180 protein-coding genes, 3 tRNA genes, 1 other RNA gene, 3 pseudogenes and 1 riboswitch (1 of these 188 cut by a window edge) are annotated in these 207,047 nt (G+C 42.3%); of the genes and pseudogenes, 39 read left to right on the forward strand and 148 right to left on the reverse strand.

Features of this window, described 5'->3' with window-relative positions; translation table 11 throughout:
• From greA to WKT00_RS07825, 31 genes are all read right to left on the reverse strand, one after another.
• Window positions 1-3: the beginning of a transcription elongation factor GreA gene (gene greA / locus WKT00_RS07675; protein WP_101695155.1), read on the reverse strand. The gene continues 480 nt to the left of window position 1, outside the view; the window shows 3 of its 483 coding nt (coding positions 1-3); its start codon is at window positions 1-3; its stop codon lies off the left edge, out of view.
• Between the two features lie 237 nt (window positions 4-240).
• Window positions 241-1,197, reverse strand: coding sequence for a tRNA dihydrouridine synthase DusB (dusB, locus tag WKT00_RS07680; RefSeq protein WP_101695156.1), 957 nt, complete (start codon window positions 1,195-1,197; stop codon window positions 241-243).
• Between the two features lie 63 nt (window positions 1,198-1,260).
• On the reverse strand, window positions 1,261-2,031 hold the full coding sequence (locus WKT00_RS07685; protein WP_101695157.1) for a type III pantothenate kinase: 771 nt from the start codon (window positions 2,029-2,031) through the stop codon (window positions 1,261-1,263).
• The gene (locus tag WKT00_RS07690; protein WP_101695158.1) at window positions 2,032-2,364 is read right to left on the reverse strand and encodes a DUF6145 family protein; all 333 of its coding nucleotides are present in this window, start codon (window positions 2,362-2,364) and stop codon (window positions 2,032-2,034) included.
• Window positions 2,357-3,337, reverse strand: a complete 981-nt coding sequence (locus tag WKT00_RS07695) for a biotin--[acetyl-CoA-carboxylase] ligase (RefSeq protein WP_101695159.1) — start codon at window positions 3,335-3,337, stop codon at window positions 2,357-2,359. The genes WKT00_RS07690 and WKT00_RS07695 overlap by 8 nt, the downstream gene beginning before the upstream one ends.
• A gap of 16 nt (window positions 3,338-3,353) precedes the next feature.
• A complete protein-coding gene (gene argF, locus WKT00_RS07700) occupies window positions 3,354-5,447 on the reverse strand; it encodes an ornithine carbamoyltransferase (protein WP_340262685.1) in 2,094 nt (697 codons plus the stop codon).
• A 1-nt stretch (window position 5,448) separates the two neighbouring features.
• A complete protein-coding gene (locus WKT00_RS07705; protein ID WP_101695161.1) occupies window positions 5,449-6,393 on the reverse strand; it encodes an SPFH domain-containing protein in 945 nt (314 codons plus the stop codon).
• Complete coding sequence (locus WKT00_RS07710; protein WP_101695162.1) at window positions 6,386-6,829, reverse strand: NfeD family protein; 444 nt, start codon at window positions 6,827-6,829, stop codon at window positions 6,386-6,388. Before WKT00_RS07710 ends, WKT00_RS07705 begins: the two co-directional genes overlap by 8 nt.
• A gap of 128 nt (window positions 6,830-6,957) precedes the next feature.
• Complete coding sequence (locus WKT00_RS07715) at window positions 6,958-7,752, reverse strand: TrmH family RNA methyltransferase (protein ID WP_340262689.1); 795 nt, start codon at window positions 7,750-7,752, stop codon at window positions 6,958-6,960.
• A 74-nt stretch (window positions 7,753-7,826) separates the two neighbouring features.
• Entirely contained in the window at window positions 7,827-8,468 is a 642-nt protein-coding gene (locus WKT00_RS07720) for a potassium channel family protein (protein ID WP_101695164.1), read from the reverse strand.
• A gap of 29 nt (window positions 8,469-8,497) precedes the next feature.
• Window positions 8,498-9,877 (reverse strand): TrkH family potassium uptake protein, encoded by a 1,380-nt coding sequence (locus WKT00_RS07725; RefSeq protein WP_101695165.1) that lies wholly within the window; start codon window positions 9,875-9,877, stop codon window positions 8,498-8,500.
• A 172-nt stretch (window positions 9,878-10,049) separates the two neighbouring features.
• Window positions 10,050-10,739 carry a response regulator transcription factor gene (locus WKT00_RS07730; RefSeq protein ID WP_101695166.1) on the reverse strand — a complete coding sequence of 230 codons (690 nt, stop codon included), beginning with the start codon at window positions 10,737-10,739 and terminating at the stop codon, window positions 10,050-10,052.
• The gene (locus WKT00_RS07735; protein ID WP_101695167.1) at window positions 10,732-12,228 is read right to left on the reverse strand and encodes a sensor histidine kinase; all 1,497 of its coding nucleotides are present in this window, start codon (window positions 12,226-12,228) and stop codon (window positions 10,732-10,734) included. Before WKT00_RS07735 ends, WKT00_RS07730 begins: the two co-directional genes overlap by 8 nt.
• 168 nt (window positions 12,229-12,396) lie before the next feature.
• The gene (gene metK / locus WKT00_RS07740) at window positions 12,397-13,584 is read right to left on the reverse strand and encodes a methionine adenosyltransferase (RefSeq protein ID WP_101695168.1); all 1,188 of its coding nucleotides are present in this window, start codon (window positions 13,582-13,584) and stop codon (window positions 12,397-12,399) included.
• 120 nt (window positions 13,585-13,704) lie between these two features.
• A riboswitch (SAM riboswitch) is annotated at window positions 13,705-13,803 on the reverse strand.
• Between the two features lie 143 nt (window positions 13,804-13,946).
• Window positions 13,947-15,239, reverse strand: a complete 1,293-nt coding sequence (locus WKT00_RS07745; RefSeq protein ID WP_101695169.1) for a UDP-N-acetylglucosamine 1-carboxyvinyltransferase — start codon at window positions 15,237-15,239, stop codon at window positions 13,947-13,949.
• 139 nt (window positions 15,240-15,378) lie between these two features.
• On the reverse strand, window positions 15,379-15,876 hold the full coding sequence (locus WKT00_RS07750) for a shikimate kinase (protein WP_101695170.1): 498 nt from the start codon (window positions 15,874-15,876) through the stop codon (window positions 15,379-15,381).
• 202 nt (window positions 15,877-16,078) lie between these two features.
• A complete protein-coding gene (locus WKT00_RS07755) occupies window positions 16,079-16,447 on the reverse strand; it encodes a hypothetical protein (RefSeq protein WP_101695171.1) in 369 nt (122 codons plus the stop codon).
• 48 nt (window positions 16,448-16,495) lie between these two features.
• Window positions 16,496-17,020, reverse strand: a complete 525-nt coding sequence (locus tag WKT00_RS07760; protein ID WP_340262701.1) for a methylated-DNA--[protein]-cysteine S-methyltransferase — start codon at window positions 17,018-17,020, stop codon at window positions 16,496-16,498.
• A 98-nt stretch (window positions 17,021-17,118) separates the two neighbouring features.
• Entirely contained in the window at window positions 17,119-17,778 is a 660-nt protein-coding gene (locus WKT00_RS07765) for a V-type ATP synthase subunit D (protein WP_101695173.1), read from the reverse strand.
• A 174-nt stretch (window positions 17,779-17,952) separates the two neighbouring features.
• Window positions 17,953-19,326, reverse strand: coding sequence for a V-type ATP synthase subunit B (locus WKT00_RS07770; protein WP_101695174.1), 1,374 nt, complete (start codon window positions 19,324-19,326; stop codon window positions 17,953-17,955).
• Between the two features lie 2 nt (window positions 19,327-19,328).
• Window positions 19,329-21,098, reverse strand: a complete 1,770-nt coding sequence (locus tag WKT00_RS07775) for a V-type ATP synthase subunit A (RefSeq protein WP_340262704.1) — start codon at window positions 21,096-21,098, stop codon at window positions 19,329-19,331.
• A gap of 56 nt (window positions 21,099-21,154) precedes the next feature.
• The gene (locus tag WKT00_RS07780) at window positions 21,155-21,475 is read right to left on the reverse strand and encodes a V-type ATP synthase subunit F (RefSeq protein WP_340262706.1); all 321 of its coding nucleotides are present in this window, start codon (window positions 21,473-21,475) and stop codon (window positions 21,155-21,157) included.
• On the reverse strand, window positions 21,468-22,436 hold the full coding sequence (locus tag WKT00_RS07785) for a V0D/AC39 family V-type ATPase subunit (protein ID WP_101695177.1): 969 nt from the start codon (window positions 22,434-22,436) through the stop codon (window positions 21,468-21,470). The genes WKT00_RS07780 and WKT00_RS07785 overlap by 8 nt, the downstream gene beginning before the upstream one ends.
• A 9-nt stretch (window positions 22,437-22,445) precedes the next feature.
• Window positions 22,446-23,039, reverse strand: coding sequence for a V-type ATP synthase subunit E (locus WKT00_RS07790; RefSeq protein WP_173814785.1), 594 nt, complete (start codon window positions 23,037-23,039; stop codon window positions 22,446-22,448).
• A 31-nt stretch (window positions 23,040-23,070) separates the two neighbouring features.
• A complete protein-coding gene (locus WKT00_RS07795) occupies window positions 23,071-23,556 on the reverse strand; it encodes a V-type ATP synthase subunit K (RefSeq protein ID WP_101695179.1) in 486 nt (161 codons plus the stop codon).
• Window positions 23,557-23,594: 38 nt separating this feature from the next.
• Window positions 23,595-25,619: a V-type ATP synthase subunit I gene (locus WKT00_RS07800; protein WP_340262713.1), complete on the reverse strand. Its 2,025-nt coding sequence runs from the start codon at window positions 25,617-25,619 to the stop codon at window positions 23,595-23,597.
• A gap of 33 nt (window positions 25,620-25,652) precedes the next feature.
• Window positions 25,653-25,961, reverse strand: a complete 309-nt coding sequence (locus WKT00_RS07805; protein ID WP_340262716.1) for a hypothetical protein — start codon at window positions 25,959-25,961, stop codon at window positions 25,653-25,655.
• A 164-nt stretch (window positions 25,962-26,125) separates the two neighbouring features.
• A complete protein-coding gene (locus tag WKT00_RS07810; RefSeq protein WP_340262719.1) occupies window positions 26,126-26,620 on the reverse strand; it encodes a tRNA (cytidine(34)-2'-O)-methyltransferase in 495 nt (164 codons plus the stop codon).
• Between the two features lie 86 nt (window positions 26,621-26,706).
• A complete protein-coding gene (locus WKT00_RS07815; RefSeq protein ID WP_101695183.1) occupies window positions 26,707-27,603 on the reverse strand; it encodes an AIR synthase-related protein in 897 nt (298 codons plus the stop codon).
• Between the two features lie 13 nt (window positions 27,604-27,616).
• Window positions 27,617-29,155: a VanW family protein gene (locus WKT00_RS07820; protein ID WP_340262723.1), complete on the reverse strand. Its 1,539-nt coding sequence runs from the start codon at window positions 29,153-29,155 to the stop codon at window positions 27,617-27,619.
• Window positions 29,156-29,427: 272 nt separating this feature from the next.
• Entirely contained in the window at window positions 29,428-31,209 is a 1,782-nt protein-coding gene (locus WKT00_RS07825; protein ID WP_340262726.1) for a B12-binding domain-containing radical SAM protein, read from the reverse strand.
• Window positions 31,210-31,322: 113 nt separating this feature from the next.
• On the opposite strand from WKT00_RS07825, the gene ffs reads away from it, so the two are divergent.
• Window positions 31,323-31,585: signal recognition particle sRNA large type (ffs, locus tag WKT00_RS07830), an RNA gene on the forward strand.
• Window positions 31,586-31,601: 16 nt separating this feature from the next.
• Here ffs and tadA read toward each other — a convergent pair.
• From tadA to WKT00_RS07860, 6 genes are all read right to left on the reverse strand, one after another.
• Window positions 31,602-32,084, reverse strand: a complete 483-nt coding sequence (gene tadA / locus WKT00_RS07835) for a tRNA adenosine(34) deaminase TadA (RefSeq protein WP_173814790.1) — start codon at window positions 32,082-32,084, stop codon at window positions 31,602-31,604.
• Window positions 32,085-32,089: 5 nt separating this feature from the next.
• On the reverse strand, window positions 32,090-33,022 hold the full coding sequence (locus WKT00_RS07840; protein ID WP_340262731.1) for a hypothetical protein: 933 nt from the start codon (window positions 33,020-33,022) through the stop codon (window positions 32,090-32,092).
• A 64-nt stretch (window positions 33,023-33,086) separates the two neighbouring features.
• Window positions 33,087-34,514 (reverse strand): deoxyguanosinetriphosphate triphosphohydrolase, encoded by a 1,428-nt coding sequence (locus WKT00_RS07845; RefSeq protein ID WP_101695187.1) that lies wholly within the window; start codon window positions 34,512-34,514, stop codon window positions 33,087-33,089.
• Between the two features lie 24 nt (window positions 34,515-34,538).
• Window positions 34,539-35,834 (reverse strand): hypothetical protein, encoded by a 1,296-nt coding sequence (locus tag WKT00_RS07850; RefSeq protein WP_340262734.1) that lies wholly within the window; start codon window positions 35,832-35,834, stop codon window positions 34,539-34,541.
• A gap of 160 nt (window positions 35,835-35,994) precedes the next feature.
• Window positions 35,995-36,666 (reverse strand): 4'-phosphopantetheinyl transferase family protein, encoded by a 672-nt coding sequence (locus WKT00_RS07855; RefSeq protein ID WP_340262737.1) that lies wholly within the window; start codon window positions 36,664-36,666, stop codon window positions 35,995-35,997.
• A gap of 174 nt (window positions 36,667-36,840) precedes the next feature.
• Window positions 36,841-37,872, reverse strand: a complete 1,032-nt coding sequence (locus tag WKT00_RS07860; protein WP_340262740.1) for a YeiH family protein — start codon at window positions 37,870-37,872, stop codon at window positions 36,841-36,843.
• A gap of 200 nt (window positions 37,873-38,072) precedes the next feature.
• Here WKT00_RS07860 and WKT00_RS07865 point away from each other — a divergent pair, with 200 nt between their 5' ends.
• Window positions 38,073-38,999, forward strand: coding sequence for a LysR family transcriptional regulator (locus tag WKT00_RS07865; protein ID WP_340262743.1), 927 nt, complete (start codon window positions 38,073-38,075; stop codon window positions 38,997-38,999).
• 305 nt (window positions 39,000-39,304) lie between these two features.
• Here WKT00_RS07865 and WKT00_RS07870 read toward each other — a convergent pair whose 3' ends face one another.
• The 3 genes from WKT00_RS07870 to nrdD form a co-directional block, all read right to left on the reverse strand.
• Window positions 39,305-40,048, reverse strand: a complete 744-nt coding sequence (locus WKT00_RS07870) for a NifB/NifX family molybdenum-iron cluster-binding protein (protein ID WP_340262746.1) — start codon at window positions 40,046-40,048, stop codon at window positions 39,305-39,307.
• Window positions 40,049-40,158: 110 nt separating this feature from the next.
• Window positions 40,159-40,686 (reverse strand): anaerobic ribonucleoside-triphosphate reductase activating protein, encoded by a 528-nt coding sequence (gene nrdG / locus WKT00_RS07875; protein WP_101695193.1) that lies wholly within the window; start codon window positions 40,684-40,686, stop codon window positions 40,159-40,161.
• A gap of 123 nt (window positions 40,687-40,809) precedes the next feature.
• Window positions 40,810-42,993: an anaerobic ribonucleoside-triphosphate reductase gene (gene nrdD / locus WKT00_RS07880; protein ID WP_101695194.1), complete on the reverse strand. Its 2,184-nt coding sequence runs from the start codon at window positions 42,991-42,993 to the stop codon at window positions 40,810-40,812.
• Between the two features lie 323 nt (window positions 42,994-43,316).
• Here nrdD and WKT00_RS07885 point away from each other — a divergent pair, with 323 nt between their 5' ends.
• Window positions 43,317-48,122, forward strand: a complete 4,806-nt coding sequence (locus tag WKT00_RS07885) for a right-handed parallel beta-helix repeat-containing protein (protein WP_340262752.1) — start codon at window positions 43,317-43,319, stop codon at window positions 48,120-48,122.
• Between the two features lie 125 nt (window positions 48,123-48,247).
• On the opposite strand, the gene WKT00_RS07890 is transcribed toward WKT00_RS07885, so the two are convergent.
• Window positions 48,248-48,472, reverse strand: coding sequence for a hypothetical protein (locus tag WKT00_RS07890; protein ID WP_340262755.1), 225 nt, complete (start codon window positions 48,470-48,472; stop codon window positions 48,248-48,250).
• Window positions 48,473-48,555: 83 nt separating this feature from the next.
• Here WKT00_RS07890 and WKT00_RS07895 point away from each other — a divergent pair, with 83 nt between their 5' ends.
• On the forward strand, window positions 48,556-48,666 hold the full coding sequence (locus WKT00_RS07895) for an SDR family oxidoreductase (protein WP_242962658.1): 111 nt from the start codon (window positions 48,556-48,558) through the stop codon (window positions 48,664-48,666).
• A gap of 46 nt (window positions 48,667-48,712) precedes the next feature.
• Window positions 48,713-49,468, forward strand: coding sequence for a DUF169 domain-containing protein (locus tag WKT00_RS07900; RefSeq protein ID WP_101695197.1), 756 nt, complete (start codon window positions 48,713-48,715; stop codon window positions 49,466-49,468).
• A gap of 96 nt (window positions 49,469-49,564) precedes the next feature.
• Here the strand turns inward: WKT00_RS07900 and WKT00_RS07905 are convergent, their stop codons facing one another.
• The 14 genes and pseudogenes from WKT00_RS07905 to WKT00_RS07970 form a co-directional block, all read right to left on the reverse strand.
• Complete coding sequence (locus tag WKT00_RS07905; RefSeq protein ID WP_306346032.1) at window positions 49,565-51,247, reverse strand: PD-(D/E)XK nuclease family transposase; 1,683 nt, start codon at window positions 51,245-51,247, stop codon at window positions 49,565-49,567.
• A gap of 402 nt (window positions 51,248-51,649) precedes the next feature.
• On the reverse strand, window positions 51,650-57,094 hold the full coding sequence (locus WKT00_RS07910; protein WP_340262767.1) for a sugar-binding domain-containing protein: 5,445 nt from the start codon (window positions 57,092-57,094) through the stop codon (window positions 51,650-51,652).
• A gap of 206 nt (window positions 57,095-57,300) precedes the next feature.
• Window positions 57,301-57,999: a nicotinamide riboside transporter PnuC gene (gene pnuC, locus WKT00_RS07915; RefSeq protein ID WP_173814799.1), complete on the reverse strand. Its 699-nt coding sequence runs from the start codon at window positions 57,997-57,999 to the stop codon at window positions 57,301-57,303.
• An 11-nt stretch (window positions 58,000-58,010) separates the two neighbouring features.
• Complete coding sequence (locus WKT00_RS07920; protein WP_340262774.1) at window positions 58,011-60,632, reverse strand: alpha-L-rhamnosidase; 2,622 nt, start codon at window positions 60,630-60,632, stop codon at window positions 58,011-58,013.
• A gap of 20 nt (window positions 60,633-60,652) precedes the next feature.
• Window positions 60,653-61,273: a DUF4867 family protein gene (locus WKT00_RS07925; protein ID WP_173814801.1), complete on the reverse strand. Its 621-nt coding sequence runs from the start codon at window positions 61,271-61,273 to the stop codon at window positions 60,653-60,655.
• Between the two features lie 31 nt (window positions 61,274-61,304).
• The gene (gene rbsK, locus WKT00_RS07930; protein ID WP_173814802.1) at window positions 61,305-62,210 is read right to left on the reverse strand and encodes a ribokinase; all 906 of its coding nucleotides are present in this window, start codon (window positions 62,208-62,210) and stop codon (window positions 61,305-61,307) included.
• A gap of 3 nt (window positions 62,211-62,213) precedes the next feature.
• Window positions 62,214-64,130, reverse strand: a complete 1,917-nt coding sequence (locus WKT00_RS07935) for a PfkB family carbohydrate kinase (RefSeq protein ID WP_340262780.1) — start codon at window positions 64,128-64,130, stop codon at window positions 62,214-62,216.
• A gap of 305 nt (window positions 64,131-64,435) precedes the next feature.
• Entirely contained in the window at window positions 64,436-66,604 is a 2,169-nt protein-coding gene (locus WKT00_RS07940) for an IdeS/Mac family cysteine endopeptidase (RefSeq protein ID WP_340262783.1), read from the reverse strand.
• Window positions 66,605-66,779: 175 nt separating this feature from the next.
• Window positions 66,780-67,487 carry a hypothetical protein gene (locus WKT00_RS07945; RefSeq protein ID WP_101695204.1) on the reverse strand — a complete coding sequence of 236 codons (708 nt, stop codon included), beginning with the start codon at window positions 67,485-67,487 and terminating at the stop codon, window positions 66,780-66,782.
• Window positions 67,488-67,500: 13 nt separating this feature from the next.
• Entirely contained in the window at window positions 67,501-68,046 is a 546-nt protein-coding gene (locus tag WKT00_RS07950; RefSeq protein ID WP_101695335.1) for a hypothetical protein, read from the reverse strand.
• Between the two features lie 71 nt (window positions 68,047-68,117).
• The gene (locus WKT00_RS07955; protein ID WP_202031251.1) at window positions 68,118-68,693 is read right to left on the reverse strand and encodes a hypothetical protein; all 576 of its coding nucleotides are present in this window, start codon (window positions 68,691-68,693) and stop codon (window positions 68,118-68,120) included.
• Entirely contained in the window at window positions 68,693-74,257 is a 5,565-nt protein-coding gene (locus WKT00_RS07960; RefSeq protein WP_340262792.1) for a metallophosphoesterase, read from the reverse strand. The genes WKT00_RS07955 and WKT00_RS07960 overlap by 1 nt, the downstream gene beginning before the upstream one ends.
• Window positions 74,258-74,430: 173 nt before the next feature.
• Window positions 74,431-74,931: pseudogene (locus WKT00_RS07965) on the reverse strand (SPASM domain-containing protein); the annotation flags it as partial.
• A gap of 517 nt (window positions 74,932-75,448) precedes the next feature.
• Window positions 75,449-75,521: transfer RNA gene (locus WKT00_RS07970), tRNA-Lys, on the reverse strand.
• A gap of 137 nt (window positions 75,522-75,658) precedes the next feature.
• On the opposite strand from WKT00_RS07970, the gene WKT00_RS07975 reads away from it, so the two are divergent.
• A complete protein-coding gene (locus WKT00_RS07975) occupies window positions 75,659-76,177 on the forward strand; it encodes a DUF6512 family protein (protein WP_340262794.1) in 519 nt (172 codons plus the stop codon).
• Window positions 76,178-76,225: 48 nt separating this feature from the next.
• Here WKT00_RS07975 and WKT00_RS07980 read toward each other — a convergent pair whose 3' ends face one another.
• Genes WKT00_RS07980 through WKT00_RS08020 form a run of 9 tightly spaced genes read right to left on the reverse strand, consistent with a single transcriptional unit; the run spans window position 76,226 to window position 84,744 of the window.
• Window positions 76,226-76,840, reverse strand: a complete 615-nt coding sequence (locus WKT00_RS07980; RefSeq protein ID WP_101695207.1) for a V-type ATP synthase subunit D — start codon at window positions 76,838-76,840, stop codon at window positions 76,226-76,228.
• Window positions 76,841-76,861: 21 nt separating this feature from the next.
• Window positions 76,862-78,253: a V-type ATP synthase subunit B gene (locus tag WKT00_RS07985; RefSeq protein ID WP_101695208.1), complete on the reverse strand. Its 1,392-nt coding sequence runs from the start codon at window positions 78,251-78,253 to the stop codon at window positions 76,862-76,864.
• Window positions 78,254-78,268: 15 nt separating this feature from the next.
• On the reverse strand, window positions 78,269-80,041 hold the full coding sequence (locus tag WKT00_RS07990; RefSeq protein WP_173814807.1) for a V-type ATP synthase subunit A: 1,773 nt from the start codon (window positions 80,039-80,041) through the stop codon (window positions 78,269-78,271).
• The gene (locus WKT00_RS07995; RefSeq protein WP_244094138.1) at window positions 80,034-80,621 is read right to left on the reverse strand and encodes a V-type ATP synthase subunit E; all 588 of its coding nucleotides are present in this window, start codon (window positions 80,619-80,621) and stop codon (window positions 80,034-80,036) included. The genes WKT00_RS07990 and WKT00_RS07995 overlap by 8 nt, the downstream gene beginning before the upstream one ends.
• Before the next feature lie 36 nt (window positions 80,622-80,657).
• A complete protein-coding gene (locus WKT00_RS08000) occupies window positions 80,658-80,966 on the reverse strand; it encodes a V-type ATP synthase subunit F (RefSeq protein WP_101695211.1) in 309 nt (102 codons plus the stop codon).
• Window position 80,967: 1 nt separating this feature from the next.
• Window positions 80,968-81,399: an ATP synthase subunit C gene (locus tag WKT00_RS08005; RefSeq protein WP_101695212.1), complete on the reverse strand. Its 432-nt coding sequence runs from the start codon at window positions 81,397-81,399 to the stop codon at window positions 80,968-80,970.
• A 46-nt stretch (window positions 81,400-81,445) separates the two neighbouring features.
• Window positions 81,446-83,386: a V-type ATP synthase subunit I gene (locus tag WKT00_RS08010; protein WP_173814808.1), complete on the reverse strand. Its 1,941-nt coding sequence runs from the start codon at window positions 83,384-83,386 to the stop codon at window positions 81,446-81,448.
• Complete coding sequence (locus WKT00_RS08015; protein WP_173814809.1) at window positions 83,383-84,429, reverse strand: V0D/AC39 family V-type ATPase subunit; 1,047 nt, start codon at window positions 84,427-84,429, stop codon at window positions 83,383-83,385. Before WKT00_RS08015 ends, WKT00_RS08010 begins: the two co-directional genes overlap by 4 nt.
• A gap of 3 nt (window positions 84,430-84,432) precedes the next feature.
• Window positions 84,433-84,744 carry a hypothetical protein gene (locus WKT00_RS08020; RefSeq protein WP_101695215.1) on the reverse strand — a complete coding sequence of 104 codons (312 nt, stop codon included), beginning with the start codon at window positions 84,742-84,744 and terminating at the stop codon, window positions 84,433-84,435.
• Between the two features lie 192 nt (window positions 84,745-84,936).
• On the opposite strand from WKT00_RS08020, the gene trmB reads away from it, so the two are divergent.
• Together trmB and WKT00_RS08030 are read left to right on the forward strand one after the other, a co-directional pair.
• The gene (trmB, locus tag WKT00_RS08025; protein WP_101695216.1) at window positions 84,937-85,590 is read left to right on the forward strand and encodes a tRNA (guanosine(46)-N7)-methyltransferase TrmB; all 654 of its coding nucleotides are present in this window, start codon (window positions 84,937-84,939) and stop codon (window positions 85,588-85,590) included.
• A 234-nt stretch (window positions 85,591-85,824) separates the two neighbouring features.
• Window positions 85,825-86,148, forward strand: a complete 324-nt coding sequence (locus WKT00_RS08030) for a thioredoxin family protein (RefSeq protein ID WP_101695217.1) — start codon at window positions 85,825-85,827, stop codon at window positions 86,146-86,148.
• Window positions 86,149-86,222: 74 nt separating this feature from the next.
• On the opposite strand, the gene WKT00_RS08035 is transcribed toward WKT00_RS08030, so the two are convergent.
• Window positions 86,223-86,360 carry a hypothetical protein gene (locus WKT00_RS08035; RefSeq protein ID WP_340262814.1) on the reverse strand — a complete coding sequence of 46 codons (138 nt, stop codon included), beginning with the start codon at window positions 86,358-86,360 and terminating at the stop codon, window positions 86,223-86,225.
• A gap of 19 nt (window positions 86,361-86,379) precedes the next feature.
• Between WKT00_RS08035 and WKT00_RS08040 the strand changes: the two genes are divergently transcribed.
• A complete protein-coding gene (locus tag WKT00_RS08040) occupies window positions 86,380-87,636 on the forward strand; it encodes a DUF1002 domain-containing protein (protein ID WP_101695218.1) in 1,257 nt (418 codons plus the stop codon).
• Between the two features lie 89 nt (window positions 87,637-87,725).
• Here the strand turns inward: WKT00_RS08040 and glgB are convergent, their stop codons facing one another.
• Both glgB and WKT00_RS08050 read right to left on the reverse strand, forming a co-directional pair.
• A complete protein-coding gene (gene glgB / locus WKT00_RS08045) occupies window positions 87,726-89,636 on the reverse strand; it encodes a 1,4-alpha-glucan branching protein GlgB (protein WP_101695219.1) in 1,911 nt (636 codons plus the stop codon).
• Between the two features lie 231 nt (window positions 89,637-89,867).
• Window positions 89,868-92,810 (reverse strand): hypothetical protein, encoded by a 2,943-nt coding sequence (locus WKT00_RS08050; protein WP_340263055.1) that lies wholly within the window; start codon window positions 92,808-92,810, stop codon window positions 89,868-89,870.
• Window positions 92,811-93,955: 1,145 nt separating this feature from the next.
• Between WKT00_RS08050 and WKT00_RS08055 the strand changes: the two genes are divergently transcribed.
• Window positions 93,956-94,537 carry a biotin transporter BioY gene (locus WKT00_RS08055; protein ID WP_101695222.1) on the forward strand — a complete coding sequence of 194 codons (582 nt, stop codon included), beginning with the start codon at window positions 93,956-93,958 and terminating at the stop codon, window positions 94,535-94,537.
• 75 nt (window positions 94,538-94,612) lie between these two features.
• Here WKT00_RS08055 and WKT00_RS08060 read toward each other — a convergent pair whose 3' ends face one another.
• From WKT00_RS08060 to WKT00_RS08090, 7 genes are all read right to left on the reverse strand, one after another.
• Complete coding sequence (locus WKT00_RS08060; protein ID WP_340262820.1) at window positions 94,613-98,731, reverse strand: immunoglobulin-like domain-containing protein; 4,119 nt, start codon at window positions 98,729-98,731, stop codon at window positions 94,613-94,615.
• A gap of 200 nt (window positions 98,732-98,931) precedes the next feature.
• Complete coding sequence (locus WKT00_RS08065; RefSeq protein WP_101695224.1) at window positions 98,932-101,211, reverse strand: hydratase; 2,280 nt, start codon at window positions 101,209-101,211, stop codon at window positions 98,932-98,934.
• A 12-nt stretch (window positions 101,212-101,223) separates the two neighbouring features.
• A complete protein-coding gene (locus WKT00_RS08070; protein ID WP_101695225.1) occupies window positions 101,224-102,306 on the reverse strand; it encodes a PucR family transcriptional regulator in 1,083 nt (360 codons plus the stop codon).
• 88 nt (window positions 102,307-102,394) lie between these two features.
• Window positions 102,395-102,727, reverse strand: coding sequence for a hypothetical protein (locus tag WKT00_RS08075; RefSeq protein WP_101695226.1), 333 nt, complete (start codon window positions 102,725-102,727; stop codon window positions 102,395-102,397).
• Between the two features lie 383 nt (window positions 102,728-103,110).
• Complete coding sequence (gene pnuC / locus WKT00_RS08080) at window positions 103,111-103,803, reverse strand: nicotinamide riboside transporter PnuC (RefSeq protein WP_101695227.1); 693 nt, start codon at window positions 103,801-103,803, stop codon at window positions 103,111-103,113.
• Complete coding sequence (locus WKT00_RS08085; RefSeq protein WP_101695228.1) at window positions 103,796-104,704, reverse strand: PfkB family carbohydrate kinase; 909 nt, start codon at window positions 104,702-104,704, stop codon at window positions 103,796-103,798. The genes pnuC (WKT00_RS08080) and WKT00_RS08085 overlap by 8 nt, the downstream gene beginning before the upstream one ends.
• Entirely contained in the window at window positions 104,686-105,696 is a 1,011-nt protein-coding gene (locus tag WKT00_RS08090; RefSeq protein ID WP_101695229.1) for an ADP-ribosylglycohydrolase family protein, read from the reverse strand. Before WKT00_RS08090 ends, WKT00_RS08085 begins: the two co-directional genes overlap by 19 nt.
• A 201-nt stretch (window positions 105,697-105,897) precedes the next feature.
• On the opposite strand from WKT00_RS08090, the gene WKT00_RS08095 reads away from it, so the two are divergent.
• On the forward strand, window positions 105,898-106,620 hold the full coding sequence (locus WKT00_RS08095; RefSeq protein WP_101695230.1) for a GntR family transcriptional regulator: 723 nt from the start codon (window positions 105,898-105,900) through the stop codon (window positions 106,618-106,620).
• A 53-nt stretch (window positions 106,621-106,673) separates the two neighbouring features.
• On the opposite strand, the gene WKT00_RS08100 is transcribed toward WKT00_RS08095, so the two are convergent.
• The 10 genes from WKT00_RS08100 to WKT00_RS08145 all read right to left on the reverse strand — a co-directional run bounded on the left by WKT00_RS08100 (window position 106,674) and on the right by WKT00_RS08145 (window position 116,686).
• Window positions 106,674-107,786 carry an ABC transporter ATP-binding protein gene (locus tag WKT00_RS08100; protein WP_173814812.1) on the reverse strand — a complete coding sequence of 371 codons (1,113 nt, stop codon included), beginning with the start codon at window positions 107,784-107,786 and terminating at the stop codon, window positions 106,674-106,676.
• Between the two features lie 129 nt (window positions 107,787-107,915).
• Entirely contained in the window at window positions 107,916-108,752 is an 837-nt protein-coding gene (rsmI, locus tag WKT00_RS08105) for a 16S rRNA (cytidine(1402)-2'-O)-methyltransferase (protein ID WP_101695231.1), read from the reverse strand.
• Between the two features lie 13 nt (window positions 108,753-108,765).
• Complete coding sequence (locus WKT00_RS08110; protein WP_340262835.1) at window positions 108,766-109,530, reverse strand: tRNA1(Val) (adenine(37)-N6)-methyltransferase; 765 nt, start codon at window positions 109,528-109,530, stop codon at window positions 108,766-108,768.
• Window positions 109,531-109,559: 29 nt separating this feature from the next.
• Complete coding sequence (locus tag WKT00_RS08115; RefSeq protein ID WP_101695232.1) at window positions 109,560-110,471, reverse strand: PSP1 domain-containing protein; 912 nt, start codon at window positions 110,469-110,471, stop codon at window positions 109,560-109,562.
• Between the two features lie 4 nt (window positions 110,472-110,475).
• The gene (holB, locus tag WKT00_RS08120; RefSeq protein ID WP_340262839.1) at window positions 110,476-111,465 is read right to left on the reverse strand and encodes a DNA polymerase III subunit delta'; all 990 of its coding nucleotides are present in this window, start codon (window positions 111,463-111,465) and stop codon (window positions 110,476-110,478) included.
• Complete coding sequence (locus WKT00_RS08125) at window positions 111,452-112,039, reverse strand: guanylate kinase (RefSeq protein WP_173814813.1); 588 nt, start codon at window positions 112,037-112,039, stop codon at window positions 111,452-111,454. The genes holB and WKT00_RS08125 overlap by 14 nt, the downstream gene beginning before the upstream one ends.
• Complete coding sequence (locus WKT00_RS08130) at window positions 112,032-113,456, reverse strand: aminotransferase class I/II-fold pyridoxal phosphate-dependent enzyme (protein WP_340262843.1); 1,425 nt, start codon at window positions 113,454-113,456, stop codon at window positions 112,032-112,034. The genes WKT00_RS08125 and WKT00_RS08130 overlap by 8 nt, the downstream gene beginning before the upstream one ends.
• On the reverse strand, window positions 113,456-114,802 hold the full coding sequence (locus WKT00_RS08135; RefSeq protein WP_101695236.1) for a glucose-6-phosphate isomerase: 1,347 nt from the start codon (window positions 114,800-114,802) through the stop codon (window positions 113,456-113,458). Before WKT00_RS08135 ends, WKT00_RS08130 begins: the two co-directional genes overlap by 1 nt.
• 94 nt (window positions 114,803-114,896) lie before the next feature.
• Complete coding sequence (locus WKT00_RS08140) at window positions 114,897-115,853, reverse strand: hypothetical protein (RefSeq protein WP_101695237.1); 957 nt, start codon at window positions 115,851-115,853, stop codon at window positions 114,897-114,899.
• A gap of 140 nt (window positions 115,854-115,993) precedes the next feature.
• Window positions 115,994-116,686 carry a 5'-methylthioadenosine/adenosylhomocysteine nucleosidase gene (locus WKT00_RS08145; RefSeq protein WP_101695238.1) on the reverse strand — a complete coding sequence of 231 codons (693 nt, stop codon included), beginning with the start codon at window positions 116,684-116,686 and terminating at the stop codon, window positions 115,994-115,996.
• A 458-nt stretch (window positions 116,687-117,144) separates the two neighbouring features.
• Between WKT00_RS08145 and WKT00_RS08150 the strand changes: the two genes are divergently transcribed.
• Window positions 117,145-117,387, forward strand: a complete 243-nt coding sequence (locus WKT00_RS08150) for a TIGR03905 family TSCPD domain-containing protein (protein WP_340262850.1) — start codon at window positions 117,145-117,147, stop codon at window positions 117,385-117,387.
• Window positions 117,388-117,648: 261 nt separating this feature from the next.
• Here the strand turns inward: WKT00_RS08150 and WKT00_RS08155 are convergent, their stop codons facing one another.
• Entirely contained in the window at window positions 117,649-118,110 is a 462-nt protein-coding gene (locus WKT00_RS08155; RefSeq protein WP_340262853.1) for a hypothetical protein, read from the reverse strand.
• A 73-nt stretch (window positions 118,111-118,183) separates the two neighbouring features.
• Window positions 118,184-119,095 carry a DUF4367 domain-containing protein gene (locus WKT00_RS08160; protein ID WP_340262855.1) on the reverse strand — a complete coding sequence of 304 codons (912 nt, stop codon included), beginning with the start codon at window positions 119,093-119,095 and terminating at the stop codon, window positions 118,184-118,186.
• Between the two features lie 132 nt (window positions 119,096-119,227).
• Between WKT00_RS08160 and WKT00_RS08165 the strand changes: the two genes are divergently transcribed.
• Window positions 119,228-120,292 carry an undecaprenyldiphospho-muramoylpentapeptide beta-N-acetylglucosaminyltransferase gene (locus WKT00_RS08165; RefSeq protein WP_340262858.1) on the forward strand — a complete coding sequence of 355 codons (1,065 nt, stop codon included), beginning with the start codon at window positions 119,228-119,230 and terminating at the stop codon, window positions 120,290-120,292.
• A 58-nt stretch (window positions 120,293-120,350) separates the two neighbouring features.
• Here WKT00_RS08165 and WKT00_RS08170 read toward each other — a convergent pair whose 3' ends face one another.
• Together WKT00_RS08170 and WKT00_RS08175 are read right to left on the reverse strand one after the other, a co-directional pair.
• Window positions 120,351-120,911 carry an RNA polymerase sigma factor gene (locus WKT00_RS08170; RefSeq protein WP_340262860.1) on the reverse strand — a complete coding sequence of 187 codons (561 nt, stop codon included), beginning with the start codon at window positions 120,909-120,911 and terminating at the stop codon, window positions 120,351-120,353.
• Window positions 120,912-120,962: 51 nt separating this feature from the next.
• Complete coding sequence (locus tag WKT00_RS08175; RefSeq protein WP_173814822.1) at window positions 120,963-121,373, reverse strand: HIT family protein; 411 nt, start codon at window positions 121,371-121,373, stop codon at window positions 120,963-120,965.
• A 98-nt stretch (window positions 121,374-121,471) separates the two neighbouring features.
• On the opposite strand from WKT00_RS08175, the gene WKT00_RS08180 reads away from it, so the two are divergent.
• Window positions 121,472-122,239, forward strand: a complete 768-nt coding sequence (locus tag WKT00_RS08180) for a sensor histidine kinase (protein WP_340262867.1) — start codon at window positions 121,472-121,474, stop codon at window positions 122,237-122,239.
• On the opposite strand, the gene WKT00_RS08185 is transcribed toward WKT00_RS08180, so the two are convergent.
• The 16 genes and pseudogenes from WKT00_RS08185 to WKT00_RS08260 all read right to left on the reverse strand — a co-directional run bounded on the left by WKT00_RS08185 (window position 122,183) and on the right by WKT00_RS08260 (window position 135,141).
• Window positions 122,183-122,794: a rhomboid family intramembrane serine protease gene (locus tag WKT00_RS08185; protein WP_340262870.1), complete on the reverse strand. Its 612-nt coding sequence runs from the start codon at window positions 122,792-122,794 to the stop codon at window positions 122,183-122,185. The two genes, WKT00_RS08180 and WKT00_RS08185, sit on opposite strands and share 57 nt — an antisense overlap.
• A 199-nt stretch (window positions 122,795-122,993) precedes the next feature.
• Window positions 122,994-123,743 carry a DUF6382 domain-containing protein gene (locus tag WKT00_RS08190; protein ID WP_173814825.1) on the reverse strand — a complete coding sequence of 250 codons (750 nt, stop codon included), beginning with the start codon at window positions 123,741-123,743 and terminating at the stop codon, window positions 122,994-122,996.
• A gap of 2 nt (window positions 123,744-123,745) precedes the next feature.
• Window positions 123,746-124,165: a TadE family protein gene (locus WKT00_RS08195; protein ID WP_340262875.1), complete on the reverse strand. Its 420-nt coding sequence runs from the start codon at window positions 124,163-124,165 to the stop codon at window positions 123,746-123,748.
• Between the two features lie 47 nt (window positions 124,166-124,212).
• Window positions 124,213-124,644 carry a prepilin peptidase gene (locus WKT00_RS08200; RefSeq protein WP_340262878.1) on the reverse strand — a complete coding sequence of 144 codons (432 nt, stop codon included), beginning with the start codon at window positions 124,642-124,644 and terminating at the stop codon, window positions 124,213-124,215.
• The gene (locus WKT00_RS08205; RefSeq protein WP_173814828.1) at window positions 124,632-125,444 is read right to left on the reverse strand and encodes a pilus assembly protein; all 813 of its coding nucleotides are present in this window, start codon (window positions 125,442-125,444) and stop codon (window positions 124,632-124,634) included. The genes WKT00_RS08200 and WKT00_RS08205 overlap by 13 nt, the downstream gene beginning before the upstream one ends.
• 83 nt (window positions 125,445-125,527) lie before the next feature.
• Window positions 125,528-126,772, reverse strand: coding sequence for a DUF5702 domain-containing protein (locus WKT00_RS08210; RefSeq protein WP_340262883.1), 1,245 nt, complete (start codon window positions 126,770-126,772; stop codon window positions 125,528-125,530).
• 133 nt (window positions 126,773-126,905) lie between these two features.
• A complete protein-coding gene (locus tag WKT00_RS08215) occupies window positions 126,906-127,100 on the reverse strand; it encodes a Flp1 family type IVb pilin (RefSeq protein WP_101695252.1) in 195 nt (64 codons plus the stop codon).
• 54 nt (window positions 127,101-127,154) lie between these two features.
• Window positions 127,155-128,357 carry a hypothetical protein gene (locus tag WKT00_RS08220; protein WP_340262886.1) on the reverse strand — a complete coding sequence of 401 codons (1,203 nt, stop codon included), beginning with the start codon at window positions 128,355-128,357 and terminating at the stop codon, window positions 127,155-127,157.
• 5 nt (window positions 128,358-128,362) lie between these two features.
• Entirely contained in the window at window positions 128,363-129,118 is a 756-nt protein-coding gene (locus tag WKT00_RS08225) for a type II secretion system F family protein (RefSeq protein WP_340262889.1), read from the reverse strand.
• Window positions 129,045-129,434, reverse strand: a pseudogene (locus WKT00_RS08230) (ATPase, T2SS/T4P/T4SS family); the annotation flags it as partial. The pseudogene WKT00_RS08230 and the gene WKT00_RS08225, both read right to left, overlap by 74 nt.
• 139 nt (window positions 129,435-129,573) lie before the next feature.
• Entirely contained in the window at window positions 129,574-129,870 is a 297-nt protein-coding gene (locus WKT00_RS08235; protein ID WP_117698104.1) for a hypothetical protein, read from the reverse strand.
• A gap of 131 nt (window positions 129,871-130,001) precedes the next feature.
• On the reverse strand, window positions 130,002-130,382 hold the full coding sequence (locus WKT00_RS08240; protein ID WP_117592879.1) for a TnpV protein: 381 nt from the start codon (window positions 130,380-130,382) through the stop codon (window positions 130,002-130,004).
• A gap of 20 nt (window positions 130,383-130,402) precedes the next feature.
• Window positions 130,403-130,810 carry a DUF6262 family protein gene (locus WKT00_RS08245; RefSeq protein ID WP_117592877.1) on the reverse strand — a complete coding sequence of 136 codons (408 nt, stop codon included), beginning with the start codon at window positions 130,808-130,810 and terminating at the stop codon, window positions 130,403-130,405.
• Window positions 130,794-132,302 carry a tyrosine-type recombinase/integrase gene (locus WKT00_RS08250; RefSeq protein ID WP_225877012.1) on the reverse strand — a complete coding sequence of 503 codons (1,509 nt, stop codon included), beginning with the start codon at window positions 132,300-132,302 and terminating at the stop codon, window positions 130,794-130,796. The genes WKT00_RS08245 and WKT00_RS08250 overlap by 17 nt, the downstream gene beginning before the upstream one ends.
• Window positions 132,289-134,019, reverse strand: coding sequence for a tyrosine-type recombinase/integrase (locus WKT00_RS08255; protein ID WP_129700346.1), 1,731 nt, complete (start codon window positions 134,017-134,019; stop codon window positions 132,289-132,291). Before WKT00_RS08255 ends, WKT00_RS08250 begins: the two co-directional genes overlap by 14 nt.
• A gap of 18 nt (window positions 134,020-134,037) precedes the next feature.
• Window positions 134,038-135,141 carry a tyrosine-type recombinase/integrase gene (locus tag WKT00_RS08260; protein ID WP_129700344.1) on the reverse strand — a complete coding sequence of 368 codons (1,104 nt, stop codon included), beginning with the start codon at window positions 135,139-135,141 and terminating at the stop codon, window positions 134,038-134,040.
• 241 nt (window positions 135,142-135,382) lie between these two features.
• Between WKT00_RS08260 and WKT00_RS08265 the strand changes: the two genes are divergently transcribed.
• Complete coding sequence (locus WKT00_RS08265) at window positions 135,383-136,180, forward strand: helix-turn-helix domain-containing protein (protein WP_129700342.1); 798 nt, start codon at window positions 135,383-135,385, stop codon at window positions 136,178-136,180.
• 424 nt (window positions 136,181-136,604) lie between these two features.
• Here WKT00_RS08265 and WKT00_RS08270 read toward each other — a convergent pair whose 3' ends face one another.
• The 7 genes from WKT00_RS08270 to WKT00_RS08300 form a co-directional block, all read right to left on the reverse strand.
• Window positions 136,605-137,123 carry a ClbS/DfsB family four-helix bundle protein gene (locus tag WKT00_RS08270; RefSeq protein WP_033126079.1) on the reverse strand — a complete coding sequence of 173 codons (519 nt, stop codon included), beginning with the start codon at window positions 137,121-137,123 and terminating at the stop codon, window positions 136,605-136,607.
• Window positions 137,124-137,177: 54 nt separating this feature from the next.
• Complete coding sequence (locus WKT00_RS08275; protein ID WP_129700340.1) at window positions 137,178-137,780, reverse strand: Type 1 glutamine amidotransferase-like domain-containing protein; 603 nt, start codon at window positions 137,778-137,780, stop codon at window positions 137,178-137,180.
• 76 nt (window positions 137,781-137,856) lie between these two features.
• Entirely contained in the window at window positions 137,857-138,024 is a 168-nt protein-coding gene (locus WKT00_RS08280) for a transposon-encoded TnpW family protein (RefSeq protein WP_015513594.1), read from the reverse strand.
• 1,245 nt (window positions 138,025-139,269) lie between these two features.
• Complete coding sequence (locus WKT00_RS08285) at window positions 139,270-142,068, reverse strand: DNA methyltransferase (protein WP_117592868.1); 2,799 nt, start codon at window positions 142,066-142,068, stop codon at window positions 139,270-139,272.
• 110 nt (window positions 142,069-142,178) lie between these two features.
• Entirely contained in the window at window positions 142,179-142,667 is a 489-nt protein-coding gene (locus WKT00_RS08290) for a chemotaxis protein CheY (RefSeq protein WP_117649579.1), read from the reverse strand.
• Window positions 142,668-142,724: 57 nt separating this feature from the next.
• Complete coding sequence (locus WKT00_RS08295; RefSeq protein WP_013976760.1) at window positions 142,725-143,045, reverse strand: helix-turn-helix domain-containing protein; 321 nt, start codon at window positions 143,043-143,045, stop codon at window positions 142,725-142,727.
• A gap of 124 nt (window positions 143,046-143,169) precedes the next feature.
• The gene (locus WKT00_RS08300) at window positions 143,170-143,385 is read right to left on the reverse strand and encodes a hypothetical protein (protein WP_013976761.1); all 216 of its coding nucleotides are present in this window, start codon (window positions 143,383-143,385) and stop codon (window positions 143,170-143,172) included.
• A 225-nt stretch (window positions 143,386-143,610) separates the two neighbouring features.
• On the opposite strand from WKT00_RS08300, the gene WKT00_RS08305 reads away from it, so the two are divergent.
• The 6 genes from WKT00_RS08305 to WKT00_RS08330 all read left to right on the forward strand — a co-directional run bounded on the left by WKT00_RS08305 (window position 143,611) and on the right by WKT00_RS08330 (window position 148,968).
• Complete coding sequence (locus WKT00_RS08305) at window positions 143,611-144,000, forward strand: helix-turn-helix domain-containing protein (protein WP_008374249.1); 390 nt, start codon at window positions 143,611-143,613, stop codon at window positions 143,998-144,000.
• 129 nt (window positions 144,001-144,129) lie between these two features.
• A complete protein-coding gene (locus WKT00_RS08310; protein ID WP_118213163.1) occupies window positions 144,130-145,983 on the forward strand; it encodes a recombinase family protein in 1,854 nt (617 codons plus the stop codon).
• Window positions 145,980-146,768, forward strand: a complete 789-nt coding sequence (locus tag WKT00_RS08315; RefSeq protein WP_055145192.1) for a hypothetical protein — start codon at window positions 145,980-145,982, stop codon at window positions 146,766-146,768. The genes WKT00_RS08310 and WKT00_RS08315 overlap by 4 nt, the downstream gene beginning before the upstream one ends.
• A complete protein-coding gene (locus tag WKT00_RS08320; RefSeq protein WP_044999283.1) occupies window positions 146,728-147,144 on the forward strand; it encodes a hypothetical protein in 417 nt (138 codons plus the stop codon). Before WKT00_RS08315 ends, WKT00_RS08320 begins: the two co-directional genes overlap by 41 nt.
• Window positions 147,131-148,051 (forward strand): hypothetical protein, encoded by a 921-nt coding sequence (locus tag WKT00_RS08325; RefSeq protein WP_117592863.1) that lies wholly within the window; start codon window positions 147,131-147,133, stop codon window positions 148,049-148,051. The genes WKT00_RS08320 and WKT00_RS08325 overlap by 14 nt, the downstream gene beginning before the upstream one ends.
• 2 nt (window positions 148,052-148,053) lie before the next feature.
• Complete coding sequence (locus WKT00_RS08330; RefSeq protein ID WP_117592861.1) at window positions 148,054-148,968, forward strand: DUF6551 family protein; 915 nt, start codon at window positions 148,054-148,056, stop codon at window positions 148,966-148,968.
• A gap of 477 nt (window positions 148,969-149,445) precedes the next feature.
• Here the strand turns inward: WKT00_RS08330 and WKT00_RS08335 are convergent.
• From WKT00_RS08335 to WKT00_RS08345, 3 genes and pseudogenes are all read right to left on the reverse strand, one after another.
• A pseudogene (locus tag WKT00_RS08335) lies at window positions 149,446-150,297 on the reverse strand (CpaF family protein); the annotation flags it as partial.
• Window positions 150,294-151,226 (reverse strand): hypothetical protein, encoded by a 933-nt coding sequence (locus WKT00_RS08340; RefSeq protein ID WP_101695255.1) that lies wholly within the window; start codon window positions 151,224-151,226, stop codon window positions 150,294-150,296. The gene WKT00_RS08340 and the pseudogene WKT00_RS08335, both read right to left, overlap by 4 nt.
• 221 nt (window positions 151,227-151,447) lie before the next feature.
• Window positions 151,448-151,666 (reverse strand): pro-sigmaK processing inhibitor BofA family protein, encoded by a 219-nt coding sequence (locus tag WKT00_RS08345; protein WP_101695256.1) that lies wholly within the window; start codon window positions 151,664-151,666, stop codon window positions 151,448-151,450.
• Between the two features lie 144 nt (window positions 151,667-151,810).
• Between WKT00_RS08345 and WKT00_RS08350 the strand changes: the two genes are divergently transcribed.
• Window positions 151,811-152,047, forward strand: a complete 237-nt coding sequence (locus WKT00_RS08350) for a DUF2508 family protein (protein WP_101695257.1) — start codon at window positions 151,811-151,813, stop codon at window positions 152,045-152,047.
• Window positions 152,048-152,124: 77 nt separating this feature from the next.
• On the opposite strand, the gene WKT00_RS08355 is transcribed toward WKT00_RS08350, so the two are convergent.
• From WKT00_RS08355 to WKT00_RS08380, 6 genes are all read right to left on the reverse strand, one after another.
• Window positions 152,125-152,613 (reverse strand): deaminase, encoded by a 489-nt coding sequence (locus tag WKT00_RS08355; protein WP_101695258.1) that lies wholly within the window; start codon window positions 152,611-152,613, stop codon window positions 152,125-152,127.
• A gap of 31 nt (window positions 152,614-152,644) precedes the next feature.
• Window positions 152,645-153,274: a uracil phosphoribosyltransferase gene (gene upp / locus WKT00_RS08360; protein WP_101695259.1), complete on the reverse strand. Its 630-nt coding sequence runs from the start codon at window positions 153,272-153,274 to the stop codon at window positions 152,645-152,647.
• A gap of 44 nt (window positions 153,275-153,318) precedes the next feature.
• Complete coding sequence (locus WKT00_RS08365) at window positions 153,319-154,368, reverse strand: L-threonylcarbamoyladenylate synthase (protein ID WP_101695260.1); 1,050 nt, start codon at window positions 154,366-154,368, stop codon at window positions 153,319-153,321.
• 20 nt (window positions 154,369-154,388) lie between these two features.
• Window positions 154,389-155,114: an N-acetylmuramoyl-L-alanine amidase family protein gene (locus WKT00_RS08370; protein ID WP_101695261.1), complete on the reverse strand. Its 726-nt coding sequence runs from the start codon at window positions 155,112-155,114 to the stop codon at window positions 154,389-154,391.
• A 151-nt stretch (window positions 155,115-155,265) separates the two neighbouring features.
• Window positions 155,266-157,185, reverse strand: a complete 1,920-nt coding sequence (locus tag WKT00_RS08375; protein ID WP_408608327.1) for a glycosyl hydrolase family 18 protein — start codon at window positions 157,183-157,185, stop codon at window positions 155,266-155,268.
• Between the two features lie 273 nt (window positions 157,186-157,458).
• Window positions 157,459-157,680: a hypothetical protein gene (locus WKT00_RS08380; protein ID WP_101695263.1), complete on the reverse strand. Its 222-nt coding sequence runs from the start codon at window positions 157,678-157,680 to the stop codon at window positions 157,459-157,461.
• A gap of 503 nt (window positions 157,681-158,183) precedes the next feature.
• Between WKT00_RS08380 and WKT00_RS08385 the strand changes: the two genes are divergently transcribed.
• A complete protein-coding gene (locus tag WKT00_RS08385; protein ID WP_173814836.1) occupies window positions 158,184-158,921 on the forward strand; it encodes an adaptor protein MecA in 738 nt (245 codons plus the stop codon).
• Between the two features lie 125 nt (window positions 158,922-159,046).
• Here WKT00_RS08385 and WKT00_RS08390 read toward each other — a convergent pair whose 3' ends face one another.
• Together WKT00_RS08390 and WKT00_RS08395 are read right to left on the reverse strand one after the other, a co-directional pair.
• Window positions 159,047-159,247: a DUF1858 domain-containing protein gene (locus WKT00_RS08390; protein WP_101695265.1), complete on the reverse strand. Its 201-nt coding sequence runs from the start codon at window positions 159,245-159,247 to the stop codon at window positions 159,047-159,049.
• Between the two features lie 497 nt (window positions 159,248-159,744).
• Window positions 159,745-160,647: a C40 family peptidase gene (locus WKT00_RS08395; RefSeq protein WP_173814837.1), complete on the reverse strand. Its 903-nt coding sequence runs from the start codon at window positions 160,645-160,647 to the stop codon at window positions 159,745-159,747.
• Between the two features lie 272 nt (window positions 160,648-160,919).
• Here WKT00_RS08395 and WKT00_RS08400 point away from each other — a divergent pair, with 272 nt between their 5' ends.
• The 4 genes from WKT00_RS08400 (at window position 160,920) to trhA (ending at window position 163,632) form a co-directional block, all read left to right on the forward strand.
• Window positions 160,920-161,333 carry a Fur family transcriptional regulator gene (locus WKT00_RS08400; RefSeq protein ID WP_340262951.1) on the forward strand — a complete coding sequence of 138 codons (414 nt, stop codon included), beginning with the start codon at window positions 160,920-160,922 and terminating at the stop codon, window positions 161,331-161,333.
• A gap of 98 nt (window positions 161,334-161,431) precedes the next feature.
• Window positions 161,432-161,974, forward strand: a complete 543-nt coding sequence (locus WKT00_RS08405; RefSeq protein WP_101695268.1) for an NADH peroxidase — start codon at window positions 161,432-161,434, stop codon at window positions 161,972-161,974.
• A gap of 138 nt (window positions 161,975-162,112) precedes the next feature.
• The gene (gene rbr / locus WKT00_RS08410) at window positions 162,113-162,649 is read left to right on the forward strand and encodes a rubrerythrin (RefSeq protein ID WP_101695269.1); all 537 of its coding nucleotides are present in this window, start codon (window positions 162,113-162,115) and stop codon (window positions 162,647-162,649) included.
• Between the two features lie 293 nt (window positions 162,650-162,942).
• Window positions 162,943-163,632, forward strand: a complete 690-nt coding sequence (trhA, locus tag WKT00_RS08415; protein ID WP_173814864.1) for a PAQR family membrane homeostasis protein TrhA — start codon at window positions 162,943-162,945, stop codon at window positions 163,630-163,632.
• A gap of 22 nt (window positions 163,633-163,654) precedes the next feature.
• Here the strand turns inward: trhA and WKT00_RS08420 are convergent, their stop codons facing one another.
• From WKT00_RS08420 to WKT00_RS08445, 6 genes are all read right to left on the reverse strand, one after another.
• Complete coding sequence (locus WKT00_RS08420) at window positions 163,655-163,966, reverse strand: GIY-YIG nuclease family protein (protein WP_101695270.1); 312 nt, start codon at window positions 163,964-163,966, stop codon at window positions 163,655-163,657.
• A gap of 92 nt (window positions 163,967-164,058) precedes the next feature.
• Window positions 164,059-164,826 carry a murein hydrolase activator EnvC family protein gene (locus WKT00_RS08425; protein WP_173814838.1) on the reverse strand — a complete coding sequence of 256 codons (768 nt, stop codon included), beginning with the start codon at window positions 164,824-164,826 and terminating at the stop codon, window positions 164,059-164,061.
• A 44-nt stretch (window positions 164,827-164,870) separates the two neighbouring features.
• Window positions 164,871-165,767 carry a SpoIID/LytB domain-containing protein gene (locus WKT00_RS08430; RefSeq protein ID WP_101695272.1) on the reverse strand — a complete coding sequence of 299 codons (897 nt, stop codon included), beginning with the start codon at window positions 165,765-165,767 and terminating at the stop codon, window positions 164,871-164,873.
• Window positions 165,768-165,863: 96 nt separating this feature from the next.
• Entirely contained in the window at window positions 165,864-168,308 is a 2,445-nt protein-coding gene (locus WKT00_RS08435) for a glycogen/starch/alpha-glucan phosphorylase (RefSeq protein ID WP_101695273.1), read from the reverse strand.
• 31 nt (window positions 168,309-168,339) lie between these two features.
• Window positions 168,340-171,504 (reverse strand): isoleucine--tRNA ligase, encoded by a 3,165-nt coding sequence (ileS, locus tag WKT00_RS08440; protein ID WP_340262964.1) that lies wholly within the window; start codon window positions 171,502-171,504, stop codon window positions 168,340-168,342.
• Between the two features lie 426 nt (window positions 171,505-171,930).
• Window positions 171,931-173,394, reverse strand: a complete 1,464-nt coding sequence (locus WKT00_RS08445; protein WP_101695275.1) for a D-alanyl-D-alanine carboxypeptidase family protein — start codon at window positions 173,392-173,394, stop codon at window positions 171,931-171,933.
• A 199-nt stretch (window positions 173,395-173,593) separates the two neighbouring features.
• Between WKT00_RS08445 and WKT00_RS08450 the strand changes: the two genes are divergently transcribed.
• Window positions 173,594-173,794 (forward strand): CsbD family protein, encoded by a 201-nt coding sequence (locus WKT00_RS08450; RefSeq protein ID WP_101695276.1) that lies wholly within the window; start codon window positions 173,594-173,596, stop codon window positions 173,792-173,794.
• A gap of 98 nt (window positions 173,795-173,892) precedes the next feature.
• On the opposite strand, the gene WKT00_RS08455 is transcribed toward WKT00_RS08450, so the two are convergent.
• Window positions 173,893-176,508, reverse strand: a complete 2,616-nt coding sequence (locus WKT00_RS08455) for a LamG-like jellyroll fold domain-containing protein (protein ID WP_101695277.1) — start codon at window positions 176,506-176,508, stop codon at window positions 173,893-173,895.
• A 306-nt stretch (window positions 176,509-176,814) separates the two neighbouring features.
• On the opposite strand from WKT00_RS08455, the gene WKT00_RS08460 reads away from it, so the two are divergent.
• Complete coding sequence (locus WKT00_RS08460) at window positions 176,815-179,211, forward strand: InlB B-repeat-containing protein (RefSeq protein ID WP_200816245.1); 2,397 nt, start codon at window positions 176,815-176,817, stop codon at window positions 179,209-179,211.
• A gap of 92 nt (window positions 179,212-179,303) precedes the next feature.
• Here WKT00_RS08460 and WKT00_RS08465 read toward each other — a convergent pair whose 3' ends face one another.
• From WKT00_RS08465 to rpmH, 17 genes are all read right to left on the reverse strand, one after another.
• A complete protein-coding gene (locus WKT00_RS08465) occupies window positions 179,304-180,287 on the reverse strand; it encodes a helix-turn-helix transcriptional regulator (RefSeq protein WP_340262974.1) in 984 nt (327 codons plus the stop codon).
• A 165-nt stretch (window positions 180,288-180,452) separates the two neighbouring features.
• Window positions 180,453-181,109 (reverse strand): exonuclease domain-containing protein, encoded by a 657-nt coding sequence (locus WKT00_RS08470; protein ID WP_340262977.1) that lies wholly within the window; start codon window positions 181,107-181,109, stop codon window positions 180,453-180,455.
• 195 nt (window positions 181,110-181,304) lie between these two features.
• The gene (locus WKT00_RS11820) at window positions 181,305-181,469 is read right to left on the reverse strand and encodes a hypothetical protein (protein WP_445292930.1); all 165 of its coding nucleotides are present in this window, start codon (window positions 181,467-181,469) and stop codon (window positions 181,305-181,307) included.
• Between the two features lie 273 nt (window positions 181,470-181,742).
• Window positions 181,743-181,814, reverse strand: a tRNA-Arg gene (locus WKT00_RS08480).
• A 133-nt stretch (window positions 181,815-181,947) separates the two neighbouring features.
• Window positions 181,948-182,820 carry a DUF3881 family protein gene (locus WKT00_RS08485; protein WP_101695280.1) on the reverse strand — a complete coding sequence of 291 codons (873 nt, stop codon included), beginning with the start codon at window positions 182,818-182,820 and terminating at the stop codon, window positions 181,948-181,950.
• A 35-nt stretch (window positions 182,821-182,855) separates the two neighbouring features.
• Window positions 182,856-184,142, reverse strand: a complete 1,287-nt coding sequence (serS, locus tag WKT00_RS08490; protein ID WP_101695281.1) for a serine--tRNA ligase — start codon at window positions 184,140-184,142, stop codon at window positions 182,856-182,858.
• 63 nt (window positions 184,143-184,205) lie between these two features.
• Entirely contained in the window at window positions 184,206-184,757 is a 552-nt protein-coding gene (locus tag WKT00_RS08495) for a DUF4446 family protein (RefSeq protein WP_101695282.1), read from the reverse strand.
• 6 nt (window positions 184,758-184,763) lie between these two features.
• The gene (locus tag WKT00_RS08500; RefSeq protein WP_340262984.1) at window positions 184,764-185,678 is read right to left on the reverse strand and encodes a ParB/RepB/Spo0J family partition protein; all 915 of its coding nucleotides are present in this window, start codon (window positions 185,676-185,678) and stop codon (window positions 184,764-184,766) included.
• A 32-nt stretch (window positions 185,679-185,710) separates the two neighbouring features.
• Window positions 185,711-186,481: a ParA family protein gene (locus WKT00_RS08505; protein ID WP_340262987.1), complete on the reverse strand. Its 771-nt coding sequence runs from the start codon at window positions 186,479-186,481 to the stop codon at window positions 185,711-185,713.
• A 195-nt stretch (window positions 186,482-186,676) separates the two neighbouring features.
• Window positions 186,677-187,390 carry a 16S rRNA (guanine(527)-N(7))-methyltransferase RsmG gene (gene rsmG / locus WKT00_RS08510; RefSeq protein ID WP_101695285.1) on the reverse strand — a complete coding sequence of 238 codons (714 nt, stop codon included), beginning with the start codon at window positions 187,388-187,390 and terminating at the stop codon, window positions 186,677-186,679.
• A 67-nt stretch (window positions 187,391-187,457) separates the two neighbouring features.
• Window positions 187,458-189,374: a tRNA uridine-5-carboxymethylaminomethyl(34) synthesis enzyme MnmG gene (gene mnmG, locus WKT00_RS08515; RefSeq protein WP_101695286.1), complete on the reverse strand. Its 1,917-nt coding sequence runs from the start codon at window positions 189,372-189,374 to the stop codon at window positions 187,458-187,460.
• A complete protein-coding gene (gene mnmE, locus WKT00_RS08520; RefSeq protein ID WP_101695287.1) occupies window positions 189,340-190,749 on the reverse strand; it encodes a tRNA uridine-5-carboxymethylaminomethyl(34) synthesis GTPase MnmE in 1,410 nt (469 codons plus the stop codon). Before mnmE ends, mnmG begins: the two co-directional genes overlap by 35 nt.
• Before the next feature lie 108 nt (window positions 190,750-190,857).
• Entirely contained in the window at window positions 190,858-191,685 is an 828-nt protein-coding gene (gene jag / locus WKT00_RS08525; RefSeq protein ID WP_101695288.1) for an RNA-binding cell elongation regulator Jag/EloR, read from the reverse strand.
• A gap of 11 nt (window positions 191,686-191,696) precedes the next feature.
• On the reverse strand, window positions 191,697-192,764 hold the full coding sequence (gene yidC / locus WKT00_RS08530; protein WP_101695289.1) for a membrane protein insertase YidC: 1,068 nt from the start codon (window positions 192,762-192,764) through the stop codon (window positions 191,697-191,699).
• 32 nt (window positions 192,765-192,796) lie between these two features.
• Window positions 192,797-193,009, reverse strand: coding sequence for a membrane protein insertion efficiency factor YidD (gene yidD, locus WKT00_RS08535; RefSeq protein ID WP_101695290.1), 213 nt, complete (start codon window positions 193,007-193,009; stop codon window positions 192,797-192,799).
• A 12-nt stretch (window positions 193,010-193,021) separates the two neighbouring features.
• Entirely contained in the window at window positions 193,022-193,357 is a 336-nt protein-coding gene (gene rnpA, locus WKT00_RS08540) for a ribonuclease P protein component (protein ID WP_101695291.1), read from the reverse strand.
• A gap of 50 nt (window positions 193,358-193,407) precedes the next feature.
• Complete coding sequence (rpmH, locus tag WKT00_RS08545) at window positions 193,408-193,542, reverse strand: 50S ribosomal protein L34 (protein WP_101695292.1); 135 nt, start codon at window positions 193,540-193,542, stop codon at window positions 193,408-193,410.
• Between the two features lie 336 nt (window positions 193,543-193,878).
• Here rpmH and dnaA point away from each other — a divergent pair, with 336 nt between their 5' ends.
• The 6 genes from dnaA to gyrA all read left to right on the forward strand — a co-directional run bounded on the left by dnaA (window position 193,879) and on the right by gyrA (window position 202,428).
• Window positions 193,879-195,264, forward strand: coding sequence for a chromosomal replication initiator protein DnaA (dnaA, locus tag WKT00_RS08550; RefSeq protein ID WP_101695293.1), 1,386 nt, complete (start codon window positions 193,879-193,881; stop codon window positions 195,262-195,264).
• Between the two features lie 291 nt (window positions 195,265-195,555).
• On the forward strand, window positions 195,556-196,665 hold the full coding sequence (gene dnaN, locus WKT00_RS08555) for a DNA polymerase III subunit beta (RefSeq protein ID WP_101695294.1): 1,110 nt from the start codon (window positions 195,556-195,558) through the stop codon (window positions 196,663-196,665).
• 22 nt (window positions 196,666-196,687) lie between these two features.
• Window positions 196,688-196,894, forward strand: coding sequence for an RNA-binding S4 domain-containing protein (locus WKT00_RS08560; RefSeq protein ID WP_101695342.1), 207 nt, complete (start codon window positions 196,688-196,690; stop codon window positions 196,892-196,894).
• Window positions 196,884-197,975 carry a DNA replication/repair protein RecF gene (gene recF / locus WKT00_RS08565; RefSeq protein ID WP_101695295.1) on the forward strand — a complete coding sequence of 364 codons (1,092 nt, stop codon included), beginning with the start codon at window positions 196,884-196,886 and terminating at the stop codon, window positions 197,973-197,975. Before WKT00_RS08560 ends, recF begins: the two co-directional genes overlap by 11 nt.
• 10 nt (window positions 197,976-197,985) lie before the next feature.
• Window positions 197,986-199,920, forward strand: a complete 1,935-nt coding sequence (gyrB, locus tag WKT00_RS08570) for a DNA topoisomerase (ATP-hydrolyzing) subunit B (protein ID WP_101695296.1) — start codon at window positions 197,986-197,988, stop codon at window positions 199,918-199,920.
• A 12-nt stretch (window positions 199,921-199,932) separates the two neighbouring features.
• Window positions 199,933-202,428, forward strand: a complete 2,496-nt coding sequence (gene gyrA, locus WKT00_RS08575) for a DNA gyrase subunit A (RefSeq protein ID WP_340263005.1) — start codon at window positions 199,933-199,935, stop codon at window positions 202,426-202,428.
• Between the two features lie 162 nt (window positions 202,429-202,590).
• Here gyrA and WKT00_RS08580 read toward each other — a convergent pair whose 3' ends face one another.
• Entirely contained in the window at window positions 202,591-203,865 is a 1,275-nt protein-coding gene (locus tag WKT00_RS08580) for a glycoside hydrolase family 3 protein (RefSeq protein WP_340263009.1), read from the reverse strand.
• Window positions 203,866-203,889: 24 nt separating this feature from the next.
• Entirely contained in the window at window positions 203,890-204,351 is a 462-nt protein-coding gene (locus WKT00_RS08585; protein WP_101695298.1) for a C-GCAxxG-C-C family (seleno)protein, read from the reverse strand.
• A 235-nt stretch (window positions 204,352-204,586) separates the two neighbouring features.
• On the opposite strand from WKT00_RS08585, the gene WKT00_RS08590 reads away from it, so the two are divergent.
• The 4 genes from WKT00_RS08590 to WKT00_RS08605 all read left to right on the forward strand — a co-directional run bounded on the left by WKT00_RS08590 (window position 204,587) and on the right by WKT00_RS08605 (window position 206,850).
• A complete protein-coding gene (locus tag WKT00_RS08590; protein ID WP_101695299.1) occupies window positions 204,587-205,429 on the forward strand; it encodes a fumarate hydratase in 843 nt (280 codons plus the stop codon).
• A 2-nt stretch (window positions 205,430-205,431) separates the two neighbouring features.
• Window positions 205,432-205,983: a Fe-S-containing hydro-lyase gene (locus tag WKT00_RS08595; RefSeq protein ID WP_101695300.1), complete on the forward strand. Its 552-nt coding sequence runs from the start codon at window positions 205,432-205,434 to the stop codon at window positions 205,981-205,983.
• Complete coding sequence (locus tag WKT00_RS08600) at window positions 205,980-206,693, forward strand: lysophospholipid acyltransferase family protein (RefSeq protein WP_101695301.1); 714 nt, start codon at window positions 205,980-205,982, stop codon at window positions 206,691-206,693. Before WKT00_RS08595 ends, WKT00_RS08600 begins: the two co-directional genes overlap by 4 nt.
• Window positions 206,694-206,762: 69 nt before the next feature.
• Window positions 206,763-206,850 (forward strand) — tRNA-Ser (locus WKT00_RS08605).
• The last annotated feature ends 197 nt before the right edge of the window (window positions 206,851-207,047 follow it).

The raw sequence follows: 207,047 nt of genomic DNA on the forward strand, positions 1-207,047 counted from the left end.
CATGTGTCCTAACCTTTCCTTCCTGTTCTTCTATCTATCCGTCAATTTTAACGTTCTCTTCGTCTAAAATGCTCTTCTAAAATACTGCCAAAAAGAGACTTTCACAATTTCATTATTATACATAAACAGGTCTGGCATGTCAATGTTTTTCCGCCATTATTCACTGTTTTGCACCATTACACAAGGATTCATCGGATACACAATAGAGTATATGCAGAACTTCGCTTTCCCATGAACATTTTAACGAATTCTTTCGTTTAGAAGTTCCTGAAGTTCTTCGTAGGATTCCACCTGATTGATCGCATCCCGAAGCTTTGCAGATCCTTCCATTCCTTTGGTATACCACGCCACATGTTTTCGCATTTCCCGGATCCCCAAATAATCACCTTTGAATTCAATCTGCAGTCGGGCATGGCGAAGCATCGTTTCTTTAATTTCCTCTTTGGACGGCCGCCCCGGAAGGATGCCAGTCCTATCGTACTCCACCAGCTCTTGGAAGATCCAGGGATTCCCCTGCGCGCCCCGGCCAATCATCACACCGTCACAGCCAGTTTCCTGTCGCATCGCCACCGCTTTTTCTCCTGAAGTCACATCTCCATTTCCAATAACCGGAATCGAAACCGCTTCCTTCACCTGCCGGATAATATCCCAGTCCGCCTTTCCGGAATAATATTGCTCTCTTGTCCTTCCATGCACTGCCACAGCAGCCCCGCCGGCCTCTTCAATCACCTTTGCGATTTCTACTGCATTGACTTGATCATCATCAAATCCTTTCCGAATTTTCACCGTTACAGGCTTCTGAATCGCTCGCGCCGTCTGATAGACAATATCATACACCAGCTTTGGATTCTTCATCAGCGCAGAACCCTCTCCGTTTTTTACAATCTTCGGCACCGGACACCCCATATTAATGTCCAAAATTTGAAACGGCAGCTCCTCAATCCGTTTCGCCTGCTCACTGATAATCACCGGATCTGAGCCAAACAGCTGCAAAGATACCGGATATTCCTTCGGATGAATCGCCAGCAGTGATTTGGTATTCTTGTTCTTATACTGCAGCGCCTTCGCGCTGATCATCTCCATACATAACAGGCCTGCCCCCTGCTCCTTACATAATAGGCGGAACGGCAGATCTGTCACCCCTGCCATCGGCGCCAGAATGTATGGATTTTCCAATTTTACATTGCCAATATTCAATTGGGGACACCCCTTTCTTCATTTGGGACGGAGTTTTTTGCAAAAAACTCCGTCCCAAATGAACTATTTCTTATTCTTTTCATAAATAATCTGCAGTCCTTTCAACGTCAACTGCGAATCATACACATCAATAATGTTCGTCTCTGTCGCCACCATTTTGCCAAGGCCTCCACTGGCAATCACCTTCGCATTGAGATAACCGGACTCTTTACGAATCTTGTTAACAATGTATTCTGTCTGTCCGATCTGACCGTACACCAACCCAGCCTGCATCCCGGACACCGTCTCTTTTGCCAAAATGGAATCCGGCTTCTTAATCTCAATAGCCGGAAGCATCGCTGCCTGTCCCCACATCGCCTGTGCAGATGTACGGATTCCTGGTGCAATAATTGCCGCTTCAAACGTTCCGTCCGGTCCCACCAGATCATACGTCGTAGCAGTACCATAGTCGATTACAATGACCGGACCGCCGTGAATGGTGTAAGCCGCAACCGCATCCACAATCCGGTCGGAACCAATCTGACGTGGATTTTCCATATTAATACGGATTCCGGTTTTAATTCCCGCTGATACCACAATCGGCTTCACGTGAAAATATTTGATAATTGCACTTCCCAAAGAATGCATAATATCCGGCACAACAGACGCTATAATAACTGCATCCACTCCAGAGCTGTCAATTCCCTGACACTCTATTAATTCCTTCAATGTGATTCCATATTCATCAGAGGTTCTCGGAAGTTTCGTCGTCATCCGAAATGTACGAAGCAATTCCTTTCCGCGGAATACTCCCAGTGTAATATTGGTATTTCCTACATCAATCACTAATAACATCTATTCTATCTCCTCTCCCAGGAAGAACACTCTGTAATATAACTGTAATGCTTCCATCAACTCTTCTTTCTCTCTTTGTAACTGCTTAATCTTAAGCTGACTTCCAATATCGTCAAACATCGGATCGCCCTCTTTTGAAGTTACCTCAAAACACAATTCGCCATCTTCTTCATACACCAGCGTGAGGATTCCACCAACATCATGTACGTACAATACACACATAATTTTCAATTCATCCTTCACATGGTCCGGAAGTTGTTCAAAATCTGGATTCAGATAATATTTTTCTTCATAAGAATTCGCACCGCATAGTACGACTTTTCCATCATACATAACCATATACTCCTCTCACCGATACTTCTCCCGCGAAGATCTCCCGCTTCTGTCCATCTGCGGTTTTCACAATCAGCTCTCCACTGCTGTTAATCCCCAGTGCATATGCTTCATACTCCTGCCCCGGCTCCAACACCAGAACTTCCCGCTCCCGGTTCACCAGCAATTCGTTATATTCATCCAAAAAACCTGACAAGTCCTCGGTCTTTTCAAAAATCTGATAGTATTTCTCAAAGCTCTCCATGACTGCGGCAATCACTGTCGCACGCTGTATCTCTTGACCGGATTCCAACTTCAAAGACGTCGCCTTTTCCCGAAGTTCTTCCGGAAACGTCTCCTGATTGCAGTTGATTCCTACACCGACTACTACATAATTAATATAGTCAATCTCCGCGCTCATCTCCGTCAGAATACCACAGATTTTCTTTCCATTCAATATAATATCGTTCGGCCACTTGATCTGGGTGGAAAGTCCTGTCACCTCCCGAATCCCATCTGCCACCGCCAGCGCCATCAAAAGCGTCATCTGAGGAGCCTTCCCAGGAAGGATCTTCGGCCGCAGAAGAAGTGTCATGTAAATACTGGTTCCAGACGGCGACTCCCAGCTTCTTCCTCTCCTGCCTTTTCCTGAAATCTGGCAGTCTGCCACATACAGACTCCCGTGAGCTTCTCCCTTTTCCCCTGCCTCCTTGGCTCGGAGATTGGTCGAATCCGTCTCTTCAAAATATACCACGCGCCGCCCGGCCCATTCGCTCTTTATGGAGCTTTCAATCTCGGTCCCGGACAAAGATGCGCAGCTTCCAATAAGGCGGTATCCCTTATTGCGTACCGCCTCAATCTCATATCCTTCTTTTTTCAGTTGTTCCATAACCTTCCACACTGCTGTACGGGACACCTGAAACCGATCGCATAACTGCTGCCCGGAAAGATAGCCGTCACTGTCCTTTAACAGTTTCAATATCTCTGCTTTCATCGCGTTTTGCCCTGCCTTACCACTCGCCCAGTGTCGCTACCATAATCGCTTTAATCGTATGCATTCGATTTTCCGCTTCATCAAATACTTTTGACTGCGCAGATTCAAACACTTCATCCGTCACTTCCATATCATTCAGACCGTATTTTTCTTTGATCTCTTTCCCAATCTTTGTCTCCAGATCATGGAACGCCGGCAGACAATGTAAGAAGATCGCTTCTTCTCCTGCATTTTTCATCACTTCGCTTGTCACCTTGTAAGGAGACAATTCGCGGATCCGCTCTTCCCAAACTTCATCCGGCTCTCCCATGGACACCCATACATCTGTATATACTACGTCCGCATCCTTCGTGCCTTCCTTCACGTCTTCGGTCAACGTAATGGTCGCACCGCTTTCCTTGGCATATTCCCGGCACAGGTCTACCAATTCCTGATTTGGAAAATAATTCTTACTGGTGCATGCCACAAAATGCATTCCCATCTTCGCACAGGCAATCATCAGCGAATTTCCCATATTATAGCGGGCATCTCCCATATAAACGAGACGAATTCCCGCCAGTTTTCCGAAATGCTCCCGAATTGTCAGAAGATCCGCCAACATTTGTGTCGGATGAAATTCATTGGTTAATCCATTCCAAACCGGAACGCCGGCATAGTGGGCAAGCTCTTCTACGATTTCCTGTCCATAGCCACGGTACTCGATTCCGTCAAACATTCTTCCCAACACTCTTGCGGTATCTGCAATACTTTCCTTCTTCCCGATCTGAGATGCACTCGGCGCAAGATAAGTGGTTCCCATTCCCATATCATGGGCAGCAATCTCAAAGGAACATCTGGTTCTGGTACTGGTCTTTTCAAAAATCAGTGCCACATTCTTCCCTCTGTAATAATCAATCGGAACTCCGTTTTTCTTTTTCTCCTTCAAATCTGCCGCCAGATCAAGCAGGTATGTGATCTCTTCTGCTGTATAATCTTTCAGTGTCAAAAAATTTCGTCCTTTTAAATTCATCTTTCGTCCCTCTTTCAATCTCATCAATACGTGTACGAACCTTGGAAGGTCCCATTGGTTGCATAAAAATTCATGTTTCTTACATATTATACCATATAATTCATCCACTGTGTATATCTGATACTTTGAAATCCGAAGTAATTTCGCCGCCGCTTCCAGCATTCCCAGATATAATTCCTTTTCACTGCTTGCAAATGACAGCTTCAGCTGGAAGGCAATTTCTGCTTTTTCCATGTCCCGAAGCCCCGACAATAACTCTTCATAATAAGCATCTTCATGTGTCTGCTCCAAATAATAAATGGTTCCTTCCAGCCCATACAGCATTCTCTTCGCATCAAAATATCCTATCTTTAGATTCTGCCTGCTTCTCTTTTTCGAAAACTCAATAATACTGCCCAGCTTTACGCGCGGCGCAATCACATATTTCTCCCCGCTCTGCGGCATCCGAACCTTCGGCTCCCGCCCCGGCCCATAGATTCTGACTTCAATCACATTCTCATATCCGCGTTTCACTAAAGAACCCAGCGGAACATTATTCACCACGCCGCCGTCCAAATAAGTTTTACCATGGAGCGGTTCATTCTTAAATCCCAAAAGGTAAGCACTTGCCAGTAAGAAATCTTCTAACAATCCCTCGGGAATATCCTCAAGCGCAAGATCCAGCTCCTTCATCTCTGTTACAGAAAATGTAAGCAGGAAGAACTCCACTTCCGATGTCCGAATCGCCTCTTCATCGATCATCTCATGGATGAGTTTTTTAAGCGGTGTGATATCCACACCGCCTTCTTTGAGCTTTCCCCATAATTCATTTAGTATTTCCCGTACCGGCGTCTCCCGGCGAAACAGACGTTCCATCCACTCATCTTCCACGTCCATCACTTTGGAAAATGTTATTTCACTCCAGATCTCCTCTGCTTTTTCCACGTCTCCCATGCAAACGAGGGCGCCATTTAATGCGCCCACGGATGTACCCGCCACTGCACTGATTTTGACGCCGGCTTCCCGAAGTGCCTTCCACGCTCCGATCTGGTATGCCCCTCTTGCACCGCCTCCATCAAATACAAGGCCATATTCTTTTGTCATATCAAGGACTGGTTTCATATTACTCCTCTTTTTCCCCAATCTCTACCAACGATTTTACGAGTCCTGCAATTCCCTGAATTTCTGACGGAATGATAATCTTTGTTGCCTTTCCGTCTGCCGCTTTCTCAAATGCTTCCAAGCTCTTCATAGTAAGTACTGCCTCATCTGCTCCGGCTTCCTTCAGATAACGGATACCGTCTGCATTTGCCTGCTGCACCTTAAGAATGGCCTCTGCTTCACCTTCTGCCTCACGAATCATCGCTTCCTTCTGAGCCTCCGCATGAAGAATTGCCGCCTGCTTATCCGCCTCCGCATTTAAAATAGCAGATTCTTTGTGACCTTCTGCCACCAGGATGGTAGACTTCTTCTCACCTTCCGCGCGAAGAATTGCTTCTCGTCTTTCACGCTCTGCCTTCATCTGCTTCTCCATCGCATCCTGAATCGCTGCCGGAGGAATAATGTTCTTAAGCTCTACACGATTCACCTTAATTCCCCAAGGATCCGTTGCCACATCAAGAGATGCCCGCATCTTGGTATTAATCGTCTCTCTGGACGTTAATGTCTGGTCAAGCTCCAGATCTCCGATAATATTTCTAAGAGTCGTTGCCGTCAGATTTTCAATCGCCATAATCGGGCTGGCAACACCATAACAGAACATCTTTGGATCTGTAATCTGATAGAACACAACAGTGTCAATCCGCATCGTTACATTATCCTTTGTAATCACTGGCTGCGGCGCAAAGTCTACAACCTGTTCCTTCAAATCTACCTTTCTTGCCACGCGATCAATAATCGGGATTTTAAAATGAAGCCCGGTTCCCCATGTCGCCTGATAAGCTCCCAGTCGTTCAATTACCAGCGCCTGTGCCTGTTTTACAACTCTGACACAAGAAATCAGAACCAACACAACTACAATCAACAAAACGAACAACAACATAATTCCTACTACGCCAAAACTACTCATGTCTTTCCTCCTTCTCCCTCACAATCAGTTTTACACCCTGGATTCCTTCGATCACAACTACCTTATTTTTTGCGATCTTTCCATTTGGTTCATCCGTTTTTGCGGACCATTCCTGCCCCCGGACTTCTACCAGCCCCGCAGCCTGCAAGGTATCAATATCTTCCAATACCAGCGCCTGCTGCCCGATCAGGCTCTCCGCATTCGTCTTCTGCCTCTCCTGATTAAAGTATTTCACTGCAATCGGCCTTGTCAACACCAGAAGCAGAACCGAAACCACAAGGAACACCAGAATCTGAATTCCCGTTCCGAAGCCAATCAGCCCGGCAGCCATAGCCGCCAGCGCTCCGCCTGCAAACCAGATTGTCGTCAAACCCATCGTTACAATCTCAATAATCAGCAAAATCACAAAAATCGCAAGCCAATATATTGTCTGCATAAACGCCTCCCCTTCCCATACTGCTTAGTATATCTTTTTTCCATATTACTATACTTCGGAATGAATTACTATACTTTTTTTCATCTTGCCTTTCGGATTCTGACGTCTTCTTTTTATATTTTCAAAATTCAGACGTTTTTTCTTCTCTGTCTTGCTGCTTCAAACATCAGCACCGAAGCTGCAATCGCTGCATTCAGAGATTCTACCTGCCCTTCCATTGGGATCTTTACATAGGTATCCGCAAGACCTGCAATCTCATCGGATAGTCCATTTCCTTCATTTCCAATCAAAAACGCACACGGCTCTATATAATCTTCCTCGTCATAATCGCGAACTCCACCAAGATGTGCTGCATAGCTTTTAATGCCCATCTCCTTTAAGTTTTCCAGTGCATCTGCCAGATCCGGGACATAGACAAAAGGCATCCGATAGACGGAACCCATGGTAGAACGAATCGTCTTGGGATTATAAAGATCGACACAATCCTCACTCAGAATAATTCCGGTCACCCCTGCGCCCTCTGCCGTCCGAAGAATGGTTCCAAGATTCCCCGGATCCTGAAGACGCTCTAGCACCATCAAAAGCGGGGAGTCTCCCTGCGCCACTTCTGACAACGTATAATGCTTTTGCTTCACTACGCACAGAATCCCCTGCGGCGTTTTCGTATCTGACGCATACTGAAATACGGAATCCGACAATTCTTCCAGCTTAGCCTGGCTCTTCTTCATCACCTGCCGGATGACCTCGCCTTCCTTCTTATAAAAAGATTCCGATACATACACTTCCTTAAGAAGCTCCGGCGGCACTTCCCGGAACATTCGGATCCCCTCGGTCAGAAATACGTCCTCCTCTTCTCTTACTTTCCTCTTCTTTTTCAGGTTTACCAACCTCTTCACTCTGGCGTTTGACGTACTTGTTATCATATGTTTCAACCTTTCTCTTTTCGCTTCCTTCTATTAATCTTACGATGTTCCACAGCCCTCACACTTTACAGCGTCTATATTTTTTCCAGTGCATAGTTGGAACCTATAATGATGAGTGTCATATCTTCCTGCAGAGCCCTTTCCGGATCTGGGTTCACTTCTACCTCTTCTCCTATTTTGATACCGACTACATTGACGTCATGGGATCGCCGCACATCTAGCTGCTGCAACGACTTACCTACCCATTCCTTCGGAATGGCAATTTCAATAATACTGTAATCCGGCGACAATGCAATCCAATCTGCGAAATTAGAAGACATCAATGTTTTCGCAACTCTAACCCCCATCTCCATCTCTGGGAAAATCACCGCATCTGCCCCGATCTTCTTAAGAATGGTTGCATGAAGCTCATTTTTTGCCTTGGCAATTACATAGGGTACTCCAATTTCTTTTGAAACCAACGTCGCCATAACACTGGCCTCCATATCATCTGCAACGGCAACCACTACGCCGTCCAGGTTCCGGGTTCCAAGAGATTTGATAACCTCCGGATCTCCTGCATTTGCCTTGATTGCATAGGAGACCTGTTCCGATATCTCCTGCACATGTTCCATATGATTATCCACCGCAACCACTTCACAGCCAAGCTGCTGCAGTGTTACCGCTACACTCGCTCCAAAACTTCCCAGTCCAAATACCGCAAACTGCTTTTTCATCTTGATACCTCCATATGTTTCCCTGTTCTCTATCCAACCATAATCCGTTCCTGTGGCAATTCTCGCAGCTTATCTTGCGGATTTTGTTTTCCCGCAAAAGAAAGCGCCAGTGTCATCGGTCCAATTCTTCCTACATACATTAAAAACATAATAATCACCTGACTGACCCGTTTCAGCTGCGGTGTCAGATCCGCTGTCAAGCCCACCGTTCCAATTGCAGAACTCGTTTCAAACAAAACATCCGTCATCGCAACACTGTCCTTTTCAATCATAAGTATCGCCAAGGTTCCTCCAATCAAAATCAAAAAAGCAAGTGTTACTACTGCAAAACCTGTACGAAAATTTGAAACCGTAATTTTTCTTCCAAAACACTCTGCGTCTTTTCCTCCCCGGATCAAAGTAATACACCACAGCACCAGCATTGCAATCGTTGTCGTCTTCACACCGCCGGCAGTTCCTCCTGGCGAACCACCGATGAACATCAGGATACTGCTGACCAGTTTGGTCTCCTCGTGCAATGCCCCCTGCGAAATCGTGTAAAATCCTGCTGTCCTTGTCGTCACCGACTGGAACATGGATGCCATTACCTTATCGCCCAATGGCATACCGCCCAAGGTATCCGGATTACTGTATTCCATCAGAAAGACGGCAAGAGCTCCAACAAGAAGCAGTACCAGCGTCGTCACAATCGCAAGCTTAGAATGAAGTTTCAGCCTGGTAAACCACCATTTTTTCGGCACTTCTTTTTTATAAATGCGGCGTACATTTCCAATCACGTCATACCATACAACGAAGCCGATACCGCTGAGAACAACTAGCATCATCGTCGTAAAATTAACGAGTGGATTGCCCGCATAGCCTGCTAGGCTGTCTGCGCCCAAGATATCGATTCCCGCATTACAAAATGCAGACACTGCGTGAAATACCGCATAGGCAGCTCCGCGAAGCAGTCCGTATTCCGGCACAAACTGAAATGCATACAAAAGGGCTCCCACACCTTCCACCACGAAAGTACCGAGAATGACTTTGCGCACCATGCCAACCACGCCTCCGAGTCCATCCATACTGTAACTTTCCTGCATAACCACACGTTCTCTTAGCGTAATTCGCTTTTTTAAAAGCAGGAAAAAGGCCGTCGCACAGCCTATGACGCCTAGACCGCCAATTTGTATCAAAATCAACAGAACCACCTTTCCCACAACGGTAAACTGCGCTGCCGGCACGATGGTCACAAGTCCTGTCACACACACTGCTGATGTAGACGTAAACAACGCGTCCATAAACGCAATCGGCTCCTGATTACAGATGGGAAGCCACAACAAAAAGGCTCCTGCCAAAATCACACCGAAAAATCCCACCGTCAGGATACGCATCGTATTCCAACGGATATTTTTCTTTTTTTGTCGCATGTTACTCTCCTTTATCTATCTCTATGAATCCTGTTTTAAGATTTTGAATCTATCATAGCACATCTGACAGACAGAAAAAAGAGGCAAGGACAATCCTATCAAATTCCATTGCCCTTGCCTTTTATAACATTCACTCTCCAATATTTTCCTGCGACACTGCTTTAGGAGCTTCTTACACTTTAAAGCGGTAACCCACGCCCCAGATGGTCTCAATATACTGTGGATTTGAAGTATCCATTTCTACCTTTTCACGAATCTTTTTAATATGAACGGTTACCGTTGCAATATCCCCGATGGATTCCATATCCCAGATTTCCCGGAAGAGTTCCTCCTTCGTATATACATGGTTCGGATGACTTGCCAAAAATGAAAGCAGATCAAATTCTTTCGTTGTAAACGTCCTCTCTTCTCCATTGACCCACACACGCCTTGCGGTTGTATCGATCTTCAATCCGCGAATCTCAATTACCTTATTGGCCTCCATCATGCTTCCTGTTAAGCGGTCATATCTTGCAAGATGCGCCTTAACCCGCGCCACTAATTCGCTTGGGCTGAATGGCTTGGTCATATAATCGTCTGCTCCAAGTCCCAGTCCCCGAATCTTATCAATATCATCCTTCTTCGCCGATACCATAATAATCGGTGTATTCTTTACGTCCCGGATCTGACGGCAGATATCAAATCCATCAATTCCCGGAAGCATCAAATCCAGAATATAGAGATCATAATCTTCGTTCAGTGCCTTTTCCAGCCCTTTTTCTCCATCATTGGCAACCTGAACCTCAAATCCGCTAAGCTCCAGATAATCTTTCTCCAGTTCTGCAATCGCTTCTTCATCTTCTACGATCAATATTTTACTCATGAATTGGTACCTCCTGATATTTTCTTATAACAAAGTACATTGTCGTTCCCGTCTCTTCCCGACTCGTTGCCCAAATCTTTCCACCGTGATCCTCAATGATCTTCTTCACAATGGAAAGTCCAATTCCGCTTCCGCCCTTGGACGAATTTCTAGACGCATCCGTCCTGTAAAAACGGTCAAATATATTAGGCAGATCTTTTGCTGCAATTCCTTTTCCGTTATCTTCCAGTTCGACCTGTACAAAATCGCCTACATCTTTGACTCTCAGATTAATCTTCCCTTTTGGTTTATCCATATATTTCAGCGAATTATTCACAATATTATGAACGACTCGCTTAATCTGTTCTGCGTCCGCAATGATTTTTACATTGTCTGCAACATAGTTGAAATATCCAAATTCTACATTCCGCGATTCCATTTCCACCGCCAGATCTTCCGCGCAGTCATCAAAGTACGCATTTACTGACAACGTATTGAAATTATACGGGATACGATTTGTATCAATCTTCGTATAGAGCGTCAGCTCATTGATCAGCGTATTCATTTCTGTCGCCTTATTATAAATCGTCCGAATATAACGCTCCATCTTCTCCGGTGTATCCGCCACTCCGTCCATAATGCCTTCTGCATATCCCTTAATTGTCGTCACCGGAGTTTTCAGATCGTGGGAAATATTACTGATCAGCTCTTTATTTTCTTTATCATATTTGATTTTTTCTTCCACGTTATCTTTCAGGCGCTTCCGCATATCTTCCAGATCTCGGCAAAGCTGACCTAATTCATCATCCGACGTTGGATTCAATTCAAAATCCAAATTTCCTTCTTTAATATTCTTTGCGGCCAGCTGCATCTTTCCAAGCGGCTGCATCACACCGCGATAAATCCAGAAAATCAAGAGAGCCGCGGTAAATACCAGTACCAAAATCACACAAAATACCATACTTACCAGAAATTCTTCTACTTCCGGAATCATATTACCGACATCTGATACGATATAGGCGCTACCTTCATCGCCATCTCTATAAAGAAAGTCCACCTGCTTTACCAACGCCTGAACTTCACCGCCAAGATAGACGCCATTCTTAGATGTCGATTCAGACTCTCCATACTCCGGAAGCTGCAAAATCACATGATCCGCCTCTTCCATTTCCGTTCCCACATAGATAATCGTATCTTCTTTCCGCACCAAAAGATACGATTTCTTACCTCTTAACTTCTTGTTGAACTCTTCCAGAGATGTCGCATCCTCCATTTTTTGCGGACTCTTTCTAGCCATCTCACTTAATTCCTTGTAGGGTTTCTCCGTCACCTGTGAAATCACCGTCATAGAATTAGAAAAACTTTCCACAGTGGTCCCAGATATCTCGTAGGCCTTATCAATGGCGCTCATCTGATACCGTCCCATCACACACAGGATCGTAACGCTTAATAACACCGGAATGGTAATTACCGTAATAAAAGCTATAATCAATCGGGTTTTCAATTTCATAATCTTCGCCCTCGTCATTCATCATAATACATGTGTAATTATACCACGCATGTCGAAAAGGCACACGAAAACCCATATAAATATTTCTTAAATTTCTGTAAAAGTAAATTCGGGACGGAGTTTTTTGCAAAAAACTCCGTCCCGAATGAAAATTACCCTGTCCCTTTTTTAAAGATATTTTCTTAAATTATCCACTTTATCCACTTTTTCCCATGGAAGATCCAGGTCATTTCTTCCGAAATGTCCATACGCTGCTGTCTGTTTATAAATCGGTCTTCTCAAATCCAACATCTTAATGATACCTGCCGGTCTCAAGTCAAAGTTCTCTCTTACGATGTCTACCAGCTTCTCTTCGGAAATCTTACCTGTGCCAAAGGTGTCAATCATAATAGAGGTCGGATGTGCCACGCCGATTGCATAAGACAACTGGATCTCGCATTTCTTTGCAATTCCTGCCGCAACAATATTCTTTGCAACATAACGCGCTGCATACGCCGCAGATCGATCCACCTTCGTGCAATCCTTTCCAGAAAATGCTCCTCCGCCATGACGCGCCATTCCACCGTAGGTATCTACGATAATCTTACGTCCTGTCAATCCGCTGTCGCCGTGAGGACCACCGATCACAAATCTTCCTGTCGGATTAATGAAAAACTTGGTCTGATCATCCACCATTCCTGCCGGAATAGTCACATCAAATACATGTTTCTTAATATCTTCGTGAATCTGCTCCTGCGTAACCTCTGGATCATGCTGGGTAGAGAGTACGACAGCATCTAATCTTGTCGGAACCCCTTCCTCATCATACTCTACCGTTACCTGTGTCTTGCCATCCGGACGAAGATATGGCAAGGTTCCATCTTTTCTGACTTCTGTCAATCTTCTTGCCAGCTTCTGTGCAAGTGCACTTGGATAAGGCATCAGCTCTGGCGTCTCATCAGTCGCATAACCGAACATCATTCCCTGATCGCCAGCTCCGATCGCTTCCAGTTCCTCATCGGACATCGTGCGCTCTTTTGCTTCCAATGCTTTATCTACTCCCATAGCAATATCGGAAGACTGTTCATCGATTGCTGTAATCACACCACAGGTATGTGCATCGAATCCATATTTTCCACGGTTATATCCAATCTCATCTACCGTATCTCTTACAATTTTCTGAATATCCACATATGCATTCGTGGTAATCTCTCCCATAACCAACACGAGTCCTGTTGTAATTGCAGTCTCACATGCCACACGGCTCATTGGGTCTTGCTCCATAAGCGCATCCAGAACTGCGTCCGAAATCTGATCACAGATCTTATCCGGATGACCTTCGGTTACTGATTCGGATGTAAATAATCTTTTTTCCATCTTTCGTTCTCCTTTCACACCAGTTTGGGTGTCTTTTTGTGCTTTCTCTTTGGACAGATCCTTGCAGCGAAAAAAACAGTCCGCTTAAGCGGACTGCTTTATATTCTCTATAAATCAATCCTCTTATTGTTCGATTACTCGCTCAGGTTGGCACCTTCCACAACATGGGGTTGCCGCAGCTTCTCAGATCCTTTGTATCTCCACTGCTCTGAATAAGAGAAAGTCTTATTTATGATTCGTCTCCCGTACATCTTGTATATGTACGCCTAAGACTCTACACGCTTTTATTCGTATTGTCAATACCTATTTCCCTAATCAATCGGAAAATCTAACTAACCTTCCGCAATCAACCGGAAAGTCTACTAACTAACCTTCAGTTTGAACTTCTGAATATCCCGTTCTGTCTCAACCTTTTCGATCACGCCGCCAAGACCGCGAAGCTTCTCTTCAAACCGCTCGTATCCTCTCTGAATATACACGATGTCATCTACGATTGTAATTCCATCCGTTGCAAGTCCGGCAATGCAAAGCGCTGCTCCCGCACGCAGATCCGGCGCGCTCACTCTTGCTCCTGAGAACTTCTCCACGCCTTCAATGGTAGCAGAATTGCTCTCAACCTTCACATTTGCTCCCATCCGAGCAAGCTCATCCAGATATTTGAAACGATTTTCAAAAATACTCTCGGTAATCGTGCTGGTTCCCTTACAAAGTGCCAGCGTCACACCAATCTGAGGCTGCATATCCGTTGGGAAGCCAGGATATGGCAATGTCTTTACATGGGTACTGGTCAGATCCCCTTTAGAAACCACGCGTACTGCGTCGTCAAATTCTTCTACTTCACAGCCAATCTCTACCAATTTGGCAATCGTTGCTTCCAAATGCTTTGGAATCACATTTAATACGGTTACGTCACCCTTCGTTGCCGCAGCCGCAAACATAAATGTTCCCGCCTCGATCTGGTCCGGAATCACAGAATACTCCGTTCCATGAAGGCGCTGTACTCCACGGATCTTAATTACGTCCGTTCCTGCTCCTCTGATGTTGGCTCCCATACTGTTCAGGAAGTTTGCCACGTCAACAACATGAGGCTCTTTCGCAACGTTCTCCAGAATTGTAATCCCTTCTGCCATCGTTGCAGCCATCATCACATTGATCGTTGCTCCAACACTTACCACGTCAAAGTAGATATGCTTTCCAGTCAGGCGCTCTGCCTCTGCCATAATCTTTCCATGCTCAATATCCACTTCCGCGCCGAGCGCCCGAAATCCCTTCAAATGCTGGTCAATCGGTCTGCTTCCAATATTGCATCCTCCCGGAAGCGCTACCTCTGCACGTTTATATTTTCCAAGAAGCGCTCCCAAAAGATAATAGGACGCCCGAATTTTCTTTATATAATCATACTCGATGTCAACATCAGTAATGCTTTTTCCATTAATTTTGACAGTATGTCTGTCAACCCGATAGACGTTTGCTCCGATTCCGGCAATGGCATCCAAAAGCACATTGATATCATTTACATCCGGAAGATTGTCAATGGTTACTGTCTCATCTGTCATAATTGCTGCTGCAAGAATTGCAAGTGCCGCATTCTTTGCACCGCCGATCTCCACTTCTCCTACCAGCGGATGACCGCCTTTTATAATATATTGTTCCATATTGCACCTCAATATTTGCTCTAATTTCCAATCATATTCTAGATTATTATATCATAGAATCCATATTTGTAAAATATTTTTTACATTTATGTAACTAATCCGTAATATTTTACCAGTTCCAATACCAATCCAATATTCTTTATGTATGCAATACGTCCAGCACTTTCTGAATCGTATCTTCCAATCGCAAGCCATCTTCACAGATCGTAATATCTGCATATTTTTCAAACAACTGCACTCTCTCATCGTACAGATCTTTCAAGGTCTGTCCGTCTCTAAGCACAACTCCCCGGTTCTTCGCGTTTTGTATTCTTCTATTTATTGTATCATAAGATGCCTGAAGATATACAATCGTTCCGATTTCTTTGTAATGTCTCATTGCATTCTCACAATATACCACACTGCCTCCGGGCGAAATTACTGCATGATGCACGTCAAGTTCTGCATTCACCCGATCCTCTACTTCGAGAAATCCTTCAATTCCCCGCTCGGCGATAATATCTTTCAACAGCATTTTTTCTTCTTCCTGAATCAGAATATCGGTATCGACAAAATGATACCCCAGCCGTTTTGCAACGATTACTCCCACTGTACTTTTACCAACTGCCGGCATTCCGATAAATACAATATTATCCATATAGATGCCTCCCCTTTTGTAAAATTACAGCCCAGCCAGCCTGATATTCCCCGCTGAACCGTCTATATATTCTATCATATGCCGCAAGACACCGCAAGGAAACATTTACAATTAAATAGCGGTAATCGTTGTTCATAATCACGAAAAAGGCAACGAAAAAAATAATCGCTCACAAAACAGCGATTATTTTTCCCTTCTTTTGTCAGAAATATTTCTTTCTTCGTGCGCGTTCTTCCTGCCTTCTCCTGCACAATTCCTGATAGGTCATTACCTGAATCAGATCTTCAAGCTGTTCCTCCTCCCAGATTTCATCCAGTTCTTCCTCTTCCTGCACCCGCTTCCCAATCCGCCTGCACAAAAGACGAAGCTGCAGAAGATCCGGGCATTCATCATACATCATACTCGCCGTATATTCCAGGCGGTCACACTCCTCTTCCACGTATGGAAGCAGACGCTTTGCAGTCTTAGGATACAAGCTCTTCATATACTCATAATCCCTGCGGTTCTTTTTCTCATCGTCATACATAAGCGGCATAGGATACACCATATAATAAGGCAACCGTTCTTCCATTTATAGCCACACTCCCACCAATACTGCTCAATGTTAGTATATGCATCTCTATCCTCTTCGGTCACTTTGCACTGCTTCGCTTAATACGCCTTCTAACTCCAACAGCTTCCGTTTTCTTTCAACGCCTCCGGCATAACCGGTCAAGCTTCCCCCAGCTCCCAAGACTCTGTGACACGGAACAATCACAGGGATCGGATTATGCCCAACTGCACCGCCTACCGCCTGCGCCGACATGCTGACACCCCCTCGTCTTTTCGCGAGCTTTGCCGCTATTTCTCCATATGTCCTCGTTTCTCCATAAGGAATTTCGCAAAGGAGCTCCCACACTTCCTGCTGAAAACTTGTTCCAATCAGATGAATTGGAATTTGAAGCTTCGGCTCCTGACCGGAAAAATAAAGATCCAGCCAGCATTTCACATCTTTAAAAAGAGGAAGCTTACGCTCCTCATATTCGCTGCCTAAACCACGGGCAAAATACTTCTGCCCCTCAAACCATGCGCCAGTCAGCCCTTTATCATCTGCTGCCAGCAGCATCTTGCCAAGGGGTGATATATAACTGCTAACGTACTCCATAGTCTTCGCCCTTTCATCCATTCATTTTAACAAGAGCCTTGCACCATTTAGGCGCAAAGCTCTCCCTTTATCTTTTCTCTTCTTTTTCTATTCGCTTATCAGGCTCTTTCGCTATAATGATGTGCTTCTTCCAACATCATATCTTTTACCTTCATCAGTCGAATCTGAGAACTTCTTTCGTTCTCATCCAGCTTCATGGTAATATATTTGATCGTTTCCTGAGCCTCCGGAATCGTCACATGTTCCAACGCATTCACACGGCGTCTGGTCTTTTCAATTTCCGCCGCCATCAGCTGACATGCTTTTTCCGTCTCTGCAAGCTTCAACATATCCGGCAAAATATCTGCCAAAGACTTCACTGCACCATCCAAATCACTTGATGTAAATGCAAATCCATAGGAATAGATATCATTTGCGTCTGCAGTTCTTGTCTTTGTCTCAAAGACTGGAATATCAACACTCATAACATTTTTTTGTCCCACAGAAAGACTGACCTCCTGCTTCGGCGCCATCAATGCCGTATTCAATGTCGCTTCATCCATACCAGCTTTTGCAATGACAAAATTCTTGTTTGCAGAAAGGATTCCGGCCTCTACTTTTTTACGAAGTGCCATATTCTCCTTCACCAGATCCAAAAACTGACGCATCAACTCATCTCGCTTATCCTTCAGGAGTTTATGTCCCCTTCTGGCGGTGACGAGTTTTTTCTTGGTTCTAGTCAATTCCATTCTGGTAGGAGTAATCTGCTTTTTAGCCATCTTTACCCTCCTTCTTCGAGCTTGGAGCTTACGCCCCTATGCAATTCTTACGCCATGCTCAGCTCGAAGCCGCTTCGCGTCTTCTCGCTGTGGGCAGTCGCCCTATGCAACTGTACAGAAACATCCATTTACATGCAAGCATGCAACGGCTGTTTCTGTACATCTGCGCATGGCTTATTGCTTTCCATAATATTGATCTAAGAATTTATCGTCGATACGTTTCAGCTCTGCTCTAGGAAGCATTGACAGGAGTCTCCAGCCAATTTCTAGTGTCTCTTCAATAGAACGGTCTGTGTTGTATCCCTGGGATACATATTCCTTCTCGAATGCTTCTGCAAACTCAGCGTATTTCAAATCAATTTCGGTTAACGCCGCCTCGCCGAGGATGGTCATTAATTCTTTGGCATCCTTACCACGAGAATAAGCTGCAAACAGCTGGTTCATGGTATTGGAATGGTCAGCTCTGGTCTTTCCTTCGCCGATTCCCTTATCTTTCAGACGTGACAAGGATGGCAGTACATCGATCGGCGGCTGTAAACCTTTCCGGTATAACTCACGGCTTAAGATTACCTGTCCCTCTGTAATGTATCCTGTAAGGTCCGGGATTGGATGAGTCTTATCATCTTCCGGCATGGTCAGAATTGGAATCATGGTAATACTTCCGTTCTTTCCTTTCTGGCGTCCGGCTCTCTCATACATGGTTGCAAGGTCTGTATACATATATCCTGGATATCCACGACGTCCAGGCACTTCTTTTTTCGCTGCTGAAATCTCACGGAGCGCATCTGCATAGTTGGTAATATCCGTCAGAATAACCAATACGTGCATATCTTTTTCAAACGCCAGATATTCTGCTGCGGTCAGCGCCATACGAGGTGTGGAAATACGCTCTACAGCCGGATCATTTGCCAGGTTGATAAAGAGAACGGTTCGATCAATTGCTCCGGTCTCTTTAAAGGATTCAATAAAGTAGTTAGACTCTTCAAACGTAATACCCATGGCCGCAAATACAACCGCGAATTTCTCATCTGTTCCACGCACCTTTGCCTGCCTTGCGATCTGCGCAGCAAGCTGTGAATGCGGCAGACCAGAACAAGAGAAAATCGGCAATTTTTGTCCACGTACCAGTGTATTCAGTCCATCAATCGCAGATACACCTGTCTGGATAAACTCCTCTGGATATACACGTGCCGCCGGATTCATAGGAAGTCCGTTGATATCTCTTCTTTCCTCTGGTAAGATCTCCGGACCATCGTCAATCGGACGTCCCAATCCATCAAAGACACGCCCCAGCATATCGCCGGATACGCCAAGCTCCATGGTTCTTCCAAGAAAACGCACCTTACTGTTACTTAAGTTGATACCAGCCGCATTTTCATAAAGCTGTACTACGACACTGTCGCCATCCACTTCCAGCACCTTACAGCGGCGTTTTTCGCCGCTTGCAAGTTCAATCTCTCCCAGTTCGTCAAAGGTAACGCCTTCGACACCTTTTACCATCATCAGCGGTCCGGCAACTTCCTGTATAGTTCTATATTCTTTTGGCATGGTTAGAAGTCCTCCTTCCCGATCGTTCCTGCGATTTCTTCTTTTAACTCACTCATAATCTTCTCGTATTCGGTCTCGATATTCTCAACTGCCGTATACTTGTAACGGCCGATTCTCTCTCTAACGTCCATCACCAGAAGCTTTTTCATGGATGCGCCTTTCGCAAGCGCTTCATTTGCCTGATCGTAGAATGCAAGCACCAGTTTCATCATCAGATACTGTTTCCGAAGCGGGGTGTAAGTATCCACTTCATGGAAGGAGTTCTGATGCAGAAAGTCCTCACGAATCGATCTTGCAGCTTCCATTTTCAGACGGTCAGACGGTGATAATGCATCCATACCTACCATCTGAACGATTTCTTCCAAAGCCGCCTCTTCGGTCAAAAGGCTCATCATTCTCTGTCGGTCGCTCATCCAGTCTTCTGCAACCACACTATTAAACCAGCCCTGCATATTGTCAAGATACAAAGAGTAACTGGTCAGCCAGTTAATTGCCGGGAAATGTCTCTTATAAGCCAACGCAGAATCCAGTCCCCAGAATACTTTTACGATTCGAAGCGTTGCCTGAGATACCGGTTCTGAAGTATCACCACCCGGAGGAGATACCGCTCCGATAACGGATAAGGAACCTTCTCTTGCATCTTTTCCAAGAGACTGTACACGTCCGGCTCTCTCGTAAAATTCTGCCAGACGAGAGCCTAAGTATGCCGGATAACCTTCCTCACCAGGCATTTCTTCCAAACGACCGGACATCTCTCTAAGCGCCTCCGCCCATCGAGAGGTGGAATCTGCCATAAGCGCTACGGAATATCCCATATCACGGAAATATTCTGCAATCGTAATACCTGTATAAATAGACGCCTCACGTGCTGCGAACGGCATATCTGAAGTATTGGCAATCAAAACCGTTCTTTCCATCAAGGAACGGCCTGTTTTTGGATCCTTCAATTCCGGAAATTCATTTAGAACGTCCGTCATCTCATTTCCACGTTCTCCGCATCCAATATAAACCACAATGTCCGCTTCTGCCCATTTCGCAAGCTGGTGCTGAATCACTGTCTTACCACTTCCGAACGGTCCCGGAACGGCTGCCACTCCGCCCTTTGCAATCGGGAAGAAGGTATCAACGACACGCTGTCCTGTTACAAGCGGTGCGTCAAGCGGCAGCTTCTTCACATATGGACGGCCTTTACGAACCGGCCATTTCTGCATCATCGTCAATTCTTTGTCCCCATCTTTTGTGGAAACGACTGCCACCACTTCTTCTACCGTAAATTCACCGGCTTTGATTTCCTTCACCGTACCAGCCACACCGTACGGTACCATAATTTTCTGTTCCACAACAGCGGTTTCCTGAACGGTACCAAGCACATCTCCTGCTTCTACTTCATCTCCAACCTTTGCCACCGGAACAAATTCCCATTTTTTATCTCGCTTCAGAGATGCAACCTCAACTCCACGCTGCAGGTTATTTCCTGAAATCTTCATAATATCGTCAAGCGGACGCTGAATTCCATCATAAATGCTTGTGATAAGGCCTGGTCCCAGCTCTACGGACATTGGCGCCCCAGTGGATTCCACCGGTTCTCCCGGTCCCAGTCCTGATGTCTCTTCATATACCTGAATAGACGCCTCGTCACCGTGCATCTCAATGATCTCTCCGATCAGACGTTTGTCGCTGACACGTACAACGTCGGACATGTTCGCGTCGCGCATTCCGGACGCAATTACCAGCGGTCCTGCTACTTTTTTAATTGTACCTGTACTACTCATAACGGACAAATCACACTCCTTACTTTTTATTTTCTTTTCTTATGCCATCTTTCGGCTTAGTCATCACCAAACAGAATATCAGAGCCGACGGCTACTTCTACAGACTTCTTAACGCCTGCAACTCCTGCGCCGGTATTTCCTGCGATTCCCGGTATCTGAATAATTGCCGGTATCACCTGATCCTGATACTTTGCTGCTTCTTGTTTCAATTCCGCCATCCAGGCTTCTGTAATATAAATAATTCCATATCCTTCCGCCGCAAGCCTATGAAGCAATTCTACGGCTTCTTCATGGGCAGTTACCGGAAACGTATCAAGCCCCAGAGCAGCGAAGCCGTAGATGCTGTCATAATCCCCAATGACTGCTATCCTATACATACATCTCCCTTACCCTTTCCCGGATGGATTCTTCCGGTAAATCGTTTTGTTTACCAGAAAGGATGATCCGTACCGTTTTAATCTCGTTCTGTCTTGCAATTACATAGGCAATGACCGGCCCTATCGTAAATGCATTGTATTTCTGCGGACTAATCGTCTCAATAATACGGTTGTCACACCAGCGCTCAAATGCGGATGCTGATTCCGCCAACGCTTCCGCTCCTTCTACATAGGCTGTTCCGCGCAGGTAGTCACAGATTGCATCCATCCCGCTAAGAGCGGCTTTTGAAAGCTGATCTACGCTGATGCTGTCACATTCCGCCATCGCCCGCTGCATAAATTCTATTGATTTTGCGGTCTTCTGTGATCGCACGGCAATCTTGATATCCGCCACCGCTACCGTAGACTCTGCATAGTCTCGGATAATCGGCTCCCCGGATACTTTCCCGGCTTCATACACCGCTTCAAGCGCCGCTTTGTCGATAATCACATCGCACAACTGACCGTCTCCGGTCTGAAGCAGTTTCTCATAAGCTTCTTCCGCTGCATGCTGCATCTGCGCCGGAAGCTTGCCGAAGTTCTTCTCCTGTATAATTTCCAGCATCTCTTTTCCGGGGATCTTGACATCCTCATAGAAAATATGCCGGTTCTTCTCCTGCGTACACACCGCCTTAATTGCCGCCTTCAGATTGTGAAACAGTTTCGGATAGGACAATACATCAAAGTTTTCCATTCCAATGGACAACTCCTGTACCACTTCCCAGATTTTCTCTTCTTCTCTGGTCAGTATAGCTTCCGCATTTCCGGCTGTCTCACTGTCTCCCCAGCCCTTTTCTTCCAGAAACTGGAGACACTGCCTGTAATCCTGGCAGGCAATCAGCTGATCGATGGTACTGTTGGAGAACAGGGAAACTTCCAGAGCCCTGATTCGTGCGACCGCATAGGTATATTCTTCACTCATGGGCGCCTCCTACAAAAATAATAATCGATGTACCATATCGGACAGTTCGTCTTTCTTCGCGTCGAGCATTGCTCTTAGCGTACAGTTCTCTTCAATTCCGCCATAGGCAAGAACGAAGCCATTTTCAATCGGCCTTCCCTCTTTGGACAGGGTCAGCGCGCCGCCGTTTTCGCGTGCCACCTTCTGTATCTGTTCTTCATACCCGGAAGGCATTCTCTGCAGATCCTTTGCAGAAAAGAAAATTTCCCCTTCCTCCGGCAGCATGTACCTTACAAGAATTTTCAGCAGCATGGCAAAATATTCTTCCTCTTCCATGCCGGAAAGCTTCTCATATGCCTTGTCAAGAACTTCTGCAATCACTTCCTGCTTTGCCGCAAGAAGTTTCGTCCGTCTCTGTAAATCAATGGACGATGCCGTCCGTTCCTGATAACGCTGCACATCTGCTTCCGATTTTCTGGAAATGCTTTCGCGCTTCTTTTCGGCCTCTTCCTTGGCGAGGTTTATCATTTCTTCCGCCTGCCTTTTAGCTTCCGCAACCTTTCCATCCGCCGCGGCCTTCGCTTCATTCAGGATCTGACTTTTCATCTTATCTAATCCAGTCATAGCCCTCGCACTCCTTTTCTTTTCCTGATTTTTAAACCTGAATTGCTGTTACAGACAGAATAGAAATCAGGAGCGCCAGGATTGCATATGTCTCAACCATTGCAGGGAACAGCATTGCTTTACCGAACTGATCCGGTTTTTTAGCAACGATGCCGATTGCCGCTGCGGAAGTCTTTCCCTGATGCTTTCCGGAAATAAGACCCACAATACCAATCGGAAGACATGCCGCTAAAATCAGAAGTCCTGTCTGCGGATCAATCTGTGCTGCGCCGCCGCCAAGAAGACCAATTTTAGAAAGTGTCAAGAATCCAACCAGCAGACCGTAGATCCCCTGTGTACCAGGCAGAAGCTGCATAATCAAAACCTTTGCGAACTTACTTGGATCCTCTGTTACAACACCTGCTGCCGCCTGACCTGCGATTCCTACACCGATTGCAGATCCTGCTCCTGCAAGAAATACTGCTATTGCTGCACCTAATAATGCATATACAAGACCTAAATTATCCCAAATACTCATAATATGTTTTCCTCCTTAAACATGTTGTTTCTAAAGCTTTATTCTGCATTTTCGCTTTCCTGAATGGTTACGTATTTTGTATCAGATTCAAATGGCTCGAATGGTTTTCCACCGCCTTCGTAGAATTTCCCAAAGAATTCCACAAACTGAAGACGGTTGGTGTGGACATATGCGCCCAGCAGGTTAATTGCCAGATTCATTGCATGACCGATAATAAATACCACGATAAACAAAATCACGCCTGCCACACTCTTTCCAAGCATACTTCCCATCTGATTAACAACGGATGCAATAACTCCGGTTGCCAGCCCCAGCGCCAGCAAACGAGAATAAGACAGCACATCACTTAACCATCCCGTAATGTTATAAATATCATACGCTCCTAACGCAAGTCTTAGAGCCGGATTCTTGTTCGCCCTTCCTGACATCAACAAAAGTCCAACCGCTCCGCCGATTGCCAGTACCTTTGCCGCCACATTGACCGCTGGTGGGAATGTAATCTGCGCCTGCGCGATGGATGCAAAAATCTCTGACGGAATCAGCATTAACAAAAGTCCGATCAGAAATGCATACCAAAGAACTACATCGCAGAAGAAATCCAGAATCTTTCCTGCCTTAATTTCCATATAGCCTTTGATTCCCAGACCTACAAACAAGTGAATCACACCGAATGCCATTGAATAAATCAAAAGCTTCATTGGATCATTAAGCGGTGCAAACCACAACGGCTTGATTGTTACCGGATGTCCGAAAAATGTCTTAGACACAACATCCACCACATCGCCGAAATATCCACCGAACAGAATGCCCCACACCATGGTGGAGACTCCGCAGAACATAAACATTTTCAAAGATTCATGCATCCCCTTGCTCATCCGCGGGAATTTCTTTAATGCAATCAGACAGCCGATTGCAATAATTGCGCCATAAGCCGCGTCAGACAACATCATTCCAAAGAAAAACACATAGAAGAATGACATAATCGTCGTCGGGTCAAATTCACCTTTGTGCGGCAGACCATAGGAAGCAACCACACTTTCCACACTTGATGAAAAACTATTGTTCTTTAATAACGTCGGCGGTTCTTCATCTTCCTTTAAATCTTCTACATCTACTGCGCAGTCATACCGATCTCCAATCGCTTTCTGAATCGCCGGTACGACCTTTGCCGGCACATAACCACTGATCACAAACGTTCGCTGCGACTGTGGAAGCGTACCAAGCACCTCATACTTTTCTGCCCGGATGCGATAGTAATCGCTGATCACTTTCAGCTTCTCCCGGTCCTCTTTATAGCCCCGAATCGCATCTTCCGTATCTGCAATCTCCGACTTTAGCTTTTGAATCTCTTCCTCAAGACTTTCTTTCGCCTCTTCCGGAATCATTCCGACACTCTGAGCTGGTCTGGAAAATCCACCGCTTCGTAAGACTTCCTCAACCTGTGCTTCTTCCTGCCTTAAACAAAAAACAGCCAGATAGGCCGCATCTCTGTCACTGCTGATGATCTGCACATCCACAGCTTCTATCTCCGGAGCTTTCGCTGCAATCTGCTCATATACAGATTCCAGGGTTGTTCCGCCCGGCATAGTTCCCAAAAGCATTGCCACTTTCTTCGTACCTTTCGCATCCATCGGTACATCAAGTGCAAGCCACGGACTAAGCGACTCGATCTGGTTCTCCAGTTTCAAAATACCAGCTTTTTTCTCTGCTATCTCTTTACTATATGTCACCAGCAAATCTGCCGTTTCAATCACAGTGTCCCGTTCGGAAACCACCTGATTAAACGCATCTTTTTCGACAAGTTTTTTGCCTTCCAGCGAGGACAACATCGACTTCTTTTCCGGTTCATACGTTTCCAAAACCGTCAATGCCGATTCTGCCAACTGCGCTTTTCTTTCAAAGCTTACTTTGGCTTCCATAGTGTCCATCTTCTCAAAGCCGTCGTCCACATCGGCGATCTGGTTCATCTCCATGATTCCCAGAGCCTGTATCTTTTCCAAGATAGCCTTACGGTCTTTTTTCAGCGCGCAGATACTTATTCGTTGCATCTGCAATACTGCCATAGCCACATCCCTCCTTTACCTGTTCAGCCTTCTTCAGACGAGAGCCTGCATTACCGCCTGGACTGCTTCTTTTTCTTTCCCAAGCGCTACGTCCCGCATTGCTGCAGTCTCTTGCTCCACTTCCACCGCTTTTTGCTTCGCCAGGTGGTCTGCAGCTTCTTTTGCCGCCGCAAGCGCCGCTTCCGCCTTTGCTTTTGCATCCATTTCCGCCTGTTCTTTCAATTCCCTGGCTTCCACAGATGCCTGTTCAAGGATATCGGTACACTGTGCATCCGCTTTTTTTATCATTTCTTCAGCTTCATTTTCCGTCTCCTTGATGGTTTTAATGGTTTCTTCTACCATTTGTTCACCACCTCTCTTGTTGTTGAAAGTATCTGTAGTTAGAATTATAATATGCTTTTTCCAAAAAGTCTAGGAATTTATTGTTTCTTTATAGTTTTAACCGCGTGTTGCACATATAATTAACCAAATAATCAAACAATTTCTTCTTATTATAAATAGGGGTTCTATTCCCAATTCAGTTCATGGAGATGCCCCTCTAAATTCATCCCTGCAAATTCATTCTGCCGAAGAGCTTCATAGAGAACAACCGCAACGGAATTTCCAAGATTCAAAGAACGGATCTCCCCCATCATCGGAATCCGCACACACGTATCCTTGTGATGAACCAGAATCTCTTCCGGAATACCGGCACTCTCTTTTCCAAACATAATATAGCAGTCCGGCTCATACTCCACTTCCGTATACACCTTCTGCGCCTTTGTCGTCGCCATATAAATCTTCGCACCCGGATTTCGTTCCAGAAAATCGTTATAGTCAATATACGTCTGTACATCCAGATCTTTCCAGTAATCCATGCCTGCCCGTTTCAGGCTTTTTTCATCCAGCCGAAATCCCAGAGGCTCGATCAGATGAAGACGGGTATTGGTCGCCACGCAGGTGCGCCCGATATTTCCAGTATTTGCCGGAATCTCCGGCTCGTATAACACAATGTTCAGCATATTAATTCCTCCTCTTTTTATCTTTTGTGAATCCCTAACAGTTATACACTCTTTTTATATTCTTATACTCTTTTTCCTATACTCTTTTACACCAGATCTGTCTGATAAATCTTCCAAAGCTCATCAGGGGCCGGACGATCCAGATATCGAATCTCTTCTCCATTATGAATCAGCTTATCATGGCTGTCCGTAAGCGATCCAATGACGTTTGCTTTTCCTCCCGCCGCAAGAATCTGCTCCGCCAGTCCTTCTGCGTCTTCAGAAACTATCAAAAAACTTCCCACAGACGATAACTGATACGGATTCAGGCGAAAATACTCACACACTTCCACCGTCTCCTGCAAAATAGAAAACGCTTTCATATTCATATCAAGTCCTAATTTTGTTTCTTTAGAAAGATTCCAAAGTGCTGCAAGGATCCCGCCTGATCCAATCTGTCTAACGAAAGATACCTTTTCCCCTTCTTTCGTCTTCAATAATCCCGCCGCTTCCAACACACTCTTTGCAAAGAGTTCCTTCTGATAGGACAAAATTTGTTTCATAAAAGACGGTGAAAACCAGCCGCTAAGCTCCTGCTTCCGTTCTTCTGCTGCCTGAAGCATCCCACTCATCCCAAGCCATCCAGTCTGCACAATTCCCCATCCTGGCAAAATCTCCGGTCTGCTTCCTTCATCTGTAATTCCGGTTCCCGTCACAATCACTTCCGGTACGGTTACCACCGCTGCCGTTATGCCTTCTTCCTCTTCTAAGCAAATCCCATACTCCTGACACGTCTCCTGCAAAAGCTTCATCATCCCATTTCGCCGGGACTTGTACACATAGGGCGGCACACATACTGACGCTTTCACGCTGATGTCCGTCACCCCTTCTGCCCATAATGTATTGACGGCGGCAGCCAGGGCATACAGTCCAGTATTCTTGGACTGCCCATATGCTACCGCCGTGTCAGTTACAATTTTTCTTCCTTGTATCTCTTTTTTCATCCTCTTCCTCCTGTCACTGCGCAGATCCTGTCGCTGCTGCGCCACTTGCGTCTTCCTGGTTCTGGTTCGATGCTCCGCCCGCACTTTGGCTTCCCATAGCCTGTGCCTGAGTGATCGCCGCTGCAATCTTCGCCTGATCCTGTGTTACAAGAGCTTCCCTTACCAGTGCAGATGCCGCTGCATTTTCGGACGCTGTTCCCACTTCGACCACCTGATCACTTCTTGCGTATGTACTCTGATTGATCACCTCACGGCTGACTTCCTGTCCATCCTTATAGATCACCTTCCACAGCTGTGCCGTTTTACCTGTATGAGGACTTCCACTGTATTTCATGCTTCCAAGCGGCGCCTGCGGATTTTCCTGATAGACACTTCCCGCCTCCGCCGTTGTCAGCGTCTCGCTTTCAAACTTGATTGTTCTTCCTTTTTCCCTGGTATCTTTTCCGTAAATAACAAATTTCATCTGATTTGCCGCGTCAATCTCTGCCAGAATGCAAACTGGCGCATCGTAATTATTCTTAAACCGAAAGTCCAAAAGCCCGGTCGCAATCGCCGCATCTCTGGACGGTTCTACATAATTAACCAGCATAGAATGCGGGTGGCGTTCTACCACTTCCAGCTCTGCAAGAAGCACTGCATTATAAAGGGTAGTCGATACCTGACAGATTCCTCCGCCAAAAGAATCTACCACCTGTCCGTTCTCATAGGAACCCGCCTCTACATAGCCATGCTCCGCATCATAAGGTCCGGTCTCCTGATATACGGAAATCTCTTCTCCCGGCATCAAAACCGTTCCATTTAAACGGTCTACACCATTTTTAAGATTCTGCCAGCGCTGCCCGCCTCCGGCATCGGTAGAAAAGCTGCCCAGTTCATCTTTGACGTCTTTCAAATCTTTTGCCATTACCTTCGGAAGTTCTTCTTTCAGCACCAATTCAACCGAGGTTTTTTTATGTATCCACTCGTTGTTTAAATAAGACTCCATCTGAGAGATGGACTTCTTAATGTCTATCGTCCTGCCTGTTTTCTCCGGCTGAATTTCCAGCGTCTCTCCCTTTTTCGTAAGCGCTGCATCCACCGCATGCGTACTAAGAGGGATTGCCTGTTCCTTGATCACTGCTTTAGCCATCTTATCATCCAACTCCAAGACTTCTTCTAATACCTTCTTTTCTTTCTCCAGCCTTCGAATCTTCCAGAACCTGCTCCACAAGCTTCCTTTGCTGCCATACTCCACCGCATGCTGGACCTGCTTGTCGAGATCTTTATACTTAAGACCCAATTCTCCCCAGGAAGTTTCCACGGATTGATCTTCGACTTTCAGCGTCACCTTCTCCTGCTGATCCTCCGCCAAATGCTTCTTCAGCGCCTCTTTCACTTCCTTTTGATTCATTCCGGAAACATTCACACTGCCGATATAAATATTCGGTCCCACTTCCTTTTCCGAATACCTTGACACATAGCGATACATGGCAGCCATTATAACAATCGCCGCCACTGCAGCCCCTAACGCTGTCAGCTTCAGAACAAGCAGCCGCCGTTTACGCCGTTTCATCTCTAGCTTCCGGCTCGTACTCTTGTGCTTTATCTTTCTTTTCCTGGCTTCCTTTCCTCTCTCTTTTCCCATCGGCTTTCCCTTTAAATAATTTCTTTTTGCTGCATCGGCTTCATCCGTCAACCTTATACCAGATACGGAATCACCATCGTCGCGATCATTGCTGCAATAACTAAAAGAATGATAATCGCCACGATCCTCTTCGTCTTCTTATTGTTAAAATTCATTTGTTTTCCTTCCTTGCATCCTGCCTTTTTGTATTTTCCTACATTTTATACTCTTTGCGTTTTTTTTGCAAGAAACAATCCCGATACTTCACAGGTCCTTGCCCGGTGATCAAGAGGGCTTCTTTCCAGATAATCAAACAGAATGTATCTGTCCTCTTCCGCAAAATATTCTATATGTGTCATCTTGCGCATTTGATTGCGGTCATAAGACGTGTAAGCCGGCAGATACCGGTGCTCCTTTTCTTCGCTTTCATAAAAGGCTCGAAGCACCTCTTTCTCCACCGGGTACTCTCCTGCAAAGGAAGGTCTCGTCTTTGCATTTTCACGCAGGTAATAATCATACGTAAGCCGCTCCCGGTAAATCTCCACCTTCTCTAGAAGAACTTTCCGAATAAAGGACAGCAAAATCTCATATCGGCTGCTCCGCTTGTGCTGTACGCCCAAAAGGCCGTTCATTTCATAGAAATGCCACAGATCTTCATACATCGCAAATGCCGATGGGAATTCTTCTGCCAACGCTTCTAACGTGTCTGTAAACTGTCCACTGTTATAGTATACTTCCACCATCTCTTCCACGCCTTTCAAAAGAATCACATCCTCATAGGACAGCCACTTTGTATAAAGTACCTCATAGGGTGGATCTGATTTGTGTACCAATCCATAATCCGACTGCTTTTCCTCCATATAGGAACCTTTGAGCACCTTCAAAAATCCAAGCTGCAGCTGCTCTGGGCGAAGTCTGTACACCTCGTCAAAAGAACGGGAAAAACTTTCTATATCTTCATAAGGAAGTCCCGCAATCAGATCCAAATGCTGGTGGATATTTCCGCCGGATTTGATCCTCTCAACCACTCCCTTAACCTTCTCAAAATCCATCGTCCGTCGGATAGCGCAAATGGTATCAGGATTGGTGGACTGAATTCCGATCTCCAGCTGTACCAGCCCCGGCCGCATATTTCCAAGCAATTCCAATTCTTCTTCATTTAATAAATCCGCTGCTATCTCAAAATGGAAATTCGTAATCCCCCGGTCATGTTCCTTTATATACTGCCAAATTGCCAATGCATGTTCATGGCGGCAGTTGAACGTACGATCCACAAATTTCACCTGTGGAACCTCCTGATCAATAAAAAACTGAAGTTCCCTCTTTACCAGTTCCAAATCCCGGAACCGAAGCCGCTTGTCCACCGATGAAAGACAGTAACTGCAGGAAAACGGACACCCCCTGCTGCTCTCATAATAAATAATCTTATTCCGAAATTTTTCCATGTCTTTATAAACAAAAGGAATGCAACTCAAATCCATCACTGGCCGCCATGGATTTTCTATAATCTTCTCCGTTGCCTCTTCTGCGCCGTCAAGATCTCCCTGTGTAGGCTCCCGTCGGAACGTAATTCCATCTATCTTCAAAAGCTTACAATCTGCTTCTTCCCAATCATTCCAATCCTTTTGATAAATCCGGCAAAGCTGTGCGAACGTTTCTTCTCCTTCTCCCTTCATCACACCTTTTACCGCCGGAAGTCTCTCAAGAACTGCCGCCGCATCATAGGACACTTCCGGCCCTCCCAGCCAGATAGGAAGATGGGGACAAAGTTTTGCTATTTCCCGAACTAAAGTCTCAACATATTCCATATTCCATATATAGCAGGAAAAGCACAATACATCCGGCTTCCTAAGATAAAGATCCCGAAGGATCTCATCTTTTTGCTGATTAATCGTATACTCTGCCAATTCCACTTCTTCCACATCCGCATATGCCTTTAAACTGTAGATGGCAAGGTTGGAATGGATATATTTTGCATTCACTGCCGCCAGTAATATCTTCATAATTCTTAATCCTCTTTTTTCCGTTGTATTTACTTCTTATTTTCCGACCGTGTTTCCGCCAAACTTTCCCGCTGCCGGTTGACATTTCTGCGAAAATACAGTAAAATAAAGTCTCGTGCAGCCGGGGTGTTAGCGGTACCTTGAACCTGCAATCCGCTATAGCAGGGGTGATATTGCGCAGAGGGCATGGCTTTGCAGAGCTGCCCTTGAAAAGTGGCGTTGAGGCCTGGGTCTTACGCGACGGAAATCTGTGAACCGTGTCAGGTCGGGAACGAAGCAGCACTAAGCAGAATCTTCCGGGTGCCGTAAGGGTGCCTGGACTGAGTTAACTGTCAAGGTAACGTCTGGGTGGTCATGTTCGAAGCGCAATGCACGTTTTAAATTGCTTTCATTTAAGAAACCGTCTTCGGTTTCTTTTTCTTTTCCCGCAATTCTTTGAAAAACTGCTTCATCATATGACTGCATTCCTCTTCTAAAACACCCGTCTCTAATTCCACTTGATGATTGAACTCCGACATCTGAAGAAGATTCAATATCGAACCTGCACATCCTGCCTTAGGGTTCATACAGCCTACGACCACGCGGGTCATACGAGACTGTACAATCGCACCGGAACACATCTGACAAGGTTCTAACGTCACATACATGGTGCACTCTTCCAGCCGCCAATCATCCATCTTTTTACTCGCCTTCTTAATCGCAATCAGCTCCGCATGGGCAAGTGTATTCTTGTCGATCGTCCGACGATTGTACCCGCGCCCGATAATTTTATCCTGATATACAATCACGCACCCAATCGGGACCTCGCCCAGGGCATATGCCTTCTTCGCCTGCCGAATGGCTTCTTTCATGTATTTTTCATCTTTTTTATCCATCCGTCTTATTCTCCATCCCTCTTATTTCCCATACTCTGTTCCATCAGCGTATCTGGTCTTCTCTTTACTCTGCGGCACCAATAGCCAAATTCTTCCTCTTCTTCGGATGAGGCGTCCGTATCCTTCCTATAAATAAATTCCGGAAATCCCATTGCTTCTGCCGCCCTTGCTTCCTGTGGATGATAAACTCCGGGAACACCAAGCCACAGCTGATCCTTGTATTCCAAGAATGCTAAATGGCGGTAATTATAACAGCCATGAAGAAGGAAACTATTGTTGGCCAGTTTCCATTCACATCTGGAAAGCCTTGCCAAATCTCTGCGCTGAATTTTGACACAATGAATCCTGCTCAGATTCTCTTCCTGCTCTGGTTCTATCTCTCGTTCGACAACATCCTCCTGCTCAGGCTCTATCTCCCGTTCGCCAATTTCTTCCTGCTCTGGTTCCATCTCCTGCCTAGCAGATTCTTCCGGCTCTGGTTCTGTCTCCTGCCTGGCAGGTTCCGCCTGCTCTGGCTCTTCCTCCTGTACGACGGCTTCCGTCTGCTGCGGCTCTTCCTGACAAATTCTCATCGTTTCCACATGCGCCGGCTGATCGTCCCATACCGCAGCATATCTGCGCCCCGCTTCACTTAACAGAACAATGCCTCGGATTTTTTCAAAATTTTCCGTTTTCCCGGTATCTTCTTTCGTATAGTAAAGGCGGTAATTAATGGCAGGGTCTACATTTTCTGCTGTCCCCTGCCATATTCCTATGCATTCTTCATTTTCTTCATAGAAAAGGTAAAGGTTCAGGCGATTTTCTCCCTGCATGTGCAGTCCTTTTCCATGAATATGCACCGAACACTCGCCTTCTCCTTGTTCCACCTTTACAAATCCTACATTTCTAAGCTTTTTCCCTTGATCATATTCGTATAAATAGCGGATCCATCGTTTCAATTTTCCACACTCGATTCTGGATTATTTACCATCATCTTATTCTTCCAATGCAGAAAATATACCACTATACAATTGCTTTCAGTTCCTGGTAGAGGCGTTTTGCAAAACCGTCCGTCATACCGCAGATATAATCTGTCACCAGCAAAATTCGCAGATACAGCCTTTCTGCCTCAGACTTTCCTTCTGCATGGTAATGATATGCCTTCTTATAATTGCTGGAAATAAACAGAATCATCCGTTCGTCAATAGAATTAAGATGCGCTTCCCGATCATCGTATTTGATTGCCGCTGTTACGAAACGCTCCAACAAATGATCCAGCATCACTGCCTCCTGCACTTCCATTCGGTAAATGGTCTCGGATGTAAACACCTCGCGATACGCCAAATCCCCCAGTAAATCCATTAATTGCTCTGCGAATGTCTGGTGAAACAAATCATGCCTGTATGTTCCTTCCATAATCGCACTATAATTGGAAGTAAACCCATATGTTGCGCAGTTGATCAGGAATCCCTGCACTCGGACAATCCAGTTCTTCACTGCATACTCTTCCGGATGCCCAAGATGACGCTCTTTCGCCACCTGATACAACTCTTTCAGCTTATCTGCCGGCAGAAATGTATTCTTCTCTCCGGTGAGATACCGTTCTTGCAATTCCTGCAATTCTTCCAAAAGTTGGTGAAAGCTAAGAAAGCCTTTTATAAATGCATCTTCAATATCCGCAGTCTTATAAGCGATATCATCCGCTGCCTCTAGGATATATGTCAAAGGATGTCTGGATCCGCAAGTCCCAGTCTCCTTACTGATCTCTTCATAAAGCTCTGCATCCGCCAGATAATATCCCAGCTTCTTATCCTTAATATTTCCAGATTTTGTATTGATTTCTAAAGATGAAACCGGATATTTCACGATCGTACTGAGTAATGCATACGTCAGATTCATACCATTTTCATCGACCAGATAATGAAGCTTGCTTACCAACCGAAGCGCCTGAGCGTTGCCTTCAAAATGGTACAGATCTTCCCGCATTTGCGGCGTCAAAATCTGATCCACCGGCTGTCCGTGATAAGTCAGACGAGACAGATTCCGCTCAAACCATTCTCGAATTGCACATTCTCCAAAATGTCCAAACGGCGGATTTCCAATATCATGGATCAATCCCGCACATTGAAGAATGCTACAAATATCTTCCTTCATCTGAGGCGTGAAACTCAAATCTTTCTTATAAACCAATATATTTTCACCAATATTCTGCCCCAAAGACTTTGCAAACGAAGACACTTCCAACGAATGGGTCAGCCTGGTTCTAATAAAATCGCTCTTATCTAAAGGAAATACCTGTGTCTTATCCTGAAGACGCCGAAACGATGCGCTTCCTATAATACGATGGTAGTCCTTCTCAAACTCACTTCTTAAATCGGAATTCTTTCCATACCGACCTTTTCCGGAACTGCTCCTTTGTCTCTTCGTCGATAACAATTGTTCCCAATACACTTGCTTCTCACCCGTTCTTCCACTCTAATCCAGATAAATCGGCGGCTCATAATCCTTGCCAAGAAGAGCCTTCTTGCGCTCTTGGTAACCCAGGAATGCCCACTCTGTCATATCGGTCCACGCATGTTCTGCACGGTCATATACCTGTACATATCCTATTCTTGTCGGATGCATCCGCACGCTGTTCGATTCATATTCTCTTCCGGTATACGGATTCACATCGCCGCGCTCTAAGTCTTCTTCTCCATCTGACACCAGGAATTCTTCAGCTTCTGCCTCACCACCAAAGGTTTCCTCATACTCTTCTCCATAAACACCGTACTCACCTTCTGGATAGAGTTCTTCTTCCCGCATCTCATCAAGATCCGCCTTATACCCTTCATCCAGCTCTGACTGTGGTCTTACCCGAAGTTCTTCCGGTTCTTCCTCCTGCGCATCTGCTGTTGTCGCAGAATCTACTTCTTCCTGTACCGGCTCTTTTACTTCCTCTGCTTCCTTCGCCGACTTAGATACTTTTTTCTTTCTTCTGCGCAAATAGGACATCAGACCATGCAGTTTTTCCTCCGCCTTTTCTTCCTTCACCGGCTGCTCCGTCTCTTCTTCTGGCTTTTCTTCTGACTTCTCTTCCTGACCTGTCTCTTCTGCTTCTACTGGTTCCGCTTCCAGCTTTTCTTCCACTTCTACTGCCATTTCTGCTTCCGATTCTAGGTCTTCTGCCGATTCTTCTATCAGCTCCTCCTCGTAAACTGGCTCTTCCTCGTAAACTACCTCTTCTTCGTAAACCGGCTCTTCCTCGTAAACTACCTCTTCCTCATAAACTGGTTCTTCTTCGTAAACCGGCTCTTCCTCGTAAACCGGCTCTTCCTCGCAAACTACCTCTTCTTCGCAAACCGGCTCTTCCTCGCAAACTACCTCTTCTTCGTAAAAGACTTTCTCGCCCTCTTTTTCCAGTTCATCCAATTCCTCATGGATATCCACCAACTCTCCAATTGTAATCTCTCTCTCCGGAACGTAGACTTCCTCTTTTTTAGCTGCCTTTGCAGGTGCCGCCTGCTTTGCTTCCGCCTTTTCTTCTATATGATTATTCTCTGCCTGGGTTCCATCTTCCAGAATGGTTAAATGAAATGGACAACCAAGGATTTCCGCGATCATTCGCATATCCTGCTCTTGGAAGTTATCTCTTCCAAGTCTCTGCGTCAGGTTCTGCCGGGACATCTTCTTTCCCGTACTCGCCTCTATCTTCTCCGCCAACTCCTTAATTGTCATGCCTCTTCGGCTTAAGATAATTTTGACTTGCTCTCCAAATGTTAAATCCAGCATTGTATTTCCTCCTTATTCAATTAAATATACTCACCATTTAGGATTTATCTTGCTTTTTGTAAATCTTTTTGTTTCTTGATAAACCTAAGTTTTTCCCTTTCATTATTCTAACAAATACTTAAAAACACGTCAACCAGGTGCCTGAATTCTTAATATTTTTCTAAAATGTTCGGATATGCAGCTTTTCATCTATCTCCAAATCCGTTGTACACACAGCAATTTTCACTTCCTTTGGCCGAAATTCATACTCCTTGTAAACATAATTCTCCCCATATTCTTCTGGTTTTCGCAAGAGTACCGGCTGCATTTTTTCATTCCACCCAATCTCAAATGAGCGTGTATCTAATCCCATACCTCTTCTGGTCGCCTTCATAAAACTTTCTTTTAATACCCAATAACGGAAAAACCATTCTGCCTGCTCCGTCTTATGCCCGGCAATCCATTCATACTCCGCGGGACAAAAAAATCTTTTTGCCATGGGAAGCCGGATTTTACGAACCATTTCCAAATCACAGCCAATCTTGCAACCTCCATTCACCTGAACGATCTTATTACTCTCCCCCACCTGGTCACTTGAAACTTCCCGCTCACTGCATGCACACAACACATATTTCCCCGAATGGGACAGATTAAAAGCCGACGTTTCCTCCACCCCGCGCTCTTTTTGCACCTTCTGCCAAAGCGCCCATGCGCCAACACTTCTTGCACGTCCTTTTGCATCTCGTATTCTCAGAGCCTTCTCCTGGCGCCACAAAGGCAGTTCCCGAAAATATTTCTGATACGTTTCTTCTATTAATAAGGGGGCAATTTCCGCCAAATACACACGAACCATTCTCTTCCTCCTTCTTTCTTTTACCTCTTTTAATGCCCGTTACCACTGCATCTATCCCCTGTAAGTCTCACTTATTATAATGCTTATTATTATAGAAGGAACTCCCTCCTTTTACAAGTTTCCCATAAAAAAAGCGCCCGCCTCTTCACAAAAGAGACGAGCATGTTAAACCCTTTACCAGATTCCCAGCATATGCTGCATACTGAGACTGACCAGGGTAATTCCAACCCAGCAGGCCAATCCCATCAGAATTGGCTTTCCTCCGGTTTTTACTAATTTCACAATATTTGTATTCAGACCGATCGCCGCCATCGCCATCACAATGAAGAATTTTGACAGTTCTTTCAACGGCGCAAAAAATCCAATCGGAACTCCCGCTGTAACTGCAACTGTTGTAATCACAGACGCCCCCACGAAAAACAGAATAAAGAATGGAAACACCTGTTTCAAAGAAACTTTTCCCTGCTCATTTCCTTCCTCTTTCTTCGCTCTCATAAATGCAAGCACCAGTGTAATCGGAATAATCGCCAGTGTTCGGGTCAGTTTCACCGTAACCGCTTTATCAAGGGTAGCGCTTCCCAATCCGTACATACTATCCCAGGTAGATGCTGCCGCCGTAACAGAAGAAGTATCATTTACTGCTGTTCCTGCAAAAATACCAAACGCCTCTCCGGAAGTCTGAGAAAATCCAATCGCCGTTCCCAGCATCGGGAACACAATTGCCGCCAGTACATTAAAGAAAAAGATCACAGAAATCGCCTGCGCCACTTCTTCATCATCCGCATCAATAACCGGCGCTGTCGCAGCAATCGCAGATCCTCCACAGATAGAAGAACCAACGCCCACCAATGTGGATATCTTTCCCGGAATGTGCATAACTCTGTGTAAAACATATGCAATAATCAATGACGTAGCAATTGTAGATACAATAATAGGCAACGATTGTTTACCCGTCTGTAGAATCACCTGAAGATTCAATCCAAATCCAAGAAGCACCACCGCATATTGCAGAATTTTCTTAGATGTAAACTTAATTCCACTTTCAAGATTCGTCTTGTCTTTTATCAGCAATGTGATAACCATACCAACAATAATTGCAATTACCGGCTCGCCAATAATCGGAAATTTCTTTCCCAGCAAACTAGATGGCACCGCAATACACAAACACACTAAAATTCCCTTCCAATTCTTTTTCAAAAAATCCATATCTTCCTCCGTAAATACACTCCATTTGTCTCCTTATGCATCATAACACATCTCAATCATTAAGTAAAATTATTATAATTTATTTTTTGATAAGTTTATGTTATAATTCGTTTTATCGGGGATGGAGTTTTTTTCATTTGTACACGTCCCCAATTAAGAATCACCCTGTCCCTATTTGCTTATTTTTCCAAGGAGGTCTTATGTTAGATAATCGAACAATTACCTTTTTAACAGTTTGCGAGGAAATGAACTTTACTCGCGCCGCCGAGAAACTTCATATTTCACAGCCCGCGGTAACACAGCATATCCAATATATCGAAAGCTATTATCACGTAAAGCTTTTTCGTTTTATTGGGAAAAAGCTTTTACTAACCGATGCCGGCAAACTACTTCGAGATACTTTGACATCCATTCACAATAACGAAATCTATCTGAAAGAACAGCTTACTTATCTAACCGACCAAAGAAAGCCGCTGCACTTCGGAGCCACTTTAACCGTCGGTGAGTTTATGATTGCACAACCGCTTTCTCAATTCTTGCACAATTACGAAGCCGCCTCCATTACTGTAACTGTCGCTAACACAAACGAATTACTTCAAAAGCTGGATAATGGATCCATCGACTTTGCAATTTTAGAGGGGGATTATCCACATCATCTTTATCGCCATCTCCCCTATACTGTGGAAAACTTTTTCCCTGTCTGCAGCCCCAATTACCAATTTACAACGTGCCCCCAGCGCTATCCCCTTACTCTGCATGACTTAATCGAAGAACGTCTTCTTCTTCGCGAAGAAGGTTCTGGCACAAGGATGATTCTTGAACAATCTCTGGCCTGCCACGAATTAAACCTTATTGATTTCCATAATATCATCACAATTGGAAACATGAACACTATCAAAGAGCTGGTACTTTCCGCCTGCGGCATCACCTTTTTATATGAAACTGCCGTAGAAAAGGAACTGCTCACAGGCCAGATCCAAAAAATAGAATTACAAGATTTTGATGTTCAGCACGAAATTTCTATTGTATGGAAAAAAGATAATCTTTTTGAAAAATCATTGTTTGAATTGTTTGCTCAACTCTTCGGAGACAGGGTCATTTCCAATTCGGGACAGGGTAAATTGTAGTTGGGGACGGAGTTTTTTTCATTTGTACACGTCCCCGACTACAATTGTTAACAATTAGTTCTCATTTTACTCACATTTTTATCACAGTTTTTGCATATACTATAATTGTTCAAACGAACAACACTTATAAATCTTTTTCATAACTTTTTCCTCAGGACTGCACTCCTCCCAAAACGCAGTCCTTTTTATGTCTATAATTATTAAAATTGTTAATTCGTTTAATTTTCAGCCAAAACAAATGCAGGATTACTGATGAAACTTGTAATCCTGCATTCTTCTTACAATTTGTTCTATACCCTTACAGTCTAACCGCAGTGATGTCCGCCACATTCATGATTTCCATGTCCGCCACAGTCGTGATCTCCGTGTCCATGTCCCTCTCCATGATGGCTGCACATCGTATCCGGATCATAATTCAACGTACCTGCCAGATAAGACTCTACCTGAGCATCCGCATCACCCTGAGCTCCTGGGAACAGCTTAATCCCAGCTTCTGCCAATGCATTTCTTGCGCCTCCGCCGATACCACCGCAGATCAGCACATCAACATTTCCCTCTGACAAAAATCCCGCCAACGCACCGTGTCCCTGTCCATTGGTGTCTACAACTTCACTTCCTACGATTTTTCCATCCTCTACCTCATACACTTTAAACTGTTCCGTATGTCCGAAATGCTGAAAAATCTGTCCATCTTCATAGGTTACTGCAATTTTCATATTCATTCTCTCCTTCTTTTTGCCGCCTTCTGCTGACGAATCTATTGCCACATACTCGCCGCCTTCAATCCGAAGTTCCAGCCCTTCCACCAGGAAACGCGCCAGTTTCTTCCTCGCCTCAGCATACAGCATCTGAACCGTACCGCGGCTGACCTCCATGGCTTTTGCGCATTCTTCCTGCGTATACGCCATATAGTCAATCAGGCGAATACATTCATATTCTTCCACCTTCATCACAATACTATGTCCCACCATCTTCCTTTGGTTTTCTGCTGCAAACCGGCAATATCCCGGCATTTTTAAGACTTTTTTCTTCTTTCCTGTTCTTGGCATCGTCAGCCTCCATTTATTGGCATATGTCAATTTATTTATATCTTACTCTTTTTATTTGCATATGTCAATATCGATTCCGCTTTTCTAAATATTCTACTTTTTCTGCCCTTTTAATTATTCAGTGGCGACAGCACAACCTCATTTGCCTCACGGCTCTTCTTCACGTCGATGATCCGTTGGTTCCTGCTTCCGCGGAAATGAAGGGTCACATCCTTCTGCGCCTCTACAAACCTTCCGTCCACTAAAACATCCAGATAGGACAGCATTTCCTCTGTTACATCCGTATACACCCTTCCTCCCGAAACCATATCTACATCATAAAGATAACCGGAATAGCACCAAATATCCTTCTCCGGATAGGTCTCCCTCACCCGGCGCAAGAGTTTTACCAACTCATGCTGATTCTCTGGCTCGAACGGTTCTCCTCCAAGCAGTGACAATCCCTGGATATATCCCGCTTTCAAAAGATTGATTATTGTTTCTTCTGTTTCTTCTGTATAGGGATTCCCATATTGAAAATCCCACGTCTCCTCATTAAAGCATCCTTTGCAATGATGTCTGCACCCGGATACGAATAGGCTCACTCTCACGCCTGGTCCGTTTGCAATATCACACTCTTTTATATTTCCGTAATTCATGGCATGTGCCTCCTTCCCCTAACAGGCCTCACGATATGGATTCAGGGTCTGCCTTCACCGGCAGACCCTGTTCCTCTTAGCTCTTACATTCTATCTCTTACAGTTTTCTTTATTTTGCTCTCTCTACAGATGCAGTACGCGATCCTTGATCTCCTGCGTACGTCCCTGATTCCAGAACTGTGTTCCGATGTAACCGCAAGTTCTGCGGGCTACAAACATCTTGTTCTGATCACGGTTTCCACAATTTGGGCACTCCCATACTAGCTTTCCAGACTCTTCTTCCTGAATCAGAATCTCTCCATCGTAACCACAGCATTCACAGTAGTCACTCTTCGTATTCAGCTCTGCATACATAATATTATCGTAAATGAACTTCATCACAGACAATACCGCCGGAATATTCTCCTGCATATTCGGAACCTCGATATAACTGATCGCTCCTCCCGGTGACAACTTCTGGAAATCTGCCTCAAACTTCAATTTCTTAAATGCATCGATTTCCTCTGCCACATGTACATGATAGCTGTTCGTAATATAATTTTTATCGGTAACCCCTTCAATCACGCCAAAACGCTTTTGGAGACATTTTGCAAACTTGTAAGTCGTAGACTCCATCGGTGTTCCATATACAGAATAGCTGATATTTTCTGCCGCCTTCCACTCTGCACACTTATCATTCAGACGCTGCATTACCTTCATCGCAAACGGACTTGCTTCTGGATCCGTATGGGATTTTCCAAGCATCCGCATACACATCTCATATAGGCCTGCATATCCAAGGGAAATCGTAGAATATCCTCCAAACAACAGCGGATCAATCTTCTCCCCTTTCTTCAGTCTTGCCAACGCTCCATACTGCCACAAAATCGGCGCCACATCAGAAATCGTTCCCAGAAGACGTTCATGGCGGCAGCGCAGTGCACGGTGGCAAAGCTCCAAACGCTCATCCAGAATCTCCCAGAACTTATCCATATCGCCTTCAGAAGAACAAGCAACATCCACCAAGTTAATCGTCACTACGCCCTGATTAAATCTTCCGTAGAACTTATGGCTTCCATCGGCATTTCTCTGAGAATCTTCTACCGTCAGGAAGGAACGGCATCCCATACACGGATATACTTCACCCTTCTTCAGTTCTTTCATAATCTTCGCAGAAATATAGTCCGGTACCAGTCTCTTTGCTGTACACTTTGCAGCTAATTCTGTCAGATACCAATACTTAGAACCTTCTGTAATATTATCTTCATCCAATACATAGATCAGCTTCGGGAACGCCGGAGTAATCCATACTCCCTTCTCATTCTTCACACCCTGCATTCTCTGTACCAGAACTTCCTCAATGATCAGTGCAAGGTCGTCTCTCGTCTGTCCTTCTTCCACTTCGTCCAGATACATGAACACCGTAACGAACGGTGCCTGACCGTTACAGGTCATCAACGTAATCAGCTGATATTGAATCGTCTGAATTCCACTTCTTACCTCTTCCCGAAGTCTGCGCTCTGTCACCTTATCGATGATAACCTCATCCATACTTTCACCGCATTCCTGTCTCTCTGCGATAACATTTCTTCTGATCTTCTTTCTGCTGATATCCACAAACGGCGCCAAATGTGCCAGTGTAAAGGACTGTCCTCCATACTGATTGCTTGCCACCTGTGCCACGATCTGAGTTGTGACATTACATGCAGTAAAGAAACTATGTGGTTTCTCGATCAAAGTCTCGCTGATAACGGTTCCATTCTGAAGCATATCTTCCAGGTTAATCAGATCACAGTTATGCTCTTTCTGTGCAAAATAATCAGAATCGTGGAAATGAATAATTCCTTCCTCATGCGCTTTCACAATCTCATCCGGAAGCAAAATACGTCTAGAAAGATCCTTGCTGACTTCTCCCGCCATATAATCTCGCTGCGTAGAGTTAATCACCGGGTTCTTATTGGAGTTTTCCTGATTCACTTCCTCATTAATGTGTTCAATCAAAGACAAAATTCCGTTGTCCGTTGTATTGGATTTTCGATTCAATTCTCTTTTATAGCGATAGCGAACATACTTCTGCGCCACCTCATAGCCGCGCATCTCCATAATTCCGGTCTCTACCATGTCCTGAATGTCTTCTACATTCACTGCATGCATGATCTCGTTCACCTGATTCGCAATATTATCCGCAATTGCCATAATCTGATAATCGTTCATTCGGTGAAGCTTGTCTACTTCCTCATTTGCCTTTCTGATCGCGTTTATAATCTTACTCAGGTCAAACTCTACTTCTTCCCCGTTCCGCTTGATTACGCTTGTTTTCACTTCCATATCTGCACCATTCCCTCTCTTATTAGTTCTCTATACACACCATCTATACTAAATATAGGAGAAACTCATCCGTTTCCACACTACATCTTGGGCCAGTTACTATCATACAACAAAACATTCGATTTGGGAAGAGGGAATTTTCTCTTTTCCTGTTTTGATATTTATTTGACATTTATTCACAAAAACATAAAAAACAATCATCGAATCATCATAGAAAAACATAAAAAGTTCTTTCTTTTATCTATGTCTTTTCCCCATAATAAATAAGATAATTGACGTATACATATGCCCATATGTAAATAAATACTAAAAAGGAGAAAGACATGAAAAGAAACCCAAAGAAATTGCTGACCTGGCTTCTTCTTTGCAGTTTGCTCTTGGGCAACCTCTCTTTTCTGCCTGCTCAGGCAAAAGAAAAAGAGGACAAAGCTGTTCATCTTGACGCTTCCGAATACGGCGTCGATCCAACTGGGGAAAAAGATAGTACAGAAGCCGTCCAAAAGGCACTGGCAGCTGCCAAAAAGGAAGAAGAAAAGGGCCAGAAGGTAGTACTGGAATTCCCGCGGGGCGAATACCAGATTTACAAGGACAAAGCAGAAGTCCGCAACTACCACACCTCCAACACCAACAGCTTGGAGCACCCGCAAAAGACGATCGGAATTCTGATTGAAGAGCATAAGAACCTGACCATTGACGGAAATGGTTCCCTCTTCATGATGCACGGCAACATGATGGCACTTGCCGTTGTCAAATCCGAGAATATTAAGTTGAAAAATTTTTCCTGGGACTTTGAAGTACCAACCGTTTCCGAGATGACCATTACCAATATGGGATCCGAAAATGGTTCGGACTACACCGATTTCTACATCCCAGACTGTTTCCCGTATATCATTGAGGGAAATTCTATTAAATGGACCAGTGAAAAGAGTCCTTACACCGACCAGTATTACTGGACAGAGACTAACATTCACCGTTCCTATGCCGTTGTTGCACATTCTCCAGGGGAAGAGATGACACGAAACTACTGGACCGACGGCAGGGGAAATCCATTTAGCAATGTTCGTTCTATTACCCAGCTTCCAGACGGCGTTGTCCGCATCAGTTACGCTGGAGCAAGACCGGACATGCAGACACTTGGTATGGTCTTTGAACTTGCCAGCAGTGCAGTACGTGAAACGGCAGGCGCATTTACCTGGGAGAGTAAAAATGTCGATGCCGAAGGGCTGAACGTACACTTTATGCACGGTTTCGGATGGCTGATTCAGATGAGTACCGATGTCTCTTATCGAAACTGTAACTTTATGCCAAGGAAAAACTCCGGCCACATCACCGTAAGCTACGCTGATATCATCCATGCTTCCGGAGCTGCCGGAAAGATCACTATCGAGGGATGTAATTTCTCTAATTCCCACGATGACCCGATCAACCTGCACGGAACGTTCACCAGAGTCGAACGACGCAAAGATGACCATACACTGGTACTGAAATACATCCACCAGCAGCAAGGCGGATTCCCGCAATATCACGAAGGTGACAAGGTAGCATTCTTCACCCGTGATTTCCTGCAGCCGCCAACCGGACAGTCCGACGAGGAAAACCTCTATACCGTAGAAAAAGTTCTCTCCGAACCTACGGATACAGACGGACGAACCATGGAAATCAAATTCAAAGAGGCTCTGCCGGAAGACTTGGCAGACCAGATTGGATGGGAACCAAAATACGTTGCTGAAAACGTTACCTATGCCCCATCTGTATACATCAAAAATAATACATTCAAAAATGTTCCAACTCGTGGAATCTTATGTACTACAAGAAATAAAGTTGTAATCGAAGGAAACAAATTCCTTAACATGTCCATGGCAACCATTTTCTTATCCAACGACTCCAATGAGTGGTATGAATCCGGTCCAATCCGCGACATGACGATTCGGAACAACGAGTTCTATATTAAGAGTATTGGAAGAACAGCCTGGGACTATGCGCCGGCAGTCTATGTACACCCGGTTACCAAAGGCGGACGACTTCCAGGTGAAGACACTCCAATCCACAAGAATATTACCATTGACGGAAATACCTTCCATATGGATGTGGATACGGTTGTTTACGCAGAAAGCGTAGAAAATCTCACCTTTACCAACAACAAAATCCTGCGTACCAACCCGGATATTTCCATCGAACTTTCATCCGGTTCCGACTCCGGGCAGATGAAAGTCGGCGAAACACTTGCACTTACGACCACGAAAGACGGTGATAAGCACGAACGTGAGCAGGACAATGCCTTTGAATTTACAAGCTGCAAGAATGTTACCTTAAAAGGCAACACCTACGATGATGGATTGAAAAAATATGCCGTACTTCACAACATGAGTACCGATAACATTCATAATGAAGATACCGATATCCAAGTGATTGAAAATGACCGCAGACAACCGGTAAGCGATCCTGTATCCACAGTATATTATGCAAGCAGCGCACCGGAGATTATTTCTGTTGATCACTCCGGAGTCCTGACCGCTAACAAGAGCGGAACGGCAGACATTTATGCATACTACATCTGGGATGGCACCATCGTCAAATCCAATGTTCTGACACTGACTGCCGACGGAGAAGGTTCCGTACCAGACAGTATCAAGATTCAGGAGCCACAGACTAACGTATTGAACAGACTGACGGAAACTTTGGATCTGAACACAGATGCCGATTCTTCCGGAAGTGTTCGCTGGTCTGTCCTTGATTTCCAAAGTGGAAACCCAAGTGATATTGCAACAATCGACGAAAACGGTGTCATGACACCAAAACAAAACGGAATCGTATGGGTTCGTGCATCTGCCGGAACCAAATATGATCAGATTCCGATCATTGTATCTCTGCCTGAGGTTGCAGGTATTGCTCCTGGATTTACCATGTACAATCCAGACCCATCACACTACACACTTGGCAAGGATTCTCTGAATATCACCATGCAGAAAGGTGACTTATACCAAAGCGACAACAGCGTAAAGAACCTACTGTTGTACAGAGGCTCTTTCGACCGCAACAATGTCTGCACAACCGTGAAGGTTGACAACCTTCCAATCAATGAAGGCGGCCAGTGGGATACCGCAAGCTTCTTATTATTTAACAACGCGGACAACTACATTTCCGTAGGTAAAAAATCCCACAAAGCAGGGATTGCTTCCGTAGAAGAACGAAACGGAACTGCTTCCGAATACGATGGAGACGCCGCACAAAACGCAGTTTCCAGCGCATACCTCGGATTTATGAAACAAGACGATACCTTAACACTCGCTTACAAAACCGACGGTGAGTGGCAGACAGTAAAAACCTTCGATGACGCTTCCTTCCTCGGATCATGGTTCAGCATTGGATTTGCCGCATGGCACACCAACGACCGTGGCAAAGATGTGACCTTCTCCGACTTTAAGGTTGGAACCGCTGACCAGGGATTCGACGCTGTCTCTGCCGGAACCGCGCTTTCCATCGGCGAATTTACCAATACGGCTCCGACTGTTTCTGACTTGAAATTTGATGGAAACGATCATAAAGTGGGCGAAGAGGTATCCGTAGACTATACATTTGCGGATGCTGACTATAACAGAGAGGGAGCAACACTCTATCAGTGGTCTTACGAAGAAGACAAAGCTACCAAAGAGATCGTCACTACCCAAAAGAAATTCCGTCCTACCACGGCAGGAACACTCACCTGTACCGTTTATCCGGTTGATGAACATGGTACTCCAGGAAAAGAGCCAAAAAGTGTCTCAACCGAGATCGGAAAAGGTACTTTGGACTTAAGTCTCGATCTCCTTCAGGCGAACGGGGTCAACCTTCTCAAAGACGGCAAACAGGATTATGAACTTCTGATCCCTGCCGATCTTGCCAAAGTAACCCTTGACTATCGCGCACTGATGTCTGGCGAAGGAAAGACAAAAGTTTCTCTGAACAAAGATGAGGTATCCAAAGCTAACGCAGATTCCCTCATTCTGGATGTTGCAGATAAGGATGTCATTACCCTCACAAGAAGCGCCGATTCCGCAGAGGATATCACCTATACCATCACGGTAAAAACTGTAGAAAGCAACTTTACGCAGATCCAGAAAATCGAAATGCCGGAAGCCGGTCTTTCTGTTGACACCTTCGATCAGAACGGTTACACGACAGCAACCAAAGCTGCAGGTTCCTCCTTACTGATCACAGCGGACAAGAACCTGATCGGTCACGTCGAAGTAAAATGCGGCGCTTATAGAAAAGATGTCCCGCTAACCGAAACGGAAACCGGATATCAGGCTTCTGTCTCCTTTGAAGACGGACTGAACAATTACTATGTACAGGTATATGGAAAAGACGGCATTACTATGACACAGCACATTTTAAATGTCATCTACTTGTCAGACTTTGTGCCGGACAAACCAGAAGTCTTCTTTACCCAGACAATCAAGGAAACCGAACACGGAACGATTATCTCCAGCATTGACGGTGAAGAAATTCCATATGGCGCTTCTGTTACTTACACATTTGCAGCGGACGAGGGCTATCACCTGGAAAAAGCTATGGTAAACGGCAAAGAGGTGACCGTAAAAGAGGATGGCACTTATACTATCGACTCCGTATTAAAGGATCTTACCATCGAGGCTGTATTCGCTAAAGATAAGACGCCTGAACCTGAATCTTTCACTCAGACGATCAAGAAGAGCGAACACGGAACGATTACTTCCAGCATTGACGGTGACAAAATCCCAGCTGGTTCTTCTGTCACCTATACATTCACACCGGATAAAGGCTATCATGTAGAAAAAGCTATGGTAAACGGCAAAGATGCGACCTTAAAAGAAGATGGTACTTATACCATTGAATCCGTATCAAAAGATCTTACTATCGAAGCCGTATTCGCCAAAGATAAGACGCCTGAGCCTGAGAAACCAGGAAAGCCAAAACCGGAGCAGCCAGGAACTCCGAACAAGCCTGGCAAACCTAATAAACCAGCCGGCCAGAGCAAACCAGGTTCTTCCAGCTCTGAGAATACTGCAGCAAAAACCGGAGATCCTTCTCCTGTTGTACCGTTCATATGTCTTTTGGGACTGAGCGCAGCTGCAGCTGGCATGGCTTACTACCGGAAAAAGCAAAAATAGATTTTTTCAAAAACAAACGTATAATGAAAAAAACCGGCGGGGCGCTCTTTATAAGAAGCGCCCCGCCGAAGTTCTTCATACGGATACAAATATATTCATCTTCTATGCTTTTTTATTTGTTCTGTCTAGATACGATTTCCCGCGTCGTATCCTTCGCGCATATTGCGATAGCCATTCTTCGTTCTGTTGGCATCTCCAACCACAACCACTTCACAATCGCAATCTGCAAGTTCGGCTTCCAAAGGATTATAACTTCTTACACCCATAGCATTTGCTACCATGTCTACGTGTTTAAATTCCACTGCTTCTCCGTCTTTCTCCGCATAAACAGCTCCCTCTTCCACCTTCATCAGCTTGGTTCCGCTAACGATGCCCGTGCCATCGCAACATAATCTGCTTTTCCATCACGCAGCAACGCTTCTGACATATGGATATGGCCAAACCAGAAGAGCAGGCAGCTGTTGCATGTTTCCTCGCCTCCGATGACGCATCCTACATGAGCGGTGAAACCATTTTCAATGTTGGTGGATGGGGAATCTTCTAAAAATTAATATACTGCAAACAATTGTAAACAAAGGAAGGTATTAGCTATGAAGCGCACAAAACAAGAATGGAAAGAAATTAATGACCGCATCATGTATGGGCTTCGCCCAACACAGTTCCCTGTAGCGATAAAATTTATTAAAACTCAGGAAGAATTTGATGCGATCCCAGACATCTGCTACTGTGAGAACAAAGCTTCTGTATGTAAGTTAATCAGTATGGCTGCCTATTTCCAGGAAACTTTCGGTCTTACAAGAGATCATTTTTCAGGCCCATACTGTGCTATCAACAACGGGTGTATGGCAATTGATCAGGATTACCTTGACGGAAGTATCCTCTACCGCAAACCACCCCCATGGCACCATGAGCAGGAAGACGCAAAGAAACACATTGCCGAAAATGTAAAACTCCTTCCAGAGACCCCTTACGAAGGTATTGTATGTTCTTCTCTGTCCAACTGTGATATCGAAGAGGCCGATGTAATCTCTCTGCAGCTTCCTACTCAGGCAGCATTCCATCTGCTCGCTGGATACGTAGAAAATGATTACGAAAAACTCTATTTCCCATTCAGTGGTGAATCCAACTGTGCAGACACCTGGATGTACACCATGAAAACAGGAAAACCGGGTGTCTCTTTAGGCTGTCGCGGCGATCGTGCAACCGGAGCCCTTCAGTTCGGAGAAGTTCGCGTAACGATGACAATCGATGCATTATTGAAAGCATTAGACGGTATGGAAACTGTGGAGAAAAACGGCATCGGATATCCGTATAATCCAGTTTGTTTATACAAAAACCAGTTCTAATGCACAAAACTATTAACACTCCTTCTATATTAATATAGGAAGAAAGGCGATGACCGCAGAAATCCATTCTGCCAGTCATCGCCTTTTTGAATATTACTAAAGTCCCAGACACACCTTTACCTGTTCGATTTCCATTCCGAGGATCTCCGCAACCTCGGCCACACTCTGCAATTTGTCATACAGCCTTCGCACAGAGGCTTTCTCCTTCTCTGCCCATCTTGTTTTCTGATCTTCTAACTGCTGAGTCTTCTCCTCTAGCTCTGTTTTCTGATCTTCTAACCGCTGTGTTATCACCTCCAGCTCCGCCTTTTTCTCATTCAGCTGTTGCGTCTTTTCGCCTAGCTCCGCCTTTTTCGCCTCCAACTCTGCCTTTTTCTCATTCAGCTGTTGGTTTCTCTCGCCCAGCTCCACCTTTTTCGCCTCCAACTCCGCCTTCTTCTCGTTCAGCTGTTGCGTCTTTTCTCCCAGTTCAGCTTTCCTCTCACTCAATTGCTGCTTCTTCTCTTCCAATTCCTCCTTCTTCTTGCTCAGCTCCACCTTCTTCTCTTCCAACTCCGCCTTCTTCTCATTCAGCTGTTGGTTTCTCTCTCCTAGCTCCGCCTTCTTCGCCTCCAACTCTTCCTTCTTCTCACTTAGCTCCGCTTTCTTCTTCCCCAGCTCTGTCTTCTTCTCTTCCAACTCCGCCTTTTTCTCGTTCAGCTGTTGGTTTCTCTCTCCTAGCTCTGCCTTCTTCTCTTCCAACTCTGTCTTCTTCTTTTCCAATTCCTCCTTCTTCTTGCTCAGCTCCACCTTTTTCGCCTCCAGCTCAGTCTTCTTTTCTTCCAGCTCTTCCTTTTTCTCCCCTAGCTCCGCTCTCTTTTGTTCAATTTCTTCCTGCATCTCGTCAATCATCAACTGTGTCGTATTCCGATCCAACTCCAACAATTCTTCTGAAAACATCCGCATCACCTCTTCTACATTACAGCATTGTTGATACGCAGTTTCATACATCGGTCTGAATTGCGGAAATTCCTTAATCAACTCTAGAATCTTTTCCGGATCATCCACACTCAAAAATGTTAACCACGCATCTTGTTCCGCTTTTATTTTACTTGTATTTTGTGGGAATTTTGACCGATTGTCAAGCGCTTTGCGAAAGATGTCCAAAGGAATAAAAAGATATTTCTGAAGAAGATCAAGCTCTAGGTCTGTATTGGATTTCTGCTCGAAATAATGAAGATAATCATTGGGAAAACGATGAAAAATTCTGGGACTTTTCTCAAATAGCACAAGCGTATAGACGCCTTTGATATCTTTATACGTGAAGTTCTTTCTCCTGCTGCTTCGGACACGCTTATATTGACGAAGCAGCAGATCTGCGGAGTAACAAGCGCTTCGTTCTCCGGGAAACAGATAACCGATTTTCTGAATTTCTAAATTCACAATCCCGCCGTCCTCCAGCTGCACCACCATATCCATCGTAAGCAGCGAACTTTCATCTGCAATTCGGGATCCGTCCAGCGGAAGCACCTCTAATATCTTCACCCTCGTCCCAAGAAATAATGACAAAAATGCTTCTAGACGCTCCGGCGTCGCATCCGGATCAAAAATCTCTTTGAAAAATCCATCATACAGGAACTTGATTCCCCTAACTCCGGTACAAAAGTCCAGAAATTCCTCTCTTTGTTCCTCCGTCCAGGATTGAAATTCCTCATCCATCGTCCGATTTTCCCTAATCTTCAAAAGAATCGCCTCCCGATCCTGAATCATGGGAAAATGCTGCTGTAGTTTTGTTTGCATAAACGCACCCTCCTTATCTGCTTACTTAAAATTGTCTTTTCATTACGGGATAATTTTCGATTCTGAATTTCCGAAATGAGATGCCTTACGGCCTGTAGAATAACTGCAGAATGAGATTTCTGCTGAATGTGAAATAAAGTATAGCAAAAAAGTACCTTAAATGCAATCCTGAACTTCCCGAAAGAAGAAAAACAGAATTTTCTGAAAGGAGAAAGCACCGCCCAAGCGGCTAGACCAACTAAAAAGAGACCGGAACTCCCTTGCAGATGATTCCCATCCCTAAGGTTTTCCCGGTCTCTTCTTACTTTTTCATCCTGCCAAGCCTCTTATGAAGCCCAGCAGCCTATTGTGCTCGCTTTCGCTTTCTCGCACACTTCATGCCTTTTGGCACGTTTTATACGCTTACGCGTTTTTCTTGCGGCGGATCATCACTGCGATGACACCTGCTGCTCCGAATGCTAACAATACCAGCGGAACGATTGGAGATACGTCTCCCGTCTTTGCTACGCCTGGTTTGCCAGCCTGGCCGCTCTGTCCACTCTGGCTTCCAGCCTGTCCGCCCTGTCCGGATCCTGTACTTCCTCCTGGTCCCGGAGTCGGTGTTACCGGCTTCAGAGCAGTCATTGCTGCATTCAATTCATCTAAGGCCTTCTGAATCTCGTCTTCTGTTGCCTTGTCATTTCCATAAACCGCTTTTGCACTATTCAATGCATTCTGAAGTTTCTCATAGCTGTCCTTGGTGTAACCATTTGGACCAATGTTCTCCGCCTTTGCAATTGCCTCACCCAGCTCATCGCGAAGTGATGGTGCATTCTGTACGCTGATTGCAATCTCTGCAGATTTTCCGCCATAGGTTACGGTTACCTTGCTCATATCCTCGGTAAGCTTGGTGTCAAGAGACGGCTCAAATGTAAAGTCGTTCTTGGTATCCTCACCGTATGCTACTTCAACAGTTGACAAATCGCTGTTTGCAAGCATCAGTACCAGACCTGTCGGATCAAAGGTCTCGCCTACTTTGTAGGTTGTCTTTGCCGGTCCTGTCTTAACGGAAATAGTCTCCAATACAACAGGTGCTTTCTCAATCTCGAAGTTCAGTCTTAACTCTCCAGAATAGTTGGAAATACCAGTTACAACAGCTGTTGCTGTTCCAAAGTCAGTATTGTTCTCATAAGCTACCTTGTAGTCAACACCATAACGAAGCTTCTCGCCTGTCTCCTTGTTGGTCAGAACAAGCTGTTCTGGCTTCAGGATAACCGGGTTCTCAGCATTCACATATGGAACTACCTGCTTCTCAATCGGAGCTGCTTCTATCTTCGCGCCATCTGCGATATCTGTTGTCTGTTTTACCGTTCTAAGACGAAGCTCAGCAACCGCCATGTGCTCATCCGCTCCACTATCTGCAACGGTATGAACTCCTGTCAGACGCACATATTTCGCATGGATTGGTTCATTAAATTCTGCCAGCATCCAGCCTACTTCATCAGTATTCCAGTTGCCTTTGGAAATCTCTGTCCAATCGGTTCCTTTGGTACTATACTCTACCAGATATTCAGATACACGTCCATTTCCTCCATTTTTTACTCTTGGATAGTAACGAAGTGCATCTAAGGTTACCGCTTCTACATCCTCGTCTGCCACGGACAGTGTAATCCGACGATGCTCAAGCTTTGCCCCTTCTTTCTTGTCATAGTTTGTATGCCAATGGGTATTCGCTTCTTTATCTTTTACAAGTTCTGCCGGTCCTTCCGTTCCCTGGCCTTCTAAAGCATTTGCACTTGCTGCTTCTACTCCCATCTTATCGATCGGATAATCTCTGGCATCATCAGCCGGTGCTAATTCTCCATCCTGATCCAGATTGATCACGAATTTATTTCTCGTCATATGATCTTCGGACTCGATAATCAGCACTTTCCGGTTATCTACCACCGGAAGCTCTGTAACTGCCGCATTTTCAAATGTCTCGTAGGTTACATCTGCAATAATTGCCGGTGTATTGTAAGTTCCAGCTTCCAAAGCGGATTCTGGTACTTCTTCTCCATTGACACTTAACTTCGCAAGCTTCGCGCTCTTGTATACCGGGTAATCACCCTGAGCCAGTTTCAATTCAATCTCGGTAATTCCGGTACATGGCTTCTTACCGCCACCAAGCTGAACGTCTTTATTCTGAATCTTAAACTTAATTGCAGTTACCTCAATCGGCTGATCCAGCTTGTATGTATATGGTGTTACATAATCTTTCTCGGTACCGATAACCTCTTTTGCCTCTACCTTCCTCCAGCCTGGATCTTCAAATCCTGCTGCACTGTTATCGGCAATATAGATCTCTGTCGTACCGGCATCCGGGAATACGATATCGGTATTATTTCTTGCGAAATGAATGGTAATCTCACCGATTCTCTGAGCGGTATCATAGCCCATAACAATCTGTGCATCTTTGTCACCATTCTTGGACGCTGTCCAGTTAGTCCATGCAGTCGGATTGGCTCCTCCGCTACCGTTTTCTCCCATCGCTGTCTGACCATCGTTCACCGCTTTTAATGTATCAGACTGCTGCTCTTTTGGAATATCCTGTTCCAGCCTTGCAGCCTTGTCAGAAACACTTGCTCCTATGGTAACCTTTTCTTTCTGTGCACGAACAGAAGCTGTCACCTGAATCTCCTGACCCAATACGTTAGCCTTTCCATTTACAGCAACGATTCCTTCTTTTGCAAAGGCATCTTTCTCTGGAGCTTCCCATTCTACCGGGAAGGCTGCGTCAAGCACTTCTCCATTTGCCAGTACCGCCGGACGTGTCTCCGGAAGATCCGGTTTCGTTCCCGTTGGAATCGTTACGGAGTAGTTGAGAAGACCGCCGATCTGATCGATCATGGTTACATTGACGGATACTTTATGCTTTCCGTCTACCACACCATTGACAACGAAGGATCCGGCTACTCCGATCTGCTCCTGGCTGATCGCATTCCATACAACCTCCTTATTCTCTGCACTTCCATCTACATAACGAACTTCGATCTGTTTTGGAAGTTCCGGCACATTACCAACCTTTACATAATAGTGCTTGGACATGAACAGACTATCTGCCTGCTTCTGCACCTCTCCGCCTTCACCAGCTGGAGTCGTCGTAATATTCACCGTTGAACTTTCCAGGCCTTTGGCTGTTGCTGTTACCTTAATATTTCCTGCCTGCTTGGTAGACTGTACGATTGCCAGCACCTTGCCGCTAAATGCAGTCTTGTTATCTGCTTTATAAGGATCGTGGTCTGGAGAATTTCCATTGTCCACACCTACTAACACACCGTCTCCTTCTACCTTGAAGGTTACGCGGTCCTTTGCATCCGGCACGATGTTACCTTCTGCATCTGTCACATCTACGGTAATGTAGGACAGATCTTTGCCATCCGCTTTGATTTCCTGACGATCTGCTACTGCCGCAAGCTTTGCTTCCCCGCCTGTTGTCTTCACGGAAGAACGTCCGCAGGTATCGCTAATCACCTGACCGCCTTCATCGTAGGCTACCGCCTCGATGGTTCCATCTGCATATGGAACGTTCCAGGTCAGATACAGGTTCTTATGTTCTGTCCGATCCTTGTCTGCTCCTTCATAAATCTGATAGGTATATCCAAGATCTGTCGTCTTTTTAGTAAACTCTTTTCTTTCTCCAATTTTCTGACGTTCCCCGCCATCTGACGGTGTAAAGTAGAGCTCTACTGCCGCTGCGTCAGAATATACTACTACCGGTACGTTTCCATTTCTGTCTTTTGCTACCACATCTTCGTTCCATGCCGGAAGTACGTGTAAGGTATGTTTGGAATCATTCCACTGACTCTGATACAGATAGTAGGAATCCTTCGGGAATCCCGCCGTATCGATAATACCAAAGTAACTGTTCTTCGGTGACGGCCAGTTTCCTACAGCCCCTGATCCAGTTCCATTCCAGTGAGTCGGCTCTCCGATATAGTCAAAGCCTGTCCATACATACTCACCTGCTACGAAGTCATTGATAATGGTAGTATACCATGCATCGCTGGCAAGCTTGCCCCAGCCAACTGCTGATCCATCATACGAAGTCAACTGTTTATCAGCAGTCTGCCCTGTATCGGTGGTTCGATTGTAGATCCCACGGCTGTTAACAGAAGAGGCCGTCTCAGATCCATAGATCTTCCAATCTGGGTGTGCCCTATGACCATTCTTAAGCTGATAATCATCGGCATAGTTATATCCAACCACGCCGCCTGCTGCATTTAACTGAGTTGCAATATCAATCTCTGTTGAATTATTGCCTTTCAACTTGTTCCCGCCAAAGGTTAGCAGCTTGCTGGTTCCAGTTCCATTTGCCCACTTAATCAGATCAGAAGCCGCTTTAGAATATCCTTCTGCTTCTCCGCTGATTCCTTCAATCACCTCGTTTCCAAGGGACCACATAATGATGGACGGTGCATTCTCGCCACGTTTAATCATTGCTTCCAGATCAAACTGTGCCCATGTCATGCCATCTTTCTTTCCAAGGATCTTGTTGCCCTCTTCAATGCCAGTCCTGAACCACTTCGCATAATCCTGACTATTGCTATTCTTCTGCTTGATCCATCCGTCAAAGGCTTCCTCGATCAGGATCATACCCTTCTCGTTACATACCTCGATCAGCGCAGAAGCTGCCGGATTGTGAGTCACTCGAATGGAGTTACATCCCATCTCCTGAAGGATCTCTACCTGACGCTCGATGGCGCGGCGGTTTGCAACCGCTCCAAGCGCTCCCTGATCATGGTGCATACATACACCCTTCAGCTTCATGTTCTGTCCATTCAAAGAGAATCCATTGTTTGCATCAAAGTTAAAGTAACGGAATCCATACTCGGTATCGTAGGTATCTACTACCTGCTCTCCGGATTTCACTTCCGTTCTTACGATGTACAGTGCCGGATTGGTGTTGCTCCATAATTCCGGATTCTGTGCTGTTAACTCTGCATTCACCTCAGCTGTCTTTCCTGCCTCTACAGATACTGGATCTGTGGTAACCGTTCCGATAGCTGTCTCAGACGCATCGCCTTTTTTGAATACCTTGTGTGTCAGCGTAACTTCTGCTGCCTTATCGCTTGCATTGGCTACGCTTGTCTTAATGTTGGTCTTAACCGCTGCCTGGTTTGTTGCCAGTTCCGGTGTCTCGATCTTCGTTCCATAAAGATCTACATGAACCTTGTCAGTCACGGTAAGGTTTACACTTCTGTAAATACCACTTCCAGAGTACCAACGGCTGGAAGGTGTCTTGTGATCCACCTTGACTGCGATCACATTTTCCTCGCCAAACTTTAACGCCTCTGTGATGTCATAAGAAAATGGGGTATATCCATAAGGATGCGTTCCCATCTGCTTGCCGTTCACCCATACGGTGGAGTTCATATAGACTCCATCAAAGTCAATCCGGACCACTTTGTCTTTCGCGTCCTCCGGAAGAGTGAACTTCTTACGGTACCATCCAGTTCCTCCCGGAAGATATCCGCTCTCCGCCTCACCCTGTGTAGTAAAGGCCTGCTCAATGCTGTAATCATGCGGAAGGTTTACATTTCTCCATTTGGAGTCATCAAAGGATGCTCCCTCTGCATTTCCCGCATCTCCGTAGTAGAACTTCCAGTTTGCATCGAAGTTCTGCGTGCGCTCGCCAGTGTCCCCATAGGTATTCAGATAGACAGCTTCCTTATCAGAAACCATCTGCGTCTGCGACTGAGTCCGAACCCCAATCTGGTCCCCCGCTGCATGGACATCAACCATAGTGCCGACTCCAGACATTAACAATGCTGCTGTCATTACGGCCGCACCCACACGAGAACGGTTCTTGTTGTGTAACTTAATCACATCTTTTCCTCCTTTTCCCCATTGGTATGCACGTATTGTCACATTCCCCAACGTATTTTTACTATTGCATCATACAAATTCCGCCTTCATAAAGACATAGAATATCCTACCTACTTTGGTAAAAATTCTATTCATTAAAAAAACGGGCATACAGAACCGAATTTCCGCACGCCCGTTTTCTCCCCTATTTACATAAGAAGGAAGTTTTATTTTGCCTCTAACTTTTTCCAGTTGATATATCCATATGTAGAATTTACAAGGTATGCGCTCCACATCAGCAGCATCGTAATGTTGTTGCTGTCCTGTGTAAGCATCGCTGTTAACCACAATACAATCGAAATCAAGTTGGTAAAGATCCACATAATCCAGCTTTCCGTGTATCTCATAACCTGAAGATACATTGCGATAATGGATACGATGGTAGAGCAGGAATCGATAAGCGCAAGATTTCCACCCATGAATTTTAACAGCTGCCAATATGCCAGAATAACCACAACTGCAATCACGAAAGTCATCCATCTTTGTTTGGAAGACATGTGTCTTGTCTCTACATCTTTACTTACGTCTCCAGTCTGTGCACTTTCTGCTTTCTTCTTCGCCAGCTTTGTCCAGGTAATAAAACCAATCACGTTCATCGGCACATAGTAGAGAAGGTTCATCATAACCTCGCCATACAGCTTATTCTGGAACGCAACATATGCATATGCTGTTACATACACCATTCCGAATACATAGTTGGATACTCTTCCTTTTGCACAGAGCACGACGGAGATCACGCCCGTCACTGCTGAAAGCGTTCCGATCGGCGTATCCTTCCAGATAAAACTCAGCACGATCATCAATGCCGTCGCAACAATCAGTAATCCTTTCTCAAATTTTGTCCAGTCTGCAAAAAATTTTTTCATCCTCTTTCTCCTTATCCTTTATATTTGAAATTATAATTTCCTGTTTTTAGTAACTTTATTGTTTCTTTTCCTTCTTCCGGTACAATCAACGTTGCCGTACTTGCGAACGGCACTCTTACCTCTATCGCATAGCCGTCCGTCTCTTTTTCCCATTTCACATAGATTTCTCCGCGCACCGTTTCCAAAGAACACTCCGCAAATCCCAGACGATCGGTAAAAATCGGCCGCAGATAAAAATGCTGATAGCCAGGCTTTTGTTCATCCGGCACAATTCCCGCAACAGCCGAATACAGGAAATCTCCTACACAGCCATATGCATAATGGTTAAAGGAATTCATCCACGGCTCCCAAAAGCTTCCGTCCGGCTTATAGCCGTCCCAGTGTTCCCATATCGTTGTTGCCCCACAGTTCACCTGATAAAGCCATGACGGACAATCTTCATTAAATAGCAGCTGGTAAGCCATCTTGGAGTGCCCATATTTCGCCAGCACATGAAGAATATATCCGGTTCCGACAAATCCGGTAGAAATGTGACCATTTCTTGCTTTTAAGTATTCCATCAATTGTTCTGCAACCACAGGGATCTGTGCTTCTTCGATCAGCCCAAACTGAAGCGCCAGCACACAAGCTGTCTGCGTCTCTACCGTCATTCTGCCACTTTGATCACAATACTTCTTGATAAAGGCAGCTTTGATTTTCTCTCTTAATTCCTGATATTCTTTCTGCTCCGCTTCCTTTCCAAGAACGCCTGCCGCCTTGGAAAGAATTTCTGTCGAGTATGCATAAAAGGCGGTTGCAATCAATGCTTTCGGCGTCGCGCCCACGAAGCTTCCTTCATACGCGTCCAAGGCGAACCAATCTCCATAATGGAAGCCTTCTTCAAATACTGCCTCACCACCGGATGTATTGCGCATATACTCAACGTAGCGTTTCATGCTTTCGTACTGATTCTCCAGCACTCCTTTGTCGCCATACTGTTGGTATAATTCCCAGGGAATAATCAGAGCTGCGTCTCCCCAGGCAGCAGAGGTCGGATCTTTCTGCACCGGTGTGAAGAAGTCCAGGCATTCATATTCTTCGTCCCCTAATACATTGGGCACCACCCACGGAACTGCACCCGTTGAAAATTGCTCTGTCCGCAAATCATTCAGCCATTTCTTGTAAAACCTTCTTACGTCCATATGATAGCAGGCTGTCTTGGCAAAGATCTGCGCGTCACCAGTCCACCCCAGTCTCTCTGTTCTCTGCGGTCCGGCTATTGGCACATCGATAAAGTTGCCCCTCTGTGACCACTTGGTATTGCGATATAATTGGTTGATTTTCTCATCCGAGCAACGAAACATTCCCGTTTCTTCATCAAAGGACGACCAGACTTCCGCTTCAAAGCAATCAGCCGTCGGCTCTCCAGGGAATTCCAGGATCTTAATATAGCGGAAATCCTGAAACGTAAATCGTGGCAGATAAGTCTCTGTTCCCTCACCGCTTAAAATATATTCCACTTCCTGTTTTGACGGGGCAATATTTTCGCAATAAAAATTTCCTTCTTTATCCAGCATTTCTCCATGCTTAATGTGAACCTTCTGTCCTCTTTCTCCCGATACCGTAATACGGACGTTTCCCACAAGAATCTGTCCGAAATCGACCAGTGTTTCTCCCTTCGGCGTCCGAATCATCCGAAGCGGCTTTAAGGTTCTTACACATCTTACCGGTGTATTTTCCGTCGGAATCAAGGTGTCCGTGCCATCCCGATCAAGAAGGACTGGCCGAAATAGCTGCTGTGCGTCAAATTCCGGCGTATCCCAGCCTTTGATTTCACGTCTCGCATCATAGACTTCCCCATGATAGATTTCTGAGACAAGAATCGGAGAGACTGCCCACGTAAATGTTTCGTCCGTTCTAAGAACTTCGACATCTCCATCTTCCTTTTCTATCCGAAGATACATAAAAGCTGCTTTGTGATCTCCATACCAATTCCGTTTTTCATTCCAGTTAATATAGCCCTTATACCAACCGTCTCCCAGAATGAAACCAACCGTATTTTTCCCTTCTTTTAACTGGTTTGTCACATCATACGCCTGATATTGTGTTCTACATTTATAATTCGTAAATCCCGGCGTCAGATAATCCTTTCCAATCTTTTCTCCATTCATCCGGAATTCATAAAGGCCTTTTGCCGTCACATATACCTTCGCCCTTTTTATTTTCCCGGACACTTCAAAGTCTCTTCTCATCAGCAGACACTCGGACTCTTCTTTCCGCTCTTTCTCATAGTCCGCCCGTATGAAAGAAGTCTGTTTCTCTTCATCCAAAAATCCCGTTTCAAACCAGGACCAGTCACTCCACCCGATTTCTACAGAGTCCTGATTCCATACATTGATTCGATAATAGTATCTCGTATGCGCTTTCAGCTCTTTCACATCGCAGGTCAAAGAAACCATCCCCTCGCCAGACTTTTCTGCCTGATATATGAGATTCTTTTCGGTTTCTTTACTATCGGCAATTTGCACCGCCACTTTTGATGTATCTAAAGAAACTCCTTCATTTACAGCCTTAAAAGACAGAACGATGTTTGAGTCTTCTACGGAAAGTGGATGCTCTTCTCCATTACACCTAAGCTGCTCAATCTTTTCCATTCCTTCTCCCTCCTTCTCTTTTATAAAAATGTAATATTCTCTCCTTGCAATCCGCAGAAGGCACCTTCGATCCCGGCTTCCTCGTGGGCAATCAGCCACTTATTTTGTGCCATAAGTAATTGATTTTCCCCTTCCCTCTCCACCTCAAACGCAAGGGTCTGATTCGTATCTTTCGGTAAAACAACGATACTTCTGAAGGTATCCCCCTTCGCCGCACATGGTACATAATGAAGCGTTGTTGCATAGAGTTCCACCGCCGTGCCAGCCGGAACGTAAAACGCTTCCAGCCTGGAAGTATCATAGGAAAAATCCATTTCCACATCCTGCAGTCTTCCCAGCAAAAGAATCATGTCATCTACCGCTATATTTATTTCCGGAGAACGATGATACTCCAATGCATTCAAACTTTTATTCTTTCCTATACAATATCCTATCTGCACCGGCATTCCGCCATAAATTGTTTCTTCCACCTTCTGCTTTATAGTTTCTTCCTCTAAGGCCTTCGATGACATCACATATTCAATACCTTCCGCCGGATATTCTATACACTGCATCTTCTCGAATAACGGTCCAAAACAATCCCCTTGAATGATTCTCCCATATTCCCTTATGGATTCTTTTGTCAATTTTTTTATTTCCACTTTATCACCTCCTTGTATACTTCGCCACTCCTTACTTATCTAAATCTTCCAACGTCGGGATCGATGTCTGTGCACCTTTCCTTGTCACCACATAGGACGATACCTTTTGGCCAAACCGAATTGCTTCTTCACAGCTTTTCCCATCACTTAGCGCCAATGCAAACGCAGCTGTAAAACTGTCTCCTGCTGCCGTGGTATCAACCACTTGTACCCGATTTGCGGCAAAGTATTCTGCCCTTTCCTTTGTAACATAGAAGCATCCATCTCCACCCAATGTCACGATCACTGCCTGTACACCACGCGCCAACATTTCCCTTGCACCGCTTTCGATATCCTCCATCGTCGTCAGCTTTCTCCCTACCAAAGTCTCTAACTCCGTTTCATTTGGCTTTATATAATGAATCCCTTTCCAAAAACCATCCGGCAAATCGTTTCTGGCAGGAGCTGGATCCACAATGACTGTTTTCCCCATCTTGACCGCCATGTCTTTGACATATTCCACAACCTCCAACGGTATCTCGAACTGCAAAATTACAATATCACTGTCTTCGATCAGTTTGCGATGTTCCCAAACCAGTTCCACATCTACCAGTCCATTGGTTCCCGCAATGATAATAATCGAATTTTCTCCACTGTCATCCACCGTAATATAGGCCTGCCCCGTAGTTTCCCCTTCCAGCACCGCAATACCGGATACGTCTATGCCCACACTTTCCAGATTGGATTTCAGGCTTTTTCCAAAGGAATCATTACCGACTGCTCCGATCATCCGAACGTTTCCGCCAAGCTTACCAGCTGCATATGCCTGATTTGCACCCTTTCCGCCCGGGATCATCGACACCTTATATCCAGAAATCGTTTCCCCTTTCTTTGGCATATCGGCTACCTCTATCACCGAATCCATATTCAGGCTGCCAACTACTACTATCTTTTTCATGTTCTATTTCTCCTCTTCCACAAGCTTATATTTTTCAATAATTTCATCCTCAAATATGTCCACTGATTTTCGTTCCGGCAATGCTGGCTGAACCCCATATCTTGTAACAGTAATACCGGAAGCATATATTGCAAATCCAATTGCATAAACCAGGCTTTTCCCCTCACTTAAAAGTACCGCCAATGCACTGATGAAGGAATCTGCTCCTCCCGTGGTGTCGATTGCTTCAAACCCAGACCCGGAGAAATACCTTGACATCTCATCATTTTCCAGATAGCATCCTCGCTCGCCCATGGTCACAATAACATTCTTCACACCGCTGTTTCGCAAACGCTTCACTTTTTCTTCCATGGTTCCTTCTTCCGGCACCAGCAAGCCCAATTCCTTTTCATTAGGAACAAAATAGGTAATACCCGATAATAATTCTTTTTTAATCTTTTTCACTCCTGAAGGTTTTAAAATGACCTGAACCTGATTGCGTTCACAGGTCTTAATCGTATACTCGACAACCTCCTCCGGGATTTCCAGTGATATCAGACAATACTTTGCCTTTTGAAATAAATACCGGCATCTCTTGATCTGCTCAATGTTCAGATTCTTATTAGCTCCCTGATAAACCACGATGGTGCTCTCACCAGCTTCATCGACATTGATATACGCTTTCCCACTTACACTTGTCTTGTCAAACAACACTCCGTCCATATGAACATGATTCTCGAACAGGCTTGTATAGAGTTGCTTTCCGTCCATATCCTGCCCAAGGCACCCAATCATATGTACCTGTCCGCCAAGCTTTCCTGCACCAACGGCCTGATTGCCTCCCTTTCCTCCGGGGAACACAAATAGCCGTTCCGCGATCTGGGTCTCTCCCCCAATGGGCAGCCTGGTCACCTCTGTGGTGATGTCCATGTTCATACTTCCAACTACAATAATCATGTCCCCCTGCTTTTCACGCGCCGGAGAAACAATACTATTTCTTTCTATGGTTCTTGGTGGAAATTTTTCTGTTACTCGCATTTTTTCATCCTGGTCAATCATTCGACATAATAGTTTTACCATGCGAGAACTCATATCCTTTACTGGGAACTCCACTCCCGTAATTCCATCTCCCAAAATGTTTAATAATTCTCCGTCGCCTACAGAAATCACCGAAAATTCATCTGGAATTACCATCTTCATCCGTTCCAGCATCTTCCACACACAGCACGTCACTTCCGGCGAGCCACAAATAATAGCTGTCACATTCTGACTGATACATTGATTCAATCCATATTTCTCAATATCTTCCAATGTCTCTCCACTGTACATACACAATGGCTGAACTCTTATATTCTGATTTTGCAAAGCCTGCTTATAGCCCTCTATCACGGCTTCGTCTGCCGTCTTGGTAATGCATGCAATTTTTTTATGGCCTTCTTCAATCAAGCGATCTGCTGCTAATCTCCCCGCTTCTGTCAGAGAATAATAGAAGGTGCATCCCTGATTGATCTCAAACTTCTTCGTCTGGGTAAAGTAGACGGCCGCCTTGTCCAACTTCCCACAGTGGATCTTTTGCACCGAATCAATCATCAGTCCCGACACCCGTTTCTTGATCAATTCGTTTACACATGTCTGAATATCGTCGATGTCATCCACATAGCTCACGAGTACGCCATAGCCCCGCGCTCTCGCCGCCTGCTCAACATGTAAAACGATATTTTCCCGCTCCCTATGATTCTTTCTTATAATCAATCCGATCACATGCGGCTTTAATCCTTCTTTATCCATATATTTGAAATATGGAACATACTGCTCTTCCTCTATGATCTTTAGGACTTTCATCCGTGTCGCCTCACTGATATCATTGTCTTTCCCATTCATCACCTTCGACACCGTCGATGCAGATACTCCTGCCAATCTTGCAATATCATTGATATTCAAACGTAAGCCCCCCTTCCGGAAATCATTTCGGAAATTGTTTAAGAAATTATTTTAGTAAACTAATTTTGCATTTATCTTATCATCCTGGTTCCCCTTTAGCAATATCCACGAAACACGAAAGTATTTTCCGACAAATTGTCTATTTTAAGGATTTTACTAAATAACTTTCGTTTCTTTTTTTACTTATTTTTCACAAAGCAGGAAAAAACCTACACCACAAAAAAAAGAAGCGCCCGTTGTTTAGACGCTTCCTTAATATGGGAGGCAGATGCCCTCCTCCTTTATTCTACTTATATAAGTATTTTTTATTTTCTCTTAGAATGTACAACATTCATTGTAAAGCCTGCACCAAGCAATAACAGCAGCCACATTAGACTTGCAGCAGCATCTCCTGTTTTGGCTGCTTTTGCTGCACCTTTTCCTTGCTCCTGTTTTACCGGAATCGATTCTTCTGAAGGAATCTCCGGATTTACTTCCGGCACTTCTGGCTTTTCCGGTTTTTCCGGCGCTTCTAGCAATTCCCCATAAGGATTTCCGCAGACTGCACAAATTGCTCGTTCTGTCGTTGTAGCAGTTCCTCCACTACAATCCGCCTCATTGAAATGTTTCCCACAACCATTGAGACACTCCTGATAATGTCTGCCATCTATTTGTATCCATGCTTCCTTCAGAGAATGGCCCAATGCCGGAATTACAAGCTGCTCTTCTGTAACTTCCTTTTTCTGACCATTTTCTTCTATGTAAAGTTTTCCGGCACGGTCAACAAAATGCGCCTTTTTCCCCTGCGTTTCACAGGATGCTGGTATTTCTTCCACCGGCAAATAGGCATCCCCTGTCACACGAATCATAACAGTTTGCTCATAATCCGCTAAATTGTCATCTCCGTAAAATTTCACCGTCACCTGGTTTTCTTCTTCCTGAAAATTTTCCTTCAGGATTTGGCAAGTAAGCTGATAACCTCCGTTTCCATCTATGGAAACAGGTTCCGAAACCATCCGATCCCCACAATACAACACTACCTTTCCATTGGTTGGAAGCACTGCTTCTAATGGTGCCTGCATCTGTTCTGATGGGCTTTCCCCCGTTGCTCTCGGCAAAACATTCACGGTCATCTCATCATTAAAATCAAAGAATAACGTTTCTTTTGACCCGTTATATACTTTTATTCCCTGATCAAACACTGTCCCTGATTTTGCAATTACAAATTCTTTTGTATTCTTTTCCGGCAATTTATACTTATCCGCATCTTTACCAATCAGTTTTGCTGACGCGGTATACGTACCCACAATGCTTTCTGCTCCTTCTACCTGCAACTGTGCATCATCGCCTTTACGAATATCCTCTGTCGTAACATTTGGTTTTTGCAAACTTCCATTATATACAAGCTCTGTATTTTCCCATGCCAGTTTTACTTCAATTTGAGATTGCCCCGTTATTTGTTTCCATGTGCTCTCTCCTGTAGAAAGTGCTGTAAGACAGGAAACTTTACTTCCACTTCCGTCATCTCGCACATCCGTTGTCACATAGGCATCCCCATTTCTATTTACTACACGATAACGGCGCATTCCCTCCGCACTTTTATCCGAATCATCCGAATCCGAGAAATAAACAGCGCATACATTCCCATTTGGATCAAGTTCAACACCCCAAAGAGTAACAACGTGGGCGCTTGCTTTCGTATCATAAGTTAATGAAACACACTCTCCCTGTCGGATAAACTCTTTCAAATCTCTGGAAAAATCCGCATAAGTCCCCGTATAATCATAAAAGCGCCGCTGTGTTAAGATATCCACACCAAACACATTGTAAAAGAATCCTCCACGCGCAACAGGTCCATTTTGAATCAAATTTTGTCCATCCCATCCCGGATCATTCGTTCCCCCATTCTCTTTGGGTTTATATCCATTAATAAACTGATCCTGAAGAATATCCGGCCAATACCCTTCACGCCGGTTCGAAAATTGATCTACAAATCTATTATAGATATTACTATCATGCTGACCTTTTGGTGAATTCTGCAATTCTTTGATTTCTTCCCGCTTTGGCAAATCCGGATACATCATCAGGTACTTGTCAATATAATCTGAATTCTGATCCATCCACCAATGAAGCATATTCGATGCAGTTGCCGAAAAGCAAAGATAGGTATCCTGGCTAAAGGTTTTATTTATATCATACCAACCATGATTTTTCTCATATGGAGCCACATATTCAACATATTTTCGCCCTCCTTGCTCCGTCTCCCTTTTCTTAAAATCCGCATTTGCATCATCAGATCCCTTCATCACCGGCGGAGTAATATGATCCACCCACAAGATCGTCTTTTTTACACCATCGTCGTCTGTGTACTCTGTAACTGTCACCTCTTGCGCATCTTTCTTCCCCTCTGCGTCTGCCGCTTCGCTATAGAATGAGCTTCCAAGCAGCAAGGCCACTCCAAAAACACAGGCTGTAAGAAATTTCCTTTTTTTCATAACGACCCCTTTCTTTTGTTTGAAGATAATTTAACAATTAATTTTATCATATCCTTCTGATAACGTAAACTATTACCCACATTTTTGTAACAACTTTTTTATAGAAAAAAATTCTCTACACAGCTATATTTCATAAGCTATGTAGAGAGTTTTTCATTTACATTGCTGCTGCCAATTATCTTCTTTTCAGTACCAGCACACATCCAACCATACTTAGAACACCCAGACTTCCCCATAAAAGGATTTCATTGAAATCCCCAGTCTTGACTTTCCCAGGCTTTCCACTATGTGTCCCGTTCCCTGACATCTGCTCTCCAACGACACCGCCCTCTGGTTTACTTCCACTGGATTTTTCTGCTTCTACTACCGCATAATAATCGGTCCTTCTTCCACTAACAATTAAACCCTCTTTGCCTGCCGATGGAAGAACCGTCTTCTCTCCATTCGGATCTACATGCCATACCTCTAAGTTTTCTTCGTCTGTTGTCACCTGCATCTTCACAGTAAACTCTTTATCAGGCGTAACATACTCTCCGTTTGCATTCATAAAAAGCACCGCATAGGCTCCATGCATTTTCCCTTCACGATCCAGCTCTTTCTCAAGCCACTGATAGGCATCCTCGCCTTTCTTTATTTCAATGACACACAGGTACAGACCATCCAAGCCTTCCCCTTCTAGCTCGAACCGCGCGGCATCTCCCGCAACAGCTACTGCATGTCCATCCACAATCTCACTGATATATGTATGCGCGCCCAAAGAAAAGACTTTCTGCCCTTCTACAGCCTTGCTTCCGCCAACATTTTCCATCGCAGAAACATCTGACATACCAAAGATAAATAGAAGAAACATCAAACAGATCGTTGTAATCGTCTTTCTCTTCATCTGCTCGCTTCCCTTACTGCGCTGCATTTAACGTAACAGTCGCGGTACCAATCTTTGTCGGTTGTTCTACATTCTTATCTAATGTTCCATTCAATGTAAGCTGTACTTCATCTGCAGGTGCTTCTCCAACCTCTGTTCCTTCTGCTGTTTTAAGATTCACTTCATTCTTGTTAAAATTACCATTGATTGTTTTATATGCATCCTCTGCCGCATAACTGAATGCCACTTTAACTGCTGCGTTGGAGTGATTCGTTACTTTTACCTTGTCGGCGCCTTCATTACAAGACCACTGTCCTGCTTCGGATGCTCCTTCAAACTTGTGATTCTCTGGATTCCAGGTTCCTTCAGAATCGATCGTATACTTATACTGCATATCGCCCCACACAATATCCACACTATATACAGTCTCAGCTTCGTGATTTGTTTCATAACTTGCTTTTACTTCTTTGGAATCGGTTCCTTGTAGTTCTTCAATCGGAGATGCTGCACATACATTTGTCCCCATTGCCAATACCATCATGCTTGTCATTGCTACTGCTGCTAATTTTTTGTTTTTCATTTTCTTTTTCTCCTTTACTACCTCATAGTTTTCCTTTTGATTAGTTTCTATATTGAAAACGGAAACCATTTCTAATTTCCGTTATTCACGGTTAATGTAACGGGAATTTTCGTGTCTACCACTTCTTTTTCCCCGTTCTCACTGTCATAGTACAACACCTTCAAATTGCCCTCATATTTCCCCGGGTCCAAATCTATCTTATCTTTTAAATTCATCTGAGTAAGCTTGTACCCTGCCGGTATTAGTTCTGATTCTGCAAGCAATAATTCCTCTCCTTCATTTTGTCCTTTTACAGTTAACTGAAGCGAGGTATCTTTGGTTGACTTCGATGGATTTTCAAATAGAAGCTGAGCTGTTCGATCCTCCATAGACACTGTCACCACCGTAGAGTATGTCAAACTCACTGCACCACCGCCCTTAGGCGCATCCATCTTATCTTCTGCACCTTCCATTTGTTCTGCCGATTGATCCACCTTCGGGGCAAAATCTTCCGAATTGCTTCTTTTCACATATAAAGCCACCATAATTCCTATGCCTAACAATAATATGATAAAAAGAATCCTTATCCACATCTTATGTTTCTTCTGTGTGCTCTTGGCGCTTTTTGCGCCTAAGCACTCTTGTTCATTCGTTTCTCCGTTCTTCATTACCTTCTATTCTCCTGATTAATTGTAAGCGTAACTCTTCCCACCGCTTCTTTGGTTAGATGACGATCCGGCTTATTTTTAAGAAGGAGCTGCACATTAGTCTCTTCTTCCGGTTGAAGCGTAGCTGCCGTAATCGGACTCTTGTCTTTCAAAAACTCTCCATTGATCGATTGAAATCCTTCCCCGGCCTCATATCCAAATCCTGCTTTGATGGCTGCTTTTCCTGTATTTCTAATATGAATCTGATCTCCATTACTTACATCAGCCGTCCAGCCTTGTCCATCATATTGATGTGTATCCTTGTTCCAGTTACCTTCATGGTAGGTGTATTCCATATCCCCCCACGTAATTTCTACTGACACAATATCTCTTACTAACACTTCTTTGCTAACTTTCACGTCTGTTGCCACACCATCTAACAGAAGCTGTGCCGTTACACGAACTACTCCCTGTCCAACTTTAGTAAGAACACCTGTATCCGGATCTATGGTCGCAATTGATAAATCATCGACGGACCATTTGTAACTAATCCGTTTACGATCCTCTTCTCCAATTCCTTCCGCCTTCAAATCTAACGTATATGTTTTTGGAGAATCATCTCCTTCCAAGACATCATCCCCTTGAATCTTCGGATCTACTGCAAGTATTTTTACCGTATCAAAATAACTCGGGTTAGACTGAGACGTCATCGTTATGTTTGCCGTTCCCGTCTTCTTCAATGTAACTTTTCCACGATCTACGCTTGCCACCTCTTCCGGATCCGATGTCCATTTCACCGCATTATCAAACGCATTGGCAGGAAGTGTATAACCATTCAATCTAATTTCAGCACCTTCTCGGTATTGTACCAATCTAGTATCTTCTCCTTCAATCACTGCTCCGGTCACCGGATGATTCTCTATAAACCTTGTATGCCCATACACAATTGCTTCTCCACCATCGTCTACACTAAATCCAGTTGCCGGAGTCTTGCCTCCGCCGGCAAGATAATATTTTCCGTATACATGATGGTTTCCTTCTCCTAACACACCTGTCATCAAGCCATCTTTTGCACTACTTCCTTCCAACTTCGTGCCGCCTGCATTTGCCAAGCTCTCAACCGTACTAGCAGCTGCCGCAGTTTCATAGATTCCATCCATATCTCCCGAACCATTGATATTGTGATAGCGAACTTCAATATCTTTGTAATTTGAAGTTGTCACCACTCCCACATGGGGCTGTGCATTTCCAATCTCTACATTTCCAACTGTCCCTGTCAGAATATGCAATTTCCCGCTAGATCTAAGCTTCACTCCATTTCCGTCGTGCGGTATAATTGTTCCTCCTGTCATGTAGGCATTTCCTTCGATATCCACTGGAATCTGAGGATTCAAAACGCTTCCATTATCAAAGGTTCCTCCATTGATGTATAGATTTCCTTTACACCAAAGATTTCGAACGGTACCTCCGTTAACCTCTATCCTTCCCTGAGAATCTACTGCGCGATGGTTTTCATTTTTCCGTTCGTAGGTTCCGTCATTTATGATCACTTCCGTATTGCCGATGGAGGAATACACAGCCGACTCTGCTGCCCAATAACTTCCATCACTTCCTAAAATTGCCTTACTTCCTTCTTCTGTCAGCTTTACACAGATACCGGATTCACCGCCTCCCGTTCCGTACTCAGTCCGCATTGCCACGTGCCCGCTTGTAATCAACGTAGAGTTTCCATAGACCTCGACCGGATTCAAGGATTCGTATACGGAGCCCTGTGCTCTCGTATCATCAATGGCAACATCTCCATCTAAGATCAGTGTCGCTCCATTCTTCACCAAAAAGCTAACAAAGGTCAACTTTGAGCTTCCCATGATCCGAAGATCTCTTGTGATATCATACTTGTTTTCTTTTGCCTGGAACCATTTAATAACTTCAAACTCAATCTCAGCACCACCGGTTATGATTGTTCCTACGTTAGGGTTATTCAATGCATTCACAAAATCAGACTTATTATTCACGCTCATGGTCTGTTTGCCATTAATGTTCTGCAATGCATGAAGGATTTTCTCTGCCTGCAGTAATCGATTTACATTCGGCACCTGCGCTTTCTCTTCTTCTCCTAACTCATCATATGCCGCCCTCGCAGATTCAATATCAGATGCATCCTTTAACGTAGGCATATCCGGAAGCGCTGTAATCATATCTTTGACCTTCTCCCATTCCGGAATTTCTGTCTCTTTTGATTTATCAATAGCAAAAGAGTCTACCAACTCAGACACTCCATCCTTCACTTGATATGCTCTGTAATATAACTTTCCACCATCAATTGTAACTCCTGCATATACCGGGCATGTCTGTTGGAATGTCTTCTCACTTGGCACGGTAGATACCGGCGTCTGTACATAATTTTTTACTCCTGCAGTTCCGGCAATGACAAATACTGTTCCTGACGGATTTACCGCAGCCGTATAATTATGTCCCTGGTAAGCCGTTTCTCTTGTCTTCACCTGCTGTGTTTTTCCCTGTGAAAGATATGGCGTCCGATTATATACATGGTCATGACCAGACAAAACCAGATCCACATCACAATCTGCCGCAAGATTGTTCAACTGCTTACGAATCGCTATCACATCTTTATCTTCCGCATGTGGTCCATTGGAATACGGAGACTTGTGCATCAGAATAATCTTCCAATCCGTCTTTGCATTTTCCGCCTTTTCATAAGCCCATTGGTACTGAGCATCCGACAAATATCCCTCTTTTGTCACGTCATTGGTATTCAACACAATGAAGGTCGCATTTTGATACTCATAGGAATAATAGATTCCCGTACTTCTATCTTGCTCTGGGATATCCTGATTCTGAATTTCAAAATGTGAAGTAATCGCATTAGGGTCTGTAATTCCTTCTATGCTGGACTTCGCTTCATGATTTCCGGCCGCCGGCATATAAGATACCGATTCTGATACCCCGTCCAACGCCCAGGTCCAGTAATCTTCATTGCTTCCATCGTCCACAAAATCTCCCGAGTGCAATGTAAATGCCGCCCCATCAAATTGACGCTTTGCTTCTGCCAATGTATTCAAATAGGTTTCATAATCCGAGGCAATCATTCCCTGAGAATCATTCACATTAATAAACGTAAAACCGGATGTTTCCTCATTCTTTACAGTAAATGCCACCGGTGTACTATAGTTTTCCGTCTCACTGATACCAACTCTATAGTAATATGTTTTTCCCGTCTCAAGCCCTGTGAGCTTTGCCGTATACTTTTGCGCCTTCTGTGTCGTATAAGTTGCCATCAACCCAAGATTTAACAGTGTTTTTGGCTTTACTACCTTCTCAACACTTGCCGTAAATGTGGAAGCATTTGCAAAATCTTCACTTTCCGCTATTTGTGCCACCGCTGTTCCCGACACTCCAGCTCCCGTATACCAACGAAGATATCTGGAATCCGGCTCTTCGCCCTGCGTCATCGTAATCTGAGTCGGCGCTAATCCGTTTGCCACCGATGGCTTCTGCGGTTCCACCGGCGTCGATGTCGAGTAAGTAATTGTCCTTCCGTTCTCATCATTCAGAATATCATCCTGACTATCTGTGTCATAAAGGAAGGACGCTGCATATTCATCTAACAAGCCTCCCATTCCCGTCAAAAAGCTATCACTCATATATTCGGAGATTAAACCATTGATAACTTCTTTTAAATCCAGATTAAATAATCCCACTATTGTCGCCAGGTTACCATTATTTGTCTGAGAATCAATTGCCGTTTTCCAAAGGCCACTGAACACAATGCCTGTATTTATGTTTAAATTAGAAGCCAGATCATTAATAATTACAACAACATCTCCAACCAGCATCTCGATCAGATCTTTGATCACTTCGCCTTTTCTAAGATATGGAAGTACCTGTTCTACCACCCATTCCGGCGGATTCTCCCCACCTGCATAATGACTGGTCAGAAGCAGCACGATGAAATCGTATAATGTCTTTTCCTGACCTTCCAAAGAACCCACACCAAATTTTGACACTTTCGTGACAATCTCATCCACTTTCCCAAGCAGGTATTTCGGATCTTTCAAATATTGATTTTCCACCTTGGCAAGAAGGTCATCAACCACGCGAATAAGCTGTGCATCACTGATGGTTGTTGTTCCGATCAGTCCCGCGGTTCCCGTAGGCTTAAGCTCAATCCCTCCATTACGGTAGCTGATCATAACACGCCCGATACCAGATCCAAGCTCCAGTGTCATTCCTCCTGCCAGTGCTTCCCGCACCGTATCTAATACAATCGAATCAATATCTACCTCCGGAAGATTTTCTGCCAGATACTTCCGAATCCCCACATTTGCAACATCCTGAATCATTGGCTTTAACATTCCGCCTGCCATATTGCTAAATAGGGTTTCCGGATACAGCTTCTTCATCGTATAGTCCTGAAGATCCGCTATCGTCTCTCCATTATATTGAATCGACTTCACGCTTTCACTTTTTACGTGAAATGTCTCATCTAATTGAAGCGTTGAGCGATCCGTCATCATCTGATCCCTTTGAATGGTTACGGTACGTACCGGAGAACCATAAGCTGCCAAAGACCCTGTCTCAAGATCATAAATCTTATTACCGCTGACGGTTGTATACTCCGCAATATCATTTGCATGCATATGTCCTGTGAAGATGTAACGCATTCCTGCATCAGCCAGTGTCGTTGCCATCTCCTGCCAATCATCTACCACATACTCACTTAATAGTTCCGCTTCTTTTGAAAAGTGCGGTAACAATCCGTGATGCATCAATCCGATCGCTGTCTTACCCTTTTCCTTTGCATCTTTTACCTGCTTTTCTACCCACGGGAGTAACGATGCATCAATTCTTCCTGCCGTAATATGTTCATTTGTGTCCATTCCCGTATCTGCATCCGGACTATATCTTCCCGAGTCAATTCCAATAATCACGTAATCCCCAAATGTTACGGAATAGGAAAGACCTCCTGCCTCTTTTCCAACCGGCGGCGTATAATACTGCGCATCGTACTCTCCGTTATAACCAAATTGACTGTAAATCTCTTTAAATTCTGCCGGAGTTGTAGTCTCTGCTTTTTCTTTCTTTCCATTTTCAAACGTACAAGAATCCTGATAATTATAAATATCATGATTTCCATTGATAACAAATACTTCTGCATCCGTTTCATCTTCAATCGTCTGCAATTTCTCTGCCATATTTTGATGTCCCAATTTCTCACCGTCTTTTGTAAGGTCTCCTGATATAAGAACCAAATCCGGCTTATCTTTCTTAATCATATTTAAGGCAGAATCTATAATAGAACCCGATTCTGCCAGCATCTTAGGATCCCCGCCTACGTAAGTCTTATAATCCTCACAATCCGTCACATAATTAAGAGGATAATAATGCGTATCTGAAATCACACATATTTTCTTTGACTCTGCTTCCAAAGGCTCTTGTTCCGCCTCTAAATGCGTTGCACTCGTTGCGTGAGTCTCTACTCCCGGCATCAGTGTAGCTCCAACAATGACCACTGCCATTGCCCCTGCACAGATCCTTTTCCATAATTTGAACTGTTTCCTCATCTTCTAATTCCTTTCATTTCCAAGTTTCTGATAACTTTGTCACCCTGAAACCGTATTGTAAGCGGTGTATATTAAATCCAAAAGCTTTTTGGTGTTAAATGAACGTTAAATAAAGGGAAACCACCTCAAACAAAAAAAGGAGCATATTGCCAAGTACTACAACCCCTTTGAGCTTACCCTTCTTGATTGCAATCTTTGCATCTCGCACAGTTTCTCCATAAACGATCTGCCGTTTCTTTCCAATTCTCTGCATATTCTATCTTTTTATCACAAAGATGTTCCACACTTTCCGGACTTTCATAGTCTGTATTTACCGCATCCGTCTCTCTTACCATCCGTCTAAGTACCTCTGGGTTCTCCAACATCGGACACGGCCGCAACATGTTCTCGTGAAATGGCTGATTATCGTGGTATGCCATAAAAATCGGACTTTTCAGCACATCCAGCAAGCTAGTATTATGGATATTACACTTAGAATAATGAATAAATACACAAGGCTCTACATCCCCCTTTGCATTAATATGAAGATAGTTTCTTCCTCCGGCAATACATCCGCCAACATATTCCGCATCATTTTGGAAGTCCATTGTAAAAATCGGTTTGCTGCCACGAAACTCACGTATTCGATGATAAACTGCCTCCCTTTGCTCCGGTGAAGGAAGCAGATGCCCTGCAAATGCGGTATCTACCACCGATGCCATAATTTCTACAAGCAAAGAAAAAATAGCCGGTATTGAAAAATACAAGATTAGAGAGTTTACAGTTTTATTCTCATATATGTTTTGTTCCACCAAAACCACCTCCATATTTTTTATCATACAAAAAGGAAGGTGACTTCTTGTGTCACCTTCCTTTCAAGAATATAAAAAATATGAATAGTCTTCCCGATTAAATTCTTCTTTTGTAACTTCACACTGAACGATATCCGATAGTGGAAACGTCATTTTTCGGCTCCCGTTAGTTGCATATAGATACAGACCTGTTGGTCGAAGCGCATAACTTAATGGAGCAACATAAAACTCCTGCTTATTTATTTCTATTCGTAGACAGCGTTCCTCATCTAACGCGGTATTAATCTTTTGAGAAACCGGGTTGTTTTTTAAAAAAGGCTCTTCCAATAGTTCTACTTTTAGATACTCAAAAAATCACCGTCCCCGCGGCTCTAAAGTCCGCAAAAACAGTGATCTGAACTGCGCGATCAGGGGTTCGAACCCTGGACACCCTGATTAAGAGTCAGGTGCTCTACCAACTGAGCTAATCGCGCTTACTTATTTTGTTTACGCCTTTCCCGTGACGCAAGAATTATTATATAGCAGACCTCAATAAAATGCAAGCCTTTTTTTAATTATTTTCATATTTTTTTCATTTCCCTCATATATTAGTTACAAGGAGGGGTTTTCTATGCGATTTTTATTTCATACTACATTCAAAAAAGACAAGCATTCCATTCTGGCCGTGATCCTTTTAGGCAGTCTATCACACTTCTTATACGAGCTTTCCGGTGGCACCGCCATCTTTGCATTATTCTGCCCAATCAATGAATCTGTCTGGGAACATTTAAAACTATTATTCTTCCCATTTCTCTTCATCACAGTTATTCAATGGTACCGGCAGAAACCACCTCTGCTTTCTTTCTTCTACCACCGCTTTCTCGGCATCTTATGCGGACTTCTTACCACAGTGGTGCTGTTTTATACTTACACAGGCGTAATCGGAAGACACTTTTTGATTATTGATCTTCTGATCTTTGCATTCAGCGTCACCGTTTCCTTTTGCGCCAGCCGATATTTTTCTCGCAAATGCACCGTTGTCCCTTCGCAGTCTATTGTATTTTCTCTCTGGATTATCACCGCTTTATTCTTTTTCGTTTTCAGCTGCTGCCCGCCGAATATTCCATTATTTTTCCCGCCTCAGGCATAAGCTGCTTTCCAAACAGAAAAGGATGGACTTATGATCCATCCCTCCTGTCTATCCCTTCATTCGCTTAATCACCTTTAATCTGGTAAACTCTTCTCGCTCTTTCTCCTCCAGCGCATTATTGATACTATATACCAGATTTGAATACATTGGAATTGTAATATTTTTAAGCGCATTGGCGCGTTTCTGCGTCTTCTTAATATTCCCTGCCAGCCGGTATGCCGCATTCTCTACTTCCGCAAGCTTTATCGTCAACTCTTTCACTTCACGAAACGCTTCTCTTGCTGTATCAATGGACTCGTGTGTCGTCCCAAAAGAATAGGTCAGCTCATTTTGCCTGCCATCATATTTAATATGTGGAATCTCTGTTCCCATAATACTTCTGGTCTGAATACGAATAGAACTCTCGATCGGAACCGTATATGCCAGTTCCTGAACCTTGCTGATTCCATTCTCAATATTGGCTCTTTGCAGGCACGCATAGGCTCTGCTAAATGTAGAATCAATCTCTTCCTGAATGTCCTTCGCCTCGTCAATCAGATTCATTAATTCTTTCAGCAAAATATTTCTCTTCTTATCCATCAGGTCATATCCCTGATGAGCAAGCGCCAGTGAATTCTGGGCAAGCATCAGATTACCCTTTGTCGGGAACTCTCTTGGATCCATATGCGCCCTCCTTTCTGCTCGCTAACTTTGAACGCCGTCTTTTTGTGGATAATATTTCTCAATCAACTTCGTATCAATTCGATCCAGTTCCTCCTTAGGAAGCAGCCCAAGAAGCTCCCATCCTAAATCTAAGGTCTCCTGAATCGTTCGATTTTCTCCGGCGCCCTGTCCGATATAACGTTCTTCAAACGCCCGGCCGAACTTTAGATATTTCTTATCAATTGGTGATAACTCATCCTCGCCGATTACGGACGCAAGATTTCTGGCCTCTCCTACCTTTGCATAGGCCGAGAACAGCTGATTTGCAAGATCCTGATGATCCTCCCTTGTATAACCGGCGCCGATTCCATCCTTCATAAGACGAGACAAGGATGGAAGAATACTGATCGGCGGATACACCGCCTGACCATGGAGATTTCGATCAAGCACAATCTGCCCTTCTGTGATATATCCCGTCAGATCGGGAATCGGATGGGTAATATCATCATTTGGCATGGTCAAAATCGGAAGCTGTGTCACAGAACCGGAAGCTCCCTCTATAATCCCCGCTCTCTCATAAAGCGTCGCAAGTTCACTGTACAGATATCCCGGATATCCTTTTCTTGAAGGAATCTCTCCTCTGGAAGAAGATACTTCACGCATCGCTTCTGCAAAAGAAGTCATGTCTGTCAAGATTACTAAAATATGCATATTGCATTCAAACGCCAGGTATTCTGCTACCGTCAGCGCCACCTTTGGCGTAATGAGTCGTTCTACTACTGGATCATTCGCCAAATTCAAAAACATACAAACGTGATCCGACACACCGCTTTCCTCAAATGTCTTCTGGAAAAATTCCGCCACATCATGCTTCACACCCATAGCTCCAAAGACTACCGCAAATTCTCCTTCTGCGCCGTCCCCAAGAGACGCCTGCTTTACAATCTGTGCCGCCAGTCGATCATGGGGCAGACCATTTCCCGAAAAAATCGGCAGCTTTTGTCCTCGAATCAATGTTGTCAGACCATCGATTGCAGAAATTCCCGTCCGGATATAATTTCTCGGATATTCTCGCTGTACCGGATTCAGAGGCAGGCCGTTGACATCACGCTTGTCAGAAGAAATAATCGGTCCCAGACCATCAATCGGCTCACCGATTCCATTAAAGGTTCTTCCCAGCATGTCCGGAGACACTGCTACCTCCATTGTGTGACCACTGAGTCTCGTATGGGTATTCGTAAGCGACATATTTTCAGTTCCTTCAAACACCTGAATCACTGCCTTGTCTTCATTCAGCTCCACAATACGGCCAAGTTTCTGCTCTTTTCCGCCAACAGTAAACTCTACAATTTCGTCAAAGAACGCATTCTGTACTCCCTCCAGCACTACGAGAGGTCCATTTACGTTGCTAAGCCCCAGATATTCTATTGCCATAATCCGTTCCTCCCTCTACGCATTCTTTTCTATTACTCGGTTATAAAATGCATCAATATCGTTTTTGTAAAGATCTAATAGCTGCAAGTTGTCATTTGGCACATCATATTTAATCGCAATGACTTTCTCAAAAATACCTTCTGCCTTCAATACAGACATCGGCATTCCCATAGCTACCAGCTCTCTGGACTTCTTATAGAGATACAAGATCACATCCATCATCTTAAACTGCTTCTCCATAGAGACGCAGGTGTCATCCTTATGAAATGCGTTCTGCTGTAAGAATCCCAGACGAATGACTCTGGCGATCTCCAGAATCAGTTTCTGATCATCCGGCAGCACATCCCCTCCAATCAGCTTTACAATCTCCATCAGACTGCTTTCCTGATTAAGAAGCGCCATCAGTCGATTTCGATAATCTACGAATTTCGGCGACACGTGATCACTGTACCAGCCGCTTAAGTCATTCAAATATTCGCTGTAGCTGCTCAGCCAATGAATCGCCGGGAAATGTCGTGCATACGCCAGCGATTTATCAAGCCCCCAGAAACACCGCACAAAACGCTTGGTATTCTGCGTAACAGGTTCTGAAAAATCTCCTCCCTGTGGAGACACCGCTCCAATAATAGAGACAGACCCTGTCGCCCCATTCAAAGTCTGCATCATTCCTGCCCGCTCATAAAACGCGGACAGTCTCGATGCCAGATATGCCGGGAATCCTTCCTCCGCCGGCATTTCTTCCAGACGTCCCGATAATTCTCTAAGAGCTTCCGCCCAACGGGATGTCGAATCCGCCATAATCGCCACGTCATATCCCATATCCCTATAATATTCTGCCAGTGTAAGTCCTGTGTAAATCGATGCCTCACGGGCAGCCACCGGCATATTCGATGTGTTGGCAATCAAAGTCGTTCGATCCATCAACGGATTCCCGGATTTTGGATCCACCAGTTCCGAGAACTCCTCTAATACCTGAGTCATCTCATTTCCACGCTCTCCGCATCCGATATAGATAATAATATCTGCATCCGACCATTTGGCGATCTGATGCTGTGTCATTGTTTTTCCTGTTCCAAAACCTCCCGGAATCGCCGCGGTTCCACCTTTCGCAATGGGGAACATAGTATCGAGAATTCTCTGCCCTGTCACCAGCGGCACGCTTGCCGGATACCGATGATGTACAGGTCTTGGCACACGGATCGGCCAGCGCTGAGTCATAGTCAGATCCTTTCGGGTTCCATCCATCAACTCCACCGTCACAATCACGTCCTGAATCGTATACTGCCCGTCTGGCTTCACTGACACTACCGTCCCTTCCAGATCTGGCGGCACCATACATTTATGCACAATTGCCCTTGTTTCCTGAACTTCTGCAATCACCGTTCCTCCATGCACCAGTTCTCCTTCTTGAACAGTAATATGTGTCTCCCACAGTTTTTCTGTATCCAAAGAATCCACATTCACACCGCGAACCACAAAAGCTCCGCCTTCTTCTGCAATTTTTTCCAGAGGCCGTTCAATTCCGTCAAAAATATTATCCAAAATTCCCGGGGCAAGCGTTACAGATACCGCTGCATCCGTTCCCACAACCTCTTCTCCCGGCTGAAGTCCGGACGTTTCCTCATAGACCTGAATCGTGGTCAGATCTTTGTCAAGTCCGATTACTTCTCCTACCAGCTTCTGGCTTCCTACATACACCATCTCTGACATTTTAAATTCGCTTCTGCCTTTCAGGTAGATTACCGGACCATTGATCCCATAAATCTTTCCTGTCTTCACACTATTCAACTCCGGCACCTCCCTTAAATACAAACGAACGCTGTTCTTCTTCCAATGCGCCTTTAAACGCACGGTCAATTAAAATGTTTCTTTCCCGAATTACCGCACGCACTCCGCCTATAAAATCTTCTTTACTGACGGTCAGCTGCATCCCTGTATGTTCCTCTAAATATTCCTTTTTCTCTTCATCCGTCGGGTTGATATAAATCGTCATGGCCTCTCCATCCGCATATCTGGCGGCCTGCTCAATGTATTCTACTAACAAATGGGTATAGGCTTCTGTCTTCATATATTCCTCCAAAAGCTTTCCCACCTCTTCAAACAATTGTGTTTTCAGCTTCTGCTGTGTACGTCCAAGCTCTCTTTTCAGTTCCAACTGAGCCTTGGACATCGCCATGTTCAGCTGCTGCCTGGCATTTACTTCCTCTGCATGCACTCTTGTCTGCACCTGGCGAACAACCTCCTTACGATGCTGTTCAAACACCCCTTCCAGCGCTTCTTCATGCTGTCTGATAATCGCATTTCCTTCCGCGCGCGCCTCTTCCATCGCCGCCGCCTGAAGGCGCGAGATTTTCTCCTCTATCGTCAAGAATCTCACCTCTTCTTTCTTCTGCACTAACTGGATCTACAGTTTCAGTCCAATCGCTTCATTTACATAAGATGTGATAAAATCTTTCTTGCGTCCGGTTCCGTGCCTGTCAGGGATTTCAATCAACAGCGGCATCGTCCGTTCCAGCTTGATCTCATCAATCAGATCCGGGAACTCCCGCCCGAATTTCTCCGTCAGCAGGATGATTCCTACCGTCTTATCATTCATTGCGTCTTCAATCGCCGTCCGCAACTCCTCCCGTTCGTGAACCACAATTCCATCCACTCCGGCAAGACGCATCCCTGTCAGTGTATCGATATTATCACTGATCAAATACATCTTCATCTTACAATTTACCCAGGATCATGAAGGAGATGATCAGTCCATACAGACACACACCTTCTGCAAGTCCTACAAAGATCAAGGATTTACCAAGCGCGCTTGAATCTTCACTGATTGCACCAAGGGCTGCGCTTGCCGCGCTTGCTACTGCAATTCCTCCGCCCACACAGGATAAACCGGTTGCCAATGCGGCGGCGAGATATCCAAGACCTGCAGCATTTCCGGCAGCGGCAGCTGCATCGGCAGCCTGTACCGGTTCTGCACCAAACAACATAATTCCGGCAATTACGAATGCACCAAAGTAAAAGAATACATTTGCCCCTAGCATTCTTTTATACCGACGCTTCGTATGCTCTCCCAGCAAAAAGTAACCAAACGGAATGATAATGCCAAGCACCAACGCTGCAATAAGTAATAATTTTACTGATAATGTCATAATTCAAATCCTCCTTAGATAAAACTTTCCATAAAAATATTCTTTTCTATACTTCTGTATGATGATTCTGGAATGGATGAAACTCTCTTCCGCTTCCTTTATAAAATCTGCTGAACATCTCGTAATACTCCAGACGCAGTACCTGAATTCCAACGATCAGACCTTCCAGCAGACATACGATTGCATTTCCCACTACAACACCAAGCCAGTTCGGATCTCCCAAATGCGCTCCGGACAGCATCAGCACCACCTCCATAATGGCTGCATGGCTGACCGCAAACGCTCCAATTCGCACATAAGACAGTGTATTAGAGAAATAACTCAGCATGGTTTCAAACAATTCAAAAAATCCCTGTACCAGGAACATTCCTTTTCCTTCCTGAATCTTTCGATGATTACGATCCACCAGATTGGTCAGCGGCTCTTTAAATAAGAACAAAAGAATCGGAATACCAAGAAATATCGCCATCATAATATTTCCCGGCACCTTATGTCCCGTCATATATAACACCACTGTCAGCACCAGGAAGCCATAGAACACAAGTCCTGCCACTCCATTATTTGAAAACCAGATGTTTTCGGTATCGTGATTTCGCACGGCATTCACAATCTGGAAAATTATTACCAGAATATTCAGTCCCATTCCAAATGCAACGGCTACGATGAACACAGTATTTAACTGTCCGATAAACGGAAGATTCGTCATTGCCTCCACCGGTCTTAGCCAAAGAGCCGGAAGTACATCCTCGAATCCAAATACACTTCCGAACAAAAATCCAAAAATAGTGGAGAAAATTCCAGCCACCGAGATAATTCCAGCCAGATTAATCTTCTTGATCAAATACAACAGGCCGCCTCCGATGAACAGACACAACCCTTGTCCCACGTCGCCGAACATGGCTCCAAAAATAAACGTATAGGTCAGCGCCACGAACATCGTCGGATCCATCTCGTTATGAGCAGGAAGTCCATACATTCTGATAAACATCTCAAAAGGTTTAAAGAATTTGGGATTCTTCAGCTTCGTCGGAGGGTCTCCAAAGAATTTTTCTCGATCTTCCTCTACCACAACAAACACTCTCGGATCGTTTTTAATCTCTTCCAAAAATGACGCCACGTCATCCTCACCCATCCAGCCACACAGAATATAATAATCCTCTTTCGCGTCGCCTTCTTTCACTCTCGCAGCCATTTTTCGAACATCAAAGTTATTAGACAACTCCTCCAGGCGTTTTCTCGCTCCTAAAAGTCTGGAACCCTGGCGCATCATCAACTCTTCAATCCGTTCATCAATCTTCGCGATCTCTCCTTCTGTCTCTTCCATATCACTTCGAAGCGACTCACACGCCTGCGCTGGTGTTCCCATGTAGTCTGATGACAGCGCAATCCGTTCAAAATGGAGCGAATTGAATACAGAATCTACTTTACTTGCATCTATATTTGACACAAAATAGCATCCATAGACATAATTTTCATTCCTAATTCCTTCTTGAAATACTGCATCCAAGTCTTCAAACAAATATTTTTCCAATCGCTTATAGTAATCTACACTAATTCTTCCAAAGCGCACCTTCATATATTTGTAACGCATCGCCTTGTACAGATCCAGTTCCAAAGGAAGAAATGGCTCTAGGATATTTAGTTTCTCCCGCAGAATCTCCTGCTTCTTCTTCTGTAACTCCCGCTGTTCCTGAAGCTGAATATAATCACGATTCACATCTCGAATCAAATCCAGAATCTCCTGCTCTGTCATAGACACATCCATTCTGGCTGAACCTTCTGGCAAAAGCGCCGTAAACTGTTCTGCTTTTGTAAGCGGCTCCTTATAAGGATTCATTTCCGCAAACGGGAGCAGATTATTCGTCGTCTTTAACTCTGTCAGCGCATTCTCAAGCTGCATCTCATACTTTGACAGGTAGACGTCGCACACTCTGTCAATATCGATTCTTGGCCCGCTGATGCTTAAAAACTTCATCTTTACAATCATTGTGTCACACCTCCTAAGTATCCTAACGTCTCTCCCTTTGATAGACCGTAACGAATACATTCCAGGGCGGTAGTTAGTTTATAAATCTCTTCTTCCTTTAAAAATAAATACGTATTAATCGTCGCTATTGAGTAAGGATTGCGTCTTCGGTCTGCCCGGTACAGACTTTCCAAAATCTCTTTGTACATCCTCTCCATCGTGGAAGCTTCCATATACTGATATCGTTTCCCATAATAAGTCTCTTCCATCTGATGCCGGAATTCTTCCACTGTCGGCGCCTCTACCAGCCGTTTAAAATCATCGACATTCAAGCGGTAATGAATCGGTATCGTCATAGAATAAATATCCGGCGGCAGTAAATGATAATATTTCTTCGCCCGGTAAATCCACTGAATATTTAACAAATCAACCTTTGTACCACAATCTCTTGTAAACAAATCTCTTTCTTTCTGATTCATTACTCTCTTATTCCTTCTCCACATGGTGGAAAAATAGTATAAGTCCAGAGCCAAATCATAATCGAACAGCGTCGCACTTTCTGAATCTTTAAACTTTTCCAGCGGCGCATAATATTCCGTATCTCTAAGATTATCAATCAATTCATCTACGGTTTTGGATGTCATTAATTTGTCGATGGAGATCTGTGAATATTTATCAAAAAACTCTTTCTTATATTCCAGATCAAACGGTTTATCATAATGGTTAAAGACAATCCGAAGACAATAATTAATCAGATCAATCTCATAACGCTTCCAGTAAATTTTCAGAAATCTTTTCTGTTCCATTCCTGCAAACCGGAAGATTCTTGTATAGTCATCATATAAAGACTGATACAGCACTTTTTCCACATGACGTCTGTGATACAAGGATAAATCCATCTGATTCATATAGGAAGCATACGCCGGCTTCCCTTTCAGATATTCAATTGCCTCCGGCACACTTTGAAGCCCCGCAATATAATCAAAATCCTTCTCCGTGAGCATCCTGGCCTGCATCGCCCGAATTTTCGTGACGATTCCACTATATGACATTACATTTCCCATAATCTACACCTCAACCATATGCTTAAGGATCTCACGGGCATACACATTGTGATGCTCTTCAAAATCTCTCTTCATAGCTTCAATCGTGGCTGCATTCTTCTGCCTCTGCTCCTCTAAAATCTGCTCCATCTTGGAATTCGCTTCTGCTCGAATCCGCTCCACCTTATCTCTGGCTTCAATTTCCAGATCTCTGTCAAATGCATCTCTTTTTGCCTGAATCTTCTTTTCAATCTCATGCTTCTCTTCTTCTGCATGTTCCACAATCGCTTCCGCTGTCTCTTCAATTTCCGACAGCCTTTCTATCATTGAGCTCATAGCACACCCCCCTCTCTGACTGTTTATTTTTTGTCATGCTATAATCATACTCTTATTCTCCACAATTGCTATAGTAATATTGCACAAAATACATCCCGTTTCTGCATTGACATTTTCTCCTTCAACAGATAAACTGAAAAAAGTGCACAAATGTACCATAAAAACATACTGATTTTATAAGGAGGAACGCTTATGCGTCTTAGAAATATTCCCCGCGCGGAAGGGGTTTTGCAGGAATGCCATCAAGTTATCAAAAACGAAACCGCCTGCCGCGGATCCTGGAACCAGGTATTTGGCAATCAACAGCCCATCTATATTGAGATCGGAATGGGCAAAGGCAAATTCCTGCTGGAACACGCTCTTCGCAACCCTCAGATCAACTACATTGGTGTAGAACGTTATTCCAGCGTTCTTCTTCGGGCCGTAGAAAAATTCCAGGAACTTAAAGAAGCTCCGGAAAATCTCCGCTTTATCTGCATGGATGCCGCCGACATCGCCGATGTCTTCGCTCCAGGAGAAGTCTCCCGCATCTATCTGAACTTCTCCGATCCCTGGCCAAAGGCAAGGCATGCCAGAAGAAGACTGACTTCCCTCGACTTTTTTGCCCGATATGACAAGATTTTAACCTCCGATGGGACGGTCGAATTCAAAACCGATAACCAAGGGCTCTTTGATTTTTCACTGGAGCAGCTGGAAGAATGTCCTTCCTTCACGACCCAGAAATATACCTTCGATCTTCACCACGAACCGGATATGAACGAAGGAAACATTCTGACTGAATATGAAGAGAAATTTTCCTCTTTGGGGAATCCCATTTGTAAACTGATCGCCGTACGAAGAGCTTAACTGCACTCTTCTCTTTCCCATGCATATAATATAGGGAAGAATCACAGTCTGGATCGAAAGCATATGGGACGAAGAGCAAGAAAATCTATGAAACAGAAGCTTTGTGAGTTCACCTACCGAAGAAAAGGACTCCACCACAAACTTCACTGCCTGCGTCATTCCATGACAGAGGTATACCATATCCTGAATCCCAATCGCTGATCTGTCAGACGAATCCAAGAAGGGGTAACGGCTATGCAGCATTTAACAAGAGACAATTTTTACCACGAGACAGCCGGAAGCACGCTTCCGGTTGTTGTTATGTTCTACGCATCCTGGTGCCCCAAATGCGCCATGGTGAAACCCATTTTAAGGAACATAGAAAAAGGCCAAAAGAAACGGATCCGTTTCTTTGAAGTGGATGTCGATGAATCACCGGAACTTTCGGCCAAATATGACACTTCCACCGTTCCTGCCTTTTGGTTTTTTCAAAACGGCGAACCCGTTGGAGTCATGCAGGGCGTCATAAGCGAAGCCACATTTTTATACCGTCTAAAGAAAATCTTTAGAAATAGTTAACTCTTATTTCCTATGCAAACACGCTTTGATATGTTATATTAGGTAAGAATACAAGGCACCGGCGAATGAAAACCTTACACAGCTTCATTCGTCGGTGTTAAACCAACCGCAGCAGACGGAGATACCGTAAGTTTCCAGCATTCGTAAATTTCCACATTCGTAATTGCGGTATCCGGGAGTACCCTGCAGCGAGAATCAAGAAAAGGGGGCATGGTGAACACGCCACGCAATATGAAAAAGTTTAAAAAAGTATTACCGATTATGATGGCAGCTGCCATCACCTGCACAGGCATCCCAATGGTTGCACAGGCAGACAGCTCCAAGGTCGTAACTCTTGGCGCCAATCTTTCAGAAGAGCAGAAGACTTCGATGTATGACTACTTCGGAACCTCTGCCGACAAAGTTGAGACCATCGAAGTCACTAACGCAGATGAAAGAAAATACATGGAAGGAATCGCATCCGAGGCACAGATCGGAACACGTACATACAGCTGTTCCTATGTAGAGCCAACAGCCAGCGGCGGCATCCAGGTAAAAGTTGCTAACCTTACCTTCGTGACCAGCTCTATGATCGCCAGCACACTGACCACTTCCGGTGTTGAAAACTGCAACGTCGTTGCCGCTTCTCCTATCGAGGTATCCGGTACCGGAGCATTAACCGGTATTATGATGGCATACGAAACAGCCAGCGGCGAAACATTAAACGAAGATCAGAAGGCAACCGCCACAGAAGAGCTGATTACAACTGGTGAACTTGCTGACGCTGTGGGACAGCAGGAAGCAACGGACCTGATGAATGAAGTCAAAGGAGAAGTCATTGAAGAAGGACTGACAGATCCATCCGAGATTCAGGATGCTGTAAACGATGCAGCAGAAAAGTACAATATTACACTGACCCAGGAACAGATGGACAAGATCACCGCATTAATGGAGAGCATCTCCCAGTACGATTATGATGTAAAGGCCTTCAAGGAAACACTGGATAACCTGGCCGGAAAAGAAGAAGGCTTCTTCGCAAAAATCTGGGAATCCATCAAAGGCGTATTCACTGGCGGTTCTGATGACGGCGGTATTATCAACGGCACCAACGATGATGCCCTTGGCGCAGATGCCATTATCGACAGTACCTTAGACAGTGTCAAAGATGCAGCAAACGAAGCGAAAGAGGAAGGCTTCTGGGACAAAGTTGTCAACTTCTTTAAAAACCTCTTCGGCGGAGACGACGCAGACAAAGAGGAAGATGCAGAATCTGAGGATGTAGACAAAGATCAGGACGCAGACAGTGAACAGAATTCTGATACCGAAGATCCTGACGCTTCTACATTAGACGACGCCGATACAGATGATGGAAGTGTTGATGACGGAACCACCGACATGGACGATACAGATTCTAATACGGCCGACACCCCTTCCAGTGATGCTTCCGGAACTCCTTCCGATGAACCATCCTTTGGGGATCCTGCACAGAATAGTGAAGCAGCTCAATAGCTTAAACTTCTTACATTTATGTAAAGACACCAAAACGGAGCAGATTGCAATGCAATCTGCTCCGTTTTATTCTCTGGCTAATCTTATCTCTAAAATTCAAACACTGCTACTCCATACGGTGGAAGCTTATATGCGAAGGAATATGGTCTTCCATCACACTCTTTCTTGACCGCCTTATAAACGACCGGTCTTTCTTCTCCGGTTCCTCCGTATTTCTCATCATCGCTGTTCAGCACCAGCTTATACTGCTTTCTCTTCGGCACACCGACACGGTAATCCGCCCGCTCCATCGGCGTAAAATTACATACAAACAAGAGATTCTTCTTTCCATCTTCAGAGTGTCTCACAAAGCTGAAAATACTTCGATATCCATCATCCGCATTGATCCACTCAAAGCCTCGCCAGTCCTGATCCATCTCATATAATGCCTTATTCTGCTTGTACAAATGCAGCAGATCCCGCACCCAGTTCTGAATTGCCAGATGCTCCTTCTCCGCAAGCAGATACCAGTCAAGCTCCCGTTCTTCGCTCCATTCCCGAAGCTGAGCAAATTCCTGTCCCATGAACAAAAGCTTCTTACCTGCATGTCCCATCATAAAGGCATAGCCCGCCTTCAAGTTCGCATACTTATCGAATCCAAGACCTGGCATCTTATTAATCATCGAACATTTCAGGTGTACCACCTCATCATGGGAAAGAACCAAAATATAATTCTCACTGTACGCATAACTCATTGCAAACGTCATCAAGTTATGATTATCCTTTCTAAAATAAGGATCCAGTTTCATATACTCGGTAAAATCATGCATCCATCCCATGTTCCATTTCAGGCTGAATCCAAGACCATCATGTTCTACATCACCCGTCACCATCGGCCACGCTGTTGATTCCTCAGCAATCATCAGCGCCCCCGGATTTCTGCCAAGCACAACCGAATTCAAATGTTTGAAGAAATCGATTGCTTCCAGGTTCTTATTCTCTCCATATTTGTTGGCGATCCACTGACCATCCTGTTTTCCATAATCGAGATACAACATCGATGCCACCGCATCCACCCTAAGTCCATCCACATGGAACTTTTCAATCCAGAACAGGGCATTAGAAATCAGGAAGTTCCGCACTTCATTTTTCCCATAATCAAAAATCTTTGTTCCCCAATCCGGATGTTCTCCCTGTCTTGGATCTGCGTATTCATAAGTCGCAGTCCCATCGAAATCCGCCAGTCCATGAGCATCCCGCGGGAAATGTGCCGGAACCCAATCTAAAATTACGCCGATCTTATTCTTATGAAAATGATTGATCATCCATGCAAAGTCTTCTGGAGTTCCATATCTGGATGTCGGTGCATAATATCCCGTCACCTGATAGCCCCAGGATCCATCAAATGGATGCTCTGCAATTCCAATCAATTCAATATGCGTATACCCCATATCCTTCAAATACGCTGCCGCTTCCTTTGCGAACTCACGATAAGAATAGAAGCCCTCATCCTCTCTTCCGGGATGCCGCTTCCAGGAACCAATATGTGCCTCGTAAACTGACATCGGAGCTTTCTTATGATCCCACTTTTTCCGATTCTCCATCCAGGTCTGATCCGTCCATTTTAATCGGCTAAGATCTGTCACCTTTGATGCAGTTCCCGGTCTTAATTCCGCATAATTCGCATAGGGATCCGCCTTAAATATGTATTCCCCACTACATGTCTCAATACAATATTTATAGAGTTCATTCTCTTTCACGCCCGGAACAAAGCACGTATATATCCCCAGCGGCTCTCCGCGCTCCATCGGATTGGCCTCCATATCCCAGTCATTAAAATCTCCCACTACCGATACGGACTTCGCATGCGGCGCCCATACTGCAAAATATACACCCTTCTTCTTTCCCTTCTGAACAAGGTGTGCCCCAAGCTTTTTATAAATCTCGTAGTGATTACCCTGGCCGTACAGATAATGGTCGAGTTCCCCAATTTCATATGGTTCCATTGCTTTTTCTGCCATAGATTCATCCCTCACATTCCTGTTGCAATTATAGTAATATTATACTTTAGACCGCCGTAAAATTCAAGCTTCGCTATACAATATGACCATTCCTTTCCCGCAAAATCCGACACAGACATACCCTAATCCATATCAGAGCGCTTTCTCAAAAACCAGCCTCTTACCACTCTATACTAGAAAATGCCCCCAGCGACATTTTCTGTCGCCAGGGGCATCTTATTACTTTTCATCTTAAATTTTAAAATCTTCTTCTTTCAGAATAATGCGGTCGGAATCATCGGTACTCTTGCCAAAGACACGTCTTGCCAAATGCTTAACATTCGCTTTCTGAGAATGTGCAATTGCCTCGTCCATAATCTCCTTTACCTCAGCAACCGTCACTGCATGATCTTCTCGCTGCATAACATCGATTCGGCTGTACAGCGCCAAAATTCCCATTTCATCCAGTTTATATCCGTTTTCTTTCGCATAAGTCTGACCAAAAGTAACCAGCTCATCATTAATAAATACTGGCAATTCCAATTTAGAAGTAAATTTCTTTCTAAAGTCCGGATTTGCTGTCAGCAAACGTTCCAGCGGCTTTCTCTGATCTTCCAGTACGAAGAGCAGTTCCCCGGTCTTCTTTTCCATCAGATAATTCAATTCTTTGATTGTCCTGGAGTTCAGTTTTCCGGCCTTCTCAATAATAATTGCTCCACCACGAAGCTTCTGAATAATATTCGTAAGCTCCTTCTTGTTCAGAGATTCTCCGGTTACAATTGCTACCTTACCCTGCTTTAAGTTTCTCTGTTTCTGGATTGCCTTAACAATATCTACTGCCAAAACTGTCTTTCCGGAACCTTTTCGTCCGATTACCATAAGGTTGCCTGTCTTGGAAGTTCCTTCACGCTGTGCTCTCCGGTCGTTATCAAGCACTTCCACAATCTGCTCACTCATACCTCTGACTGGCACGAAATAGGAGAATAGTTTCTTCTGCTCTTCCGTCAGCCCTGCTTTCAGACCAATCTCACTGGTTGCACTCAGATCATAGCGTCCGGTCACAACGAAGCCTGTATCAAATGGAACTCCGCTTCCTTTTGATTTCTTAATCCGAGCCTGAATCTCCTCTTCAGAAGGTTCTTCAATCTCTAATTCCTCTTCCTCAAAGTCAGTTTCTTCATCCTCTTCTTCGGCTTCTTCATCGAAGAAATCATCTTCTTCATAGTCCGCTTCTTCAAACTCTTCTTCAAAGTCGTCTTCAAAATCCGCTTCAAAATCATCCTCAAAGTCAGCTTCCAGATCGTCCTCGAAATCAGCTTCTATATCTTCTCCAAAGTCCGCTTCAAAATCATCCTCATAATCAGCTTCTTCGTAATCGGTCTCCTCAAAGTCTTCTTCCTCGAAGTCAGCTTCTTCGTAATCTGCCTCTTCAAAGTCTTCTTCCTCGAAGTCGGCCTCTTCTGCAGCTGCTTCTTCAAACTCTTCTTCCTCGAAGTCAGCCTCTTCATAATCCGCTTCTTCAAACTCTTCTTCCTCGAAGTCAGCCTCTTCATAATCGCCTTCTTCGTAATCTGCTTCCTCAAATGCTTCTTCGTCCATCTCGCCGATGATTTCTTCGGCTCCATGAGCTGCCAGTGCATCTTCCAAGCTCAATTCTTCTGGCTCGTCCTCAGCTTCTTCCTTTTCCTGAAGCCCCATTTCTTCCATCAGCTTTACAATATCATCTGGAATTCTTCTGGTCTCTCCAAGCCCTGCCGCTGCAACATCCTCTTCTCCGGCCAGCTTTGCTGCCTCCTCGATAGCTGCTTTTCTTGCTACTTCTGCTTCCTCGGCCGCCTTTCTTGCCGCCTCTTCTTCCGCCGCTTTTCTTGCCACTTCTTCCTCAGCCGCTTTTCTTGCCGCCTCTTCTTCCGCCGCTTTTCTTGCCGCTTCTTCCTCAGCTGCCTTTCTTGCTGCCTCTGCTTCCGCTGCCTTTCTCTCTATCTCCAGACGTTCCTCTTCTCTTCTTCTCTCAGCTTCTTCTCTTTCCTTCTGGATTCGTTCAACATCTTTCTGTTTCTGCTGCTCGATTGCTTCCGCATTCTGCTTCTGCTTTGCTTCCCACTCCTGAAGGATATCTTCAATTCGCATTTGTCCGGTTACCCGAAGTGCTTCATCCTTTTCTTTCATCGCCTTCTCTTCAATATTCAGGCTTCGTCCGCTTGCAAGCGCCACGCCATTTGCCAGAGCCTCCTGAAGTGTCGCGCCTTTTACAACCTTTGTAATAGAGGACTGTTTCATCGTATCTTCCTCTTTCGGCTCTTCTTCGTCCACCTCTTCTGACTCTTCCGGCAGCATCTCGCCTTCTTCAAAAGAATCTTCGTCCATCTCTTCCGAAATAGTCTCCGCCACCTCTTCAATAACGTTATTAGGCACTTCCATTTCTTCCGATACGTCTCCAGACTCTTCCAGATCATCTTCTGCTTCTTCTGGCTCTTCCTCTTCCGCTGCCTGCGCTGCCATACGAGCTGCACGCGCAGCTTCTGCTGCTGCTTTAGCCTTCAGCGCTTTCTGCTGGTAAGCTGCCTTCTCTTCTTCCTTCTCTTTTTGAAGCTGCATGGCACGCGCTTTCTGCTTACCTGCAGGGCTATTATTATATTTTTCCTGCTGCATTGGCGTCAATGGCTTATATTTCATCTTCAATTCCATGGCCTGGTATACATATTTACCCTCACTGAACCATAGAATCAGGTCATCACACTCTTCTAAGCACTCTGCCGTCATTCCGGCTTCATGGTACAGCTTTGCCAGTTCATACGCCCACTTCTCAACGTATTCCCCTTTCTTAAAGTCCTCTAATGCTGCAATCTGATCCTCCAACGGTGCACCCTGTGCCTTTAATATCTTATATTTCAAAATATACTGATTTGGATCCTTCGGCGCCAGTTTTACAAATTCTTCATAACAGTCAGATGCCTCATCCGTATCATCAATTTTAAGAGCAAGTGTTCCCAGTCGATATACGATCTTTCTGCTTCCCGGCGAACGGTCAAATGCAACAAACAGGATATCCCGGCTCTTCTGAAATTCCCCATTCAATTCGTAAATCTCACTGACTGTGTTCAGCATGGACACACTTTTTACCCTTCTCCAGTCAATGGTATCCGCAATCTCCATCGCTTTTTTATATTGCTTTTTTTCCATATATTCGAGCATCTGCTCTGTTTTTACCCGATATTCATATTTATCCAACACACTCACCTCAAATTTTTATTTAAATCTCTAATTTCTTACAATTATACATATATAAGTCTATCACAAGGCATGCACATTGTCAAAAAATATGCGGATAAAGTTCTCAAAATACATCAAAATAGCCACCATATTCTCTTCAGATTATGATGGCTATTTTGTATTAAATTTTATCATATTCTTCTTTCAACAAATCGGAGGGTTCGTTGATTTTAACATTCCCATTCGCCTATCTTCTTTTATCTTTCGATATATAACTCAAAGTCTCTGATTATCTTCCGAAAATGATCGTTTTTAATCTTCGATATCACTATTTATATCTCCCGATTGATCTATATAGCTTCTTCTCTCGACTTGAATATCTATAACCATTCCCATTATAGCCAGTGCCCTTATCATTTGTCTATAATCGTATTAAGTTATTCTTCCTATAGCCGCTCCACTACATAGCGTCGTATAAATCTGATATATTAGGTAATGTTTCTTTACACATCTTCTAATACCTTTGAACTATGTGTGGTAACTTTACTCAATATGTCTGCAAATGCAATCTATCTATCCGGTTTTACAACTCCGATTACTTTTCTTTATCTATTGATACCGGCTTATTATCCTCTATTTTTAAGGCTTACTTTACGGGAATCTTCATCTGCCGTACCACTGACATATTGATTATGAAATTCTACTGCATTGTCCAATGGATTAAGCCTCCTTCTTTCATATTTCCAATCGATCCGTTCTCACCAACATATGAAATTCAGATCTTTTATCCACTTCTTCCATATCTCCATATAATAAATTGTTATATATGTGATATTTCAAAATTTCCTTTCTCGTCAGAAACTTTTTTGTGGATCTCTTTTGGATTGACTTTATAATATCATCTCCGCCCTTATTTGTCAATACTATTTTTAATTTTTATTATTTTTATTGGATAATTTTGTTTTTATTTTTTGTTTTTTCAGTTTTTTATCGCAAAATTATACAATTATTAAATGTTAACCTATGTGTGTTTTAGGTTGACATTCTTGTTCTCATTGATTATACTCATATCAAATATGTTTCAAAACAATATTAAAATCGTATTTAGAAAGGAATGGTATCACTCCATGAATCAAACAACATCAGCTTCCGTAAATTCCAACCGTCCCTTAACAACCTCGCGCCTGGTTCGCATCGCTCTGGTAACGGCAGTTACCTGTATCCTGGCGCCAATGTCCATCCCGATCCCATTAAGTCCCGTGCCAATTACGCTGACCAACCTGGTTCTGCTGACCGGGCTTTATGTATTAGACTGGAAGGATTCATTAATCAGTTACGTAATCTATCTGCTGATCGGACTTGCCGGACTCCCCGTATTTTCCGGATTTTCCGGCGGCCCCGGCAAAATTGCCGGACCAACCGGCGGATATCTTGCCGGCTTTCTGATCATGCTCCTAATCGCCGGTCTGATTGTTCACGCCTCCCACGGAAAGCGGATCCCTTCCATCTTCGGAATGATCCTGGGCTCTGCCGCCACCTACCTTTTTGGCACCTTATGGCTTGCCTTCCAGATGGATCTTGGCTTTATGGCCGCTTTGTCTATTGGTGTACTCCCTTATCTGGCAGGCGATCTGATCAAAATACTCATTGCCGCCGGTATCGGTCCGGTTATTGGAGGAAGGATCAAATCCATCGAACCAACAAGATAGCATCTATTTTATACAAAGTCGCTAAGAAAAGGAATCAGGCAGCCCGAATGATAAAGCTGCCTGATTTTTATCTTTTTATTCTATTGTTTTCTTGCGCGCAGTAATGATAGCCCCTCCTATGAACAGAGATACGATCACTGCTGCCAATAGCAATTCCACACGGGCCGTATCTCCTGTCTTCACGCCTTGTTGTGGTATGTCTTTTCGTCCCACATCGGGATTATGCCCATCGGGATTGTCCTGATTTACACCACTTCCCGAATTTCCCACGTCTGCTTTTGTAACAATGACAGTCCTCGTCGCCTTTTCCTGATTTCCGGCAGTATCTGCTACCTCATAGGTTAATTCATAGATTCCTGCAAGGCTGGTGTTCACCTTTCCGGTAACAACGATGCTTTCTGTAATATTGCCATCTACATTGTCTACAGCCGTAACACCCTCCATTACATCAAATGGATCTCCTTCTTTTAGCACCGTCTCCTTCGGAACTGTCAAAACAGGCTTTTCAACATCATACTGCACATTAACATAATAGACATTTGTTCTGGAAATCCCGCCATTTTCATCGGTCACTTCTGCATACCAGCCATTCGTACCATTAGGGGCATCCTTCCACTCATAGGCAGCCGTCTCCTGACTCTTCACAGGTTCCACACTTCCAATAACATCTTCTTTGTAGACATTAACCTGAAAATCCTGCGTTTCCAAGCTCTTAATCCTTGGACTAATTCCAAGATCCGCAAATGAAATCTCAAATGTCTCTGCATCATTTAAATTCGCATCCTCAATACAAAATTCATTTCCCGGATTCGGATTCTCAGAAGGTTTTGCATCGTAATCTCCATAATTGCTATAATCCGATCCACCATAAGATGGTGTAAAGGTTCGGACTATCATCCGCTGCCCTTCTACGTCAAAATGAAGAAGTCTCATATATCCAGCTCCGCCTTCCATCAATCCCTGATAATCAAATAACATATTGTACACATTTCTGGTACTTCCATCCGGATTGGTAAATGTATCAATTCTCGTCTTTGCATTGTGATAGTGCCCGGACAGAACCATACATACATTTTCATTCTTCGCAACCACTTCATCGTGAATTCTCTGTGGCTCCTCTCCAAGCCCTCCGCTGGCAAGGAGATATTCATGGAAATTGAGAATCGCCTTTCTCTCCGGATACTGCTCCAGCACATCATTCATCCACTGGATTTCATCATCGCCGATTCCCCAGCCCATATAAATCATAATAAAATCAATTCCGTCCACAGAAATCAGATCATAGTGACCGCGATTGTTCTGATAACTCCCGCCATACCACGGATTAGATGCATAGCGCTCCTCTCCGAAAAACTTTCCGAAATTCGAGTAATCTCCGTTCAAATGTCCCACATCATGGTTGCCTGCCAGCACTCCGTACGGAAACCGGGACTGATCAAGTTTCTGATAAGCCGCATCTGCCTGCTGCCATTCCTGAAGATTTGGTTCATCATCAATAATATCGCCATCGTGGAATAGATACTGAAGATTCATCCGCTGCCTGTTTCCTAAAAGCCAATTGTGGATGTTCATCTGATGCTGATACTGCCCATTATTGGACTGATCCTGATTCCCTTCATAATCCTCATTATAATACTGAGTATCGCTCTCCACCGCAAAGGTAAAGTCATACTCTTCCCGCGGCGTATCATTTTCGTTGGATGTCTCCACGTTATCCGGTGTCTCATTCATGGAATAAGTACCGATCTGCGGAAGTGATCCGTATTGAGGCGGTGTATATCCCTCCCCATTCTGAACGATAAATCGAACGCTTCCATCAACCATATGATCTTTCAGCACAACTTCTCCTGTCAATGTCATACCTTCTTCGGAAATACTCTGCTTTGCATCTACCTTTTCCCAATTTTGGGAAGCTGTATTATAAACATACAGAAATGTTTTTGCATTGCTGCTTTGGCCCATCCACTCTGCCCGGATCACCGTATTTTCATTTACATTCTCACCAAGTTGAATTTGGAAACTGTCGTAAGGAAATCCATTTCCGTTATTCTCTTCAAAGGCCTTCTCAATGCTTCCACTTTCTGCGCTGATTCCACTGTCCTTGACAATATTGGCATCCCCTAGCTCATATTTTTCTCCCTTTTTAAAGGTTACCTTCATCTCATCTCCCGCTTCATCTGTCGGTGTCACCGCCAGCACAGGGGCTTTATTGACCGTCGTTCCATTTTCCGGAGAGACATTTTCTTCAATATCTGCTGATTCTTTTGGTGTCGTAAAGCGAATTTCCTTCTGCGCTGTATTTCCCACATGATCTCTTGCCATAATTACAATGGTATGTTCGCCCGCCTCCATCGTAAGCGCCCGAAATTCATACGGTACCGTAATGGTCTTTCCATCCAGTGTCACAACCGTGTGAACCTCTTCACTGACAGCGTCGGCAGCGGTTACTTCAATCGTTCCACTGTGATACTGATGCCCCTCTTCTATATTGGTTGTAATTTGCGGCGCCGTATTGTCAACCGTCACATGAACTTCTTCTGCTCCATTTGATACGGCGTGGGCTCCGTCAGCTCCTGCCGTCGTATCCCACAGATACCGAATTGCTTCAAAATCACTGTCCTCCAGCTGAAATGTCGCGTAAAGGATCTCATACTTGGAAGTTCCATCACCCATAGAAATATTCGTCTCCTGGGAAGGTATACTCACATCCTGTTTTGGTACCTCGTCAAGGTTCGTGTGTTCTACTGTTCCAAGTCCCTTCTTTGCCTGATAGGAAACCGGAAGCAGCGTTCTACCATTTGGAAGCACCATCCGGATATTCCGCAAAATAAAGTCATCATTATTTTCAATATTGTGTTCCAGAACATTCGCTTTATTTCCTGCGTGGAACTCTACTGTAATCGTCTTCATCTCCGAATCAAACTGACTGGCATCAATGTCATAGACATAGGTTTTCACATCGCTATATGTTCCTTCATTGAAGATTCCTACTACTTCCCCGTCTACCGCCACTGCATTTTTAAAGAATACATCTGTATCGGTTGCCTCAAACGCGATCTTTCCCGGTCCGTTAATGGAACGCTGGGACTCCTTTGCAACATCAACACCATCCAGGAAAAGCTGCGATCCATCTGCAATGATCTGCCGTGTTCCAGTCACCACTTCTCCGTCTTGAAGATTCAGTCCCTGTGACACTTCTCCGTCTTCATTAGCAACACTCTTCTGCGGAGTTGTCACGGATGTGTATCCGTCGCTCACCTCAAAATAATAGGTAAATCCCTTCTTATTCAGAATATCAACCTGCCCGAGAACCCTTTCAAACCGATCTTCGTTCTCTTTACTTCGCATCAAATTGTACGCATCAAATGCTTCCTGGCTGCTCTCCTTCATATATAAAGTTACCGTTTTAATTGTCGTCTCTTCTGATCTTGCCTCCACCGCAAATGCAAAGGATTCCGTCGCATTATTAAAAGAAGTTTCCGTACAGTCCGTCACCTCTGGTTCCTTCTGAGGCGTCACCGGATTTGCCTGCTGCATCGCCTTTTCACTCTCCGTAATAGTTCCCGGCGTCGGCTCTGCCTGGTCAGACGTCATCACAGTCTCAAAAGATCCCTTTTTCAACTGATTCTGAAATGTAATTGATTTATCCTTGGTCGTATTGTCTGCACCATTTTCATTATAAACAACACAATCCACAACATCTCCTACATTAGAGGATAAGCTAACTGCTCTCGTCCCGGAATTTGCCATTCCGCCATTGGAAATTGAAATCACCTGGTTTTCTGCCAGATCTTTTCCGAACTTCTCGTTGAAATCAGAGAGTGTCAGGCTATCATTTGCTCCATTCTTAATCCAGAATACCAGACTTTCTTCTGCCAAAAGAACCTGATCCTCTTTCGTTTCCCACCACACTGTCTGTACGCCCGTATCAGGATAAAGATACGACAGACGATAATCTTTCAAATTAACTGCTTCCTTCGTATTATTGCAGATCTCTATAAATTCATAGGCATCTGAACCGCCCACATTTGCACTGTCCGGAAGAATTTCCGTAATCGTCAGTGCTGGCGGTGCACTGCTTTCTTTCGCTTCTGCTGCCAAAACACCTTCTGCACCACTGCCGATAACGCCTCCCACAAACAGCATGCCTCCTGCCAGTCCTGATAATACCAGCCTCCAGCTTTGTTTCTTCATGTCTTTTCCTCCATACCCTATCAAGTCATATTTCTTGCCCTATTGAGCGTATCACGAAAAGAAAGCTTCTCTCTATCATTCTTTTGTAAACTTTTCTTTAAATGCATATAAAAGATACCCCTCTTAAACAATGGGGATCTGCATCCTTCCCATTATTCCAGAGGGGCATCTTTTATTTCATTCTTTAAAATATTCTATTTCTATCCGCGGTAGTAGTTGATCAGACAACCTTTCAGAATAATCTCGCGTTCCGCATCGGTCATATCCCCAAGCTTCAGCTCGATCTCTTTCAATTCATCGCCTACCACATACGCTTTTACAACGGAGGCTTTCTCTTCAATTGCCTTTCTAATCTCCGGAACAAAAATGTAATCTCCGTTCTGGAAGCTTAAGTTCTCATGGTCTTCCTCCGTGATAAACGGAAGCATTCCCCAGTTGATCAGGTTGGAACGATAACGCTTCGTTGCATACTCGTTGGCAATATTTGCCCAGCCTCCGAGCACCTTCTGACAGGACGCTGCCTGCTCTCTGGCGGAACCATCTCCTGGTTTTACTGCAAAAATGGTGCTTCCGATTCCCAGGTTGCCTTCTCCTACTTCCGGATAAGCTTTTCGAACCACTTCCATCACCGGTCTTAACTCTTCTAATACCTCCAGAGGACACTGTCCTGCTTCGATCGCTTTCTCTGCTTTCTGAACCTCTTTTGCTCGTCCCACATATGCCGGGTCTTTTCTTGACAGCGCAAATTCTGCCAGTCCCAGCGGATTAGAACGATAAGAAGACGTCTCTCCTGACGGAATCAGTTCATCCGTTGTGGTTACCGGATCGTGAATCTCAGATACCACTTTCAACAGAAGATTTTCTGATAATGCCGGCATAGACGGCCAGTCTTTAATATTTGGACCAAACTTGATTTCCACAGACGGATCTGCCTCACCCTTACTGTCAAATACACGGTTTGCATAGATATTCTGATCAAAATGATATTTCCGTCCAGTATATTCTACATCCATTGCCGTTGCCGGTGTCAGGAAGCCCTTGTTTGCTGCTGTTGCCGCAATGGAACGTGCATCCATAAGTGCAACTGATGCAATCTGACCACTCTGAAGCTTGGAGCCTTCACGGTTCGGGAAGTTACGTGTAGAGTGACGGATGGAGAACGCACCGTTCGCCGGAGTATCTCCTGCTCCAAAGCACGGTCCGCAGAACGCAGTCTTCACAATCGTTCCTGCCTGCATCAAATCTGCAACGGCTCCATTTTTCACCAATTCCATATAAATTGGGGTACTTGCCGGATATACACTGAAAGTAAATTCATCTGCTCCGATGTAACGTCCCCGGATAATATCTGCTGCCGCACAAATATTTTCAAATCCACCTCCGGCACAGCCCGCGATGATTCCCTGTTCTACATAAAGCTTTCCATCCACAATCTTATCCTGCAGACTATAGTCTACCGCTCCATCCAAGCTTACCAGCGCTTTCTGCTCTACATCATGGAGAATGTCTTTTAAATTTGCATTCACTTCATCGATCGTATAGACATTCGATGGGTGGAACGGCATTGCAATCATTGGCTTAATCTCGCTTAAGTTAACATAAACCATACCGTCATAATATGCCACAGCTCCCGGATTCAGTTCCTTGTAGTCTCCTTCTCTTCCGTGAATTTCATAGAATTCTCGAATCTTCTCATCCGTTTTCCAGATGGAGGATAAGCAGGTTGTCTCCGTTGTCATTACGTCGATACCGATACGGAAATCTGCACTTAGCTTGTCAATTCCAGGTCCTACAAATTCCATTACTTTATTATTTACATATCCATTTCCGAATACTGCACCGATAATTGCCAGTGCTACATCCTGAGGACCAACTCCCTTCATTGGCTCTCCATCAAGATAAATTCCAACCACTTCCGGCATCTTGATGTCATATGTCTTATTCAAAAGCTGTTTTACCAGCTCTGGTCCGCCTTCTCCCATCGCCATGGTTCCAAGAGCCCCGTAGCGTGTATGGCTGTCAGATCCAAGAATCATCTTGCCGCCGCCTGCAAGCATTTCCCGCGCATACTGGTGGATAACTGCCTGATGAGGCGGAACATAGACACCGCCATACTTTTTCGCACAGGTCAGTCCAAACATGTGGTCATCTTCATTGATCGTTCCTCCTACTGCACACAGAGAGTTATGGCAGTTTGTCAGGACATACGGAATCGGGAATTTCTCCAGCCCTGACGCCCTTGCTGTCTGAATGATTCCCACAAATGTAATGTCGTGAGAAGTCAGTTTATCGAATTTAATCTGCAGACGTTCCATATTGCCAGATGTATTGTGATCCGCCAGAATATGGTACGCCATCGTTGCCTTCGCTGCTTCCTGCTGCGATACTTCCGTTCCTGTCTTAGCCTTTACTTCTGCCACGTCTTCTGCAATCTCTGTTCCATTCAACAGATAGACTCCTTTGTCGTATAATTTCACCATGTCCTGTTCCTCCTATTTTTTCATATGTTTCATATGGTCTGATACCATCATTGCAATTTTAAATGTCAATGCATCGTCGAATACGCGGACATCCAGTCCCGTTTTCTTCTGAATCTTCTCCAGACGATACACCAGTGTATTCCGGTGCAGATAAAGCTTTCTTGCCGTCTCGGAAATGTTCAGGTTATTATCAAAAAGTGTATATACTGTGGTCAGCTCTTCTTCAAAACAGTCTGCTGCCCCGCCACGGAACACTTCCTTGAGAAACATTTCGCAAAGAGACTTTGGAAGCTGATGGATCAGTCTTCCAATTCCCAACTCACCGTATGCCAGAATTCCGCGTTCTGCATAAAAGACTCGTCCAATCTCCAGAGCCACCTGTGCCTCCTGATAGGAACGCGGCACTGCCTTTATCTCCTGTACGATGGTTCCATATGCCACACGCACGCTGGCCATAGCCTCCATATTCAAAGTGTCCGTAATCTCTCTTGCACGCTGTTGTGCTTCTTCATAACCTTCTGATTGTTCCAAGGCTTTTACAAGTATTACATGCTGTTCATCTACCGATGTGACAAAATCTTTTCTTCCGGATGCATATAATTCACGCAGTGTCTCAAGAATCAGTTCCTCTTTCTCATTCTTTTTTTCGATTACATACACGATCCTCTTTTGATCTGCTGCAATTCCCATTTTCCCCGCCTGATTATAAATATCTACCGGCAAAAGATTTCCTAGAAGAAGATTTTGAACAAAACGATTCTTATCCAGCTTATCCTTATACGCAGTCAAAAGACTGGTCAGCTGGCTGACTCCCATTCTTCCTGCCATTTCCATATTCGCGCACTCGCCCTCAAGCCCTAACAAATATATCGGCTTTCCCTCATCAAACACGAAGAAAAAGCCTTGGCAGCCCTGCAAAATTTCGGCTTCTTCATCAGCCTTCGCCCAAAACTTCTGCACCTGTTTTTCATACTTCTGCATCTTCTCATGGGTCATTACAAGGCAGATGCCTTTTCTATCCCAGACAGCACAATCAAAACTGGTAATGCGCTTGATATCCTGCACCGTTTTATGCAACACTTTATTTGATAACATACATATATGCCTCCCAAATATTCACACACGCTTATTCTAGCACATGTAAATAAAGCTGTCTAACCTTTTAACGCACGGAAGCAAACAATTATTCGATATTATATTCTTTATAAAGCGTCTCACAAAATTCAAAATTCTGCGCTGCTTTTATAATATCTTCATTTCTTCCTGCCTCGATTAATTTTGCTGCTAAAGCTGCAAAGCGTTTTTGTTCCTTCTCTCTCCCTGCCCTTTCACCTTCTTCTCTTCCTAATCTCTCACCTTCTTCAAATTCTACCGTTGTCCCCGGCGGGAGCGGTTCATCATGCAGCGCATTGTATAATGCAATGTCATTTTCCGCTGCTGACTCGTTTTCATAGAACAAATCCACAAATACACTGTTCTTGCATTCTCGGTTTTCTTTTTTCCTGTTTTCTGACACTCAAGATTCCTCCTTTGTTTCTTTCATATCTGCAATAAAAGGAGTCCTCTTATAAGAATAAGTATAATGAATCCTCCCCTGACTATCAAGGTTTTCGCACATATGAAATTGCATGGTTCGGTTGAAAATCGCGGGGGATTTCCCATAGATGTTCCTAAGACTAAATTGAAAAACTGCTTATTACTTGCTGATTTCAAGTAGATAAAAATAGCGTAACACAAAAGTTCACCAAAGACAATCATGTATTTTCGAGCGGAATCACTTTCTCTACCATCCTCCGCCCGGCTTTTGGACATGTGCGGTACAATTTTAGCCCCGACTTTTTCACATAGAAAAGGCGGGCATACCCGTCAAGATATACCCGCTTCTTTCTATCGTTCTTTTTATTTGTTTTCTTTGTTTTTAGCCGCCAGTTTCTTCCAGTTGTAATATCCGTATACAGAGTTAAACAGATAAGCAACCCACATCACAACCATTGTGATCGCAGAAGAGTCTTTTCCGATCAGTAATACCCACATTACTACAGATACCACATTGACAATGATCCACAAAAGCCACTGTTCTGCGTAACGAGCCACCTGCATGATCAAAGCAATAACTGAGAATACAGTTGACATCGCGTCAATAAGAGCAAGCTGCCCGCCAATGCGTGTCAGAATCTGCCAGTAGATTAAGACAATCACTGCTGTTGTAACCAAAAGAATCACGATCTGCTTTGGTGTCAGTGCCTTTCCTTCTACTTCACCGCTCTCTTCGTCTTTATGTCTGGACCAGAGGTAGAAACCAACGAAGTTCATTGGAATATAATAAAACGCATTCAACATAAATTCACCGTACAGATGATTGTTAAATGTAAGGTATGCGTAGATTGCCACGTTAATCGTTGCAAACACATAGGTACTTACTTTTCCTTTTGCCGCCAATACAACGCCAAGAATTCCTGTGATTCCACTAATTAAAGCCAGGGTATTATCCCCCCATATAATACTCAGCACGATCATAATTACCGTAGATAATACAAGCCAGCACTTTTCAAATGTCGTCCATCCCTTAAAAAACTCTTTTACTTTACTCATTGTTCTTTCTTCCTTCCTCAAATTCTTCTGTTGTCAATACAGGTCCTTTTACGCTTACTACCTTTGCTGAAATGCAGTTTGCCATCCGCACAGCTTCTACAAATTCATATCCTGCTGTCCGCATTGCAATCACCGTTCCAATATGAGAATCACCTGCTCCGATCGTATCCACGACTTCTGCCTTTTTAGACGAAACCATACGATACTCTCCATCCTCCAGAAGATGTACGCCTTCTTTTCCCAATGTGATCAGAACGGTATTTCCTGTCCATCCGTATAGTTTTTCTGAAGCCTTTGCAATCTCTTCTTCTCCGGTAGAGGTAACTGCTTCTAACTCATTCAAATGCAGTACCGGATGAAGCGCATACATACGCTTTGCCTTTTCCTCAGAAATATAGGTGATTCGCGGTCCCGGAGCATAGTATACGGTCAATTCCCGGTGCGCCTCTAGGAAATCAAGAATGGCTTCTCCGCCATCTCCTTCCAACTCATATCCGCTGACATACACGGAATCATAATTCTCCACATCCAGTTCCTCAAACCACTCACGCTTAAAATGGCATTCAATTCCCGGTACCGTTAAAAATGTCCGTTCTCCATCCTCTTCTACCATGCAGAGGCAGTAACCATTATCAGAATCCGCAGAACAGATAGGACTCTTATGCCCTGCTCTTTCTAATTCTTTTCGGATAAAATCTGCATACATTCCAGTTCCAACCGGAGCAAACAACGTATAGTTTGTTCCGAAATGTTTTAGGATATCTGCGACATTGTACGCACATCCGCCAACCATCATCGTCTGTCCTTTGGCATACACATCTGTTCCGGACTTGGGAATCTTGTCAATCTCCATCACAATATCCAGCATTGCCGCACCAATGACTATACATCCTTTTCCCATGAAATTCGCCCCCTCTTCTCTTCGATTGCATCTGCATAATGTTCAAAATCTACTTGGTTCGCTTTCTGGATCAAAGAAACATATTCCTCAGGAATTTTCTTCATCCCCTGTGCCGCCCCACAAATGGCAGTCGCCATAGCTCCGATGGTATCGGTATCGCCGCCAAGATTTGCACAAAGGAGCGCACATTTTTTCACATCGAAACCATAATACGCAATGGCAAGCGCCGCCGGAACGGATTCTGAAGTATTTACTCCTGCCCCTACCAGATTATAAAGATTTTCCAAAAATGCCGTTTCATCATCCTTATATTTTTCTGCCAGCTTCACTCCGAGCATCGTTCTGGCACTCAGTGACGGGCTTGGAGTAGATGCCCCTAATTCCATCGCATATTCTGTGACAGAAAGCGCGTCTTCAATCATTTTCTCCCGATCCTGGAATTCCATTGCAGATGCCACTGCCATGGCAATCATAGACGCTCCGGCAATGGTAATGTCACTGGTATGTGTTACACAGGAAACTGCCGCTACATATCGGCACAGTTCTTCTTTCTGCTCGGTTGTAAATAAAGTTCCGATCGGTGCGATTCTCATTGCCGCTCCATTGGACACCGCTTCATCTGAAAATTCTTTTGCACTTTTCCCTTCCTGAAAAAGCTTTAAAGCAACTTTAGAGGTTGGCCCAAGAATATTATTTTCAAAGGCATTTTCTTTTTCCGCCCACTCTAAAATATGCGTTGCAATACTCTGACTGTCCGGCACAAAATCAGTTTCTATCAAACTATCTAAAATGGTCAGTGCCTGACTGGTATCGTCCGTAAATTGTCCCGCCTTATACTGATACGAAATGATATTTTCCGGACATCCGTCTAAAAAGTCTGTGATTACACCATAATGTTCCATGCACCGTTTGCGGCTCCACAGTTCCGGAGGCATACCCATGGCATCTCCGATTGCCATTCCGTACAGTGCTCCCAGTATTTTATCTTTCATATTACAATATCTCCTCTCTGCTTATTATAATAAGTTATATTTCTCTGTTCGTCTATCCGTAAATTAGACAAATTATTGGTACATTTTTTGTTGACTTGTTATAACAAGATCGAGAATCTATTTGAATTTTGTCATTTGCTAAAGTATAATATGAATATAAATAACAAAGGAATTATCGTCCTATGAAACGGGGAAATCAATATGAAACAAACGCCTAAATATGCTCTGATTGAGCAGGATTTTATCAAAAAAATTCAATCCGGCGAACTGGAAGCCGGCGCAGAACTTCCAAGCGAATCTGATCTAATTCAATTATATCAAGTCAGTAGAGTAACTGTCCGCCGTGCGATTGATGAATTATATCATCAAGGATATATTGAAAAAATGCAGGGAAAACGCACCTGCGTAAAGGGAAAAGTCAAATTACAGGAACTGACTTCCATTTCCAGTTACACCGAAGAAATCATCCGACAAGGCATGACGCCTTCACGCAAACTTCTCACCGACAATCTTAGAGTTTGCACTGACGAAGAAGCTGCGCTTCTCAATCTTCAAAAGGCCGATCCTGTGTTTCATATGAAGCGAATCTATTTTGCAGATGGTACTCCGCTGTGTCTTACGAGCACCGTGCTTCCTTATCACTTATTCCGCGATATAGAAACCTATGATTTTGAACAACATTCTCTCTACAAAATCATAGAAGAGAATTATCACACACCTATCACAACTTCATCACTGAAGTTAAAAGCAGTTGCTGCTTATGGCGATATTTCCAAATATCTGAACATCAGTGACGACACTCCTCTTCTATATTCCACAGGACTGACTTATGGAATTAAAAACGAGGAGGAAATTCCCATTGAGCTCTTCTATAACTATTATTTAACAACACGGTTTGAATATTCCCTGATACAGAGAAGATAAGGGGGAGGTGCTTACGCACCTCCCCTGTAGCATCTCTTATTCTAACAGCAATCCTAGTTTGTGATTGTCTCTTCTGTCTCTTTATCAAATACATGAATCTTATCTGCATCCAGCGCAAACTTCACGGTATCTCCTGTTCTTGCCGTTGTTCTTGGATCTACTCTTGCCGTCATATTTGCACCTTCATAATCAAAGTACAAGTATACCTCTGCTCCAAGCATCTCGTATACACGGATGGTTGCCTCAATCACAGTGTTTGGAGATTTTTCGAGGAATTCCGGCTCATCGTGTACATCCTCCGGACGAATTCCAAGAACCACCGTCTTTCCATCGTAACCGCCGTCGATCAGCTTCTTGCCCTTTGCCGCCGGAAGCTCGATCTCGGAAGGTCCTGCCACCAGATATACCTTATCACCAACCACTTTACAGGTAGCATCTACGAAGTTCATCTGTGGAGATCCGATAAATCCTGCCACGAATAAGTTGCATGGTGAATCGTATAAGGTCTGTGGTGTATCTACCTGCTGAACCACACCGGCATTCATAACAACGATTCTGGTTCCCAGTGTCATCGCCTCTGTCTGATCATGGGTTACATAAATGATGGTCGTTCCCAGTCTCTGATGCAGCTTGGAAATCTCAATACGCATCTGTCCACGAAGCTTGGCATCCAGGTTAGAAAGAGGCTCATCCATCAGGAATACCTTAGGATTCCGAACGATTGCACGCCCCATAGCAACACGCTGTCTCTGTCCTCCTGAAAGAGCCTTCGGCTTACGATCAAGCAATGCTTCCAGATCCAGAATCTTTGCGGCCTCACGCACCATCTTATCAATCTCATCCTTTGGAACTTTTCTTAACTTCAGTCCAAATGCCATATTGTCATATACCGTCATATGTGGATACAGAGCATAGTTCTGGAATACCATCGCAATATCTCTGTCCTTTGGCTCCACATCATTTACAATCTTGTCTCCAATCTTCAATTCACCGGAAGTAATTTCTTCCAGACCTGCGATCATACGAAGTGTCGTAGATTTTCCGCATCCAGATGGTCCTACAAAGATGATAAATTCTTTGTCCTCAATCTCCAAATTGAAGTCTTTTACCGCCTCAAACCCATTTGGATATGTTTTATTAATATGCTTTAATGATAAACTTGCCATTGTAATGATTCCTCCCTGATTCATTTTCGTTTCACTCTATATAAAAGTATAAAAAAAAAGTTCATCCTGGTCTATGACCAGGTTGAACAATTTTTTCTTCCATGTCCCGTCAAGTTGACGAACCCTCATCTAAAGCAGCGCTTGATACACATCTCTTTTACTGACGCCCCGGTCTTTCGCCACCTTCTTCATCGCATCTTTCCGGTCAATTCCCTGTGTCAGGTAGTATTCCATATGCTCCTCTATGCTCATCTCTTCCCATTTTGCAATAGCCGCTTCTTTTAGTTCCTGTCGGCTCTTGCCTTCCAGCACCATTACACATTCTCCCCGTGGCTCTTTCGCTTCATAATAGGAAACAGCATCAGAAAGCGTTGTTGCAAATGCCGTCTCATGCCGCTTGGTAAGCTCCCGACAAATCGTAACCTTTCGATCCCCCAGTCGCTCCAACAGCTCCTTTAACGTACGCAGCAACCGGTGAGGCGCCTCATAAATGATCATGGTTCGCGTCTCATTCTCTAATTCTGCCAGTACTTCCTGCCGTTCCTTTTTATCCGCCGGGAGGAAGGCCTCAAATGCAAATCTCCTTGTGGACAGTCCCGACAGTGTCAATGCTGTAATACATGCAGCTGCTCCCGGAAGCGATGTCACTGACACCCCCGCTTCATAACACATTTTTACCAGTTCTTCTCCAGGATCGGAGATTCCCGGTGTCCCTGCATCTGTAATCAACGCAATATTCTGACCATCCAAAAGCTTCTCTACAAGCTTTCTTCCTTTTTCTATTTTATTATATTCATGGTAACTGGTCATGGGCGTGTGAATCTCAAAATGATTCAAAAGCTTGATACTGTTCCTGGTATCTTCCGCAGCAATCAGGTCTACTTCCTTCAATGTTCGAATCACCCGGAATGTCATATCCTCCAAATTACCGATGGGGGTCGCACACAAATATAAAGTTCCTGCCATCTCTTTCTCCTCCCTATGCGCCGGACAATCCGTACAGCTTTAGAAGTTCTTCTGTATAACTTCCATCTTTGTGATATACAATCAGCGGCGGTTCCACCGTCATCCGGGGTTTCCCGTTTTTCAATCCCTCTACCAGAACCATGTTCGGTTCCTTATCAACATAAGGATAAACCAGACGCATCCGCTTTGGCTCAATCCCTGCCGCCGACATCTTGGCCAGAATCTCCGGCAAACGAAACGGTCGGTGCACCATATAGAATCTTCCCTTGGGCGCCAGGATTTTTCTACTTTCCCGCAGAATATCATCCAGTGTACACAAGGCTTCATGGCGCGCAATATAAAGGGCGTCGTTTTCATTTTTTAATCCATGATCCCCTATCATATACGGCGGATTTGTGGTAATAACCTGAAAAGAGGCTGCTCCAAATTGGGAAGCCGCCTCCTTGATATCTCCCGTCACAATCTCCATCTTTTCTTCCAGTCCATTTAGCTTTACACTCCGGCGTGCCATATCGGCGCTTTTCTCCTGAATCTCTAGCCCCGCATAGTAACGCCCTTCTGTCTTTGCCGCCAGAAGAATCGGAAGAATTCCGGTTCCGGTTCCCAGGTCCAGGCATCGTTCCCCTTTCTTGACCCTGGCAAAGCCGGACAGTAACACCGCATCCATCCCGAAGCAGAACCGTCCCGGATTCTGAATGATATGATAGCCGCCAATCTGCAGATCATCTAACCGCTCGCCGTCTCGTAGCAGTTCTTCTTCCTGTTTCATCTGCATCATTCCCTGCATCCTTCCTCTTTTGCATCTTCCTATTCATCATCCAACTTTGATATGCCGTTCTTTTCTTCTAAATTCTTAAGCTGTGCCAGCTCTTCCTTGGACAGCTTTACGTCTTTCTTCCGGCGTCTCGGCTTGAATTTCAATTCAGATGCCTTGTACTCACGGATTTCTTTTTCATCATTATCTAACGTCACAATGACCTTAACCAGCTGACGAAGCACGTTAACCGACTGTACGTCCCCGCGAAGACCTTCCGGTGTTGTGACATGATCGCCATTCGATGGAAGGTGACTATTCAATTCCTCATATGTCTCCTCTTCATTCGTCAGACAACACATCAGTCTTCCACAGACTCCGGAAATCTTAGATGGATTCAGCGACAGATTCTGCTCCTTGGCCATCTTAATAGAAACCGGTGCAAATTCTGACAAATACGTGTGACAGCACAACGGTCTTCCGCAGATTCCGATTCCTCCGCGGATCTTCGTCTCATCGCGTACACCGATCTGTCTCAGTTCAATTCTGGTGCGGAATACACTTGCCAAGTCTTTTACCAGCTCCCGGAAATCGATTCTACCATCCGCCGTAAAATAGAACAGCACTTTATTGTTGTCAAACGTATACTCTGCGTCAATCAGCTTCATTTCCAGCCCATGCTTGCGGATCTTCTCCAGACAGATGGAAAATGCTTCTTTTTCCTTTTCTCTGTTCTTCTCTTCCTTTCGGATATCATCCGGTGTCGCAACACGTATCACAGATTTCAAAGGCTGTGTAATCTTTTCTTCGTCCACATCCTTTGGTCCGGTGACAACCGAACCAAATTCCACTCCTCTTGCCGTCTCTACGATAACTTTATCTCCCGGACTCACCTGATATTTCCCCGGAGCGAAAAAATAAATCTTGCCCGCCGGACGAAACCTTACTCCTATTACTTTTATCATACCGTTAATTCTCCTTTATTGTCAGAAACAAAAGCTCCATTACCAGCTCAAAATTGACATTTGCTTTCAATCTGGATTTTGCCTTCTCCAGACTTTCCAAAATCGTCTCAATTCCTTCATATGAGCTCTTCTTTGCCTGTTCTCTGATCGATTTCATCTGATCTTTAAATACCACTTTGTCTACATCTTTTGTTGCCTTATAAAGCAGAACATCCCGGTACCAGATCATAATAATATCCAAATAATCTGTAATTTCTAATTTATATGCTGTAATCTGCGTAACCGCTTTTAAGATCTCGCTTAATTCCATCTCGTGAATATATTTCAAAAGCTGAACCGCTTCTTCACGGATTTCATTAAAATGCTCAGAATTCGCAAGCATAATGGCACGTCCTAAGTTGCCCTGCGCAAACGCGGTACACATATCGGCCTTGTAATCCGGCACTTCCATCTTTTCCATCAGATATTTCCGAATCAATGTATCCCGAATGTTCCGAAGCTTCAGCATCACACATCTGGAATTAATCGTCGGAAGCAGAATATCCGCATTCTCAGTAAGCAACAGTATCACTGCATATGCCGGCGGCTCTTCGATGGTTTTCAGCAATGCATTCTGTGCCTGCACAGTCATCAAATCGGCATGATCGATAATATAGATTTTATACGGTCCCTGATATGGCTTAATCATAATGGTATTATTCACCTGCTCGCGAATATCGTCCACGCTGATCGCATTCGGTTTTTCATTGGTCACACGGATAATATCCGGGTGATTGCCGCTGTCCGCCTGACGACAGGAATGGCATTCATTACACGGATCCGGTCCTCCCTTTTCACACAGAAGGGTCATGGCAAAGAGACTGGCCAGTAATTTCTTCCCCGATCCTCTCTGTCCATTTAAAATATAAGCGTGTGATACTTGATCCTCGTTTACCGCATTTCTGATATATTTGATAATATCTTTGTGTCCTACCACATCTTTAAAGCTTCCCATATCGTATATCCTCTATTATTTCTTTCCTGCATTGCTGCTTATCCTGATTCACATAACGCCTGGTAATTCCAAGCCGCTGTAGGTTCTGTTCGGAGAAATCCTGCGTATCCGCCAGAAATCTTCTGCACATCTCCGCATACCTGGGCGTCTCCTGCTGCCGTTCCCGCTTAAGCGCCCGCATCAGTCGTTCCCCATCTTCTACCTCAATATAAATGGGAACGATTCGTTCTTCTCCGTAGTAACTTCGCATCTTCTCGTAAGACTCCAGCGTCCCAATCATCAGATAATCCTCATGTTTAAGATCTGCCTGTCCATCATCCACCGTTGCATAACGCCAGATTCCATGTACCGTCTCATAAGCACGCTGCTCAATTACCTTTCCCTGCTTTTCATATGATTGTAATGTGTCCTCCGCAACAAAAAAGTATTCCACTCCATCCTGCTCGCCCTCCCGCATGGGGCGGGTTGTATAAAGTGTAACTGTCTTTAACTGCGGCATCTCCTCCAGGATTTCCCGAAACAGTGTATCCTTGCCGGAAGAACTTTTGCCCATCATATAATATATCTTACCCATCAATAAAGACCTCTATCTGCCCTTCTTCTTTCGGACCTTCCAGGGAAAATCCCAAGTCCTGATACCATTGTAACACATCCGCCGCGTCCTGTGAAATTCTTTCTCCCGGCACCAACACCGGAATTCCCGGCGGGTACAGATAAGCATATTCCAAAGCCACCGCTCCAACACTGTCTTTCCAGCTTTGGCGCTTTCGCCTCTCGATTGGAATATCCGTCAACTCCCAGCTTCTTAGAACTACTTCCGATTTCGAAACTTCCACCTTCTGCCCGCTCTCTATCGGCGTATACTTATCCTGCGTACACATTTCAAAAAGCTCTTCATCAATCTCTTTCACTGCCCGTACCAGACGAGAATAACCTTCTTCCGAATCAAAAATAGATGTCATCGCAAGCGCATAAGTCCCCGCCGCCATCTCAAGCTGTAAATGGTATTGCTTTAACAATTTAAAATAAAGTTCCCTTCCACTCATTCCTGTTCCACAAACAGAAAGTACCAGCTTAGAGGGATCAAACTGCCGCGTCTTTGCCAACTGAATATAGCGGCACTGCTCCAGTTCTCTTCGCAAAATCTTAAGTCGTTCTGCGTAGCTGTCAAAAAGGCCTGCTCCCTTCTCCCGAAGAAGCTCTACACAACCGTCAATTCCAGCCATTAGAAGATACGACGGGCTGCTTGTCTGCAGCATATGAAGGTAATTCTTTACTCTTGTACGATCCACCAATGATCCATTCAGATGGATCAGCGCCGTCTGTGTCGGCGCCGGAAGTGTCTTATGCAGGCTGTGAATCACAACGTCCGCCCCTTTTGCATTGGCATTTTCCGGAAAATAGGGATGAAAACCAAAATGCGCCCCATGAGCTTCATCCACAATCAATGGAATCCCCCTTTCATGAGCCGCCTCTGCCACTGCTTCTACGTCGGACACTACCCCGTCATATGTCGGTGAAACGATGACCACCGCACAAATTGTCGGATGTTCTTCTAATGCCCGTCTCACATCTTCCGCAGAAATCGTCGTATTCAACTGAAGATCTGAATCAAAGCCGGGATACAAATACACCGGATTTAATTCATTCATATATATTGCATGATACACAGACTTGTGGCAATTTCTTGCCACAAGTATGGTATCTCCTTTTCTGGTTACGCCTGCTATGGCGCTTAAAATGCCTGCCGTACTTCCGTTAATCAGATAATGGGTTTCCTCTGCTCCATAAAGATCCGCCGCCCGTTCTTGTGCTTCCAGCAGAAGATCCTGCGCATGATGCAGATCATCAAACCCTTCAATTTCTGTAATATCCAGATGATACGGAAGATCCGGCATCTCTTCTACGAGATGCCGTTTATGCCCCGGCATATGAAATCCATAATAATCTGACTGACTATAGGCGCTTAACTTCTCATATATCGTGCCCATTATAATCTCTTCAACAATTCTTCTCTTTCTTTTTCAAAGCCCGGTTTTCCAAGGAGTGCGAACATGTTTTTCTTATAGCTCTCCACACCCGGCTGATTGAATGGGTTTACTCCGGAAATATATCCGCTGACACCCGTTGCAAACTCGAAGAAGTAGAACAGTTCTCCCAAAGAGAATTCATCCTGTCTTGGAATATTTACCATTAAGTTCGGAACATTTCCATCGGTATGCGCAAGCATCGTTCCATTCATAGCGCTCTTGTTAACGAAATCAACCGTCTTTCCTGCAAGGTAATTCAGTCCGTCCAGATCAACTTCCTCTTCCTGAATCACAATTTCTTCTGAAGATTCTTCTACATTCATAACCGTCTCAAACATGATACGGCTTCCGTCCTGAATAAACTGACCCATAGAATGTAAGTCTGTCGTAAGGTCTACAGATGCCGGGAAGATTCCCTTCTGATCTTTTCCTTCGCTCTCTCCGTATAACTGTTTCCACCACTCGGATACATAGTGAAGGCTTGGCTCATAATTGGCCAGAATCTCCACGCTCTTTCCTTTTCTGTGAAGAATGTTGCGCACTGCCGCATATAAAACAGCATCATTCTGTTCAAATGGATCATTCAGCGCACGTTCTCTTGCTGCTGCCGCTCCGTCCATCAGTTTCTGAATATCTGCCCCACTGACTGCGATTGGCAGAAGTCCTACAGCTGTCAATACGGAGAAACGTCCTCCTACATCATCCGGAACAACAAAAGTCTCATATCCTTCTTCTGTTGCAAGATTCTTCAGTGCACCTCTTTCTTTGTCCGTTGTTGCATAAATTCTCTTCGCTGCTTCTTCTTTTCCATATTTTTTCTCCAGCATTTCCTTAAAGATACGGAATGCAATTGCCGGCTCTGTTGTAGTACCGGACTTGGAAATAATATTTACTGAGAAATCACGATCCCCAATCACATCCATCAGATGTTTTAAATAGGTGCTGCTGATACTATTCCCCACATAGTAGATCTCAGGAGTCTTTCGAACCTCTCTTGGAACCATATTATAAAAATTATGACGCAGGAACTCGATTGCTGCTCTCGCTCCCAGATAAGAACCACCAATGCCAATCACTAACAGCACCTCTGAATCTTCCTGAATCTTTGCAGCAGATTTCTGAATACGAGCAAACTCCTCTTTATCATAATCAACCGGCAGATCAATCCATCCAAGGAAATCATTTCCTGCCCCTTCTCTTCCAAGCAGTTCTGCCTTTGCCTGCTCTGCAATCTTCTTCATGGATACCATTTCATGATCTGAAATAAAAGCTTTTGCCTTTGAATAGTCAAATGTCACTTTGTTCATAGTGCTTCTTTCCCTCCATCTTTATCTGTCAATATGTACGTTTCCATTCTAACAAATCAGAACTACAGAATCAAGCCCATAACGCGGATGCTTCCTATGCCATAAATTCTTCCAGAATCTGACGGATCAGTACCTCTCGAGGCATCGGTTCCGGCGTCCGGATCAATTGTTTGCCTTCCGTAACTTCATCCTCTTTCGCTGTCCGCAATGTCTCTGACTCCTTCACAACTTCTGTTTTTATCTGTGGCGCCTCCGGCTCCTTCATGGTCTCTTCCGTCACCTTCAGCGCCTCTGGCTGCTTCACGGTCTCTTTCGTCACCTGCAGTGCCTCCGACTCCTTCACAACTTCTGCTTTTATCTGTGGAGTCTCTGACTTCTTCACCGCTTCTGACTCCTTGACAGCCTCTGCCGCCATCTGCAGCATCTCTGACTGATGCATAGCCTCTTCCGTCATCTGTGGCGCCTCCGGCTCCTTCACCGCCTCTACGCTTTCTACATTCTGCAAAACCCTTGGCTGCTCTGCTCGCTGCCGATTCTTCTCGTATTTATGCAGACACACATTTTCCAAATAGTCCACCATATAATTGTGAATCGCCTCAAGACGGTATTCCTCATCGGTGGTCAAATGAAACAGATACACAAAGATTCCAAGCGCCGCACCTACTCCAGCCAGCTTCAGAACCGCTTCCCCCATGCCAAAGGTGCTATACCAGAGAACGGATCCCAGAATACCGACAACGATACAGGCTCCCGCCGCTGCCTTTTCCATTCTGCGCAGACTGTGAAGCCGCACTCCTGCGACCTTGTATTCAAACAAATACTTGTCCACAAACACATCCACATTTCCCACCGTGTCACTGATCATACAAGCATGTTCAAACTTCGCGCGAACCAAACGCATCAGCGGGTGGTTACTCTTGCTCATACTGCCCGATGCACGCACCAGTCGTTTCAGGGTAACATTCACCATACACTTACTCAGAATTCCTACCGCCGCCAAAATCCCCATTGCCACGTATAACGCGTGGCTTTCCAACATCATTTCCAACATCTTAAAAGCCCTCCTTTTGCCTAATATTATACTGAAAATACAAAAGGAGTGTTCAAAAAGCGTTCTACAGATTCCGACGTCTCCACAGAAAATCCTGTCAAATCGGGGCGTCTTTTCCTCCCCGGTCAGTCACTTGCGCACTACAATAATTTCATTAATTCTTTGACAAGCCTTACACTATGGCTGATTGCCTTCTTTTCAAAGGCTGGATAATCCATAACTGCACTGTTGTCGGCTTTGTCCGATATGGCACGAATAATGACATACGAAATTTTATTAAGGTATGCTGCCTGAGCAATTCCTGCTCCTTCCATTTCTACACACAGCGGGTGGAAGTTCTCCACAATCTGCTGTTTTACCTCTGCCGATGCCACAAACTGATCCCCACTTGCCACTCGTCCTGTAAAGGTATGAATATCTGGATTCGCCGTCTCATTTGCCTGCACTGCCTTCTGTACCAGTTCCATATCCGCCGGAAAGGACAGCACATCCATTCGCGGAACCTGTCCTCTTGGATCGCCAAATTCTGTTGCGTCCATATCATGGTGCAGTGCATCTGTCGAAATCACTATATCCCCGATATCAATTCTCGCATCCAAAGAGCCTGCAATTCCTGTATTGATCAGTCGATCCACATGGAAGCAATCGACCAAAATCTGCGCGCAGATCCCCGCATTAACCTTTCCAATTCCACTCCTTACAATGACAACCTCCTGACCTTCCAGGCGGCCCTTGCAAAAAGTCATAGAAGCTTTCGTAATCACTTCCTCAATCTCCATATCCGCTTTGAGTGTCTCCACTTCGTCTTCCATTGCTCCAATAATTCCTATCATCGGTTTCTCCTCCTCGTTTAATCTATTCTCTGATTTACAAATCAACTTCTACAAGCAGTTTCTTCTATACTCGAAAACTCCTGTCTGGTATTTGGATAAAGCATACATTTTTGAAAAAATAGATTGAAATTTAGATCTGCATGATACCAAAAATATGTTGCAGCCAGAGATATCTAAGAAAATACTGCTAATGCAACCATTATACCACGGGCGCAGAAAAGGAAGCACCCGCAAGGGTATTTTCTTTTCAAGCCATGGATCGCCCGGTATAATCTGGCACGAATGTGGCAGCAAGCCGACAAGTCGGCTTGGATTGCATGTAATGCAATCATTATACCACGGGCATCTTCAAAAATAAAAGATAGAATTTCAAGAAAACCTTTGCTATAATCAAAACTGGAATTGCCACCGGCAGCCTTTACTTATTAAGATAATTTCCCAAAGGAGGAAGAAACATTATGGATTACAAACCACATGGCGTCTGTTCTCAGTTAATTAAACTGGAACTGGAAAACGATATTATTAAACACATTGAATTTATCGGCGGATGTAATGGAAATTTAAAAGGAATTGCAAGTCTTGTGACTGGTATGAAAGCTCAGGATGCTATTGAGCGAATCGAAGGAATTACCTGCGGGAATAAACCTACGTCCTGTCCAGACCAGCTGGCTCATGCATTAAAACAGGCGCTTGCTCAATAAAACAACCCGTGAAAAATAACGAATAAAATAATAAACGGACCCCCATAAATCAGACTGCTAATCTGATGGATGAGGGCCCATTTATTTTCATGGGCATATCTATACTTCTCCGAAAGGGCTATGGAAGCCCCTGTTCAGGTTTTTCACCCGTATCGTGGGTGCTACGGTTATCAAATATGTAAGGTCGCAATTTTTAGTTGCATTTTATTAAGAACAAGGGGCTTCCATAGCCCTTCCGAATATAAAAGATCTTTTCAAAAATTATTCGATGTAGATTCCGTCGGTAAAAGAGCTGCTGACGTCACTGTTGGCCGCATGATAACTGCGCACTCGGTAATAATATCCACCTTCCACTGCCAATGCTCGATTCGATCCCACTCGGTCCATGTTATGATTGATTTTTTCCCAACTTTCATAATATTCCCAAGAATCATCGCCCTTTTTCGCCCGTTCAATCATTACAGAGACCTGAATACTTTCGACTTCTTTTACAGCTATCGTCGTTCCTCCGGCATAGAGTTTTCCGTCACCTCTTTTTACACACTTGGAATATCCAGTCAATAAATACTCTCCCCATGTTTTTTGTTCTGCATAACCAACAGATTCATCTTGATGTGTGAGCTTTGATCCGTCAATCATCTCGTTATCCATTGCATTTACCTGAATCCCCAGTGTTAGACAAATCGCCAAGATACATCCTGCTGACAATATTCTTTTCTTCATTTTTTCCTCCTCATGCATCCTATGAAATTACCTTTTCATATATATAAACACATAACTTCGAAAAAACTGACGCTTATTTCCACAAAAATTTCAAATTATTTAAAATTTTTTCAAAATCCGCTTTTTCCATCGTTCCAAACATATAGTATTCCAATCCCATATAGTCAAAACTTGCTAAATATCTTTTATTATTTTTAGGCGTAGTATATTCTTTTATTACAACATCTTCAGCCTTTATCCTTTTCTTATAGGTATCTGTCAAAGAATCTTCCACATCAATTCCAAAGGATGCTACTCCATAAGACGCGTTAACAAAAAAGATCATCGTGTCTTCTTTTCCAAAATTATAATAAAGTTCTGCCACTTGAAGTTCTTTGTCATACTCCATTCTGTCAAATTTCAATTGTTCGCTTCCACCAAATACCCTTACCGGTTCCATCCCTAACTCATCACTCAACAGCTGATATGCCTCTTCTTCACGTTCTCCCGTAATCGTCAAATTACTCTCGTCTGAATTTATCTTCTCCACTTCTCTTTCTCGAACAAGCTGTCCAACTATTTCTTTTGCCCTCTCAGGCCCGCCGATACCTGTAATTCCAATTGTCAATGCAAGAGCTGCTGCCACTGTTCCCATTGCCGCAATCCGTCTGCGCCGCTTTCTGCCAAATTTCTTCTCTGCCTTCTCTTTTTCCTTTTCCGCCTCTGCACTTTCTTTCTCCTTTATTAACTTCCGACCAAGCTCCAGTGCATAACGGTCTTCTTCTGACAGATGGGTATATGCTTCTTCTCTGCGGATTTTTTCTATCTGCTCTTCCATTTTCAAACGTACTCTTTCCTTTGCGCCTTCCGGAACTTCCAGCGTTTTATCCTGCCGTACAGATTTTTCTTCTATATCAGAAAGTTCCAAATATGCATTTCTTAAATCTTGTTCCAAGCGATCTTTCTTCATTTTGTCTTGTCCCTGTTTATCTATATTTTTGTCCATCCATTTACCTCTCTATTTCCCCAAATCCTATTTCCTTTGAACCTCTTGACCTATTCTCCGGTAAACGTATAATATAATTATAACATATATTCTTATATCACATTTACACATTACAGAATTCGGAGGTTCTATATGAAACGCATTATCTTAACTGGCGGCGGTACTGCCGGCCATGTTACACCTAATATCGCCTTGTTGCCACGACTGAAAGAATTACAGTATGACATCCACTATATCGGATCATATAACGGCATCGAAAAGGAATTAATCGAACAGTTTGGGATTCCATACCACGGCATCTCTTCCGGAAAGCTCCGTCGGTACTTCAGTCTCCAGAATTTCACAGATCCGTTCCGTGTTGTAAAAGGCGTTGGCGAAGCCCGGAAGCTGGTTAAAATCCTGGATCCTGATGTTATTTTTTCCAAGGGTGGTTTTGTCTCCGTTCCTGTTGTTCTTGCCGGAAAAAGCCGCAAAGTACCAACGATTATTCACGAGTCTGATATGACTCCTGGGCTTGCCAATAAACTGTCCATGTCATCTGCTACCAAAGTTTGCTGTAATTTCCCGGAAACACTGGATCATTTACCAGAAGGAAAAGCCGTTCTCACAGGCTCTCCGATCCGCCAGGAACTCCTGTCCGGCGACCGCTATAAAGCAAAAGAATTTCTTGGATTTACTTCTGACAAACCGGTCATCATGGTCGTTGGCGGAAGTCTTGGATCTGTTGCCGTAAATGATGCTGTGCGCGGTATTTTACCAGAACTTTTGAAGAATTTCCAGGTAGTTCATCTCTGCGGTAAAGGTAAGATTGATGAATCCTTGAAGGGGCTTAATGGATACGCACAATTTGAATATATTAAGAGTGAACTTAAAGATTTGTTTGCACTGACCGATATCGTAATTTCCCGTGCTGGTGCAAATGCCATCTGCGAGTTGCTTGCACTTCATAAGCCAAACCTTCTGATTCCATTATCTGCCAATGCAAGCCGAGGCGACCAGATTTTAAATGCCAGATCTTTTGAACGTCAGGGTTACAGCGTCGTATTGGAAGAAGAAGAACTCAGCAAAGAAGTCCTTCTAAATGCGATTACTAAACTGTATGATCAGCGCGAAACTTACATTGCCGCTATGAAATCATCTCCTCAGCAGAATTCTATCGATACTATTATAGACTTGATCGAATCTGTGGTAAAATAACATTTTGTTGCAAATTGCAACACGATATAAAAGGCAGGTGTCACTCCGACACCTGCCTTTATGCATCAATTAAACGGTCGTATTCTTCCCGGTAATTTTTACGTATCCAGTTCTTTGCCCGGTACAGCATACTGTGAAGCACCTCCAGAGTAATTCCCATCGCTTCTGCCACCTCTTTCTGTGGCTTGCCTAACACATATGTAATCGTAACTGCCTCATACCATCTTGGATTTTTCCGATATAACGCAGCGAAGATATCGTCTACCAGTTTTCCAAACTGCCTTTCACGCATCTTTTTCAGAAACATTTCCTGCGGATCTTGCTCCTCTGCTTCTTCAAACAGATCTGCGGAAGACTCCATATCTTCAGTCAGATATTCTCTTGCTCTATCCCTTCCTTGATTCAATGCCATATATTTTACTGTCAGCAGAAGCCATGGCTTCACCGCATCCACTTTGGCATGTTCCATATGTACATACAATTTCAAAAATACACTCTGTGTCAATTCTTCTGCAGCATGATGATTTCCGGAGTAACGAAGTGCCGTCTTATATGTCAGCTTAAAATACTTCTCATAAATTGAGGCAAACGCGCTTCTTCCTGTTCCCTCTACTCTCACTTGTCCATCCTTCAATCTATAACCTGTTTTATTTGTGCATTCTACTTTCTGTTAACTGTGCATAGCAGCTACCAGCTCTTCTTTATCGGCATCCGTAAGTTCTCCCATCTTCCATTCAATTCCTACGCCGTCTTCCTTCCATCTCGGAATCATATGTAAATGGAAATGAAATACTGTCTGTCCTGCCGCTTCTCCATTGTTCTGCACGATATTATAGCCGTCACATCCCAAAATATCTGTAAGCTTCGTAATCATTTTCTTCGCAAGAACCAGAACTTTTGCCGCTACCTCATCATCTAGTTCATAAAGATTTGCATAATGTTCCTTCGGCAAAATCAATGCATGTCCTTTTGATGCCGGACTTGCATCCAAAATCACTCGAAAATCATCATCCTCATACAGTGTTGCAGTTGGGATATCCCCATTTGCCAGTTTGCAAAAAATACAATTTTCGTCTCTCATTTTTCTCTCCTTCTTTCCAAAAAATTTATAACAAAATTATGATTGATTATTTCCACCGCCAATGCTAAACTGTTACTCCTAGAAAGGCGGTAATAACTATGTTAACTTCGACAGACTACGACAAATTACAACAAATTATGACAGAAAGTCCTGAGAAAAAAGAACTTCTTTCTCAGCTTTTGGAAACCCATCGAATGGATATCAGCACGATCAGTCACGAAATCCGTAATCCTCTGACACTCGTTTACAGTACGCTTCAGCTGATAGAATCCCAGCATCCGGAAGTGTGTACGTTTTCACACTGGGATCATCTGCGTCAGGATATTGAATATATGAAACTTCTGTTAGAAGAACTTTCCAGCTATAATAACGGCGAACGATTAGAGCTCTCTCTTCTTTCACCGGAAAACATGCTTAAAACACTGGCCCTGTCTTTTGCATCTTCTCTGATCGAAACAGACATCCAATTTACTTCATTTATAGAGCCAGATCTTCCCAAACTAAATCTTGATGTCCTAAAGATTCGGCAAGCATTATTAAATATCTTAGGAAACGCAAAAGATGCTGTCTTATCTGCCTCTTCCCTCCGGCATGAAATCGCTTTGAATGCACACATGGAGCATGGTCAGCTTCTCATCTCCATATCCAATACCGGCGATAGAATTGCTTCTGAAGATCTTGACAAAATCTTTGAACCTTTTATCACCAGAAAATCTTCTGGAACCGGCCTTGGTCTTGCCATTACCAGACGGATTATAGAAGCGCATGGCGGAATGATCCGTGTCAGTTCCACCGACCAGTCCTCTTTATCAGACACGCATGGAACCATCTTTACGATCACACTTCCAATACAGCAGAACACCTAGGAAAAATCCACTTACCAGTCCACCAATATGTGCCATATTGTCCACTCCACTGCTTGCATAACCGAAATACAGGCTGAGCACAATCAGAACAATGATTCCTCGGCCTGTAATATTTCCAATTCTGCCGCGATTACGAAGCGCCACATAGAAAAGAGCGCCGATCAATCCAAAAATAGCTCCGGATGCTCCGGCAGAGATGGCATATTCACCAATCTTCAAAGACCAACACGCCGACATTAGATTTCCTCCGAGTCCGCTGAGCAAATATATGATCAAAAAACGAATCGTTCCGATTTCCATCTCTAAATTCCAGCCGATCACCATCAGCATCACCATATTATTCATCAAATGCTCAAACCCAAAATGCAGAAACATACTGGTGAAAACCCTGTAATATTGTTGTTCTTCTATCACATAAGGCAGATACATCGCCCCATGCTCCAGAAGAAAGCCACCATTCTCTGTCATCCCCTGCATTGTAAGAGCCAGGAAAACCACTACGTTCGCCAGCATAATTAAAATTGCGCAAGGAGCCTGAATCTTTTGTCTCTTCATAATAGTCTGTCTTTCCCTTCCCTTTGGCAATCATTATACCACGAGCGCAGAAAAGGAAGCACCCGCAAGGGTATTTACTTTTCAAGCCGTGGGTTGCCGGGTATCACCTGTCACGGATGTGACAGCAAGCCGAGTGATCGGCTTGGATTGCATGTAATGTAATCATTATACCATATTTCTGCAACAAAATACACTTTTTTCAAAGTTCTTCCTCTTCAATATAAAGCCCGTCCCAATCTCCCCACTTCGATTTTTTATGTCTATTCAAAAAGCGCTTTACAGGGGTCCACAAATTCTCCGTCTCCTTCAAAATGGAACTCCCCATTTCCTGCTCCGTAATCCAGTCATGTTCTCTGGTATCATATGCCGTCCTTTGTTCCATCGGCTCATTCATCACTTCTTCCAACGTCTCCTTTCGCAAATTTCTACCCGGCTCTTCTTCTATATTTTTCAAACATTCATTAACGATTTTATCTAGACTGTAATTCTCCTCCATAGTTTCCTTATGAAGCAAAAACACAATTCTAACACATTCCGAATCCTGGTAATCTGCCTGGCGAACCAGGTACTCTGTTAATTCATGGAAAGCTTCCCATATATCCTGCCTGGCCGGCGGATAATAGCAAAAATAAAAATGGTCTTCTTCATAAAAGATATATTCTGGATCCAGCAAGATACAATGAATATTCAAAAGATACTTCTCCACCGTTCTCAAAACACTTCTAAATTGCACAAGAAACTCTTTTATATCTCCATTTCCAATCTTCCCTCTCTCATACATCGCCTTAACAGAAATCTTTCCACTGACATTGTAATCATAATAGCTTTTTCCATTCATTCCTCGCCCACCAATCTCCAACAATCCTTCCGGATGATTGATCTTCAACATCCGAATTTGATAATCCTCCTGATAGAGCTCTTCTTCCTCTATGGTAATTTTTCGCTCCATTCCTATCCTCCCATTCGCCTTTTTTTCCGAATCTGTTTTTCCGGTTCTGTAACAGCTGCCGCTTTCACAACCTCTATACGCATCTTTCCATGAGAAACAGACGCCTTTATCCTGATTTCCTTCTTCGATATATCCACAGATGTTTTTACTTCCGTCATCAAGATACACTTTCCTCTGATGCGCTCTTTTAGAAGTTCTTCCAACTCTTCTTCCTTTATTCCATTCTTTTCTCTCATCTTCGTACTTCCGACCACAGCCGTCTCATATGCCGCCCCAGACAAAATACTTTTGTCATGGTAATAAAATGCAGCCAGTATACACCCCATAATCAGGAACAGAATCATTGGCATAAGAACCGACATTTCCACTGTAAAGCTGGCAGATACTCTCCTTCGCTTTCCAGTTCTTTTTTTACTCCGCATTCTTCTTTTCCCTTCTTTTATCTCTTTTTCCATCCTTCTACTTTCTTTTATAGCTTTTCTGCACAGACGCAGATTATATATCCACACATTAAAAACGGATAAAATGGAAGTGTCTTTTTTCTTGACAGCTTTCTCCAAATAAGACACCCCATCGCCGTAATCCCTAATATAAGAAAAGTAACTGTCAGAACCCCCAAGAGTTTCCATAGTCCCAGGCAAATTCCCAGTATCAAAATTGCCAGACTGTCTCCATATCCTACGCCTTCTCTGGTAAGTCTGCTAATCCCTAGAAAAGCGATTCCCACACCTACGCCTCCCAAAATCAGAAGCGGATCTCCTTTTTCAATAAAAATCTGATTGATCAATGCCGCCACCGCAGCTAACACCAGAATATCCAGCGGAATTTTTCGATAATGAACATCCACAACTGCAAGGCTTGCCAATATTGCTGCTATTAACAGCTCGCTTACTGTCCACATTTAGAACATGCCCCCTTTCCTGCTGCCTCCGACAGCGGAACTGCATACACCGTTCTTTTCAAAGCGCTGCATGACAGCGAACCGTGATATCGATCTCCACTGTCTGTAATATACACGCCTCCCCATCCACCTCCACAGTGTTCACAAGGATAATATTTCCCCCCAGAATCATTGCGAAGTCCTTCCAATTCTTCTTTTGAAACCATATGAATTGACAAATCCAGATAGGTACAGTGATAATCTCTGTGATATACCATTCCTGTTGCTGTTACATATACAGTTTCATCTTCGCTCGTTCCAAATCCTGATTTCTCATATCCTGTCCATGTTTTAATTTTCATCTTCACACGATACTTAACTGGTTTGATCCCAAATATCGGAATAGGGAGTCTTACCTGATACGATGCAGACAGTTCACCAATCCCGGTTCTCACAGACAGACAGGATTCACTGCAGTCCACTCCCGCGTCTCCACCTTCCACAACACTTCTTGCTAAGCGCTCCGCTCCAATTGCATGAACCACATTCTTTTCTATCTCCGAAGCTCTAATTCCCGTCACCCTCCCCACATCTTCCATGGCACACTTACCTGCATACTGAAGTCCCGATCGCACGGCGCACTCAATTGCCATCATTTCCATTAGGTACAAGAGGCTAACCACCGCTAAAAAGAATAGCGGAACCGCAGCTGCTGCCTCAATAGTAATGCTCCCGGAAAGAACCGGAGTAGAGGCGGACGCAGATGCCCTCCCGGCATAGATGAGGTTTCTTATTTTTGAGGGGAGTATTTTTTTATTCATCGTACGAATCCTTCTCCTTTCTTCGTATATTTTTCATAATCTGGATGTCTATTGATGCCCGAAGGGCATCTGCATCCGCCTCTTTACTGATATCCATAATAGGTAGGAAACCGATACTGAATTTCTCTTCTCAGTCTGCATTCCGTCCACAGTTCCATACGCCCAACACACAGATCCACCTTAAACCAAGTCAACCCACTTTTCTTTCTTAAATTCTGTTCTATCATGCCAAGAGCCCGAAGCCCTCTTGCTTCTTTTCCTTCCAGAAACAACAGCATACGCAGATAATCCCGATAATCCATTCCACCTGTCGTGTCCTTTCCTTCGTTTACATCCTCTTCTGTTCCCAGACTCATCAGCGATGACAGCGATAATTGCCAACTCATATCATCCTTCACCAAGGGTACCCGGCTGCCGCCAAGCAATGATCTTAGATCCATCACAGTCTCTCCATACGCCCAGGACAGCAGAATTACCTGAGCCGCAGCCTCTGTAATTGCCGGAACCGCAAGAAGGGAACACAGAGTAAGTGCAAGTGCCTTTGCCTCTGCTTTCTTTTCTGCGTTCGTCTGAAGATACGCGTAATTAGGCACATAGCGAATCAACATCAGCTTGTTTACAACATGTTCCAGATTCTCCTGATCACTTTCCCTGCCAGCAAGGATATATTCCAATTCATACTCCAATGCACCAGACCTCTCTTCATCCGTATATGCCGTGAAATGTTCCAATAAGTACTCTCCAAACAACAATGTAGACAACGTTCCCGTTTCTTCTGCAACATCTGAGAACTCTCCATACCCTTGATTCAAGGTGCGAAACTCTGTCGTTTCTTGCAACGCGATCGCTTTTTCTGATACTTGCCGCTCCTTTGGCATCACCAGATTCAACACCTGCGACTGTTTAAGGTTCCCCACGTGTTCAATCGGATTATTCTCACTTGGGAGTTCCCCCTGCTGTTCTCCGAGAAGAGTCTCTAGCTCTTCATTTTGTTTTCTCTCTTCTTCAAGATACCCTTCTCCTTTTTCTTCCTGATGTCCCCACTGTGGCGTCTGCCCCACCAACTCTTCCATCGCATCAATCCCATACCAGTCTTCCATGTATGCTGCAACCTGATCATAAAAAAGGCTGCAGCCATGGTCTGTGAGAAACTGGATTCTTTCTATTTTATGTTTCATATTTCCCGCCCCATAAAATTCCAGGCGATCTGTAAGATTTTCTTCAGAATACTGGCCTGTCTCATAGCTTCCATCAATCGCAAATATTTCATATTCTTCCAAAAGTTCTTTCTGATATTCAGCAAACATACATTCCATCGCACGATTCATATCTGCTCTCCTGTAATTCTTTGCCATCTGGATGGAAGCACTCTCCATCACCCCAGCAACGAATGTGATTAACAAAAGAAAAATAAGGCTTAAATATGCCGTTACTTCCCCTCTGCACTGACACCTCTTCATATTAGATGCCCGCACTTTCACTCGTAATTTTCTCAAAAATATTCTGAACCAAACTTGTAAGCTGCGACTTAAAAATAATAACCAGCCCGATTAAAACCACCAGAATCAAAATCACTTCCACAACACCGATTCCCTTGTCATCTTTTAACTCTTCTATCAGACTTTCCAATCTCCATTTCAACTTCCATTTCCACATATGACTTCTCCTTTCATTAAAGTTCTTGAAATTCTTTTATTTCCTTCCTCTTTGCTACATCTGCATGGACAGAAATGCCGGTACAATCACTATAACCAACACCACACTCAGCATGAGAAACATCGGCAAAAGTAGTTTCGTTCCCGCCTCTTCTCCGCGCTTTCTGGCATTTGCTTTCCGATCTTCAAACGCCTGCAAAGCTTCCGCTTTCAATAGCTGTGTTAACCCCTTCGTTCCTTTCCTAAGATTTTGAGACAACAATGCCCCTAGTCTTACATATGCCTGCACATCACACCGTCTTCCGTAATTTTCATAACAGGACGATTCTGCCACACCACTATCCATCTCATGGCAACTGCTGCACATTTCTTCATACGCGTATCTAATTCCCATAGTGTCCTGCTGCCTCTTGTAATCTTCTGCAATCTTTTTCCATGCTCTCTTCACCGTCATTCCCGCTCCCATATACAAGGTCAATTTATTTACAATATCTGGATAATCCAGAATCATCTGATTCTTACGCTCTGCCATCTTCTTCTCCTGATTCTGCTTATCCAGTGCTTTTAAAAGAATTCCGACCAGCACACCCGTAATAATCAGAACTAACCCTCGATCCTGCATTTTTCGGTAATAAGTCAATGTCTGATCCCCCACCTTTTCCGGCAAGTAGAAAAAGGGATGTTCCCGCTCCTCTTTTTCCTTTCGCTGAATTTCACGGACGATACTCTGATTTTCCATTTCTTCTTTCGTCAGCTTCTGAGGATATACACAAACCGCACACTGGTATCTCGCCTGCTTCGTCTCATCTTCTGTATACGTCAGCACTGCACTGATATTCACCACTGTTCCTGTTTCTCGTAGTTTTGGCTTCTGAATCTCTCCTTTGATATTCATCACATCATACCGATCCAGCTCCCAGGTCACTTCTACCGGTTCATCCGGCACCTTTGCCAAAAGATTCAGGTTCTGTTCCACACGATCAAAACTTTTATTTTCTCCCAAAATCAAGGTATCCATCCGACGGATGACCCGCTCAAACATCTCTTTAACCTCCGCTTTGGAATACTGCTGCTCTGCAATCTGAATCTTCACAGGAATTCTCTGTTTCTCACCTTCTTTCTGCACCATGACCTGCTCTGTCTTTTCTCCACTTCCGTATGCATTTCGGACAATCTTTCCATCCTCCGCTGATCTCGAAGCAAGATAATCCCAAGCTAACAGAAGTGTTCCTCCCATAATAAGAAGCCCTACAGCCATTGCCCTTAAACTTCTATTTCGATCATTTTGAAACCCAGATAATATGCGCCTAAATAGATTGCCAGACATCCTGACATCACCCCGATTCCCAATGCATTTCCATATAACCCGTCCATAAATTCCGAAAAGCTGAGATTCATATAGCCGATCATGCCATATGGAATCACGGACATTACCCGGAATTCATATTTCTTTGCCGCCAGCAAAGTATCAATCTCCCGCTTTACGTCGATCTTATCTCCTATCTGCTGTACGGTACTTCGGATAATAGCAATCATATCCCCACCGCTTTTTTTCGCCGCGGCAAATACCGTTACAAAGCTCCTGACATCCTCTGTCTGTACCTGGTCCGCCAATTCCTGAAATATCTGCTCGATTGGAATCTGCAGTCTGATTTTCCGAACCATCACCGCCAATTCTTTGGAAATCCGATCTTCTTCCGTATAGATCAGCTGCAGATCCTTTTTTGCTTCACGCACAGCATTTTCTACAGAGTATCCGGTGTTAAGCGCAGAAGAGATTGCCTGAATCGCCTCCTTAAACTGAAGGAGGAATTGTGTTTCCTTCTTCTTCTCCAGTTCTTTTGCAAGCATCTTCATATGCCAGACGAACATCGGGATCAACGGCAGAATCATAAAAACGGATCGGTAATACAGCCACGCCGTCACTCCCGTAATGCCAAGCGATCTAATTATTATGAGCCCCCATTCCTTCCGGGTAATATCCTGCTGCCAACAGCTTGCCTTTTTGCTCCATTTCATAACACTTCCTCCATTCTCCCTCAATTCTATTTCCGTTCTCGCCCCTCTCTTCAAAGCGATAAAGCGGATGCAGGATGATCTCCCCATCCCGGTATTCCAGCACTTCCGTTACTTCCAGAACCTTTCTGCTCTTATCACGCAGTCTCCCTAAATGAACAATGATGTCCACTCCAGACGCAATCTGTCTCTGAATCGCTGCAAGTGGAAGGTCCATACCCATCAGTACCATCGTCTCCAGTCTGCTCAGCATATCTTCCGGACTGTTGGCATGTCCCGTGCTCAAGCTTCCATCATGCCCTGTATTCAGTGCCTTTATATGGACTCCCTATGTTCCCATCATGCAGAAATACAATATCTGTACTTAATACACAATGTATATAACGTTATTATCTTGCCATTTCACAGTTGCAAAAAGAAAAGAGAACCTTTCACAGCCCTCTTTCATATCGACTTTCTCATTCATTTATCATACTCAACAGTTTGTCAACCAATGTCTCTAAACTTTTTCCCAAAAATGGGACAAAGTCAGGTATTGCACCAAATGCCATCCCAATTATTATCATTCGACCACATTCTCTTGCAGATTCCAATGCAAATCCATAGCTCAAAACACCTGTCAGAATAAATATAATTGATAAAAAGTAAAGAAAAATATTTCCCAACATCATAGGAATTTTTAATAACCAGCAAATCAATGTCATTACTACAAGAATCAAACACAAAAACACTTTTATTATGTACTTAACCAACATTTTTAATCCCTCACTTTTTTATCTTTCCGGACAGCAAGAATCCTGCCATCCGGACTTCCATTTTTTTGCTATCCGGACTTCCACTTTTTTGCTATCCGGGCTGCAAAATTCTTGCTATCCAATACAGTTCATTATCCTTTCGTGTATATCATTTCCGTCAAAATCATCTCTTCTGCATCATGACAAATGGTATTCATCCTCCTAGTCCATTCCATGTTGTCCTGTCTTTTTAATTTCTCTGTAATTCCTTGTTTCTCCATCATCTGTTTTACTAATTGTTCTTCCCTATCCCTTGCTTCTGCATCAATCTGATTCAAATGCTCAACAAGTTTTCCTTGTAACAACAATATTTGATATTTTGCCCTTCTGTGTTCCTGTAAATAGCTTTTACGAAGCATCCCATATTTCCCATATGTTGGTTCAATATCTTTAAGTGCCAATTCCGGCAAATAATAATCACCACATAACATATACGTAAGTCCATTTTTCTCATCGTAAATTTCGTTCTGCATAAAATATTCTCCTTTTCTTCCTATAATTGGTCGTACATCTTCAACAGTGTTCCCTTTTTCATTTGACTATATTTCACTTGTAATTCTTCATATTTTTTCTGTAGATTCTCATATTCGTTTTTCGGAACACTATCGGATAATTTCTGTTCTAAACTCTTAATCCGTGCTTCCTGTGCTTTTGCAATAGCATCGCTTTTAGGATTTCGCAATATCATTCCCTGTTGTTTTTCCTTCAATTCCATCATGACCTGTTTCACATTCGGATTATTATAGAAAAAACCTCTGGAAAGTCCTGTTAATTTTGTAAGTTCAGCAACTGAAATTTTTATATTTTTTCTATACATTGTTTCAATAGCTGTTATTGCTGTTTCCGTCATTTCCGCACTTTTTTCTTTTGCCAGTGCTACCATTTTATCGTGTTTCTGCATTTTCCTTTTCCCTCCTGTATTGTGCTAATAATTCATTCATTTCATCTCGTACAGCCTTTGTATCCTCCGCTAATGCTTCGTTTCTTAACCGCCGATAATGTGGTATGGTTCGTGTATCCTTATGCCCCAACAGCCTTGCAATGCTATCATCATCTAATTTCATTTCTGTAAGTTTTACTCCAAAAGTGTGTCTAAAACGATGTGTACGAAACTCAAAATAATTTCCATTATCATCCCTGATATCATTTTCATAAATCATGATATTTACATGATATTTCAGCATTGAATCTGTATATAATTTCCCATTATCTTGCAGAAAAATATATTCTGAATCTGGATGGTCCTTTTCTGAAACTTCTATTGCTTTTCTAATCACTTCTGCCAGCTGATCGCTGACTGGTCTTTTGTATTTCCTTGTTTTATGCTGGAGAATAGTTATAAAATAATGCCCAGATTTCTCAGATAAGCAATCCCTTCGCAAAGTCAACGTATCCTCTATTCTTGTACCGAGCATCTGATGTATTATTAGACATCTTCCTAACTGGGGCTTTAATTTTGTTAATGCACTATTAAATCTCCTGATTTCTGCATCTGAATACGCTTCTGGCAAAGCGTTGTCATATGCTCTGCAATCACTGGACAGAAAAAGATTGCATAAATTTTCTATTTCCAGTTCCCGCCCAATTTCATCCAGCAGATTATCCAAAACCGACAGTTCTGTTGTGTAACTGACTGATGTAAGACCGGTATCCGTTTTTATATAAACCAGATAATCTTCTATCATATCCCTGCTAATTTCTGTAAAATGCTTTACTTCTGGAAACCGATCATACATAAATCTAGCAAACCGACGGAATCCACACAATTCGCCTTTTATACTACCCATTGCTTTTGTCTGGCAGTGGCTATACAATATTCTCTTTATTATCTCTTTAAATTCTCTCTGCCTAATCTCACGAAAATCTAATCTATATCTTCCACGAATCGGATTACTCCTTGGCACAATATCCAGCTTTCTCATATCCCATACATCTTTTTCATTTTCTGGAATATCTGCTGTTTTACACTTCACAACATACTCATAATACATTTTCAGAAAAGAAACCTGAGCGCTATTTTGTTGCTCAACATTCCGCCTATCCGGTCTATTTCTTCTAACGTACAGCGCCAATCCTTTTTTATATAAAAATGCTTTATAGCTTCTCTCCAGTTCTTCCCATTTTTTATCAGTAATGCTGCTACAGCTTGTACACTTCTCATTCAGAAATTCTTTCAACAGATCAAATCTGTAAATATCATTTACGGCTGTTGATAATGATAAACGTCTACATCTATCATCGATATACCCATAAATCTCATCCTGTATCTTTTCATTACGAATCTCTGATATGTAGTACACCCTGTTTTCCTTCCATTTCAGCCCAGCCAACTGTTTTTCTGTAGCTTGTTGATAACAGTCATAAGAAATCAAATTAATATTACCTTTCATCATCTTCTACTCCTTTCAATTTAAATGACTGATTTCTTGAAAAATATTTATCTTCAGCCGATACAATACGTTCCGGCATGAAATCAATGTACTGTTGTGTCATATTCTCACTTGAATGTCCCAGATAATCTCGTACCCCTTGTATAGAAACTCCATTTCCGTACATTGAAGTTGCAAGGTTATGTCTGTAATCGTGTGCTCTAAAGATGTAATCTCCACAGGCAATCCCACGAGCCTTACACTCCCGAATCATCTGATTTGAAAATGTCTGTCCATTAAATGCACCACCTTTTTTATTTTTGAATAAATACTCCCCATTTTTTATTCCGTACTTTTTTTCATAATCGTTCACCAGTCCAACCAATAAACTCGGAACAGGAATGACTTTTTCCCTCCGCATTTTGCTTTGATATATGCGCATCCAATTCTCATTGCCTTGTGAATAAAAGGCTCCCGATTTTATTGTACAAACCTCGCTTTTCCTAATTCCTGTGCAAAACAAAATCAAATACATCAACTGTAAATGCTCTGGGAATGCCGGCAACTCCTTAATCAGATGAGCAATTGTTTTTTCTGGAACACTTCTTTCGTTGTGTTCTGGAAAACCTTTTTTTAAAAATCGTTCCGGATAAAACTTCAACACTTCAATATTTTTCATTTTCAAAAACTGTAGAAATGTATGTATATGAGTTATATATCGGTTAAACGTGGAATATTTAATATCGGACACATCCAAAATAGATACATAATCCGCTATATCTTGTATCTCCAGTTCAGTTACTTTCTTACTCTGTCCATCCAGATATTTTAAAAATTGTGAAATAAAACTTATTGTATTTCGGATATTTGATAAAGACAGATCAGATATCCCAACTAAATATTTTGCGTATAATTGTAAATACCAACGATTTTCTTTTTCGTAAATATTAATAAATGAAAGACTTTTAACAGGTGAACTGGCATTGATTCTTGATTTATCAAACTGAAACCTATCCATATACCAGATACATGCTTGCCAATTTATCTCTGAATCTGTTAGAAATAACGTTCTTCTCGCAAACTCAACAATCTTAGAAGCCTGTTTTTTTATAATTTCTGACTCCTTGTTTAAATACAGATAAAATCTGTTTTCATCTGCCTGTTCCATTTCTTCAATATCATCTATTCCGTACTTATCGCAAAACCGTACAAGTGCTTTTAATGGTTCTAAAAAATATCTTCGATGTCTTTGTACCTTATCCATATTCAGAATTTCACACAGCAATATTTTTGTCTGTCGCACCAACTGTGATGAATGTATCCTCGTTAAGTCCCATAACAAATCATTCTTATCGACCACCTGACGGAAAGATTGTGCTTTCTTCTTATTGGGGACATACAGCAAAAACAATTTGTCTTGCTTAAAAAACTCCTGTTCTACAGAGAAAGGATTTCCTTGTGAATAGACATCCGGCATATTTTCTATTTTTAAACGATCAAATAAGCTCATTAATTCCACTTTATATTTTTCTGAAATATCCTCTTTTTCAAGAGACTCCATATACATTTTTCTCGTTTCATAGTTAATATCTGCAGTACACTGTATATCTGTATACTGAAAAAATTTATATAACCGGTTATAGTATTTTGCTTCTCCATTCGTAACTAAAGATATTTCTTCCTTTAATTTCTCAGATATTTTTTCCTGATATAACTTCGGAACAATTTTTAATACTGCCAAGGTAATCCCTCCTTCCTTTTACAGAAAATCTACAATTTGGTATAAATCTTCATTATTTGAGTAGTATTGATCTGTTGCTTCTATCAATCGTTCATTATTTTCACCCAAGTATTTAATGGTAGTTTCAACTTTCTTATGCCCCAGGGCAAAACGAATGTCATTCAAATCCCATCCTTCTTTTCTTCTTTCCTCCGCAAAATAGTGTCGGAGCTGATGCGGATGGGAATTGATATCCGTTTTTTTGGATAGTCTTTTCAACATGCTATACACAGAATCCGCATCTAATGGCTCTCCTTTGTTTTTTCCAGTCAATTTTGTAAATAGATACTCCGAGTTCATCAGACTTTTTCGATTATCAGAAATGTACTTAACCAAGAACTCAAAAGTTGTATTACTTAACAAAGCCATTCTATATTCTGCATTTTTTGCTCTTGCCAAGTTGGTATTGGATTCACGATACCTTACCCGAACCGTCCTTCTTTCAAAATCAATATCTTCGGTATAATGGATTCCCAGAATTTCCCCTAATCTAAGACCGGTTTCTGCCATCATTGCTATCAGCAATCGATCTCTATCATTCGTACAGGCATTTATCAGCTCCTGTATTTCTTCGGATGTTATTTCTTCCAGATTAGGTTCTTCTTCTTTGAAGAAACCTTTAAACGAATTCACTGCATTTTGATGATTTACTCCCATACTGTCAAAATACGATACTTTTTTTACTCGTAAGACTTTAAGCATTGGCAAAACATCTTCCAGTGCCAAAAACTGGTAGTATCTGAAAACTGCACCAAGATACATATTGCAGGTCTTATTGCTCGTTTGTGTATTATGCTCAGTATGCTTTCCACTCTTAACCCAATACAAGAAATCAATAAAATGTTTATTCTGCTCTGAATAGGATAGCAATGTAATCTCATCCAATCCTATCGTTTGCTCCTGCAGATAATTGTAATAATATGAAAGTGCGAAGGCTGCGGATTTTACAGTATTCGGAGAAGCATTAATCTGATCCAGATGCTTCAAATACTTTGATGGAAGAATTTCAATTTCTTCAATATCAGAAATAATCAAAAAACGTGGTCTATTATCTTTCAAAATCGAAACAACCCTATATTTCAATCCACAGCCCTCCTTCCTTTCGTTTTGATTTATTTGACTTCTTTGACTTCTTAATTCTACATTATACACAAAGAAGTCAAAATGTCAATTACGTTTTTGATTTCTTTGACTTTTGTAAGAATATCAATAAAGCATTTTTTGATTTCTTTATGTTTTAAATTGATTTTTAGGGATATAATTGATAAGATAAAATACAAGAAGTCAATTTATATAAAGTCAAAGAAGTCAAGAGGAGATTTGCATGAACGAATTTATATCAAATTCAGACACACTAATAAATCCTGACAGCGTTTACGATCAGGAAAGATTCATCAATATACTTCAAATCATTTTACAGAAAAAAACACAAAAAGAATTATCTGAACAAACAGGCTTAAATAATGCAACCATTTCACGAATGCTCAACGGTGCCCGATCTGGAAGACCATATAAAAGCACTATTGATAAAATTGCAAAAGCCATTGATGATCCAGAACTTATCCAAGAGTTATATGATGCAACGGGATATTCTTCTAAGAAAATACGGGAACGAAAAAAGATAATTGCAGACAATGGATTTTCTCTGGATCTCTCTACTGTTCAGGTGCATGAAAAATTTTTTTCTACCTTAATGCGTGGACTTTCCATGATGACAAGTCTGCATAAAGTTGAATGGACAATAAAATCCGGAACACCCAGATCATACGATTATTTAATTGAATTAAAAGAGGGAAATATAGATTATTGGTATATTAGATATGTAGATAGAATTACTTCTGATGAAGAAAGAAAAAAAGCCTTAACTGCCATTTATGGAGAATTTGCAAAATTGAAATTGGGCGGAAAAATCAAAGTTTCTTGCGCCACTCCTTCTTACGAAGATTATGATTATTTTGTTACAATTCCGCCATATCAATTAAATACAAATGCTTCAATTATACATTTTGATTCTGAACTCGAAAGATTTGCAGACGAAACCTTTTTAGAGACAGCTTTACCACTTAAAGAAAATATTCCTGTTAAGGATTTTTGTAATCTTACCGAATCACTGATACTATAACTTTTTGATTTTATCACAGAGAGAGTTACTTATGGCTCTCTCTTTTTTTAACACTTCCTCCTCCCACGTTCCAACTCATTATGGCTAATCATTTTCTAAAGCAAGTATCGCCTAGAGTAACTCAAAATCCCATTTCTGGATTATGATTCTCTGACGAACTTAATGGAGATTACGATTCCCCATACCCTCAATATCACAAAATATCAAATTTTGCTATTAGCTCATAATAAATTTTCGCAGCTATCTGTTTTTGCACTCATAGTTACCAAAAGCTTTTTATAACCATCTGCTTCTACCAGTAACAAAATGTCAATAGTTTTTTAATCACTTTTTCAAAAAAGGCAAAAAAATAGAACGTATAGATTATTTCCATACGCTCTATCTCACATTTCATATTAAATTTTTGAATTCTACAAACTTGAAGTTATAGTGCAATCTTTTTCCATTTTCTAATCTTGGTTCTAAAGGTTCCGAACGGAGCAACTGTATTAACATGTATGAATTTGTATACTTCCCAGACAGCTGTTTTAGTTGCTTCGTCAGCCCATTTTCTCATATGTGGTTTAAATAATTCTTCATCACTCAGAGAATCAATCATTGCATAAATAGAGTTGATATTCTCATTCAATCTGTCTTTCAATTCTTGCAGTGACAGCTGAGCATATGTATCTGTGAACCATTGATATAATTCGCCAAGCTGATTCCACTTAAAATTATCCGAAGGAGTTTTGACAGGAATACCCTTTCTTTCGTCTGATTCCCATTTAATAACAAGAGTTGTCCAGCCAACCTGATAAGCAAGATTTTCTGCCGGAGTTCGATCGACCTCATCAATTCTCTTATCTTTTAAATGCTCCGGAATATCATTAAATTCTGAAATATACTTTGCAAAGCTTTTATTTATCTCGTTTTTAAGCTCGTCTTTATTCTCATATGTTCTCAATAGTCTATCTCCTCAGCTTCCGATTTTCCAGTTTCAAAAAAAGGATTTTGCAAATTAGTCTTTGCAAATAACCTTTGAACCTTCACCATCAATTACAATTCCCTGATGGTTGTTAATAGGGCATAGATTCAAATCCGAAAACTCAGTCATTATTTTCTCGGTAACTTTCTTAAATGGTGCTGTAAGATAATGCGGAAGAACATAGAAATCAATCAAATCAAGCCCTGCATCATCTTCTTGTGAGTAGTCCTCCGGCTTTTCATCCATTTGCTCGATATATTGGATGCTTGGAGCGCATATAATTGCGCCTGCCGACTCGCCGATCATCAATTTTCCATTTACCAATTCCTTTTTCAGCAACCCATCAGTTCTTGTTTTACGGAGTTGGTCCATAAGAAAGAAAGAATTTCCGCCGGTAAAATATATCACATCTGCATCTTCAAAAACAGACTGTATCGTTGAATAAGCCTCCGTTGAAATATCAATTTCAGTTACGATTGCTCCCAACTTTTTGATTAATTTTCGAGCCGAGCCGACATAACCGGTGTAGCCTTCACGCAACGAAGCTGTTGGAATAAATGCGACTTTCTTATTTTCAATTTCTTCTTTTATCAGACTTCCTACACTTGAAAAGTGCGAACATAAAAATAGTTTCATCAATATTCTCCTTTATAAATACCGATTTGTTACTCACATGATATCATATTTTTTCTTCAATTACATCCACCTAATTTTAATATACTGCCTGTCGACTTGCTTCTGTAACCAGCATCCGGTTAATCTTCTCCTGCATTGTTTCCTTTGCATTTTCATTGAAATGATAACGGACAACATAGACTGTCTGCCCGATTTTCTTTGTAAATGTGTTACCCTCTGTTTTTGTATTCATCATTTTTTCCATAATCATTTTTCCTTTCTTTTGGAGCCCCAGCAGAGAGTCATTCCATTGGTCTCTGTCAGAACATTATTCTTTAAATCAGGCCCAAAATGGGCACTTCCAGTTTCACAGGCTACCTATATATAGCCTTTTCATTTTTGCTTGCAAAAAGCCTTGTGATCACAGCACTTTTTTAACGTAAAAAGCGTTTTAATATGATACAGCCAACGACAAGAAGCATATCTAACAAATATCATTGTCTATCACTTCTGTTTTCTCTGCCGATATCTCTCTGGTTAATGCCTAATAATCTTCCCTGCCAGACAAGACGATAAGTACAGCGTTTGCTTCTATCGTGTTTCCAAATACTTTCTTCCATCATACGATGGTTCTTCATCAAGTTCCAGTCCGTGACGTTTACAGATATCTAAAAACATTGTCCGGCAGGCAGAATCGGCTGCAGATTCAAAATTTTATTATTCAAAATAAATAAAAATGGATTCCACCAAAATACCCATCACCAAAAATGTACTGGACACTTCTATTCATTATATTTGCACCAACAACTTGAAGTTATCTTCCTGCTTACGACTTTCCAACAACATAAACTCCAAATATCATTTTGATAATATAAAGATACTTCTTTCTTACCCCAGAGCAAGATCCACCTGTGTTTAACAATATTGTCTTTCCGACAAATGTTCTTTCATCAGGTTTTTATCTTGCTGGGGATTCCCCAAACCCATTCTTTCTATTTATGCCGAGGTTACTGTACACATTAGAGCAAGATCCACCCCGGTAATACCATATCGCTATTTTAGCATTATGGCATTTTCCGGATGTTGGAATCTTGCTAAGGATTGTGCTCCCTAGTTCCTCACATTCAGCATAAATATATAATTGGTTCCTCGAATTTCTTCGGTCACAGCACAGGGAGAAAAAATAGGCTAAACAGCCCTATATCCCTGTGAAATCACCATGTGATTATAAAATAGCAAGGACAGGAAGTGTGGATACACTTCCGCAAAATTGCCAATTTCGGAGCCATATCCAAAATTGAAAAATACATAAAAATCAAAAATCCGAAACCTTACTCGATATCCAAATTTATAATTTTTACAGATTACAAAAAACCAATATGAAAATTTTACAAATTTTGTAACACATGTAAAATTCCCATATTGGTTTTCATTCATCTTTTATGGATTTGGAATATTCTATGTTTTCAAATATTTTACTTTGAGCAAAAAACAGCTCTATAAACTTTTATCATTGCATTTTCTGGTATAATTTCATCAACTCTCCCACACAATCTGCTTCCGTCATTTTTGTACTAAAGCCATACGCAGCCATAACAGCTTTATCATTTGCAGTATGTGCTCGTCGTAACTCGGCTGGCATTGTTAAAGGATCATATAAAGCCGCAAGATTACTACTAGGATATAATGTTCTTGCTTTCAAAATTTCCTGTGCCGATTTTTCAATTTGTTCCCGATTCTTCTCCGTTACTACAGGCCACGGAAAATTGTTATACACTATTGTGTTTGAATAACTATAATCACTTTTTAATCTTCCACACACTGCTCGCATCCATGCCATGTGAACATTCGACATCAATACACCAAATTCATAAAATGATGCATTGGGCATAGTGAATAATTTGTCTCCCGGAATAATTTCACCATCTAAATAATCCATTGGAATATATCTACGATTCTGAGAAGAAACTTTGGGAATCGCAATATATTGATTTTTATGTTCAAGTATTGATGCAAATAAAGTTGGATTCTCAGCCGCTTTTTTTGTGTTCGCTCTTGTACTACTAAGTCTAAATTCACGTACTTTATTCACTCGTTCTAATATCATCGGACATTTTTTTAATAATCCAGGATCAGCTCCAACAAGCCAAATACAATATCTCGGCTTTCGATCAATAAAATCTTTTCCCATCATATAATGTCTAAAAAACGGAGAAGCCTGTGGTTCTTTTTCCAAAAACTCTTCCTTTTCCTCTTCCGTCAATATTAAAAATCCACCATCAATTGCTTGCCCACCTAATGCTATTTCAGGAACATTACACAATGGTTTCATTCTTTTTTCAATGAATATATTTTCTGCATCAAGCAAATATCCATTAATATTATTCGCCGGAATTGCGTTCTCACCTGAATAAATTATTTTCTGCTTATTATTTACAGCTCTGCTAAAGCCAACAATTACACAATGAACATGCGCTTTTATTGACGCTTCACTATCCCATATAAATGTTCTGTATGCAAAATCAATGTGTACACCTGATTCAAAAAGCGGTTTCCAGAGAATCGAAACACTTTCTCCCTGTGTAATTGAATTAGTTGATACCAATGCTGCTCTGATATTATAATTTCCCATATAGTCAGCCGCTTTTTTATACCAGCAACTAACATAATCAAGATTTCCTATACTCTTCCATCCTTCAAATATCTTCTCAACATCTTCCTTCTGCTCCGACGCCATCCAACGTGCTCCTACAAATGGCGGATTTCCCATTATAAACGATAATTTTTCTGCAGGAATTACATCATTCCAATCAATTCTTAATGCATTTCCTTCTGTAATATTTACATATGTCTTTAAAGGAAGAAAATCGTCATTAAATCCATACACAATATTTTTCGTTTCTTCCAACATTTGAGATTCTGCAATCCATAAAGCCGTTTTCGCAACTGTAACTGCAAAATCGTTAATCTCTATTCCATAAAATTGCTGAATAGAAACTCTAATTGGATTATTTACCTCTACCAATGTCATTTGTCCGCCAACTTTTTCCTTTATCACCTCATTCTCCAAACGACGAAGCGACAGGTATGTTTCTGTAAGGAAATTTCCGGAACCACACGCAGGATCAAAAAATGTAAGTGATGCCAATTTATTTTGGAATTCTTCCAATTTTTTATCTCTGGTACGCTTCACTTGAATTGCTCTAATACTATCAAATTCCTTCTGCAAATCTTCCAAAAAAAGAGGACTAATAACTTTATGAATATTTTCAATAGATGTATAATGCATTCCTCCTGAACGTCTGGTCTCAGGATTTAATGTAGATTCAAATACCGCTCCAAATATAGTTGGAGAAATATCACTCCAGTCAAAATCTTCTGACGCTTTTGTAAGAAGTAATTCTTTAATTTTCTCTGTAAAAGGTGGTATCTCAATAGTTTCATCAGCAAATAACCCACCATTTACATACGGGAACTGAGCAAGTTCTTCCTCTAAATACTCGTCTCGCTCTGATACAGGTGTATCCAATATCTTAAATAATTCTATTATAGCTCTCCGGCAATCCTTTACTTCATATGTTTCCAAATAATCATGGAACATATTTCTCTTTCCAAAAATACCAGCATCTTCTGCATACAAGCAAAAAACAATTCGCACACATAAAGCATTCAGGCTCTTTAGTTTATGCTCTCTTTTTTCTCTCTGCTCAAGTGTTTCATCCTTTTCCTTAATATCTGGTATACGATATTGTTTTAAAAACGCATCATAAATAAGCCCAACAATACCTCCTGCTTTTATTGATACTTCCATTTCATGCGATATTGTCTTTACTTCCTTTTTCACCAAGAAGTCCAACAATGGATATTTGCTTTGTAATTCATCTAAAGCAATCTTTGTCGGTTCTGGCTGTTTCTGGTTCATATCATAAATCCAAATTTCAGCAAAATTTGACGTAACAATCCACCGAGCTCTTTCATCAAAAGTCAGCTTTCCATTATATCTGTCTGCCTGTTCAAATGGAGTAAGATCAACATCTCCTGAATTCCTGATTTTCTGATCCAATGCTTTTCCAAGACTCTTCTGTTCAATAATTACTCGTGTTTCAGGAATATACACATCAATACGTTTTGTATTTCCATCAATTACAACTTTCTTTTCAAAGTTCAAACGTTCTGTCACATTATCCATTCCCAAAACATTCGTCAATAAATCAATCCAATAAGAACGTCCATCTTCATCTTCTTTCCCTTTTCCCATCCATCGGTTTACAAATTGACGGGCAGCCTCTCTTTGTTCTGCATCTGTCATGCTTTTTTCCTCCTAAATAATCGTGCATTCACAAATCTTTCTCCGACTATTTTTACATATCATATCCACAGTATATCATAAAATTATTACAGAACAGCATTCATATATCATTATTTGTATTGTGTCTGCACACAAGGAACTTCTACCGCCAAATCATAATAATATTGATACATGATCATGTTATCTTTTGCTTCTATATACACTCTCTGAGCTTCTTTCAGCAAGTTATTCCAAATATCTTTCCATTCACTAGGAGCCGAATCTAAAAACCACATATTATTAAATGACATTTCTATCGTCCCCCATAAATCATCTTCTTTACGCTCAGTTTTTATATTCATCTGCATATTTCGTGCAATTTCCAATGCATCTTTTTGTAAAAAAGTGAATTTCACTACTTTTTGAGGATCTGGAACTTTCTTAAAACGACGCATATGAGCTTCTGCCTTTTTAATAATTGTTTCCAATTGTTCATCATGCCATTTTTTATCCTCTAGTATCTCTTCTTCTGACATTTGCGCTTTTTCTTCATTAATTTCTCTTTGCATTTCTTCCAATTCATGCTGTGCAATATCATAATATTTCTTTTCAATCACCATAATCTCTCAACTCCATAAAAAAAGAAACAGTCAACATTTTCGTTACAACTGTTTCCTTTATTTTTGAAGTCCCCGGAGCATTTGTATCACTACATTCTGTTCTTTTTCATCAAGATTATTCCAAATATTCAGAACCTCTTGTTGTGATTCTGATAAGCTTACTGGAACATCCATTCCGGCAAAGAATTGTGCCATTGTTACTCCCAGTGCATCACATATCTTTTCTACAGTAGGCATAGTTGGTAAACTTTCTTTAGCAATAATTTTTCCAATCGAAGATTGAGATATACCAGTCAATTGTGACAGCCGATATTTACTCATATCACGTTTTTTACATAAAGCTATAATATTGTCCGCAATATAATCCTCTGTACGCAAGTAAATACACCTCTTTCCGATAGTAGTTACCTTAATTGTAACTAGAAATCCGCAAAATTATTAGAGATGTATCTTACAAGTACTTACTAAGGGAAACAGTAGTATTAAAACAAAAAAAATAGAACTATATAAAGTTGTATTCCATTAATGTCAGCTTATTATCTAAATGCTCATATTCTCTTTGTATTTCTTCAATTTTATCATATAGTTTCAGCACTGTCGAACCCTTTATCATTTTATTCTCTTGGCACATCTGCCGGAATTTTTCTTTGTACTCCCGCAGTACTCTTCCTTTTTCCTCTAATTCCTCCAGTGTTTTGATTTCCTCTTTATCTGCCATGTATTTTCCTCCCAGACATAATTTTTAATACATAAATGATAACCCTTTTTTCGCTGTTGTTCAATTACAACTTATCGCCTTTTTCTCCCATCAATCGACAATCTTCTTTTTGCTATATACATATGATATACTTCTCTTTATACAACCAATTGCTGTTGTATAGCTCACCATTTTTTCTATCTACAACACAAGAAAGTCAAGTTGTGATGGAAAGGAGGTGAGGACATGGAAATAAATTATGCACTTATAGGCAAACGTATAAGAGAAACCCGCAAACAACGAGGATTATCTGCCGAGGAGCTGGCTGAAATTGCTGATCTTTCTACTGTTTATATAAGCTATATTGAAAATGCCAAGCGTAAACCCAGTTTAGAATCTTTAATCAAAATTAGCAACGCACTTGAAATTACTATTGATGAATTACTCTATGGGAACTTGTTATACAATCCTACGGAATATCAAACTGACATTGATTTATTAATGGCAGATTGTACCAGCACTGAAAAACGTTACATATTCGAGGTTCTTTCAGCCATAAAAAACATTTTACGAATCAATGATTGGCATCTATCCTCAAAACACAATTACGATGCTGATAACCCGAATGATTATTAAATCATTCAATAACAATCAAATATCTATTTCTACATAAACCATCCGTTAATCACTTAACCGATGGTTTATGTCTTTTTCAATCCAAAAATTCTATGATAGTTATATCAACTATAAAGGATGTCGCTATTGATGAAAGAAAGTGAAGAACGAAGCAGTAATATTGATGAACAGAAAGCCAGAATCCGGCAGAGATACAAAGGTATTGATCCAGAAGAACTGGAAGTAATTCCGGCACTTCCACCAGAGGATATTTTTAAAACAGAAAAAAAACTACGAGTAGCTGTATATGCAAGGGTATCTACGGATGATCCACGCCAAACATCCTCATATGAATTACAGAAAAATCATTATCAGGATGTAGTAAATAAAAATCCGAATTGGATGCTTGTAGAAATATATGCCGACGAAGGCATTTCCGGCACTTCGCTTCAACATAGAGATGCATTCAAAAAAATGATTGAAGATTGTGAAGGCGGAAAAATTGATTTAATCATAACAAAAAGTGTATCCCGATTTGCAAGAAACGTTGTTGACTGTATCCGATATGTACGAGAGCTTTCTTCACTCCGTCCACCCGTCGGTGTATTTTTTGAAACAGAGCATTTAAATACTCTTGATCCCAAAAGCGAAATGATTCTGTCATTCATGTCAACACTTGCGCAGGAAGAAAGTCATACCAAAAGTGAAATTATGAATTCTTCCATTGAAATGCGTTTTCGTCGGGGAATATTCCTTACACCTCCTCTGCTCGGATATGACCAAGACGAAAATGGAGATCTTGTAATCAATCCACATGAAGCTAAAATTGTGCAGCTTATTTTTTATATGTATCTTAATGGAAGTAGTACTCAACAAATTGCTGATTCTTTGACAGAACTCGGTTGTAAAACAAAAAAGAATAATGATGTCTGGTCATCCAGTACCATACTACAAATCCTTCAAAATGAACGCCATTGTGGGGATGTTCTGGCGAGAAAAACATGGACTCCGAATTATCTTGACCATAAATCAAGGAAAAACAATCAAGACCGTAATCAATACAGAAAAGTCGGACATCATGAAGCTATTATCTCCCGAGATGATTTCATAGCTGTTCAAAAATTAATTACAAATGCGAAATATGGAAATAAAGAGATTTTACCAGAATTACATGTGATACAAGAAGGCTCTCTAAGTGGATTTATAAGCATTAATCCAAGATGGTCTGGATTTAAATCCAGAGACTACTTTGAAGCATCTCAAAGCGTCCTTAAACCGGCAAATATGAATGCACCTGATACAATTACTGCTTCCGCCGGTTCCTTCGATTTAAGAGACTATGAAGTTGCTAGAGGACAATTTTTCTCCTCGGTTGGTCGGATTTCTGTTTCTTTTTCATATAAACAGATCTCTTTTAACAAAGATGCTATACGGAAATTTCCAAACATAAAATTTGTCGAAATGCTAATACACCCGAGCTCAAAACTACTTGCTATTCGACCATGTTCCTCTGAAACAAAAAATAAAGTGCAGTGGTCACGTCTCAAAGATGGTCAACTTATTCCAAAACCAATTTCCGGTGCTGCATTTTTGCCAACATTATACGAGATATTTAAGTGGGACAAAAAATGCAAATATAGAATATTAGGAGTTGCCCACCAAAAAGACAATGAAAATGTCCTTATTTTCAACATGGACGATACAGAAATACGAATCCCGACAAGTACCAACGAAGTATCCGCCCCCAATAACAACACGCCTGATACAATATCTGATTCTAAGAGTGTGTTAGCTTATCCTGCCGACTGGATGAATAGCTTCGGTAATAATTACTATACTCAGTCTCAAGCGCCAGAATTAACAGAATTTACAGTGGACAAAAACTGGCAAACTGCTTCAGAAAGTAAACCTTATAAAGAACCCGAGCTACAAACCACTCCCAAAGAAACCATTATACAAAATATAAAGAATATTATTACAGAAATTAAAGGAGACACCCAATGAGCGAGCAACCTATAAATCAATGGAATATGACTACAGAACCTTCTGATATGATGAAAATCAACACACCTATGCCAATAACAGTCGCACCCAGCCCCTCAAATCAAATGGAAGTCATTGACGATGATTCTTTCAGCTATGACGGTTATCAAGTTGTACGTGGCGAATTCTTCGCTCATATTTACGAACCTTCGTTTACGTTTAATAACTACAAGGTATCTGTAAATACCGCCTGCATAAAAAAGCTACCCGATGTCGAATATGTGCAAATATTAGTCAATCCCATTGAAAAAAAACTGGCTGTCCGTCCCTGTCGAGAAGAAGAAAAAGACTCTTTTCGTTGGTGTTCCTCTGGAAAAAAGCGTTCGCCAAAACAAATCACCTGTCGAATTTTCTTTGCTAAAGTGATATCTCTCATGGATTGGAATCCTAATTATCGGTACAAGATTCTCGGCAAATTAATTCGTTCTGGCAATGAAATACTGTTCATTTTCGATTTAACTTCACCTGAAATATTTCCTCGTACACTAAAAGACAATGGAACTGTAACCACTGCTAGGACACCTTCTTATCCTGAAGAATGGAAGAATCAATTCGGTATTCCAGTGGAAGAACATCAGAAATCAATGCAAGTCAATATATTTGAAGGCTACGCAGTATTTGACATACAAGAAAAGAAGAAGGCAACTGATAAATCCATAGAAAAAGCAAAAGAACCATCAACAGCAGAAAGTGAGGAAAAATCCTATGAACAACAAACACTCTTCCCATCCACTAATATGTATTGACTTTAAAAAGAATCGTATACGAATCCACCGCAATACACTCCGTCAAATTGGTAACCCAGAATATATTCAACTTCTTGTTAATCCTGATCAAAAAATGATAGGTATAAAGGCTAGTTGTGCAGAGGATAAATTGGCACATAAAGTTAAGGATTATTTTGTCATCAATGGTAACAGTTATGAATTGTACAGCCGAGAATTACTATATTCACTTTCCCAGCTTAACCTTTCTTGGGAGAAATTTAACATTTTTCGTTTAGAAGGCAATATTTACCCAGATAAGAAAATAGCTCTATTTTCCATGGATAACATCATCACAAAACTGCCACAAACAGAATTCAAATCAGAAATAATGGGAGATGAGTATGCGCAATTATAGTATATATACATTAAAAACAAAACTAGAATTCACCAATTTGTATCAATATCTCAGTGAAAAAGATTATAAACAACTTGAGCAACAGATATTATGTCATTCCTATCACACCCCCATCTGCACATGGAATGGTATTGTCATTAATGGTATAGAAGCATATGAATTATTTCGTAAACACAGTATTCCTTTCCGAATAAAAAGACTCCATTTTTCCAGTAAAGAAGATGTAATTTCATGGATATGTACTGACCAACTTAAACGAGAGGATTTAACCAATATCAATAAAAAATACCTGATTGGGAAAAAATATGATGCTGAAAAAATTTTAGTTTCAAGACAACTTTCATCTACGAATAAATCTCATATTTCCGGTGCAAGCATCGCAGCAAAAAAAATATCCGAAGAATGTAATGTAGCAATGGCTACCGTTTACAAATATTCTGCTTACAGTAGTGCACTAGATATAATTGATGAAAAAGTTCCGGATCTTGTCAAACGAGTTCGTTCTGGTCAGCTTTGGATTTCCCAAGCTAATATTATTGAACTTTCAGGATTATCAAAAGAGCAGCTTTTAAGTCTAAATAACTACCTTCTTGCCGAAAAGATAGAACATCTCAGTTATCATGATATGAAAAGGGAATTACTGTGGAATAATTACGCCAAACCGATATTAAAGAAAGAATCTTCCGTTTCTATTCCATCTATACGCAATCTGCCACAATTTGATCCAGATGCGGAAATTGCAAGTCTTACGTTGACGATTCCCTCATGGAACAGTTCTATCGAAAGAGTATTAAAAGTTTCAGATTTTAAAATTGCATCTGATACAGCAAAATATAAGCTTAAATATCAGCTTATGTGCCTAATATCAACCACAAATAATATTTTGAAAAAATTGGAGGAAATATAATTATGGATGGAAATACCGAAGATTTACAAAAGTTTGTTCCCCAAGTGCATTTTGAGCAAATACCTATTAAAAATTTATGTTCAAATCAAGATTACCAACGTAATCTTTCTATCAAACACGTTCAGCGTGCTGCAGCTAATTTTGACCTTTATCAGATAAACCCTGTAAAAGTAAGTAGACGTGATGGGATAAATTATGTGTTCAACGGACAACACACTATAGAAATTGTCGCTCTCGTCTCTGGATCAAGAGAAACTCCTGTCTGGTGCATGGTTTATGATGATCTTGTTTACACTCAAGAAGCAGATATTTTTGCAAATCAGATGAAATATGTCAAATCGTTACTACCTTATGAAATATTCATGGCTAATATTGAAGCTGGTAATGATAGAGAACTTATTATTCGTGACCTTGTTGAATCATATGATCTCTCTATTACTTCTTCCTCTCGCCCCGGAGGTATATGTGCTGTATCCACTTTAATTAATATCTATGAAAAATATGGTTTTCACACTCTTGATCGTGTTTTACGCCTTTGCGTTGCCACATGGGAAGGCGCGCCTATGTCCTTTAGCTCCAATATGCTTAATGCTATTGCCCGTCTGGATAATGCTTATGGAGAAACAATGAAAGATGACACATTTAAAGAAAAAGTAGGACGTGTCTCTGTCAGAGAAATCAGTCGTACTGCCAGAGAACGTCGTGCCGGTTCATTAGGGTTTGCAGAAGCTCTTTTACTAGAATACAATAAAAAATCCAAGTATTCACTTCCTTTTGAGAAATTATACACTCATAAAACACCCAAAAAAAGAGAACAATCAACTGAAGATGAATCCGGTCAAAGTTCCACTCCAGAAGGTCAGTTAGATTTATTTTCTACGGATCAGGACAATACTCAGGCTCTGCCAAACGAATAGCGCAGAGCCTTCAGCCTTCGTTCTATCCATACTTTCAAAAGAATACCCTACTCTAAGACTCCCTTTCATGCAAGCACTATTTTATCTTATTCCAAATTCATCATCCGCTCCATCCGCCACCTTATATATGAATATCCATTCCAAATATTTGCTTTTACCGGATACTCTTTCCTGTAAACAAATACAGTGTGATATTTAACAAAATGCATTCTACACCAGTTATGTATATCCTTCATATATATGTTACTTATACCGTTCACCCACTGTTCTAAAAACCATATGTCTTTATCTGACAATAACTCCATTATGAACAGTACATTATAATATTGAATGACACCTACTCTCTTCCTTTCCTCTATTAACCTTTTACACAATAACCTATACTTAATGTTCATATCGTTCCTATGCCTTCCCTCTAATCTATATTTTCCATCCTTATATACGTTATATATATAATTGTTATATAGTACATATAAACGCCTGCAGCATGTCGATTGCCTCTGCCGATCTTACTTCTCCGACGATAATCCGATCTGGCCGCATCCGAAGAGCTGATTTAATAAGATCACGGATGGTGACCGCTCCGCCTCCTTCTACATTAGCATTTCTTGCCTCTAGACGTACCAGATTCGGAACATCCCGAATCTGCAGTTCTGCATTGTCTTCAATTGTAATAATTCGTTCATCCTTGGGTATATATTGCGATAGTGCATTGAGAAAAGTGGTTTTACCAGAACCGGTTCCCCCACTGATAAAGATGTTGTATCCGGCTGCCACGAGTATGGCTAGAAAATCGGACACCTCTTCACTGATAGACTTCCAAGCAATCAACTGCTGCATGGTAATCCCTTCTTTTGAAAATTTTCGAATCGTAACAATCGGACCATTAATGGCAATCGGATCCAGCACCACATTCACTCGTGATCCATCCGGAAGCCTTGCATCCACGATAGGGGATGCCTCATTCACCAGACGATTGGAGCCTGCCACAATCTGCTGAACTACATCCTCTAACTTTTCCCTAGATAAAAACCGCTTTTCTGACTGATAAAGTCTGCCTCCTCGTTCATAAAAAATCGCCTCTGTTCCATTGATCATTACCTCTGTAATTTCATCATCTTCCAAAAACTCTTCCAAAAGATCCAGCTTTCGAAAGGCATTAAATAATTCCTTCCCAAGCGCCGTCTTCTGTGCCAACGGAAGATACTCCTGCTGCGATGCCTCGTTTAGCACTCGATAAATCAGCTGTGTCAACTCCTCATCTTCGATTTCTCTGGTCAAATCCAGTTCCTCCAGGATTCTGGCATGCAGCTGCTCCGCCAAAATCATGCGTGTCCCTCCTGTCTGGTCAGCTTCCTTCTGACATCCTCGTATCCCAGCAGATGAAGCTCCCGATCAAACTGAAGCAATTTTGCCTGAGACACAGGATCCGAAAGCTCTATCACCTGTACCTGTGTGCAGAAACTTAAGATCTGATACACCTCCTGAAGCCCTTCATCTAGATCTAGAATCAACACATCATAAAGTCCGCACTGCGCAATCTGACGCAGCAAATCAATCCAGTCCTCCCCAGTAACTCCCTTCAGATCTTCCGATACTTTTACAGGAAGAAGATAATCCATCTCTCCCATATGCGTCACAAGCGTTGTCAGAATCACCCCAAGATCCTGTTTTTCCTGCCGTGCGTAATACAAGGCGTCTGCAATAGTCGGTCCTTCTTCTGAAAAATAACCTCCTATCCCTCCGTAAACCTCCATATTCAGATACAACACATTGGCCTCTGACGCCAGTTTCTTCCCCAGTTCCAATGCATATCTTGTCTTTCCACATCGATGACAAGGCGAAAACACTCCTATAATTTCCATTTTTTGCGTCCGCACCTTCGTGAAAAACAATCCGTCAAATGCCTCTCTTTCACTGCATTTCCCAAAAATCTCCGCCAAAATCATCTCTGCAGATTGATAGCGGTAAATTTCCAAAGCGGAATCTGCTCCCTCTCGGCTTATCTGCCTTCCCCCAGCTCTCTCCGTCAGGATAAAGACCTGTTCCGCATCGATAGAGTTCCTCTCTTCTTCCGAATAATCCTCGCTAAGAAGCAATACCTGAATTTCACTTTTCTCCCGAATACGCTTTACTTGCTCCAGGCTCTGGCACACCTGTACCTGTAATGCAAGCTCCTGTTTTTTTAACAAATAAGCGGCAAAGGCAGCCGCATATTCCTGTTCCCTGTCACAGATTACAAGATTCCTGCTTCCCACATAGACTCCCTCCTGTTCCATCTTTTGTTCTTTTAACTGTTGCTCTTTCTTTACTCATTCATACATTGTGATTATTTGTCGATCTGACTTTGAAAAATTGAATTATCACGAAATTAGAGTTTCAGATACAAGATGCCATCTGCAACTTGTAGGACGATTATACCCTCCACCTTCTCCTTTGTCCAGCCCATTTTTAGAATCTCCCAAACTTTGTGCAACCTTTACAGAATTTTAAAAAAACAAATCCCATATAGCAGGGCAACCCCAGGAATTCCGAAGATTCCAGATGTCAATAACGTAAGAACATTCATCCCAACTCGCACGGAAATTCCCTGACTTTTTAGCAATTCATTTACAAAAAAGATCAATGCCATTCCCAAAACTGCCCGCACAAAAAAGTTTACCAAGATCTGCCCAAGTCTTCTTCCTTCTGATTCCATTCCCCCTAATCCCCCTCTTTTTCCTCGATTCCCAGCCGTTATATTCCTGACTTTTCTTTATCATATATATCATAAATACGAGTATTTTATTCCTGACATCTGCTTATACTAGGAAAAAGATAACAATGAAAACGGAGGAGCCCCATGAGATTATTTGAACGAAATGCCACTGCAGAAGCCGATATTTACAAACGCCTGTCGTTTGACCCTGAACAAAACACCTTGTCCGAAGAGATTATACGGGCAAGACAGGACTTTGAAAATGCCTGGCAAAATTTCCAAAACGCTTCCGACCCTGATCTGATCGACTGCTATATTTATCTCGGAAACGCTGCATGGAAACGTTATCGTTTCCTTCTGCGCCAGGCAAAACTGATATGAAATAGAAAAAAGACAGCAGCACCTGTAACTTCTTTGGTACTGCTGTCCTTTTTCTATCTGTACTACAATGCCTTTTTCTATAAGCGTATCGTAATCTCCCGATCTGTCCGGTGATACTGATGATAACGCACCCCTGCAGCATCGAACATCCGCATAGACGCCTTCACTGCTGTAGAATCTTCGTACTTATTGCTGTCATAAATCACTTCTTTAATTCCGCTTTGAATAATCGCTTTCGCACACTCATTACACGGGAACAGCGACACATACAATTTAGCGCCTTCAAGACTGCCCCCTCGGTAATTCAAAATCGCATTCAGCTCACTATGCACCGTATAGACATATTTGGTCTCCAGCGGGTCTTCCCCATCCCGCCGCCACGGAAATTCATCGTCTGAACAGCCCTTCGGAAGACCATTATATCCCATTGATAAAATTTTATTATCCTGGCTGACAATACAACAACCCACCTGTGTATTCGGATCCTTAGACCGAAGTCCTGACAGAATCGCAACCCCCATAAAATATTCATCCCAGCTTATATAATCTTCTCTTTTATTCCCCATATGACAGTCCTTTCCACCGCTTAAGCTCTCGCTATTTGGTTCCGAAAATTCGGTCTCCTGCATCTCCAAGCCCCGGAACGATATACTTGTGTTCATCCAAATGATCATCCAGAGCTCCGATATAAAGATCTACATCCGGGTGCTCTTCCTGCATTCTTGCCACTCCCTCCGGAGCTGCAATAATACACATAAAACGGATATTTTTCACCCCTTTATCCTTCAGCATCTGAATCGCTGCAGAGCAGGAACCTCCTGTTGCCAGCATTGGGTCTACCACAAATACTTCTCTTTCCCCGCAGTCTGCCGGAAGCTTGCAGAAATATTCTACTGGCTCAAATGTCTCAGGGTCTCGATACAGTCCAATGTGTCCCACCTTTGCTGCCGGAATCATATTTAAAATTCCATCCACCATTCCAATTCCTGCTCGCAGAATCGGAACAATTGCCATCTTCTTGCCGCTAAGTTCTTTCACAACCGTCTTACAGATCGGCGTCTCAATCTCCACATCCTGAAGCTTCAGATCTCTGGTCGCTTCATAGCACATAAATGCGGCAATTTCGCCGATCATGGCACGAAAATCTCTAGAGCCGATATCCTTTCTTCTAATTACCCCAATTTTGTGCTGAATCAATGGATGATCCATAACGTGTACTTCTGACATCTTTTTTCCTCCTTGTTGGTTATGTCTTTCGTTGTTTTTTTATATCATACCCGGATTACCCGGTGTCCTGCCGCCTTCAAAAGTCGGTTCATAATTGCGCTTCCAATTCCTTCTCCTGCAAACGCCTCGCTGAAAATATAATTGACCTCATCGTCATCAAATTCTCTTAAAATTCCATATAAATGACTAGCGATCGTCCGCTCATCCTCACGGGTTCCGATACTTTTAATATCTCCTGCCTGATACCTGTCAACCGTCTCTTTGGTTCCAATAATTCCAACCTGAAATCCTTCCCGGATCTTCTCAGCAGCCATTCTGTTAATCTCCGCAACTACAGCTTCCGTACTGCCTTCCACCACAGTCAGATCCGCCTTAGGTGCATAATGACGGTACTTCATTCCCGGCGCTTTCGGAGCCAGCTTACTGTCGGAAGAGATCAAAGTCTTGTCCACGTCCACATCTCCGATCAGCTCTTCTAACATTTCCCTTGTCACTGCTCCCGGACGCAGAATCATCGGAGGAAACACGGTCATATCCAAAATCGTAGACTCCACTCCGATTTTGGAATCTCCGCCATCAATAATCATCTCAATTCTTCCATCCAAATCTTCTTTCACATGGCTTGCTTTCGTCGGACTTGGACGCCCGGATGTGTTTGCACTCGGCGCTGCAATATAACCTCCGCCGGCACGAATCAGAGCCCTTGCCACGTCGTGATCCGGCATTCGCACAGCAACCGTTTCAAGTCCTCCTGTCGTTCCGTAAGGCACCCTGTCATTCTTTTCGAAAATCATAGTCAGGGGCCCCGGCCAATAAGCTTCTGCAATCTTCTTTGTACAAGACGGAATTGATGCTGTAATCCCATCTAACGCTTCCAAGTCTGCGACATGAACAATCAGCGGATTGTCAGACGGCCGTCCTTTTGCTTCATAAATCTTCTTTGCTGCCTCCTCATTCAGCGCATCTGCACCCAGTCCATACACCGTCTCTGTCGGAAATGCCACCAAACCGCCTTCTTTCAGAATTTTACCTGCTTCCTCAATAATATCTGTATTTATCTGGTTTTTATTTATTTTTTCTACTTTTGTTTTCATGCGTTATATTATACTACACTCTATTCATTCAGACAAGTTAGGATTCCTTTCGCCACTGCTTTTGCTAGTTCTTTCTGATAAGCAGAATCCGTAAGCCTTTTTGCTTCCTCAGGATTACTTAAAAATCCACATTCTACAATGACAACCGGAACTTCCGTCTTTTTTAACAGATAATAAGAATCTGCTGCTTTCTTTTCCCTGGTTCCACTCTCCTCTACCGTTAATAATGCCTGCTTTAGGATTTCTGCTGCCCGCTCCGCTTCTTTAGAATGCGAATAGTAAAACACCTGCGCTCCCTTTACCGCCGGATCCTGATAACTATTTTGATGAATGCTGACCGTAAGAGCCGGCATTGCGTCATTAATCAGTTTCACCCGCGCTTTCATATCCTGTACTTTTCTATTGTGATCCGAGTCCCCTGCGAGATCCTGATCCTTATCCCGTGTCATAATCACACGAACCCCTTCGTTTTCCAGCAACTTTTTCGTTTTCATTGCAATCTGTAAATTAACATCCTTCTCCTTAACAGAATTAGCGCCAACCTTTCCCGGATCATTTCCTCCATGCCCCGGATCCAGTACCACCGTCTTTCCTTCTCCCCGACGTGTCATCTTCTTCTCTGCCTTTTGTCCATCCGTCTGCTCCGCAATAACCGCTGATGAAGAGACCTGCTTTTCAAGATTTTTCCCAAAAACTAACAGGCCTGCAAGGAGCAGGAGCAAAATAAGAAGCTCTGCCTTTTTCATGGAACAACACCCCTTCCTAATTTTTGTTTTGTCTCCACTTCCCCTATCCACATACTCCGATTAACACCAGTAAAAGAAAGATATGAAAAGCTCCGGACAGTCTAATATATGACTGTCCGGAGCCTTTTATGGACGTTATTTTGTTCATTCCCTAATTTACATATTTTTGGATCAGGTTCCAAATATCACTGCTCTCCTGCCCCAGCGCCCACGCTGCTGTTCCGGCAAGCTGGTGATCTTTCATAAGCTGAAGCTTCGGTTCAATCGACTGTGCATCCTCTAGCCAAATCTTATAAGTCTCGTTCTCAACCGTCCAAACCGCGTAATTCTGCTGCGCTTCTTCATCCCAGGTTGTCTCTACACCCGCCTGAGCAATTCGTTCGCTTGCACTTGTCATTCCAAGCGCTTCACTCTCCACTTTCATTGGATACTCTGCATCTTCTGTTCCTGCCTGATTGTTCAGTTCCTCCTGTGTCTTAGGAATCTCCTTCCACAATCTGGTAAAGAATGGAATACCGCTGATCACCTTTTCAGCCGGGACCTCTTTTAATGTTTCTTCAATTCCTTCTTTTACAAAGTTGTAAGAAGATACCGGTCCTGCTTCTTTCGAGCCTGCAAAATGCTCATCATATCCCATAATAATTACATAATCTGCAACAATTCCCTGCTCCTTACGGTCATACTGCATGTTATATCCCTTCGGAACATAGTTGTCTACAGAAAGGATAATTCCATTCTGTCTGCATCTGACAGACAATTCTCGGATAAACTCGATATAATGCTCTCCGCATTCTTCTGAAATCTTCTCAAAATCGACATTAATTCCAGCAATGCCTACTCGGAGCGCTTCTGCAATCAACTGATTAATCAAATTCTCCCGGCTCGATGTGTGACTCAAAAGCTCATAAGATTCCTCATAAGAGTTAATTCCTCCGTCAAAATCTCGAATCGCTGCCCACACTTCAATTCCAGCCTGTTTTGCATAATTTACATAATCTGCTGAAGCAATGGATTCCAGACCGCCTTTTACATCCGCTACATGGAACCATGTCGGCACAATGGTCGTCAGACCTTTACTCTGTGCGATCATCTGCAGCACGCCTGCATTTGCATCCTCATTCGTCACATTATGCCATGCCATATTAATGGTATAATCCTTCGATATATTGGTATATTCCGGCTCCTTGAACTCCCGCTGAATCATCTTTTTCTCTTCTTTTTTCAGAGTGCTGTTTTTGACATACCCGATAAATCCATCTTTGGTTCGTACCTTTTTCCAGTTTTGTTCGCTCTCAACGATTGTAACTTCGTCCTTTTTCTTCAGTTCCGTTAAAATCGGGCTCTTAACTCCACCCTGGTAACGAACCTGCGTGTCTTTCTTTATCTCTGCAGTGGTAATATCATCCCAATCCGTGACTATCGCCACACGACTTGGATTTTCGTATACTTCATATTCAATATCCGTATACTGCTGAATAAAATCAAGTGCAATATATGCTGTACTTCCTTCGGTTTTTAAAATGACGTAGTCTTCCGACTTTTTCTCTTTTGAAATATTGTAATCTTTGCTGCCCACTTCCACAGACACCATATCCTTCGGAAGCATGTACAACAATACGTTCTCGTTAGGATCCCAATAGAATCGGCTGTTGATATACTTGCGTACAACGTCATACTGGACATAAGCCTTTCCATCTGAAATCATACCATGCGGCTCTACCACCTGATTGTCTACTGTTAACGCCAATTGGTTTTCATTTTCTATTCCATAATATTTGTTCAAATCATATTTTTCTTTTGACGGACTATATCTTTTCCACAAAAATGCTCCTATGACTGCAGCGATAATCAATAGAATCAAGAGGGCGATCTTAAGTCCCAGATTTCTCTTTCTTTTTCGTTTGGACTGCGGCTTTCTTCCAGCCTTTTTCTGTCGCACTACAGGGGAAGTGGTTTCTTCCGGCATACGACGCTTTGTCTCTGCCCCGCTCATCCTTCCATCTGAAATTTTGCGGCGTCTTTCCGGAACATTCTGCCTATTCTGCACAGTTTCACGCTCACGGCTTCCCATTTTTCTGCCGCTTCTTACACCTGCGCCCTGATCAGAAATCCGCCTTCTAGCTCCTGGCTGCGGCGCCTGGTTGCGTCCCTCTGCCGATCCTCTATTCTTAATCCCCGGTCGGTTTTCGCTTCTCGATCGATCCGAAGTTGTGCGGCGTCTTAAATCTTTTTCTTCCATGCTGCACCTCCTGTCAGATCATATTATATCAAATGCTTCTGCACACGTCATTATATATTTCGACATTTTCTTGATTTTACAGGGTGTTTGTATTCCTTATTATTTTTAAGTTTTACTTACTTTTACACCGTCGAACCACAGCTCCATAATATCCCCATTTTCATTCAGCACATAATCCCTCATATAAGCAGTATCCTCGCTCATTATATGAGCCTGAACAATCTGCATTGGGCTTGCAGGCAACCGGTCAATACCAAGATTCACCTTTTTCCTTTCGTATCCCGCCAGCTCCTGAAACATCCGTTCCATATCCGACGTATTGCCCATTTTTCTCCTCCCTCCCAACCGACAGATAACTACGGCTGCACTCTTGCAGATACAGGAAGGAAATGTGCTGTGATACGATAAAATCTGTACCTGCTTACAGCTTTTTGGTATAGAAGATAGTCCCGGTATATACACATATTACAAGGTTTCCAGTTACATATTTAACAGCTTATGACTGTCTCGTTACTCTTTTTTCATCTCAGTGTTTGTTGATAATTTCGCCAGAATCGGCGATTTTTGATTAGCAGTTCTGATTTGTACTGATAGATTATAGATTTAGATTCTATTTTGAGAAACGTATTTTTAGAAAAAATTTTTTATTCTTCCCTCCTTTATTTTAAGAACGTAGTTATCAGGGAAGACTATCTTCTAGTAACGTTAATTATAGCCAATCATATATTGGGATGCAAGCACTTTTTTATTTTAGCTTTTTTATTTTATCATAATTTTACTACCCATCATGTAATTGCTGTGATATACTGAGTTGGAAGGAAGTGATGTATATGAAGATTGAAAAACTCAATGACAATCAGATCCGCTGTACTTTGACACACGCCGATCTTGCTGAACGCCAGCTGAAATTGAGCGAACTTGCTTATGGAACCGAGAAAGCAAAGTCACTTTTCCACGATATGATGCAACAGGCAGCTTTTGAATTTGGATTTGAAGCAGAGGATATTCCTCTGATGATCGAAGCGATTCCTGCTTCCTCCGATTCAATTGTACTGATAATTACTAAAGTCGAGGATCCTGAGGAACTCGATACCAGATTTTCCAAGTTCGCCCCGTCACCGGGCAACGAACCGGATTTTCTAAAAAAAGATATTCCGGTAAAACTGGATGGAGCAGACGGCCTAATGGAACTGCTCGACAAAGTAAAGGAAAAATTTGACGCACCGAATCAGGAACAGGAGCCAAAGAAAAAACTTTCTCCAAAAGCTCCGGCACCTTCTCTTCGGTTGTTTTCATTTACCACTATGGATCATGTCCTTTTGGCAGCGCGTCTGCTTAACGGCATGTATTCCGGTTCCAACACACTGTACAAAGATCCCGCCGAAGATATGTATCTTCTGGCACTGACACAGTCAGACCTCTCCACCGGAGAATTTAATCGGATCTGCAATATGTTGTCGGAATATGGCGCATTGGAAAAGTCTTCTGGCTCTGTTCTTGCCTTTTTGGAAGAACACTGCGAGAAACTCGTTGCCGCGGATGCAGTAAAACAGCTTGCTGCTATCTAAGAATAGTGAAGCTTCAGCAAAACAAAATTCAAAACCCAAAACGGCTGTAACCTTTGGATAAATCTCCATGGTTACAGCCGTTTTTAGTTATGCGGACTATTCCCGCATATAATATTCTCTAATAATTAAGCATTCAAAGCTGCGTTGATCTTCTCAACTAACAGATCTGCATCTATCGCATGTACCATTGCTGCCTCTTCCAATGTTTCCATCTGTGCGGAAGGGCATCCCAGACAGTGCATTCCGATCTCCATAAGAATTGGAGCTACTTCCGGATGTGTATTTACTAACTCACCGATTGTTGTATTTTTGGTAATCTGTGCCATCATGACACCTCCTTCTTTTCTTCAGTATTTCCATTATAATCGCTTTTTATCATTGTGTAAACATTTTCACACAATTTATTCAATAAATTTGACTTCTCAAATGTCAATGTATTTTTCGCTTTTTTTCGACAAAACTATATTTTTATTATAACTTCACAAAACGTTCGTTCTTTTTTTACCCTTGAATAATCCCCCGATTTCCACCTCTTTTATGTGGATAATGTGGATAAATTTTGAAAAGTAACGTTTTTTCCACCTTTTTCCGCCTTTTCAATGTGGAAAACTTGGATAAGTTCTAATTTTACTTTTTTACATTTTTTTACAAATTTGTACATTTTGTACACCCATCCGACAAACTTTTTTCACCTGGCAAAAAGGTTCATCAGATATTTTCCCTTATGGTATGACATTAGAAAAGGACTATTATAAAATGAGATTCCGAAAATCTTTGAATTTCTCATTCTATAAAAGTCCTTTTATCTGCAAATCGTACTTTCTTAAATCAATCTTCTTATCGTAATAATGTTCGTGTAAGTGGCAGGAAGAATTCCGATTCCACGCGCGCTGTTAATTGCATTTACAATCTGTCCGTTCCCCATATAGATTCCAACATGTCCATCATAGAGAATCAGATCTCCGGCAATCGCCTGCTCATAGCTTACAGGTGTCCCCACCTGCTCCATATCCCATGTAGTACGGGGCAGACTGATGCCAAACTGTGCAAATACTGATTGGACAAATCCCGAACAATCCGCTCCGTTCGTTAAGCTTGTCCCTCCCCACACATAGGGATTCCCGATAAACTGACACGCATAATCTACAATTGCCTGTCCTGTTGCTGCTTTCGCCTGTGCCTCTTCCTGCAATTTTCTGGCAGCTTCTTCTGCCTCTGCCTGAAGGCGAGCTGCTTCCTCCTCTTTGGATTCCGCATACACAAAGGCTTCTTCCGGCGCCGCGGACTCAGAATTCTGAACCATTTCCCGGGCTTTCTGCTCTGCGTTATTTCCTATTATTATATAATCAGAATACACATAACCGCTTACGGATCCCGACTGAACTTTCGTCCACTCTCCCACGGGACCGAGAATATTAGCTGCATTATCCGGGTATAATTTTCCTACCCACTCACTATCCGTCGTTGGTTCACTTCTTATATATAGAAACGACTGGACATTGGCAAACGCCATATCTAAATACTCACCCTTTTCTGACGGCACCAGGTAATTCTCAACTTGAATCTCTTTTTCAGACAAGTAGCAATCACTTAGCACCTCTTCAATTCCAACCCGCGGCATCATATAGTCTTCCGCGGGATCGGAAGCCTCTGCCACAGCTGGAAATGCTGCAATAGATCCTGTAAGTGTAACCAGGAACAATCCTTTTTTAAGAATAGAATCCATAAACTCCCTCCTTTATGTTTTCTTATCTTTTGTAAATATTACAGAATTGTTACACGCGTTACGTTAACCATTATACCACCTATTCTCTCTATGTCAACCGTATTTTCAATGCTTTTCATCGTCATTTCCGTCTATATTCCAACAGGAAAATACATATTTTTCCAATCTAATTGTTACAAATTGTTACATTTTAAAATTAATCATTGACAAATGTCTTCTTCTGCCGTAAACTGATTTTAGTAACAATTATTGTTATTGAAAGGAGGCTTGCGGTGGCAACTTTAAAATATAGCAGACAGCGAGAATCTATCAAAGAATATCTGTCAAAAACACGTTCACATCCAACGGCCGACAGCGTATATCTTCATGTAAAGGAAGAATTTCCAAATATCAGTCTTGGCACTGTATACCGTAACTTAAATCTTTTAGCAGATATCGGCGAGGCTGTCAAAATAGCAACCCCTGATGGCGGGGATCGTTTCGACGGCAGGACAGAACCTCACTACCATGTGGTATGCACTTCCTGCGGAAATGTATTTGATCTTGAACTGGATCCTCAATATATGGAAACTGTTAATCAGACAGCTAATCAATACTTTGATGGAACCATTGACAATCACACAAGTTTATTCTACGGAACCTGCAGTGAATGTCTGAAGAAAAATTCTTCAAAAGATTTAAAATAACAATTGACAGTTAGCGGAAAATGTGTTAACTTAATATTAGTAACAATTACTAGTATTGAAAATAAGAAAAATTTAAATAAGAAAAGGAGACAATTATTATGAAAAAATTTGTATGTACAGTATGTGGTTATGTTCACGAGGGAGATGCAGCACCAGAGAAATGTCCAACATGTGGAGTTGGCGCTGACAAGTTCAAAGAGATGACAGGTGAAAGAGAATGGGCTGCTGAGCACGTTGTAGGTGTTGCACAGGGCGTTAGCGAGGACATCTTAGCTGACTTAAGAGCTAACTTTGAAGGAGAATGTTCTGAAGTAGGTATGTACCTGGCTATGGCAAGAGTTGCTCATAGAGAAGGATATCCAGAAATCGGTCTGTACTGGGAGAAAGCTGCTTGGGAAGAAGCTGAGCACGCTGCTAAATTTGCAGAGCTTCTTGGTGAAGTTGTAACAGACAGCACAAAGAAGAACCTAGAAATGAGAGTAGAAGCTGAGAACGGCGCTACAGCAGGTAAGTTTGATCTTGCTAAGAGAGCAAAAGCTGCAAACCTTGATGCAATCCACGATACAGTTCACGAGATGGCTAGAGACGAAGCTCGTCACGGAAAAGCATTTGAGGGACTTCTTAACAGATACTTTGGATAAGAAAACGTTTCGTTTAATCAAAAGAGAATGGATTTTAAAATCCGTTCTCTTTTTTATCATCTGATTGAGCTGTCTTTTCAAGAATGATATAATATAAGTATTAAGACTCAATCAGTAAATAAAAGGAGGTATTTTACAATGTCCAAATACGCAGGAACAAAAACAGAAAAGAATCTGATGGAAGCGTTTGCCGGAGAATCTCAGGCACGCAACAAATACACTTATTATGCATCCGCTGCCAAGAAAGCCGGATTTGTCCAGATGGCAAATATTTTTGAAGAAACTGCCAGCCAGGAAAAGGAACACGCAAAAATGTGGTTCAAGGAATTTCATGGAATTGGTGATACTGCTGAGAATTTGAAAGATGCTGCCGAAGGTGAAAATTACGAATGGACAGACATGTATAAACGCATGGCCAAAGAAGCAAGGGAAGAAGGATTTGAAGAACTTGCCGAAAAATTTGAAGGCGTTGCAGAAGTAGAAGCTGCTCACGAAAGACGCTACCGTAAACTGCTTGAAAGTTTTGAATCTGGAACAACATTCAAAGGAAATGCCCCTCTTGGCTGGAAATGTAACAATTGTGGATATATTTATATTGGAGAAGAAGCTCCTGAGATATGCCCGGTATGCACACACCCAAGAGCATATTTTGAAAGAAAGGTAGAAAACTATTAATACCGTTAACACTGATTCGCATTAACCATAATTCGTTTGTTACAAGAAAGTTCTGACATAAAAAGTCAGGACTTTCTTTTTATTTTAAATAAAATCCTGTTTATTCCTCTTGATTTTCTTACCATTTGGTTGTAATATACACATATGCTTTATATGGTTTTTAAAACTACATATGAGATTGTTGATATTTGTTTATGCAAAATGAAAAATCTACATATCCTAAAATATGAGACAAAATAAGAATTGGAGGTTTTCACATGAAAGATATTGCTGTATTACCAAACAAACAGCCTATGAAAAATTTATTGGACTACTCTGATCGGGGAATTAACCTGACAATCCATATCAAGGATCCTGGCAGCGCAATTACCCATTTCATAGGAATGATAATGGCCGTTCTGGCAGCCTGGCCTCTTCTTCTAAAAGCTGCTCAAAATCCAGATCGCCTTTATCTGATTGCAATGAGTATTTATGCTGCCAGCCTGATTCTTTTATATGCTGCAAGCACAACATATCATACCTTTGATAAATCACCGAAAGTCAATACGCTTCTTAAAAAAATCGATCACATGATGATCAGCGTATTAATTGCCGGAAGTTATACACCCGTTTGCCTATTGGTCTTACGAGGGAAAATTGGAATCATCCTTCTGACAATTGTATGGAGCATCGCTATTACTGGTATCCTGATCAAGGCATTTTGGGTCTATTGCCCAAAATGGGTGTCTTCCATTCTTTATATCGGTATGGGATGGACCTGTATTCTTGCTCTTCCTCAAATTCTCGAAGCCTTATCCCCTGCGGCATTCGGATGGCTCTTGGCTGGAGGAATCATATATACCGTAGGCGGAGTGATTTATGCATTAAAGCTTTCTATCTTTAATAATCGGCATAAATATTTCGGAAGCCATGAAATATTCCATTTATTCGTAATGGCTGGAAGCGCGTGCCACTTTATTGTAATGTACCGGTTTATTCTTTAACCAATCGGGGACGGAGGTTTTTTCAAAAAACTCCGTCCCCGATTGGTTTTTCCCTTGTCCCCAATAAACTTTCTTTCTCTCTTTTCGTCATTCTTTTAATTTCATACTCTCGTTTCATTGCTTCCTGTTTTGTCAAAAATGTCTCATAATACACCAATTTTACTGGCCTTCTAGCTTTTGTATACTTTGCTCCACGCCCAGAATTGTGTGCTTCTATTCGATGCTCTATGTCATTTGTCCATCCAGTGTACAAGCTCCCATCCTGACACCTTACCATATATGTATAATTCCGTTTTTCCACTCTTTTGAACCACCTTATCCACCTTTTCCACATTCTATTATAAAATTCTCTATCTAAATGTCAATTAGGGACAGGGCAATATGTAAATGGGGACGGAGATTTTTAAAAAAAACCTCCGTCCCCATTTACATATATTCCACCGGATTCACCGGCTGGCCATCTTTACGCATTTCAAAATACACGTTACATCCTTCCACACTATAGTACTTTGTCGGCTGACTTACATAGCCAAGTACTGTCTTTGCTTCTACCGGATCACCAACCTTTACGGGAACTTCCTTCAACTGCCCGTAGAACAGTTCATATCCATTTCCAATATCCACATTAACGGTTGTCCCTGTTTCTGCCGTAATATCAATAGATTTTACAATTCCAGATGTTGCAGAAATCACTTGATCTCCCTCTGCCCCTGCAATAATAACAGCCGGATTATATTTGTACTGATCCAATGTGGAAAAATAAACTGTTTTATCCATGCTAAAGCTCATCAATACATTTCCATCTACCGGCCATAAAAGTTTACTGTCCTCCGTAAATTTTGCTGCAGATGCACCTCCGGAAACTGGTTTAGGCTGCGGTGCCTGTACCTCTCCTGCATCGCTTAAATCAGATGTTCCTTGCTGTTCAGGAGTATTTTTTTCTGCCTGCTGAGACTCTCCAGAAACACTGCCTGGATCAGTATCTTCATTACTAATCACTAAATTATTCGCCTCTTCTGTTTTCTCGTTTGTATGATCCTTTTCCTCCATCCGCGCCAATTGCTCGTTTTTCCGAGTCTGTTTGTACCCGTTAAATGTATATGTTCCTACAATAGCGATCGCTGCCACGAAGCACAACACTGCCGCGACGGTTGCCCCCTTCTTAGTCTGTGAAGGTCTTTGATCTTTTTTCATCTTATCACCACCTCTGACTATATTTTTGCCAGATAGTGACTTGCTTATTCTGAATTCAATAATATTTCCGCAACTTCTTTCATTTGCGTTCCTTCAAAAAAATATTGCAAAATTTCTTCATAGGTCTGATCCTTTTCCGCCATTTTATTTGCCGTATGCTGACTCATTCCCAGTCCATGTCCAATGCCTCTGGTCGTAATTCTCATTTTCCCATTATAACGCTGAAGTGTAAAACAACTAGACGCCAGATTATATGTATTTCGAAATTCTTCTCCGCTCCAATTTTCCTCTCCTACCCGTACATTCATCACATATCCAGCTGTATCAAGAGCTGTAATTTCTGCATCCAAATCCTCTGTTGTAATCGTCTGAATCTGTTTTTTTGCCTCTATATCCAATGGACATTCTACAATCTTAAGATATGGATACTCTTCACTCCCCAACACTTCCTTTCCATCTCTGGTACACCCCGTACTCAGACGGAAAAATGGCGTTAATGCCAATTCATTTTCATAGAAAAGTACCTTCCCTTCCGTATCTTCCCACGCATTTTGAAATTTTTTGTAATATTTTCCATACTTGTCTCCCCACACCTTTTTCATTTGTGCTTGATTCCATCCTTTATTCTCCAGGACCGTATCATTTCCATTCTCTCGAATTTTCCGATACACCTCCGTACGTACCAGAACAGCCTGCGCTTTCACCGCTTCTTCCCGATATGATCCCGGAATTTCTTGTGCCATCACACCAATGCAATATTCCCGAATCGGAACTTCTTGCTCCTTCGTCTTTTTGTTATCCACATTTTCCACCTTCACTGTTGTATTATCCACATCCGAGTCCGGTAATATGCTTGGCCCATTTAAAAATACGGTGACAACATAGGGCAATAATATAATAATTATTATATAACATCCTAGATTTTTCAGCTTTCGATACATCCTTTTTCCCTCCATACACTATCAAAGTATGAAAAGGGACAGGGTAAAATGCATTCGGGACGGAGTTTTTTGCAAAAAACTCCGTCCCGAATGTAATTATAATTTCCAAATATCATCCACATATTCCTGAATCGTTCTGTCTGACGAGAATTTCCCGCAGCATGCAGTATTCAGTAATGCCATTTTAGCCCATCCGTCTTTATTACGGTAAGCCTTCTCCACCTGCTCCTGTGCATCTGCATAAGAGCGGAAATCTTTCAAAATAAAGTACATATCTGCCTTATCATATGACGTACTCTTCAGCAGACAATTGTAAAGATCGCGATAGCGCTCCGTATCTCCATCTGCATAGGTTCCATCCACCAACTGATCTACAACCCGACGAACATCCGGGTCATTATTATAGATTTCATATGGATCATACCCGCCGTGCTTCTCATAGTTCATAACCTCATCAGAGCTTAATCCAAAGATAAACGCGTTTTCTCTTCCTACTTCTTCCACAATTTCTACATTGGCTCCGTCCATAGTTCCAAGTGTCGGTGCACCATTTAGCATAAACTTCATATTACCTGTTCCGGATGCTTCCTTAGATGCTGTAGAAATCTGTTCGCTGACATCTGCAGCTGCAAAGATCATTTCTGCATTGGATACGCGGTAGTCCTCAATAAATACTACCTTCAGCTTTCCATTAATGCTGCGATCATTATTAACCACCTCTGCAACAGAGTTAATCAGTTTAATAATTTCCTTTGCACGCACATATCCGGCAGACGCCTTGGCTCCAAAAATAAAGGTTCTTGGATAAAAGCTCTTCTCTGGATGCTGCTTGATCTGATTATAAAGATACATCACGTGCAGGATGTTAAGAAGCTGACGCTTATACTCGTGCAAACGTTTTACCTGTACATCAAAAATAGATCTTGGATCTACTTCGATACCATTGTGCTCCAGGATATATTTTGCCAGGCGCTCTTTATTCTTGAATTTAATTTCCATAAATTCTGCTCTGGCAACATCATCTTCTGCATATTTTTTAAGTCCGGACATCAAAGACAGATCTGTAATCCAATCTTTTGTTCCCAGTTTTTCAGTTACCCAATCTGCAAGCAGCGGATTTCCATGCATCAGGAATCGTCTCTGTGTGATACCATTTGTTTTGTTATTGAACTTCTCCGGCATCATCTCATAGAAATCACGAAGCTCTCGTTTCTTCAGAATCTCTGTATGAAGTCTGGCAACACCGTTCACGGAATATCCGGCTACAATCGCAAGATGTGCCATCTTAACCTGACCATCTCTTAAAATTGCCATCTTCTTGACTTTCTCTTCATTTCCAGGATACATTTCCCGAACCTTAATAAGAAATCTTCTGTCAATTTCCTGGATAATCTGGTACACACGCGGAAGTAATCTTGAAAATAGATCAATCGGCCATTTCTCAAGTGCTTCTGCCATAATCGTATGATTCGTATATGCACAGGCTTTTGTTGTGATCTCCCATGCTTCATTCCATTCAAGCTGATAATCATCTAATAAAATTCTCATAAGCTCTGCAACCGCTACCGTCGGATGCGTATCGTTCATCTGGAATGTTGCTTTCTCATACAATTTATGAATATCATCATGACTCTTCATATACTTATCTACTGCAAGCTGAAGACTCGCAGATACGAAGAAATACTGCTGTTTCAGACGAAGTTCTTTTCCTGCATAATGATTGTCATTTGGATACAGAACTTCAACAATCGTTTTTGCCAAATTCTGCTGTTCTACTGCTTTATGATAATCGCCTCGTTCAAAAGATTCCAGCTGGAAGTCTACAATTGGCTCTGCATCCCAGATACGCAGTGTGTTCACCTGTCCATTTCCATATCCAACAATCGGATAATCGTATGGAACCGCTAATACGGATTCATAATTTTCCTGTTTAAACAAAGTCTTTCCTGTGGTATCATCATATTCCACCCGGATATTTCCGCCAAACCGAATTTCTTTTGCATATTCCGGTCTTCTAAGTTCAAATGGATTGCCGTATTTCAACCAGTTATCTGGCTTCTCTACCTGATATCCATCTTTAATCTTCTGTTTAAACATTCCGTAACGATACCGAATTCCGCATCCGTAAGCTGCATAACCAAGCGTTGCCAGAGAATCTAAGAAACATGCTGCCAAACGGCCAAGTCCTCCGTTTCCAAGAGCCGGATCCGGCTCTTGGTCTTCTACCATGTTTAAATCAATTCCCAGTTCATCAAGTGCTTCTTTTACTTCCTTATATGCCGTCATATTAATCAAGTTGTTTCCAAGCGCACGCCCCATCAGGAACTCCATGGACATATAATACACTATCTTCGGATCTTCCTTATCGATCTTCTTCTGTGTCTCAATCCAGTCATCAATGATCGCCTCTTTTACAGCATAAGATACAGCCTGATACAATTCCTGCAGATTTGCTTCATGCAGTTCTTTACGAAACAACGTCTTAATATTATTCGTAACATCCTTTTTAAATGCTTCTTTTTCAAATCTTGGATTATACATATAAACTCTATCCCTTCCCCATATTTCCAAATTATTGCTTTTCAACACCAAGTGTTACGTTTTCTCCGTTAATTTTCCACTCTTTTACATATCCAATTGGTGATTTCTTCTCAACAGATACTGCCAAAGTCTCCTCCCCAATCTCAGAGACATGATCAGCAAAAACAGCTTCTGCTTTCTCTGTTCCTTCATACGTAATTGCAATCTTATCCATTACTTCAAAATCTGCTTCCTTACGCATGGTCTGTACTTTACTGATAATCTCACGTACAAAGCCTTCCTCCAGGAGTTCTTCCGATAAGTTGGTATCTAAAACGACTGTAATACCATTGTCATTTTCAGATACATAACCTTCCATCTGTGCAGATTCAATCAGAAGGTCTTCGCGGAACAAGGTTACTTCCTGACCATTGATATCAAGCTTCAATGCCTCTTTCTCATTCAGTTCATCCATTGCTGCATTTCCATTCAGTGAAGAGAGCGTCGCTTTGATTCCGCCAAGCAGCTTGCCATATTTAGGTCCAACTGTCTTTAACTGTGGCTTAAATGTATAAGAAGTAAATTCACGTACGTCCTGTGTAAATTTCACATTCTTTACATTCAATTCTTCCTTCACAATATCCCGATAAAATTCAGGAAGATCAAATTCTGCCTTTACATACATCTGGCCGATCGGCTGACGGTTCTTAATGTTTGCAGTATTTCGACATGCACGTCCCATAACAACCAGTTTCAGCACTTCATCCATATGCGCTTCCAGTTCCTGATCAATGTGTGCTTCATCCGCTACTGGGAAGTCACACAAATGGATACTTTCCGGTGCATCCTTATCAATGCTTCTTACCAGATTCTGATAAATATCTTCTGTCATAAACGGAATCATCGGAGCTGCAACCTTACATACTTCTACAAGCGCTGTATAAAGAGTCATATAAGCATTGATCTTATCCTGTTCCATTCCCTTTGCCCAGAAGCGTTCACGGCTTCTTCTTACATACCAGTTACTCATATCATCTACGAAATCCTGCAATGCTCTTGCTGCTTCCGGAATCCGATAGTTTCCAAGATGATCATCCACCGTCTTAATCAGCGTATTTAATTTGGACAGAAGCCATTTATCCATAACAGATAATTTTTCATAATCCAACGTATATTTTGTTGCGTCAAACTCATCAATATTCGCATACAGTACAAAGAATGCATAAGTATTCCACAAAGTACCCATGAATTTACGCTGTCCCTCTACAACCGCTTTTCCATGGAAACGATTTGGCAGCCATGGAGCGCTGTTAACATAGAAATACCAGCGGATTGCATCAGCTCCATATTTTTCCAGAGCATCAAATGGATCGACCGCATTTCCTTTTGATTTACTCATCTTCTGACCATTCTCATCCTGCACATGTCCAAGAACGATAACATTCTTATATGGCGCTTTATTGAAGATCAGCGTAGAGATTGCCAGCAGGGAGTAGAACCATCCACGAGTCTGGTCCACAGCCTCGGAAATGAAATCTGCCGGGAACTGTTTTTCAAACAATTCTTTATTCTCAAATGGATAGTGGTGCTGAGCAAATGGCATGGAACCACTGTCAAACCAACAGTCAATTACTTCCGGTACACGATGCATCGGCTTGCCACATTTCGGACAACGAATCGTTACGTCATCGATATATGGACGGTGAAGTTCAATATCATCTGGACAGTTATCGGACATTTCTTTTAATTCTGCAATACTTCCGATAGAATGCTGGTGTCCGCACTCACATTCCCAGATGTTCAGTGGGGTTCCCCAGTAACGGTTTCGGCTGATTCCCCAATCCTGAACGTTCTCCAGCCAGTCACCAAAACGTCCTTTACCGATACTTTCCGGAATCCAGTTGATCGTATTATTATTCGCAATCAGGTCATCCTTTACTGCCGTCATATTGATAAACCAAGATTCACGTGCATAGTAGATAAGTGGCGTATCACATCTCCAGCAGTGCGGATAGCTATGCTCAAAATTCGGAGCTTCAAAAAGAAGTCCTCTTTCTTCCAGATCTTTCAACACTTCCGGATCCGCCTTCTTTACGAATAAGCCCGCAAATGGAGTGGTCTCTCCCATATTTCCCTTCTCATCAACCAGCTGTACAAATGGCATATCATACTTACGGCCAACCTTCGCATCATCTTCACCAAATGCAGGTGCAATATGAACCACACCAGTACCATCTGTCAATGTTACATAGGTATCACAAGTAATGAAAAATGCCTTCTTATTCTGCTTTGTGGCACAGTCTGCCGCACACTGATAAAGCGGCTCATATTCCTTGTATTCCAGATCTTTTCCTTTGTATGTTTCCAGCACTTCATATGCCGGTACAGCCTCTCCATCTTCCGTTTCCTTTGCAAGCTTGCCAAGAACTGTATCAAGAAGCGCACACGCCATATAATAAACGTATCCGTCTGCTGCCTTTACTTTGGCATAATCTTCCTCTGGATTTACACAGAGACCGATGTTGGACGGCAATGTCCATGGTGTCGTAGTCCATGCCAGAAAATATGCATCTTCTCCAACCACTTTAAATCTTACGATAGCAGAGCGTTCCTTTACATCCTTGTACCCCTGTGCAACTTCCTGTGCAGAAAGAGGGGTTCCACATCTTGGGCAATAAGGTACGATCTTAAATCCTTTATACAGAAGCCCTTTATCCCAAATCTGCTTTAATGCCCACCACTCTGATTCAATAAAATCATTGTGATAGGTTACATATGGATTCTCCATGTCCGCCCAGAAACCAACGGTTCCGGAGAAGTCTTCCCACATTCCTTTGTATTTCCACACACTTTCCTTACATTTATCAATAAATGGCTCCAGACCGTATTCCTCGATCTGCTCTTTGCCGTCAAGTCCAAGAAGTTTCTCCACTTCCAATTCTACCGGTAAACCGTGAGTATCCCATCCGGCCTTTCTCGGTACCTCATACCCTTTCATGGTGCGGTATCTTGGAATCATATCCTTGATGACACGCGTCAGCACATGTCCGATATGCGGTTTACCGTTCGCTGTCGGCGGTCCATCATAGAACATATACATCTCGTTGCCTTCACGTTCCTTCATACTCTTCTCAAAGATCTGATTTTCTTCCCAGAACTTCTCGGTCGCTTTTTCTCTGTCTACAAAATTCAAGTCCGTTGAAACCTTTTTATACATTGAAATCCTCCTTCGGGGACGTGTACAAATGAAAAAAACTCCGTCCCAAATTAAAAATACCCTGTCCCTTGTGGAATTCACATACTTATCTATACTTTTATCCACACTGGAACAAAAAAACTTCCGTCCTGAATAGGACGGAAGTTCTACTACCGTTTATAAACCACCTAAACATACTAACATATGCCTTCCCTATAACGGGGGAATTCCGACAGGGCCTACTTAGAAATAAGTCGATATCCTCTGCAATTCTTTTCGGCGACTGCAACTCGGGAGTGATATTCAGATATCTCTTACTTGCACCGGGCTTTCACCATCTCCGGTTCGCTATGCCGTTCTGATATACCTTACTGTCTCCGTCATCATTATTATCTGTATACACGCTATATTATAGTAAGAAAACACTAAACCCGTCAAGGCTTTTTTCTACCTTCTGGAATTTCTCCTAGGATTTCTTTCCCGCTGTTCCATGGCTTGTCTGCGCCTTCTTCTCTGTGCAATTCTGCGTGCGCGTCTCCGGCGACGATTTCTTCGAATCAACATCCAGATAAAAAGAAGAATAAGAAGAATACTCACCACAATGCAAACCGCCAAAATCTTCTCTTTCAGCGTCCATCCCTTTTCATTTTTCTCTTCTTCTTTTTTGGTTGAAATCTTTTTTAACTTCGCTCCATGCTCGTCAAGATATTCATCACTTAATTTCGCTCTTACGGATCCTACGACATTTCCCTCATAGGTATAAGTCAAAGTTGCCTTATCGCTGGTTCCTCCATCCGGCTCAAGTTCCATCTTCAAATCTTGAAATTCGATTCCCTGTGGAAGTACCACATAGCCAGTCTCTTCTTCATCCAAAATCTTTTTCACATCTTTAGATTCTTCCAGTCCTGCAACCTTAACTTTCTGGAAATTACTGTAAACATACTCACATAGATTCCGGGTATCCGAATATGTATTTCCGGTCTGGGTCCGAAGCACCACACAGATAAGCTTCATATCCCCATTATCTGTCATCGTCACCAACGTGGACAATGCATCTGAAGTAAATCCGGTCTTTCCGCCAATCACATATTCATAATAATTCTTGTTTCCTGGCATCATCATCTTATGATGCTGCTGAAAAATATGCTCTTCTGTCGTCTCCGATGCCAGAATCGTATAATTTAATGTCTGAGCCATAGCAAAAAATTCCGGATATTTGAATAATTCTCGCCCAATTAATGCCATATCTCTAGCGCAAGTATAATGATTTGGGTCATGCAATCCACTGGTATTCACAAAGTTAGAATTCTCACCGCCAAGCTCTCGACATTTTGCATTCATCTGCTCCAAAAACCAAGAATAATCATGTCCCGCATTAACTCCCACACTTTCTCCTACCGCATAAGCTACCTCATTTGCGGATGCAAGAAGGGTTGCATATAATCCCTGTTCCAGTGTAAGCTGATTACCTTCTTTCATTCCAATTGCCGAATCTCCCGGCTGAATACATGCAATACTATCATGGGAAAATGTTACCGTATCGTCCATTTCCCCGTTCTCTAACGCAATCAACGTTGTCAAAAGCTTCGTAATACTGGCCGGATATTCCTGCGCGTCTATATTCTTTGCATAAAGAATTGCACCGGTTCCCGCCTCCATCACAATTGCTGCATCTCCATAGGTTCCCGGTCCCTGCGGCCAATTTTTAATCCCATTTGACTCCACCGGAATTGCATATGCATCTTCCAACGCCTTCCGCGCCTGTTCTTCTGGCGTTAATTCCTCTTCCGGCATCTGCGCCTCTTCAGCGTTCTCTGTCCCATTCTCTCTGGTCGCATGCGCTGTCATTCCCATGGATAAAGAAAAAATAAGCATCAGACTTGCCGACAGCAGTCTTACACCTCTCCTCATACATTCCTTCCTCCGATTTCAAACTCTTCTATCCCCTATGCGATTTATTCTACCATAAAGCCTCCTTCTTTTCCATCCTTTGTTCATTTACCTGTATATTTATCCACTTCTAAGGTCATAATTATATTGACTGACAGTCGTCGCCATACATGATTTTTTGCAAAATTAAATTTCAAAAAACAGATAGAGGAGGATTCAAATGAAAGACAGAGGTTTTACAGATCAGATCAAAGGCAAAGTAAAGAAGACGTTCGGCGATCTTACGGACAATGAAAAAATGCAGGCAGAAGGAATTCTCGACCAGACAATTGGCAAAACTAAGGAAATGGCGGCTGATATTCAAGATGCAGCCGAAGAAGTCATTGAAAAAGCAAAAGAGAAATTTCACAAGGAGGGTTAAGGCTTACGCCTTCTCTCCTTCTTTTTTGCTCAGAAAAATGAGGTCCTTTCGCCTATGCGAAACGACCTCATCCCTCTCAAAATTATCTCTATTTCATTTTAACTACGTTTCCGTCTGGTAATTACTGCTGCGCCGCTTGCCGCACACACACCCAACAATACCATCCAAATAACCATATCAGTGGTATCCCCAGTCTTTACTTTTCCAGCAGTTGGCTTTTTCGCCGGCTGACCTGTGCTCTGGCTTCCATTGCCCGGTTTTCCAGTATTCTGACTGTCATCAGGCTTTCCATCATTGGAACCGCCCTGGTTATCTCCGCCTTGGTTGTCGCCACCCTGGTCGCCGCCGTCCGGATCTACACCCGGATCTTCTTTCTCCTTGACTTGAACCTTCATTGTCACCTGGATAGGCGCAGAACTGTAAAGCTCCTTATCTTCTGCAAGATAGCTTGTGGAACCATCTTTTCCAACCCACTGATCTTTGTTCGCGCTAATAGACTGTACCGTTCCGATAATATCATAAGTTCCTACTTTCTCTGTATCAACACCAGCTGTATCCCATACTACCGGAAGGTTTGAGGTTCCCATATTGTACGCAAGATTCACTTCCGCTGTCTTCGGAAGAACTTCTTTCATTCCCGCTTCGTCGGTACCTTCCTCAACCTCAGCTACTCCAAGATCTTCCTGTACTGCCGACACCGCATCTGCATTTCTGATCGCATCATACTGAGCTTTAGTCAAAGAAATAACTCCACCATGTTTGGTATGTGTTGTCAGGAAATAATCTGGGCTGTCAAGATACTCAAATCCCTTAGACAAATCTGTCGAGATCATCGGCTGATATCCCGGTGTCGGAAGATCATCAACAAAGAGATACCATCTGTTTTCCTGAGAATGATCCTTAAATGATGCCGGACCTTCTACAGCTCCAAATCTGCTCTGACCGATATGACTCTGCACTCTCGTCCATTCTGTCGTCTCATAATTCCACCAGTCTTTTGCCGTAGTCACTTCCATAATAATCTCTTCTGCATTACTCTTGGTAATGTGATACGTCTTTTCTCCATCACGGATAATATTTGTATCAATCCATCCTGCGTTTCCACCCTCCAGGAACATTCCTCCAAACTCCCAGGTTTCCTGGGTGAAATCAGTGGTTACTCCCCACATAATGTCAGCTCCAAGAGACTGCGTCTGCGCTTCGTCTGCATACCGATGAGAAGTCCAATATACAACAAATGCACCTTTTCCTTCTCCATAATAGTCCTCTACCCAAGTAGTCTCCGGCGCCCACATCATACCGAGATTAGCCAGCTTTTCTCCGTCCATATTCTGAACAACATCAAACTGACGCACATCGGACCATGTAATTAAGTCTTTCGACTCCCATACATTCATTTTCGTACTGTAATTTTTCTGCCATTCTCCCCAGCCTGCGTTGTCTCCGCCAAATACACGAAGATCTGTCGCAATAATATAATAAGTCTGAGTCTCCGGATTATAAGTAATAAATGGATCTCTTACTCCTGTTGTTCCAAGGTTGGAAGTAAGAATCGGTTTTCTTCCATTTAACGGGTCCCACTGTTCCGGATTATCTCCTCTGGAAATATCCAGATAAATTTTCTCTGCATACCCCTGACTATCTTCTACAAAATGCACCATCAGATATCCATACTGATCGGTTGGCGCATACTGTGGTTTGATCGTCACCGGAACCTCTATCTCTTCTGTTCTTCCTAATACATGAAGTACTGCTGTCAGCATGCCCTTAAGCGCTTCTTCTCCATTTACCGGCTGCTGAACTTTTACGGTACATCCATCTTCCTGCACTACGATCTGCGGCATAGAGGATTTCCACGTTACCATTCCTTCATAACTGGAAAGAGTTGCTGTCTCATTATCTAATACAACTTCTTTCAGGCTATTCTTTAATCTTTCCAATTCCTGATTTACAAAATAGTCTGGTACCTGCTTCTCAATCTGGTCTTTGGAAAGAGCCTGTCCATAAATCTTTAGATTATCCATGGACGCCTTGGTATATTCTCCACTACCCCAGTCTGCCTTTCCAATCTGTAAAATGCTGTTCTCTCCCAAAAGCTCCGGAATCGTGTAAGCACTTTCTACACTTGACTTTTCTACACCATTTACATAAATAGTCGTATTGGTCTTACTTAACACAGCATCTACGTGTGTCCACTCTTCTCCAACTTTTGCAGATGGACTGGACGGCCGGCTTCCGTTTGTATTATTGTAACGCTCCACCGTCAGATTTCCACCATTATGAAGAAATCCAATATAATGCTCCTGACCATACTCCCAGCTGCCTGCGCGCTGCGCCGCATACACAGCCCAGTTGGTCTGCGTCCTCTCATTCTTAATATCATAAGAAATCGTCAGTTCCTCCACTCCGGTCAGAAGACTTTCTCCTTCGTTATTCGTTACGGCCAGCCACTGATTCGCTGTCCCGTCAAGATGCAGCGCCTTTCCTGCATTTTCCTCATAACTGTCCGTCAGAGTATGCCCACCGGATGCTTTTGCCTGACCGCCGGAAAATCCTGTTTCTTCATCATCAAACGTAAACTCTGCTAATAATGAAGGTTCTTCCTCTGCGGCGTTTGCCCTGTCCATGCCAGGGGTAATTCCTGCACCCAAATATCCCGAACCACCGATCATGGCAGCGGCCAGAATGAGTGCAAGACATTTTCTTTTTCTCATACATTGCCCTCCTCTATAAAATATAATTTCCTATTACATATCATACGACATTCGGTTTTCCACATAAATGCAATAATTTGTGGGAAATGTTGAAAATTTTTAAATTCCTCGGAGCAATCGGGGACGTGTACAAATGAAAAAAACTCCGTCCCGAATGTAACTCCAGCCCCTTATTATTTATTAAAATTGCACAAAAAAAAAGATGATAAATCCATCGTTTGTACATATTGTACATTTCATCAATAGATGATACTATCTTCATATAGACCGTGCCGTCTAAATTTTTTTTGCAAGGGAGGTTATTTTATGAAACACGTGAAAAGAAGACTGTTGGCAATCATCCTCTCAGCGATGATGATTCTCACAACGGCAATGCCAGCCTTGGCAGCGGAACCAGGGGTAACAGCTCCGGAAAGTACAGAACAGATTCAAGTACCGACACCGAGCCAAACAGAAACCAATCAGCCAGCAGCTTCTACAGAAAATCTAACAAAACCTGGAGCAGCTACAGATGCAAACACCGAAAGCACTCCTGCACCAGACAGCGGCAGTACTCCTGCTTCTCCTAATAATATAGAAGCAGCGCCTTCCGCTCCAGCAGCAACGCCGGAGGCTAACGCAGAAATCGGTACAAATACACCGGCAGGGGAACCGGGGAATGCTGTACCTGCTGCAGATCCGCAGAAACAGACTGCAACCATCACATTTAAGTCCGCAGGAAACGGCTACCTAAATGGAACCAGCAGCGTCTATCCGCCAATCGTTTACGAAAATGTGGAAGTTGGAACCACCGTTCCTGTACCTAGCACCAATCCAATCACAGCTTACGAATTTACTTATTGGAAAAACAGTGCCGGACAAAAAGTGGAATTAGGCAATACCGTAACCGTAGGCGAGGCAGACGAAACCTATACCGCATACTTTGCATTAGGCAACTATACCATCACATTCCGATCTGAAAATGAAAAGTACGGAACATTAGCAAAAGACGGACAGCCTGTTTCCGAAATTCAGATTCAAGCACAGGGAAAAAAGAACGTTCGCTTCCCTAGTGGCTCTCAGTTGCAGCCGGTCAAAAATTGCGAATTTGATACCTGGAAAGACCCTGAGGGAAAAGAAATTGGTTATACTAATATTACAGCAAAAGAAAATGCTACTTACACAGCTGTATTTAAACCAAAAAACGCTCTCCAATTTAAATACAAAGTATATGACCGTGCAACCGGTGAAGTTCTTCAGTATGAAAATTCTTCCGGTAATACCGTAGATGTCGGCGGTTCTTTTAAAGGTCTTCTTAATACACCTTATGAGATCGTATATGATTCCTTATTAACGAAATTAGAAGGAATCGGATACCATTTAGAGAGTCCGCAGTACTCCTTCCTGTACAATGATCTTAATACCTACACACTGAACGGAGAAGCAATTGAGCTTAACAACATTGAAACAGATTATGTAAAACTTTATGCTACAAAAGACGTAAAAACTTCAACCGTTACCTTCAAATCAGCAGGAAACGGTTTCCTAAATGGAGCCAGCAACATCAATCCACCAATCATTCACGAAAATGTGGAAGTCGGAACCACCGTTCCGGTACCTACCACCAATCCAATCACATATTATGAATTCGATTGCTGGAAAAACAGCGCCGGACAAAAAGTAGAATTAGGTGAGGCCGTAGAGGTTGGTGAAACCGATGAAACCTATACAGCCTACTTTAAAAGAGCAACATATACCACAACCTTCCGGGTAGAAGATCCACGGTATGGTAAACTTTTAGACAAAAAGAATCCGGTAGATGAGATCCAGGTTACTGTAACCGGAGGTAACACTGTTAGATTCCCGAAATACCAGGCTACCAAGAATTGCCAATTCCTGACTTGGAAAGATGGAACTGGAAAACCGATCAGTTATCTCTCTTTCAAACCAGAAAAAGATGAGACCTATACCATCTCATTTGAACCGGTAGCTCGTCTGGATATTCGTTACAAAGTTCTCGATCGTGAGACTGGCAAAATCCTGCAGTATGTAAGTTCTTCAGGAAAACTGACCGACATCGGTGGCCTGTTCTACGCTTTCCTGAATAAAGAATACACGCTTGGGGATGAAAGAATCGAAAAACTTCTGGCTGATCAGGGATACGAACTGGAAAAACCAGAATACACCTTCCTTTATAGCGATCTTGATACCTATACACTGGATGGCGAACCAATCGAACTTAACAACATTGCAACAGACTATGTAAAGCTTTATGCAACCAAGAAAACCGTAAACTATACCGTTACAACAGATGTAGATGGTAAAACCAGTCAGATCATCGTCAGCAGCAAAGAAGGTAAACTCGGCGCTAAGATGCCGAAAGCCCCTGTAAAAGACGGCTACGTATTCAAAGGATGGAATACAAAGAAAGACGGAAGCGGAGAAGCATTCACAGCTGAAACTGCAATTACAGGCGACATTACCATTTACGCAATCTTTGAGAAGAAGGCAGAAATTACACCACCTACCTCACCAGACGATGACAATAAGAAGCCAGGAAACACCGACAAAGACAATAAAAAGCCGACAAAAACCGATAAAGCCGGTACAGTTAAAACAGCTGATCAGAATGCCGTTGCTTCCTTATCTGTACTTATGAGTCTCTCTTTGATGGTAATCTTAGCATTTGCCATTATGACATTTAGAAAAAAATATAAAAGATAATATGTATTCTTTTCCTGCCAGTAGTTAATTCTACTGGCAGTTTTTTATTTTCAAAGTAGCCCATCAGCTATTGCCAGAATGATTAAAGCAGATTAATAATTTTCCAGCACATCGAGCAAATATTCTTTATACTGCTGTTTCACATGTTCCGGTCCGATAATCTTCATCCCGGCTCCAATTCCTGTGATCCAGCCAAAGAATTGTGGGCTTACCGATACAAGTACTTTGATTTTAAAATGATCTTCGCCCTGGGGAATCATCCACACATCATGGCCAAAACGATCAAGCATAACACCGGCTAATTCGTTCCTGCATTCCAGCGTAACCTCCGCATCTACACCGCCATACATTCCAAAGGTTTTCTTTACAAATGCAGCCAGATCAAAATTTTTGAAGGATTCTTCCCCTTTTCGGTCCGTTTCCAGAATCTTTGTATGCTGCATCTTATCCACACGATAATGTTTAATAATTCCGACTGTTGCATCATAAGCTACCAGATAATAATTTTCGTCATCCCAGGTCAGTGCCCATGGACTGACAACATAGAAAGCGCCATTCTTTTTTAATTTGAATTCCTTTTTAATCGTCCACTCTGTGTACTGGAACGTAATTTCTTTATTCTCGTAAATGGCATTATGGATATAATCCACGTTGTAATAAACCGTCTCATTTTCCGTTTTCGGACGGTTCACAATAAAAACGTATTTGGAAAGCATTTCCACATCTGTCTTACAACAAAGCTTCTCCAATTTTTGTATCAATTCTTTTGATTTCTTCTCTGTAATAAATTTGGAAGACTGCACCGCATCTACTAGAAGCTTTAACTCCGGCAGTTCAAAATCTCTGGCACCAATATAGTACCCTGGATTCTTTCCTTTCTTCTGTTGGATATCCAGTCCAAATTTATCAAGGATCTCCATCTCTGTATAAATTGTTCTTCGATCCGTACTGATACCGTATTCCTGTTTCAGAATCGTACATAACTCTGATGCATTGAGCATATGTTCGTCATCCGTACGTTCCAGAAGGATTTCCATTAAATATAAAGTAGGGAGCTTCTGATCAAAAGAAGCCATAGGAATCACCTCATCTTAATCTTTTCTCCTGGACAAAACCTAACACTTCTTATTTCCATCCTTTTTTTCAGTATACCATAGATAAAACAAATATATGGTATCTTCCCGCACAAAATGTAGTGAAAATACCATATTACTATTTAAAATATATTCGATGTTGTATTATCATGCAAATTGTAAATCCAACCCTGAAAACAGTTCTCCTAATGTACTAGAAAGTGGTTTTGATTCCTCTTCTGGAAGTTCATACTGACTTAATTGATATTCTGGATTTAGTGTCAACTTTTTAATCAAATCTCCCGTATTAACTGCATCATCCAATCCGTCATGAAATTTCCCTCCTGGTTCTATCTCTGCTCGCTCTAATGCTTCTGCCAAGCTGATCTGTCGATTCAAACCAAAGCGTTTCATAAATACAGACTGATAATCGATCCATTTTTCTTTCTCAACAAAAGATGTAATTCTTGTGTCGTCAATTTTCTTTGCTTTTATTTCATGCAAGATCTGATCTCTATCCGATTCACTCCATGCATATATTTTATACTCGCGGTCTCCAATCCAATTCAACATATGTAATAAAGCTTCTTGTAGCTTCGGAACATTTTTTAGCTGGCTATTTCTGATACCTGTTAATCTTTCAATAAAATGATCAATTACTCCAAATTCAGGGTGCACGTATTGGGTAAGTGTTCCAAGCCTTTTAAAATCTTCGTCTAGAAGAACAGCTCCGATCTGTATTGTTTCATTTGCATATTTGTAAGTTCTTTCCCCATAGTATCTTGGCACTTTACACATTTCCAAATCAATAACTAAGTAAAACATATTTTCTCCTTCTTCTTGCACGTTACATTTTAATTTTACTTAAAAATCAAACTCTTACGGATTCAATCCTGCATCTTCTAATAAAAGAGTTTCTTTATTCATCGATTTCCGTTTCTGATTTTTCAAGTTTCTTTTTGTTTTCCAGAAGGCACTTCTTACCTAAGCGACAAATAATTCCGTAATCAGTGCCCAGCACTACTTTTGCTTTTGCAGTATCTCGTAGATTCTTCCAGCACTCATAGAATCACCGATTACCGTATAAGAACTGTTTGCCACATATCCTATTTTCCCAAGTCCTTCAAATAATTCTTTTCCAAAATAGTGTTTTGTTCCTGTCAATGTAAAATAAATCTTACTCATTGCCCTGCCTCCTTTTGCTCTTTCATTCTAATTCCAAAATAATGATGTTCCTTATTCATTTCTTATTAATTTCAAAACATAACTTCCGACAAAAAGCAAAGTAATTCCTGGTAAAAACATACTCTTTCCTCCTACATATTTCCTCTTTTGATGTTATCATTTTACAATAGATAGCTGTGCAAAAATCCCGACATCCAAAGAATTTGGCTTCAAAAAAAGAAGTAGATATCAAATCTACTTCTTCCACATTCTGAAAACCGTCTTTTTTTCGAACGTTTCCTGCGGGAATCGAACCCACAACTAGCGCTTAGGAGGCGCTTGTTATATCCATTTAACTAAGGAAACAAATATCAATTTTTAAAGCATGGTTATTTTATCATAAAATCACCTTATTGTAAAGGAGGGGATCAATTACTGATCTCCTCCTTCTATTGAACTTTTATTGAAACATTTACGGAACCTTTTCCATTAAATCTAATTAAAAATTAATTCTTCCCTGCATCCAGACAACACCTTTAAACCTTCTTCCTTCCTTTGGCTCACCAGTCAATCCCGCCGCTGGCACGCAGACATCAAACTGCAGTCCATTGACCTCTAATTTCATAATATAAAGAGATTCTGTGGTCAGTTCATTCTCCACTTCATACAATTCCAGGATTTCTCCCAGTACCGAATAGCAATCGCATTCCACTCCATAAGGCATTAAATAGCTTTCCACAATACTGAATACATCTTCTGATGCAAGGCGTCTGGATACTTTGGAATACGTATCGATATCTTCCAGGGTCAAGCTTTCCATCGCCTGCGGATCTCCATTTTTTGCTGCACTCATCAACATCATGCGGTTATGAACATCTTCCTGCTGCTTCTTCTGCTGTTCTTCATTCTTTTTGATAGGAAGCAGTATTGTTCCTTTGTTCCCAAGCCCTGATAATGTCACAGATTTATAACGAATAGACGCACCCTTTCGCTGTACTTCCTTCTTATACTCCATGATATTCTGCAATGTGAAAATCAAATTAATTCCCACTTTTGGCTCTTCACAGATTCCCACATAAGAATCCTTATCGATACGTTGTTCAACAAAAATATCTGCATAGGATGTCACCCCAGTACCAATCAAATATGGACAATAATAGTCTGGTGAAAAGATCTCATCCTTCTCCAAAGTCCCATACAGAGATATTCCAATTCCTGGTGCGTATTCTTTTCGGTATTCACAGAAATCTTCCTCTCCCTGTGAAACCAGATCGTACTGGGTAAAGGAATCTCTGGTATCTCTGATCACTTCTTTTTGCGCTTTTTTCCCTTTTACTAGTCCAAATCCTATGGATTTCAGGTATTGATGCATATTTGTTTTCCTATAATTTTTATTCTAAATTCAATCTATTTCTTTGGTGTCAATTTTGTCATTCCGCCCATATATGGCTGTAATACTTCCGGAATCTTCACAGATCCATCTTCCTGCAGATTATTCTCAAGGAATGCAATTAACATTCTCGGCGGAGCTGCTACTGTATTGTTTAATGTGTGAGCAAAGTATTTTCCGTCTTCTCCCTTTACGCGAATTCCAAGACGTCTTGCCTGAGCATCTCCAAGATTAGAACAGCTTCCTACCTCAAAATACTTCTTCTGTCTCGGAGACCACGCCTCAACATCACAGGATTTCACTTTCAAATCTGCCAAGTCGCCAGAGCAGCACTCCAATGTACGAACCGGGATATCCATAGAACGGAATAAATCAACCGTATTCTGCCACAGCACATCATACCATTTCTTGCTTTCTTCTGGCTTACATACTACAATCATTTCCTGCTTTTCAAACTGATGGATTCTGTAAACTCCACGCTCTTCAATTCCATGTGCTCCCTTTTCCTTACGGAAACATGGAGAATAGCTGGTCAGTGTCTGTGGAAGCTGATCTTCTGTCAGCATTGTATCAATGAATTTTCCAATCATAGAATGCTCACTCGTACCGATCAGATACAGATCCTCTCCTTCGATCTTATACATCATTGCATCCATCTCTGCAAAGCTCATAACTCCCGTTACCACATTGCTTCTGATCATAAATGGAGGAATACAATAAGTAAATCCTCTTCCAATCATAAAGTCTCTTGCATAAGAAAGGACTGCAGAGTGTAATCTTGCGATGTCTCCCATCAAATAATAAAATCCATTTCCCGCAACTTTTCCTGCACTTTCCAAATCAATACCGTTAAAGCTTTCCATAATCTCTGTGTGATATGGAATCTCATAATCCGGAACTACCGGTTCTCCATACTTCTGAATTTCCACATTTTCACTGTCATCTTTTCCAATCGGTACGCTTGGATCAATGATATTTGGAATTGTCATCATAATCTTTTTGATCTTTGCTTCTACTTCTTTCTCTTCTGCAGATAACTTTTCCACACGATCCGCATTTTCAGCTACTTTTTTCTTCAGCTCTTCTGCATCTTCTTTTCTTCCCTGTGCCATACAAGCGCCGATTTCTTTGGAAATTTTATTTCTGTCAGCTCGAAGTGCTTCTACTTCCTGCTTGATCTCACGGTTTTTCTGATCCAATTCCAGAACCTCATCTACCAATGGAAGCTTTTCATCCTGGAATTTTTTCTTGATGTTTTCCTTTACAACCTCTGGATTCATTCTCACAAATTTCATGTCTAACATAACTATATCCTCCTCATCTTGTCTAAATCATTCTTTTCTTACTATTTTTCTATTTTTTCTTTTTTAATTCTTTTCCTTAGACTTCTTCTTTTCTTTTACGTCTGTTTCATACGGATCAGAAAAAATCGCCTTATCCAGTGCTTCAATTTCTTCCTCTGATAACTCTACATAGCTTTCACCGTTCACAATTTCTTTTGCATACGTGTAACAACCTTCCCGGCTATGCATTGCATTTAAAATCCATCCGCTGTTCTTACCATTTAACATTGCCAACACGAAACTAAGCTTTCCGCCCATTTCATTAAACGCATCATATTTGACAATCCCTATCTTCTGATAATCGCTTTCCATCCGCTTATTAATTTCTTTAATATCCATGCGGTTTTGCTTTGTGATTTTCAGAATTGCTTCTGCTTCCGCAAATTTATCTGCCAGACTCTCTTCCAAAGTCTTCCCATCTTTTCCCTTCATAAACGTTGCATAACTGCTCTTTAACCGATTATACTTCATCGTTACATTTACATACAACACAAAAAGTACAATAATTAAAATCAGCAAAAACAGGAATATAAATGCAGGATCAATTCCTAATGCTTTCAATATTTTACTTTCCATAAATCTTTATTCTTCCCTTCTTAAGCTCATCAGAAGTTCGAACACTCGTTCTAACTCTTCATCTGAATAATATTCGATCTCTATTTTTCCTTTTCCCTTCCCTTTAGAAGCGATATGAACCTTTGTCCCTATAACTTCTTTCATTTTCTCCTCTAAACTGGTATAAATAAATTGATTTTCTTCTGTTTTCTTCTCTTTTTGCTTCTTTGGATTTTTAATTTCTTTGATCATTCGTTCAATATCTCGAACACTCAATTTTTCATCAAAAATCAGATTTGCCAATGCATACTGCTGCTCTTTATCATCAATCGCCAGAAGAGCTCTCGCATGTCCTGTTGAGATCATGTCATCAATAATCATTTGCTGTACTCTTTCATCCAGTTTCAGCAAACGCATAGAATTCGTAACCGCTGTACGACTCTTTGACACTCGTTCTGCCACTTCATCCTGTTTAAGATTAAACTCTTCCAGTAATCTCTTAAAGGCCATTGCCTCTTCAATTGGATTCAAATTTTCTCTTTGGATATTCTCAATCAATCCAATTTCAACAATTTCCTGTTCTGTATAATCCTTTACAATCACAGGAACTTCTTTTAATTTTGCCCGTTTTGCAGCTCTCCAGCGTCTTTCTCCCGCAATAATCTCATAATAATCTTTATTTTTTCTCACAAGAAGCGGTTGAAGAATACCATGCTGCTTAATAGATTCTGCAAGTTCATCTAAAGCATCTTCTTCAAAATTTTTCCGTGGCTGCTTTCTATTCGGTTCTACCATATTGATATTCAATAGAGTTTCCCCTGTTTTTAGATCATCTTCCTTCTTTTCTGTCGATGAAACCGATGATGAACTTGATTTCACGCTCTTATTTGCCGGAATTAGACTATCCAGCCCTTTTCCAAGACCATTTTTCTTTACTGCCATCTTTTTTCCTCCCCTATCATTACCTATAACGCCTACTCTTCTTCTCCTTTATGAATCACTTCATCAGCAAGTCTCATATAACTCTCTGCTCCTGCCGATTTTGGATCATATTTATTAATAGGCATCCCATAACTTGGAGCTTCTGCAAGACGTATATTTCTTGGAATAATCGTTTTATAGATATTCTGTTCTAGATTATCTTTGACATTTTCCACTACCTGCAATGACAGATTGGTTCTGGCATCATACATCGTAAACACCACACCTTCTATCTCAATCACTGGATTTAAACGTTCTTTTACCAGTTCTACTGTATGTATCAGCTGACTTAAGCCTTCCAACGCATAATACTCACACTGAATTGGAACTAACACAGAATCAGCCGTTGTCATAGCATTAATAGTAAGCATGCTTAACGACGGCGGACAATCGATAACAACAAAGTCATATCTATCTCTTATCTTGTGAACTTCTTTCTGAACTATAAATTCTTTATTTTCCACTCCTATTAGTTCAATTTCAGCCGCTGACAAATCTATATTAGTAGGAAGAATATCCAGATTTCCCATTACATCTTTCTGTATTACTTCTTCGATACCGGCTTGTCCAATAATCATATCATAGATTGTCTTTTCTGCTTCGTCTTTATCCACTCCTAATCCACTGGTCATATTTCCCTGTGGATCCATATCGATTGCTAAGACTTTTTGTCCTTTTTCGGCAAGACAGGCAGATAAGTTAATAGCAGTAGTTGTCTTTCCTACCCCACCCTTTTGATTGGCGATAGCTATAATTCTTCCCATTGTTAATCACCTTTCTTTTTGACATAGATCTAGTATACCACTTTTTCATACACTTATCCACCCAATGTTTCACGTGAAACATTAATTTTTTCATAACTTTTTAACATTCCAATTGGGGACGGAGGTTTTTTCATTTGTACACGTCCCAAATTGAAAAAATAGTAATGTTTCACGTGAAACATTACTACTCTCTTTTTACTTAATCGGTTCCTTTGCTGGCAATCCGGCTTTTCTTGGATATTTTTTCCCTGTTTCCTTTACTTTTTCTATTTTTACAAAAGATCTCGAAATATCTGTACCTGATAATTCAAACTTTTCTATTCTTTCTACTTTTCCACCAAGAATGCTAATTGCCTTTCCTGATTCTTTTACTTCCTGATCTATTTCGCCCGACTTATAAGAAACAAAGTTTCCTCCTACTTTTACATATGGAAGACAATATTCTGATAATGTTGAAAGATTGGCAACTGCACGTGATACACAGAGATCATACTGTTCTCGATATTCTTCTTTTTTCGCATAATCTTCTGCTCTTCCATGCATAGTGTAGATATTTGCTAATCCTAATTCTGCAATCACAGTATCTAAAAATTTAATTCTTTTATTTAAGGAATCCAATAAGGTAACCTTTAAGTGTGGATAAACAATTTTTAATGGAATTCCTGGAAATCCTGCTCCGGTTCCTATATCAATAACCCACTCCACATTGTTAAGATCCATTACCTTTACAATAGAAATACTGTCTACAAAATGTTTCGTCAGCACTTCTTCATATTCTGTGATTCCGGTAAGATTCATCATCTTATTCCATTCCACTAATAGTTCATAGTATAAATCAAACTGTTCTAGCATTCGGTCTGTAAGATTTATTTCTAAATCTCCAAGTTTTTCTTTCAATAAATGTGTCATACTCTTATACACTCCCAGTATCAACAAATTCTTACTTTATATATTACTTGCCTTTATCTATTTCTTTTTAAATATTTCTTCCTTGACTACTTAAATAAACAAGCAGTACAGAAATATCTGCCGGGGATACACCGGAAATTCTTGACGCCTGTCCAATAGAAACCGGACGATACTCTTTTAATTTCTGAACAGCTTCAATTCTAAGACTTTTTACATTATCATAGTCTATCGATTCTGGTATTCTCTTATTTTCCAGCTTTTTGAACTGCTCTACCTGTTTTTTCTGCCTGTTAATATAGCCTTCATACTTAATAAAGATATCAACTTGATCGATAATCTCTTGTTCCAAAGTTTCTGGAAGTTCTGGTCTGCTTGTATCAATACTTTCCAGGATACGATAGGAAAGTTCTGGTCGACGAATCAGATCTTTCAAAGTTGTCCCAGATACTAATGGTGTACTTTGATTCTCCTCAAGAAGCTTCTGTATCTTCTCACTGGTTCCTACATGAACAGTTCCCAGACGATTTACTTCTTTCTCAATCCATTCTTCTTTTTCCAAAAGTCTCTGGTAACGTTCTTCGGAAATCAAACCTATCTCATATCCCTTTCGTGTCAATCTTTGATCTGCATTATCTTGCCTAAGAAGAAGACGATATTCTGCTCTGGAAGTCATCATACGATATGGCTCATGGCTCTCCTTTGTTACCAGATCGTCAATTAACACTCCTATATATGCTTCGGATCGATCTAATACAATACTTTCCTTTCCAGAAAGTTTTCTTGCCGCATTAATTCCTGCAATCAGTCCTTGAGCTGCAGCCTCTTCATAGCCTGAACTTCCATTAAACTGACCGCCACTGAATAATCCTTCTATCTCCCGGAATTCCAAAGATGGCTTTAATTGTCTAGCATCAATACAATCATATTCAATTGCATACGCATTTCTTACAATTTTAACATTTTCTAATCCCGGAACACTTCTATACATCGCATACTGAACATCCTCTGGAAGTGAACTGGACATTCCGCCAATATACATTTCATTCGTCTCTAATCCTTCTGGCTCAATAAACACCTGATGTCTTTCTTTATCTGCAAATTTAACAACCTTATCTTCAATAGACGGGCAATACCTCGGCCCTGTTCCTTCAATCATACCCGAAAACAAAGGTGATCGATCAAGATTTGCTCGAATAATCTCATGCGTTCTTTGATTTGTATAAGTAAGCCAACAAGATACCTGGTCAATTTGAACCGTATCCGGATCTGTTGTGAAAGAAAATGGAACTACTCTCTCATCACCGAACTGTTCTTCCATTTTAGAAAAATCAACAGATCTCCTGTCAATCCTTGCCGGTGTCCCCGTCTTAAAGCGATTCATTTTCACTCCAAGTTCTTTTAAACTGTCTGTTAAATAATTTGCTGCCTTTAATCCATTCGGTCCTGTATTTTCACTGACCTCTCCATATACACAGCGAGCTTTTAAGTATGTTCCAGTGCACAGTATCACCGCGTTACAGTAATAAATTCCTCCAGATAATGTCTGAACTCCTACTACTTTTCCATCTTCCACAAGAATTTTAACAATTTCTGCCTGCTTAATCTCAAGCCGGTCCTGAGACTCTAAAACTTGTCTCATCGTACTGCTATAACGATTTTTATCAGCCTGTGCACGAAGCGAATGAACAGCCGGTCCTTTGGACTGATTCAACATTTTCGACTGAATAAACGTCTGGTCAATCACCTTTCCCATCTCACCGCCAAGAGCATCAATTTCCCTCACAAGGTGTCCCTTGGAACTTCCCCCGATATTAGGATTACAAGGCATTAATGCAATACTTTCCACACTGACTGTAAAAATCACCGTCTGAAATCCCAATCTCGCAGCCGCCAATGCCGCTTCACAGCCTGCATGGCCTGCTCCAATTACTGCTACATCATATCTATCATTATTTTCCCATACAGAATTTACTGAATATTTCATTAACCAAATCTTCTCCTATCGTCTCTCCAGTAATACTTCCTAATGCTTCATATGCATCCATCAGATCAATCGAATAGAAATCCTCCGGCATTTTGCCATGAATGCTGTCTCTCACACGATTCAACGCATCACATGCATCCCGAAGTGCCGTCTTATGGCGCACATTTGTAATATAAATTTCGTCATTAAATGCAAGATTTCCTTCAAAAAACATATCCTTTAATGTCTGTTCCACCAAATCAATTCCCTGTTGATGTTTTGCTGAAACTTCAATAATTGGAATATTCTCAGAATTTTCACCATTGCTTTGATAATATGCTTCCTGAACCTCCGACTTGCCAACAACCATATTAAGATCAGACTTATTCAACAAAATAATTGCTGGCTTTCCTTTCATTAATTGAAGGATTTCATTGTCATTTTCATCAAGGGGCGCTGATGCATCAATCACATAGATCAATAAATCAGCTTGATCTGCATGGCTTTTGGCTTTATCTACTCCAATCTTTTCCACCAAATCTTCTGTGTCTCGGATTCCTGCTGTATCCATAATATTCAAAGAAACTCCCTGCAAATTAATATGTTCTTCTAACACATCTCTGGTCGTTCCCGCAATATCCGTAACAATTGCCCGATCTTCTCCAATTAATACATTTAATAAAGAAGATTTTCCTGCATTTGGTTTTCCCAAAATGACAGTATTGATTCCTTCTTTAATAATTCTTCCATTATCGCATGTTTTCAATAAACCTTCTATTTCCTGAATCAGCATGTCCATAATTTCGAGAAGTTCTTCCCCATATCCATCCACGCTGATATGCTCCGGATCATCCAGCGCTGTTTCAATAAATGCTGTGTGATACAGAATCTTTTCCCGCATCTTTGTAATTTTTTCTTTAATATTACCTTTCAGCTGGCTGATGGAACTCTTCAAAGCATACTCATTTTGAGAGGTAATCAAATCTCCCACAGCTTCTGCCTGAGAAAGATCCATTCTTCCATTCAAAAATGCTCGCTTTGTAAATTCTCCCGGTTCTGCCGGCCTTGCTCCATGGAAGATAAGAATTTCCAAAATTCTTTTCACCACATAAACACCGCCGTGACAGTTAATTTCTACCGTGTCCTCCCCCGTATAACTATGAGGGCCGCGCATCAGCATTACCAACACTTCATCAACCGTCTCCCCATTCTCCACGATATAACCGTAGTGAATCGTATGGGATTTTTGACTGGACAGCTTCTTATTATTCTTCCCTCTATAAATCTGATCCGCAATTTCAAACGCCTCCGGACCTGACATCCTGACAATTCCGATTCCGGAATTGCTCATAGCTGTAGAAATTGCGGCAATCGTTTTCTGATATTCTATTTCCATGGATTTCCTTTCTCAACTAATTTTCTCACTAATCTTCCTCATATAATATATCATAGAACCAAACTAAAAAAAACAGGAAGTTTTTCAACTTCCTGTTCCTATGTAACATTACCGACGGTTCAGTGTTACCACAACTCTTCTGTATGGTTCTTCACCTTCACTGTGTGTAGACACAGCCGGATCTGACTGCAATGCAGAGTGGATGATTCTTCTCTCATATGGATTCATCGGCTCTAAAGATACTGCATGTCTAGTTCTTTTAACCTTGCTTGCAATGTTCTTTGCAAGGTTTTCAAGCGTTTCTTTTCTTCTTCTACGGTAATCTTCTGTATCAAGTTTTACTCTTACATATCCGCTCTGTGCTTTGTTAGCAACACGGTTCGTCAGATACTGAAGAGAATCGAGGGTCTGTCCACGTTTTCCAATCAGAATTCCCATGTTCTTTCCATCCATATTAATGGAAAGTGCGCCTTCTTCATCAATCTGAGATGTAACTTTTACATCTTCCATATTCATGGTCTTTAATACATCGTAGATAAATTTCTCACACATCTGAATCGTATTTTCCTCTACGACTGCAAGCTCAACTTCTTTCCTCTCCTTGACTACTTCCGGCTGTTTATTCTTCTTTGGTTTATGCTCAGATTTTTTTTCAAATCTTTCTTCTTTTTTCTCTTCTTTTACTTCGGCTTTGAAAGTCTCTTTCACTTCTTCTTTCGCCGTTTCCTTCACCGTTTCTTCTACCGTTACTTCCGGCTTTTCTTCTACTTTTTTGCGCGCCTTAATAACTGCCTGCTTCACACCGATTCCAAGAAATCCGGCACTTCCTTTTTCCACTACAATGTAATCTAACTGATCACTTGTAACACCTAACTGAATCAATGCTTCTGTAATTGCATCATCCAGTGTTTTTGCTGATACAGTAATGTATTCCATGAAAACGCCCCCTAATTATTCTCATTAAACTTCTTAACCATATTTGCTTTTGCTGCAAGGCTTCCTGCCTCCGCTCCAGCTGCGTTTTTCTTAGCCTTCTCGATCTTTGCTTCTCTTTCCTTTTCACTCATGCCGGATACGCTCTGTGTTGCAGCTTCTTTGATGCTCTTGGTATTCGTCTGAGCCATAGCACCGATCTTTTCTGCTTTTTCTCCGCGCTTCTTAGCTTTTTCTTCTGCCTTTTCTCGATTCTGTTCCAGAATATCTTCTACAGACATCTTAGATAAATGTTTGTTAATCATAATCTGCTGAATACAACGTACAACCGCACTTACAATCCAGTACAAACCGATACCGGTAGGCAGTGTAAATACAATGTATACAGAGAACAGCGGCATCATAATATTCATGGATTTCATAGTTCCCGCCATCGGGTTATCCTGATCCATCTGCTGTCCTGAGATCGCCTGAGAAAGACGGATACTTAAGTACTGAGAAAGACCTGATAATACCGGCAGCGCAATCGCTGTTATAATAATAAGAAGAGCCGGTGTTCCAAAGTCACCACTGTTCTTTAACATCGTCCATGGTGAAACGGTCAAATCAGGAATCGATAAGAAACGATTTACACTCTCCGGATCGTGTGCCATTGCCGGTACAAAATGTTCAATATCGTAGATGACCGGATACAATGCAAACAGAAGAGGCATCTGAATCAGCATCGGCAGACATCCTCCCATCATGGAGACGCCATACTTATCATATACACACTGCATCTCTTCCTGCATCTTAAGCTGTGAAGCCTGATCTTTCTTATTTCTATACTTCTTCTGAATTTTCTGAAGCTCAGGATTCATAACAGAAGTCATCTTAGATGCTCTCTGCTGCTTAATCGTCAGAGGCATCATCAACGTATATACTACAATCGTATATACAACAATAGACAGACCTACAATTCCTGCATCTGTCCCTAACATACCTTTTAATAAGGTATAGATAAAGTTCATAACTTTACCCAATAACCAGCAAATCTGTCCGACAATCGGCCAGTCTGCCGCACCAGCTAAACTAAATATCATACTGCTTTCCTCCAATATTGTTGTAATTCTCCCTAAGGAACGGGGTCATATCCACCCTTTGAAAATGGATTACAACGTAAGATTCGCCACGCAGCCAGCAATCCGCCCTTCAGCGCACCATACTTTTCAATCGCTTCTACCGCATACTGTGAACAGGTCGGAAAATACTTACAAGTAGCTCCGCCCTTCATGGCAGAAATATAGTTCTGATAGAACCTGATGAATCCTAACAGAATCTTCTTCATAATACGCTACCCCTAATCTATAATTTCATGAAGCCGTCCCAGATGAAGCAGTGCGCTTTCGATCTCATGGTACGATCTTTCCTTTGCACCTGCTCTTGCTATGACTACCATATCAAGGCCACATCTGAACCGCTCTTCGTTCAACCTATAGCTTTCTCTGATTAACCTCGTCAATCTGTGTCGTACGATACTGTTTCCTACTTTTTTACTTACTGATATTCCCAATCGGTTTCGGCCACATTCATTCTCTTTGATATACATTACCAGATACTTGTTTGCACAGGATCTGCCTTTCCGGTAAACGGCCTGAAAATCCTTATTTTTCTTTAATGACTCGGAATATTTCATTCTTTCAATTCTCCTAATTTTCAGAGAAGAAAAGGCCACATATCTGCGGCCTAAGCTGACAATCTCTTTCTTCCTTTTGCTCTTCTTGCAGCAAGTACTTTTCTTCCACCTGCTGTGCTCATTCTTGATCTGAAACCATGAACTTTTGCTCTCTGTCTTTTCTTTGGCTGGAATGTCATTTTCATAGATATCCACCTCCTTATATATGACGGGACCATCCCGATTTTTCCTATAGACATCAGCTTTGATTATATTAAAAAAAAGCCCGTCAGTCAAGCTATTCCTACATTTTTATAAATTTATTTATCCACAAAATGTGGAAAACTTGTGGATAAAGTGTGGAAAACCTGTGGATACAAAAAAAATTCCTCATTTTTTTCCCATATCTCTGCCTTTTTGCTTTGTGATAAAGTTATCCACATTGATTAAAGATTGCCTTCATAGACATTTTGTTGTAAACTATAGAAGAGTGGGTCTCTATCTTTAAATCCACGAAACAGATAGATTAGGAGTTAAATTGAATGAATATTGTAAAGGAAAAATGGCCGGAAATTATTGAACATCTAAGAGTGGAACACGAATTATCCAATGTATCTTTTCATACCTGGATTCAGCCACTGAAAGTTTATGATGTGATCGACAACACTGTTTTCATCCTTGTAAATATGAATGCAAGTGTTGAATATATCGAAAAGAAATATCTGCTTCCTCTGAAGGTATGTATTGCAGAGATTACCGGAACTGAATTTGAGGTAGCTTTTCTGTCTGAAGATGATGACAGAATCGATGAGCTTCAGAACATGGCAATTGAAGCAAATCAGAAGAAAAAAACAAAATCTGCTGCTGAAAAAGCCGGGCTCAATCCAAAATATACATTTGATACGTTCGTAGTCGGCGGGAACAATAACTTTGCTCATGCTGCATCTCTTGCAGTTGCAGAATCTCCGGGTGAAGTTTACAATCCACTGTTCCTCTACGGAGGCGTCGGACTTGGTAAAACGCATCTGATGCATTCAATTGCTCATTTTATATTAGAACAAAATCCAAAGAAAAAGGTTCTTTATGTTACCAGCGAAACCTTCACCAATGAGATGATTGAAGCCCTCCGTATGGGTAAAACCCCGGGCAATGAATCTTCCATTGAAAAGTTCCGCGACAAGTATCGTAATAATGATGTACTGTTAATCGATGATATTCAGTTCATTATCGGAAAAGAAAGTACGCAGGAAGAGTTCTTCCATACCTTCAACCACCTACATACTTCCGGAAAACAGATCATCATCTCCAGTGATAAGCCTCCGAAGGACATTGAGACACTGGAATCCAGACTCCGTACACGTTTTGAATGGGGTCTGATTGCTGATATTTCTGCTCCAAACTACGAAACGCGTATGGCGATTCTGCAGAAAAAAATCGAACTTGATCATCTGGAAAAATATAAGATTCCAAATGACGTACTGGAATATATTGCAACAAATGTAAAGACGAATATCCGTGAATTAGAAGGTTCTTTAAATAAATTAATCTTCTTATATAAATTGGATAAAAATGCCCCTATTGATATCGCACTTGCCGCAGAGGCATTAAAAGATATTATTTCTTCTGAAAATAACAGAGAAGTTACTCCTGAATTGATCCTCGACATTGTATCTGAACATTTTGGAATCTCTGTAAAAGACATTAAAAGCAATAAGCGAAATGCAGAAATTGCAGTTCCAAGACAGATCGCAATGTATCTGATCCGCTCCATGACCGAGACTTCTCTGAAAGCCATCGGTGTGATTTTAGGCGGAAAGGATCATTCTACGATCAAATACGGAGTCGAAAAGATCGCTTCTGAGATAGAAGAAGATGAAGTACTGTCTAACACTATCAATATTATAAAGAAGAAAATCAATCCGGCTTAAGGAAAATAGCATTGGGATAAGATTGTGGACAATCTGTGGAAAGGCTGTGGATAAGTATGGGATAAAATTGGGATAATTCCACCAGGAAATTTTTTTCTGTGGAAAGCAAGAAGTTATCACCAACAAATCCACACCTAATTCTTCCGAAATCCACGAAGTTTTCAAAGCTTAGAAACCTTGAAAATAGGGCGTTTGAAGCACTTATCCCCTTTTCCACAGCCCCTATTAAGAAGAAGACGGAAATTATTTATATATAAATTTATAAACCGCACCGTGAAAGGAGTTTTACACATGAAAATAATTTGTAACAAATCCAATCTCGTAAAAGGCGTCAGCATTGTATCAAAGGCAGTGCCTTCCAAAACGACAATGCCGATTCTGGAATGTATCTTGATTGATGCAACTAATGATATTATAAAATTAACAGCAAATGATATGGAGCTTGGTATCCAGACAGAGATTGAAGGAGAAATTCTTGATCGAGGTATGATTGCTATTGATGCAAAAATTTTCTCAGAGATCGTAAGAAAGCTGCCAGACAATGAAGTGACAATTGAAACAGATTCCAATCTTCAGACTGTTATTACCTGCGAAAAAGCGAAATTTGATATTGCAGGTAAACCTGGAGAAGAATTTTCTTACCTGCCGATTATTGAGAAGGACGAGTCCATAGAAATTTCCCAGTTTACTTTGAAAGAAGTGATTCGTCAGACGATTTTCTCAATTGCAGATACCGAAAGCAATAAATTAATGACAGGTGAACTTTTTGAGATTAAAAATAATATCTTAAGAGTGGTATCTCTTGACGGACACCGTATTTCCATTCGACGAATTGAGCTGAAGGATCAGGTGACGGATAACAAACTTGTGGTTCCAGGAAAAACACTGATTGAAATCAGCAAGATTTTGTCCGGTGAAGCAGAGAGTATGGTTCATATCTCTTATACCAGCAATCATATTGTGTTTGAGTTTGATAATACCATTGTTGTATCCAGGCTGATCGAGGGAGAATATTTCAAGATTGATCAGATGTTATCGAACGATTATGAGACAAAAGTAAGAATCAATAAAAAAGAATTATTAAGCTGTATTGACCGTGCGACACTTCTTGTCAAAGAAGGAGACAAGAAGCCGATCATTATCAATATCGGCGATGAACTCATGGAGTTAAAGATCAAATCACAGATTGGTTCCATGAATGAAGAGATTTATATCACCAAAGAAGGCAAAGATCTTTTGATCGGATTTAATCCAAAGTTTTTGATTGATGCACTTCGAGTAATTGAGGACGAAGAGGTGACCTTGTATTTGATGAATGCAAAAGCGCCGTGTTTCATCAAGGATGATGAAGAAAGTTATATTTATCTGATTCTGCCTGTAAATTTTAATGCAGCAGTATAGAAACAGAAGAGAGGAAAGAGACATGAATATCAAGTTGAGAGAAGAATACATCAAGCTTGGACAGGCGATTAAGGCTGCGGGTCTTGTAGAGTCCGGAGTGGAAGCGAAAGAAGTGATCCAGGATGGATTGGTAGAAGTAAATGGTGAGGTTGATACCCGCCGCGGAAGAAAACTATACGGCGGAGATGTCGTTATATTTGACGGGGAAGAGATAACCATTGAAGATTAAATCTTTGAAACTGAAAAATTTTAGAAATTATGATCTTCTGGATTTGACATTTGATGACTCTGCAAATATTTTTTACGGAGACAATGCTCAGGGTAAGACCAATATTCTGGAAGCAGTGTATCTGTCCGGGACTACAAAGTCGCACCGTGGGAGTAAGGATCGTGATTTGATCGAATTCGGCAAAGAAGAATCTCACATTGAGACGATTGTAGAGAAGAATGGGATCGATTACCAGATTGATATGCATCTGAAAAAGAACAGTCCGAAAGGGATTGCAATTAACCGGATGCCGATCAGGAAAGCAAGTGAATTATTTGGAATTGTGAATCTGGTGTTCTTTTCACCGGAAGATCTGAATATTATCAAGAACGGTCCGGCGGAAAGAAGAAGATTTATTGATCTGGAATTGTCTCAGCTTGACCGCGTTTACTTGAGTAATCTTGCCAATTACAACCGGGTGGTCAATCAACGAAATCATCTTCTGAAAGAGATCGGTTTTTCCGGATATGAAAAACATGCCGGAACACTGGAAATTTGGGAGATGCAGTTAATACAGTATGGCAATAAGATTATTGAGAGAAGAAAGGCGTTTATCGAGGAGATGAATGAAATCATTTCTTCTATCCATAAAAAATTGACAGGGGGAAGAGAAGAAATTCAGATTCTCTATGAACCAAGCAACAAAGAATTGACTTTTGAGCAGGCACTTAGAAAGTACAAAGACAGAGATTTAAAGCTTAAGAGTACTTCGGTAGGCCCCCATAGAGACGACATCTGCTTTATGGAGGGGGATCTGGATATTCGGAGATTTGGTTCGCAGGGACAGCAGAGGACAGCGGCATTGTCTTTGAAACTGTCAGAGATTGAGCTGGTGAGACAGTCCATTCATGATACGCCTGTGTTGTTGCTTGATGATGTATTGTCTGAACTGGATAAACATAGGCAAAACTATTTACTGGATAGTATACATGATATACAGACTCTGATTACCTGTACAGGGGTGGAGGATTTTGTAAATCATCGTTTTTCTATAAACAAAGTGTTTCATGTCCAAAATGGACAAGTAGCGAAGGAAAACTAGGAGGATTAGCATGAGTACAGAAAAGGTACAGCACGAATATGGCGCGGATGAGATTCAGATACTGGAAGGTCTGGAAGCCGTTAGAAAACGTCCCGGTATGTACATCGGGAGCACATCATCCAGAGGTCTGCATCATCTTGTGTATGAGATTGTAGACAATGCCGTGGATGAGGCACTGGCGGGATTCTGTGATACAATCTATGTAAGTATCAATAAAGACAATTCCGTTACAGTTATTGATAATGGACGAGGAATACCGATCGGTATCAATCATAAGGCAGGTATCCCTGCGGTAGAAGTTGTATTTACTGTGCTTCATGCCGGCGGAAAATTTGGAGGCGGAGGATACAAGGTATCCGGAGGTCTTCACGGAGTAGGTGCGTCCGTAGTAAATGCGCTGTCTAACTGGCTGGAGGTTGAAATCTTTAATGGCGGAAAGATTTATAAACAGAGATATGAACGCGGCAAAGTGGTTCAGAAGCTGTCTGTGATTGGAGAATGTGATCCGGATCAGACTGGAACCAAGGTTACGTTCCTGCCGGATGATACGATTTTTGAAGAAACAATTTTTGAATACGATGTATTAAAGCAGCGTTTCCGGGAGATGGCATTCTTGACCCGTGGTCTTAAAATTGTGCTGACAGATGAGCGTCCGGAAGAAGGACCGGTTGAGAAGACCTTCCACTACGAAGGCGGAATCAAGGAGTTTGTAGAATACCTGAACCGAAGCAAAACGCCTCTCTATGAGGATATTATTTACTGCGAGGGAAATGTCAACAATGTGGCAGTAGAAGTGGCAATGCAGCACAACGATTCCTACAGTGACAATACGTATGGATTTGTCAATAACATTACGACGCCGGAAGGCGGAACCCATGTGGTTGGATTTAGAAATGCGCTGACGAAGACATTTAATGATTATGCAAGAAAGAATAAACTCTTAAAAGACAATGAACCAAATCTTTCAGGAGAAGATATAAGGGAAGGTCTGACGGCGATTATCAGCGTTAAGATCGAGGATCCTCAGTTTGAGGGACAGACAAAGCAGAAGCTTGGAAACAGTGAGGCCAGAGGTGCGGTGGACAGTGTGGTCAGCAAGCAGCTGGAAATTTACCTGGAGCAGAATCCGGCCGTTGCTAAAATGGTCATTGAGAAATCTGTAATGGCTCAGCGTGCAAGAGAGGCAGCAAGAAAGGCAAGAGATTTGACGAGAAGAAAATCAGCCCTTGACGGAATGTCTCTTCCAGGAAAGCTTGCGGATTGTTCTGACAAGAATCCGGAAAACTGTGAAATCTACATCGTAGAGGGAGATTCTGCGGGCGGGTCAGCGAAGACGGCGCGTGACCGTTCTACGCAGGCAATCTTGCCTCTTCGTGGTAAGATTCTGAATGTAGAAAAAGCAAGACTGGATAAGATTTATGGAAATGCAGAAATCAAAGCTATGATTACGGCATTTGGAACAGGTATCCATGATGATTTTGATATTTCAAAGCTTCGGTATCATAAGATTATTATTATGACCGATGCCGACGTGGACGGCGCACATATCAGTACGCTTCTTCTGACATTTTTGTATCGGTTCATGCCGGAACTGATCAAAGAAGGATACGTGTATCTGGCGCAGCCGCCGCTTTATAAACTGGAGAAGAACAAGAAGGTATGGTATGCATACAGTGATGAGGAACTGGATGGTATTCTTCAGGAAGTAGGACGTGATACCAACAATAAGATTCAGCGTTATAAAGGTCTTGGAGAGATGGATGCAGAGCAGTTATGGGAGACGACTATGGATCCGGAACACCGGGTACTTCTTCGAGTAACGATGGATGAAGAAAGTACGTCAGAATTGGATCTTACGTTTACGACACTGATGGGAGATAAGGTAGAGCCAAGACGTGAATTTATAGAAGAAAATGCAAAATACGTGAAGAACTTAGACGTGTAGGAGGGAGACAAAATGGAAGAAAATATTTTTGATAAAGTCCACGAAGTGGATCTGAAGAAAACAATGGAGACCTCCTATATCGACTATGCCATGAGCGTTATTGCATCCAGAGCGCTTCCAGATGTAAGAGACGGTTTAAAGCCGGTTCAAAGAAGAATTCTCTATTCTATGATTGAGCTTAACAATGGACCGGATAAGCCGCATAGAAAATGTGCCCGTATTGTCGGTGATACTATGGGTAAATATCACCCGCATGGTGATAGTTCTATCTACGGTGCATTGGTTAATATGGCGCAGGAATGGTCTACAAGATATCCACTTGTTGATGGACATGGAAACTTTGGATCTGTGGATGGCGACGGCGCTGCAGCTATGCGATACACAGAGGCAAGACTGAGTAAGATTTCTATGGAACTGACTGCGGATATCAATAAAAATACCGTAGATTTCGCACCAAACTTTGATGAGACAGAAAAAGAACCTACCGTACTTCCGGCAAGATTTCCGAACCTTCTTGTGAATGGAACTTCTGGAATCGCCGTTGGTATGGCAACCAATATTCCGCCTCATAACTTAAGAGAAATTATCAATGCAGTCGTAAAGATCATTGATGATCAGGTGGAAGAGACGGGAGAAACCACAATTGAAGATATTTTAAATATCGTAAAGGGGCCGGATTTCCCGACAGGTGGTATGATTCTCGGAACCAGAGGAATTGAAGAAGCTTATCGTACAGGACGAGGAAAGATTCGTGTGCGTGCGATTACAGATATTGAATCCATGCCGAATGGAAAGAGCCGTATTATCGTAACGGAACTTCCGTATATGGTAAATAAAGCCCGTCTCATTGAGAAGATTGCCGAGATGGTAAGGGATAAAAAGATCGATGGAATTACAGATCTTAGCGATCAGTCCAGCCGTGAAGGAATGAGAATTGTCATTGAACTTCGTAGGGATGTAAATGCAAATGTACTCTTAAATCAGCTGTACAAACATACACAGCTTCAGGATACCTTTGGTGTGATTATGCTGGCATTGGTCCACAATGAGCCAAAAGTCATGAATCTTCTGGAGATGCTGAATCATTATCTGAAGCATCAGGAAGAAGTGGTGACTCGCCGTACGCAGTATGAATTAAATAAGGCGGAAGAGCGTGCACATATTTTACAGGGATTGCTGATTGCACTTGATAATATCGATGAAGTAATTAAGATTATCAGAGGTTCTCAGACGGTTCAGATTGCAAAATCAGAATTGATGGAGCGGTTTGGATTAACGGAAGTACAGGCGCAGGCAATTGTTGACATGCGTCTGAGAGCGCTGACCGGTCTGGAACGAGAAAAACTGGAGAAAGAATACGAAGAGCTGATGACTTTGATCGGCAAATTAAAAGCAATTCTTGCTGATCGTAAGCTTCTTCTTGGCGTGATCAAAGAAGAAATTCTTGTGATTCGTGATAAATATGGAGATGAGAGAAGAACATCAATTGGATTTGATGAATTTGACATTTCTATGGAAGATCTGATTCCAAGAGAAGATGTAGTGATCACAATGACCAAACTTGGATATATTAAGAGGATGTCCCACGATACCTTTAAAGCACAAAATCGAGGCGGAAAAGGAATCAAAGGAATGCAGACTTTAGAGGAAGACTATGTAGAAGAACTATTTATGACGCATACGCATCACTATATTATGTTCTTTACGAATACCGGTCGTGTCTACAGACTGAAGGGATATGAGATTCCGGAGGCAAGTCGGACATCGAGAGGAACAGCAATTATCAATCTCCTGCAGCTGATGCCTGGAGAGAAGATCAGTGCTGTGATTCCGATTGAAGAGTATAGGGATGGAGAATACCTCTTCATGGCAACCAAGAAAGGTCTTGTGAAAAAAACTCCGATTAAAGAGTATGCGAATGTCCGTAAGACAGGTCTTGCCGCTATTACACTAAGAGAAGAAGATGAGCTGATCGAAGTGAAATATACAGACAACAATCAGGATATTTTCCTGGTAACCAAGTATGGACAGTGTATTCGCTTTGATGAGAAAGACGTTCGTGCAACGGGAAGAACATCCATGGGAGTACGAGGAATGAATCTGACTGATCGGGATGAAGTGATTGGAATGCAGCTAGATTCTCAGGGCAAGGATCTTCTGATCGTGTCTGAGAAGGGAATGGGAAAAAGAACTTCAAAAGATGAATTTACAAGTCAGAATCGTGGCGGAAAAGGCGTGAAATGCTACAAGATTATGGAGAAAACCGGAAATGTAGTGGGCGTGAAAGCCGTTAATGAAGATGATGAAGTAATGATCATTAATAAAGAAGGAATCATCATTCGTATGAAATGTGAAGGAATCTCTGTGCTTGGAAGAGTAACCTCAGGTGTGAAGCTGATTAACCTTGCAGAAGGAGATTGCGTTGCCAGCATTGCGAAGGTTCGAAAAGGCGATGAAGATGAGGCGGAAGAAGTGACAGAGCCAGTGGAGACGACAGAGGAAAACTAAAAAGGGATAAAAAGACAGAAAAAGACCGGGAACAAAGGTAGAAAGTGTTCCCGGTCTTTTGTTGGGGACGTGTACAAATGAAAAAAACTCCGTCCCAAATGAAAATCAAGGTGTCCCAAATGATTTTTTCCCTGTCCCTATATGAAGGGACTTCTATCTTACCTATTCAATAATTCCCCGATTATATTTTACGGTTAAAATTCGTTTTACAGATTCATCGATTCGTTCTTCTGAAAGTGTTCCAGAGGAAACAGCATTTAATACTCCCTGATAAGCTAATGGAAAATCTTCCGGAATCAGAAGAATATCGGTGCCTGCCTGAAGTGCTAGAACAGCCGCTTCATCAGAAGAATAATATTGAGTAATTGCTCCCATGGATAGGGAATCTGTAATTACAAGTCCTTGAAAACCAAGTTCATTTCTTAGGATGTCCGTAATAATGATAGGTGAAAGAGTGGCAGGAGTATCAGTTCTAGTGACCTGTGGAACCTGCAGATGCCCTACCATGACGCCGTCTACACCAGCTTCGATTCCAGATTGAAAAGGAATAAATTCGGTCATTCTAAGTTCGTCAAGAGTCTTAGTTACAATAGCAGCTCCTGTATGACTGTCTTCTTTTGTATCTCCATGTCCGGGAAAATGCTTGATTACAGCGCTTACATTTTCATGCTGAAATCCTTTTACTGCCTGAGCGGTCATTGTGCCAACAAGTGTAGGATCACTTCCGAAAGAACGCTCTCCGATTACAGAATTATTCGGATTGGTTAATAGATCTGCATCAGGGGCAAAATCTATATTAAATCCATAGCTATGTAAATAGGAACCAATCGTTGAGCCGATATAAAAGGCCTGATTAGGATCACCGGTTGCACCTATTTCTTTCATATTAGGAAATTTTTCTACGTTAAAATTAGGATTATTTGCAATTCTTGCTACCAGTGTTCCGCCTTCTTCATCGATCCCAATAAATAGTGGAATCCGGCTGTATGATTGGCTGTTTTCGATCATCGAAGTAATCTGATCTGGAGTTTCAATATTTTGAGAAAAATAAATCAATCCTCCAACTGGATATTGCTCAAGCATTTGTTTCGTTGTGTCGCCTGCTTGGATTGCAACGCCAATTCCGGTTAATTTTTCTGGAGTAATGAAAAAAAGCTGGCCGATTTTTTCTTCCAGTGTCATTTCATTTAGAAGCTTCAGAACCTTTTTTTCTGTTTTCTCTGCTTCAGAAAGTTCGGAATGTTCAATTTCAGAAGTTTCCTTTTGGATTTCCTCTACCAGTGAATTGGAAATTTCTTTTTGCTTCTGTTCTTGATAAAAAAATATGATCAATGCAAGAAAGAGAAGCAGGAATAAGGCTAAGATAAGAAACATAATAGCTTTTTTTCTTTTACCACTCATCTTTTTGACCTGTTTTAAATGATTCTTTTCTTTCATAAATAATAGATCCGTCCTGTATTTTTATACTTCTTTCAGATCTTTTTTTGTTTCTCGAATAATGATTTCTGCAACTTTTGTAACGGTATCACTTACGAATTGAGTACACTGAGCTTTCCGTTCAGGAGAATTGCGTTCCATGCCTCTGGTCAAGACGCGGCAGCAGGTACCTCCACAAGCTTCTCTAAAATAATCATGTAGTTCTTTCGTTAATTCAAAGCATCGATTTATTTTCGGATCGCCCGGTACTCTTCTTCCATATAAAAAGCCAATACACATGGTTCCGCCGGCAAGAGCTCCGCAGATACATCCGCCTCCGCCAAGGCCCCATGGAAAACCAGAGCTCATAGCAATGGCATCGTCGGGAATATCCAATTCAAAATGTTTGCGGATAGCGTAAATTACAGATTCTGAACAGGCAAATCCCTGATGAAAAATATCCACGGCGTCTTTTCGTAAGTTTTCAATATTGATGTTTGTGTTCATAAAAACCTCCTTGGGGACGTGTACAAATGAAAAAAACTCCGTCCCAAATTAAAATCAGGGTGTCCCAAAGTGGTCATAACCCTGTCATATATTAATATTTTAGCTTAAAACATATCATTTTTAAAGGTGAAATTGTGGATAACTTCCTTTGGGACAGGGTTATTTTTATCCGGGACGGGGTTTTTCTAGAAAAACTCCGTCCCGGATGGTATACTTATCCAGAGGAGGATGAGGTATGCGAACAATAAATGTGGATAAGATTACAAAAAATATCAAAGAAATGTGTATAGAAGCCAATCATTATCTTTCAAAAGATATGAAATGCGCAATGGATCAAGCTATAAGTTCAGAGGAGTCGCCTCTTGGAAAGCAGATTTTAAATCAATTAAAAGAGAATCTTAGAATCGCTGAAGAAGACATGATTCCAATTTGTCAGGATACAGGAATGGCTGTGGTATTTTTAGACATTGGTCAAGATGTTCATTTTGAAGGCGGGGATTTGGAAGATTCCATTCATGAAGGGGTACGCCAGGGATATCAGGAAGGTTTCTTAAGAAAATCAGTGGTAGGAGATCCAATCATTCGTGAAAATACAAAGGACAATACCCCTGCCGTGATTCATTATCGTATAGTACCAGGCGACGGAGTGAGAATAACGGTAGCTCCCAAAGGATTCGGCAGTGAAAATATGAGTCGTGTTTTTATGTTGAAACCAGCAGAAGGAATAGAGGGAGTCAAAGATGCCATTTTAACAGCGGTCAAAGATGCAGGACCAAATGCGTGTCCACCGATGGTGGTAGGTGTCGGAATTGGAGGAACTTTTGAAAAATGTGCACTTATGGCAAAGGAAGCGCTGACTCGTGAAATAGGAGTGCATTCCCCAATTGCATGGGTACATGATTTAGAAGAAGAAATGTTAAGAAAAATCAATCTTCTTGGAATTGGACCAGGTGGCCTTGGAGGGACGGAAACGGCTTTGGCGGTAAATGTAAATACATATCCCACACATATCGCTGGTCTTCCGGTGGCAATTAATATTTGCTGTCATGTCAATCGTCATGTGGTGAGGGAGGTATAAGAATGGAGAGATATATATCAGCACCAATTACAAAAGAAGATGCATCAAGTTTACGAGCTGGGGATTATGTATATATAACAGGAACCATTTATACAGCAAGAGATGCTGCACATAAGAGAATGGAGGAGACATTGGAAAAAAATGAATCTATTCCTATAGATATAAAAAATCAGGTCATTTATTATATGGGACCTTCACCGGCAAGAGATGGCCGTCCGATTGGATCCGCAGGACCAACTACGGCAAGTCGTATGGACAAGTACACTCCCAAGCTTCTAGATCTAGGATTATCTGCAATGATAGGGAAGGGAAAAAGAAGTGAAGAGGTATTAAATGCGATCGTGAGGAACAAAAGTGTTTATATGGCAGCAGTGGGCGGAGCAGGAGCATTGCTTTCAAAATGCATTCTTTCTTCAGAAGTAGTTGCCTATGAGGATCTTGGAACGGAGGCAATCCGAAAATTAGAAGTTAAGGATTTTCCTGTTATTGTTGTAGCAGACTGTGAGGGAAATTATCTTTATGAATCAGCAATAAAGGAGTATAAGAAAATATGAAACGAATATTAATGATGGTATTTCGCAATATCATACTCGTTCCTTTTATGTGGATAAAATTATGTTATCATGCCAGCCATGTGGATAAATATTCCGAAGCTGAACATTATAAGATGCTTCAATTTATTACTCGTCGGGCAAATAAAGGTGGAAATGTAAAGATTGATGTTCATGGAATTGAAAATATTCCAAAAGAAAATGGATTTATGTTTTTTCCAAATCATCAGGGAATGTATGATGTGCTGGCAATTGTAGATGCTTGTCCAACTCCTTTTTCTGTTGTGGCAAAAAAAGAAGTTGCAAATATACAGTTCCTAAAGCAGGTTTTCGCGTGTATGAAAGCTTACATGTTGGATAGAGATGATATTAGGCAGGGGATGCAGGTGATTTTATCCGTTGCAAATGAAGTGAAAAATGGACGGAATTATCTGATTTTCCCTGAAGGAACCCGTTCCAGAAATGGAAATGAAGTACAGGAATTTAAAGGTGGAAGCTTTAAAGCAGCAACACGTGCAAAATGTCCGATAGTTCCTGTAGCTTTAATTGATTCTTTTAAACCGTTTGATACCAATACGATTAGTCAGGTAACCGTACAGGTTCATTTTCTGGAGCCGATTTTATATGAAGAATATCAGAATATGAAGACAACAGAAATCGCAGAAATAGTGAAGAAAAGAATAGAAAAAGTGATACATGAATGTACCGTTTAAATATTTCTTATAACTTTCTTAAAAAAAGAATTGACAAGGGAAGGAAACTCTAGTACAATATCCCTTGCTGGAGAAATACTCAAGAGGCTGAAGAGGCGCCCCTGCTAAGGGTGTAGGTCGGGTAACCGGCGCGAGGGTTCAAATCCCTCTTTCTCCGTTAGTCAGTAATGACGTCTGGAAGAAGTTGTTCCAGACATTTTTTCTGACAAAGAGTGATGAAAAATCATTCGCAAGTACGTGTACAGTATTGAAAAAGAAATATCAAAAACAAAGTTAAAAAAACTTTAAAAAAGGTATTGACAATATGAAATGTACATGATATTATATCTAAGCTGACTCGCGAGAGACAGCGAC

It is taken from the genome of Dorea sp. ICN-14282, assembly GCF_037890115.1.
In the GTDB taxonomy this organism is placed as follows: domain Bacteria; phylum Bacillota; class Clostridia; order Lachnospirales; family Lachnospiraceae; genus Dorea_B; species Dorea_B phocaeensis.

Coding starts and splice junctions, on each gene's coding strand:
- WKT00_RS08150 (WP_340262850.1), top strand. CDS start 117,145: ATGGATTACAAACCACATGGCGTCTGTTCTCAGTTAATTAAACTGGAA.
- WKT00_RS08205 (WP_173814828.1), bottom strand. CDS start 125,444: ATGAATAAAAAAATACTCCCCTCAAAAATAAGAAACCTCATCTATGCC.
- WKT00_RS07805 (WP_340262716.1), bottom strand. CDS start 25,961: ATGGTAGAAGAAACCATTAAAACCATCAAGGAGACGGAAAATGAAGCT.
- WKT00_RS07820 (WP_340262723.1), bottom strand. CDS start 29,155: ATGAAACGGCGTAAACGGCGGCTGCTTGTTCTGAAGCTGACAGCGTTA.
- WKT00_RS08275 (WP_129700340.1), bottom strand. CDS start 137,780: ATGAAACTATTTTTATGTTCGCACTTTTCAAGTGTAGGAAGTCTGATA.
- WKT00_RS08210 (WP_340262883.1), bottom strand. CDS start 126,772: ATGAATCGTGCGATGGAATGTATGTTTGCTGAATATCAGAAAGAACTT.
- gyrA (WP_340263005.1), top strand. CDS start 199,933: ATGGAAGAAAATATTTTTGATAAAGTCCACGAAGTGGATCTGAAGAAA.
- WKT00_RS08430 (WP_101695272.1), bottom strand. CDS start 165,767: ATGTATCGAAAGCTGAAAAATCTAGGATGTTATATAATAATTATTATA.
- WKT00_RS08330 (WP_117592861.1), top strand. CDS start 148,054: ATGGATGGAAATACCGAAGATTTACAAAAGTTTGTTCCCCAAGTGCAT.
- WKT00_RS08495 (WP_101695282.1), bottom strand. CDS start 184,757: ATGGAAAGTAAAATATTGAAAGCATTAGGAATTGATCCTGCATTTATA.
- WKT00_RS07755 (WP_101695171.1), bottom strand. CDS start 16,447: ATGGAAGAACGGTTGCCTTATTATATGGTGTATCCTATGCCGCTTATG.
- WKT00_RS08060 (WP_340262820.1), bottom strand. CDS start 98,731: ATGAAGAAACAAAGCTGGAGGCTGGTATTATCAGGACTGGCAGGAGGC.
- WKT00_RS08375 (WP_408608327.1), bottom strand. CDS start 157,185: ATGGGAAGCCGTGAGCGTGAAACTGTGCAGAATAGGCAGAATGTTCCG.
- WKT00_RS07955 (WP_202031251.1), bottom strand. CDS start 68,693: ATGAAGAACGGAGAAACGAATGAACAAGAGTGCTTAGGCGCAAAAAGC.
- WKT00_RS07725 (WP_101695165.1), bottom strand. CDS start 9,877: ATGCGACAAAAAAAGAAAAATATCCGTTGGAATACGATGCGTATCCTG.
- WKT00_RS08405 (WP_101695268.1), top strand. CDS start 161,432: ATGAAAAAATTTGTATGTACAGTATGTGGTTATGTTCACGAGGGAGAT.
- WKT00_RS08350 (WP_101695257.1), top strand. CDS start 151,811: ATGAGATTATTTGAACGAAATGCCACTGCAGAAGCCGATATTTACAAA.
- WKT00_RS08580 (WP_340263009.1), bottom strand. CDS start 203,865: ATGAAAGAAAAGAATCATTTAAAACAGGTCAAAAAGATGAGTGGTAAA.
- WKT00_RS08485 (WP_101695280.1), bottom strand. CDS start 182,820: ATGCATCAATACCTGAAATCCATAGGATTTGGACTAGTAAAAGGGAAA.
- WKT00_RS07985 (WP_101695208.1), bottom strand. CDS start 78,253: ATGGCAATAGAATATCTGGGGCTTAGCAACGTAAATGGACCTCTCGTA.
- WKT00_RS08370 (WP_101695261.1), bottom strand. CDS start 155,114: ATGAAAAAGGCAGAGCTTCTTATTTTGCTCCTGCTCCTTGCAGGCCTG.
- WKT00_RS07750 (WP_101695170.1), bottom strand. CDS start 15,876: ATGGATAATATTGTATTTATCGGAATGCCGGCAGTTGGTAAAAGTACA.
- yidC (WP_101695289.1), bottom strand. CDS start 192,764: ATGATATTTAGTTTAGCTGGTGCGGCAGACTGGCCGATTGTCGGACAG.
- WKT00_RS07735 (WP_101695167.1), bottom strand. CDS start 12,228: ATGAAATTGAAAACCCGATTGATTATAGCTTTTATTACGGTAATTACC.
- WKT00_RS11820 (WP_445292930.1), bottom strand. CDS start 181,469: ATGAGTAAGATTTATTTTACATTGACAGGAACAAAACACTATTTTGGA.
- WKT00_RS08435 (WP_101695273.1), bottom strand. CDS start 168,308: ATGTATAATCCAAGATTTGAAAAAGAAGCATTTAAAAAGGATGTTACG.
- WKT00_RS08305 (WP_008374249.1), top strand. CDS start 143,611: ATGGAAATAAATTATGCACTTATAGGCAAACGTATAAGAGAAACCCGC.
- WKT00_RS08425 (WP_173814838.1), bottom strand. CDS start 164,826: ATGAAAAAAGATCAAAGACCTTCACAGACTAAGAAGGGGGCAACCGTC.
- WKT00_RS07770 (WP_101695174.1), bottom strand. CDS start 19,326: ATGCCAAAAGAATATAGAACTATACAGGAAGTTGCCGGACCGCTGATG.
- serS (WP_101695281.1), bottom strand. CDS start 184,142: ATGTTAGACATGAAATTTGTGAGAATGAATCCAGAGGTTGTAAAGGAA.
- WKT00_RS08030 (WP_101695217.1), top strand. CDS start 85,825: ATGCAGCATTTAACAAGAGACAATTTTTACCACGAGACAGCCGGAAGC.
- WKT00_RS08165 (WP_340262858.1), top strand. CDS start 119,228: ATGAAACGCATTATCTTAACTGGCGGCGGTACTGCCGGCCATGTTACA.
- WKT00_RS08215 (WP_101695252.1), bottom strand. CDS start 127,100: ATGTGGAAATGGAAGTTGAAATGGAGATTGGAAAGTCTGATAGAAGAG.
- rsmG (WP_101695285.1), bottom strand. CDS start 187,390: ATGACACATTTATTGAAAGAAAAACTTGGAGATTTAGAAATAAATCTT.
- WKT00_RS08320 (WP_044999283.1), top strand. CDS start 146,728: ATGAACAACAAACACTCTTCCCATCCACTAATATGTATTGACTTTAAA.
- WKT00_RS08145 (WP_101695238.1), bottom strand. CDS start 116,686: ATGATAGGAATTATTGGAGCAATGGAAGACGAAGTGGAGACACTCAAA.
- tadA (WP_173814790.1), bottom strand. CDS start 32,084: ATGGATAAAAAAGATGAAAAATACATGAAAGAAGCCATTCGGCAGGCG.
- gyrB (WP_101695296.1), top strand. CDS start 197,986: ATGAGTACAGAAAAGGTACAGCACGAATATGGCGCGGATGAGATTCAG.
- WKT00_RS08130 (WP_340262843.1), bottom strand. CDS start 113,456: ATGGGCACGATATATGAGAAGTTAAGCGCCTATAGTCAGTCAGATTAT.
- argF (WP_340262685.1), bottom strand. CDS start 5,447: ATGAAACCAGTCCTTGATATGACAAAAGAATATGGCCTTGTATTTGAT.
- WKT00_RS07870 (WP_340262746.1), bottom strand. CDS start 40,048: ATGCCAAGAACAGGAAAGAAGAAAAAAGTCTTAAAAATGCCGGGATAT.
- WKT00_RS08010 (WP_173814808.1), bottom strand. CDS start 83,386: ATGATTGTAAAGATGAAGTTTTTAAGCATCAGCGGGCCAAGAATCGAT.
- WKT00_RS08600 (WP_101695301.1), top strand. CDS start 205,980: ATGAAACGAATATTAATGATGGTATTTCGCAATATCATACTCGTTCCT.
- dnaA (WP_101695293.1), top strand. CDS start 193,879: ATGAATATTGTAAAGGAAAAATGGCCGGAAATTATTGAACATCTAAGA.
- WKT00_RS08585 (WP_101695298.1), bottom strand. CDS start 204,351: ATGAACACAAACATCAATATTGAAAACTTACGAAAAGACGCCGTGGAT.
- WKT00_RS07760 (WP_340262701.1), bottom strand. CDS start 17,020: ATGGAGTACGTTAGCAGTTATATATCACCCCTTGGCAAGATGCTGCTG.
- WKT00_RS08280 (WP_015513594.1), bottom strand. CDS start 138,024: ATGGAAAAAATGATGAATACAAAAACAGAGGGTAACACATTTACAAAG.
- WKT00_RS08005 (WP_101695212.1), bottom strand. CDS start 81,399: ATGACATTATCAGTAAAATTATTACTTATTGCAGCGTTGGTGCTTGGC.
- WKT00_RS07855 (WP_340262737.1), bottom strand. CDS start 36,666: ATGGTTCGTGTGTATTTGGCGGAAATTGCCCCCTTATTAATAGAAGAA.
- WKT00_RS08385 (WP_173814836.1), top strand. CDS start 158,184: ATGAAGATTGAAAAACTCAATGACAATCAGATCCGCTGTACTTTGACA.
- WKT00_RS08125 (WP_173814813.1), bottom strand. CDS start 112,039: ATGGGTAAGATATATTATATGATGGGCAAAAGTTCTTCCGGCAAGGAT.
- jag (WP_101695288.1), bottom strand. CDS start 191,685: ATGGAATACATTACTGTATCAGCAAAAACACTGGATGATGCAATTACA.
- rnpA (WP_101695291.1), bottom strand. CDS start 193,357: ATGAAATATTCCGAGTCATTAAAGAAAAATAAGGATTTTCAGGCCGTT.
- WKT00_RS08345 (WP_101695256.1), bottom strand. CDS start 151,666: ATGGAATCAGAAGGAAGAAGACTTGGGCAGATCTTGGTAAACTTTTTT.
- WKT00_RS08595 (WP_101695300.1), top strand. CDS start 205,432: ATGGAGAGATATATATCAGCACCAATTACAAAAGAAGATGCATCAAGT.
- WKT00_RS07730 (WP_101695166.1), bottom strand. CDS start 10,739: ATGAGTAAAATATTGATCGTAGAAGATGAAGAAGCGATTGCAGAACTG.
- WKT00_RS08355 (WP_101695258.1), bottom strand. CDS start 152,613: ATGGGGAATAAAAGAGAAGATTATATAAGCTGGGATGAATATTTTATG.
- WKT00_RS08070 (WP_101695225.1), bottom strand. CDS start 102,306: ATGTTATCAAATAAAGTGTTGCATAAAACGGTGCAGGATATCAAGCGC.
- WKT00_RS07710 (WP_101695162.1), bottom strand. CDS start 6,829: ATGCAGACAATATATTGGCTTGCGATTTTTGTGATTTTGCTGATTATT.
- WKT00_RS07780 (WP_340262706.1), bottom strand. CDS start 21,475: ATGTATAGGATAGCAGTCATTGGGGATTATGACAGCATCTACGGCTTC.
- trmB (WP_101695216.1), top strand. CDS start 84,937: ATGCGTCTTAGAAATATTCCCCGCGCGGAAGGGGTTTTGCAGGAATGC.
- WKT00_RS08100 (WP_173814812.1), bottom strand. CDS start 107,786: ATGGCAAGTTTATCATTAAAGCATATTAATAAAACATATCCAAATGGG.
- WKT00_RS08090 (WP_101695229.1), bottom strand. CDS start 105,696: ATGAAAGATAAAATACTGGGAGCACTGTACGGAATGGCAATCGGAGAT.
- WKT00_RS08420 (WP_101695270.1), bottom strand. CDS start 163,966: ATGTGGAAAAGGTGGATAAGGTGGTTCAAAAGAGTGGAAAAACGGAAT.
- WKT00_RS08095 (WP_101695230.1), top strand. CDS start 105,898: ATGAAACAAACGCCTAAATATGCTCTGATTGAGCAGGATTTTATCAAA.
- WKT00_RS07960 (WP_340262792.1), bottom strand. CDS start 74,257: ATGAGGAAACAGTTCAAATTATGGAAAAGGATCTGTGCAGGGGCAATG.
- WKT00_RS08300 (WP_013976761.1), bottom strand. CDS start 143,385: ATGGCAGATAAAGAGGAAATCAAAACACTGGAGGAATTAGAGGAAAAA.
- WKT00_RS08455 (WP_101695277.1), bottom strand. CDS start 176,508: ATGAGAAAAAGAAAATGTCTTGCACTCATTCTGGCCGCTGCCATGATC.
- trhA (WP_173814864.1), top strand. CDS start 162,943: ATGAAAAATTTATTGGACTACTCTGATCGGGGAATTAACCTGACAATC.
- WKT00_RS07895 (WP_242962658.1), top strand. CDS start 48,556: ATGGCCAAACCAGAAGAGCAGGCAGCTGTTGCATGTTTCCTCGCCTCC.
- WKT00_RS08035 (WP_340262814.1), bottom strand. CDS start 86,360: ATGCCCCCTTTTCTTGATTCTCGCTGCAGGGTACTCCCGGATACCGCA.
- WKT00_RS07920 (WP_340262774.1), bottom strand. CDS start 60,632: ATGGAAAAGATTGAGCAGCTTAGGTGTAATGGAGAAGAGCATCCACTT.
- WKT00_RS08365 (WP_101695260.1), bottom strand. CDS start 154,368: ATGAAAACAAAAGTAGAAAAAATAAATAAAAACCAGATAAATACAGAT.
- WKT00_RS08015 (WP_173814809.1), bottom strand. CDS start 84,429: ATGGGAAATGTAATGTCATATAGTGGAATCGTCACGAAAATTCGGGCG.
- holB (WP_340262839.1), bottom strand. CDS start 111,465: ATGGGAAGCTTTAAAGATGTGGTAGGACACAAAGATATTATCAAATAT.
- WKT00_RS08020 (WP_101695215.1), bottom strand. CDS start 84,744: ATGAGCTCAATGATAGAAAGGCTGTCGGAAATTGAAGAGACAGCGGAA.
- WKT00_RS08470 (WP_340262977.1), bottom strand. CDS start 181,109: ATGTTTTACTTAGTTATTGATTTGGAAATGTGTAAAGTGCCAAGATAC.
- WKT00_RS08225 (WP_340262889.1), bottom strand. CDS start 129,118: ATGAAATGGAGCAAAAAGGCAAGCTGTTGGCAGCAGGATATTACCCGG.
- pnuC (WP_101695227.1), bottom strand. CDS start 103,803: ATGAGTAAAGTAAAAGAGTTTTTTAAGGGATGGACGACATTTGAAAAG.
- dnaN (WP_101695294.1), top strand. CDS start 195,556: ATGAAAATAATTTGTAACAAATCCAATCTCGTAAAAGGCGTCAGCATT.
- metK (WP_101695168.1), bottom strand. CDS start 13,584: ATGGAAAAAAGATTATTTACATCCGAATCAGTAACCGAAGGTCATCCG.
- WKT00_RS08460 (WP_200816245.1), top strand. CDS start 176,815: ATGAAACACGTGAAAAGAAGACTGTTGGCAATCATCCTCTCAGCGATG.
- WKT00_RS08465 (WP_340262974.1), bottom strand. CDS start 180,287: ATGGCTTCTTTTGATCAGAAGCTCCCTACTTTATATTTAATGGAAATC.
- WKT00_RS08190 (WP_173814825.1), bottom strand. CDS start 123,743: ATGGAGCGAAAAATTACCATAGAGGAAGAAGAGCTCTATCAGGAGGAT.
- WKT00_RS08050 (WP_340263055.1), bottom strand. CDS start 92,810: ATGCTCGAATATATGGAAAAAAAGCAATATAAAAAAGCGATGGAGATT.
- WKT00_RS08505 (WP_340262987.1), bottom strand. CDS start 186,481: ATGGGAAGAATTATAGCTATCGCCAATCAAAAGGGTGGGGTAGGAAAG.
- WKT00_RS07945 (WP_101695204.1), bottom strand. CDS start 67,487: ATGAAGAGAAAGACGATTACAACGATCTGTTTGATGTTTCTTCTATTT.
- WKT00_RS07795 (WP_101695179.1), bottom strand. CDS start 23,556: ATGAGTATTTGGGATAATTTAGGTCTTGTATATGCATTATTAGGTGCA.
- pnuC (WP_173814799.1), bottom strand. CDS start 57,999: ATGAAAAAATTTTTTGCAGACTGGACAAAATTTGAGAAAGGATTACTG.
- nrdD (WP_101695194.1), bottom strand. CDS start 42,993: ATGGAAGTGAAAACAAGCGTAATCAAGCGGAACGGGGAAGAAGTAGAG.
- WKT00_RS08140 (WP_101695237.1), bottom strand. CDS start 115,853: ATGTTGGAAATGATGTTGGAAAGCCACGCGTTATACGTGGCAATGGGG.
- WKT00_RS07950 (WP_101695335.1), bottom strand. CDS start 68,046: ATGAAAAACAAAAAATTAGCAGCAGTAGCAATGACAAGCATGATGGTA.
- WKT00_RS07775 (WP_340262704.1), bottom strand. CDS start 21,098: ATGAGTAGTACAGGTACAATTAAAAAAGTAGCAGGACCGCTGGTAATT.
- WKT00_RS08000 (WP_101695211.1), bottom strand. CDS start 80,966: ATGAAGATGTATTTGATCAGTGATAATATCGATACACTGACAGGGATG.
- WKT00_RS08135 (WP_101695236.1), bottom strand. CDS start 114,802: ATGAACAAAGTGACATTTGACTATTCAAAGGCAAAAGCTTTTATTTCA.
- WKT00_RS07980 (WP_101695207.1), bottom strand. CDS start 76,840: ATGGATCCAAGAGAGTTCCCGACAAAGGGTAATCTGATGCTTGCCCAG.
- WKT00_RS08285 (WP_117592868.1), bottom strand. CDS start 142,068: ATGACAGATGCAGAACAAAGAGAGGCTGCCCGTCAATTTGTAAACCGA.
- WKT00_RS08065 (WP_101695224.1), bottom strand. CDS start 101,211: ATGGTGAAATTATACGACAAAGGAGTCTATCTGTTGAATGGAACAGAG.
- upp (WP_101695259.1), bottom strand. CDS start 153,274: ATGTCAGAAGTACACGTTATGGATCATCCATTGATTCAGCACAAAATT.
- rbr (WP_101695269.1), top strand. CDS start 162,113: ATGTCCAAATACGCAGGAACAAAAACAGAAAAGAATCTGATGGAAGCG.
- WKT00_RS07705 (WP_101695161.1), bottom strand. CDS start 6,393: ATGAGTAGTTTTGGCGTAGTAGGAATTATGTTGTTGTTCGTTTTGTTG.
- WKT00_RS08395 (WP_173814837.1), bottom strand. CDS start 160,647: ATGGATTCTATTCTTAAAAAAGGATTGTTCCTGGTTACACTTACAGGA.
- WKT00_RS07865 (WP_340262743.1), top strand. CDS start 38,073: ATGTTAGATAATCGAACAATTACCTTTTTAACAGTTTGCGAGGAAATG.
- WKT00_RS08390 (WP_101695265.1), bottom strand. CDS start 159,247: ATGGCACAGATTACCAAAAATACAACAATCGGTGAGTTAGTAAATACA.
- WKT00_RS08500 (WP_340262984.1), bottom strand. CDS start 185,678: ATGGCAGTAAAGAAAAATGGTCTTGGAAAAGGGCTGGATAGTCTAATT.
- WKT00_RS08450 (WP_101695276.1), top strand. CDS start 173,594: ATGAAAGACAGAGGTTTTACAGATCAGATCAAAGGCAAAGTAAAGAAG.
- WKT00_RS07860 (WP_340262740.1), bottom strand. CDS start 37,872: ATGGATTTTTTGAAAAAGAATTGGAAGGGAATTTTAGTGTGTTTGTGT.
- WKT00_RS08325 (WP_117592863.1), top strand. CDS start 147,131: ATGCGCAATTATAGTATATATACATTAAAAACAAAACTAGAATTCACC.
- WKT00_RS08110 (WP_340262835.1), bottom strand. CDS start 109,530: ATGATGCAGATGAAACAGGAAGAAGAACTGCTACGAGACGGCGAGCGG.
- WKT00_RS08590 (WP_101695299.1), top strand. CDS start 204,587: ATGCGAACAATAAATGTGGATAAGATTACAAAAAATATCAAAGAAATG.
- mnmG (WP_101695286.1), bottom strand. CDS start 189,374: ATGAAATATTCAGTAAATTCTGTATGGGAAAATAATGATAGATATGAT.
- glgB (WP_101695219.1), bottom strand. CDS start 89,636: ATGGCAGAAAAAGCAATGGAACCATATGAAATTGGGGAACTCGACCAT.
- nrdG (WP_101695193.1), bottom strand. CDS start 40,686: ATGAATTACGGAAATATAAAAGAGTGTGATATTGCAAACGGACCAGGC.
- WKT00_RS08040 (WP_101695218.1), top strand. CDS start 86,380: ATGAAAAAGTTTAAAAAAGTATTACCGATTATGATGGCAGCTGCCATC.
- WKT00_RS07800 (WP_340262713.1), bottom strand. CDS start 25,619: ATGGCAGTATTGCAGATGCAACGAATAAGTATCTGCGCGCTGAAAAAA.
- WKT00_RS07890 (WP_340262755.1), bottom strand. CDS start 48,472: ATGAAGGTGGAAGAGGGAGCTGTTTATGCGGAGAAAGACGGAGAAGCA.
- WKT00_RS07810 (WP_340262719.1), bottom strand. CDS start 26,620: ATGCTGAACATTGTGTTATACGAGCCGGAGATTCCGGCAAATACTGGA.
- WKT00_RS08380 (WP_101695263.1), bottom strand. CDS start 157,680: ATGGGCAATACGTCGGATATGGAACGGATGTTTCAGGAGCTGGCGGGA.
- WKT00_RS07695 (WP_101695159.1), bottom strand. CDS start 3,337: ATGAAAGCAGAGATATTGAAACTGTTAAAGGACAGTGACGGCTATCTT.
- WKT00_RS07850 (WP_340262734.1), bottom strand. CDS start 35,834: ATGCTGGATTTAACATTTGGAGAGCAAGTCAAAATTATCTTAAGCCGA.
- WKT00_RS07690 (WP_101695158.1), bottom strand. CDS start 2,364: ATGTATGATGGAAAAGTCGTACTATGCGGTGCGAATTCTTATGAAGAA.
- WKT00_RS07885 (WP_340262752.1), top strand. CDS start 43,317: ATGAAAAGAAACCCAAAGAAATTGCTGACCTGGCTTCTTCTTTGCAGT.
- WKT00_RS07720 (WP_101695164.1), bottom strand. CDS start 8,468: ATGAAAAAGCAGTTTGCGGTATTTGGACTGGGAAGTTTTGGAGCGAGT.
- WKT00_RS08265 (WP_129700342.1), top strand. CDS start 135,383: ATGAACGAATTTATATCAAATTCAGACACACTAATAAATCCTGACAGC.
- WKT00_RS07790 (WP_173814785.1), bottom strand. CDS start 23,039: ATGACTGGATTAGATAAGATGAAAAGTCAGATCCTGAATGAAGCGAAG.
- WKT00_RS08185 (WP_340262870.1), bottom strand. CDS start 122,794: ATGAAGAGACAAAAGATTCAGGCTCCTTGCGCAATTTTAATTATGCTG.
- yidD (WP_101695290.1), bottom strand. CDS start 193,009: ATGAAGAAGATTCTGTTAGGATTCATCAGGTTCTATCAGAACTATATT.
- WKT00_RS08245 (WP_117592877.1), bottom strand. CDS start 130,810: ATGCAGAAACACGATAAAATGGTAGCACTGGCAAAAGAAAAAAGTGCG.
- rpmH (WP_101695292.1), bottom strand. CDS start 193,542: ATGAAAATGACATTCCAGCCAAAGAAAAGACAGAGAGCAAAAGTTCAT.
- ileS (WP_340262964.1), bottom strand. CDS start 171,504: ATGTATAAAAAGGTTTCAACGGACTTGAATTTTGTAGACAGAGAAAAA.
- WKT00_RS08055 (WP_101695222.1), top strand. CDS start 93,956: ATGAATCAAACAACATCAGCTTCCGTAAATTCCAACCGTCCCTTAACA.
- WKT00_RS07715 (WP_340262689.1), bottom strand. CDS start 7,752: ATGATAACAAGTACGTCAAACGCCAGAGTGAAGAGGTTGGTAAACCTG.
- WKT00_RS07905 (WP_306346032.1), bottom strand. CDS start 51,247: ATGCAAACAAAACTACAGCAGCATTTTCCCATGATTCAGGATCGGGAG.
- WKT00_RS07825 (WP_340262726.1), bottom strand. CDS start 31,209: ATGAAGATATTACTGGCGGCAGTGAATGCAAAATATATCCATTCCAAC.
- WKT00_RS08445 (WP_101695275.1), bottom strand. CDS start 173,394: ATGAGGAGAGGTGTAAGACTGCTGTCGGCAAGTCTGATGCTTATTTTT.
- WKT00_RS08315 (WP_055145192.1), top strand. CDS start 145,980: ATGAGCGAGCAACCTATAAATCAATGGAATATGACTACAGAACCTTCT.
- WKT00_RS08250 (WP_225877012.1), bottom strand. CDS start 132,302: ATGATGAAAGGTAATATTAATTTGATTTCTTATGACTGTTATCAACAA.
- WKT00_RS08115 (WP_101695232.1), bottom strand. CDS start 110,471: ATGATAAAAGTAATAGGAGTAAGGTTTCGTCCGGCGGGCAAGATTTAT.
- WKT00_RS08240 (WP_117592879.1), bottom strand. CDS start 130,382: ATGCAGAACGAAATTTACGATGAGAAAAATGGACTTACGTATATGTTA.
- WKT00_RS08290 (WP_117649579.1), bottom strand. CDS start 142,667: ATGGTGATTGAAAAGAAATATTATGATATTGCACAGCATGAATTGGAA.
- WKT00_RS08235 (WP_117698104.1), bottom strand. CDS start 129,870: ATGTTGGTTAAGTACATAATAAAAGTGTTTTTGTGTTTGATTCTTGTA.
- mnmE (WP_101695287.1), bottom strand. CDS start 190,749: ATGGAAATAGAATATCAGAAAACGATTGCCGCAATTTCTACAGCTATG.
- rsmI (WP_101695231.1), bottom strand. CDS start 108,752: ATGGCAGGAACTTTATATTTGTGTGCGACCCCCATCGGTAATTTGGAG.
- WKT00_RS07900 (WP_101695197.1), top strand. CDS start 48,713: ATGAAGCGCACAAAACAAGAATGGAAAGAAATTAATGACCGCATCATG.
- WKT00_RS08310 (WP_118213163.1), top strand. CDS start 144,130: ATGAAAGAAAGTGAAGAACGAAGCAGTAATATTGATGAACAGAAAGCC.
- WKT00_RS08085 (WP_101695228.1), bottom strand. CDS start 104,704: ATGGGAAAAGGATGTATAGTCATTGGTGCGGCAATGCTGGATATTGTG.
- WKT00_RS07765 (WP_101695173.1), bottom strand. CDS start 17,778: ATGGCTAAAAAGCAGATTACTCCTACCAGAATGGAATTGACTAGAACC.
- WKT00_RS08160 (WP_340262855.1), bottom strand. CDS start 119,095: ATGGACAAAAATATAGATAAACAGGGACAAGACAAAATGAAGAAAGAT.
- WKT00_RS08180 (WP_340262867.1), top strand. CDS start 121,472: ATGTTAACTTCGACAGACTACGACAAATTACAACAAATTATGACAGAA.
- WKT00_RS07975 (WP_340262794.1), top strand. CDS start 75,659: ATGCGATTTTTATTTCATACTACATTCAAAAAAGACAAGCATTCCATT.
- WKT00_RS08175 (WP_173814822.1), bottom strand. CDS start 121,373: ATGAGAGACGAAAATTGTATTTTTTGCAAACTGGCAAATGGGGATATC.
- WKT00_RS07940 (WP_340262783.1), bottom strand. CDS start 66,604: ATGAAAAAAAGGAAATTTCTTACAGCCTGTGTTTTTGGAGTGGCCTTG.
- WKT00_RS07815 (WP_101695183.1), bottom strand. CDS start 27,603: ATGAAAAAAGAGATACAAGGAAGAAAAATTGTAACTGACACGGCGGTA.
- WKT00_RS08195 (WP_340262875.1), bottom strand. CDS start 124,165: ATGCGGAGTAAAAAAAGAACTGGAAAGCGAAGGAGAGTATCTGCCAGC.
- WKT00_RS07685 (WP_101695157.1), bottom strand. CDS start 2,031: ATGTTATTAGTGATTGATGTAGGAAATACCAATATTACACTGGGAGTA.
- WKT00_RS08560 (WP_101695342.1), top strand. CDS start 196,688: ATGAATATCAAGTTGAGAGAAGAATACATCAAGCTTGGACAGGCGATT.
- WKT00_RS07745 (WP_101695169.1), bottom strand. CDS start 15,239: ATGGAACAATATATTATAAAAGGCGGTCATCCGCTGGTAGGAGAAGTG.
- WKT00_RS08220 (WP_340262886.1), bottom strand. CDS start 128,357: ATGGCTGTAGGGCTTCTTATTATGGGAGGAACACTTCTGTTAGCTTGG.
- rbsK (WP_173814802.1), bottom strand. CDS start 62,210: ATGAAAAAGATAGTAGTAGTTGGCAGCCTGAATATGGATTCGGTGATA.
- WKT00_RS08200 (WP_340262878.1), bottom strand. CDS start 124,644: ATGTGGACAGTAAGCGAGCTGTTAATAGCAGCAATATTGGCAAGCCTT.
- WKT00_RS07785 (WP_101695177.1), bottom strand. CDS start 22,436: ATGAGTGAAGAATATACCTATGCGGTCGCACGAATCAGGGCTCTGGAA.
- WKT00_RS08155 (WP_340262853.1), bottom strand. CDS start 118,110: ATGAAGAAAAGAATATTGTCAGCAGGATGTATCTTGGCGATTTGTCTA.